We start from the raw sequence: 226,368 nt of genomic DNA, 5'->3' as shown, positions 1-226,368 counted from the left end.
CCCATGTGAGAGTAGGTCATCGTCAAGCTTCTAATCCAAAGCCCCTTCAGGCACCCTGACGGGGCTTTTTTGTTTTTAATCGAGTTATGCCCCGCATTGTTTGCTTATTTTCGTAATTCACTCTTTTTTGCCGATCGCTTTTGTCTGCCGGTTTTTTAATCCATTTCAACACTTCAGCAAGATTGAGCTTTATACTTAGTGGTTTAAAATTTCCATATCAATGGCACTATCGAATCATCAGTCTATGAATGAATTGCAGAGGCAAGCTTATCTTTCGGCGCTCGGTATAGAAAACTATGCACCGCGTTGGCTTTTGCCGTCGGCCCCTATTTCTGTTGCTTGTGTGTTGCCAGTACTGGACATTCCTGAAGAAAAAATAGTTACTCCTTCTGTCGTTTTTTCTGCGTTGAATGAGGGAGTGTCGGAACGGAATAGTTCGCCGCCGAATCTACTAAATGCTATCGCTGAATTAAGCGAACAGAAGATGCCTCCCGTACCAGCCAACGCTGCAACGATTCTTCAACAATTTGAAGAAAAGAAAGCGCCAGTTGTGCAGCCTTTTTCGCTCAGTGTTTATCGACCGCAGCCCGGCTTTTTAATTATCGATTCGCGTAACACTCAACTGGCTTTACCAACAGATTTACTTCTGCATAACCTTTTGCGCTCACATTTAAAAAATAATCCATTTGCCTTGAATGATGAGGTTTTGCGCTGGCCGTTAATTGAAAATCGATTTGTATCCCGCACTGAAACAGATGCGCGCAATGAACTGCAAACATGGCTTGCTGTTGAGAACGAACTGCGTCCAATCAATGTGCTTTGGTTGATGGGGCAAAGTGCTTCCCGTTATTGGTTGGCTGTTGATGCGGATTGGGCTTTATCTTGTTGGACAACACAATCAATTGATGGCTTGCCGCTGAAAGCATTGATTTTACCAAGCCTAAATGAGCTGCTGCAGAAGCCAGCACAAAAGGCCAAATTGTGGGCTAGCCTGCAATAACATTCGCCATCCTTTGGTGCTTTATTCTGAATCTAAAATAATGACTGACGAACTAGCTCTCACACGTGAAACCTACACGGGCTTACTTTTGCATTTCCGTTTGATTACTGTTGATGATATTCCTCAAGTTATGTTACTTGAACGTAGCGCGCATTCCCATCCTTGGAGGCAATCCAGTTTTGAAGATTGTTTGAATGGAAGACAAAAATGTTGGCTGGCCGAACACAAAAATATCCTGGTGGGATACGTAGTCGTCACTCATGGTGGTGGCGATGCGGAGTTACTAAACATCTCGGTCTCTCCCTCTTATCAACGTAAGGGCATAGGTCAAATTTTGTTGGATCACGCTGTGCATTGCGTTAAGGAAAAGGCAGATATGTTATTTCTGGAAGTGCGAATCTCTAATCGTAAAGCAATTGCACTTTATGAAAAGGAAGATTTTTTTGAAGTCGGACAGCGGAAAAATTATTACCCTACTGTCAATGGTCACGAAGATGCACTTTTGATGGCTCGTCAGTTATAAATCCTTTCAGTGTTTAACGGGACGCTTTTGTAATTTTCTCTGCAATGTTCGGCGATGCATGCCAAGAGCTCTGGCAGTTGCAGAAATATTGCCATTATTTTCCTGCAATATTTTTTGAATATGCTCCCACTCCAATCGATCAACAGAAATAGGTGTATAGCTGGCTTCTGATGTCGTTTGCAGGGATTGCTCGCCAAATGCAGCAAGAATTTCATCTGCCTCGGCGGGTTTGCATAAGTAGTTCACTGCACCTAACTTAACTGCTTCAACTGCAGTTGAGATGCTGGAGTAGCCGGTTAACATCACTATGGCGATTTCGGACTGACGTAATTTTAATTCGCGAATTAGCTGTAACCCCGAATCACTCCCGAGTTTTAGATCGACAATTGCTTTGGTAAAGATGGTATTACTTGCCAGCTGCAAAGCTTGCGCGGCATCGCTTGCTGATGCCGTTGAAAACCCACGCCTCTGCAGCACGCGTTCAAGCATGCTTGCTAACGTTGGATCATCATCGACAATCAAAAAATCAGTTGGTGTTTCGCTCATAGTGAATTTTCGCCTGCGGGTGATGCCAGTGTGATAGGTAAATCAAGCTGCGTTATTGTGCCTTTGGGAGTGCGATTGTGCAGCGACACGGTACCCCCGTAGCGATTAATTGTGGCTTGTGTAAGCAACAAACCAATACCCAGTCCTTTTGTTTTGGTTGAAATAAAAGACTTACCTAAATGCGATGTGATTTCCTCAGTAATTCCGGGACCATTATCATTAATTGTCCAACGTAATTTGTGCTCATCCCAGTCGATAGTAATTTCAATATCCTGCGGGCAAGCGTCGGCGGCATTATTTAATAAATTAATAATCGACTGGGATATAGTGGGGTGAAATCGGGCTTCAATGTTTGATTGCTTATTGGCGAGATGAATTTGTGCGTTGACATCCGGTCGCATAATTTTCCAGCGCTCGATCAACCTGTTGCAGTAGTCCCCTACATCTTCATTGGGCACTTGCCCATCTTTCGTTTGCTCAGCGGTAGCAACCAGCTCGCGTAACGTGCTCGCGCATTGATTAACCTGTTCTTGCAATACTTGTAAATCTTTTTGTAGCGATTCCAGATCGCTATATTCTGCGCGTAATTCGCTGAGTAAAAGCTTCATCGTCGATAGCGGCGTACCTAGTTCATGGGCAGTGCCGGCAGCGAGGGTAGCAACTGCCATCACTTGTTCATCGCGTAATTGATCTTCACGCCAGCGATTTAATTGCGCTTCTTGTGCGCGCAGGTCACGAGCCATTTTGACAATAAAATAAGTAATCAGGCAGGCACTGATAAAAAAATTCAACCACATACCCATTATGTGTAAATTGATCGAATTGTCAGCTTGGTGATGGTGCGGTGACAGGATTGGTAAAGGGATATGAAAAAATAGCAACAGTGAATAACTCGCTACGCTCACACCTGCAATACCAAGTGTATAGCGCCCGCTTAAGGTTGCCGCGCAGATACAAATCGGCACCAAAAAATAAGAGACAAATGGATTATTGGCTCCTCCGCTGAAATAAAAAACTGCACTTAAGCAGGTTAAATCAATCAGCAATTGGATAAAAAATTCCATCTGCGTAACCGGCAGTGGTTTACGTAAACGAGCAAATGTAAGGAGGTTAACGCTGGTGAGAATAACCAGCGCGACCAGGATTTCGGTGAAGGGTAAATTGACTGTACCATCCAGTAAGCAAATTACCGCCGCTATACCGAGACAAATCAAAATCAGCGTGCGGATAATTACCCAGTACCCCAAGTGCTGCGCGTGACCTGCAAGCGTGAAGGGCGCATTGATGGCAGTGTTTTTGGTCATGTGACAGTGATTTCTTTAAACAGGATCGATGGTTGATTATAGCGAACTGTTGCACGACAAAGTGCTAAACGAATATTTCTGCTGTGTGACACATTGTCGCGGTTACATCAGTGCGAATCGAAAGGTATTAAGGGGGCTGGTGTATACTGCACGCCATTTTCGAGCGCATTATCTGGCAAGTGTCTATGGCAACTCCTTTGCAAGCTACCCTCACCGAAGGACGGGCCTCTACACAGCTAAAATATCTGGCCCTACCGTTGGTGTGGGGTTTGATGGCGACCATGTCGCTCAACGCCATCGAAACTTTTTTTATTGCGCAATTAGGCCGGGAACCATTGGCCGCATTGAGCTTTACCTTTCCTGTTATTATGGTGTTGACCAGTCTCGGCATTGGCTTGGGAGCTGGAACTTCATCGGCTGTCGCTCGGACAATAGGCGAAGGTGATGCGGTCGGGGCGCAGCGGCTTGCGACTGATGCCATGAGCCTCACGTTTATCATTTCAGCCAGTATGTGCTTAATTGGATGGCTGACCCTTGAGCCGTTATTTACCGCGCTCGGTGCAACACCCGATCTGATTCCCCTGATCCGTTCCTACATGTCCATCTGGTATTTCAGCGCGCCTTGCTTGATGGTACCGATGGTATGCCTGTCTGCGTTGCGCGCGATGGGAATGAGCCAGGTACAAGGCTATCTGATGGGCGGAGCAGCGCTGTTGAATGTTGCCCTTGATCCTATTCTCATTTTTGGTTTGTTTGGCTTTCCTGCGCTCGGCTTACAAGGGGCAGCTTTGGCGACATTGATAACACGGGTAATGATGCTGCTCGTCGCGTTTTATATTTTGCATACGCGTGTGCAGATGCTGGTTAATCCGTTCCTGCCGTGGGCAAAATTAAAAAAATCCTGGATGACGATTATCGAAGTTGGTGTCCCTGCCATGGTGGCTAACGTGATTATCCCTTTCGCAAGTGCAATCGTAGTGGCAATGGTAGCGGTGTATGGCACTGATGCAGTAGCGGCATTGGGGATTGCTATGCGCATTGAGCCTCTTGCGCTTATCGTATTTTATGCACTCTCAGGCGTGGTCGGGCCTTTTTTCGGGCAGAACCTCGGTGCGGGAAAAATAGAGCGTTTGCATGAAGCTATGCGCGTCCTGACGATTTTTTGCTTGGTATTCGGCGTACTGTTAGCGACTGTGCTCGGGGTATTCGGCGCAGAGCTGGCAGGGTTGTTCGGCGACCATGCCGAGGTAGTCACTATCACCGCGACTTATTTGATGATCGTGCCATTTAGCTACGGCGCATATGGGTTAGTGATGGCGGTCAACGCAGCGTTTAATGGCTTGGGGCGCCCTTGGCCAGCAATGGTGATCTCTGCCGGCCGCGTTCTGTATGTGTATTTGCCACTCGCTTGGCTGGGGCAGCATTGGTGGGGTATCACAGGAATTTTTGTTGCCACTGCATTGGCGAATCTGCTGCTAGGTTTGTGGGCGTGGCTATGGTTGAAAAAATATATCCTTCAGCACACCGCTCCCGCCGAGCCATAGTGACCTGACGATTGCATCCAGCGTTTCTCACCAACCAGTGGCTTACAGGGTATAATTCCCGCACTTTTTCTTATTATCTTTTAACGCGATATTTTTATGACTAACTTAACTACTGAACTCGCCAAGCGCCGTACCTTCGCAATTATTTCTCACCCGGATGCCGGTAAAACAACGGTAACGGAAAAACTGTTGCTGTGGGGGAATGCGATCCAACTGGCGGGCTCGGTAAAAGGAAAGCGCGGCCCGCACGCTAAATCTGACTGGATGACGATGGAGCAAGAGCGCGGAATTTCGGTTACTTCATCAGTGATGCAGTTTCCTTATAAAGAGCGCATCGTCAATCTGCTCGATACTCCCGGCCACGAAGACTTCTCTGAAGATACCTATCGCACACTGACAGCGGTGGATTCTGTATTGATGATGATCGACGGTGCAAAGGGTGTAGAGGATCGTACGATCAAATTAATGGAGGTTTGTCGCCTGCGCGATACGCCTATTTTAACGTTCATCAACAAGATGGATCGCGAAAGCCGCGATGCGGTTGAGCTGTTGGATGAAATCGAAAACGTATTGAAAATTACCGCTGCTCCAATCAATTGGCCTTTGGGGAGCGGTAAGGAGTTTGTCGGTGTTTATAATTTTTATACCGATATTATTCATGTCTACCAGCAGGGAATGGGGCATACCATTCCGGATGATATTCAAATTAAGGGTTTGGACAGCGATGCAGCTACCAAACTACTTGGGGCTTATGCGCAAGATGTTCGCGATCAGATTGAGTTCGTGCGCGGTGCGACTAATCAGTTTGATTTGGATGAGTATCTTGCCGGTCGCATGACGCCGGTATTTTTTGGTACAGCCTTGGGTAACTTTGGTGTGCGTGAGATGCTTGACGGATTTGTTGAGTGGGCTCCGACGCCGCGCGCACGCGCTACCCATGAACGTTCGGTTGAACCGGGTGAAGAAAAGTTCAGCGGGTTTATTTTTAAGATCCAGGCCAATATGGACCCTAAGCATCGTGACCGCATTGCCTTTATGCGTATCTGCTCGGGCACCTATTCGCAAGGCATGAAAATGAAACATGTGCGTTTGGGTAAAGACGTAAAAATTGCCGATGCGGTAACCTTTATGGCGGGCGATCGCAGTGCGGTAGATATGGCAATTGCAGGTGATATTATCGGCCTGCACAATCACGGTACCATTCAAATTGGCGATACCTTTACTGAAGGCGAAAGCTTGAAATTCACCGGCATTCCGCACTTTGCCCCTGAATTATTTCGCCGTATCCGTTTGAAAGATCCACTCAAAATGAAACAGTTGCAAAAAGGCCTGCAGCAGTTGTCAGAAGAGGGATCGACCCAAGTATTTTTTCCAATCAATAACAACGATATCGTTGTGGGGGCAGTGGGCGTACTGCAATTTGAAGTAGTCGCTTATCGCCTGAAAGACGAATATAAAGTTGAGGCGATATACGAACCAGTGAATGTTACAACCGCGCGCTGGTGCGAGTGCAGCGACTCTAAAAAACTGGAAGAATTCAACCGCAAATGCGCTGAAAATCTCGCGTTGGATGGTGGCGGTCACCTGACGTATCTTGCTCCTTCGCGGGTTAATTTATCGCTCACCCAAGAGCGACATCCCGACGTGGTTTTCCGGGCGACGCGTGAGCATTAATTTCTTCTCCGTCATGTTGAGTGGCCGGGATGTGCGGTAAACGCTGCTCGGCTATACTCAGCGCACAACGACAATCAACTGTTTAAAACAGGCGCTAACGTGACAGCAACCTCGGACAACAAGGATCTTATTTGGGATCTGGATGCGTTTAACCAGCACCAGCGCGCGGTGGATTTTGTCATGGGGTTTGAAAATAAACTCTGTGTCTATTCCAGCTCAGTGGAGCAGCTATACACCAACTACAATATTTTCCTTCCCAAGGAAGAAGATCGAAAGTTGGTTATTTTGCCCAATCCCTACATGCCCCATGACACCTTCAACGGCATTATTGAGCAAGCGGTTGTATCGACCGGTATGGAAATTATCCCTGGTGTTTATCAATCCCGTCCCTGTTTGTTTTTGCGTATCCCATTCCGCAGCGGTACTGTTAAATATCGCGCGGTTCCATTGCAGATGGGATTAAATATCGTCCGCCAGAAGTTGCCGCCCAACAAACCTTTTCTACCCGTATTGATGAAAGGCGATTTGCGCGAACTCGATGCATCTACTCCTTGTTTGCATTTACATGCGATCCGTTTGGATCGGCTAGCCGAGCATTCAGCTCTTGAACGAAGTGGAATACACAAGGTGATTGAACAGAGGTTGCGCCAACTACGTTAACTGTTCGCCGTAACAATAAAAAAGCCACCTTAATGAACTGCACCCCAAAAGTTGGACACAACCGTTGGGGTGCAGTTCATTAAGGTGGCTTTTTATTAAGCGCCCGATTTTACTCAGGCAATGTCCAGCGCATCGGAACCGAGAACTCAAATCGAGCTCCGGTGATTTCCGCTGGCAAGGCCGGGAAAGGTGCAGAGCGTTTAATTGCATCAATGGCTTCTTTGTTGAGCAGGTCAAATGTGCTGGTTTCCAAAATATTGGTACTGATGATATTGCCTTGTCGATCAATAACAATACCAACACGTACGTTGCCCGCTTGGCCGCGATCCAGAGCGCGTTGCGGATATTTGGTTTTGCTGCGGATTTTTTTGATCGCATCGGATACGTAGAATTGACGGGCTAACAAGCTTTGAGCCGTCAACGCAGAAGAGTCGTCATCGTCTTCTGACGCCTTCGCCGGTGCTGCTGGAGTCACGACAGGTTTAGCCACAGGTGCCGCAACGACAGCAGCAGGTTTATCAGCAGTAGGTGCAGAAGAGGACGATTTGGAGCTGGCGGAACTTTTGGTCGTGGCTGCAACTTGAGCACCGGTCCAGGTATTTATTTCCGCTACGCGTGCTGCGTTTGGCTTGATCCCTTCAAAACGGGTGCGCAATGCTGCGTTCACATCGCCGACCTTGAGCAAGCTATCGCGATAGTCAGAAGAAAGTGGAATTTTTCCAATCCAGGTTGATAGCAGCATCGAGAAAAACAGGTTGTCTTTGATGTTGCCAAGCAAAACGCCATTTACGCTAACATTAACGCCTTTGTCTGGCGTATTTGCAAAAACAATATGATCATCTTTCGAAAAGCGACCTTTAAACAAACCGTCAAACTTCACCATGTTATCTGCTTGGGCGGTGAGCACATCGGCTTTGCTGTTAATCGCCATGCCTTCAATCCACATACGGCTGAAGCGACGGGTCGTCAGGCCGTCGGCAGAAACTATTTTCAGCTCCATCCGGGCGGGTTGGTTGGTGCTTATCAGTGTGTCGGCATTATTGCTCAGCGATTCGGTATAAAGTGCACCAATAAAAACCTCTTGCCCCAGCTCTTGCTGTACGCCAATCCCATTCAGCATAGGCTCTGCGCGTGCCAACTGGCAGATGGTTAATAAAATAACGCTGATTAAAACTCGGAATAGATGGTTGAAGCGCATAGTCTTGCTACTCTCTATTATTAGGGACTTTATTGTCACAATGGTTTAAGTAGTGTGAGGGTATTGCTGCAATGTACGAGTGTAACAGACTATATAATATATAAAAAAAGTGTGTGAGCGTACCTCGGCAATAACATCACTATAGTTGTTCTATTTATTTTCGGTAGTATCATGAGGCTTTCACAGGAGTTTGGGGGCAGGACTACTCACTCCAGTTTGGTTGGCAGTGAATCATCGATAAAAAACATATATACGATACGAGTAGATGATGGAAACGAAACCTGTGCATAAGGTACCAAGAGAAACACTGGAGCATTTGCTGTCAGGGATACCCTTTTTTAAAGTGGTCAGACAGCAAGATTTGACACAGTTTGAGCTTTTATTGCGAGCATCGCGTGTTGTCTCCTATCTTCCCGGTGAGATTGTTCTGCAAAAAGGCGATTCCAGTAATTGGCTTTACTTCTTGCTTAAAGGAAAATTGGCAGTCTATGTTGATCAAGCCCTGCAGGGCGATTTGGTCAATTATGTTACGCCGGGTGAAGTGTTTGGTGATCTTGCCCAACTAATGGGGCAAGCGCGCACGGCAACGGTTATTGCCGATTCAAGTGCGAAAGAGTCGATGGTACTTGCGCTGGACTTCAACGTATTTGGCCCGCTTAATTCGGTCAGCCCAATCTCCCGTCAAACCAAACTGGCTTATTATCGAAATACGGCACACAATCTGCGCTGGAAGCTGGAAGTTTATCGTTCACAGCATTTGCAGCACGAATTAGCTAATAAGCATCGGCAAATTAAACTCTATCTTGGTCCCAAAGATACTTATGAAGAGTTGGTTTCGCTCTATGAGCAATCCCAGTCGCTCGCGCTTTTGTTGCTAGAATGGAACAAAGAGTTTGGTGTTTTATCGACTGAAGCCCTGGATCAAAATAACAATATAACTGCACGCGAGACATAATTGCAGGACTGAACTCCAGACACTCTTGCAACAATAGCACTTTCTACTGCTACACTTGATACGACAACAACCCAATAATTAATGTAGTCGTGGCAATGAGATTTGAAGAACTAAAACTAACCTATGGTTATCCATTGCAATTGCAGGCTACCGGTTTAACGGGGCAGCCAGAGCGATTTTCGTGCAGATTAATCGGTTGTCTGCCCGGGCGAAGTATTTTGCTTTCTGTGCCTAAACAAGCTGGGAGGCTAGTCAAATTTAGAGCGGGCCAGAAAATTGTAGTTCGTCTGATGATAGACAATGGCATTGGTATTTTTGCCGGCATTGTTGAAAGCCAAACCCAGGATCCATATCCCATATTGCATCTCAGTTATCCCGAGGCGGTTACCTTTAAAGGTATTCGTGGTGCAACGCGTGTTGCCGTTCGGGAAAAAATTGAAGTAACCAATATGAGCATGGAGAGCCGTCTAAAAACGACTGGATTTCTTTCTGACATGAGTATCAGTGGTGCCCGAATTGAGCTGGATGAGGATATTGCTGAAATTGGCGATACATTAGATCTTCGGGCTCAAGTTGATATTCGCGATGTTAAAAAAGAACTTGTCTTGAGTGGCGTAATTAGATCCCGCGTTGATCCTACTGATAATCTTGGTGAAGGTGTGTTGGTTAGCTATGGTTTGGAGTTCGCGAGCCAACCGGAAGAGCATCGTTTGGTTTTGTATGCGTATGTTTTCAATCAGATGGCATTACAGGAGTACGCAGCAACATAGAGCAAGGGGAAAAAGTTCTCGCAAAATAAAAAAGGCACCCGAAGGTGCCTTTTTTATTTGTGCAGCAGTAATTAAGCAGCTACAGGAGCAGCAGCTTTCGGCTTGCGGCCACGTTTAGCAGGTGCAGTACCCGCTGGCTTCTTGGCTACAGGCGCTTTTTTCGCAACTGGCTTTTTAGCAGCTACTTTCTTGGCTACAGGTGCTTTTTTCGCAACTGCTTTTTTCGCGGCTGGCTTTTTAGCAGCTACTTTCTTGGCTACAGGCGCTTTTTTCGCCACTGCTTTCTTGGCAACTGGCTTTTTAGCAGCGGCTTTAGCTTTAGCTGCAGTTTTCTTTGCAGCAGCTTTAGCTTTAACAGCTGCTTTCTTGGCGGCGGCTTTAGCTTTGGCAGCGGCTTTTTTGTCAGCTACTTTTTTCTTCAGGGCAGCTTTCTTTGCAGCAACTTTAGCTTTAACAGCTTGCTTTTTAGCAGCGGCTTTAGCTTTAGCAGCAGCTTTCTTGGCAGCTAACTTGGCTCTGGCAGCAGCTTTCTTCTCTGCAACTTTGCTCTTGGCAGCAGCTTTCCTGGAAGAGGCTTTAGCGCGCTTAGCTACAGCAGCTTCTGCTTTCGCTACTGCTTTGTCGTGAGCGGCAGCAGTTTTAGCAGCAGTTTTAGCAGCAGCAGCATCTTTCTTCGCAGCAGCAACTTTAGCTTTGGCAGCAGCAGCTTCTTTCTTGGCAGAAGCAACAACAGCTTTAGCAGCAGCAACAGCTTTAGCTGAGCCTGGGGTTTTCTTTTTAGCAGCAGCGGACAATTTGCTTTGGGCGGCCTTCAATGCTGCGGTTGCTTTTGCAGCATCTTTAACCAAACCAGCAACAGCTTTACCGGCGTCTGCCGCTTGAGCTGCGCGAGCTTTTGCCAGTTGCGCTTTCAGTTGAGCCAATTGCTGTTCCAAACTTGCAACAGTATTAACAACGGTTTGTTTACGTGCAGCCATGGTGTGCTTCCTTTATAGTTTTCGAAAGGTCGATAAATGATTAAAAAGTCCAACATGTATAAGTTAAAACTTTATTAAAAAAATTCAAGTTTTTTGCGTGAAATAGTCAATAAAAATGCGTTTTTTTGATGATTTTTGTTAAAAAAATGTGTTTTTCGGATTTTTCAGGAAAATTTTTAAGTTGTTTACTCTGCACGATAGAAAAAATGAGTGATGCAATGCCCTGTATTTTTCTCCGCTCAGATCGAAAATTTTATTTATTTTTTGTGTTTTCGAACCGTTATTGAACTTGTATTAAGTCGCTTCAAGACTATTTTGGATTGTTTGAAAACTAATTTTTGGTGTCCATCAAACCGGTTTGCGATCTGTGAATAATTTAATTAGCACTGTTTTTGGAAAAGTGTAAAGCCTTCATGTTCACTTCATTGCTCTCTTGTTGATGATCTTTTATTGAAGTGGTGAACTATCTAAATCCGGTTTGTTAATCCGCTTCGCTTCAGTACTGATGTGTCTCATGGGTATAGATGAGATGCATATTAAAAACGGTTAATACTTTGATGTGTTCCAGAGATCGTTCGTTTAGCCAATGTTTTACCAACTAAAATACTAATGTGCGGTAACCCACCAAGATTGCTGTTCTTGCTTTCGCACGTAACCGTTCTTGTGTGTTGCCGCTTTTATATGTGACTGTCATTGAGTTGCTTATTGGTATCTAGCCGCAGTGCTAATATGGATGTATCGATACCGTTACCGATTTGTTCCTCCTTAAAGTTTTGTTTTTCGTTCTGCCAAAGCTGTTAGAATTGCTCTTTCCCCTGGACAAGCAACAATATCCCACTAGCACGAGGAGCTTCCTCTGTGAGCCGTAGAAAAAAAAGCCGCGCTACCGATGATGCGAATGAAATTGATCTGACGCCGATGCTCGACGTAGTCTTCATCATGCTGATCTTTTTTATCGTGACTGCATCCTTTGTAAAGGAGTCGGGTTTTAACCCTAATGTCCCACCGCCAGGTATTAATGCAACTGGCGATGAAGATGCCGGACCAAATATCCTGGTGAGAATCTCTGCTGATAATCAAATATGGGTTACGGAGAAGGAAGGTGAGCGCCGTGTAGATGCTCATGCTATTCGTTCGAACATCGAGCGCTTGCGTGCGGAGTTGCCTAAGGCGGCAGTAATCATTCAAGCGAGTGTCGAGGCTAATACCGGGACTTATGTGATTGTTGCGGATGCGGCGCGTGAGGCAAATGCACCTAATGTGATATTGGCGCCTTTGAAATAAGCTTATTTCCCAATGTAAAAAACCGCCTGTCAGGCGGTTTTTTTATGCGCTCTGAACGGCGCAGTACGATTAATATTCTCATTCACATATTTGCAGTACTACAGTTCATACTCCTGGCGAATGTATTTTTTAGGCAGTTTACTGCGATGGTTTCGCTCGGCACTAAAATGGTCGTGTAGTTTATCTTGCATCAGGTGAGCGAAGTCAGGTTGTTTCAGTCGGATCAAATGGCGATGGTCGCCAGCTTCAATATAGACTTCTTCAACGCCCATTAATTCCTCATCCCAAATAACATCCAAACCATATGGCTCACCTAAGGCAGGTATTGCACCTTCGGCGCAATCCTTAAAAATTTCTATTAGCTCTTCTTCTTCGACCAGTTCCATGTGGCGATCAAAAATCTGGTTTAACGTATGCCGGAGAATTTTGTTGCGAGTGGGAAGGACACAGAGTGTGTAGTGGAAATCTTCATCGCGCAGAAGGACACCTTTAGCGAGGCAGTGATCATCAATCCGGGCGACACGAGCAGTATTGTAGGAACCCTCACAGTACTCATGTTCCAGTACTGTGAAGTTGATCTGTTTTGCTTTTAAATATTTTTCTACCGTAGTAGCAACACCCATATAAATATCTCCTGTGGCGATAAGCGCAGAGAAAAGGGTTAACAGGTTCAGGTTTACATTAATCTTGTTGGTGTTAATGGAATGGGTTGGGAAATCCGTTAGCAATTACATCTGCTAAATGGAGTATAGGAAGGATTCAAATGAGTGCGTCAAGCGTTTTGGAATTAATCCCGATCTGTTAGAACACTTGGTTGTGAGGCACATTGAATGATTGCCGGTATTTTGGTGACTGGGCACGAGATGTTGTCGATGCAAAACAAAAAGCCGCTATGAAGCGGCTTTTTGTTACGAATCGAATAGTTCGATGTATTAGCTGAGGCTGGCCAGTTGTTGTTTTACTGATGCCAGTTTCACACAGGTAACAAATACTTCCATTGCGCCCACAACTTCCGGAACGGTAGGAACAGAAGGCGCAATGCGAATGTTGCGATCTTCCGGATCTTTACCGTAGGGATAAGTTGCGCCTGCTGGTGTTAATTTCACGCCAGCTTCGGCAGCGAGGCGAACAGTTTCTTTCGCGCAGTTTTTGCGCGTGTCGAAGGAAACAAAATAACCGCCAACAGGTTTTTCCCACGCCCCCAAATCGGTGCCGTCGAATGCTTCGCCTAACGCACTTAACACTGCATCAAAACGTGGGTTCAACAGGGCTGCATGTTTGCCCATATGGGCCAGCAATGCATCTTTGGTTGGTAAGAAGCGGGTGTGACGAATTTGGTTTACTTTGTCCGGGCCGATGGTGCAGCTATTCAAAAACTTTTTGAAACCGGCAAGGTTGGCTGCGCTGGCGGCTACGAAGGCAACGCCTGAACCTGCGTGAGTGATTTTTGAGGTAGAGGCGAATTGCACAACCGAATCTTCGGTGCCGTTGCGGCGGGTAGCTTCGAGGATGCTGGCAAGTTGCGGTGCGTTGGCGGTCAAGTCGTGAACCGAGTAGGCGTTATCCCAGAAAACACGGAAGTTGGCGCTGGCAATTTGGCCGAGTTTGGCAATGCGCTCAACGGTTTCGTCGCTGTACACCACACCAGTAGGGTTAGAGTATTTAGGGACACACCACATACCTTTGATGGATTTGTCTGCTTTGAGTAATGCTTCAACCGCGTCCATATCCGGACCAGTGGATGTCATGGGCACATTGATCATCTTGATGCCGAGTTGCTCGCAAACGGTGTAGTGACGGTCATAACCGGGAACCGGGCAGATGAACTTCACTTCGCCTTCGTTTTTCCAGGCATTGGCGGCGTCTTTCAAGCCGAACTGATGCGCGGTCAACATCACCTGGAACATCAGGGTCAAACTGGAACTTCCGCCCACCAATACGTTGGCTGGCTCAACACCCATGATGTTGGCACCCAGTTGCTTGGCTTCCGGCAGGCCATCAAGGCCACCGTAGTTGCGGGTATCAGTGCCGTCAGCGGCGATGTAGTTACCCTTGAGCAAACCATCCAGTTCATCGGACAGGTTCAATTGCTCTGCCGAAGGCTTGCCGCGGGTCAGATCAAGGTTAAGTTTTTTAGCGAGGATTGCCTGATATTGCTCGGTCAGTTGGCTTTCCCATTCGCGCAGTTGCGCTACAGATGCGTTATCCAGTTGCAAGGTGAGTACCTCATGGTGGTTGGCGGATTTTTTTGCAGTTAGCAAGCTAAAGTGGGGCGCATTATACCCGTTCGTGTGCCAATTGTTGTAGCGCGTTTAGGACTGCTTATGCATCTGAATGATTAGTTGCGCATCTCGGTGATGAGCGGTGGAATGGGACAATCGAGGCTATCGGCGATTGCACGAAACAGTTCGGCTTCGGCAACACTAAGTTGGCCATCGTGCAGCACACATTCGCTCATGGCTTTGAGCAGTTGTGGTTTCTGTAATGGCTTGGTGAGGTTGAGTTGCTCCAGTGCTTTATCGGCGTCACCCAAGGTAATGCTGCTACGTGGCAACAATGTGAGGTTGGAAAAGTTCAGTACTCTTTGTGCTTGTGCAAAAGCAGTCGCCGCATCCTGTTCGCTGCGCGCACCAGCGTAAGCTAACAGTGATAATAATAATTGACACTCGGTTCGCAGATCGCTGAGTTGGCGATTGCGCACCAATTTATTATTGGTGACAGTGTTGTGTAGAACGATACGATAAATCGACCATTCCATAAGGCTGATTTTTTGATCCGCACTGATCAATACATTCAGGCAACTAAGGAATGAGGCATGTTGTTCGGACGATAATTGTTTTAATGATGCCAAACATAATTCGATGACGGGCAAGCGCAACTTTGCATCCAGATCTGCCGCGGCACTAATAATGTCATTCAAGTCATTCACATCGGCGACGGTTAAATGTTCGCTGAGCAGTGCGAGTTGTTGGTTGCGCAAATCCCGTTGGCGATCCAGCAACAATCCAAATACCAATCCCCGTGCGCTGAAGGGTTCCCGTGCTGCTTCCTTTAATAGTGGCGGAATTTCGGCGAGGCGATCGCGAGCATAAATAACTTGCGTTTGTGTCGGTTGGGCGATTTGGTTTATTGCCATATCAATATCGACGGCGGCTTGGGCTGATGCAGCATGATAAGTTGTTGCACCTTCACTAAAACCCATGGCACCCTCGTCAGCAGGAACATGATTTCCATCGGTTGAAGTCTTCCTTCTTATATATGTACTTTTGGCAAAGTCACCATCCCAATTTGGTTGGATGCGTTTGATCCGCTCTTCCAATGGTGGATGAGTTGCCATTAAGTTGAAGAAGGATTTTATTCCCTGGCTGAAATACATATGGCTGAATTCTGCGGCATGTTCATTGTGTAGACGTGAGCCGTAAACACTGCCGCCAATTTTTTTTAGCGCGCCGGCTATGCCGTCCGGATTGCGGGTGAATTGCACGGCCGAGGCATCGGCAAGAAATTCCCGCTGACGGCTAACTGCTGCTTTGATCAGATTGCCAAACAATATTCCGGTGTAGCCAATAACAAATAACCCAAGCCCTAATGCAAGAATGGCGGCGGGGGAGCTATCTTTATTGGAACGGCGGACACCGCGGTTACTTGCGCTGCGCATCAAGAATTCGCCAATTAATCCAATCACTAAAATACCATGCAGCAGGGCGATCAAACGCATATTGATGCGCATATCGCCATGAAAAATGTGGCTGAATTCATGGGCGATAACACCCTGTAATTCATCGCGGTTCAATGCGTGTATACAACCACGCGTAATACCAATGACTGCATCCTGGGGGTGATAACCTGCGGCGAATGCATTGATGGCATCGTCCTCAATTAAATAAACCGGCGGTACTGCAGCACCGGAAGCAATCGCCATTTCTTCAACGACATTCAAAATTTTGCGCTCATCCAAATCAGTCGTATTACCCGAGAGCAAGCGACCGCCCATTGCCGCCGCTATGGTTTTACCGCCCGCGCGCAATTGCACAAAGCGAAACAAACTGCCCAGCACAACAACGCCGCTAACAGTAAGAGCAATCCAGATGAATGCCTCCAGACTGAGCGAGTGTAATATTCCTTGCAAGATGGCGAGCGGTTCAGCGGCAACCCGATTACTTTGGCTTGATCCAAAAAAAGCAAAAGCAGCAAAGAGCAGAGTGGTAATAGCGACGAGGGAAAGTACTGCCAATATCAGCAGCAGGATCAAGTGATTGGTATTGCGTCTGGCGCGATCCTGATGCTCGAAAAAATTCATCGGAGATACCGGTGGATAATCAAAGTGAAATGAGTTGAAGCCGTTGCCTGGGATATTTGTGCATGTCGTTATCCAGACTTAAAGTCTTCCTTCTATATATAGAAGGAAGACTTTCCGGATAATCCACCAACGGCTCGCCCGCGGGAGGATTTATTGTTAGAACTGCACTTTGGGTGCAGCCTGGATTTCGGCGCTGTCGGCGAATACCAACAAACTGGCATCGTTGGTGTGGCCGAAACTTTTGGCAAATAAAACGGGCGGAAAACTTTGTTTATAGGTGTTGTACGCTGTGACGGCATCGTTAAATGCCTGACGGGCAAATGCCACTTTGTTTTCTGTGCTGGTTAACTCTTCCGATACCTGCATCATATTTTGTGAGGCTTTCAAATCAGGATAAGCTTCCATCACCACGTTCAGGCGACCCAGTGCACTGGTCAGTAAACTTTCTGCGCCGGCGAGTTCGCTCATCGCTGCTGCACTACCAGGATTCGCCGCCGCTGCTTGCAATCCATTCATCGCCTGGTTTCGCGCACTGATTACCGCTTCCAGTGTTTCGCGTTCGTGTTTGATATAGCCTTTGGCGGTTTCAACCAGGTTTGGAATCAGGTCATAACGGCGTTTTAACTGGACTTCAATTTGTGAAAACGCGTTTTCAAAACGGTTTTTCAGCGCAACCAATTGGTTGTAAATCCCGATCACGTAAAACACCAGCGCTGCAATAATCACCAGAAAAATGATGGAAGAAATCATAGTGTGTTTCCTTTGCGTGAGGGATGTATGAATCTGCTGCGCTTCTTATCGAATCGGTTCAATAAAAACGAACCTGTGCTGCGCATGATACTAGCAGGATGTATGCAGAATACCAGTTGGGTGATAAGCGTCAATAAATGGATGGTGATAAGCCGGATTGAAAGAGAGGTTGGAGTGGTTAATCGATGTATTCAAACACCTTGACTACCTGTTGTACGCCGCCAGTATTTTTTGCCACATCGGTAATGCGGTCGGCTTCATAACGCGTGACCAGTCCCATTAAAAATACGGTTTGCGCTTCGGTGATGATACGAATGCGACGGCTTTGAATGCTGCTGGCGACCAATTTGGTTTTGATTTTAGTACTGATCCAACTGTCTTTGCTGCGCACTTGGAAATCGGTGGAAGGGCGTGCTACTAATTCATTGTGCACCTGGCGAATGGAATTTATTTTGGCGACTGTATCACCGGCGAGATTGCGTAACTGCTCATCGGGAACTTGCCCGGTCAACAGCACTATGCCGTTAAAACTGTCGATATTGATATGCGCATCTTCGAGTTGTGTACTCGCTTTATTAAGATTAACGCGGGCGTAGGTTTCCAACTGCTGGTCATTAATCCTGGTGCCGAAGGTGCGTTTGTTGGGACTGATTTGCACCGGCTCACTGGTAGTGACGGTGATAATTTTGGCGCAGCCAACCAATATTGTCGTTAGTATCAATGTCGTTGCCAGTAATGTGCCCAACCGAGTCAGGCGCGGGATAAATTGACTGGCATTGAACATTTAAAACCCTCCAAACAATTGCTGGTCGATCAAATCACACAAACAAAAAATACTCAGCAGGTGGATCTCGTGGATACGGGGTTTGGCCATAGAAGGCACGCGAAGTTCCACATCGCGATGATCGAGCAGTGCTGCGACATCGCCACCATCGCCGGCGGTCAATGCGATCACTTCCATCTCTTTATCATGCGCGGCACTGATTGCCTGCAACAAATTACTCGCTTTGCCCGTGCTGGTGAGCAGTATTAGCACATCGCCGGATTGCCCTAACGAGCGAATTTGTTTTGCATAAATATCGTTAAAACTATAGTCGCTGCCAATTGCCGTTTGGGTGGTGAAGTCAGCGCCGAGGTTAATGGACGGCAAGCTCGGGCGCTCTTGCTCAAAACGGTTAATCAGGCTGGCAGTAAAAATTTGTGCCTGGGCGGCAGAAATACCATTGCCGCAAGTGAGGATTTTTTTCTCGCTCAGCAGTGCGTGGACAATGACTTGGCTAGCTTGTGCAATGAGTGGGGCAAGTTCTTCGCCCGCATGCATTTTTGCTTCGATACTTTCATGAAACAGGGTGATGACGCGTTGGTCCATAGCAATTCAACTTAGTGTTTGGTAAACCGATCTTCGGTGAGCAAAATTCGTGGGCAGCCCGTTAATCCATCAAAAAAATAATAGCTAGGCGCCAAACGCATTTTGAATCCATTGAATGGGTGGGGCAGTGCCGGTTTGATCCAATGCTACCACATCAAAACGACAGCCGACTTTATCAAATAGCCGCTGCTCCTGTAAAAAGCGGGTGGCGGTGCGGATAATTTTTTGCTGTTTGCGATAATCCACTGTCTCCACAGCCGGGGCAAAGCGCTTATTGGTGCGCAGACGTACTTCAACAAAGACAAAGGTGGTTCCCCGCGCGGTTTTTTGCAGCATGATCAGGTCGATTTCGCCCAGTTTGCAACGGTAATTTTTTGTGCAGGTGACCAATCCTTGCTCATGTAAAAATGCCTCGGCTTGCGCTTCTGCATTGGCACCAATTGCGATTGTGGTGCTGGCAGCTGTTCCGACATCCTTGTTTTTTTGAAACACCCTATTTTCCTTCTCTTTTTTTATGGATTGATTGTTCCCTTGTGCGTTAGCGATACTTATCGATCATCATGTTATTGGACATCATTTTCGTTGATCACCATCGGGAGTGGTTGGGCTTCACCGTTGCGGAAGCGCACCCAGATTTGCTCGCGCTCGATGCGTCCATCAGCAAGCAGATGCAATGCGCCGGTCGCACCATAAATACGCATGTCGGGCACTTGTTCCAGTTGTGGTAAACGTGCATACAGACGAAATGCATCGGCGCCCAGCGCGTGTAAGCGGCCATAAACAGCAGCGGATTTTGTATGTTGTGCAACGGCTTGTTTCTCGCTGCTACTGGTGTCGAACAACCAGGGCATGGTATTAAAACGCACACCATTTAAATCGCGATCTGCTTTGGGATTAGGTTGGCCGGAGTAAACCTGGCTGGTTGAATACACCGGAATTTTCCCCGCATAATGAAATGCAAATGTCGGTTTTATTTGACGCGCTTGCGCTGGATCGGCAATCAAAAAAATCATATCCACATCGCTGCGGCTGCGCGGTAATGTTTCCAATTTAATGCCCAGCATTTCCTGTAATTCACGTGAGCGAACCTGGCTTTGTTCGATTAGCATCGCATCTTTAACCAGGTTGGAATAATTGGTACCGGCTTGGAATTGCGAACGGTTGACAACGATTCCGCCTAAACTTTCCCACTCTTCAGTAAATGCGCGCGCGCTGCGTTCGCTCCACTCTTGCGAAGGAATAATCACCATTGCCTGACGATGTCCTTCCAGGAATGCCTGGCGGGCAACCTGGCGCGCTTCGTCCTCCACCGCTAAACCAAATTGATAAAAACCTTTAAGTCGTTCGGCAGGCGGTGCATCGGGATAATTGAGCGACAGCACCGGCACTTGCAGGCTCGGCATTAAACTTAACTCGGTGACTTTTTCTTTATCGATAGGACCGATAACCAAATCAGCGCCGTCAGCGATGGCTTGTTGGTAAGCGCTAATCGCATCGCCGCTGCTGTCATACTGACGCACTTCCGGCGTGTGGAGGCCATTGCCCAACGCCTGGAAATACGCGGCAAAAAAACCATCGCGTACGGCTTCGCCCGCTTCCGCCAATTTGCCTTGCATAGGCAGTAATAAGGCAATTTGTTTTGGTTGTTTGTCGATCAATGTTTGCAGCACGCGCAAATCGTTGGGCAGATTGCCGTGTGCTGGATGTTGGCGCCACTGCTGCAGCCAGCCTTGCAATTGTTGGCGCTGTTGCTCCAGATCGATCTGGTTATTTTTATTAATTGCGGCGAGGTTATACCAACCGCGTGCAACATCGCCCTGTTCAGTTTGCGCGAGTGCCAGTAACTCGTTATAGGGAAGGCTCATCAGATCTTTCCAGAGCGCATCCTGATTGGCTTGCTGTGGTTTTTTGCCGAGCAACACTGCGAGTTGGATACGCTCATTAATCCCGTTTTTTGCTTCGCCGAGCAAGCTAAACACTTGCGCGCGTTTTTCGCGCAGGGCGATTTCAAGGTCCGGCTCCATCGCTTGCCATTGTTGTTCCAGGCGCGGCTTGGTTAGAATGCCGTGCGCTACAAAGTTGGCCTTCTCTTGCAGGGCCAATGTGCTGAGCACATCGGTGTACTTGATGTAGGCTTGATCATTGAGTGAGTCCGGCTTCATATCGGCCAGCAGATCGCGCGCCAGGTTGAATTTGCCGGTATCGATATAGGCTTGTGCTGCTTGCAGGATCAGGTTTTCCCGCTCGGGCGATTGACTCTGTTTGGCCTGCTCCAGCAGCTTACCGGGATTCACTTTTACCGTCTGGGTTTTAGCGGGTGTCTGGTCCCGTGTGCCGGATTGGGGCGGGGTACTACTACAACTCACCAGACCAAATACCAGCGCAGAAACGAGCAGGGTGGTCAGGGTATTGGTCGATAAGTTGCGCGCAAATGGCCGTATCGGCATGAAAACCTCGTAAAACCAGCTGTGATAATGAACATTTCAGATCCGGGTTATCGCAACCCGGCTTGGATTTAACTTTTTTCGGAATCCGGTATGACAACAATAGCCTCCCACCAAGGCATTCTTTATGTCGTGGCGACTCCGATTGGCAATCTGGGCGATATGGTACCGCGAGCAGTGGAAACACTACAAACGGTAGCACTGATCGCCGCTGAGGATACGCGACACAGTTCCCGACTGTTATCCCATTTTGACATCAAAACTCCCTGCATCGCCTACCATGATCACAGCGATGAGCAGCGTACAACCCAGTTGGTTAATCGTCTGTTAGCTGGCGAATCTATTGCCCTTATTTCGGATGCTGGTACGCCGCTGGTGTCTGATCCCGGTTACCGGCTGGTACGCAACGCCCGTCAGGCTGGTGTACAAGTCGTACCTATTCCTGGCGCTTGCGCCATGACCGTCGCCTTAAGCGCCGCTGGTTTACCCTCTGACCGGTTTGCTTTTGAAGGTTTTTTGCCCGCCAAACAAGTCGCGCGTTGCGCCCAATTGGAATCCCTGGCTGGCGATTCCCGCACCCTGATTTTCTACGAGGCACCACACCGTATTCTGGAAACCCTGCAGGATATGGCGCAGGTGTTTGGCCCCGAACGGGAAGTGGTGATGGCACGCGAGCTGACTAAAACTTTTGAAACCATCAAAGGCGATAAAGTCGGTGAACTGGCGCAATGGGTGGCAGGCGATAGCAACCAGCAGCGCGGCGAGATAGTGCTGTTGGTGCACGGTGCATCCAAACCGGAAAATGAAGCTATGACGCCCGAGCAAATGCGGGTAATGCGGATTTTGCTGGATGACTTGCCAGTCAAACAAGCCGCTGCACTCGGCGCAAAGCTGACCGGATTGAAGAAAAATTTCTTATATGATTGGGCGCTGCAGGAAAGTGAGTGATTCGGCATCGAATTTTACTTTTCGAGAAAAACTACTAACAAATAATTAATGCGCTCAGTCCTGTTAATGAAAATTAACAGTAGTAAACATTGCCGGCGAGTAACATGGAAAACTTATTATTAATCGCCGGGGCCGGGTATGTTTCGTTTAATGTTGCTTGTGCTGGGATTTGCCAATGTATTGATGGGCTGCCAGCACAAGGAGGCGCATTTGTCCGGCAATCCGGTTGTCCCCGGTTGGTATGCGGACCCTGAGCTGGTCATTTTTGATAACCAATATTGGATTTATCCCACTCACTCCGGCGATCAAACTACTGCCGATCCCGTCGTGCAATTCTCGCCATTACAGCAGCAAATGCGCGCTGAAAAAGCTGTTTATCCTCCCTTTCTTACGCAAACTTTTTTTGATGCTTTTTCATCGCCCGATCTGGTGAATTGGAAAAAACACAATAAGGTGTTGGAAGTAAAAAATATTTCCTGGGCCGCCTATGCGCTTTGGGCTCCATCAATGGTTGCCGTCAACGGCAAATATTATTTTTTCTTTAGCGCCAATAACATTTTGAATGATTCGCAACTTGGCGGTATCGGTGTTGCAGTAAGTGATAAACCTGAAGGTCCATTTGTTGATGCATTGGGCAAGCCTCTAATCGGAAAAATTCACAACGGCGCCCAGCCCATCGACCAATTTATTTTCCATGATGACGATGGCCAGTATTACCTCTATTACGGCGGTTGGGGTCACTGTAATATCGCTCGCCTTAGCGCGGATTTACTCAGCATAATTCCATTCGAGGATGGGGAACTCTATAAAGAGATTACGCCTGAACATTATGTTGAAGGTTCTTTTGTTATTAAGCGCGATGGAAAATATTATTTGATGTGGTCAGAAGGTGATTGGACCGGTCCTGAGTACAGTGTTGCTTACGCAATTGGCAGTAGTCCGGCAGGGCCATTCAAACGAATCGGAAAAATTTTACAGCAGGATATGAGTATCGCCAAAGGGGCCGGTCATCACTCGTTATTAAAATTGCCGGGTACAGAGGAGTGGTATATCGCTTATCACCGTCGCCCACTCACCGCCAATGAGGGCAATCATCGCGAAGTGGCAATCGAGCGTTTGTACTTCGATAAGGCAGGATTTATAAAGCCGGTAAAAATGACTAGCGAAGGTGTTCCTGCCCGGCCAATACCGGTCAGGAACTAGGTTGCTTACTCAGGAAAATACGCTCGATGCTGGCGGGGCAGCTGCAAATCCTTCACAATTTATACTTTCCTTTTAATGATTAGATATTTGTATGTCCAATAAAACACCCGATGCCGATCTTTTCCTTCAACAAATGAAGGATGTAAAACCCATCAAGGTGGAAGAAAAGGTCGCCTTGGCGTCCCCTCATCGGGATAAAACCAGTGTGGAAACCCGCCGCAAAGCGGCTATGGCTGAATTGGAGAAAGATAAAAACTTCCTGTCGGGCGAATACATTGAGCCGCTCGACCCGCTCTCGGTAATCGAATTCAAGCGCGACGGTGTGCAGAATGGAGTTTACCGCAGCTTGCGGATGGGTAAATACCAAATCGATGCACGTCTCGACCTGCACAATATGACAGTCGATCAGGCGCGCACGGCCGTTTTCCAATTTATAAAAGATTGCATGACCCACGACATCCGCTGCGCCCTTGTCACTCATGGCAAAGGCGAAGGGCGCGAGCAGCCGGCGCAACTGAAAAGTTGTATTGCTCACTGGTTGCCGCAATTAGACGAGGTGCTTGCCTTTCACTCGGCGCAAAAACGGCACGGCTGGGTAGGTGCGACTTATGTTTTGTTGCGTAAGAGCGAGAAGAAAAAGCAGGAAACCTGGGAGCTGTATAACAAACCTTAGCAACAATACATTGATGACAAAGGAAAATAATATGCGTAATACATTTTTACTGGCAGTGGTTTTCATGTTCGCATTAACGTCCTCCGCTTTTGGGCAACCAGCGAATAAACAATTCGTTTTGCAAAATACCGAAATCATTCCCATCCATTCAAAAAACACCGGCAGGGATCACGAGTTGGTGATTGTTTATCCTGCCAGTTATGCCACTAGCCCTGATAAAAAATACCCGGTTCTCTATTATCTCGATGCATATTGGGATACCCCTTCATTGGTATCCACCTACGGCAATCTGTTTTATGACCGGGATATTCCTGAATTTATTATGGTCGGCTTGTCTTATCCGTCTTCAACAAATTACGGTAAAGAGCGAAGAATTGATTACACATTTACCGCAGCAGAAGAGGACTCAGGAAAAGGGCAATTATTTTTGGATTTTATTCAAAAAGAAGTCGCACCTCTAATTGAAACAAAATACCGTGGTGAAAAAACTGACCGTGTTTTGGCTGGTAGTTCTCTCGGTGGTTTATTTACTATTAGTACCGCCTATAAATCCCCTGATTTTTTCTCGGGCTATATTGCCATAAGTCCGGCAGCGCTTTGGGATAATGGCGCACTTGCCCGGTTGGATAATGAATACGCCAAGCGGAATAAAACATTAAACGGTCGTATGTTTATTTCCTACGGATCTGTCGAGTACAAGCCGTTTTTGGATCCTATTATCAGTTTCCAAAAGCAAATAGCTGCGCGCAAATATAAAGGGCTTGAATTGCTAAATTACGGCATGGAAGGTCTCGATCATGCGGGAGTAAAAAGTGAAGGCTACGCTCGCGGCTTGATTTGGATATGGAAAGCCAAAATGCCGGATGGTCCCGGTGGCTTGGAGCTTGAGATAAAAGGGCGGGCGAATTAACCGGAATAACCCGATGCCGGGTCAGCTCGCAGAGGCTGGCCCGGCAAATAATTGATCTTTACCGCGCCTTATCTGAACGGCCTTGCAGTTCTTGCCCGGAATCCCTTCTTAGAACATTTCTTCATTGAAGTGCCAAATTTTCTCTTGGTTCATTAAATTTTAATGATGCCTATAATGGTGTATTTAAAAAATAACTATATAAATCAATTAATTACTAATGTTTATTAGTATTCCTTGTTTGTTACATGTAATAATTGATTTATTACATGTAATGTCTTAATGTTGGCTCCATGCAGAAAAAATCATCAGCACATTATCAGCGTGAATACCGCAGCCGCTTGCGAGAACAGGGTCTGGTTAAAAAAGAGGTCTGGATTCTCCCTGAGAACGCACGGCGCTTGGCGCTGTTTGAGCTGGAGTTGCGGGAGTCTGCAAAACAGGTTGTTTCCAGTGGGTTATCGCAAGTTAAAGGAGAAAGTCGAATGACAGATATTGTTAATCGTTGGACCACTGCAAGTCTCTACGAGGCGCTAGCCTCTGCTGACCTGTTTGCTACGAATCGTGCTGATCTGGAGTTGATCGATGGGGTGTCACCAGCATTGCATATCGTTATGAATGAATATGGTGATTTACCCATTTTTCTCACCGTATCCGGTGAGCAAATCGTAGTGGAGTCTATGCTCTGGTCGGTATCGGAGGTGAACAACCCGGTACTCTTTAATGAGACGGTATTGCGTACACACAAATATTTTCCGCTTTCCAATATCAGTCTCGATAAATTGGATGGTGATGATTGTTACCACATGTTCGGTGCATTGAGCTCTGCATCCAGCTTGCATGATGTGGTGTTCGAAATTGAAATGCTTGCATCCAATGTAATCCAGGCGACTGAAGCTTACGGTGAATTTTTAATTAACTAACCGGGTGCTGGAATAAACGGCCTCGCAACAAACAAAGGTAAATCACTATGAATATCTGGGCAAAAATGATTACTGCCTTGCGCGGTGGTGTAAACGAAGCGGGCGAAGCGGTGGTGGATAGTCAGGCGCTGCGTATTCTCGATCAGGAAGTACGCGATGCTGGTGAGGAATTGAAGCGCTCAAAAGACAGTTTGGCTGAAATTATGGCGCGCCAAAAATTGGCGGAAGAAAAGTGCAAGTTGCTACAGAAATCGATTGAAGAGCATGAAGGTTATGCACTGAAAGCGCTTGAGAAAGGCGATGAAAAGCTTGCGCACGAAGTTGCTGAACATATTGCCGGATTTGAAAACAATCTCACCATGGAGCAAGAGTCAGCGCAAAATTTTGCTCACAGCGTAGAGCAATTGCGTGCAGCGATTAATCAGGCAGAAAAGAACATCAAACGATTGAAGCAGCAAGTGGATACGGTAAAAGCGACCGAAAATGTGCAGAAGGCACAGGTAGCGGTAGCTGAGCGCCACAGTGGCTCTGATTCAAAAATGCGTACCGCTATGGAATCGCTGGAACGAATTAAAGAGCGTCAAGCATTAAAAGATGCCCAAATTAAAGCAGCTGGTGAATTGGCAAAGACGACGGGTGATGAATCGCTAAAGTCCAGGTTAGAAGCGGCGGGCATCACCACATCAGGTTCATCAGCGGATGATATTTTGGCGCGCATTAAAAATAAAAAATCACCCGAGTAATATTGGGTGATTTCCCAATCACCACTAGCGTGAGTAATAAGGGATGAACGATTTTTTACTAACTATTTTTAATTTCCCGACAGTTGTGTTTACCATTGTATTGGGAATTGCAATTCTTTATTGGATTTGTGCCGCTTTTGGCTTATTTGAAGTGGATGCGTTAGATGTCGATCTCACGCATCTCGATGGACACATGAGTCTCAATTCCCACAATGATCATTCACTTGGAGAATCATTTGCAGGTCTGTTAATGCGTTTGGGTTTGAATGGCGTGCCTGTAACGATTGTGATATCGCTTATCGCATTATTTGGTTGGTTACTTAGTTATTATGCCAGCTATTTTTTCCTTACATTGTTTGGGCATGGATGGCTGCGTTTTGTTGTAGGTTTACCCATTATTTTTACATCGCTTTATATTGCAGTGCTCATTACTGCGCAAGTAATTAAGCCTTTACGGAAATTATTTTCGAAAACAGAGCAGAATATGCAGAAGAAAGTGTTGGGGCAAACAGCTATCGTACGCTCATCGCGTGTTGATAGTGGCTTCGGTGAGGCCGCCCTCGATGATGGTGGTGCGGGGCTGATATTGAAAGTGCGTGCGGTCGGTGATCAGGTTTTCGCGCGTGGCGATAAAGTAGTGTTGTTGGAATACATAGCCAATACCAATGTGTATCGAGTGGTAGCGGAAGAAGAATTTCTGGGTAAAACCAGCGAATAAATTTTAAGAAATCAACAGGGTCAAAAGGAGCAATAGAATGTTCGAAACTGCAATGGCTACACCTGTAATCACCGTCATTGGTGTCGTGTTTTTATTTTTAATTGGGTTGGCCGGATTATTCAAAGCGTTCTACCACAAGGTTGCACAGGGTACAGCGCTTATCGTCAATGATATGAGTTCCACACCTAAAGTACATTTTACTGGCGCGTTGGTCTATCCCATTATCCATAAAAAGGAATTGATGAATATCTCATTGATTACTATGGATGTAGATCGTCGCGGACGCGATGGTTTAATTTGTAAAGATAATATGCGTGCCGATATAACCGTGGCTTTTTATCTGCGCGTTAATGAAACGCCGGAAGATGTACTGCGGGTAGCGAAAGCGATTGGTGCCGAGCGCGCGTCAGATCGCGAAGCAATCGATCTGTTGTTTGCTGCAAAATTCTCCGAGGCGTTAAAGACCGTCGGTAAACAGATTGAATTTATTCAGTTATTCGAGAACCGCCTCGAATTCCGTGAAAAAATCATTCAGGTGATTGGTGACGACCTTAACGGCTACGTGCTGGAAGACGTTGCGATTGATTACATTGAGCAAACGCCAAAGTCATCGCTCGACCCCAATAATATCCTTGATGCAGAAGGCATTAAAAAGATTACTGAGTTAACTGCTGCTCAAAATGTTCGCACCAATATTTTGGAGCGTGATGAAGAGCTGGCGATCAAAAAGAAAAACGTAGAAACTACTGAGGCGATGTTGGCGTTGGAGCGTCAGCAGGCCGATGCTGAAGCACGTCAAAAACGTGAAATTGCTACGATTCAGGCGCGCGAAGAGGCAGAAACGAAAAAGGTACAGCAGGAGGAGCGTCGCAAATACGAGCAGACGGCAATTCAAGTTGCACAGGATCTTGCAGTGCAAACCGAAAATCAACAGCGTGAGATAGACGTGGCTGCACAAAATCGTTTGCGTGCTGTAGCAATTGAAGAAGAGAAAGTCACTCGTGCCCGTGACTTGGAGATTGTCTCGCGCAAGCGTGAAGTAGAGCTACAAACGATCGAGGCAGACAAGGCTATCGAAGTGCAGAAGAAAGAAATTGCCAATGTGATTCGCGAGCGTGTGGTTGTTGATAAGACAGTCGCTATTGAAGAAGAGCGTATTAAAGAAGTGCGTGAAGTTTCTGATGCGGACCGTAGGAAACAAGTGCAAGTATTGGCTGCTGAAGCGACGGCAGAAGAAATTAAAGTCAAACAAGTGAAGGCAGCAGAAGCAGAAGAGTTGTCTGCCAGGCACAAAGCGTCAGAAATTATGACCATGGCGCAAGCCAAGCTGGAGGCATCCTCCAAAGAAGCTGAAGCTATGAAAAAACTGGCTGAGGGTATTCAGGCGGAGCGTGCTGCACCTGGTCTTGCCGACGCAAAAGTGCAGGAAGCGAAAGCGGGCGCGCTTGAGAAAGAGGGTATTGCAGAAGCCAGCGTGATTCGTGCGAAAGGCGCTGCGCATGCAGACGCAGGTAAAGCAGAAGCAGAAGTGATTACCGCTAAAGGTTCAGCGGAAGCAGAGGTCATTGCGACCAAAGGAACATCGGAAGCGGGTGCGAAAAAAGAAATTGGTTTGGCCGGTGCAGATGTTACTCGCGAACAGTTCAAAGCAGAAGCTGATGGCTTGGTAGAGAAATTTGAAGCCATGAATGCTATGAGCGATAAAGCGCGTGAGCATGAAGAATTCCGTATGGGCTTGGAAACTGCACTGAAAGAAACGTTGGCAGGTATTGCAGCAGGAAAAGAAATTGCCAAAGAAAATGCAGAAATTTTGGCAATCGCTTTGCAGAAAGCCCATATCGATATCGTCGGTGGCGAAGCGCAGTTCTTTGATAACTTTGCCAAATCGCTCTCGATTGGCAAAGCGATTGACGGTCTTGCGAGTAAAAGTGGGGTGATTCAAGCGGTGTTGGAACGCTTTGTAAATAAACCCTCTGTCGCCCCGGAAAAAGTGGAGAAGGCTGAAGTGGCAGAAGTAGTGGGTTAATTTCTCACTCTTATCCAATAGTTGCGTAGCGTTATTAGTAGCGCTGCGCAATTCACTTCTATTGCTGAACTAAAAAGGAAAAAGGCATGGTGCAGCAAAATTCTACTGCTTTGCAGAATGATTCCAATACTATTGTTGATAATGCGGTCGCGGAAGGTGGTGCTTATGAAATTATTCGCAAGCGCCTGCTCGACCAAGGGCAAACGCTAACTGCAAATGTGCGTCAGCTGAATGAAGCGCGCCTTGCTGAATTTGGCAGTTCGGCGATGAGCGTGATTGCGCGTGTTCGTGTGCGCACGGAAAACAATTGCATCCCGCGCGATATTGTTCAGGTAGGCGAACACCTGCTGTTCGGCTACAACGTTTTCATTGGTTTAAAAAAAGAAACCAAAATTGAAGATGTTTTTTCGTTATTTGTCAGAAAGACCAGCGACTCGGGCATTGAGCTGGAACCTATTAGCCTTGCAGGAACTTTTCTCACCGAACAAAGCTTTATCAACGATTTTGATGAGCTGTATCGCTATTACAAAAATACCCGCATAGTTGCGCTGACTGTTAACAATGGAAAATTGTTGGCTGGATTCCAGATTGGCGAGCGATTGGATGATATCCGCGTATTTCGCTGGTCGGTATCGCCCGATGGAAAAACGGTTATCTACATCGATAATCGTGGTGAGCGCGATATCCAGTTGCCGCCTGCGTTTGATTTTGAGTGGGTTGCGGTTACGCGCGAAAACTCTGTGCATGGCCGGCATCCGCACTTAAACATTATGGATAAAATCTTTGTAGAAGCTGTTAATGGTGACCTCACCATTAAAATTGAAAATAATACTGAGGACGGCCAGGGAATTTACAGCGAAGAAGTGGAAGATAAAACCCAGTCTCTGGATGATGCCAGTATTTTCTATGCGGCAGTGGGTAGTCTTATTTTATTGCGCATTCGTCCTTATCGCGAAGAGCAGTGGCGCCATCTCATATTCAACACCCTAACCCAGCAGGTGCTGCGGATTGACCAAATCGGGCAGTCCTGCGTCCAGCTGCCGGAAAATCACGGCATTATCTTCCCCGGTGGTTATTATCTAAATACCGGGGAACACAAAATATTTGCAGAAAATTCTGATAATTTTCGCTTCAAACGCATGATCCGTTCGCCGAATGGCGAGGATGTGTTGTTTGTGTTTTATGAACCGGCAGCGGGAATGGTATCGCTGCTGGCATACAATTTAATTGAAAAGAAACTACAGAACCCGATTTATGGCAGTGGCTACGCCATGGCTGATAATGGCGATATTGTTATTTTCTCAGCAGAGTCAGAACCTACCCGTGTGCATCCAATGCAGATATGGGAAACACCTTATGTGAGTGCGGAGTTTGCCAGCAAGGCACCGCCACGGCAGAATTTTTATGGCCGCATTGGCAACAATGAATTAGTGCGTGGTATTTCGGATTTTTACAGCATCACCCGCATTATCAACAATCAATCTGTCAGTGTTCGGCTTTACGAAGAGTTAAGCCTGTCTGCCAGGAAAATTTTTGATAGCTATTACTGGCTGAGCGAAAGTGAAACACGTGCAATAGCTGATGTATTAAAAGAAATTTCTACTACGGCCGAATTGGTTATAGACGAATTTGAAAAAGTCGAATCGATCCGCCAGCAATCCGCCAAAGCAATGCAAGAGGCGGAAGCGGAACAACAGGCTATTCTGCAATCACTGCGTCCGGAAAATTGGGAAGCTGCTGAGGAATATGTAGATGCTCTGACGCGCTTGCGTAAACAGCGCGGCCAATTGGCAACCATTAAGGAATTTCGCTACATAGATCAGGCGCGTATTGCGGTGCTTGATCAGCAATTGCTGGATGCAAATACGGTTCTGAGTGAGCAAACCCTGGCTTTCCTTGCTACCGACAAATCACTTGCGCCCTACCATACCAAATTAGATGAGCTTAACCGGCAGGTTGATAAAACGGAAACCAATGCAGCTATCACGCCCATCATTGAGGTAATTGAAAAAACTGCAACGGGTTTGGATTTATTGTCTGAACTAATGGGAACCTTGAAAGTAGATGATGCGACTTTGCGCACGCGTATTGTCGATTCTATTTCTGAAGTCTATGCCAGGCTGAACCAGAGCCGCGCCAACGCCAGGCATAAGCAGAAAAACTTTGGCTCGGCAGAAGCAGTGGCACAGTTCGGTGCGCAATTCAAATTGTTTTCGCAAAGTATTTCCCATGCTTTGGGTTTGGCGACAACACCGGAACGGTGCGATGAGCAATTATCCAAATCACTGGTTAGGCTGGAAGAACTGGAAGGACAGTTCAGCGAGTACGATCAGTTTCTTGCCGATATCATCGCCAAACGCGAGGAAATTTACGAAAGTTTCCAGGAACATAAGCAACGTCTGCTGGATGAGCGCCAGAAAAAAGCGCAAAGCATTATTGATGCTGCCGCGCGTATTCTTGCGAGCATTGAAAAGCGCTCGTTATCGATTTCAGTATTGGAAGAGTTAAATACCTATTTCGCATCGGATGCGTTGGTGTTGAAAGTCGGTGATCTGACCAATCAATTAAAAGCGCTGGATAATGCCGTCAAGGCCGATGATATCGATGCGCGTTTCAAAGCGATTAAAGGTCAGGCATTGCGTGCACTGCGTGATAAAAGCGACATCTTTGAAGAGGGTGGGAATGTTATCAAGCTGGGACCCAGGCACAAGTTCAGTGTCAATACCCAAGAGCTGGATCTCACCATTATTCCACGTGAAAACATTTTAAATTTCCATCTGACCGGTACCGATTATTACGCACCGGTTGAGCACGCCGAGCTGTTGGCATTGCGTGAATACTGGGCAATTTCGCTGGAGTCAGAAACATCGCAGGTTTATCGTGCGGAATATTTAGCTGCATTGATTATCGATGCGGCTGAGAATCAGACTCAAGGGTTAACGCATGATCTTTTGCATGAAGCCTTGGTTGATGATGAAAAGCTGGCAAAAATCGTGCGCGATTTTTCCGCTCCGCGCTACAAAGAGGGTTATCAAAAAGGGATTCATGATCAGGATGCATTGTTGATCCTGAAAGCATTGGTGCCAGCAATGGATCGCGCTGACTTGTTGCGCTTTGATCCTCTGTCCCGCGCACTGGCACAAGTGTTTTGGGCAAACCTGGAGGGCTTTGCCAGTAAATCCAAATCGCAGGATACATCGCTGTCTTACGAAACCTGGAAAGATCGTGCTGCCTCTGCAAAACATATGCAGCGGTTATTTGCGAGCCGTGATGCATTGCAAATGTTGATTGATGAAATTGTTGCAACATTTAATGACTTCATTGCCCAAAATCCATTGCCGGTTAATGCTCTTGATATACAGCGTGCTGCTGAGTATCTGGTAGAAGAATTAGCGCGTGAGCGTACGGAATTTATCACCAGCAAATATGCCGTTGAGTTAGTGGAGACACTGAAAAAATCACTTGATGATGCGACTTGGCGGCATTATCAAGATGTCTCCGCGGAAATGGTGGGCTGGCCTTCAGATCGCTGGAATTTTGCAACAGCCTGGCTGCAAGCGCTGTTAAAAAATAATAGTGATGACATCGCGCATATAAAAAAATTACAACACTACATTCCAGAAGCGGTTGCGTTACTCAACAGCGACCAGCGATTGGATCGCCGTTTTACTGAGGTGGAGCTGGAGTTACAGGTTACCGATTTGTTGGGTGAGCATCCGCTTATTATTGGTCGCACGCTTGCATTTTCAGTTGACTCATTTGTGTACCGCCTCGCTCATCATCGCCAGGTAGTAGTCCCTGAATTTCAACGGTTTTTATCGGTGCGTCAGCAAATTATCGAGCAGGAGCGCAAAGCTTTGCGCGTGCACGAATTCAAGGCGAAACCACTTAGTTCATTTGTGCGTAACCGTTTGGTTAATGAATCGTACCTACCGATTATCGGTGATAACCTTGCAAAACAAATGGGTGCATTGGGCGCAAGCAAACGTACCGATTTGATGGGTATGCTGATGATGATTTCACCTCCTGGCTACGGTAAAACCACATTAATGGAATATGCGGCCAATCGCTTGGGATTGATTTTTATGAAAATCAATTGTCCATCGTTGGGCCACGATGTGCTTTCTCTCGATCCGGAACAAGCGCCCAATGCCACTGCGCGGCAGGAATTGGTAAAGCTTAATCTTGCGTTAGAAATGGGCAATAACGTGATGTTGTATCTGGATGATATCCAGCACACGAATGCAGAATTTCTGCAAAAATTTATTTCCCTGTGTGATGGTACGCGTCGAATCGAAGGTGTGTGGAAAGGCCAAACCAAAACCTACGATATGCGTGGCAAAAAGTTCTGCGTTTGCATGGCAGGTAACCCATACACGGAATCTGGTGAGGCATTTAAAGTGCCGGATATGCTGGCAAACCGCGCCGATATTTATAACCTTGGTGATATTCTCGGAGGCATGGAAGAGCAGTTTGCGTTGAGTTATATCGAAAACTCGCTCACCTCAAATTCAGTACTGGCTCCTTTAGCACTGCGCGATATGCAGGATGTGTATAAGTTTGTTGCCATGGCAAAAGGGGAAGAAGTTGCCACAACGGATTTGAGTCACCAGTACTCGGGTGCAGAAGTAAATGAAATTGTTGGTGTAATGAAAAAACTCTTTGCGATACAGCAAGTGGTTTTAAAAATCAACCAACAATATATTGCCTCTGCTGCGCAAGATGATAAATATCGTATCGAGCCTTCATTCAAGTTGCAGGGTAGTTATCGCAACATGAACAAAATGGCTGAAAAAATTTCAGCTGTAATGAATGATGCCGAGCTGATGCAAATGATTGCTGACCATTACCTGGGTGAGGCGCAAATGCTCACTACTGGCGCGGAAAGTAATCTGCTCAAATTGGCAGAGTTACGCGGCAATATGACCGATGAACAAAAAAATCGCTGGATGCAAATTAAAAAGGATTTCCTGCGCAATAAAGCCTTGGGTGGTGATTCTGCTGATACCGGTGCGAAAGTAGTTGTGCAATTGGCTGATATGGTTGAAGGAATCAATAAGTTGGCGAGCGCTGCTAACAATCAAACTGTTGTCGATAATGCAGCGGGTAACCGCGAGTTAATTGAGGCGATTTCTGCATCATCGACCCGGCTTGAGCGCTCACTTGCACCTGTTGCTCCGAACGTGGAGGTGATTAACCTGCCACTGCCGGGGTTGGATAAAGTTCTGAAAGTATTGGCAGATACACTTGAGGGATCGCTGGTGCCGCTGGTGCGTAATATGGATAAAAAACTGGATATTGATTTGCGTAATCACGAAAAAATTGAGCAAGTAGCTAACCAGTTAAAAATGCTGCAAAGCGAATTGTTATCGAAGAAAAAGCCGAAAGCATCACCCACAGAACCGGAAGCGAATAGTTAATATTATGCGACGACTATCAACTAAATTCAGGGTCTTATTTGGATTCTGTGGGCTGATGGTCGTCGTACATATTGTTAATCTGCTATTAAATGGGTGGCTGTTTTCTTTTGGTATAGTTCCGCGTCATTTGGAATCCTTGCCTGGCATTTATGTCGCGCCATTTCTCCACGGCGATATCAGACACTTATTGAATAACCTTGTCGGCTTTTTCATCTTTAGTAGCTTGCTCTTCGTGCATTCCTTGCGGCGCTATTTGTGGAGCAGCTTTTTTATCATCACCATGACCGGTTTATTGGTATGGCTATTTGCTCGTAGTGCATTGCACATAGGGGCAAGCGGCTGGATTTTTGGTTTATGGAGTCTGTTAATCGCAACTGCCTGGTTTGAGCGTCGTCTGCTCAATATTCTTCTGGCGATATTGGTCGCATTCTTTTACGGCGGAATGCTTTACAGCGTCCTACCGACAGATCCACGTATTTCATTTGAATCACATTTATTCGGCGCTATCGCAGGTGTACTGTGCGCGTATGTGCAAACCAGGTTAACACCGGCTATGGCAAAAGATCGCCGCAGTTAATTGATTTTTATTCAGGAATTTTATATATGCATCAGTAAGAGTTGGAAGATTGGTTGGTTGCGACATTAGCAGATTCTAAACCCAACCAAAGCTTATTTCTCATCAAGACTGGCAATAGTTTGCTCCAGGGAGGGCGTCGAAGTTTGCGCTGGGCCCTGATTCAAATGGATCTGCAATTCCAGCGAAGCCACTCCAACATTGACGGTTGAGGTCAATGAAAGTGGCTGGTCTGCTAAAGGACGTTTTTTTAATTCTTCCAGAGCAATCTCCAAAACCCTGTACATCTGTGCTGTGGAAGCCCGCACTGCTTTTTCATTTAAAGTATCAACACCGCTGGTTACAGAAGCAGTGACGGCTTCAATAGTTTCATTCGTTTTTATCAGCGCTTGCGAGCCGAGGTCTTTCATCTTGTCCAGCATATCTCTCTCCAAGAATTAATTTACTTTTGTTCGATTTCATCCACATCCACTTGTCCGCTCATGCGGCGGGTGAAATGGGACCAGCACATGCCTACTGCAAGCAGTGCGGCTAACAATATTTCAATTACCCAGGCGATTGCCGATATATTATCAACCCTGAGGAAGCCCCAATAAATAAACAGCCAAACCAAACAGGCGAAAAGCGCTGCCAACGCGATAATGCCTACCAGTCCAAGTGAATTTAATGTGGCCTTGAGATAAATGCCCCAGCCGATTAGCAGGATAATTCCTGCTATGACTACATAAGGGGTGATATGTTCGAGATCAAAACTGCGGTACAGCCAATGAAAATACGAATAGCCGCTTGGATTGTAACTGAGCAGTACCAGTAAAAGTGCGAAGAGAAATCGTAGTGCAACACCGGAGCTGGTTAGGTTCATAAAGAATTTCCTTTGATGATTTAAATTATTGTGAAAAATAACGGCGATATTTTATAAAGCCAATTTTTGCATCCGGGTCGTAACCCATGGCGGTGTAAAAGTCACGTGCATCGCGATTCTCGCTGCTGGTTTGCAAGATAATTTTGGAACAATCTTGCTCCAGGCAAAAAGCTTCGATGTAGTCCATCATGCTTTTACCGATACCCTCACGCTTGTAATCCGCATTGACCGCCACATTTTCTACCAGTGCAAAAGGCTGGTTGCCGAACATGACATCCTGGCACAGGCAGAGCAGGGCGGTTGCAAGTACATCGCCATCATCATCGCACACTAATAGATGGGTGTGCTCACTCTTGGCTATCGTCGCAATACGCTCCGGTAAAACAGTCGGCGTTGATAACGTATTCAGCTCGCTGTAAAGATTGTTAATGGCGTCGGCATCGGCTGCCTGCGCGCGGCGGATTGTTCGCATAATTCTCTCCTTAATGAGTCCGGCTTTAATGTTCCGGGTTCAGTATTAATCCTGCAGGTTTTATCAAAGCCATTGTTTGCGCGTCAAGCAATGGTTTTTGCATAAGGGGGCGATCTTGCGATATTGTTGCAATACTGTATTTGCATACAGTATTATTGGATGTCTTTTACTTGGCATCGCCACCATGAGTACTATCCTTGAAAAACTCCGCATCCTCTCTGATGCTGCCAAATATGATGCATCCTGCTCTTCCAGTGGGAGTAAGCGGGCGAATACTACCAAGGGGTTGGGGAATGCAGAGGGCATGGGGATTTGCCATAGTTACACTGAGGATGGCCGTTGTGTTTCGTTGTTGAAGATCTTATTTACCAATCATTGCATTTACGATTGTGCTTACTGTGTCAGCCGGCGTAGTAATGATGTCAAACGCGCGGCATTTACGGTCGAAGATGTTGTTGATCTGACGATTAATTTTTATCGTCGCAATTACATTGAAGGCTTGTTTCTCAGTTCGGGAATTTTTAAAAACGCGGATTACACCATGGAGCGCTTGGTGCGGGTAGCGCGGGCATTGCGTACGCAACATAATTTCAATGGCTATATCCATATAAAAGCGATTCCCGGTGCGAGTCCTGAGTTATTGCATGAAGCGGGGTTATATGCCGACAGGCTTAGCGTCAATATTGAAATTCCCTCTGAGGCCAGTTTGCAAAAGGTCGCGCCGGAAAAAAATTATAACGACATTATTACCCCGATGAATTATTTGCGCAGCACAAAAGAAAAATACGTTGATGAAAAGCCGCATATTAAAAATACACCACTGTTTTTACCTGCAGGTCAAAGCACCCAGATGATTGTAGGCGCTTCGCCAGAGAATGACCGACATATCCTGCATTTGGCCGATAGCCTTTATCGAACACAAAAGTTGAAGCGGGTTTACTATTCCGGCTACGTGCCGATTGCAACTGACAATCGCATGCCGGATCTAAAAGCGCCACCGCTGGTTCGTGAAAACCGTATTTATCAAGCAGATTGGTTGCTGCGTTTTTACGGTTTTGCTGTCGATGAGATTGTCGATGATAAACACCCGGATCTTGATCTTGAGATAGATCCCAAACTGGCTTATGCCTTGCGTCATCCGGAAAAATTTCCGGTTGATATCAACCGCGCCGATTATGAAATGGTGTTGCGTGTTCCCGGTATCGGCGTTAAATCGGCGCAGAAAATTGTCAGTTCCCGACGCCATCAACATTTGCATATGGATCATCTGAAAAAAATTGGCGTGGTATTGAAGCGGGCACGCTATTTCATTAGCTGTCCTGGTTTGGTAGTTAAGCCGGGAAATTTTCAGGCAGAAAACATACGCCAGGCAATTATTGCCAGTGACAGGGTGCCAGCCGCTGCGCAGTTAGGTTTGTTTGGGTAGTTGTTTAGGCAATTTTTTAGGTGATTTTTTAGGTGATTTTTTAGGTAGTACCATGGTATTTATTTATGATGGTAGTTATGAGGGTTTGCTCAGCTGCATTTTTGTTATCTTCAAAGAGCGCATAGCTCCGATAGCAATTAGCACAGAAGAGAATCATCAACTTACCTTGCTGGATACGGCCAGGCATATTGCTACCCATGAAGACTGGGCGGCACGTGTGCTTAAAGGAATTGATGAGCGAACCAACGGATCTGCATCTGCGCTAGCCTACAAGATATTTTTATCCGAATTACCGTTGAGTGAAATGTTGGTTTATCAGGTGGTGCAGGCCATTATCCGGCATGGCGACGAGACTATACTGGAAAATTTTGCCAATCCTTTTATTTTAAAAGCGGCCCAGATTGAGAAAATGATTCATCGCGAAGTGCATCGTATGCACGCCTTTGTGCGCTTTCAAAAAAGTCGTGATGGATTTTTTTATGCCGCCATCGATCCGGATTTTAATGTGTTGCCATTAATTGGCGGTCACTTTGAGCGACGCTACGCCAATCAGCATTGGCTAATATTCGATGCCAAGCGCCATTACGGGTTGTACTACAATCAAGAGAAGATGTTATTCGTGAGTCCGGACGATCCTGTATTCGCGATAAGCGCAAGCGCGCTTGAAGATGATTCGTTTCAGGATGAGCGGGAGAGGGAATATCAGGCACTGTGGAAAAATTATTTTCAAGCGGTCAATATTCGTGAGCGAAACAACACCAAATTGCATTTGCGTCACATGCCACGGCGCTATTGGAAATACCTGACAGAAAAATTGTGACTTGTAAGGATGATTTCCTCTCTCAATCACATCTGATAAAACCACTATTTATTAAGCGGCTGTATTAAAACCCAAGGCTTTATAACTACTGCCCAAACCAGTGAATTTTGCTCGTACCAGGTTTGCGCTTGGGTATCTTTTACTGCATCGACCAATCCTGCATCCATCCAGGCTTTAATTTGTGCGGCATTATCGGCAACGATTTGTGCGGCGACGTGCGTTAAGTCTAGAGTAGGGTCTACGGCGATTGCATTGCCACTCGCAAAAAATCGCTGGAGTTCGTACCAGTGGATTTGTGCGGTTTCCAAATTGATTTGTTGTTCGATTTCGTTTGTCATGGTTACCTCGGATTGTTAACCCCACCCTAACCCTCACGGCTGCGCGCCCCGCTTAAAAGAGGAGGGGACATTTAATCCCTGCCGTAAGGAGCTGTGATGTGTTGCTCCTCCCGCTGACAAGTAGGGAAGGGGTTAAGTTATTTGCTCATCGCCTTTGCGACTTTTGAGTTGGTTGGTTTATTTAATACTGTGCTAATGATATTTCCTGCATGGATTAATTTTTCCAAATTCACACCATGTTCAATGCCCAAACCATTTAACAAATAAACCAAATCTTCCGTCGCCACGTTTCCCGTTGCACCTGCTGCATAAGGGCAGCCGCCTAATCCAGCAACTGATGAGTCTACAACGCTTACACCCATTTCCAGTGCTGCATAAATATTAGCGAGTGCTTGCCCGTAAGTATCGTGCATATGTACAGCGATTTTTTCGATGGGAATATCACGTGCGAGAATTTCTATTAATTGTTTTATTTGTCCGGCTGTGCCGACGCCGATGGTGTCGCCCAGCGAAATTTCGTAGCAACCCATTGCCAATAATTCCCTGGCGATACTGGCTACCGTTGCGGTATCCACTGCGCCGGAATAAGGGCAGCCTGCAACGCAGGAAATATAACCACGTACGGGAATATTTTGCACTTTGGCAGCATTAATCAACGTTTCAAATCGCTTGATACTTTCATTGATTGAACAGTTAATATTTTTTTGACTAAAGGTTTCAGATGCTGCCGCAAAAATTGCGACTTCATTAGCGTTAACTGCAATAGCGCGCTCGTATCCATGCAGGTTAGGTGTTAGCGCAGCATAGGTCACGCCGGGTGTGCGTGACAAGCTGGAAAAAACATCGCCACTGTCTGCCATTTGTGGCACCCATTTCGGGTTTACAAAACTGCCTGCCTCAATATAAGTCAAGCCGGCATCGGTGAGATTTTCAATTAACTGGATTTTGGCTGAGGTGGGAATCGCTTGCTTTTCATTTTGCAAACCATCACGCGGGCCAACTTCAACAATGCGAACTTTTTTTGGTAAATTCATGGTATTAATTTTATTAATCCTCGCCCCAGCGCGGCATTAATTCTTGTTGCACGCCAAGCTGATCCAGAATGCGCGCCACGATAAAATCAACCAATTCCTCTACCGTTTGCGGCTGCATATAAAAACCGGGACTAGCGGGCAATACCACCACGCCCATTTGTGTCAACTTGAGCATATTGTCCAAATGGATTTCGGAGTAGGGTGTCTCGCGCGGTACTACAATTAATTTGCGTCGCTCTTTCAATGCGACATCGGCCGCACGCTCGATTAAATTATTGCTCGCTCCATGCGCAATTGCAGAAAGTGTCCCGCCACTGGCCGGGCAAATTACCATCGAGCTGGGTGAACTTGAGCCCGATGCGACAGCAGCAAACCAATCATCTTTGGCGAGTAATTGCAGTTGTTCATCATCGGCACCGTACATCTCGCACAGCATCGCTTGCTGTTCTTCCAGGTCGCGTGGCAAATCCAGGTCTGTCTCCGTGCGGATTACCACTTCCGCCGCGCTGGAAATCATCAAATACACTTTGCAATCTGCTGCCAGCAAACACTGTAGCAAGCGCAGGCCATATTGGGCACCGGATGCACCGGTAATCGCGAGAGTGACTGAGCGTGGTTTCATTAATTGCTCTCCATTTGCGAAGTGATTAGGCGTCATTTCATCAAAAATACCGGCAAAATGATAGCGCTTAATTCTGTTTAATTGTCACCTGAATAACGCCTGCAATAGAAAAACACCTGCCATCAGGCAGGTGTTTTTCTATTTCTGCATCTAATAAATCTACGCAGAAATTTATTTCCCCAATACTTCATTGACAAAAGCGCGAATGCTGTCGTCATGGCAATTTTCAAAAAAACATGCTTGAAATCGTTCGCCAGTCACAGCGGTCTTTACGATTTCCGGATCAATTGCACGCAAGCCATCTAAATAATTTTTCGCGGTAGCAATTTTAATATTGGTCAGTATGCCCGCATTGCGCACTTGCGATTCGCGGCGTTCCGCAGGATAGCCTTGGCCGCGCACACCGGTAAATGCCTTTTCAAAAATAGTGCGGATATTTAGCTCTGCGCCCCAGCCAAAACCTTTGGCAAATGGCAATGCCAGCGCGTTGCCATTGTTCACTTGCGCAAACAAATAGGCATCAGTCGGCTCGATGCAGTAGCCACAGAAAACACCGGGGTGCGCGTTGAGGGACATCATCGCACCTTGGCCGGTACCGCACCCGCTCACAACAAAATCTATCGCTTTTGAATTCAATAACAGGCTGGCAATTACGCCCAGATGAATGTAAGTCAGGTAATGGTCGTTATCATCGCTCATGCCCACGTTGTAAACGCTGTGCTTTTGCTCGGCTGCAACTTCCTGCAATTGTTGCAACACAATGGCGTTTTTCGCGGCTTGACTAAATTCGTTCATTAATGCAATTTTCATGGGGATACTCTCATGTCAACAAGATGAAAAAGGATGGTTCTCTTTATGACAGGCTCTTTGGCACTGTTGCAGGTAATGACCGATGTAATGCAGATACGGAATGATATAGCGCTGAAACGGCTAATTGAAGTAAAAAGCCAATTTTTATGGAGGATCAGATTGTTTATAACCAAACAAAAGGCCTTTGCAACAGTTTGATATTGCCATAACAAATATCCACTACATCCAGCGGTACAACAAAGAGCCGAATGATCAACAGCTTAAAACCACACCAAAACTGCTTGGTTAATGATTAGTGGGTGCAGCTTTCACTGCACCCAAATTTTAGATTTGAGCTTGGTTACATCGCATGCTTGGTCAGCTGCTCAATCAACTTCTGATGTACACCACCAAACCCGCCATTACTCATAATCACAATGTGTGTATTTACTTCACTGAGTGAAATCGCAAAATGGATTAATTCGTCCAGGTTGCGCAGGAGCTTTGCGGGGACGGGGCTTTTGTTGACGATTTCGTCCATTGCCCAATCGACATTGGGTGGTTGATACCAGAGTACATCGTCCGCATCGGTGACGCTTTGGTTGAGGGCGCTTTTGTGTACGCCCATACGCATGGTGTTGGAGCGGGGTTCGATGATGGCGATAATTCTCTCTTCGCCCACTTTTGCACGTAAACCGGCAAGGGTGGTTTTGATGGCGGTCGGATGGTGGGCGAAGTCGTCATAGACTTTTACGCTGTGGATGTCGGCCACTATTTCCATGCGGCGTTTTACGCCGGCAAATTGTTCCAGCGCCGCCGATGAATGCTCTGGCGTGACACCAACATGGCGCGCGGCGATCATTGCGGCCAAGCCATTATTGACATTGTGGATGCCGGTTTGTGCCCAGTTTACTTGTGCAACTTCTTCGCCGTTATGCAGCACGGAAAATGAAGATCCATCGCTATGGATTAATTTTGCTTGCCATTCTGCGGCAGGGTTATTTTCTTCAGTGGCGTTATCGATTACGGCAAATTGTTGTTGCGGTGTCCAGCAACCTTGTTGGATGACTTCGGCGAGTGCTCTGTCATTCGACGGTGAAATTAATAACCCGTTATTCGGAACCGTGCGCACCAAATGATGGAATTGTTTTTGGATGGCAGCGAGATCGGGGAAAATATCGGCGTGATCAAATTCAAGATTATTTAAAATCACCGTGCGCGCATTGTAATGAACAAATTTGGAGCGCTTATCAAAAAAAGCGCTGTCATATTCATCGGCTTCCACCACAAAAAAAGGTGTGCTGCCCAAACGTGCAGAGGTCGGAAAGTTTTTAGTCACGCCGCCAATTAAATAACCCGGCGCCATTCCTGCGTATTCCAGAATCCACGCCAGCATGGATGAGGTTGTGGTTTTACCATGGGTACCTGCAACCGCGAGAACCCATTTGCCTTGCAGTACATGATCGCGCAGCCACTGCGGGCCGGAGGTGTAGGCGATGCCTTGGTTGAGTACATATTCCACACTGGGATTGCCGCGGCTCATTGCGTTGCCGATGATCACCAAATCGGGCGCGCTTTGCATATGCGGCGGTTGTAAATAAATGGGATCAAAGCCCTGGATCAGTTCAATACCAGCTTGCCCAAGTTGTGTACTCATGGGCGGGTAAACATTGGCATCGCTGCCAGTGACGCGGTGGCCGAGTGCTTTGGCGAGTTGGGCAAGGCTGCCCATAAAGGTGCCGCAGATGCCAAGAATATGGATATGCATAAGAAACTCTTTGTTTTCAGGATAAAAGCGCAGGTTAATGGTATGGATTAACCTATACTTTTTCGATGATTGCAACTCTAGCCTTGGTTTGATGTTTGACGGAATCGCATTTGCAGAGATAGATTGCCGAACCTTTCCCAATAATAATGAACAGCGGCGGTACGCTATTGTATAGCGGCCGTTTATCTGGATAAATTTTTATGAAATTATGGTTTGTCAGAATGTGTGGTGTAATGCTGCTTTTGCCTTTTGTGCTCTATGCGGCAGAAACATCTGAGTTGCGCATTGCCAAGCCGCGCGCAGCCGATGATCCCGCGTTCCTTTACTTCTCCGGATTATTGCAAAAGGCGCTGCAAAAAGCCGCCAATGGCCGTGAAGTTCCGCAATTGGTAACGACTATCGACATGGCAGAAGATCGTATGGCGCGTGAGTTAAGGGCTGACCGTATTATCGATATTTTTTGGCTTGGCGGTAGTAAAGAGCGTGCTCGTGGCTTGCTGGTGGTGCCTGTGCCACTTGAACGCGGTTTAGTGGGTTATCGCCAATTTATTATTCGTAAAGAGCGGGTGGCGGATTTTGATGCGATAAAAACGGTAGCAGATTTGGCCAAACTTAAAGCCTGCCAAGGCGCGCAGTGGGGTGACACCGAGATATTGCGCGATGCAAAACTCAATTTGGCGACCAGTGTTAATTATGAAAGTTTATTTAAACAATTGGTTGCCGGACGCTGCGATTATTTTCCGCGCGGTTTCCATCAAGGGAAAATTGAAATGGCCAAGCGCGCCGCTACATATCCGGATCTGGTTGTATATGAACCGCTAATCTTGCATTACCCCTTCGCAACCTATTTTTATGTACATCAGAAAAATAAAGTGCTGGCGCAATGGTTGCAGGATGGCTTGGAAAAAATGATTGATGACGGTGAGCTTATTGCCTATATGCAGCAGCAAGAGCACACCAGCCGTGCGTTTCCTCTGCGCGGGAATGAGGGCACGCGATTACTGGTGCTCCCGAATCATCATTTGCCAGCTTTTTCCGATGAAAAAAATCCGCGCTATTGGTTTCAGCCGAATGATTTTTCGCCGGCTTCAGATTTTACCCCAACGGGGGATTGATCCTTGGATGACAAATAACGCGCGCGTTTTGCCGCTTTCATGCTGGTCAAATCGCCCATAAATAAACCATCGACACAATTACCAAATTCCGAGTCCACACTGAAGGCGAGCAAATGGTAACCACCTTCGTCATACAGCCCTGCATATTGTTTGAATAGAACCGGAATTTTGCAATCGTGTTTTTTAAACTCTTCCTGTAATAGATCAAAACCTTGATCGCTATCGAGCCTGGCAAACCGGTGTTGCAGTTCGATCAATACATCTTCATCAATTTCATACGGATGTTTTCCATCTGCAAAAGTGCCTTCGCTATCGCTGCTATTTTTTAATTCACTATGGCCTTTTAAAAAATAACGCTCGTAATAAAACACCAATAAATCGCGCAGTGGTTTTGGATACTGCGCACTCATGCTCACGGGTCCAAATACATAGCGTACTTGCGGGTGGTGCTGCAAATAAGCGCCCAGACCTTGCCATAAATAATCGAGGCTGGCTTTGCCCCAATAATCAGGATGCACAAAACTGCGACCTAATTCCAATCCCTGCTCCAAATAGGGTGTGAGCGAGGAATGGAAATCAAACAGCTCGGCGGTGTAGAGCGAACCTGCGCCTTTTTTCTTCATCAGTTTGTGTGCTTCACCCAAGCGATAAGCGCCGGCGATGCACAGTTTTTCTTCATCCCACAAGACTAAATGGCGATAGTAATGATCGTATTTGTCCAGATCGCGGCGGCTGCCGGTACCCTCACCAACTAACCGGAATGTCTGTTCGCGCAAGCGGCCAACTTCGCGCAGCACAACGGGATGCTGGTTGTAATCGCATAAATAGATAATGTGGTTATCGCGGGTATTGCCGATAACTTGTGCAGTTTTAAATTCTTTTTTAAGTGCGGAGCGATCTTCCGGGTGAGCAATGGTTTTTTCCGTTACAAAAACCGGCGGACTATTTTTTTTGGATGAAAGTCCCTTACCGATTTTGTACACATGTTTTTTAAGGCGCTTGATCAGTGCCTTGTCGGCAAGCTGATCCGATTCCAGCGCATGCTGTGGAATAAGTTCACCCACGCGAAATTTAATTTCTGCCGAGCGCTTGTTAAACATTTCATGGGCGAGCAGGGCAGTGGCAAGCGGTTTGAAAATCATTGAGGCGCTGTAGAACAGCATGGAATTTTTGGCTGAGATAAATATCGGTAACAGCGGCGCATTGGTTTTGCGCGCAAAGTGCAAAAACCCCGCTTGCCATTTACCATCTTTAATACCGGTAGGGCTAGCGCGGGAAACTTCGCCGGCTGGAAAAATAATCACCGCTTCATCGTTATTAAGCGCTTGCAGGATATTTTTGTAACTTTGTTTGTAAGCAGCGCGCGTCATGTTGTCGAGCGGCAGCAGCAAATCATGCAGTGGTTCAAAAGCCATCAGCATATCGTTGGCGATGATTTTGACATCCTTGCGAACTTCGCTTACCAAACGCACCAAGGCCAAGCCATCGAGTGAACCGATTGGATGGTTGGCAATAATAATTACCCGGCCCTGCGCCGGAATATTGTTACGCTCACGTTGGGAGATGCTGTAGCTGAAATTAAAATATTCAAAAATGCGATCGATAAAATCGATACCGCGATTGCCTTCGTGCTCGTGCAAAAATGCATTGATTTCCCGCTCGTGGGTAAGCCTGCGCAACAGGCTCAAGGTGGAGTTGCGGACAATGGGCGATTGTTGGGTAAAGCCCGGGAATTTATTAGTGAGGGATTCTTCGATATTGAGCATGGTAGTCATAACCTTGCGATGGGCGATAGCGCAAGGTTATGACTGTGGGATGACGGTTATGTGATGGATTGGTTGCAGATATGTGACAGCGTAAACCACTTGCTGCGAAAATTTTGCCGGTGGATTGCGGTGTCCTGTGCGAGACCGTCTGCTGCATGGATGCAGCAGTCGAGCCTACAAGGGTGAAGTTGTGCGCTTTCATCGCAGGCGATGTGTGCAACGAAACGCCAGTAATTTATTGCTGGCCGGTCCCGCTTGGGGGTATTTACGGCGTGTCTCCCATAGAGCACCGCAATCCTCTATAAGAATAATTAAGAAACTGTCGCCCCAACCAATTGCTCTTCCTGCTTTGCTAACAATGAAGCATAAGGCGCTTTTAATCCCACTAATTTTCCGCTGTCACTAACGATATCCAGATGTTCCTGTAAATCGTTGTCAATCAAACGCTGGCTAATCAGGATCTCGCCCTTATCCGGTTTTAAATGATTGTTGTGTTGCACCACAAAATCTTTCAGCAGCGATTTATTGGAACTTACCGGTGCCGATAATTCATGTACCGCTGCTGCCAAATGCAAACGCGGGCTCGGGCTTTTGGCGGTGAGGCTATTTAATAATTGCGCTGCACACACTGCGCGGAAACTGCATTCGTAAAATGCTTCGCCGGTGAAATCGATAATCAGGGTTTCACCGGATAACATCTGGCGCTGGCCGCTGTATAAATTTAATACGCCCTGCAATTGTTTTTCAAACCGGCGCAATACGATGGCAAAACTTTCGCTGTTTAATTGCTGGTACAGCTTGCCCATGTTGACAATATCAAGGCTCAAACGCACCGATACCTCTTTCGGTAGTTCAGGCTCAGGTTCGGGGATATCATTGATTGTCGGCATTTTTTCTACCACGGCAGTGACTATCTCACTGGTGCTGGGTAATTTATCTTTTAGCTGTGCCCACCATTGGCGTTGGATCGACCACCAAATCACCAGCAGCGAGAAAAACACCGCTGCCATCCACAGCATAAAAAAGCAGTAATCGCGCTCGTTGTGTCGCGGCACATCCAGCGTAACTTCCAGATAACCCGCGACATTATTGTGTAACGCGATAGGTGCCGAGAACTCATAGCGTCTGCCCTGAATTTCCTGATTGGGTTTAAAGCCGCTCTGCACCAGCAATTTATTTTCCACCGAGTGGATCGTCGCACCAATTACGTTGGGATATTGGCCGACTTCCAGCAAGATCGCCTGCAAGCTGACCAAATCTTGTTGCAACGTTGCGTTCACCGCTTGTCGCGCAGCGCTATTGGCCAGTACCTGACCATAGTGGCTGATCTGTTCGCGCTGGTTTTGCTCGCTGTTGTAGATATATGCCCAAGCCCCAAAGGCGCCGAGCACAATCAGGAGCAAGCTGCAGAGGCTGAGCTGCGGGTAAGTTTTGTAGGTTTTGATTAATGCCATCTTGTTGTTAAGTCCGTGCTCAATCTTATTGCGTTCATGGTTTAACCCCAGTTCCTGCCGGAGTCAGTGATTTGGACAGATCGCGACAACCCGAACAGTTAAACACCATAGGTCGCGCGAGTGTCGTGTGGAATCGCATTCTAGCCTAAGTTTTCCATGCATGCTAAGGCTCACCCCTCGTATCCGGAAAGCAGATGCGCTTATAGAAGCTACTGTGAGCGGTCATGAATTCCGCTAGAATGCGCGCTTTGCGCAATCGCCCCCGGCATACGGTGGTGCCAAGTGCCAGAAATTAGCATGCACCAGGCCAACCGTATGTTTGATACCCCTTATAGAGAGGCACCGTGAACGAACTTTTACTCATTAATGCATCTGGCCAAGACCAACCCGGCATCACCCGTGCGATTACCAATGTTCTCGCTCGCGCCGGTGCGCGCGTTCTGGATATCGGCCAAGCCGTGATCCACGATACCCTGGCACTGGGTATTTTGGTGGAATTACGAATCGCTGCCGATGCGCGCACGCACTTGCTGGAGCAAATCCAGCAAGCTGCCCAGCCATTGGGTATCCAGGTACGTTTCCAAACCGTTGCGCCGGACAGCTACGAACATTGGGCCGAGCAGCAGGGCAAAACCCGCCACATAGTCACATTGCTCGCGCGCCAGATTGATGCGGCGATGATCGCAGAGCTGACTGCCGTAACCTCATCCCACGGTTTGAATATCGATAGCATCAGCCGTTTGTCCGGCCGCGTGTCGCTTGCCGATTTGGATGCGGGCAATGAACATCAGGGCAGTGCCTGCGTTGAATTTTCTGTGCGCGGTACCCCCGCCGATTTGGTTGCATTGCGCGCGGATTTTATGGAACTGTCAGCGCGCTTGAATATTGATGTTGCATTCCAGCGCGATACCGTTTATCGCCGCAACCGTCGCCTCGTCTGTTTCGATATGGATTCCACCTTGATTGAAGCGGAAGTCATCGACGAACTTGCCAAAGCTGCTGGCGTCGGCGAACAAGTTTCCGAAATTACCGAAGCAGCCATGCGCGGTGAATTGGATTTCAAACAAAGTTTCGCCCGTCGCATGGCGCTGCTCAAAGGTTTGGATGAATCCGTGCTCGCCGGTATTGCCGATGAATTGCGCATTACTGAAGGCGCAGAGAAATTAATTTCATCGCTCAAAAAACTCGGTTACAAAACTGCAATTTTATCGGGCGGATTTAATTACTTCGGTCGCTATCTGCAAAATAAACTCGGTATCGATTATGTCTACGCCAACGAACTGGATATTGTCGACGGCAAGGTTACCGGCGAAGTAAAAGGTATAGTGGTCGACGGCCAACGCAAAGCCGAATTACTCGCCATGCTCGCGAAGCAAGAAGGCATTGCCTTGGAGCAAGTAATCGCCGTCGGCGACGGCGCCAACGACCTCCCCATGCTCAGCGTCGCCGGCCTCGGCGTCGCCTTCCGCGCAAAACCCTTGGTAAAAGCTTCTGCAGAACACGCGATTTCCAATTTAGGTTTGGATGCGATTTTGTATCTGCTCGGCTTTAGGGAAAGGGATAAGTTGCTTTAAGGTTTTCATTTCTCTCAAGGGCGGAATTCTGTCCTTGTATTCTACCCCCACGTTCAGTAACTCTGCTTTATGATTTTGATGTACAAAACTATCTCTTAAAAGCGATTGCTTGGCATGACGTTAGAAGGAGGTTAAAAATGAAACTATTATTGATTTTATGTTTATTCAGCACTTTAAATCTTGCTGTCGCAGGAGAATTGTTGCCGGAATTAAAAATTGAGGAAGTTGAAGAGGGAATATATCTTCATACCTCTTTTGAGGAGTACAAAGGCTACGGTATTGTTTCAAAACAAGGACTGGTAGTTCTTGATAAACGGAAAGCATATCTCATTGATACTCCTGTTTCCGCTGAAGATACTGAAAAGTTAATAAATTGGTTTAAGGAACGTGGTTTTACTATCGGTGGAAGTATTTCAACACACTTCCACGATGACAGTGCCGCTGGAATAGAATGGCTTAACTCAAAATCTATTCCTACCTATGCATCTAAACTGACAAATGAATTGCTTAAAAAAGATAATAGGGTGCAAGCAAAACACAGCTTTGATGGAACTAGCTTTTGGTTAGTTAAAAATAAGATTGAAATTTTTTATCCCGGGCCGGGGCATACTCCAGATAATGTGGTTGTCTGGATGCCTGCTCAAAAAATCTTATTCGGTGGTTGTTTTATTAAACCGGATGGCCTCGGTAATTTAAGTGATGCGAGATTGGAAGCGTGGCCGGAGTCTGCTAAAAAATTAATGTCTAGGTATGGTAAAGCAAAACTTGTTGTCCCCAGTCATAGTGAAATTGGAGATGCTTCGTTATTGACTCGTACGTGGGAGCAGGCTGTCAAGGGATTCAATAATGCTGCCGCATATTAGCTAAAGCTTTAATGTGCAAACTTCAGTTCGGCTTAAAAATTAAGTAGCAGACGAGATTTGTATCTGTGGTTGTGGAATTCAATATTGTTGGTCGCTCCAGGTTTGATGGGCAGGGACGGCCTTTTCCATTGCTTCATATGAATTTGAAGGCAAACTAATTAAATCGATTTTTATCTTGAAAATGAGGGAGTATTTGTGAGAAAAGTTACCATCCTAAGTTTGCTCAATATGCTGTTGGCAGGCCATACTTTTGCTGATTGTCCTATCACTAGTGCCATTTATACCTACGACGGTTCACCATTAGTCACTGCTAAATTCTTACCGTTAAAACATAAATCCTTGACCGATGTTTATTTCACTATAGTCAGTTCGAAAGGGCAGAGTTTGTGGTTTACGTTTGACTGGGGAAATGGTTTTACTACCGAACGCCTTATTTCCTCTAAAACAGATCCCTCCAGTGTTGATTGGCAACCACAAGATCCGGATTCCAAAAATGACCGTTTGTTTTCTGACCTTGATTTTTTTACATTTGATAAAGCGTTAAATATATCCGCAGGGAAAATTAAAGCAGATGAATCTGCCCCTGAATATATATTCATACCAGGATTGGCTCCCGCACTTTGGTATTTGCGGGACGAAAATGTGTTTAGTGATTATCAGTTAAAACGGGCAATATTCAAATTGAGCAAGTGCGAGCAGTAGAAATTGTTAGATGGTGCTGAATCTGCACAATTACGGAATTATCATCTACCACTAAAGTCATACTATTCACTGCGGATAATCTCCGTCTTATTTCGAGGGAAATGCTTATGTATGAAGATATTCTCGGCTTTTGGTTTAATGAGCTGACACCGGCCCAGTGGTGGAAAAAAGATGAAAACCTGGATGCGGATATTAGAAATCGCTTCTCTGACATCCACACCAAGGCGGCGCGCTGTGAATTATTTGATTGGCGGATGGCGGCGAAAGGGCGGTTGGCAGAAATTATTCTTCTTGATCAATTTTCGCGGAATATTTTCAGGGATACGCCGCAAGCTTTCGCTAATGATTCTTTGGCGTTAGCGCTTGCGCAGGAAGCATTGGCAGTCGGGGCGGATAAGGCATTGTCGCCAGTGGAGTGCAGCTTTTTATACCTACCTTTTATGCACAGTGAGTCGGCAGAGATCCATCAGGTTGCAGTGGTTTTGTACCGTGAACTGGGGATTGCAGAGAATTTGGATTTTGAAATCCAGCATAAAAATATTATTGATCGCTTTGGCCGCTACCCGCATCGCAATAAAATCCTGAGCCGAGAATCAACACCGGAAGAGCTTGATTTTTTACAGCAACCGGGGTCGAGTTTTTGATTGATAGTTGAGGCCATTTGAAAATGGCAGTAAAGCGGAAGTCGTACTAATGCAACGTTTGTAGGGTGTGAAATTCGCAATAAAAAAGCGCTCAACATGAGCGCATTTTTATTTTCCCAAGTGTTGGATTTATTGTTATTCATATTTTTGCGAACTATTTAATTGTGCTTGCTCCGTCAACATTGGTGATTCATCGCGGCGTAAAGAGCGCAGGGTTTCACCCGCTACAATAAATGCGCAGGTGAGTAGGCCAATATAAATAAACATGATGTAGCTGTAATCCACCGTGTAATTCCATGGGCGGGCGATGCCGAGGTAACACGCAAACAGCCAGGAGGTGGATGAGATGGCGCCGGTAAGTGCAACGAGAATTTGTTCGTAGCCGGGCAGGCTGATAAATCCGCGCGCACAGGTTACACGCGGAAAGCTGTAATAGTGCAGCGCAATTCCATTGAGGGTTAATACTGCAACTACAGTGAATTTTGCCCAGAGTTTTTCGTTCATTAAATATTGCGCCGGATTCTCCATATACCCAAGCAACACTAATGCAAGCCCGCTAATCCATAGCACTATCAATGCGATAAACATTATGTCTGCCGCTTTGGTTAATTCTTTTTTCGCTAATGCAGAAAGTGCTTTCCCTCGCGTTTTTGCCAAGGCCAGATCCTGTATTAACAAGAGGCCGACAGCGACACAAGCTGCGAGTAAATGAGCGTAGACAATTAACGTTTTCATAATAGAAACCACTTTCAGTTTAATATTCGATTGTTATTTTTTGTTTTACCTATAGCGTTTTAATCCTTGTGGATAACCCGGTTTGCACCGGGCTTCCACTTGCGACACTTTCAATCCAAGCAAAGCAGCGATGTTATGCAAACAAACCAGCGATGGTTGCCGTGCCCCAATTCCTGAAGGCAGCGCCATTTGGTCCCTGGTCTGCGCGCAGCTTGAGGCCGACGCTTTGGAACAGTGCGGTTTGTGATAACCCGCCCGCATCCACTACGCCGCCACGCACGCCTGCACCTGCAACCAGCATCGGTGTGTTTTGCCCGGTGTGGGCATCCACATTACCCATGTCAGAAACCTGGGTAATGATGGTGGAAGAGAGCAATCCTTTTGCTTCCAACTTGTCGATCAATTGCTTGGTGAGCGACATGTAGTAAGCAACGTCTTCGTCGTAGAAGCCGTTGTAATTGGGGTTGCCCTGGTTGTGGTGCGAATCGTGCGACGCGCGTGGTTTTGCAACTGCATCCAAAAAGTGAAGATGCTCGTCAGTACCGAATGCGAGTGAAACCGATGCAGACAAATTACAGCTCAGCGCCAGTACGGCAATGTCAGTCATTAATTTTGAGGTTGCATCAAAACCGATGGCATTAGTGTTTGGTGGTGCGCTACAGGTGTTTGGATTTGGGTTGGTGTTTTCCAACGCGAGTTCAATTTCACGGATAGCATTGAAGTGACTATCGAGTTTAATTTTTTCGTGTTGCCCCAATTTGGTTTTGAGTTCATTCACTGCAGCGTAGTGCACATCAACCAGGGATTTGCGCGGTGGAACGCTACCGCCACCGCCACCCCCACCACCGGAAAATAAAATATCCAGTGCTGCTTGCGGGCTGGTAATCGCCGGAATTTGCACTGAGTCGCGCGATAATTCCGTTACCGGAGTGGTGCCCAGGTTCAAACATTTCACCGGATAATTTGCGCCGATGGTTTTGCCGAGGTTCACATCAAAACTTTGTTTGCCCCAAGGGTTTGGATCGTTGAAGCGATTGAACATTACCCCGTGTCCGCCTTGCATCATGGTCGCATTTTTTATCAGCGCGATACGACCGGCGTTGTAGTGTGATTGTAATGGAATGGTCTGGATCGGCATGGTGCTGCCGGTTGGAAAAAACTTCGCCGGTGTACAGCCGCCAGGCATAAATACCGAGCAGGATTTGGTCGGGGTAGTCTGCGCTTCTGCAACGCGCGCGAGCATAACGCCGCCGATCATCGCGGAGGCTTTCAGCAATCCGGCAGAAACACCGGCGTGCTTCACAACGCGCAGAAAATCCCGGCGCTCTTTATCGAAGCAATCTTTATATCTCATTTTATGTACTCCAATTCGTTAACAGGGCAAGGGAGAGCGGGGCGCATTAGCGCGCCCACTCCTGCCGATAGATCACTGAATTCAATGCAGGAAGTTCCTCAAGCATTGCGCGCGGACCACGGGTGCTGAGCACGTTGGTCAGGTTGTTAATTTCACAGCGATAGCCAGTTTTTTCCGCTGCGGGAATTTCCACGCTGCCCACCAGACGCGCAGGATCTTTATCTATCAGGAACAAAGAATTAATGCCGCTGCTGTAGCTGACAAACTGGGTCGCGAGACAGGTTTGTGCCTGTTGCGCTACCAGTGGATGTTCAACCATGGTGCGGGCGAGATCCTTGGCACCGCTGAAGGTGATGGCCGGGGAGTGAATCACGCGATCCGGATCATTCAGGAATTGCAGGTGCTGGTAGGGCGAGAAGAACGTCGCTGTGGTCACTACCGGATTGCCCTTCAAGTCGACACTGCGCACACGACCAGCGGCATCGAAGTTTTCCAGGCCGCCACCGAGCGGGTTAATGATTTCCGCGTGACAGTTGGAACAGGTGGTACCGGCGGTGATGCGGTCGGCAATCATGCGCTGGGTGGTTTTCGGATCGTTGAAAAATACCGCATCGCGTTGCGCCAAGGCTTCGCGGTCAAGTGACACACCGGCCGGTGGCTCGGGAATGTCCTGGCACATCATCTTGCGACGAACTGCTACTGCGCGAGTGATCAGGTTGGAATCGGCAGGCGTAGCGTAGCGGGACATAAATGCACCCGATACCAAAATCCCGCCGCGATCGCTGGTGTTCACGCGTACAAATCCGTCCGCATCCTGGGTGCCGCTGAATCCCAAACCATAGTGGCTGGCCAGACGTTGGTTCACGTTGGTGTAGGTCGGGTTGTAGATGGTCGCGAAGGTTGAACTGCTATCCAGCATTGCGCTGGCGAAGTTTTTGCCTAGCTCCAACTGCATGTCTTTCGCCAGCACCGTAAAGTTGGCAACGCCATCTTTGGATTGGGTGGTGAGGGATTCCGTCGCCAACCAGCGATTGACGAAATCGCCCAGCAGTAATTTGGTATTGGCCGCGTTGAGCAGGATTGTCGCTTGCTGGCGAATGCCCGCTGCAGTATTTAAATCACCGCGGGCGGCAGCAGCGATCAGATCGGCATTCGGCGTACTGCCGGTCAGCGTATAGCTGAGGTAGGTCGCCATTTCGTAGCCGTCAAGCTTGTAGACATTGCCGCTGGAGAGTGTGCCCACTTCCGAGCGATACAGGAATTGTGGCGATGACAACATCGTTGCCAATGCAAGTTCCATCCCTTCAGCTTGAGTACGTGAGCCAGTGGTGCCGCGCGCCAGACCTGTATATGCGGTTTTCTCGGTTGCACTTAGCGGACGACGGAAAATCTTCGGCGCCAGGTCATTGACCAGCTTGTCGGCACAGGTGGTGTTGGCGGTACTTGGAGTACAAGCCAGCACGGCATTCCAGCGAGTGGCTACATTCGCAGCGATGCGTTCGGCGGTAGACAAGTAGCTGGTGTAGCGGGTCTTGTCGATTTCCAGGGCATTGTTGTTCACGAAGGCGCCGGAGATGAAATCGTCAGGCAGGCGAGTCAGCAAGTCTTCCTGATAATTCACCAGATCGCGTACCGAGCGTTGGTATTCGGCTTTGGTCAGCAAGCGTAGGGTACGTTGGCCGTAACTTGGCGCGGTCGATGGACAGGAGAACGCGGTCGCCGGTCTATCGGGAATGCCGTCGCTCGGTCTGCGCCAGGTGAACAGGTAGGCTTCGAGGTCAGCGGCACATTGGCCGGTACAGCTACCTTCGTTACCCAGTGGCATCCAGGTGGCGATAAAGTCGCGCAACGCAAGGTCGCGGTTGTCATTGGTGTGGCGATACACCGAGCGATTCGGATTCAACGGATTGAGCGCGACAGTGCCGTTGGCGTTCTTTTCACCATCAACACCGTGACAGCCGACGCAACCGCGTTGGGTCCAGAGACTCGCACCATTAGTCGCGTTACCCACTAACGCACCGGCACTACTGGAGCTGCCGGAGCTAACCGAGGTTGCGCTTTTGCTGGAGGAGCTAACCGAGGTTGCCGAGGTGCTGGAGGCGCTGCTTTTAGAAGAGCTGGCACCGTTATAAACGAGGGTTAGGGGGGCAGTTGCGGACGCCGGGATACTGTCGGTATAGCTGATAACCTTGTAGTCGTAACTGCCCGTGGCAGTCAGGTTATCGATATAGCTAACGGTATTGGCTGCGTTGTTGTTGGCAGTCTCCCAACGGCCATCAGCACCTTTGCGACGAACCAAAAAGCCGGTTTCGTTGCTGCTTGCATCGGCCCAGTTGAGATTAGCGGCGCCGGTGGTGTTGCTGACAGATCCGTTCAGGTTGAGTGCTGCGTTAGGTGCAGTCGCCAAAGTGATTGCCGGTACATTGGTAGGGTTGTCGCGGTTCAGGTATACCTTGAAGTAAACCGGGACTTTTTCACCGATGGTGCTGAGGCTCATCAAAACACGCAGGGCTTCAATACCGGCATCCAGATCGAAATCAGTGGCGTTGATTGCGATAGGTCTGCGCGGCGAGAAACTGATGCTGTTATTGGCGTGCTTCACCACCAATGCATCAAACACCACTGATTTAACAACACCATGCAATACCAGATTACCGGTGACGCTTTGCACCTTGATACTACCGGCGGCCATGGCATCAACTGCTGCGAGGTCGAGCTGGGTAGTGAAGTGCAGGCTGGGCAGGTATTGGGATTCGAAGAGAATCTCTTTCAAGCGGGTATTGCGCAGATCCACACCACTGGAAATGCTTGCCAGCGGGATGGTCAGGGTCGCTTGGCCATTGGCCGCTACAGTACCTTGCAACTGGCTGAAGGTAATGTTCTCCGGCGTTTCTACACCGGCGGTATTTTTCTTCACCGTAACAAAGTGGAAGGTGGAGTTGGTGCCATCAACCAGCCAGCGCGCAGGGGCAGAAGGAGCGCTGCTACTGCTGTTACTGGTGCTGCTGCTCCAAGGTGTGCCACTCGCATTCGTACTACTGGTTGAAGAGCTTGTTGCGGAGTTGGTCGAGCCACCACAAGCCACACCATTAAGGGTGTAGTTAGTAGGTGCACTGCCGGGATTAGTCGTAATCAACCCAAACGAAATAGCACCGTTGGCCGCCAAGTTGCCGTTGTAACCAACATTCTTCACACAAACATTTTTGCCGGTTTGTGCATATGTCCCTTCCCATAGGCTGGACACAGTTTCATTGCCCGCAAACGTCCAGCAGAGTTCCCAACTGGTTTTTGCTGCACCGGTATTGGTGAGTGTCACTTTGTACTGGGCACCTGCTCCCCAGTTATTTTCGGTTTGATAATTAACGCTACAGGCGCCTTGTGCAATGGCAGCGCTGGATGCCAGCACGCCGGCAACAAGCCCGGTGGAAAGCAGCGAAAGTTGCAATAATTTTTTCATAGTCATTTCTCTATGCTCCTTCCAATTAACGCGCGTCGAAAACGAGTGCGAAATCCACTGGGACAGCGACACTGATCGAGGCAATGCCGACCGCAGCACGCAGGGCTTCCACCCCATCGGTGAGCGAGTAATCACCGGCTTTCACTAATACCGGCGCAAGGTTTTGGACGAGGATGCGTGAGCCGGACAGCTTCTGGACGGCGACTTTGGCGGTAATCACACCGGTCACTCCATGTAAGTTCAAGCTTGCCGAAATATCCGTTGCCGTGGCTTGACCAACAACCAGACTGCTTAACAAAGTGGTCGGCAGTGCGACTGTCACGGTTGCGGCTGGATAGGTTGATGTCTGGAACAGCAGGTCCCGCATACGCTGATCGCGCAGGGCGACACCGGTATTCACGGTGTTCAGGTCGATAGTCAGGGTCGCTATACCGGTGTTACTGATGTCGCCGGTAATTGTCGTGAAGTTATGCACTTCAAGATTGTGAGTGTTTTTAGTCGTGGCGAAGTTTATATAAGAATCGGTGGTATTCAGTGACCAGGCCGCCGTTGCCACAGATGAGGACGATGAGGTCGAAGATTTTGAGCTCGGCGTTGAGCTGCTGCTTGGTGCTATTAAACTTGAACTGCTTGAGCGCGATGAACTGCTAGGTGAGGTGGCGATTGAGCTGCTTGATGAGGAGGCAGGAACCGCGCCGCAGATCGCACCAGTCAATGCTGGAATCTCGGCCGCCGCCGCGCCTTTAGTCCCTTGAAAACCAAAGGTAATGCTTTGGTTGGGCTGGATAGTGCCATTCCAACTGGCGTTCTTGATCGTGTAAGGATTGGTACCGCTGAAAGTGGCATCGTAACCGCCAGTAATGCGGTTGTCGCCCGCGTACTGCCAGCCGAGCGACCAACTGGTGATTGCGGCACTAGTGTCGTTGGTCACTTTGACCGTAGCGGTGAATCCGTTACTCCATTGGCCGGTCACCTGATATTGGCAAGCGGCGTGTGTCTGGAGCGACAGGGTTGATAAGGCGAGAGACAGCCCAAGTGCGCAAAGTGAGCGGGTTAGCGCACTTGCCGGGCGGGGGTCCTTCGCTGAGGTATTAAAGCTACTCATAGTTCTTCCTCAGAGATGAGTGCCGATGGGGTCGGCAGCTTTCTAACGGGTAATGAGGTACCGGAAATACCAAACACCAGGCATTTTTTTAGTTAAGCCTTGGCGCATAAAGCCCGTTATCACAGCGTGTTATTGGAGGTGATCCTGAATGCATTGAACAGCGGTAAGCCATATCGGTAGGGCAGCCGTAAGCCAAATCGGAATAGGCATTGCTATCGATGCAAGGGGATCTATTTTGGCGAGTACTCTGAAATAGATTTAACGGCCATCTCGGCGTGGCGTTTATCATTTATCTTATTTTATGCGATAAATCTATTTCGATTAGAGGCTAAACGTGGTTGATAACATCTTGTTTTTTAAGTGATGTTTGCGCGGAGGTTATTCTTTATTGCGGAAAAAAGTAATCGTGAAAATTGTGTAAAGAAGTGTTTTGTGATGCATGCACGTATTTAGTGCGTTGGCGTCTTAAACTCGAACTTGGAGAGGGATAGTAGAAAATTTTCGCACCAGGTAAGACAGATTTCCGTACCTGGTGCGGCCGGTTTTCGTACCGGGTCAGGTTTCTTGCTTATGCCAAGAGGCTTAGCTTTCCATATTGAAATCGTAGGTCATTCCGTGGCTTGGTTCCTGCAAATAATGACCTTGGATGTAATGGGCACCAGCCTGCCAGAGGGTGGAAAGCACGCTCGCATTCTCCACAAAGGGCACCAGGGTGATCTTGCTTTCGCCGTTGAGTTTTTCGATCAGTTGGATCAGCGTCTCCGGGCTCTCATTATTGTTTTGGATATCGGTAGTAAATGAACCATCCACTTTGATCATCGTGGCGGGAACATGGGTAAGGGTATTAAATGGATTCAATGAGCAGCCGAAGTTGCTGATCGCAAAACTGGTTTTCAATTTGCCCAAACCTTCAGAGAAATTCTTGGCGGCATTCAGATGATTGGTGACATCAATTTCTTGCGCCTGGAACACGATGGAGTCAGATGTGAGCTTCGCCGCTTTGAATGCAACTGCCAGCCAGGGAATCAAGGATTCATCACACAGGGATTGGCGGCCAATATTCACGATAAGTTTGGTTTTATTGCCTTTGGCGCGATGCTGCGACAACATTTTGATTGATTCCAAAATCACCCAGCGGTCAATTTTGGTGGCGGCGCTCATATTGGATGCGGCCTCCAAAAAGTGATTGGGCGAAATTTCATTGCCGTTTTCATCAACCATGCGCAGATAGACTTCGTAATACTCTTCGTCGGAGCCGCGCAGGCTGATAATCGGTTGGAACAATAAGCGGAAGCGGTCGTTATCCAGCGCTTGCTGGATGGCGGTGTTGATGTCGATTTTGATATCGAGCCTGGGGGTTTCTGGTTCAAACAGCAATGCGCAATTACCGTCGTTGGCATTGATCTTTTCCATTGCACTGCGCGCTTGCTCAATTACGGTATTGGTGCTGGTGGTGGTTTCGTTGATTAATGAAATCCCGATGCTGCAAGTGATCTGCAAGGTCTTATGATCGATATCGATAATGTGCGATTCCACGTCTTTGCAAAGCTGCAGGGCACGGTTGACTGCGGCATCGGCTTTCACGTTGGGCGAAATAATGGCGAAGGTGGAATCGCCGAGGCGGGCGATAGTATCGCTGGTATTGGCCTTGGCGCGCAGCAGGGTGGCTATGTCGATCAATGCCAAATCAGAGCCGGTGACACCAAAGGTATTTTTAATGCGCTCGCTGAATTTGTCCAACTCGATGTAGAAGAGGCAGTAATACTGCTTTTCATCCACAGTATCGATGATGTGATCGAGTTGGTTGAGCAAGTATTGGCGGTTATAAACGCCGGTGACCAAATCCTGCCATTTGATTTGCTTAAGTTGTGCTTCCAGTTCCACGTTGTTGGCGTTGGTGACAGACGTCGTAGCTGCGCGTGCAAGGAATTGGATACAGGGCTCTTCGTCATAAGTGACAAGTGATACTTCCAGGTCAATTTGGGTTTCGTTGCCATCTTGCGTAATGCCGGTAAAACCGAGGCTGCTGGATTCGGCCTCATCCCCTTTAAAGGTGAAATCTTTCAAGAAGTTTTTCAGGCGTACCTGATCGTTATTGGCCACCATGTCCATAATCGGCATGGCTTCGATATCGTCGCGGTTCTGGTAGCCAAAAAGTTCGGCAAAGGATTCGTTGGCGTAGAGATAAAGTCCGTCCTGGATAAAGGCGATAGCATCGCGCGAACTATCGAGTAACTGTTGGCTGCGGCGCTCGGCTTCGCGGAAGCGGCGATCAGTATTGCGGCGCGCCTGGCGATGTTCGCGGTTCGCCAGTTCGCGGTCGATCACCAGCAGCAAATGCTGGTCGTCATCGAGGTTGACCACATCGGTAGCGCCTATGCGCAAACCTTCCACAACCGCAAACGAATTGCCTTCTCCATCGTCTTCATATTGCAGAATGACCGGGACATCTTTGTTCAGGCGACGGATTTGTTTAATTGCCACCTGGGGCGTGGGGGAGGTCGTGTTGTTATTGCCGATGAGCAAATCCCAGCTCTGCTCTTGTAACAGCTTAACCAGCGCTTCTTCGCTCTCAACATGTTGGGCGCGGCAGGGGTGGCCAGAAGCATGCAGCATACTGATCAAGCGCTCGGCTTCTGAGCGCTGATTGTTCAGAATCAGGAGTCGGATAGTATCGGTATTGGTCATATATCTTCTATGTAGTCAGGCGATGTTCAGGGCTTCGCTCGTGTTTGACTATAGCGCGTTTTTTTGCGCATGAGTTCGTATCGGCTTGTTTGTCTCGTTCCTTGCGGCGTTTTGTCGATCTTTTTGTCGAATTTCATGACGGGAGTTTACCGATAAGCCGAAAAACTCTACCTTGTGTCGCCAACTGCTTGCGTTGACAATTGAAGGATCCTTGCCGCGGCTATATTACTGAATTCAGTCAGTCACTCAACTTGTCATTCTATTTATGCGATCTGGTCGAGAATTTTGTGGACTGGTTCGCGCTCGCATGTATACAACCTGGGCAAATTATTCCCACACCGAATCGAAATCATCCTTCGCTGTTTTTGCTTCCGGTTTTGCTGTGACCAGTTCACGAAAACCAAATTGGCTAAAGGCGCCTGTGGCAAATAACCGCTGTGTCAGTTGGATTGATTTATCGCCCTCATTACTAACGCCGGGCTGGGCTTGGGCATAGAGACGAGCCTTATTATGTTCATGGAATGAGATGGCATTGGTGATCAAGGTGGGTGGTTGATTGACGGCGCGCAGTTCGGGAATTTGCAATGCGCGCAGGTACTCCGCATAACCGCCGGTTTTGTGCACAGCAGCGAGCCCAACCGGAATTGCATGGGGCGCAAGAATCTGGATGCCTAATTGCGTTGCGCCTTTAATTTGATGTGCCCAGCGCACTACGCCAATCGCCCATTTATTGCGGCCATATTCGCGCAAACCGAGTAGTTCGCCAGCGCGGACTTGCATTGGAATCTCGTTGCGCCATTCAAGGCCATAACCGCCGGCACTACGATCCATCAAGGGTACCGTGTAAACCGGATGCTGGCCTTGGTAACTCTCTTTCTCCTGGGATTTAATTTTCATTTCAATATTCGTCGTGGCGCGCTCGCGGCCATCGAATATAGTGCCCGCGATATCAAACGCCTCGCCCCAGGGATCATCTTCCTTTTTAATTTCATTGCTTTTGAGCTGGATGCCGCGTTTTTGGTAGATCGCCCCTTTCTCTGGCGCGCCGGCTACAGCGCTGCTTTGATTCAGGAAAAGATTGAATGGCTGTTCGCCCGCCAAATGAAAATGGATATTGGTAAGGCCGACAGTCACTTCAATTTCGGCATTGACATCCTGCCGTTCAAAACTGCGCAGCGCCAAATGGCTCCAGGCTTGCGCCAGATGTTTAGTCAATGAAGCAGACAAATTCAGTTGGTTGCGGATGCTTACACTCGCATCAACGCCTTCATTACCGACTTTTTGTTGATCCTGAAGTTTGCCTACCAAATGACTGGTGCGAATCTCCAGTGGCGGTTGTTCACCGGGGTTGCTCGCCGGACGCCAATGGGATTTATAAAACGGCGGACGGCTGCTGTTGGTGAGTACAACAAACAGGTTTTCTTTACCGGCGGGATTATAGGTATCCAACTCGGCCATAGGTGCAAGCATCTCCAGCAAGTTGTAGGTGCTTTCGATTTCATCCTGGCGCAATTGGTTTGGCCGCGCCGTGGCGAGCATGAGTATGCGCAGGTAAACGTTGTGAATCGTTTTTAGCCCATGGTGATGGGGCAGGTTGTCCTCGACAGGTAATTGCTCCAGTTTCAGAACGCAGGCCAATTTATAGAGTGCATGCACTTCGGCCCAAACCTGACTGGCAACCGGCAAATATAATTGGTAGGAGCGCAATAACAATAAACCCAGCGCCGTCAGCGCGCGATGGATAGCGAGCGCCTGTTGCGCCTGCAACTCTTTCGAGTCGCGCGCGACGCAAAGTTCGCGCACCACGGTGAGGTAGCTATTGAGAAAATGTTTTTGGATGGCCTGGGCAACCGTCGCTGTCTTAAGTGCGGCTTCCGGCAAAATTAATGGCTGGTTCAAATACTTCAATGCCAGCCCGCTAAGGGTCTGGTGTATCGCACTGCGCAGCAACTCAAGAATCGCGAGCCGGTTTTCACTGCTGGTACGCAAACGACTGACCTCATGCACGGCGCTGTAGAGCTGCACGCTTACCTGTTGTACCTGGGTCAAGGGAAGCGCTTTCAGCCAGAGCTTGACCTGCGCTTCTTTGTTTCCTGAGCAAAAGCTGAGTTGCGCCAAATCCTGGGTTGGCACTATGAGTTTTTTTAATAATAAATCGATATCTGGATCGTTGGTCATTCGGGTGCCGCGATGGTCGTGGTTATAACTATGTCATTGAATATAGTTGATTTTAGGACTCTTTTTAGTGTTTTGCCGCGCTTATCGATAATGAATGACGCCAGTCGGCACTTTGGGGTGGTTTATTGATCCTTCAGTAATGGCTATACAAAATGGCATGCATTGTTTTGGTGCTTTTCGGATGGTGGTAGAAAGAGGTTGCCGCGTGTCTATTTTAAATGCGCACCAATCAAAAACATGTTTGTGCCCATCGCTCGAAAATGTGCTTTTATCCGGGGCAAAAAATGGCGGGAAATGGGCGGCGAATGACAGTGATAATTCAGATAGCGTTTAGTCTGTTATAAAAAATTCAATAAGATCAGAATCTTACTGGTGGTTTTAACTGCTTTGGTGAATCGCGGATACAAAAAACACCCATGAAAAGTCAATGGCATACCGCTTGCTAAACCCCTCTTAATGAGGAGTTGCCAATCTATGTCAGAACCTGTTCTTAAGCCCGCTTTCGAGCCTATTGTTAAGCGTGATGGTAAATCCGTGCGCTCGGTATGCCCCTACTGCGGTGTTGGCTGCGGCATGGTTTTGGAGACGGATGGCAAAAAAGTCATCAACGTGTCGGGCGATAAAAATCATCCCTCCAATTTTGGCCGGCTTTGCACCAAAGGCCAGACCAGTGCCCAGGCGTTGGTTAACTCCGGCCGCATGGAGTCCGCTTTTTTGCGTACCGAGCGCAATCGTGATCCGGTAATGGCACCAATAGCGCAAGCAATCAGCACTACTGCCAAACGCTTGCGTGAAATTCTCGACCAACACGGCCCCGACGCAATCAGTTTTTATGTGTCCGGGCAGATGTCGATTGAATCCCAATACCTCGCCAATAAACTCGCGAAAGGTTTTGTGCGCACCAACAATATCGAATCCAATTCACGCCTGTGTATGGCGAGTGCCGGTGCGGGATATAAGTTGTCATTCGGGTCGGATGCACCGCCCGGTTCCTATCAGGATTTTGATCACAGCGATTTATTTTTGGTGATCGGCGCGAACATGGCTGATTGCCATCCGATTTTGTATTTGCGCATGATGGATCGCGTCAAAGCCGGTGCAACATTAATTGTGGTTGATCCGCGCCGTACAACAACTGCTGAGAAAGCCGATGTGTATTTACCCATCAAGCCCGGTACTGATCTCGCGTTATTAAATGGCCTGTTATTTTTGCTGCATAAAAATGGCAAAACGGATTTGGACTTTATCGCGCAATACACCCAAGGCTGGGAAAACTTTCCGGAATTTTTAGCCGATTACACACCGGAAAAAGTCAGCGACATTACCGGTCTTTCCATCGAGTCCCTGCATAAAACGGCCGGGATGATCGGCACTGCACCTGAGTTTATGACCTGCTGGACGATGGGCTTAAACCAAAGTACCCACGGCACCTGGAGCACCAATGCAATTTGCAATTTGCATTTAGCGACCGGAAAAATTTGTCGTCTCGGCAGCGGGCCTTTCTCGCTCACCGGCCAACCCAATGCCATGGGTGGGCGCGAGATGGGTTATATGGGACCGGGCTTGCCGGGGCAGCGCAGTTTGCTGGTGGAAAAAGACCGCGAATTTATTGAGCAGATGTGGGGTGTGCCTGCAGGCACCATCAGTACCAAATTAGGTAAAGGTACTGTGGATATGTTTGAACGCATGGCCGCGGGAGAAATAAAAGCCTGCTGGATTATTTGCACTAATCCGGTTGCCTCTGTGCCCAATCGCAAAATAGTGATTGAAGGTTTGCAACGCACCGAACTGGTCATTGCGCAAGATGCTTTCCTCGATACTGAAACCAATCGCTACGCCGATATTTTATTGCCCGGTGCGTTATGGGCAGAAGCGGAAGGCGTGATGATTAATTCCGAGCGCAATATCACGCTCATGCAAGCAGCGGTAAATCCTCCCGGTGAAGCCATGGCGGATTGGGAAATTATTGCGCGTGTCGCCTGCGAAATGGGGTTTAGTGAAGGCTTCAGTTATACGTCTGCGGCAGCTGTGTTTGAAGAAATTAAACAAAGCTACAATCCCAAAACCGGTTACGATTTGCGCGGCGTAAACTACACCCGTCTGCGCGAGTCACCTCTGCAATGGCCTTGCGCCGATGAAACTTCTACACGCAATCCCATCCGCTATTTGAATACCGGCATCAATCAACCATTAAAATTAATTGCCGATGGCAGCAAACCACTGCTGCAATTTGCGACTGATTCCGGCAAGGCTATTTTCCATGCGCGCCCGCATGTAGATCCCGCCGAAATGCCTGACCAGCAATTTCCCTTGGTACTCAATACCGGCCGTGTGCAACATCAATGGCATACACTGACCAAGACCGGAAAAATTCCCACGCTTAATAAATTAAATCCCGGCACTTTTGTAGAAATTAATCCGCAGGATGCCACTGAACTGGGCATCAAAAACAAAGACAAAGTGGAGATCCGCTCGCGCCGTGGCTATGCAATTTTGCCAGCGATTGTGACGGATAGAGTGCAACCCGGTTGTTGTTTTGCACCGATCCACTGGAACGATGTCTACGGCGATAATCTCTGCATCAACACTGTCACCAGCGATAAAATCGACGCAATTTCCCAGCAGCCGGAATTAAAAGTTGCTGCGGTTGCGCTCAAACGAGTGGAAGTATTTGCTGAGGAAAACGATATTCAATCTGCCGGGCAACCGGTTAACACGAATTATGATTACACCAGCCCCGCGGCCTTCGCCGCCGTGGCTGAAGAAACTTGCATGACGTTAATTAAATCCTTCGCTGAAAAAATTGGCGTAGTGGAAATTGGTTCACCCAATTTTTCTGATGCGGAACGAATTTATTTGAGCGGCTATATCAGCGGCCTGCAAGCAACGGCTACATTAATGACTGCCGTTCCTACGTTGCCTGTAGATGCGCCGATTAATCCCGGCAATCTCACTTGGGTAAATGGTTTGCTCGCCGGTATGTTTAGTCGTGTATTGCCCATTGGTGTAACTCCTTTGGGGGTGGCTGGCTCGCAGATGGAAAAACCGGAGTTGGTTTTGTTGTGGGCATCGCAAACCGGTAATGCGGAAGCCCTTGCGGAAAAATTTGCGCAGCAATTATCGGTGCAAGGTTGGGCAGTGAATGTCCAATCCATGAATGATTACTCGATTGAAAAATTAGCGGCCAACAAACTCGTTGTGTTTATCACCAGCACTTTTGGTGATGGTGATGCGCCTGATAATGGCGGTGATTTCTGGAGCCAATTGAATGGCGAATCAGCGCCCGATCTCAATAAGTTGCAATATGCATTACTGGCGCTGGGCGATTCCAATTACGATCAATTTTGCGGGCACGGAAAAAAATTATTTGCGCGCTTGCAAGCGCTGGGTGCCAGGGCGCTGGTTGAACGTGTCGATTGCGATAGCGATTATGAAACACCGGCAGATGAATGGTTTGCTAGGCTCAAAGAACAATTAGCACCTTTAACCAATGCTGCAAATCAGCCATCGCCCATGAGTGCAACTACCGCATCATCTTCAAACCAAATAGCGGCTTACACCAAAGCCAATCCCTATCCGTCGCGCTTGATTATCAATAAGCGTTTGAGCGCGCTCGGCTCAGGTAAGGATGTACGGCAATTCGGTTTTGATTTGGGCGAATCTGGCATTACCTACGAGGCAGGAGATGCAATGGGCATCTGGCCAAAAAATTGCCCGGACTATGTGTTTGAGTTAGAGCAAGCGCTGAATTTAAATGCAGATGCACCGGTAGTTGTTGATGCTCACGAAAAATCCTTACATCAGGCATTGATTGAACATTATGAAATTTGCCGCCCGAGTCTGGAGGCGCTGAATTTTATTGCGCAGCGCGCCAGCAGCAAAGAATTAAAAACCTTGTTGGGTGCAGAACATAAAATCGAATTGCAAGAGTGGCTTTATGGCCGCCAGTTGGTCGATATCCTGCAAGAGTTTCCTATCCGCGCGAGTGTCGATGAATTAATTCCATTGCTAAAGCGCATGCAACCGCGCATGTACTCCATTGCATCCAGTCCCAAAGCATTTGCCGATCAAATTCATCTCACTGTAGCGGCGGTGCGTTACAGTCGTTATCGCGATAGTAAAAAAATTCGCAAAGGTGTGGCCTCGACCTTTTTGGCGGATCGTGCCGGGGGTGTTGATACGCCGATTTTTGTGCAGCCAAGTAAACATTTCCATGTGCCGGAAAAAGGCGATACGCCCTTAATTATGGTTGGCCCCGGCACTGGTGTTGCGCCATTCCGTGGCTTCCTGCAAGAGCGGCAAGCGCGCGGCGATGTGGGTAAAAACTGGTTGTTCTTCGGCGAGCAACATGCCGCCACTGACTTTTATTATCAAGATGAATTACTGCAATTCCAGAAAGACGGCGTGCTCAATGAATTAAGCTTCGCTTTCTCGCGCGACCAAACACAAAAAATTTATGTGCAAGATCGGCTGCGCGAACGCGGCGCCGAGGTATGGGAATGGTTGGAAAATGGCGCTTGTTTTTGCGTCTGTGGCGATGCAAGCCGCATGGCTAAAGATGTTGATCAAGCCCTGCGTGATATTATCCGGCAATACGGAAAATTCGACGAGGCAGAAACCGTCAATTACATTCGCAAATTAAATATGGAAAAGCGTTATTTGCGTGATGTGTATTAATTTCCATGTATAAACTTTACCAGCCAGCATTTCTGGTGGAGTACTTTAATAAGTAATAACTCACGCATTGCACGGTATAAATTGTTGATTTTCATGTCATTAAACGTGACTTTGCCAATGTAATATTTAAATTAAATTTGTACAAATTTTAACTGGATTTTTGATGAAGGCTATATCACTATATGCGCGCTAACGCTGCAAGAATAACGATAGGGAAAACCACAATCGTAATAATCAGTCGCGTTAGTTATTAGTTATTAGTTATTTATCATCACTATGCCTGGTAAATTCCAGGCAGCACATTTCCAAAGGATTGAATTATGGATAAGCCGCTGTTTAAGTTTTTCTCCTTTTTGATATTTCTCTTCACTACCTCAACTGCCTCGGCAGGATTAATGCAAGTCAACATTAGTGGAATTTCATCTGACGCCCAGTTATACATTGATTTCATTGACGGTGATGGTCCTTCTAACGCCCTGACATTATCTTCTTTTTCATCTGATGGATTGATAGTGCTCAAGGAACTGACCGGTTCAGCCACTTCTACTTCCTCCGGTTATGAACTGCGCGACAATAGCTTTCTCAATAGTGTTGCATTATCGCTAAAGAACGCTACGTCACTCAGTTTCCTTATTTTATTTTCAAATAACGCACCGTCAATAGATGGATTTCTGGATTCAATTGGCGTGTATTTATATGGCGATGAATACTTTAATCCGCTCGTCCCGACAACTGATCCTCTAGGAGCCCATGCATTATTTAATTGGTTTGCGACAGGTGCAGATAATGGCAATTTACAGGCTTTTACCTCTCTTTCTACTTTGCCACTTGTATGGGATGTAAGTTTTATTGATCCACAGGTTACGGTTAGCGAACCAAATGGCTTGCTTCTATTGCTGTTATCTATGTCCAGTTTGCTTTTATTTAGAATGAAAAACCAGGAGGTTTAAAATGAAATCATGGATATCAAAATTTTCAATTTGTATTTTTCTGAGCATGGGCGTTTTATCATTTCAGTCTCTTGCGGTTGAAAAGATAAATACTGTTGAAATTACCCGATCAGGATTTTTACTCAATCGACTTACCAATACATTTGATACTACATTAACGATCAAAAATGTAGGCGCTTATCCTTTGGTTTCTCCGTTGCGTATTGCGGTTGATTCGGTTTCTCCAAAATCAGTCAGTCTCTACAACATCTACGGAAAGACTCCGGAGGGTAAACCCTATGTGGAGGTTGCACTTCCCAATTTTAAATTGGCACCCCAGCAATCTCTGGCGGTACCGGTTAGATTCGTTAATCTTGGCAACACGGTCACCAGGGCTGATTTTTACGTTGTTGCTAATGAACTCAGGGATGATAACTCGCGTATTATCCAGGTCGCTGCAAGGTTTAATGAGGAGAATGGGGGTGAAGCGGTTGGTGAAGGGTTTGTAATAAAAGCCGACAATGCTGTTGTTGGAAAAACCGATTCTTCAGGAAAAGCTGTTGTAAAAATTGTTTCATCCACCGAGGCAATTAGTATTAGCCAGCCACCCAATTATATTGGTTCGGCTTTTGTAATACCGGGTAATGGAACTGAAAATGTTTTAGTGGAAGTAGGCGATTCGGGGGAGTTATCGACCGGGTCTGCAATGCGGTTGGATCGGTTGCATCATCTGATGCTGCCCAATGATACCCAGCAAATTGCAATACGTTTTTTTGAAGCAGAAAAGCCGGTACAAACGGATTTGATTGAGGTGGTTGAATACCGCGATCCAGCCGGCGGAGCGATTGTTGACCTCACGTCTCTGTTCACTGGAAAACCAGATGGTTCTATCAGTGCATTATCCAATCAGTTTTTTTCAAAAATAGATGGCGCTAACGGTAAAAAAATTATTTTTGCTCAAATCCTGGATAAAAATGGCGTGTCCCATTTTTCAGAGGTGCCATTCTATATTTCACGTTTTAAAGTCCTGGGGCAGCTTGTTGCTCCACCCTCTAATCCGACGCTGAAGGTTTCAGGCGTGCCGCTCACAATATCGATTTTGAATACGGATATTGAATTTGAAACTGAGTCTGCTGCTGATGGCACTTTTCCACTGCCAAATTTACCTGCCGGAAATGTCTCTATTAAAGCTCAAACCGTTGACAATAATGTTTCATTCATAGCACAGGGCGTAGCAGTACTTACGAGAAATACGCAGTTGAAAGTCACCATGAGAGGTCCCGCCGACATTGCAGCCAATGTTCCCGTGATTAATTCAACTCCCCTGTAATCAAGGATGTGCATCATGAAAAAAATACCATTTGTTCTGGCAAGTGCCGTAACGCTATTCTCATTTAATTGTATTGCCTATGATTTGGTGGTGTCGGCAGGCGCTCAAAATGTTCAAGTCAATGGCAACCATTCATATCCTATTGCGAAAGGAACCAAATCTGTTGAGTTGGTTTACAACGTTTATTCTGCCGAATATCCATATTATGTAACCCAGCAAAGTGTTTATAACGATGTATGGTCGCTTTCACTGACCTCCGGGTCTGGCAGCTTGTTTGATATTACTCGCCAGGTTAATTCCCAATTAACTCAGGCTCCGACGTGGCTGCCGAACTCTACGACGGGTGATATCCGGCAAGTGATTGATGTGTCATCGTTAACGGCGAGTTCAGGGATCACTCTCCAGTTGGCCGCCACAGCCATGAATGTTGGTGACAGTGCTTTAACAACCATTGTCAGTGCGAGTATTGAGGGCGCACCGCAGTTAACGATAACCAGCGCTACCGCTGATACGATTACTACCAATAATAACGGGACTTTCTACAGCATTCCCGGCTCCGGAGATTCCAACAGGTTGCAGCGCACATTCACACTTAACATTGAGAAGTCGGAAGATATTTCATTGAGCAATATCAGTGTTACTGTTATTGGTGCGGCGGACCTGATGGATGTGTTGGACGAGGTGGTAATTCCAAGTGGAACGGATGTTGAGGTTCTTGAAGAGACGGACACTTCGGCCAAATTAAAAGTCCGCGTCACTATGTCAACTCCTGCATCAACAATTAATGCCGCCCCTCCCCCAACAAGGGATTTATCCTACCGTTTCACGGTGAAAGGGGTTGATGGCTCCGGAGCGGAGGAAGATGCAGACTTCATTGTTACGGGTAGACGCTCGCTGTGGAACCTTGCAGGGGAGCTGCCGGGGAGATATGGCACCAGGGATCAAGGTGGGGATGCATGGGGTGCGAGGGGAACTTACAATTGGCTCCAGGCCAACTCAGGCCTCATCAATGAAGTCGATGACATTTCCGGAGAGCACGGCAGGGATATCGGGCACAACACGCATCAATTTGGAACAGACATTGATACGTACCATTTCTATCGATTCCCCAATGCAACAAGCGGTACCGATAACTATAACCGCCTGCGACAGCATGTCATTACGGCGTTGGGAATCTTCAATGCTGATGGGACAGTGAATCCAACTCCACCGGCAGATGCTGTTGCAGCACGGGCCAGGCTCGTCGCCTTCGTTACCGCTACCAGGACTGGACTGGATGCCCTTGCAAACCTCGCCTCAGTAAACCGGTTGTATTACGCAATTGGAAGTGCAGGATCAGGATTGCCGAATGGTTGGGCCAGATCGCTGATTGAATCCGGTGAAGTGACAAGAACAGCCAACGGTGTAACTGTGACGCTGAATTTGGGTTTGGCGGCTTGGGCTAACGCCGAGGTTAACTACAATGCCGTGCATAACAATCACGTCCATGTAACTCTCGATCGGCCTAATATTGGTGAGTAGTGCTGTGTTAGGTAAAGCCCTTCAATTGAATTGATGGGCAGATCACTGATAAGTTCCACCTGAAATGGTGGAGCTTATCAGTTGTCGAGCCGGTTTGGAGACTTGAGGTCACTGCCCAGCCATGCTGGTTTTTCGACTGATAAAGAAATTATTATTGTCGAGTTTTGGTGCCTGGATTTTTACTCGCTGCGTTTGATCTTGTTTGGTTCATTAACGCAAAAAAATCCGCAGGGGCAGGAGTTTCAAAGGTGAGTTCTTTTCCGCTTCTTGGACTGATGATTTTTAATCGCCACGCATGCAACCCCATGCGAGTGCCTGCGGTGCCATAGCGTTGGTCACCTGCCACCGGATACCCCAACCAGGATAAATGTGCACGTATCTGATGTTGGCGCCCCGTTTCCAATTGCACTTTTAAAAGTGTTCGCTCAGCGTTGGTGCGCTCGGTTTTAAAATGCGTAATGGCAGGTTTTGCATTTGGATGTGCCCCCACATGCATGCGATATTCAACTTCATCAAGACGCAAAGGTTGATCAATTGTTCCTTCTGCAGGGATTGGGCAGCCTTCCACAATTGCTAAATAAATTTTCTCCGCCTCATCCCACTTGTCCATCACCGCTTCACGTATTTCGCGGGAAGTGGCAAATAACAATACGCCTGAGGTGTCGCGATCAATTCGGTTTACGGGCCATAATTTTACTGCTTGAGAACGGCGCGATAATTGGTTGCGCAGAATTGCCAAGGCGTGTTGTTGGGTTTCTTTACTAGTACCTACGGATAGCAAACCGGCTGGTTTATTAATGGCAATTATGTCGCGGTCAGCATATAAAATTTCCAATTGTGATGGTGAACTATTGGAAATTTTAGCGGTTGCTCCAACCTCCACCACATCACCACTATTAAGCGCATAATCATGTTGTGTAATGGATGTACCATTCACAATGACACAACCACTTTGTAAGCGTTGTTTAATTTTGCTGCGTGCCCAACCTTGCAATTGAACACTGAGGAATGTCAATAATCCGGAAGATTCTTTGACGTGTAATTTTTCTGACATGATTATTGGTACCGGATTCGATATTTTCTAATTTAACCACTTTATCGATTGTGTGTGATGTAAGCTATCTAATTCGTTATCGACATCGTTATTGATGGTTTTCATCCATAGGCCATTAACTATGCTGTTGCACAACAACAATCATTTAGCTATTGGTTAGTTGTAGTAATTGACGCCAGTGTATTGAACATGATATTTGATGCGCACAAATAACCGCTAACTGGCCGCCGCCGTATACCACTCCAAACCCGTTTTATATATCTTCACAAAAGAAAACAAGAACAGGCAGTCATGTTGACTTCGAAATAGCATGTAAAAGTGATAACCGGCGTAGCACATACAACACAAGCCGGTTTTCCATTTTTGATAAACCCCAATATCAATTTCAACTAATTGATATTTAAGACATCATCAGCCCTTTGCTGAATCTCGTATCGAGGTGATATACGGCAGAGGGATAACCGGCCAAGGCTGTCTAATAAATTATTAGAAAATAATCATGATACATCTTCACTCATATTCAATTTTGGTTATTAGTCTTATACTTGTTTCATGTACGAGCATTCAAAGTTCGCTTTGCCGCATGAAAGGCGGGGAACCCTACATCAATCTTGGTGGGTATCAATATTGCGGAGAAAAATATACAGACGGTGGTAAAGAGTGCTATAGCAGTAACGAGTGTCAAGGAGAATGCGTACTGTCTGTAAACTGGAACCCGGAAGAGGGAAAAGAAGTTGCGGGGCGTTGTCGCAGTGATAACACATGGTATTTGGGGCATGGTTGTCTTGCTGTAGAAGATTATAAACACCAAAGTTCATGCATCGAAGAATAATTTCTAACAAGTGTTCCAGCACCATTCCGGCGCTACGCGCCTCCACTCGACAGTGTGTAAGTAGCGCATTTGGCGAATTGCTACGCAAAGTTTATCGCAATGTGCTACTTACAAACTGCGGTTGAACACAACGTTAGGCAAATCTAGAAACAAGGAGAACTATGAGTTCTGAAATATTTGAATTAGAAGAGCGGTTACGATTAGCTATGTGCAATTCCGATATAGCTACACTCGATAATTTGCTTTCGGAACAGCTAATATTCACTAATCATCTCGGTCAGGTTATTTCAAAATCTGAGGACATGGACTCTCATAGGAATAAAATATTTGTAATAAACTCAATATTCCTTTCAAATTTGAAAATTATTGAATTGGGGAGTAGCGCGGTTGTTACAACTCAGGCAGACATTTCCGGTAGTTACAATGGAGTGCCAACTTCAGGTAAATTTCGTTTCACACGGGTATGGAGTAATGTCGAAAAAAATGGTTGGAAGGTTGTATCTGGCCATTCATGTTTAATTTCTGAAAATTGAAGCTTTTTATTATATTTATGCAGCGACTTAAAAGCCGTCGCTGAACTCGGCATTAGGTGTAAAGAAATGCTCAATTTTATAGATGCCGAAGCAAAACATACCGAGCTTCTGCGAGATACGTTAATCACATCGAAGGGCTATTGGGGTTATTCTCAAGAGCAACTTGAGAAATGGAGATCTAATTTAAGGTTTGAAGAAGAGTATATTACTCGCAATACAGTCAAAATAATTTTGAAAGATAAAGAAGTGATTGGATTCTTCGCCATAGTGAAAGGCGATAGTGATGAGCTTGATCACCTTTGGCTATTGCCAAAAGCCATTGGCAAGGGTTATGGCAATCTAGTATTTGAGCAGATTCTTTCAGAATGTAATACATTAGAAATATCCAACTTCTACATCATATCTGACCCGGATGCTGAAGGATTTTATTTAAAGAAAGGAGCATTGAAAGTTGGGGAGGTTTATAGCGAACCCCAGAAAAGAATGTTGCCTAAATTAAAATTTACGGTGGTGACACCCACCTAACAATCACAGGCAGTCGAGGCGAAAAAGAACGCGCAACTGCTGCAAGCGTATATGTCTCGACTAATGTCACCAGAGCGCGAGCGTGAATACAACGAGCTACTCGCGTATCTAGTTTTTACTCAACTCATGTGTGGGGAATTGACCCTGCTAGCCCAATACATCCAACAAATGTTTGTATGTGCATAATTGAAGAACATGGTCGGTCAAAAGCGCTTGAGGATTTACAGCAGGCTGTAAATGATACATTCGAAGATTGAGCCATCAACCCTTAGAGTACTTCAGCTGCTGGATGCAGCTCTTCATGAACAGGGTCTTGTCACGTTTTCCGAAATACGTCGTCTATATTTTGTGCGTATCGGCCGAACTGGCCTCGCAACCTGGAGAGCATACAAAATTTTGAAGAATCAAGAACGGTTTAATATAAACATTGAGTGCTAAAATTTTTATAACAAGGTATTGCACCTGACGAATTGCAGGTAACTCTTATGCATATCGCTGCGCTAAGTTTATTGCATGCGCAACTTACAACTCGCCCCTGCGCTATACGTTAGGACGCACAGTCAGCACTTTTGGGATCTATATGAAAGTCAAACGAATCATTGCCAATATCCCGACTTCCGAGCCGCCAGAGGTGGACGATTTCTATCGGGGCATTCTTGGTCTTGAACTTGCCATGGATCATGGATGGATTCGCACGTATTCTGGTTCCGCCAAAATGGCAGTACAAGTCAGCTTTGCTAGTCAAGGCGGTTCCGGCACTCCAGTACCTGATCTGTCCATTGAGGTAGACGATCTTGATGAGGCATTGCGCCGAGTTCAGAAAGCCAAAATTTCCTTGGAATACGGCCCCGCTAGTGAGCCGTGGGGCGTTCGCCGGTTCTATGTCAGGGATCCACTCGGAAGGCTTATCAATATTCTTCAGCATGAGTAGTCGGGCGCGCCCTAACAGTTCATTCAAGCCGATGCGGCTTAATTCAAGTGTTAGGCATAAGGGTAATAAATGCCAAATTTTCAGGAAAGCAACAACGCACTTTTCATACAGGGTTCTAATATTTATAAATCCCTTGAAGTATCCAAGCCTGACAAAGTTGAAGTAGTTACAAAAAAGGCTTTTTTCAGAGAGCATAGAAAGAGGTATTCTTACGAAGAAATTGACTATTTAAAAGTATCAATTAAGCCTTCGCATGAAGACGAGCTATTTCGCATTGAACTAATATCTGTTAGCTCTGAAGTATTATGGTCGTGCACGATCGAAAATGACCAAGAGCTTTATTCAGTGCTCTCGCAAAAAATATACAAATGGCTTGATATTGGTTTCCATAGCAAATTTTCAGCATTAATGAAGAGCCCTGCATCAACTGTGGTCGAATTACATCTTTCAATGCTGAGCATTGTCTATATTGTGGCAGTCCATTGGCCTGACAAAGTGGCCAAACACCGTTCCGCTTCGCTCCACTGGACAGAATTTAAATCGCGGCTTTGTGGTGCTGAAGCACCGCGCACTTCGTACGCTGTACAGTTTGTAAGTCGCGTTTTTTTGGTTTTGCTGCGAAAAAATAAATCCACAGACTATCACTTAAAAAAATACCGTGCAGTTTGGTTTTATGAAAATAAATTTGCAAGAAAACACCATGGCGGAATTAAATTCCTGTTCGCTCTGGGCAAAGGTTCGCTCGCAGAGTTGTCCATAATTTTTGTGGATAAACGCGACGCATAAAAAACGGCAACCGAAGTTGCCGTTTTTTATTTCTACATCAGTTTAACTACGAGAACTTATTGGCAGCTACGTACCAGCGACCAAGCGTTGGTCCATGCCCAGCCAGTGCCTGGGGCATAAGCGCCACCTTGTGAACACCAGCCGCCGACGGTACAGCTGTACTCATTGCCAACGTTTTGTACCAGTGCACCATTTGCATAGGTATTGCCGTTAACAAATGCTGGTGATGAGCAATTGCTAGGTGCAACAGAAGAGGAGGAGCGTGAACTGCTCACGGAACTTCTTGATGAGCTGGCAACAATCGCGGATGAAACACTGGATGTACCACCGCCAACACACGCACCTAAATCCAGCCAGTAGTTGTATTGGCCGTTGGTCAACTCAGGGTTGTTACCCTGAGTCCAGTAGTTAGCAGAATAACGTCTGTTGTTGTACTGGACTTGTTGAGGATTGGTATAGGCAGTATTGGCGTTCCAGGTTGGCAAGCCAGCACAAGTGTTGTTGGAAACACTGGATGAAGAAACCACAGGAGTCGAGCTTGAGGTTACCGCAACCGATGATGAGCTGTTAGGCGGCGTACCGTAAACCACGTCTACACATTGGTAGAAACCTTCTGGCGCATCGGAAATATCACGTTGCCAAATACTGTAGACAATGTGGCGACCGGTACGCGCAGGCAGGTTAACAATGTGTGTAGAGGTTGCTTCCTGGCCGGCAGGAGCTGATTGATGGATTTGTACCAAGTCAGACCACTTCAATGGTGCTGCACCAGGATTAAAACCTTCTTTGGTGATGTAGTAGCGGAAGTAAGCCGTTTTATGTTGGGCGGTGTTAGTCCAAACGAAGGCGAGTGGGCCTGCGCTTACGGTTGTTGCCGGCCAATCATTTCGGGCGAGATCCAAACCGCCAAAGCCACCTTTACCTGCGCTACACAATTTGCCATCGGGAATCAGGGCCTGGTGATTGTCATTAGCGCCGCCAATGTTAACGGATTGAGGCTCATACTGGCTCGCATTGCCTGCGGCTGCGGCTGCGATACAAGCGGGCGCGCTGTTACCGCTTTGTCCGGGAGTACATACGAATGCACGGCTTTTGGGGCTGGAAACGTAACCGTGGGCACTTGCTTCAACTGTGCCCAATAAGGCAGCTACACCTAATACTGCAGACAAACCAAAAGCGTTAAACGCCTTGGCACGGGAAACGGATTGATTATTAATTTTCGTCACTTTCACTCTCCACATATCAAGATTTTCAGGTTGATTGAAATCTGCCAAAAACGATTTAATGTTTTTGAACGAATAAAAATGCGATGCGTTTATCGCGATTAGATTTCTATCCGGGGAGTTGAGTCTACGATGCTGAAAATAAAACACCAGTCTGACTTTTCGCCAAAGCGGTGTTTTTGCGTTCGACTTTACGCCAAAAAAGACCGTACAGGTTCTGTGGGAAACTTAGACGACAGTTCGGATTGATCAAGTTCACAATTATGGATATTTACAGAGAAGCGGAAGAAAATTTATCTCGCCACCGTCAATACGGAATTAATGATCGAGTGACGATCATGGGGAAAAATGTGACAAAAAGTCTTGGGGAATTAAAATTGCCAGGTTAATTTGGCGAAAACACTGCGCTCAATTTCACCGGCATTAATATCGTCAATGCCGCTAAATTCACGTTGGTTATGGTCGAGCAGATTTTGTCCGGTAATGTTTATACGCAGCGATTTGCTTAACTGGGTGCCGAGGTTGATATCCATGCGTACATAGCTATCGACGGCGATTATCGGCAAATCATCGACATAAGTAGTGGTGACGTCGAGCGTCCACTGATCGCTCATATTCCAGAATACTTTTAAGCCTGCCTGATGTTCGGGTGCTAATTTTTCATCGCTTTCCTGGGTTGGATCAAGCGCCGTGAGTACTATATGGAAATAGCTGTAGTTGGCTGACAACTTTAAATTAGGATGTATTGCCCAACTCAGCACGGCTTCAATGCCGTCCGATGTTCCCTTCATATCGTTGGTGAACATGAACGGAATTAACAGGTGGATTGGATCTACTCCGTTGTTAACCAGCGCGACATTTTCTGCGCTGACGGTGGTAGTGCGCAGATGTTGGTAATCGTTGTAAAACGCGGCAAGGTCAAGCGATATTGCGTTGGTTAATTGGTGGCGATAACCCAGTTCGTAGGCCGTCAGTTCTTCGGATTTAAAACCGTTGTTGGGAATAAGGGCTGCCCTGGCATTGGTTGTAGTAAGGAGTGTGCTGGTCACATCTTCTTCGAGTGGTGTCGGGGTGCGCACCGCTCGGGACACCGCTGCCCAAACAGTTTTATTGTGGTCAGGATGCCATTGCAAACGCGCATTGGGTTGGGCTTCAAAACCGGAAAAATCGTTATGTTCGAATTTCGCGCCCAGTGTTAAAAACCAGGTGTCAGGTACGAGAGTGATTTTATCCTGCACGAAGGCGCTGTAGAGATTGTTGCGACGTTTTTGCGGCGAGAAGGATGTGTTGTTATCGCCGCGTTGGTCATCGGTTAAAAAACGAAAGCCGGTACCGGCAATAATTTCATGGCGCTGCGACGGCGCAAAATTGTATTGCGCATCCAGATCGTAGGTCATCCGGTCATCAATAAAATTAATCGGTTCGTCACGCTTGGCCCAGTCGATATAGGTTTGGACACTGAGTTGTGAGCCATCGGGATATTTATTGATCCAGCGCCCCAATAGATTAATGCCTTCATAACGAATCAATTGCTGTTCGATTGGTGCAAAGGGTGCAATCAATGAAAAGTGCGGGCGCAGTTGTTGCGCATTGGTGCGATAGGCATCGCCTTGCAGGGTGAATTGCTCTGCCCACTCGGTGCGAAAACCGGTGCGGAATCCGTCCCACTCATCATAGGTATCTTGATTGTCGCCGCTGGCAATAACAGGTTTACGCGATGCATCCTGTTTAAAGCCTTTGGCATAAATTCGATAAGTACCATTGTTGCTGAAAGTGCCACCCTGACGTGAACTCAATGCGCCTTGCTCTTCATTGCCGTAAACGGCACTGGTGAGATTGCCCTGGGTATCGCGGGTATGTTTGGTGATGATATTGATCACTCCATTCACTGCATTGGCGCCCCACAATGTTCCGCCGGGGCCGCGTACGACTTCAATACGTTCGATATCTTCCAGCATCAGGTTGTGGGCTTCCCACAATGTGCCGCCGAACACCGGGTTGTAGACGGTGCGTCCGTCAATCAACACCAGGAGTTTATTGGCGAGGGCACTATTGAAGCCGCGAATGCTAATTGCCCAACTGTTGGAATCAGTGCGCGCGACCTGCATGCCCGGCACCATCCGCAATGCGTCGGGAATACTGGTGACACCGGAGCGGATAATATCCTCATTGGTGACGACATACACCGCGGCAGGGGCGTTGGAGATAGCTTCTTCTTTTTTGGAGGCAGCGTGAACTTTTACTTCCAGCAATTGCTCAAGGCTGAGCTCAAAATAATCGGCAGCGGTCAGGGCGGTGGATGGTTGTGCGACAAGTACCACACTGAGCGCAACAGTGCTGGCGAAGGTGGTGCGCAACAATTGGTCTTGTGGCATTGGCTATTCCTTTCTTCATCCCTTGTGAAACTGGTATGGCGTCTAAAATATCTTGGCTTTGGGATGAGGTGACGGTGTGGCATGAAAGACAGGATAGTTCATCAATACCAATTGTGTCGGCGCTTTTTTAAAAGAGCGGGACCGTTTTCACGAATTGAAACAGCGGGATATTATTTATGAAGCAATATGAATGATATGCAGCCAATGTTATCCACCAGGGCTGTGGATAAGATTGTGCGCAAACTCTGTGTATGCGTCTGGAATCACCGAGCCATATGGGCTCCGGCAAATTGGTGACTTGGTAACCTATGTTTGCTGAGGATTTGAGCGCTTGATTTTTCGGCGGAATTTAATTTACTGGGAAGGCATAAAATAGTGTGGTGACAGATGTTTTTTGTTTGATTTTTAATTGCGGTCCACTCAGGGCATCCAGGTACTTTGCAATCATCAAAAATACTGTACAAGTGTTTAGCATCCTGTTTCATTTTTTTAAAGCGATATCTGAATGTCGCGTTTAGATAGCGCGGGCTACCGTATTGGAAAGCTGGTGAATATTCTTCACCAAACAGGCTATTGCTATTCAGCGTCAGGGTTGCTGCTTCGGTAAAATCAAGAGCAATTTTTTATTCGGATCGCCCATTGATAATCCGGCAACTTTGATCCACGGAAAAAAATCATGCTGATAGTAATTACACAACCGGCCGGGTAAACAGATTGACCAGGCTATGTGGTGCATCAGGGCCGAGACACACGTTTAAAATAATGTCTGACTCGGTTGCCTCGGCTGCGCTGCGAGGAAATAGTTCTTGTTCATAGGCGATAAGCGCAGCTTCAATATTTCCAGGATTGGCGGCTATGGCTTTTCCAAGCTCCGCGCCATCGAACATTGCGAGATTGGCTCCTTCCCCTGATGGGGACATCAGGTGCGCGGCATCGCCAAGCAAGGTTACCCCGAATATGCGATTCCATTTGTGCGCGGTTGGGAGCGCGTAGATAGGGCGAAATACAGGATCCGTCTCACTGTCAGTGATGAGCGCTAGCAGTTCTGGCGCCCAACCTTTGAACTCCTTTGCGATACACGCCAAGGCAGTTGTGCGATTGGAAAAGTTGATACGCTCAAACCAATCCTGCGGCTTTGTTAACTCCACGTAAATATGTAGCACTCCATTAGGTTCGCGGTGCGCGACAATGCCTTTTCCCGGCGCTAGCGCATACATGGCGCCAGCGCCAACCACTGCGGCGCTTGCCGTGTGGCGGGAATTGCTGTTGAACATATAGGTCTCAACAAATGAAGTACCGACGTAGCGCGGTTTTGCTTCGGAGAGCAACGGGCGGATTTTCGACCAGGCTCCGTCTGCACCCACGAGAAGGTCGGTAATTACTGTTGTATTGTTGGTAAAGGTTACTGCGTGTCGCCCTCCACCGAGTGAGGACACTGTGGTGACCTTATGCGCCCAACAAACCGCATCCGCTGGCAGTGATTCAAGCAGAATTCGACGGAGCTCTCCTCGTAGTACTTCAGGGCGCCCCCCTTTGTCATCGTCGAACTCTTCAAATAAAGCATTGCCGTCCTGATCGATTATTCGCGATGCCTGGCCGCCAGGATGGATAATCTCAAGGAACTTATCGTACAGCCCCGCTTCTTTGAGTGCGAGTTGCCCATTGTATTCGTGGATGTCCAGCATACCTCCTTGGGTTCGTGCATCCACGGAAGCTTCTGCCTCGTAGACTGTTGCTGCAATACCATGCACCCGGAGGACTCGCGCCAGCATCAGGCCACCCAGGCCGGCACCGATAATGGCAATATTGGGGGATTGTGTCGTCATAATCTGTCATCCAGTAGAGGATTTCGTGCCCGGCAAATCCCGGCACCTTGAATACAGTTTATGAATGATGGTCATAGTAAACTATCGAATATGTGACTATCATTGTGCTCGAATCCGCCAATAATTTTCTGCGGATGCCAGTATTTTTCTGCATAAAAATGCATTGTCGCCATGATTGAATGCGTCACTTTTAATCAAGAGAATTATCGGGATGAAGCTCATAGCCATCCCTTTGGTCAACTTTTGCTTCAGCGGTTTGGTACCACGGTATTTTCAACGGATGATGGTGAGCGCTTTATGACGCCCGGTCGGCTCTGTTGGTTGCCGCCGGATTTTATCCATAGTTTTTATTCGTCGGGTCGAATGGAAGGCATATCTGTGTTTGTTCCGCCTGAAGAATCGCATGCAATGCCAAATCGCATCAGTATTTTTCGCGCGAGTCCATTCATTGAGGTTTTGACACAAAAAATGGTGGAGAGTAAAAGTGATTCAACCAAAATCCAGCATTTATGGTGGGTTATGGTGGATGAACTCTGTAGTGCTGCACCCGACGAGCTGTATTTACCCGCACCCAAAAGCAAAAAATTGCGTGAGATGACGGATTTTCTAGCCGCTAATCCTGCCGAAAATTTGCCGGTGCAGTATTGGGCTGAGCGATTACATATGGCTGAAAGAACTTTAATTCGCCATTTTCGCGCTGAAACCGGAATGACGATTGTGCAATGGCGTCAGTGCGCGCGCGTATTGGCTGCGATTAAGTTATTGACTGCAGGCGAGTCGGTTACGCAAGCCTCTTTAGCCGTAGGTTATGAAAGCCTGAGTGCGTTTATCGCTGTGTTTAAGCAGGTTTCTGGCGAGTTACCATCGCAATTTTTAAGGTGATCGGGTTTTTTACCGCTGGTTGATATGAAGACCCTGATATCCGCCCGCTCCCCCGGAAGATATAGCGACTCTGTGTGCATTACAGTCTGTACTTTAAATATTGCAACTTTTTTACTTATCTGTATCAGCCTAAGCTGGTGTTTTGCTGCAGATGCGATCCCTGTTTATCTTGAGCCAGGAAAATTCCCGTTGGGTTGTTATTGCGTCGCTGCGAACGGCAGGGCGAACAAACGCAACAGGCGCGGGCGCCAGCTGAGGGTAAATGCCACCGTCAGCGCTGAGCCTGCAAGTAACATAATCCACACCAGCGACGCCATGGTGGCGTGATCCACCGCAAGGCAACACACCAGTGAGAAAAACAGGGCGATGTAACCCAGGCTGCGCAAGGTGCGGACGGTCTTCGCCGATGCCGCACTATCGTTAACTTGCTTCCAGTGCACATCCATCGCCAAGGCCAGCCAGGCCATACCGGATACGCACAAAACCGTTGCTGCTACGAGCAGGAAATTATCCACGTTGCACCTCCGCGTCATCCATATCGTTAATGACGGCGACTGTTTCAGTTGCGGTTTTGCGACGCAGATGGCGCGCGGCAATAAATGATAAGCCCGCGGTTACCAGCAATGCCAAATCAAGACCCGCTACCGGCCAATAACCTTCGCCTATGGTTTTGGCGAGATGGTCGCCAGTGGTAATCCAGTTAAGCGCTACCGCCGCTGGCGCCAACAGGGCGAGAGCCAGACATTGGTCGATCCAGGCAGGATTAAGACGCGCCTGCGCCACCGGGCCGCTACGCAAGAATGCATGGGCCATAGCCACAACCCAGGTCGCCCAAAAAATGTATACCTCTATATCGCCACGCGGTGGCCAGCCCTCGGGCACAGTAACGGGCAACAAGCGGTTGCCGATCAGCATTCCCACTGCGGCTATCAACATGCCGGTCACGGTAGTAACCGCGAGTGCATCCACGACGCGCGCATTTTGGCTGCCTTGTCTAACGTACTGGCGCTTGCGTTTTTCGACGAAGAAGATGAATCCGGTCGCAATACATACGCAACCCGCCAAGCCTCCCAACACGTAAAGCCAGCGCAGCATCCAGTGACGGAAATGCTGTAAGTGTAAACCGGTCAGAAATTCGTTGATGTTTTCCACCAGGGTGCTCGGCGGATCTTCACGCAGTACTTCCCCGGTGCTGGCTTTGAAGTGAATGCCTTCGCCAGTCAGCGCGATACGGTCAGTACCGGCACGGTAAACACTCACATAGCCATTGGTATCGCCCACATGGCGCAGCGCGAGGAAACCTACATCGCCGCCCATACCGCGCTCGGCCCAGCGGCGTTTGGCTTCAGTAACCATTGCATCGACTGAGGCGATAGGTGCAACAACGCCTGCGCGGTCGTGCGGCAAACCGGTTTCTTCTGCCTCGTGGAGTTCGTGCAAATCATGCAGCGGTTCCAGTTGGGTATGGGAGATCGGGAAGTAGATGCCGGCAAAAATCACCAGACCGGTAAAGGCAAAGAAAAAGTGGAACGGCAAAGCCACCACGCCGGTAAGGTTGTGCAAATCCAGCGTACTGCGTTGGGTGCTTTTGTTCGGGCGGAAGGTGAAAAGTTCGCGGAAGAATTTGCGATGCATGACCACGCCACTCACCAGAGCTGCCAACATAATCAGGGAGGCAAAGCCGACGATCCAGTAGCCCAGGTCCATCCAGTGGAAATTCAAACTGTAGTGCAAAGGATAGAAAAACTGGCTGCCAATTTTGAGGCTGTCATCGGGGAAAACTTTGCCGTCGCGCGGATCGATGGTGCGGCTGGTAAAAATGACATCTTCGTGATCGATTGCATTGGGCACTTCATAACCGGCAAAAATATTCAGTACCGGGTCGCGGTGTGTAGTGTAAGCACCCCAGGTAACTACCGTGTCGTAACGCTCCGGCATGGGGCCATTCGCACGGGGGCTGAATTGTTCGATATCCGTTTTGGTCGGCTGCATTTTTTCAAAAATCGGACGCAGCAAATTGTCGAATGACGGCATAGGTTGCGGTTCAAAGCGCGACTCGGGAACTGCCCAGCGGTCGATCTCACGGTCGAATACCGACAGCGCGCCGAAGAAAAACACTACCATTAATACAAAGCCCAACACCAGGCCAAACCAGGTGTGTAACCACGCCATGGATAAACGGAAATTCTGGAGCACGGGGTTCTCCTCTTACACCAGTAAATGCTGTATCAATGAAGCCGAGGCAGCCATCACCAAGCCACCGCCAACCAATATCAGCCATACACGGTTCAGGTTCCGGGCGGCAAACGCCCACAGGAACACGCTCAGGTACAACAGGAAGCCGATAATACTGGACAGGTGTTCGGCATCGTGAAATGGCATACCGAGCGCATACAGACTCGCATGCAACAGGGCGATGGCACCCCACACAAAGACATAACCGCCCAGAATACCGGCCCCGATACGGCCGATAATATGGCGAGTAGAAAGGGTAGGTGATGCAGTAGCCATAGGTTTTGGTTCCAACAACTAATCGAATCCACCGGCGGATTTAATCGCAGGTTAGAGATTTGTCCGCATTTTATGCTCTCGGCAAGAAAAATGATAATAATTATCATCTATTAACACTAATCAGAGTTAACTTCGACACGATGGTCGGTTACGAACCGAACGAACACTGCCGCGCTGTTATCGGGCATAGTATTTGCTCAACTCTATTGGGTGCGTGGAGAGAGTTAGCCTTGATACAGATTTGAGGGCTGTATTTAATGCCTCTTAATATAGGAGATCAGCAATCAGTAAGGGATGGTGAATGAATCCCGGCTGCCCCGTTGCCTAAATTCCGCGCAATTCGTGCGGACAGCCCGACCGCTGCTGTTTGGTGCGCTTGCATCGTGGCTTGCACCTTTGTAATCTGCGCGGCCGCGAAAAAGTCTGAATAATTCGATAATGCGAGTTTTTATCATTAAGTAAGCTAATCCTGCTGCCATTTTCTACCCATCACAGGGGCGATGGCGTAGAATGCCGCCCGCTTTTGGTGATTCGCTTGTGTGTTTTTTAATCCCTCTATTGTTGGAGATGCCCAATGTTAAAGCTGCCTGAAACCCTGCGCGAAAATGTCCGCCTGCTGGGGGAGCTCTTAGGTGAAACAATCCATGCCCACGAAGGTGCAGATCTGTTTACCAAAGTAGAAGGTATTCGCAAGTTGGGCAAGGCAATCACCAAAGCGGAAAGTGGCGACTCTGCGCCGCTGGTTGCCATGCTGAGCAGCCTGGACGACCAGGACATCTTGCCGATAGTGCGCGCATTCAACCAATTCCTGAACCTCGCCAATATTGCCGACCAGGAATATTTCTCCAGCGCCGAAGCCGAGCGCGATGACAGTTTACAAACCATGATCCAGGAATTTGCCGGGATTCACGGCAAAGCTGCCCTGACCCAGATCATCAGCAAGTTGCGTATTGAGCTGGTACTGACGGCGCACCCGACTGAAGTAACCCGGCGCACCCTGATCCGTAAATACGACCAGATCGTCGATACCCTTGCCGATCGCCAGAACGGCAGTTTGTTGGGCTTCGAACAAGACAAATTGCGTGGCCGCTTGCACCGTTTGGTGGAAGAAATCTGGGCTACCGATGAAATCCGCACCACCCGCCCGACGGCGGTTGATGAAGCCAAGTGGGGCTTTGCGGTTATCGAAAACAGCCTCTGGCAAGCCGTGCCGGACTTTATCCGTCATTTGGATCGCCTCTGCTCCCGTCATTTGGGTGAGTCCCTGCCAGTCGATTTGCGCCCGATCAAATTCTATTCGTGGATGGGCGGCGACCGCGACGGCAACCCGAATGTGACCCACAAAATTACCCGTGAAGTGCTGTTACTGGGTCGCTGGATGGCGGCCGAGCTGTACTCGCGCGATGTTTACAGCCTGGGCGGCGATCTGAGCATGATCGAGGCGAGTGAAGAGTTGCGTGCCCTTTATCCTGACAGCACCACCCCTTATCGCGATGTGATGTTTGACTTGCGTCGTCGTATCCAGGCTACCCTTGAATGGGCTGAAGCGCGCCTGCAAGGTCGCTCGGTCGAATTACCGGTTGACCTGATTACCAGCCGCGAAGATCTATTGTCGCCTTTGATGCTCTGCTTCCGCTCACTTAATGATGTTGGTTTGCCGCACATCGCTAACGGCCCCTTGGTTGACACTATTCGCCGCATTCACTGCTTCGGTATTAACCTGGTGCCGCTCGATATCCGTCAGGACGGTGACCGCCATGTGCAGGCGATTGATGAGCTGGTGCAGTATTTGGGCTTGGGCAATTATCGCGAATGGCCGGAAGAGCAGCGCCAGGCGTTCCTGTTGGAATCATTGGATAGCAAACGTCCGCTGATGCCAATCAGCTGGCCGATGAGTGACGATACCGCTGAAGTATTGGCGACGTGCCGCATCGTTGCGCACGAGCCGCGCGAAATTCTGTCGCATTATGTTATTTCCATGGCGCAGCAACCTTCAGATGTGCTGGCCGTTGCGCTCTTGTTGAAAGAGTGCGGCATGACCTGGAATATACCGATTGTTCCGCTGTTTGAAACCCTTGATGACCTGGATCGCGCCCCGATTGTGATGGAGCGTTTGTGGAATCTGGAGTGGTATCAACAATATTCAGCCCATCAACAAACCGTGATGATCGGCTACTCCGACTCGGCAAAAGACGCGGGCAAACTGGCGGCAACCTGGGCGCAATACAAGGCGCAAGAGAAACTGGTTGCGCTGGCGGATAAGTTTGATGTATCGCTGGTGCTGTTCCACGGCCGTGGCGGTACCGTTGGCCGCGGCGGCGGCCCGGTAGAGAAAGCGATGGCGTCCCAGCCACCCGGTTCGGTCAAAGGCCGTATCCGTGTGACCGAGCAGGGCGAAATGATCCGCTACAAATTTGGTTTGCCGCGCGTTGCCTTCAGCAGCTTGTCTTCCTATGTGGTAGCGACCCTGCGTGCCACTATGGCGCCAAACGCTGCACCTAAACCTGAATGGCGCGACCTGATCGAACGTATGGGCACTGCCAGTCTTGAGGCTTATCGTGCCATTGTGCGCGGCCACAAAGATTTCGTTCCTTACTTCCGCAACCTGACTCCTGAACAGGAGCTGAGCTTGCTGGCATTGGGCAGCCGTCCGGCCAAGCGTAAATCAACTGGTGGTGTAGAAAGCCTGCGCGCTATCCCCTGGGTATTTGCCTGGACGCAGGTGCGTTTGAACTTGCCCGCTTGGTTGGGAACCCGTCAGGCGTTTGAATATGCGCTGCAAAATGATCCATTGCTGTTGCAAGATATGGTGAGTAACTGGGCATTCTTCTCCAGCTTCCTCGACCTGCTGGAAATGGTAATCGGTAAAGCCGATGGCCCTATTTGCACCTACTACGAAGAGCAGTTAGTGCCGGTTGAATATCGCGGTTTGGGGCAGGAATTGCGTGGCGATTTGCTGGCTCTGGAAGGCCTGATCAACCAGATGAAAAAGCAGGATGTTTTGCTGGCCGATGACCCGATGCTGCGCCAGTCGCTGGAAGTGCGTAAGCCCTACGTCGATCCACTCAACTATCTGCAAGCCGAGTTGCTCAAACGTTACCGCAGCAGTGAAAACATCAGTCCGGATCTTGAACGTGCGCTTAAAGTAACCATGGCAGGCATCGCGGCGGGTATGCGCAATACCGGTTGATGAGTCAAACTTGCTATCGCTGATCTGCTTTACCTGATCGGGATAAAAAAAGGAGCAAAAGTCAGCGCACTTTTGCTCCTTTTTTTATCGTGTGTTATTTGTCACATCCCAATAGTCAATCTTGCTGCTTGGTTACTTACCCTTTCTCTCTGCAAAGATCAGCCCGCCATTTTGTGTCATGCAAGTTGATAGCGATGATTTATGTTCGGTTCCCGTGTAATGATTTTCTTCATATTGTCACTCCTGGATATGAGTAGATTCACTCAGGGGTGCGTCTTTGACACCTATATAAACGCCGTCTATACCTAGTTAACCCACCTGACAGCAGTTTGCGCAGTGATAACTTCTTATCAAGCGCTGAGCTTTTGCAACTGAATTTGACGGATTAAACCAATGAGTAATAACTATCCTAATGCGCGTGCGCCCCGTTCTTTTTCTGCATCACATCATCAGCGCGGTTCATCACAGGTTTTAGTAATGGGGTCTATTGCGCTGTTGACTATTGTTGGCGTGGTTTTAATCACGCTCACGGCGTTATCGATTGTCTGGAAAGTGCTCGTGCTGGTAGTGCTGATCGGCGCTGCTGCGGTTGCCTGGGGGCAGGTCGCACAAATGGTGAAACAAGAGAGTGATTCACAATCGGCTTTGTTAAAAGCGCGCGGCATGCAGGAACTCGCACAAACCTATCAACCCTTACTGGAAAACTATCAACATTTATTAAAAGAAATCCTGCCGCTGTGGCAGCGTCAAACCGAATTGGCGCGCAGCCAACTGGAAACCAGCATTACTGAATTGGTGGGACGTTTTTCTGAGATACACCATCGCCTCCAAGCCGCCGTTGCCAGCTCATCAACAACTGCAAGCAGTATGAAAGGCGATAACGGTTTGGGTGGCGTAATTCATTTTGCCAACGACGAATTGAGCCAGATCACCCACACACTGCGCCAGGCGATTGATCAGCGTGACGAGTTATTAACGGAAATTTCCGGTCTCTCAAAAATTACCGTTGAATTAAGCGGGATGAGCGCAGAAGTAGCGGGCATTGCATCGCAAACCAATTTGCTCGCACTGAATGCGGCAATCGAAGCGGCGCGCGCGGGTGAATACGGTCGCGGTTTTGCGGTAGTAGCTGATGAGGTTCGCACGCTTTCTACGCGCTCGGGTGAAACCGGTGCGCGTATTGGTCGCCGGATCGAACAAGTGAATTCCGCATTGCAGACCACACTGGATAGAACAGCAGAATACGCCGCCGAAGACAATTCCCGCCTCGCAAAATCTGAAACATCTATCTCGCAAGTACTCGAACAATTTCAAAATTCCAGCGAAAACATTTTGCAGTCTGCCCATATTCTGGAACAGGAAAGTGCCGCCGTTCAATCGAGTGTTGAGGAGGTATTGGTAAATCTGCAATTCCAGGATCGTGTCAGCCAAATTTTGGGACACGTTATTGACGATATGGAAAAACTGGTTGGCGCTATCGCCGATCAGGAGACGCGCTTGCGCCACGGCGAACCAGTAGTAGCGATTGATACCAAAGAATGGTTGCGTTCGCTGCAAAAAACTTACACCACACTGGAACAGGTTGATATCCATCGCGGTGGATCGCAAACCAAAGGTTCCAATAATTCAGAAATCACGTTTTTTTAGGAGTAGTGAATGTCCAAAGTAATTCTTGTAGTTGATGACTCGGCCAGTGTGCGCCAGGTAGTAGGTATCGCGTTGCGCGGTGCCGGCTACACAGTAGTTGAAGCGAGTGATGGTAAGGATGCATTGACCAAGTTGGATGGGCAAAAAATTAATCTGGTGATCTCGGATGTGAATATGCCGAACATGGACGGCATTACGTTTCTGAAAGAAATGAAAACCAAAGCCAATTACAAATTCACCCCCGTAATTATGCTGACCACTGAAGGTGCAGAAGAGAAAAAACGCGAGGGCCAAGCCGCCGGTGCCAAAGCCTGGATTGTAAAGCCTTTCCGACCTGAGCAAATGTTGCAAGCTGTATCAATGCTGATCTAACGAGAAAAGTGAATATGAATATTTCGCGCAAAAAGAGCAAGGATACAACGACGTTGGTATTCGAAGGCGATCTGACTATCTATTATGTTGCACAAATTAAAGATGAGTTGTTTGCTGATTACGAAAAGCTCTCCGATAAAGTTGCATTGGATTTAGCTGCAGTCAGCGAAATAGATACCGCCGGTGTGCAATTGCTATTATTCGCGAAAAAGTTTTTTAACACGGTGCATCGCTCAGTATTTATTATCAAAAGCAATGAGTCAGTAGAAAGTGTATTGACGGCGCTTGATGTCAACAGCCAGTTTGCCCTGGAATCATAAGGAACTCCCCACTATGAACCTCGACGGTGCCTTGCAAACGTTCTTCGCGGAAGCGGAGGACTTGCTCAACTCCATGGAAGCCGCATTGCTGCGTATGGACGAGGGTGATAAGGATATGGAAACCATTAACGAAATCTTTCGTGCCGCGCACACGATCAAAGGTTCCGCTGGTTTATTTGGGTTGAATGATATTGTCAGTTTTACGCACATTGTTGAAAACGTTTTGGATCGCGCTCGCGATGAAAAAATTACTGTCACAGGTGATTTATTAAGTATTTTATTACCTTGTCGCGATCACATCGCGACTTTGGTGGAAAATGCCATGCACGATAATCCCAACGATGCCGAGTGCCTCGCACATGGTAAGGCACTGTTGGATTCCTTATCACCCTGGCTGGAGCCTTCATCAAAAACAGCAGCGCAGGCACCTGCGTCCGTTTCAGCGGGAACACCGCCGTATGGGCTTGATGGAGCTGAATCCGATTACGAGGCCTGGCATATTTCTGTGCGCCTGGGGCCGGATTTATTGCGCAATGGTATGGATCCTTTATCTATCCTGCGCTTCCTGCGCACGCTGGGTGAGATCACCCATATCGTCACTATTACCGAGCATTTGCCGGAATTTAATAATTACGATCCCGAGCAGTTGTATCTCGGTTTTGAAATTACGTTGGTTAGCAACGCATCGCAGCAGCAAATTGAAGATGCCTTTATGTTTGTGCGCGATGATTCAGATCTCAAACTGATTCCGCCACGCAGTAACATCCAGGCTTACGTCAACCTGATTCAATCTTTGCCGGAAAATGCCCAGCGTCTGGGAGAAATTTTGGTGAAGAGCCACGCGATCAGTTTTCAGGAATTGGACGCTGCATTGGCTACCCAAAAGCAACAGGCGAAAAGTGCAGGTGCGGTGGGAATGCTTGGCGATATCCTGATTGAGGAGCAAGTCATTGCGCCGGAAATTGTCAATGCGGCACTCGATAAACAAAAGAAAATCAGCGAGAAAAAAACCAGTGGCGAAAATCGTTTTATTCGCGTTGATGCCGAACGGTTGGATGTTCTGATCAATTTAATCGGTGAACTGGTCATTAATCGCCAGCGTGTCGATTTGCTGTCATCCAAGATGGGTAATCCCACATTGATTGAAGCGGTCACCTCAATGGGGAATTTTACTGAGGCAATCCGCGATGCTGCACTGACATTACGTATGGTGCCAATTGGCGATACATTCCAAAAATTCAAACGCGTTGTGCGCGATACTGCCAAAACCATTGGCAAAGAAATTGAGTTGGAAATTGAAGGCGCCGAAACCGAACTCGACCGTTCAATGGTAGAGAAATTGAATGATCCACTGATGCATATCGTGCGCAATGCGATGGATCACGGTATTGAATCTGTGGCGGTGCGGCAGACTCGTAACAAGCCGGATAGCGGCACTATCAAACTCACGGCGCGTCATGATGCCGGCAATATCGTTATCGGTATCCACGATGATGGTGGCGGTTTGGATGTGGAAAAAATTCGCAAAAAAGCGATCACCAACGGCATTCTGGAAGAGGGCATCCATCTCTCTCGTCAGGAGTTGTTCCAATTGATTTTCCACCCCGGTTTATCCACTGCCGAACAGGTTACCAATCTGTCCGGTCGCGGTGTGGGAATGGATGTAGTGAAACGCAATATCGAAGAGTTGCAAGGCGGTATTGAAATTGAAAGTGAAGTCGGTGTGGGAACCAGCTTTAGTATTCGTTTACCGCTGACATTGGCGATCATTGACGGCTTTCATGTGACTGCCGGGCTCATCGATTTTATTGTGCCGCAAAATACCATCCTTGAATGTGTGGACCTCAATTCATTGAATCATGTACAGGGCCAAAATTGTGTGAATTTGCGCGGTGAGCAAGTTCCCTATATTCGCCTGCGTGAAATTTTTTCGCTACAACCAAAAGATTACAGTCGCGAAAAAATTGTAGTAGTTCAGTTCGGTGAAAAACGGGCGGGCATAGTGGTAGATGAGTTGCACGGCGAAATTCAAACAGTGGTAAAACCCATGGGGCCCATTTTTCAAGCGCTTAAAGGCATCGGCGGGTCCAGTTTGTTAGGTACCGGAGCCGTGGCGTTGATTCTTGATATCCAACAGTTAATCGGTTTCGCCATCAACCGCGAACATGTACGCAACAATGCCTTTTCAGTAAGTGCGCAGGAGCAGGAACAATGAACCAGCCAAGCAGACAAAAAAAGAGTCAGTCAGCTGAAGTGATTAAGCAATATCTGACCTTTCGCATCGGCCATGAAAACTACGGTTTGGAGTTATCCCAAACCCGCGAAATTATTGAATACAGCGGTATTACCGAAGTACCTCTCATGCCTAATTTTTTGCGCGGTGTTATTAACTTGCGCGGTGAAGTAGTGCCGGTTATTGATCTGGCAGTGCGCTTGGGACGCAAGCCGATTGAAGTGCAAAAGCGCACTTGTATCATTGTGGTTGAATTGCAAAACAATGAGCAAAACCATGTGCTCGGCTTGCTGGCAGATTCTGTCAGTGAAGTGATCGAAATGAATGATGAAAATATTGAAGATGCACCGTCGTTTGGTGCCAACATCCGCGCTGATTTTATTCAGGGGATTGCCAAGCGCGATGATGAGTTTGTGGTATTGCTGGATGCAAATAATGCCCTGTCGATTCGCGAGCTGGCCCATTTGGTTGAGGCGCAGCTGCAATAATTGCATTCCATATCAATAATACAAAATCGTGAGACGATAGCCATGTTCAATAACCTTAGCTTGAAGTTTAAAATTTTATTGCTTAGTACGTTGATTGTCCTGGGACTGTCGACCTTGGGCATTACTGCCTATTTGCAAATCCGTTCATACAACACAGTGGTTGATGAGACCGCTATGCACAGCAAGCTTCGCTCCGGGATATTGGTGGAAATCCAGAGTGCCGCAATTGTTTTTAAAACACAGGTGCAGGAATGGAAAAATATTCTGATCCGCGGTAACGATGCGGAGCAATTTACCAAATATGTTGATGGCTTTATCGAGGCAGAAGCGACCGTACAAAAGCACCTTGCCAATGCATTGGAACTTCAAAAGCAGGAGGGCGAGCCAACAGATGCGGTTGTCAAGTTGCAAAAAGAACATACGGAACTGGGAAAAAATTATCGCGAGGCACTAAAAAGTTTTGATCAGGAAAATGCAAATGCTGGAAAGGCAGTCGATAAATTGGTCAGTGGTATGGATCGGGAAGCCAGTAGTCAAATGCAAACACTGGCTGATAATACCACTAAAGGTTTCGATCAGTATATGCTGGATTCCGATGTAAAAACTGAAAAAATATACAGCGACACCGTACGTTTGTTGCTGATCATTTGTTTTAGTGCATCGATCATTATTATTGCGGTCATGACGTTTATTTTTCGCGATATGTTCAAGACATTGGGCGGTGAGCCTTCTTATACGGCTGAGGTGGTGTCGCAAGTAGCGGAAGGACATCTCAATGTCGACATCCAACTTAAGCGGGGAGACACCAGCTCATTACTTGCAAGCGTTGCCAATATGAGCAAACAGTTGGCCGATATTATTGGCGATGTGCGCAGCTCGGCCGATGCATTGTCGTCGGCCTCGGAAGAAGTGAATGCCACGGCGCAATCGCTCGCTAAAGGTGCTTCGATTCAAGCGGCCAGTGTGGAAGAAACCTCGGCGTCAATGGAGGAAATGTCTGCATCGATTTCGCAAAACAGTGAGAACGCAAAAGTGACCGATGGCATGGCTCAAAAAGCGGCGCGCGATGCAGCGACAGGTGGTGAAGCAGTGATGGGAACTGTGGAGGCGATGCAAAAAATCGCTGAACGGATCAGCGTTATCGACGACATTGCCTACCAAACCAATTTGCTTGCACTGAACGCTGCAATTGAGGCCGGGCGTGCGGGTGAACACGGACGCGGTTTTGCGGTAGTCGCATCGGAGGTGCGCAAATTGGCAGAGCGCAGTCAGGTGGCCGCGCAAGAAATAGGTACGCTCGCACTCGATACGGTTAAACGCGCAGAAAATGCAGGAATTATGTTGCGAGATATGGTGCCCGCGATTCGTAAAACGGCGGATCTGGTACAGGAAATAGCGGCGGCATCATCTGAACAAAATGCAGGAGTGTCGCAAATTAACGGTGCAATCGGTCAGGTAAGCCAGACGTTGCAACAAAATGCAGCGGCATCGGAAGAGTTAAGTTCTACTTCGGAAGAAATGAGTGCCCAAGCTATTCGCCTGCAGGAATCAATGACCTATTTCAAATTAGGTAGTGATGGTCCAGGTAAAACGGTTAAGCCCATCAATAAAAAGATAGCAACAATCAATAAGACCAGATCTGGTGGCAATAAAGCCATTGGCTCTATTAGTGATGATGAATTGGATAAGAATTTTGTACGCTACAGCTGAGTAGTCCAGCTAATCCCGGATACTGAGTGCATTTAAATTAAAATTTTATGGAGTTAAAAATGACCGTAGCCAAAAAAATGATTTTTCTGGTGGCTGCTGCTTTACTGGGAATTGTAATTCTAGCCGGTGCAGCCCAAATACAGATTAATAATGTATTTGAGCAGACCAATTACAGTAATGAGAATGTTATCCCCAGTATGAATTTGTTATCTGACATCCAGAGTAATGTTTACCGGTCGCGCATTCGCTTAAGCCGCTTTGTATTAAACACTGACCCTGCACAGGTTGAGAAACTCGAAGTAGACCTTAATAAGGCAATAAAGGATTCCAGCGATGGAATGAAACAATATGAAACCTTCACCGATCATGAGAAAGACAAAGCGCTATTGGCAGCCGACAAGCAGATGTTTGAAAAATTTGTCAGTCATATTCCCGGGATATTAGCAGCGGCCAAAAAAGGCCAAACCGATGTGGCGCTCGCATTGATGGAGAAATCGGGTGAGGATGCGAGATTATTGGCTGCTACATTGGAAGAGCATGCTGCTTACAATATCGAGCTGGCTAATAATGCTAAAAATACTGCATTGGAAACAAAATCAGAAGCTGCATTTTTATCAGTTGTGATCGCATCAATAACATTGGTTGCTATTGCATTGATTGGATTTTTTATCGCGCGCAATCTGTTGCGTCAATTAGGTGGCGAACCAGATTATGCTGCGGCAGTTTTGGCAAAAATTGCAACCGGTGATTTAACCCAGCAGGTGATTACCAAACAAGGTGATACCACCAGTATGTTAGCGACGATTCGCGAAATGTCGAACACGCTATCGCAAGTATTGGGTGAAGTGCGCAGTTCAGCCGATGCCTTGGCCTCTGCCTCTGAAGAAGTGAATGCAACTGCACAATCACTTGCCAAGGGTGCATCGGTGCAAGCGGCAAGCGTTGAAGAAACCTCTGCATCGATGGAAGAAATGTCAGCCTCAATTATGCAGAACAACGAAAATGCGAGCATCACCGATGGTATGGCGCAAAAGGCGGCCATTGATGCAGCGACCGGTGGCTCTGCCGTCGCGAGTACAGTGACCGCGATGCAAAAAATTGCCGATCGTATTGGTGTGATTGATGACATTGCTTATCAAACCAATTTGCTCGCGCTCAATGCAGCAATTGAAGCGGGCCGTGCGGGCGAACACGGGCGTGGTTTTGCGGTAGTTGCTTCAGAGGTGCGCAAATTGGCTGAACGCAGTCAAGTGGCAGCGCAAGAGATAGGTTCGCTAGCCGGTGAAACAGTAGATAAGGCCGACACCGCAGGCAAGTTATTGCAAGAGATGGTTCCCTCAATTCGTAAGACTGCAGATTTGGTACAAGAGATTGCAGCTGCCTCGACCGAGCAAACGGCAGGCGTTAACCAAATCAATGCCGCGATTGGGCAGGTGAGTCAAACCATGCAACAAAATGCAGCTGCAGCGGAAGAGTTGAGTTCGACATCGGAAGAGCTCAGCTCACAGGCAATGCGCCTGCAAGATGCAGTGAGTTATTTCACCTTATCAAACCAGGATTCGCGTTCGGCATTCACTCGCGTAACCAAATCGGCACTTCCTACAGGGCTACGCAAAAGTAGCGAGAAAAAATCCGATAGAAAAGCATTTAGCGATGATGAGTTGGATAAAGATTTTATCCGTTATTCGTAAGTGACACAGGTGGACAGGGAAACGGTTGTTAGCGGACTCAGGTAATGATGATAAAAATTTGTGCGTTACATTCAGGTAACGACATTGCCCTGATAATAGAGGTTAGATGATAGTGAGTCACGTTATGACAATGGAATCGGCAACGCCCATCCCCTCGGATAAAGAGTTTCAGCTGTTTCAACAACTGATACAGGATAAGTTGGGAATTTTTTTACCAGAGCAAAAAAAAGCATTGTTGAGCAATCGTTTATGGAAGCGTTTGCAGGCCTGTAAAGTAAATGGATTTGGCGATTACTATCGTCTTATCCAAAGCCCACAAGGAAAGGCTGAATTAAGTGTTGCGTTGGAGTTAATTACGACTAACGAAACTTACTTTTTTCGTGAGCAAAAGCATTTCGATTATATGCAGGAGGAAATTCTTCCCAAGCTGAGATCGGGCGGTAAGTTTCGGGTATGGAGTGCTGCTTCTTCTACTGGCGAGGAGCCCTACAGTATTGCAATGGTGTTGAAAGACCGTTGCCCCTGTGAGTGGGAATTACTTTGCTCCGATGTGAATCGGAGTGTAGTGGAACAGGCCAAAATCGGTATTTATCCGGATATGCGCGTGAAAAATATTCCACCGGAATATTTGCGCCGGTTTTGTCGCAAAGGGGTTGGTCCACAGCAGGGTAATGTGCGTGTTATTTCAGACCTGCGTCAGGTTGTGCAATTTTTTACCTTGAATTTGCATGAGGACTTTCCCGATATTGGTAAATTTGATTTGGTTTTTTTGCGCAACGTACTGATTTATTTTGAGAATGAAAACAAGGCAAAAATTTTGGATAGAATTGCAGAAAAATTGACTCCCGGCGGCATATTATTTGTCGGCCACTCAGAAAGCTTGCATGGGATGAGTACCCGTTTTGTGCCAGTGAGGCCCGCTATTTATCGTTTAGCGGGGCGGTGATTCTATGGCCGTAGTGCCGCTCGTTAAACCACTGCATAGCATCCATCCGGGCGAGTGGTATTTTGGTGCGGACTACGAACGGTTACACACAGTGTTGGGTTCTTGTGTTGCCATGACAGCATGGCATCCAACACTTAAGGTAGGTGGCATGTGCCACTATCTACTGGCGAACGAGCCCAGCCATAAAAAGGCGGAGCCCAAGCGGATTGATTGTCGTTATGCCGTCCACGCCTTGGCGGAAATGAAAAGGGCAATGCAGGCCTACGCTGGCATTGGCGAATACCAGATCGGGATTTTTGGTGGCGGTGATATGTTTGCATACAGCTCACCGACGTCTATCGGGCATGACAATATTGCCTTTGCGCGTCAATGGTTGCATCGCGAAAAGCTCCAGCCTACGCAAACGGATGTCGGTGGGAGAATCTCGCGTTCGTTAATGTTGGTGATGTCCACAGGCGAGATCCAATTAAAACTTTATCAAATGAATGAGCCTTGAATAATTGAAATAACAATTTGATCGACAATACTTGGTTATTACCGGGTCGCCAGTGCCGGTGCTTTATCGTGAGTTGATCAACATATAAATGCGCTGAAAAGTTGAGAGATTATGACAATTAATGTGTTGGTAGTGGATGACTCAGCCGTGGTGCGCCAAGTGCTCAGTGCCGTGCTCAATGAGGCACCCGACATTAATGTCTACGCCACTGCATCGGATCCTATTTTTGCCCGGCAGCAAATGCAAAAGAAATGGCCCGATGTGATTTTGCTGGATATCGAAATGCCGCGTATGGATGGCCTGACTTTCCTGCGTCATTTAATGCAGGAAAAGCCGACGCCGGTAATTATTTGCTCATCCCTGGCAGAAAAGGGCGCTGAGCTTACTTTGCAGGCATTATCCGCAGGTGCAATTGATATCATCACCAAGCCCCAGCTGGGTGTAAAAGATTTTCTGTTAGAGGCAAAGCATTTGCTCTGGCAAACCGTGCGCGGTGCAGCTGGCGCCCATGTTGCGCGCCGTGTACATATTGGCGAAGCAAAAAAAGTAGCACCGGTAATACCTGCGACTGATTTGGTCAGCATGACTGCCACTACCGACACAATTATCGTGATCGGTACCTCCACCGGCGGAACGCAAGCACTGGAGGAAATCCTCAGTAAAATTCCGCGCACCTGCCCTGGCATCGCCGTTGTACAACATATGCCCGAAAAATTTACCGCCGCCTTTGCCAAACGCCTGGATGGTTTATGCGAAGTGGATGTGAAAGAAGCGGAGAGCGGTGATCGTTTGATTCCGGGGCGTGTACTTATCGCACCTGGTGGGCATCACCTTGAGGTGCAGCGTTCGGGTGCGCAATATATTGCGAAAGTATTTCGCGGCCCCAGTGTGAATCGCCATTGTCCATCGGTTGATGTGTTGTTTCGCTCAGCTGCACGCGCAGCAGGGCGCAATGCGATGGGAATTATCATGACCGGTATGGGCGACGATGGCGCGAGGGGATTATTGGAAATGCGACAAGTGGGCTGCAGAACTATCGCACAGGATGAACAATCCTGTGTCGTATTTGGTATGCCCAAAGAAGCTATTAGCTTGGGCGCAGCGAAAGAAGTGATGCCTTTATCCCAAATTCCTGCGGTATTGGGAGGCAAGGCATGAAGTCGGTGATTTCCGAATTAAGCGTATTGGTCACTGATGACAGTTTGACCCAGCGTCAGTACGCTAAAGAATTGTGTCTGGATTTAGGCGTTAAGGATCTCCACGACGCAGCTAATGGTGTTGATGCGTTAAGTGTGTTGGAAGCTCACCCTGTCGATGTGGTGTTGATCGATCTTGAAATGCCGATCATGGACGGCGTCGAATTAATTCGCTCAATCGCGCAGAAGAAAATTGCCAGCAGCGTCATTATCCTCAGTGCAAAGGATCCCATTTTAATTGCAAGTGTGGGCACCATGGCTGAAGCCGATGGTTTGCATGTGCTGGGTACCTTTCAAAAGCCGTTGCTGCCGGATGCACTTGAATGCAGTTTTTTGCGTTTCATTCACGATGCAAAACAACAGGCGCAGGAAATCAAACCATCACCGGAAAAAGATGTCACTGCGGTAGAGTTGGGTGAGGCATTGGCTAATGGTGAACTCACTCTTGCCTATCAACCTAAACTCACCGTACATGGTTTATTGCTCAAAGGTGTTGAAGCCTTGGCGCGTTGGCGTCATCCGCAAAAAGGTATGATTTCGCCCGGTGTATTTATTCCGTTGGCTGAGCGCCACGGTATGATCGATGTGCTCACCCGCCATCTTTTGCAAGTTGCTTTCCAGCACAAAAAGAATTGGCAGAATTATGGTTTGCGTTTCAATCTTGCGTTTAATTTATCGCCACTTTCGCTGGCCGATTCGGATATGGTGGATTGGCTATGTAAACTTTCGGAAGATTACGGTATAGCGCCTACCGAAATCACCTTTGAAATTACTGAAAATGCGTTGCTCGGCGAATTGGCGAGCGCGATTCGCACCTTGGCGCGGTTGCGCTTGAAAGGTTTTCATATCGCGATTGATGATTACGGCACCGGCTTTGCGAATGCGCAGCAATTATCGCGTGTACCGGCGACCGAATTAAAAATAGATCGCTCGTTGGTGCATCGTTCGGCAGCGCGACCACAACAGCGCACTATTTTGGCTAGCACTGTTGATCTGGCTAAAAATTTGAATCTCACTACGGTTGCTGAAGGTGTGGAAACTGAAGAAGATTATAAAATTATTTATGATTTGGGCGTAGACCTGGTTCAGGGATATTATTTTTCCAAACCGCTTTTCCCCGATGATTTGCTCACCTTTATCAAGACGGGATTAAATCAATTACGTCGACAAAACGGGCACAAATAGTACACATAGCAAAAGATAGAAAGAATAGGAAAATAGGAAAATAGGAAAATAGGAAAATAGGAAAATAGAAAGTCCCGGTACTTGCCGGGATTTTTTTAGCGCAGTAAATTTTTTTTACACGGGGCGAATACTTTTCCAGGGGCCGGTGATGGCAAGCGTTAATCCCGGTTGTTGGATATTGACGAACAGGGTCGTGCCATCGGGTGAGAAGCATGCACCGCAGAATTCGCCTCTATCTTTATGCGCACTCATCGCGAGCGTATAAATTTTTCCTTGCGGTGTCAGTCCGCGCAAATAGTTGGCGTTGTCCTTTGCATTGGAATAGCTGTCCTCACACACAATCAAATCACCCCAGGGCGCAATGGTAAGGTTGTCGCAACCCTCCAAATAAGCGCGATCCTGACTCTCGTAAACCAGCGCGATCTTACCCGGTACTTCGCGTTCACGCGGCGTGCCTTCGTAAGGGCTGGGTTGGTAACGCCAAATTTGTCCAAGCCCCTTATTGCCGCCGGTAGTTGCGGTAAAAAATACTTCCCGTTGGCGAGTATCGGCGCGCAAGGCAAAAGCCAATCCTTCGCAACGGGCAAAAATAGCGGCTCCTTTTGCATGCCCTCGGGCCGCGAGATCGGCAGCGGGTGCCGTGACATTATCCAGATCAATCCAATCGCACAAAAACTCCTGTTCGATGGTGACGTCGCGTTTGCCCGGGTCGGTATCGTCGAGCCAGTTGCGGGTATTGGCGCCGGACCAATCGCGGATTACCAGTGCTTGCAGGCTGCCACCTTTGTGCAGCTCGCCCGGTTTTGCGGGAATGAAACGGTAGAAAAGTGCATTTTTCGCATCTTCGGTTTGATAGACAATGCCGTTGGTAACATCGACTGCGCAGGCCTCGTGGGCGAATCGCCCCATGGCGTGGAGCGGAACAGCAGTGACCAGTCCAGTTGCCGTCGAGGGCACTTCAAATACAAACCCATGGTCCCGGCCGAAGCCCTGGTCTGTGCCATAGGTAGTTTCTTCGCACGTAAGCCAGGAACCCCAAGGTGTTGCTCCGCCGGAGCAATTACGCGAAGTGCCAGCGAGGCTTAAATGGCTGCGTTCAACCTTGCCGGCGCCCTGGTTATAGAGCAGGGTTGTGGTGCCGCCATTCGCGGGCAGGCCTTTGCGATAAAAGTCGTAGGCCTTATCACCCACGAATTCCCTTGCCAGTTTTTTATTGCCTTTGAATGCATCTATATCCCCCCAGGATGAACTTAATTCGTGGTTGCGGACCAAAAGCGTCCGTGATGGATTGTTTGGATCGGGAAAGGCGGCCATGCCATCGGGAGCGCCGGGCATAATCAAGCCATCGCTCATGGGATCGCCGGTTCGGGCGATGATCTGGTAGCGGAACCCGGCGGGTAAATCGATAACTTTGCGAGGGTCTTTAACCAGTGGGCCATATTTATCGATGCCGTGATGAGGATCGAGCGCATAGGCTTCCGCCTGGACGGATAAATGACGGAAGGCGGTCAGCGCGATGGCAGCGGCTCCGGCGTTCTGTAAAAAATGACGGCGGGTGAGATTCATAACAATTCCTGTCGTTTGACGCTCTCGGTATAGCTACCGTGGTGTGTTAAAGCAGCAAGCTGCGCCGGTTATTCATCCCCGATACAGCCTTGCAGCCGCAGCATAGCCTCGAATATTCTTGGCTGCGAATGGCTTGGTTTGGCCGGATATAAACAGCATGGCAAAAACCATCATTTTATATAAGGCCAGGGTTATACTAAAAGGCTGCTGCAATAAGCAGGGCTGGTTGCGGATTGAAATGGGTTCTCCATTGAGTGTTAAACAATGACAAATGTTCCACCGACATTGCAGGCTGTCCATCACGTTGCCTTGATTTGTTCGGATTATGAGAAGTCCAAGCATTTTTATACCCGGATTTTGGGGCTGCAGATTGTCGCTGAACATTATCGTGCTGCGCGCGCATCCTGGAAGTTGGATTTGGCATTACCCAATGGCACGCAGCTGGAATTGTTTTCGTTTCCCGATCCACCCGCCCGTCCTTCGCAACCCGAGGCTTGCGGATTGCGCCACCTGGCGTTTGTGGTGCGCGATATTGACGCTTGTGTTGCGTGGTTGAATAGTAATGATGTTGCAGTAGAGCCTATTCGTATTGACGAATATACATTAAAACGCTTTACGTTTTTCCAGGACCCGGATGGTTTGCCCCTGGAGCTGTATGAATTAAATGCTGTATGAATTACCTGATTGGATTTTTTCAACAACATTATCTGAGCGAGATTAGGCAGTGCTGAAAAAATGGGTATGCAAGACGTTGTTCGGACATTTGCTGTTTATCGGCGTTGCAGTGATCAGCAGCAGTGGTCATGCCCGTGAATTGGCAATTGCCTTTGAAAATACGTTGCAGCCTTCCACTTCACTGGATGCAATGGCGCGTTCGCAAATGCTGGTGCGCAATCTGGCGACTGCAGGTGTACCTCAGGCAATGTTTTTGATCAAAACCAAAGGTCTTGATCAAAAAGGTGAAGCGCGTTTGGCGCTGTACAGCGATAAAGGCCATTTATTAGTAAATGCCGGGCACGATCACAGTTTGGTGAGCAAAAGTGATCTGTATGTTTATGAAATTGGCATCCTGAAAGCTAACCGGATTTTGCAAAACTACAGTGGCTATAAACAACATGTGCATTTTTCGTATTTGCATGAGTCCGGCGATATAAATCTCCAGCGCGGGCTGGCCGAGTTTCTGCAAGAGCGCGGCTATTATCCGGCTTTCACCGGCTTCAACCCGTGGCGCGGTGCAGATCAATACCTTGATCAGCTCTACCAGAAAAAAATCAGCAGCAATCGTCATGTGGATATAGCGGTGCTGGAAAAGACGTATGTTGAATTTATTCTGCAATCGTTAATGCAACAGGATGCCCGCGCATTTAACTTGCTGGGTTATTCACCCAGACAAATTCTGGTATTACAGGAAAATGATTTGGCCGCGTATTTTATTGTTGCGCTGATAGATCGTTTAATTGAACAGGGATGGACAATTATTGCGGCTGAGCGTGTGTTGGACGACCCCATTGCCAATCCGATTGGTGCTAATCGCTGGGGTGCGAATGGTTATGTGAATTCGATTACGCGTTTGCGCGATGAACCAGTGGCTTATCCGCGTGTACTTGGCGAACGCAAAGTGTTGGTCGATACTTTTTTGCAGGCGCGAATTCCAGGTCTGCTTGAATAACGGGTGTGATATTAAGTTTATATTGTTTAATGTTTTTTAATATTAAGGACTGTGAGCACAGTATGTTGAAAACAGGCGTAAAAATAGTGTTGTTGTGTACGGCCAGCCTTGTGGCAACAGCGGCAATGGCACAGCAAAAATCGGTCATTTTCAAAAACGGTTTTGAAACTGATGCGGATAACAAAAAGTGGGCATTCCTGTACGGTGCCAAAGTGGTCAAGGAACAGGCGCGCAATAGCACTGGCGCCCTGCAAATTGAGCAGGGTGAAGCATCGGTGCGCTCGCGTGTTAATTTGAGTGAGCAAGGTACACTGGAGTTCTGGATTAAAACTTCATCGCCCGCTACGCAATACAAAATCAATGTGATGGTGGCACCAACGCAAAATTCCGATACCGGTTGGGTACAGGTTGGCCAAATCCTGGGCAGCAATGATTCAACCGAATATCATGCCAAACGTATTTCTATCGATGATCCGGGTAAAAAATACCTGCGTCTGGATTTTGAAATTACCAACGGTAAGGTGTGGTTAGATGATGTCAGCGTAGAAAAAATCCTGTTGGATACCGCCCTGCAAAAAAATCAGGAAAAAGTGATTGCTGAAGTTCTGGGCAAATTGCGCGATGACAAAAACTATCAGGTGCAAGCCGACGCTTTGCGCACGTTGGGTAAAAACTACGCGGCACAAATTGATGTGCAGCGTCAGTATCTGGAATACGCCAATGGTATTTATTCCAGTGTGACCTTGGTGTTGGCGACGTCCGAACGCGGCAAGATGGCCAACCCGCTTGGCTACCAAACCTTTAAAGGTATTGTAAATGATGTGCGCCTGGTGGCATCACCTATCCAGAAAGCACGCATGGATTCATTGCTGAAACCCTTGGGCGATATCGCGACTGCAACGTTGAATGTGATGACCCAAGGTGCGTATGCTGCATTTGCAGAGCCCTTTAAAACCATAGTGGCGACTACCTTTGATAAGGTGGCTTATGAGAATGCCGGTGTGGATCGTAAAACGCGCAAATTTGCCGAAGAAAATGGTTTGAAAACCTTCTCTAAAGCAGAGGGTTTTCTGGGGGAATTGGAAAAAGAATTAAATACTGTGGTTGCGCTGGATAAAGATTTAATTGATATCCAACGTGAGGTCGACCGGTTCCGCAAAGACCTTGATAAGCATTTAAAGGAATCGCTGATTGCCGGTGGCATGGGGCGAGGTCAGGAAAACTATAAACGTGTGATGAGTAAAGATGAGCCGGTGCGCAACGAGGCGTTACAGGAGATCAACAATTATTTCACCGTGCAGGCAGAAAGCTACCAAAACTATTCCAGCTCTAATACCGAGTTTGTGCAATTTATGATGAAAGCTACCGGCACTATGGAAGAAACCCAGGTGTTTAAAGAGCGTTTCAATCAAATTGCCTCTTCTGTGATCACATTTTATGACAAATTTGATCGTTCGGTAGCCAAAGACCAAAACCCGTTCTCTGATGAAAGAGATCGCGCTTTGTGGGAGTCCCACGCAGTGAAGGTCCGCACTTATATTCAGGAATCCAAAGCTGCTTTCACCAAGGCCTATATGTAAATTGCAGCTGGCTTGCTTGTAAGCGCTTATAAATTAAAAAGGCACCTTCGCGTGCCTTTTTTGTTTTTTATCAGGGGAGTAATTTTACTCTGCTGGCTGTTGGCACAAGATCTATCAAAAGCAGAATTAACCGGCTATGCTTCGGTAGTGAAGAACTTATAAGACCAATCATGTTAGCAAATGCTGCGTTATCCACTGCTATTGCCCGATGCTGCCGTCATTCACTGTGGCAGGCCAGTGTACGCGGGTTATTTTTAACGCGATTGATGGGCTTGGTTTTGTTGCTGGTTTGTTCGATTCCCTCCGTTTGGGCTCAAGGCCTTAATAAGCAAAAAATTACTGCATCCTATCTATACAATTTTGCGAAAAATATCGAGTGGCCTAACCAGGCGGCAATGACCTCATTTAATATAGCCGTCTACGGATCGACTAACCCCGCCTTGATGAACGAGCTGGGTGTTTTACGCGACAGGATGAAGTTGCGCAATTTGCCCATTACCGTCACGCAGGTGAATCGGATTGAAGCTTTGGGTAGCTACCACATGGTCTACGTCGAGCAGACCAGCGCTAACAACATTGCCGGGATTTACGATGCTTTGGAAGGCAAACCGATATTGCTGGTGACCGATGCCTACAGTAATAAACAATTGGTGATGATCAACCTGATTACTACGGACAATGATCGCCTTAAGTTCGAAGTGAATAAATCCAATATCATCAACCATGGATTAATACCGTTACCGGAATTGATTTTAAATGGCGGTACGGAAATCGATGTTGCCAAACTCTACCGCGAAGGCCAGGCATCGCTGGTTGCCTTGCAAAAACAATTGCGTAGCCGCGAAAAAACATTGAGTGAATTAAGCGCTGCCATCCAGAACCAGGAGGCAATGAATACGCGTTTGCAGGAGCAAATGGCGGAGTTAAATCAAAATATTAAAAAAAGTGATGCATTGATTGCCGAGCAAAAAGTACTTTTGCAAAGTCAGCAGGATCAAATTGAAACCAGTAAAAAAGAGCGCGAAGCTTTACTGCGTGAAGTGGAGTTGCGTACTAAAGAATTGGATGAGCAACAAGCGCATTTGCGTACAATTTTGCAAGAAATCACCTCGCGTGAAAAACGCCTGACATACCTTAACACCACGATCAAATCGCAAGAAGAAACTATCCTCAAACAGAAAAATGCCATTGTTGATTTGGATGAGTTGGTCGATTCACAAAAAGTAGCGCTGCGCTATTTGTGGGGATCGGTATTATTAGGAGCGCTGTTAATTATCACAGTATTGATTGCCTATACCATCAAACGCCGCGATAACCAACGCCTTGCCGCCCACAGCCAGGATCTGCAAATAGCGCGCGATCGCCTCGCTATTGCCAAGCGCAAAGCGGAAGATGCAAGCAAAGCAAAAAGTGAATTCCTGTCGTTGATGAGCCACGAGTTGCGTACGCCTTTGCAAGCGATTATCGGCTACACCGAAGTGGTTATCGAAGAGTTGAAGTTGGCGGATGACGAGTACCACCTTAAAGATTTAAATCGCGTAATCCTAAACAGTGAGCGATTATTAAAATTGATTAACGGTGTGCTTGATCTGGCGAAAATTGAATCAGGGCGCATGGATCTGGATCTAACCGAAGTTAAATTGTCGAGTTTGGTCGATGAAGCCTTGGGTACAGTTGCGCCTCTGCTTGAAAAAAATTCAATACGCTTGCTGGTTGATGTGGATGACGGCGAGACACTGCCGATTGCCGATCCGGAGAAGCTGCTGCATATCCTGATTAACCTGTTAGGTAATGCGATTAAGTTTGCCCCTAACGGCCAGGTGCGCATCAAAGCCTATCATCAGCCACAACAAATTTATATCAGCATTGTCGATACCGGCATAGGCATCTCTACAGAACAACAGGTTAATATTTTTGATCCATTCAAACAGGCCGATTCAGGCACTACGCGCAAATTCCAGGGCAGTGGCTTGGGCTTATCCATCACCCGTCAACTCTGTGAACTAATGGGTGGCACTATTCGTGTTGAAAGCGAGTTGGGTGTCGGCTCCAGGTTTATTGTCGAATTACCGTTGCCGATTAGTCCTATATCCATGGATGCAGTTAAAACCGACATTGATGAGCCTGTCATTGAACCACTGCCTGCACTTGCGCCGCCCGCCGGTGAACAGGTGGTCATGATTGATGATGATCCGGCGTTTCTGGATATCATGGCGCGTACCATTCGCGCAGAAGGTTATCAAGTTCATACCGCCGGTGACGCAGAGAGTGGTTGGCGATTAATCCAATCGATTAAACCCCATGTCATCACGCTGGATTTGTTTTTGCCTGATCAACATGGTTGGATTTTGTTCGAGCGCATCAAAGCCGACCCGGATGTGTGTGATATTCCGGTCATTATTATTTCCATGATTGAAGAACGTAAACGTTTTAATCGCCAGCCCGCTGAAGAATATTTAACCAAACCTGTTCGCCGCGAAACCCTCAAACTCGCCATTCAACGGCTTGCCCCCCATAAAAATTCATAAACATCCCTTAAACTTGCTTTAAGCTCTTTGCTTTCATGCGCAGGTAAACTATCTTTATCCTTCTCTTAGCGCGAAAAGTGCTTAAGCGATTTTTTTTAGACGATCAGCTATTGGTTAGGACGAATGGTTTGCGGTGAGCCAGGCTCACCCGTAATTTGAGTGATATTGTCAGCGGAATGACATCGGCCCTTTTAAATAGGTTGTCATTATGCGTGTAATAAGAATACAAACAATCTCGCTGACTCTCGCTTTAGCATCCCTGGCTCCCGGTCTGCGGGCTGAGGCCGATACCCAATATGCCTCTGTCGATTTCTACAATCTTTCACTGGCCGAATTAGGGCAAGTTGAAATTTCCATTGCGACCGGTAACAGCACTCCGTTGGATCGCGCCCCTGCCGCTGCAACGGTAATATCAGCGAGCGAAATCCAGGCGATGGGCGCGCGCAATTTAAATGAGGTGTTGGAAACAGTTCCCGGCCTCCACGTCACGCTCTCCTCACTAAGCCGGCTTGATTCTATTTATTCCATTCGCGGTATTCACACCGGATTTAATCCCCAGGTATTGTTAATGCTCAATGGCGTACCTGTGCAATACAACGTGCAAGGCGGGCGGCCCACACTTTTTCGTCTATCGGTCACCAGCATTGAACGCGTTGAAGTAATCCGGGGTCCCGGTTCTGCCATTTACGGTGCCGATGCCTACGCCGGCGTTATCAATGTCATTACTAAAGATGCGGCTGCCATTAACGGTACTCAAATGGGCGGCGGCGTTGGCTCATTTAATTCGCGCGATCTCTGGATACAAACTGCAGGCAAGTGGAATGATTTTGGCGTTGCCTTCAGCATGGCTTACCAAGAAAGTGATGGCGATGACAAGCGCAGGGTCAATGCAGATTTGCAATCTTCACTGGACTATCTGTTGGGAACCGATGCCTCAAATGCCCCTGGTTCCTTATCGACAAGATACAGTGTGCTCGACACACACTTGGCATTAACCAGCGAGCAGTTGCAATTCAATTTATGGAATTGGCACTCGACCGATGCCGGTGTAGGGGCAGGTGGTGCACAGGTATTGGATCCAACAGGCCGCGATGACAGTAACTTGTGGATGGGGGATGTAACCTATCGATTGAACTCTGGTAGCTCTAATGGGTGGGATAACAGCGCTCGCGTGAGCTATTTACATTACGACCAGAAATCCGGTTTCACCTTGTTTCCTGCGGGCAGTAAGTTGCTTATCGGTCGCGATGGTAATATCGATTTTCAAAATCCAATCGGAATGGCAACTTTTACCGATGGTTACATCGGTAAACCTAGCGGTGTTGCCGAAGATATCCAATTGGATCTTGTCTCTCTCTATACCGGTTGGGATGCGCATCGCCTGCGATTTGCAGTGGGTACGCGTTATCAATCGATTAAACCGAGTGAGCAAAAAAACTTTGGCCCGGGAATACTTAACGGCAGTGAGACAGTAGTGGGTGGGACCCTCACCGACGTGAGCAATACAGACAATGTATTTCTCGTCGATAGCTCGCGCTCGATTCGCTATATCTCCCTGCAAGATGAGTGGCAAATTGCGAACGAGCTGCAATTTACCGCAGGTGTTCGTCACGACGACTATTCCGATTTTGGTACAACAACTAATCCGCGAATGGCATTGGTCTGGGTTGCTAATAATCGACTCACAACCAAGTTACTGTATGGCAGCGCATTTCGCGCCCCATCATTTACTGAGCAGTTTGGCAAAAACAATCCGGTTGTATTAGGTAATCCTGATCTTGATCCCGAAAAAATAGATACTGCTGAAATCAGCTTTGCGTACAGTGTGAATAACGATCTGGTGGCTAATTTTACGCTGTTCGATTATAGCGCCAGAGATATGATCGAATTTGTGCAGGATGAATATGCTACGACTAAAACAGCAGCAAATGCACGGGACCAGGACGGCAGTGGTTTTGAATTGGAAATGAATTGGAAGCCGTCACCGCGATTGCATATTGCGGGTAGTTACGCACGGCAAGATGCAAAGGATGCTGAGACTGGCAGAGCTATTCCGGATGCGCCGGGACAACAATTTAAAATCGATTTGAATTGGGAGTTCAGCTCTAACTGGTTGGTGCACAGCCAACTTAATTGGGTCGGCGATCGTCAACGCGCATTGGCAGTTGCACCTGCCGTCCAGCGCCCCGCCATCGACAATTACACCTTGGTAAACCTTACCCTTAGGCGTAAAAATATAGTGCCCGATCTCGATGCGTCTCTGGTGCTGCGCAATCTGACCAATGAAGATGCGCGCGAGCCCAGCAGCGGTGAAATCGCGGAAGACTATTTGTTAGAATCGCGTAGCCTTTGGTTGGAGTTGCGTTACAACTTCAATTGAGCAGCGTAGCTTCGCAGTCCTTTTTTTATTTGGAATTACGCATGTCTGAACATAAACACGATCAAGTGCGCAGCCGTAACGAGCCTTTCGTGCAACGCGTGGCAACACGTATCTGGCATGAATTGCCAAGTGACGATAATCCCTTCATTGCCAGCCACGCACTGTGCCACGGTTATGATTTATTTGAGTTGATGGAAAAGCGCTCATTTGTCGATGTATTTTATTTATTGTTTCGCGGTGAACTGCCCGGTAAAGCGGAAGCTCAATTACTGCAGGCATTGATGATCGCGTTGATAAACCCGGGGCCACGCCATCCCGCGACTCGTGCCGCGATGAATGTGGGTGTGGGCAAAACAGACCCGGTGCATATTCTTCCTATCGCTGCTGCAGTGTTGGGAGGCGAGCATGCCGGTGGCGGTATTGTCGAAGAGAGCATGCGTTTTTTACGCAAACAACAAAAATTGGATGCACAACAAGTTGCATCGAATCTGTTGCAGCAATATGAGTCGACCACGAGCGCAGATGAGCAATTGTTTATTGCCCCGGGTTTTGGTCGGCATCAGGGCGGCGTTGATTTACTTGCAAAAAATATTGCGACGCAATTATGTGCGTTGGAAGCATCCGGCAAAGCGCTGCAATGGGGGTGCCAGCTCGCTACGAATCTGGAAACCCAAGGTATTGGTTGGATGACTAGCGGGATTGCCGCTGCAGTATTTGCTGACCTCGGTTTCCAGCCACGCGCCGGAGGCAGTTTATTTCAATTACTGGGTGCGCCCGGCTTGGTTGCCCATGGAATTGAATTAGCCAACAAACCCATCACCGCCATGCCTTTTGTCAGCGACGAAAATTATGTCATCGAACGATAAGGCCACAACACATTTATCAACACATAGCGATACTAGTGTGATTGATTATCTTGAACAACGCCGCGGAAAAATTATCAGCAATACGGGTGGTTGGTTTCCCGGTAAAGGTGTTTTTAGCCACGGATACTCGATGTTGGAAGAATTGGTAGGAGAAAAGTCCTACTTTCAAATTCTGGTACTTAACGCAACCGGCCGATTAATTAGTCGCCCGCTCGCCGATTGGATTGAAGCGGTCTACGGTTGTTTAAGTTGGCCTGATCCGCGTATCTGGTGCAATCAAATCGGCGCGCTGGCAGGTACTGCCCGCGCATCGGTTATTGCAGGAACTGCGATGGGCATTCTCGCTACTGATTCTCGCTCTTACGGCGTGTTACCGTTAATTGAGGGTGTGAGTTTTATCCAGAATGCACTTGCGCAGCATAAGCAAGGTGTTTCTGCTGATGAGATTGTAAGCTCAGCTGCAGCAGCGCGCGGAGGCAAGCCTTATATTGTTGGTTATATCCGGCCAATAGCAAAGGGTGATGAGCGCCTTGAGGTAATGGAGAAAGTCGCGGCAAAATTACAGATGCCTGTTGGCCCGCATCTATCATTGGCATATGCAATTGAAAAGGTATTGTTGGAGAAATACGATGAAGGAATGAATGTGAATGGTTATGTATCGGCAGTATTATCTGATTATGACTTTTTGCCGCAGGAGACTTACCATTTGTTTTCTACCTTGGTGGCGAGCGGCGTAACTGCCTGTTATCTCGATACGTATAAACGCCCACCCGATACTTTCTTACCCTTGCGATGCGATGATATTGATTATCAGGGCGCCGCAAAACGTCCTGTGCCAAGTGCGGATTAACATCCAACTGCAAGCATAAAAAAACGCTGAATTAAAATGTTAGTGATGCGATAGGGTATTGCTAATAATGTTGGTCTCGGTTTGTGCTTCCAATATTTTTGCAACTGGCAATGGATGGCCAATATGATAGCCCTGCACAAAATCGATTCCCATTGATTTTAAAATATCGAGAATAGCTTCGTTTTCAACATATTCTGCAACGGCTTTTTTACCCAATGCTTGTATTACCTGAATCATTGAACGCACGAGTGTCTGGTCAATAGCATCGCGGTGCAGGTTTTGGATAAACGAGCCATCCAGTTTGATGTAGTCTGCTGGCAAATCTTTTAAATAGGCGAAGCTGCTGAAACCTGAGCCGAAATCATCCACCGAAAAACTACAACCTAATTTATGTAATTCGGCAATAACCCGCTGGGTGATTTGCAAATTAAATAAGCTGGCGCTTTCGGTAAGTTCAAAAGTGATTCGCTTTGGATTCACGCCAGTTTCTTTCAGGTTTTCAAGAATGGTGGGGACCAGGTTATCGTCTTTGAATGCCTGTGCAGAAAGATTAATCGCAATATGAGATAATTCTGGATGTTCATTGAGCGTTTTTATCGCCAATTTAATAATCCAGCGATCCAGCAAATGCATCTCACCGGCAGATTCCAGCGCGGGAATGAAATTGTCCGGTCCGGTAATCCGGCCATCGGTTTCAATCATGCGTACCAACGCTTCGTAGTAAGAAATTTTGTTGTTTTTAATATCGAAGATCGGTTGGAAGTAGAGCACCATGCGATCGTCGGTAATGGCTTTGCGTACTTTTTGCGACATGTTAATGGAATGGCGCAACTCATCGCTTTCGCTGTCGAGCGGATCGTACAGATGGATCAGGTTGCGCCCACGACCTTTGGCAACATAGAGCGCAATATCGGCGCGCATTAAATGTTCTTCTGCATTGTTGGTGCTGCCATCAATCAGTGTGAGGCCGATGCTGCTGCCGAGGTTGATGCGCTGTTCCTGCAATTGAAAACTGAATTCGCCAATAATTTGTTGGATGCTGCGGGCAAATTCATGGGCTTCCACGCTTTGGATATCGCGCAGCAAAATAGCGAACTCATCGCCGCCCAAGCGACAAAGAATATCAGCACCGCGAATACGTTTGCTGAGCAGGTGCGACATCTCGCGCAGTACCTCATCACCTTTCTGGTGGCCGAAGGTATCGTTGATCACTTTGAAGTGATCGAGATCCAGATAAACCAGCGCATGCTGGCGACCATTGCGCACCGAGTCGGCAGTCAATTGCGCAAGCGTGGTTTCAAAGAAGTGGCGATTATATAAACCTGTCAGCGAATCGTGCATTGCCAGATATTTGAGCTGCTCTTGTGATTCACGCCGCTCGGTAATATTGTCCAGACAGATGGTGAGATTGCTTTGTTGCCTGGCATTACTGGAGCGGCTGATTTTTAATTGTGCCCATAATTTTTGATGGTGACTGTTGCTCAAACAAATTTCAATTTCCGGACAGGGTTTATTCTGCTGCAATGCTTTGCGGATTTTGTTTTTAAACAACGCGAATTGCGCAATGTCTTCCTGGGCAAGAAAGGTTTCCAGCGATTGGCCAATGCAGTCGCTAATCGGAAAGCCCATCATGGTTTCCCACGCGCGATTCAGATAACAAATGGTGAAATTTGAATCCAGCTCCATCACTACCGATTGCAAATCATCGAGCAGCTGGTGATGGCTCTCATAGAGTTGGCGATAGGCAAGCTCGCGCTCTTGCAAGGTTTTTACTTGCGCGGCAAATTGTTTATTGCTGACTAAAAAGTCGTCGCGATGAATGGCGATGTCACAGACTTTGCGCAATTGTTCGGCGCGAAATGGCTTGGGTAAAAAATCCACTGCACCCAACAACATTAATTCTTCTGCCTGATCTGTGGTGGTATGTGCGGTCATAATCACAACCGGCTGGTTTGGATCGATACTTTGGATTTCAATTAAAATATCGCGCCCGGATAACTTCGGCAGCATTACATCCAGTAACACCAGATCATGGCGGCCTTGCACCCAGGCTCGCAAACCTGCGTCGCCTTCATCGGCAACGTCGATATTGAAAGATGGCGCGAGGACGCGTTTGATTAAATCGGCGGTGTCTGGCTCATCTTCGACAATCAACAAGCGCGGTTTAGTGGTGCTGGTCTGGCTATGGGCGAGGTGCCTTACCGCGTTGGGTAATTGCTCCAGATGTTCCATTGGCAGTAATTGGTTGATGCCATATTCGCGCGCGGTAACTTCAGCAATGCGTTCGCACCAGGTACTTGCGATAATAATAATCGGCAAATCTGCGCGGCATTTGAGAATGCCGCTTCTAACCAGGCGCGAGAGCCGCCATCCGTCGAGGTCAGCGGTGTCGACATCGACAATTAATACATCAATGGTTTGCTGGCGCAGAACGCGCAAGGCTTTTTGTGCAGAATCAACACTGGTCAGGTTATGCAAGCCGGCCGCGAGCAGGCTGGCATTAATAGCAGCTAAGGCAGAGGGGTCGTTATTAACAACAAGGAGGTTAATAGGCGAATCAGGTTGATTGGGATTGGTGTTATCAATTAACACTCATAGGTCTCCGAATTAATATCCCTTTAGCCTAGCATAAACTGCAAGGTGCTTTTCGCCCAAGGGTATTTTTCGCTTAGACCATCCTTAAATTAACCTCCGGTCCCACATAATCAACCGCTTTGCTATCAGCCTCCCGGTGTTGCGGATGCGCCGTTGACCGCCAAACCTTTAATACGATCACCCATGGGCGGGATTTCATTGCGGTCGATGCGTACATCGAGCAGGGTCGGGCCGTTTTTGCTGAATAGTGCGTTGTAATCCAGCTCATCCAATTGTGTAGGTGAATCGATAATGATGCCGTCGATTCCCATGGACTGCGCCATCATTGCGTAGTTAACTTCATTGAGTTCCCAGCCGATGGACTCTTGCTGGCCGAGCATTTGGCCGTGCATCACCATGCCCATCGCGGCATCGTTCAATACTAAAAACACTACCGGCAATTTTTGTTGGGCGGCGACAGTAATTTCCTGCGCGCTCATTAAATAAGAGCCGTCGCCGACAATGCAAAGCGTAGGTGCGTTGCGGTTGGCGATAGCAGAGCCAATCGCGGCACCAATCGACCAGGCCATAGAACCGTAACCCATGGCGATGCGATAAAGCCCTTCGTTGTTGGCGCGGGTCAGGTAATGCGTTGCCCAGGACCAGCCATTGCCCGCATCGACAAAAATACGGGTATCGTCGGGCAGTTGTTGCGACAGATGGCACATCAGCCGCTGGGGTTTTACCGGACTGGCATTGGAATAACATTTGTCGGCATCAGCGAGGGTGAAAAAACCGCCGTTGGCATTTTTGGCGGCGGCACCGGGCAGTGTCTCCCAAGTGCGACCCCATTTGCGCACTTCGCGCACGCTTTTTACCAGTCGATCAAAAATGACATCAATATTGCCGAACACATGCAGGTTTGCCATAGGCGAGCGGGTGAAGTGTTCGATTGAAGAATCGATATGCACGAGCTTGGTGTTAAGCAGATCATTTTTCCAGCCGCTGGTGCCCAATTCGCCCAGCTCGGTACCTACCGCAAGGATCAGATTGACCTCTTTGCTTTGCAACAGGTTTCTTGCGCTTTCATGCCCGGCAAAACCGAATACCCCGCGATATTGCGGGTGATGTTCATCGACCCAGGTTTTACCCATTGGCCCGGTGACAAATGCGGCGCCGGTGAGCTCGATAAACTCCATTATCTGCTTGCTGGCTTTACCTACACCGTTGCCGATGTACATCACAATATTGTCGACCTTGCCCAGCTTCTCGCATAGGCGGGCGATGGAGGAATCATCGGCCATGGCAAAATCATGCACCAGCAGGTCGCTGTGGATATGAGCGTTGATAGTTGCTGGTGCGCGCAATACGTCGGCCGGTACACTGATGTGTACCGGCCCGTTAGGCTTGCGGTGTGCCGCCATGATCGCGGACACCAGCTTGCTTTCAAGTTGTTCATGGTGTGATACGAGCGTATTGAACTGGGTGACATAGCGGAACATGCCCACGGTATCGATAGCGGTACAACTGGATTCCTGCAGGGCACGCTTACCGAATTTAGGCAGCGGGGTTTGGGCGGTTATCACCAGCATGGGTAACTCATCGGCGAGTGCTGATGCTACGCCGGTAATCAAATTGGTCGCACCTGGGCCGGTAGTCGCGCATACCACGCCCATCTTGCCGGTTTCACGCGCGTAGCCATCGGCCATAAAGGCGGCACCGCACTCATGGCGGGCAACAACCAAACGGGGTCCGCCCTGGCGTTCGCTGCGGGCGAGGGAGTTTAGCAGGGGCTCTATCGCGCCGCCCGGTACACCAAATACGGTGTCAATCTTCAATTGTTTGAGATAGTCGATAATTAAATCGGCGTAAGTTGACGGGGCTTGCTGTATTTGAATTGGTTCTGTCCCAGTCTCTTCATTCAGTTCATTAAAGTGCGGCTGGGCAGTGATTTGTGCCAGCTCGCCAACGGTGATCATGTCCACCTTAAGGGTAGTGCCCTCGGTCGGAGTTTGGTCCAGCTTGACTGGATGAAGGAAAATGGGTTTGTTGAGTGCCTGCTGCATGGAGTTCGCGCCTTGTTTCCAAAAGTGCGTGATCCGTCACGGATGGGTGTCACTTAAATATGCTGCATAATATATACCAATGATGAAAAATGTGCCATACAAAAAACAGTCAAACAGATTGTTTAATGCTCTTTTTTCTCTATTTTAGTTTTCACCAAGCGAAAAGCGCTTCTTTTTGTGCATAAAAAAGCCCCGGCGAGCCGGGGCAACAGAGGTCAGATTTGCAGATCCTGCTGGTGCCATCACACATGGATGGCACCGGCAGGCAGCAACATCAGGCGACGCTTTTGGCCTTTGCAGGTGCGTCTTTATCGAGTTGTTTTTCCGCACGTTTGGCGTCAATGGATTCAACTTTTTTTTGCTTCTCATAAAGGAAGCGCAACACCGCCGAACGATAGTGGTTGTATTCGGCGTTGTCGGCCAGTTCAAGGCGATTGCGCGGGCGCTCCAGGGTGACAGCGAGGATTTCGCCTACTGTGGCGGCGGGACCATTGGTCATCATTACGATACGGTCAGAGAGCAGCACCGCTTCATCCACATCGTGGGTAATCATAATCACGGTGTTACCCAGTTCACTCTGGATTTCCATCAGCGAATCTTGCAGGTGCGCACGGGTTAGTGCGTCCAGCGCGCCAAAGGGTTCGTCCATCAACAACACTTGCGGCTCCATCGCCAGGGCGCGGGCGATACCGACGCGCTGCTTCATCCCTCCGGAGAGTTCATCCGGGCGTTTATGCATTGCGTGGGTCATGTGTACCAATTCCAGATTGTGTTCAATCCACTCGCGCATCTCGGCTTTGGTTTTTCTGCCTTTGAATACGCGCTTAACCCCCAGTTCCACATTTTCATAGGCGGTGAGCCAGGGTAGCAGGGAGTGATTTTGGAAAACAACCGCGCGCTCAGGGCCGGGTTCATTGACTTCGCGGCCATTTAATACCACGCCGCCAGCGGTAGCTTTGTACAGACCGGCGACTATGTTGAGCACAGTGGATTTTCCGCAGCCGGAGTGTCCGATCAGCGAAACAAATTCGCCTTTTTTGATTTTTAAATTTACATTTTGCAGTGCGCAAAACGGACCTTTGGGAGTTGGAAATTCGATGCCGACTTTAGTCAATTCAAGATGAATCTGGCTCATGTTTTTTTCCTCTGTATTTTTGTACTTTCTATGCTGCTGGCGGACAATAAAATAATTAGGGATGCAATCCACTATTTAATCAACGTGCAATTAACAGCCGATTAGCGCACTACTGCGCTCTTGTCCCAATTCACATAGGTTTGTAGCAATAAAATAATTCGGTCGAGTAAGAAACCAATCAGGCCGATCACTAAAATGGCGAGGCAAATACGGCTTAGCGAATCGGATGAGCCATTCTGGAATTCATCCCACACAAATTTTCCCAAGCCCGGGTTTTGTGACAGCATTTCGGCGGCGATCAACACCATCCAGGCGATGCCGAGTGAAATACGCAAACCGGTAAACATCATCGGAATCGCCGACGGCAATACAATTTTAATAACATGGGTAAACCAGCCGAGGCGCAACACGCGGCTGACGTTGATCAGGTCTTTGCTCACGCCCGCAACGCCGACAGCGGTGTTGATCATGGTGGGCCAGAGTGAACACAGGCTCACAGTGAGCAGTGAAATAATGTATGACTTGGAAAACATGGGTGAGTCGGAAACATAAACAGCGCTCACTACAATTGTCACCAGCGGTAACCAGGCGAGCGGCGATACCGGTTTAAATAATTGGATCAACGGATTGAAGGCGCTGTAAAGCGGTTGGCTAAGGCCAATTAAAATACCGAGTGGAATGGCGATAATCGACGCAACAAAAAAACCGGAGAGTACCGTCACCAAACTGGTTTTAATTTTATCAAAAAAAGTAGGGCGGCCATTGAAGGTGCGCTCATCAATCTTGGCTTGCGGATCATTTGCCAGAAGTTCGGCATTGCGTTTTTCCTGGCGTTCATAAAATGTTGCTTCGCGCTCTAGTTCGGTTTTGTACTCGTCGACCAGGTTGCCCCACTGTTCATATACTTGTTTGGGTTGGGGGAAATCACCCAGTGAGGTATTGATGTTGGGGGCGGTGATATGCCACAACAAAATAAACGTGAGTAGGCCGACAGATGGCATCAACACGGTGAGCGCAACATCGCGCCATTTGATCGCTTTTAACTGTTCGAATTTCAGGGTGGCTAATGTGCTGCTCATGATCGTTTCCTCTGCTTGCTCGCTTATCCGTACACTTTTATCCACAAACCCTTATCCGGAAATACGTGGGGAGCGTATGTTTTCATTTGTTGGATACACGGTGAATCGATTAAATTTTTTCGTCGCCTTTCAAACCGATTTTGAATTTGGTGAGATATTCGTTAGGTTTGGTTGCATCAAATTGCACGCCGTCAATCCATTCGGTTTCATTCACTGCACGAATGCCCTGGAAGGTTTTAAAATCGGGGAAATCACTCGCGCTCATTTTTCCCTCTGCAATCAAGTCAGCAGCAGCTTGTTGATAAATCTCCGGTGCTACTGCTTTTTTGCCCATTTCCATATACCAGCTATCGGGTTTTGCTTCGGGGATTTGGCCCCAGCGGCGCATTTGGGTCAGGTACCAGATCGCATCGGATGTATATGGGTATGAGGCGTTGTAGCGGAAGAACACGTTGAAGTCAGGCGTTGGACGTACATCTTTGCGCTCGTATTCAAATACACCGGTCATGGAGTTGGCGATAACTTTATAATCCGCGCCGACGTAATGCGCTGCAGAAATCATTTTGGCTGCTGCACTGCGGTTGGAATTTTCTTTTTCGTCCAACCATTTCGCTGCGCGAATCATGGCTTTAACAACGCGCACGCTGGTGTTGGGATATTTCTGGATAAATTCTCTTTTTACTGCAAATACTTTATCACCCATTTTGTTATGCACGGCGATCACCGGCACACCAATGCCGCGAAACACGGCTTGTTGGTTCCAGGGTTCACCTACTGAGTAACCCTGGATAGTACCTGCCTCCATAGTTGCCGGCATTTGTGGCGGTGGTGTGACTGACAGTAAAACGTCGGCGTCAAGTTGGCCGGTGGTATCACCTTTATGCGGTGCATATACACCAGGATTAATTCCGCCGGCAGCTAACCAGTAGCGCAAACCCATATTGTGGGTTGAGACCGGAAATACCACGCCCATTTGCATTGATTTACCCGCATCCTTCAACTCAGTGACAACAGGTTTTAATGTGCTGGCACTGATGGGATGAACCAATTTTCCATCGGCGCCCACCGGCACATTCTTTTTCATTTTTTTCCAGATCTCATTGGAAACAGTAATGGCGTAGGTGTTTTGCGCCATAGTAAAAGGAATTACCAATTCCGCTTGGGTACCGTAACCGATGTTGGCGGCAACGGGCTGTGCCATCAGCATATGTGAACCATCCAGCTCGCCGGAAATAACGCGGTCAAGTACGACTTTCCAGTTGGCTTGCGCTTCGAGTTCTACAGTTAAACCCTCATCATCGAAGTAACCATTTTCGTAAGCTACTGCAAGGTCTGCCATATCGGTAAGTTTGATAAAACCAAATTTCAAATCGGTTTTTTCCGCAGGGCCAGTGGCTGCCTGCGCAACAGTAATCAAAGAAAAGGTGGTAGCAAGGACAAATATCTTTTTTGCCAAGGGCATTAACAATCGTGAAATCTTTTTCATTGTAATAGCGGTTACTTTCATTTGTGGCTCCAGGCTGCGGATGCAAACATCGGTAATAAATTCGATTTTTATTTTTTCTCTGAAAATAAAATTTAAAAAAATAATTCAGAAAATTGAAAAATTTGTGTGATCTGGTGAGTCGGTACACCAGGTCTTATTCAAACACTGTGCCAAGGTCAGTGGTGCACTTTAACGGCGCAGGGAATTTGCAGTGTTTGCGATGATTCTTTTATTTTTTGCTTGTTTTTGCACAGTGTTGGATCGCAATAAAAGTGGCTGCGTATTTTTGGTGCTGGGTTTTGTGGGTGGTTTGTGCGCCGGCAGATGCCTTATCCGGTCATGCGCGCACTTTTTTTGCGCAAAGGATAAAAGACTGTAATCGTAGGCGAGCTGGAGCCTTGCGTGCATTGGGTAGTGAAGGCATTACCTGAGAATATAAATTCTCTTTTCCCTCACGGGTTTAGCACGAATTACGTATGGTATTCGCGGCGCGCGTGGCGGCCAATTAACTCCTATACTGAAAGCTACTGATCGACCGGATTAGAGCCTAATAACAATGAAATCACTCCGTTTTTTGGTTGTATTACTCGGTTTTACACTTGCAGCCTGTACCTCCGTGGTGCAGAAAGTCCCTTTTTTGGCAGATAAAGACCCTCTGGCGACGGCTTTGTCGGGGAAATTGATTTTGGGGCGACCCTATCAGGCGAGCGAGCTGCCGGATGTGGAATTATTTGGCTTGACCAAAGAAATGCAGGTTTTTGCGGAGACAGTAACCGCGAAGATGAACCGTAGTGATGCCAAAGCAGAGGCGCTGCATAAAGCATTGATGACCTCAACTCAATATGGTGGCCGCGGTATTGTCTACAGCGCTTACAACACTATCACCGGTATCGAAGCGTTTGAGACGCGCCAGGCGAATTGCCTGAGCTACACCTTGTTATTTGTCGCTATGGCTCGCCATGTTGGCCTGACGGCGGAAGTGAATGAAGTAATTTTGCCTCCCACATGGGATATGCGTGCCGGGGATACCTATTTATTTATGCGGCATGTTAATGCCAAAGTATTTATGCCGCGCCCACAACGCACGTTTGCGCGGGTAGTGGGTACGGCTGATGTGAGCGATATAGTTGTGGATTTGGAGATGCGGCGTTTTCGTCCGCACTACAAACAACATGTGATTGGCAAGGATTTAATCGCCGCCCAATACTATTCCAATCGCGGTATGGAATTATCGGCAGAGGGCAACGCGCGCGATGCTTTTTTATATTTGCGCAAGGCTTTGTCGATGAGCGACAAGCCAAGCTATATCTGGAGCAATTTCGGCAGTTTTTATCGCCGTCAGGGTTTGTTTGCAGAAGCTGAAGCTATTTACCTGCACGGTCTCAACATCAACCCGCGCGATTACACCATCATGCACAATATGGCCGGGTTGTATAAGGAGATGGGCAATACGCAAAAATACAGTGAGTATCAAAAACGGGTGCGTATGCATCGCAATGCAAATCCCTATTTCATATTTAAGCGCGCTCAGGAAGCCCTGGAAAAAAATGATATTGATTCAGCGTTGGTGCTGATCAAAAAGGCAATCAAAAAAGAAGAAAATGAAGAGCGTTTTTATCAGTTTGCAATCACAGTTTATGAAAAGCGGGGCGATAGTGAAAGTGCGCAACACATGCGCGATAAGTTGTATCAGTTAAGCACGATCCGGTTTTGATCACATCCGTTTTGCGTGATTTAGGTGGGCGATATATTAATGTATATGCTGCACCTGTTGACAACGTTGTCCAAAAAGCTATCATTTGTGTCATTCTGCGCCACCCAGCCTGATGCGATTATGTCTCTCTACCAGGTTTCAGAAAGATATTTCGTATCCGCACGTATTCTTCAGGGATTGGTTATTGATACAGGGAGCATTGAGTACTTCCCCTCTTCTTTACCCAAATAAAGGCGATTTCTACCGGATACTAATCTATGCAGTTCCATCTATTTTTATACGATGTAAATAAAGGATTTTTCCATGTTCATGTCAGGTCTTCTCCGGTTTGTTCGAGTCTTTTGTAACAATCATTGTTGGGCAAAGATATCTTCTCCACTGTTATTTGCATTATTGATCCTGGTTTGCGGCCAGACTAATGCGGCAGCCACACTCACGATTTCCCCTCCAACGCCCGATGGCAGATTTACCGTAACCTGGAGCGCCCTTTATAACTTTGCGAGATTTAACGAAGGTTTCATGGCGTCGGGTACGACGACTATGGTGTGGGCACCGGTACAGGACAGGCCATCGGCAGGTTCCATGGCTGTGCAAAAAACACAGCCGGGTACTTATGTATATAGCTTTACCGACTGCCGTGTGGTCAGTGGCACAACGACTTGTAGCGGGGGGGCCGGTGCAAGTGTGGTTATTAACATTCCGCAGCCCACGGTCACTGCTACGCTTTCGCCAGCCACCATTAGTGAAAGTGGTACGTCGACGCTAACCTGGTCTTCGACCAATGCAACCAGTTGCAGTGCAACCGGTATCAGCGGCGTCAACAGCACTTCGGGCAATGTGACTTATTATGCACCTACGGTGATGTCCGCCGATCAGACGGTAACTATTCCTGTCACCTGTGGCAATGGCGGTGTCAGCACAACGGCTAATGCCAGCGTGGTGGTGCAGTTCGTAAATGATGCTCCCACTATTTCTTCGATTTCTGCGCGCACAATTAATGAGGATACCACTACCGGTGTAATCAGCTTTACCGTAGGTGATGAAGAAACGGCAGCAGGTGCGTTAACCGTTACAGTCTCATCCAGTAATACAGTGGTAATTCCCAATAGTAATATTTCGCTGGGTGGAAGTGATGTTAACCGTACGGTTTTGGTGACGCCGGCAGCAAACGCATCAGGTAGCAGTACCATTACCGTTACTGTGAGCGATGGTGTATCAACAGCAAGTACCAGTTTTGTTGTAAACGTAACCGCTGTAAATGATGCGCCCACCATTTCAGATATCGCCAATATTTCAATCAATGAAAATACCGGCAGTGGTGCGATTGGATTTAGTGTTGATGATATCGATACGGCTGCAAGTTCATTAACTATTGCTGCTTCGTCTAGCAATACCAGTTTGATTCCGAATGGCAATATCAGTTTGGGTGGCAGCGGTAATTCCCGAACAATTGCGGTTACGCCTATAGCGAATAAAACCGGTTCAGCGACTATCACAGTAACGGTGTCTGATGGTGCACTAACCGCGAGCGATACCTTCACTGTTACCGTTAATGATTTGCCCGCAGTATTTACCAGTATTCCAACTACCAGCAGTAATGGCATAGTGCCATTTAGTTGGAGCAACGCGCGCGAATACGTGGATATTCGGGTAAAAGAGATTTCGGGTAATTGGATTTCGCTGGTCAATCAGGGAGCCGTTTCCGGTTCCTTTACTGATACTCGAAGCCAAACGGGCACATACATATACCAGGTAATGGATTGCTATTTTTCAGGTGGACCACCGAATGGTAATCCGGTCTGTGCCGTCACTGACACCCGCCAGGTAGTAATAACATTACCGGCTCCAACAGTCAGTGCCTCCGTGTCACCAACAACAATTAACGAAGGTGCCACAGCAACATTAACCTGGTCATCGACTAATGCAACCAGTTGTAGTGCGGTCGGTATTAGTGGTGTCAGTGCTACCTCAGGTAGTGTGATTTACACGGCATCGAGTGTGATGAGTGCGAACCAGTCCATCACAATTCCCGTTACGTGTACGGGTGGCGGTGGGAGTACCACCGCAAACGCTTCGCTCACTATCAATTGGGTAAATGATGCACCCACTATCTCTGCGATTGCAGCCCAAACAATTAATGAGGACAACAGTACCGGCGCAATCAGTTTTACCGTAGGCGATGAAGAAACGGCAGCGAGTTCGTTAACTATTTCCGCATCCTCCAGTAATACCGCATTAATTCCGAACGGTAATATTGTTTTAGGGGGCAGCGGAGCCATCCGCACTATTGTTATCAACCCAGCTGCGAATGCATCTGGCAGTAGTACAATTACGGTAAATGTTAATGATGGTTCATTAACTGCAAGCACCAGTTTTTCGGTCACTGTAAATGCAGTGAATGATGCTCCCGCAATTTCTGATATCAGCAATATTGTTATTGATGAAGATACCAGTAGCGGTGCGATCGGATTTACGGTAAGTGATATAGATACGGCAGTCACTTCATTAGTGGTTTCTGCTTCATCCAGCAATACCGGTTTGATTCCAAATGCCAATATCAGTTTGGGCGGCAGTGGTGCAGCGCGCACGATAGTTGTCACTCCGGCAGCAAATGCCAATGGGACAGCAACAATTACCGTTACCGTTTCCGATGGTGCATTAACGGCAATCGATACATTTATTGTGACCGTAAATGCGGTAAATGATGCTCCGACCATCTCTTCACCGGGCAATATCACTATTAACGAAGATACCAGTACTGGAGCCCGCAATTTCACGATCAATGATGTGGAAACGGCTGTAACATCACTGGTAGTCACAGCAACGTCGAGCAATACCGCTTTAATACCCAACAGCAATCTGGTGTTGGGAGGCACTGCGGGCACCCGTAGTATTAATGTGACTCCTGTTGCCAATGCATCTGGTTCGTCAACAATTACATTGACCGTATCTGACGGGCAGTTAACAGCAAGCCAGAGCTTTACCGTAACAGTGAGCGAAGTAAATGATGCACCGACAATTTCAGATATCGCTAATATTTCAATTAATGAAAAAGCAAGTAGTGGCGCGATTGGATTTACAGTTGGTGATATAGATACTGCAGCAAATTTATTAACGGTCACTGCGTCATCCAGCAATACCAGTTTGATCCCGAATGGCAATATCAGTTTGGGTGGTAGCGGTAATTCCCGAACAATTTCTGTTACTCCCGCATCGACTAAAACCGGTACATCTACGATTACGGTAACGGTATCTGATGGTGCATTAACCGCGAGCGATACTTTCACGGTTACCGTTAATGATCTTCCCGCAACGTTTACGAATATTCCAACAACCAGCAGTAATGGTGCCGTGTCTTTTACGTGGGATTATGCGCGTGAATACGTGACTATCAAGGTAAAACCAATCTCGGGTAATTGGACTACATTGGTTGAGCAGGGCGCTGTATCGGGTTCCTTTACCGACACCCGTACCCTGAATGGAACTTATGTTTATCTCTTACAGGACTGTTATTTTGCAGGTGGTCCACCCAATGGCAATCCAACCTGTAACACTGGGGAAGGGCGCACAGTTGAGGTTACTTTTCCAGCGCCGGTTATTACTGCCAGTTTCAATCCGAATGCAATTAGTGAAAGCCCGGCATCGGGTGCCGTCAATACAGCGGTATTAACCTGGAGTGCAACAAACGCCCAACATTGCAGTGCGACCGGTATCAGTGGTGTAAATGGCACATCCGGCAATGTGACTTACACTGCACCTTCAGTGATGACAGCTAATCAAACCGTTGAGGTTGCTATCACCTGTACTGGCCAGGGGCCATCCAGTGTATTCAAATCAGTCAGCCTGACAGTGAATGCAATTAATGATTTGCCCGCGATCTCTGCCATCCCTACACAAAATATTCTGGAAGATGAGGCGAGTGGCCCATTGGCGTTTACCGTTAGCGATGAAGAAACCCAAGCTACTTCTTTAACGGTGACTGCTGTATCCAGCAATCAATCCGTCATTCCAAATACAAATCTTATTGTGAGTGGTAGCGGTACAAACCGCTCTATACAAGTAACTCCTCTCCCGAATATGTTTGGTAGTTCAACGATTACACTTACGGTGTCCGATGGACAGGCAACGAGTACTTCAACCTTCGTGGTGAATGTTGCGAGTGTAAATGACCAGCCAACCCTGGTTGTACCGGGCGATCAACAAATTGAGAAGAATACTTCCACTTCTGTATTAGGCATCACTGTTGGTGATATTGAAACAGCGGCAGCATCACTCACTGTTACTGCGGTATCGGATAAAACCGATGTCATTGCAGCAAGTGGAATCGTGTTAAGTGGCAGCGGTGCGAATCGCACAATTAAAATCACACCCGTTACCGGCAAGGCAGGTTTAGTCACTATTACGGTTAATGTTTCCGATGGGCAATTGGTAACCAGTAAATCGTTTAAAGTTTCTGTGCAGGAAACATTTACGAATCCGTTTGATTTCAGCAGTGATGCACCTAACCAATTCAATTATTCGTTAACCACCTCCGCGATTCCCGGTCTGGGAACCAATCAACTTGTTGCTACAACACAGGGGAAATTAAATGTCTCCAATGGCGCCGCAAGCTATTCCATCCCGCTGGAGTTACCGCCTGCGGTGCGCGATTTGAAACCTAATTTATCGCTCGGTTATAACAGCCGTTCCGGTAACGGTTTAATGGGCGTGGGTTGGAATTTAACTGGCTTATCTGCGATTACCCGTTGCCGCGCGAGCTTTGCCACGGAAGGTGCCGAGGCACAAAAATCGAACCCGCGTTATACGATGAGTGATCGCTTATGCCTGGATGGACAAAAGCTGGTAGTCGCGTCCAGTACAACACCAGCAAATGATTCCTCGTATTGGACAGCGGGCATTGAATATAAAACGGAGTTGGATAATTTTGCGAAAATTGTCGCGCACAGTGCCAGCGCCAATGGTGGTCATGGTTATTTTAAAGTCTGGACCAAAGATGGCCGCATCCTGACTTACGGTGCAGAAGAGCATTCGCAGAACAGTAAAATTTATGCACCCAATCAAGATACCGGTCCAATTAAAACCTGGGCATTGGATAAAGTGGAAGATGCTTACGGTAACAACTACACCATTACCTATGATCGCGATACCGTAAATGGCGAATATTATCCTGAGCAGATTAATTTGGGTTCTACCGGATTGGTTGTATTCAGCTACCAATCCCGCAATGGTCAAACTCCATGGGGTTATGACGGAGGAAATAAATATCAGCTCACAAAAGTATTAGACAAAGTAACAACCTATGTCGGCACAACACAGGCAACACCGATCAGGCAATACGACATTGATTACAAGCTAAGCGCAATCACCAATCGTGAGCTGGTGGATAAAATTGTTGAATGTGGCTATGAGGCGGCGAGCTTGAAATGCGCGCGACCATTGACGTTTGATTGGCAAGCTGGCGAGCTGGGTTTTGAGTCGACGCCAAACACATTGGCGTTTGCCGGTCTTTCCTACGAGGATTTTAACGGTGATGGCTATGTGGACATCGTTGGCGAAAAAAGTTTATTAGCCTGGGGCAATGCCAGTGGCACCTTTACCGCGACGGGATATGATGAAGCTCAGTTTATCTACCTAATCCAGACCCGGCAGGGGAAGGCCGCCATTACCGGTACTCACCGCACCGTAGGTACCGCAAAATACCTGGATGTGTATTTAACCCGCATGGCGCCGTCAACGGCGATGACCTCACAGTTAATTACCAGTGTGGATCGCACCAATTCCGCGCCTGTTGTGCGAACCACTGACCTGAACAACGATGGTCTGACAGATTTGGATATTGCTGGTCGATTCTGGATACAACAGGATAACGCGACCTTTGTGCAATTATCACAAAGCGGTGGCATTTCTGATATGACTGATCGCACTGACTTTAGTTATGTTGATATCAATGGTGATGGCTTGCTGGATCAAACAGCTGTGACCTTTTATGGATACACGTCGATCACCCAAAACTTTAATAATGTACTTTCTGTATATCCTAATACGGGTAATAGCTTTGGCGGCACGCCGGGATCGCTCGGAAGAGTTAGCAGTGTTTCACCACTCGCCAAAATATACGGTGTTGGCAGTAGTTATGCGCCTGTGCATATGATCTATAGATCCAATATCGGTTACTGGCGCAACTGGATCGATATCAATGGCGATGGCAATCTGGACATGCTTTATGATGATCGCCATACCGCTGATCTGAACATCTTAAGAAAATGGGCGATGAACTTATCGACGGGTGGTGCTTCACCGCGGCAGCTCATTACCACAGGGCTAAGCATTGTCCCCATGACGAACACAGAACTGGGGCAATATTCCTTTGTGATGGATTACAACAAGGATGGGCTGGATGATTTCATTATGTTTTATTCCGGTGGTCCTACCGAGCGTGTCATGCGGGTGTTTTATGCCTCTTACGTCAATGACACCCTGTCATTTGTAAATGGTGGCGTAGATCCATTCACGGGCAAGCTGGACTACTTGGTGGACGTTCCGATTACCCCTGCAGAAGGAAGTGTCAACCCGTTCCGTGGCGATGTTAACAACGATGGCATCCTCGATCTGGTTGTTGATGGTCAGGTTTACCTGGGCAAACAACAACAACCCGACCTGATCACTACCATCACTGACGGTTTTGGTGCGGAAACAAAAATTTCCTACAGCCCTTTAACTGGTGATACCAATAACGGCTCGCCACTCTATACCCCGGACACGGTTGCACCGGTGTTCCCATTGGTTCCGATAAATCGCGGCATGCAAGTTGTTAAAAATGTCTCTGTGTCCAATGGTCAGGGCGGGTTCAATCACACTTATTTTAATTACACCGGCGGCACACGGGATTTATTACGCGGTTCCAGTGGATTTAAATCCATTGCCATCACCAATGCCGCAACCGGCACTGTATCACTCACAGACTATCGTGAGGACTGGCCTTACACCGGGCGCGTTAAAAAGCAAACGGTGAAAGACACCAGCGGTAAATTAATCAGTGTGACGGAAAACAACTATGCGTTGCATCCGCAAAATGCACGCTTCCCCTATTTGCAGTATTCACTGCAAAAAAATTACGCGCTTGGCACCACCAGTGACAGCTCACCACTCAGCGTTAGCAAAGCAATCAATACCTTTAATACTTGTGGCAACCTGACTGAACAAACCATCAAGGTTGGCAGCGGGTTCAGTGGTGTGGAAGTAACCGGTGAATTAAGTAATCAACATACGGTGAATGTGTATGACGACTACAACACACCGGCATGTAACGATGACTTCCTGAGCAGCACTACGCAGACAGTTGCCAAAGCGGGTAATACCGACCTGAAAAATGTCATCACGGAATTTACGCCCAACGCGCAACGCGATCTGGAAACACGTATCGATTTCAAAGGTGAATCCATTCAGGTAACGACAACTTACGAGCGTGAGGCCAATGGTGTTGTCAATAAAATCACCGAAGTGGCAAAAGATATCGATGGCACCAATGCGCCCGCCCGCATCACCATGCTCAGTAATTTTGTGCACGGAATGTATCCGCAAACGGTTACCAATGCGGAAAACCATACAACAACATTCACTTACGATTACCGTTTCGGCAGCGTTGCCACACAAACATTTTTAGGGTTAATAACAACCAATACCTATGATGCACTGGGGCGTGTGCAACAGCAGCAAACGGCTGATGGCACAACAACCGAAAGCATCGCATTCTATTGCACCAGCGCCCCTGTGACCTGCCCAAGTGGTGCCTACTACGGTGTTGCTTCGCGTGTTACCAACAGCAATCCATCGCAAGCGGGGAAATTGGGTGAGCCATTAAGCATTACGTTCTATGATGGATTGCAGCGTGAAATCCGCAGCGTGGTTTACAGCCTGGGTGGCAAAGTGATTAACCAGGCTACTGAATACACTGCCAATGGTTATTTAGCGCGTGTATCTGAAGCTTACGCTACCAATGGTATTGTTGCGGACACCGCACTCGCCACGGCCTGGACCAACTACAGCAATTACGATGCGCTGGGACGTGCTAACAGTATTGTCGGTGCTGATGGCGGTAGTAAGACAACCGCGTATTCCACGGATGGTTACGGCTTTAAAACCAGCGAAAGTATCGTGATGGTAAAACCCGGTGGTAGTTCAGAAACACAAACTACCAACAGCTGGATCAATCCGTTAGGGCAAGTCACGCGTGTTGAAGACGCGCTGCTCAATACGGTTTCTTACAGTTATGACACGCTGGGTCATCTCCAGACAACCCTGGTCAATAATAATCTTGCAACACAAATCGATATCCAGCATGACCTCGCCGGTAACAAAACCTATATCAAAGATCCGGATGCAGGAATAATCCATTTCGATTACAACGGCTTCGGTGAGCTGCGCAAACAAACCTGGCAGAAAGGTGTGAGCGGTGTTGAAAAATATATCACCTACGGTTACGACCAATTAGGCCGTCAAACGACCCGAACCGATAAACCCGCCAGCGGCAGCACCGTTTCCTACGCCTGGGTGTGGGACACCAAACAAAAAGGACAATTATCTTCACGCTCGGGCAATGGTTTCAGCGAAGAATATTTCTACGATGGTTTCTCGCGTTTATCACGCCAGGTAGTGACAACGGGTGGATTAAGCGGTGGCGAATTTGTTTATACCTACGACAACTTCAGTCGCCCGAACACCGTTCAATACCCCAACGGTTTTAAAATCCAGCGCGATTACCATGCCGATGGCTACCAGGTACAAACCCGCGATATCACTGTAGCCGCTACACCGAAAGTATTATGGGCATTAGGCAATACCCTTGATGCACGCGGTGCGTTCAATCATCAATTGTGGGGCAATGGTGTTGTAACCCAAACCGGGTTTGATGCAAGCAGCGGGCGGTTATCGAGTATTAAATCCGGCCGTTTAAGCAGCACCAATTCGTTCACTGCGTTGTATGGCGATATCCAGAACCTTAGCTACACCTTCGACTCGCTCGGCAATCTCCGTTCACGCACAACAGCGCGAACCGATAGCAATGGCGTCGCACTGGAAAATATCACGGAGAATTACGGTTACGACAAGCTCAATCGTTTAACCACCTCCACCACCAGCGGTTTATTCGGCAGGACCCAAACCTACCAATATGACGCTGGTGGTCTGGGTAACCTGGTGAATCGTTCGGATGTATTAACGGGTACATCGTTTAATAACGCTGTCGGCGAATTGAAATACGATCAGGTCCGCAATGCCGGTATTCACGCGGTGACCTCTGCCGGCGGAGTGAATTACAGCTACGATAAATACGGCAATATGACGGCGCGTGGCAGTGAAACTATTGTTTACGACACCTTCAACAAACCCACGCGCATTGCAGGCGCTTCCATTACCGATTTCTACTATGGTCCGGACCATGAGCTGTACAAAGAAGTGAGTGGAACCAAAACCACCTACAAACTCGCGAGTGGTATTTACGAAGTGATTGTCGATGGTTCCACTACAACACAAAAAAGCTATGTGGATGGTGTCATTTTAAATACCCGCACCTTGTCAGGATCAACCCAAACTGCGAATGACACCCACTATCTCCATACCGATCATTTGGGTTCAGTAGAAGCGACCACCAATGCACTCGGTCAATTCGTCAATCGCATGAGTTTCAGCACCTGGGGCGAGCGACAAAAGTCGGATTGGAAACCGGGTAACCCGACAGAAAGCTTCTTAACCTCGAATGGATTTACCGGGCATGATCATCTGGATAATCACAATCTTATCCATATGGGCGGGCGGGTTTATGATCCGAGTCTCGGTAGATTCCTGAGTGCAGACCTCTACATTCAATCGCCTTACAACACGCAGAGCTATAATCGTTACAGCTATACGTTTAATAATCCGCTGAGCTATACCGACCCAACGGGATATAGGACGGAAATATTCGATTACATCATGGATATGTACCATAACCATTCGACTTCCTGGTCGTGGGCGAGTGATATGCGTGCTTGTAATTGCACAATAAATACAACGACTACGTATGCAGCTTATAGCAAGAACGACGACGGAAGTTGGTCACTTAATCGTGATAGTGATGCAATTTGGAATGAAACGACCTCGGTGAGTGTCAGTTCCATTTTTCAAGCGCAGAATATTGGTAATGGATACGGTGGTTATCTTCAAGGATCAACAGGAATTATTGCGCCGTTGAAAGGAAATCCATTTTATGGTGCAGGGGCAATTCTAGCTGAAGAGCTTACAATGGGAATTGTGTGGGGCGAGAACGGTTCAATTTTAGCATTGAGGTCTAATCCGCAGATTGATGCTAATAAGGAAGCAGCGAGGAATGGTAGAGCAGGGCCATTAATTAATGGATTGAGTTTAGTAATGATGGTGGCGGGGCCGGGGAAGGTTAAAGCATTACCCCCAGCTAAAACTATGGACCACCATCTATTTCCACGTCAATTCAGCAAATATTTTAAATCAAAAGGTATTAATATTGATCAGCATACAGTTACTTTAGGAGAAAAAACCCATCTTAAAGGTATTCATGGAAATGGTCTTGGTAATATGCCAGGTGGATGGAACAAGATTTGGCAGGATTTTATTGATAGAAATCCAAACGCATCAGTAAAAGATGTTTATCAACAGCTGGGAAAAATGATGGATGATTTTGGTTTAAATAATTATCGAATTCATCCATACAATAAATGATTTTTAATAAATGCAGGATATATTGGAAATGAAAAAAATTCCTCCTTTTAAACTTGAAGTAAAACCTTTATCTGATGAAGCCAAAAAATTACCTGGCTTTAAGTGGGCTGAGGAGAATATAGGGACTCGGCATAAGCTCGGCGGAGTGCCTGATTTTATTCAAGGAGAGGATATTCCTGTATGTGATGAATGTAAGGAAAAAATGTCTTTTTATGCTCAGTTAGATTCAATTAATGATGAATATTGTATTGCAGATTGTGGAATGATTTATACCTTTTTTTGTTTTAGATGTAACAATGTGAAATCCCTTATCCAGTCAAATTAATTAAAAAATATTGTGCTGTCCGCTCTCCAGTTAACGACGTGCTGCTTTTTCCGGGTTCGTTTTCTGGACAATCGCACTGTGCTGTCCGATGTCCAGTTAACAACGTGCTGATTTTTCCAGGTTTGTTTTCTGCGCAATCGCAAAAAATCTGGACAAAGTTCTTTAATAAATTGCTAATTATGTCTAATTTTCCTGCCATTAATTAATCATGATGGCAGGAAAATTAGATATTCTCACTTCATGGGTGATAAAAACCTCGAACAGTAAGCTCCGTTGTTAGTCATCGTTTCTAAACCACTACGGCAATATGACGGCGCGTGGTAGTGAATCGATTCTTTACGACACCTTCAACAAACCGACGCGCATTGCGGGCGCTTCCATCACTGATTTCTATTACGGCCCGGATCACGAGTTGTACAAAGAAGTGAGTGGAACCAAAACCACCTACAAACTCGCCGGTGGTGTTTACGAAGTCATTGTCGATGGTTCAACCACCACACAAAAAAGTTATGTGGATGGTGTCATTTTAAATACCCGCACCTTGTCAGGATCAACCCAAACTGCGAATGACACCCACTATCTCCATACCGATCATTTGGGTTCAGTAGAAGCCACCACCAATGCACTTGGCCAATTCGTTAACCGCATGAGTTTCAGCACCTGGGGCGAGCGACAAAAATCGGATTGGAAACCGGGTAATCCCACAGACAGTTTCTTAACCTCAAATGGATTTACCGGTCACGACCAGTTGGATAATCACAACCTGATTCATATGGGTGGGCGGGTTTACGATCCGAACCTCGGCAGGTTCCTGAGTGCAGACCTCTTCATTCAATCGCCTTACAACACGCAGAGTTATAATCGTTACAGTTATACGTTTAATAATCCGCTGAGCTACACCGACCCAACGGGATATAGGACGGAAATATTCGATTACATCATGGATATGTACCATAACCATTCGACTTCCTGGTCGTGGGCGAGTGATATGCGTGCTTGTAATTGCACAATAAATACAACGACTACGTATGCAGCTTATAGCAAGAACGACGACGGAAGTTGGTCACTTAATCGTGATAGTGATGCAATTTGGACTGAAACGACGTCGGTCAGTGTTAGTTCTATTTTTCAGGTGAAAGATAATAGAATATCTGCTGTTGGTAAAAATCCTTTAAAGCCCACACAGGCTCAATATGATTTAGTTAATCAAGGTAAACTCGCTGAAATGTGGCAAGGTCGATGTAGCGCAGGCGATCCGATTGGCTGCGTGGGCTTTGCGACCTGGGGCGATTCATCCGATATTATTAATATGCACGGTGTGAAAATGGGTGCTTACTGGGTTGGAATTGGGCAATCGGTGCGTACAAATGCTAAATATGGATTGCTAACTGGTGACCCTAAATTAGCGCTATCGCATGAGAAACTTAAAGCCAAAACCCTTGAGCTTGGAAAAGATATTGCAATAAGGCATTTGGATGCCACTACCAGAGATAACAAAAACACACCATTCTTTTTGTCTCCCCGACAGATTACAGATTACCATCATGAAGCTTTTGACAAATTTTCAATAGATCGACGATGGTATGGCGGTAGCTATGGAACAGGCAAACATGAGCCTGCACTAGAGCGTTTTTACTGTATACCAGCTTGCGATAAAAATTAATGGTGAATTTTATGAAAAATATTTTAATGGTATTTGTTTTTATATTCTTGGCGACAGGTTGTGAATCAAGAAAGGAATATGTTGATTTTGCAGGTTTAAAAATACCAAGTGATTATGTCCTACATGCCCCTGATGAAAATTCGGATGGGATGTTTGATGATGGGACACAAGACATTGCGTTAGTATTTCAAGAAGAAGAAATAAAGGCATTTATTCCTACTTATGAAATTCGTGAGCGACCATCTAAAGAGAATAGTTTAGTTCTATATGGTTCGGAAGTTGATCTTGCCGGTGTAAGCAAAAATGTTTTAGAGGAATATATCAGTGAAAAACCTATTCTTTCGAAAGATAAATATACTCAATATTTTAGAATTACACCCTCACCTGAAAGGTGGTATATCGTGGATTACAAAGAAAATGAATATAATTTGATTGGGATGTGTAGACGGTCGGGAATGGATGATAAAATTGATAATTGTGATTTCGAAAAAAACATATCTGAGTTTGGTGTTACTTATCATTTAAGCAACAACAACATTTCACTAATGGTCGAATACGAAAATTTCATTAAACATAAAATCGAAGAATGGCGTAAAGCAGATACCGTAACTAAACAGTAGATTTTGCTGTCCAGTTAACGGCGTGCTGATTTTTCCAGGTTCGTTTTCCGGACAGTACACAAAATCTGGACAAAGTTCTTTAATAAATTGCTAATTACTTCTAATTTTCCTGCCATTAATTAATCCTGATGGCAGGAAAATAAGAATTTTCACTTTCCTATTTCCTCGACGCACGCGGTGCATTCAACAATCAACTTTGGGGCAATGGTGTTGTAACCCAAACCGGGTTTGATGCAAGCAGCGGGTGGTTATCGAGTATTAAATCCGGCCGTTTAAGCAGCACCAATTCGTTCACCGCATTACACGGTGATATCCAGAACCTCAGCTACACCTTTGACTCGTTGGGTAACCTGCGTTCACGCACAACAGCGCGAACCGATAGTAATGGCGCCGCACTGGAAAATATTACGGAGTCTTATGGTTACGACAAACTCAATCGTTTAACCACCTCCACCACCAGCGGTTTATTTGGCAGGACCCAAACCTACCAATATGACGCTGGTGGTCTGGGTAACCTGGTGAATCGTTCGGATGTATTAACGGGCACATCGTTTAATAACGATGTCGGCGAATTGAAATACGATCAGGTCCGCAATGCCGGTATTCACGCGGTGACCTCTGCCGGCGGAGTGAATTACAGCTACGACAAGTACGGCAACATGACGGCGCGAGGCAGTGAATCGATTATTTACGACACCTTCAACAAACCGACCCGCATTGCCGGCGCCTCCATCACTGATTTCTACTACGGCCCGGATCACGAGTTGTACAAAGAAGTCAGCGGCACCAAGACTACTTATCAGCTCGCGAGTGGTGCGTATGAAGTCATTGTTGATGGTTCTACCACGACACAAAAAAGTTATGTGGATGGTGTGATCATGAACAATCGTGTGCTAACCAACAGCACACAAAGCGCGAATGACACAATATATCTGCACACAGATCATTTGGGCTCGGTAGAAGCCACCACCAATGTATTAGGCCAATTCGTCAATCGCATGAGTTTTGGTGCGTGGGGCGAGCGACAAAAATCGGATTGGAAACCGGGAACACCGACGGAAAGTTTCTTAACGACCAATGGATTTACCGGTCATGACCAATTGGATAATCACAACCTGATTCATATGGGTGGGCGGGTTTATGATCCGAACCTTGGTCGGTTCCTGAGTGCGGATATTTACATCCAATCGCCGTACAACACGCAGAGTTACAATCGTTATAGCTATACGTTTAATAATCCGTTGAGTTATACCGATCCAACGGGTTACAGGACGGAAATATTCGATTACATGATGGATATGTACCATAACCATTCGACTTCCTGGTCGTGGGCTAACACCTACTCCAATATAAATACCGCATACAAATGGGAACAAGATAAAAATGGGGTATATACGCTGACAGCAATGGTAGATTTAAATACCGTTAACTCAGTGAGTGCGAGCAGTATTTTTCAAACGGTATCGTACAATGTACCGTCATGGGGAGCAGGACCATTTAGGGTTTATAATTTTGAGCCAGGCATAAGACAGCAGTGTGGTGGTGATGCGCAATGTATGCAAGCTATGCGTGTTGATATGGCGGAGCAGCAACTGGGATTGATGTCTTTGGCTGTGGGAGGTGAGCTTGGTGTTTTAGGGAAGGCTGCATGGGAAGCTCGTGCGACTAAGGTAGCGGCAGATAAAGCGTTGAGTACAGCAACTCGATCAAGTGTTAATGATAAATTAGAAAAATATTTATTAAATAAAGATCATCCAGTCGGTGGTAGCAAAGCTAACTGGTTTGAGAAAGCGCTTGGTTTTAATAAGGAAAACAAAGACGCTTTAGCGAAACAAATAATTTTTAATGAAAAATTAGCTACTCCTACAAACTTAACTCAACATGGACAGAAATTTAATCAAGTAATATCTATTACTGGTGCTAATGGCAGAACTATAGATGTCACATTTGGTTGGATTCGTAATAACGATAATGTTGTAAGGCTTGTAACCGCAATTCCAGGGAAATAAAAAATGATATTTAATGATTATGATGTTGTTATTTCAAAAAAGAAATTATCAGAAAAAGTTAATTCAGGCTGTAAAGGTGCTGTATTAATATGTTATGAAAATAATGACTATGAAGTAGAGTTTGTAGACAAACATGGTGAGTCATTGGAAGTATTAACTGTAGCTGGTGAAGACTTAAATCTTGCTGATAGTTGATTTATGCTGTCCGACGTCCAGTTAACGGCATGCTGATTTTTCCAAGTCCGTTTTCTGGATATCGCACAAAATCTGGACAATGTTCTTTAATAAATTGCTAACTATCTCTTATTGCCATTTACTCCATCATGCGATGGCTACGCACATGCTGGAAAACGGTGCTAACCTGCGCTTTGTCCAGGTGATGCTGGGCCACGCGGATATATCGACAACGCAAATTTACACCCATGTGAGCATAGAAGAATTACGTGCGGTTCACGCGCAAACGCATCCGGCGCGACTGGAAGATAAACAAACCTTGCTTGATGAGTTGATGCGGGAAATGGATGAGGAGCCGGATGTTTAAAAAGTGGAGAAATCGTGATTTTGTAGTAGCTTTTTTAACATGGCGGCTAGAGAATCAAACATCCATCCTAACCATGAAAAAGGAAATAAATGATGAGCAAATACCATGTCATATCGAGAGTAAAAAACGATGGTTCTAAATTGTTGGAATTCTTTGTCATAAATGGAAACAACAGCACGATTAGAGGGCCGTTTGCAACCAAGATTCTTGCAGATGAAGAATGCGCTGAATTAAATGCTGAGATAGAGCAGCAATATGAGGTGGCGCAAAAAAAGAAATCCGAGCCCTCGTTCGGCATGTAATAAAGCCGCAGCACGCACATCACCGTGTGTCACGGTACGTGCAAAAAGCAAAAGCGCATGCACCGCGCCACACGGTCATGCGCTTAGCAGCATTGTTTGTTTATCGTCCTCCGCACTTGCAGTCGTTCCTCTTTCCAGCACGCGTCCCAGTCCTGGGGCTGCTGTTGTTTTAAGGTGGCGGCAAATCGCAAAGAAACTAAAAGCTTTACCGTGTGGTACTTCGTAGCAACATTGCAAATCTGCGCGGAAGTAGTCTGCCTCTCCATCCAGTCCCACCGCCGCGCACACATAAAACGCAAAACATCACAGCCATTAATGGGTCATAGAGCGCTGATCCATTAATGACTGAAATAGTTTTTAAGGCGCATACAATCCGTAACCGTGTTCAATATCACGGTGAAAAAAATGAAGACGAAAGCAAAGCACAAAAAGAAATACCAGCCAATACGTGAAAAAAATACGCGAACCTGGTTAGTGTTATTACTGTTGAAAGCTATCGAAAAAATGCATGAGTGGCTAACGGATGCATAACATTATGGTTTGTTAGTAGCAAGCTTGTGCATTACGCGCGGAACGGGTTTGCCCACACTAAAAAAATGAATCGCCGCGCGTAGCCCCGCGTGCGTGTTGTCGTGTGCTTGCGCGCACAACAATCCACCCGCGCGGCTGCGGAATGGTCACTCCTTAACGGATCATCTTCCTCTTAGTTGCAAAGAGGCTATTCAGCCAATAACGATTGTCACTGCATGAAATATTAGAGCCGCAGACAAACAGATGACCAAAGGTCAGTGTCTTGGTGCGTCATCTATGAGCGCTCCGAGACAAAAGGTCTACGGTGCACCTGGTTTAGGCTGATCGCTCCAAAAAATTACGGAGCGTTGTATGAAAAAGTTGTTGAAAATATTGCTGTTGATTATTGCGATTCTATTGTTGTGACTGCCGTGCAATATCGGGCTGGTGTGCGTTGCGCACACACCAGCCCGCTTGCGTGACTGTGTAAAAGCGCGCTAAAGAAAAAAGTGCATTGGGGTCTGTGAGCCCTATAAACTCACCTCCCATTGCGCTGTAATCAGTTGTGGGGCAATGGTGTCGTCACCCAAACCGGATTCGACAACACCAGTGGTCGGCTCAGCAGTATTAAATCCGGTCGACTAAGTGACAACAATCCGGTTACCAACCTCAATGGCGATATCCAGAACCTGAGTTACGCCTTCGACTCATTGGGTAATCTCTATTCCCGCACCACCGCCCGCACCGACAACAACGGGCTAGCCCTTGAAAACACCACGGAAAGCTTTGGTTACGACAAACTCAATCGCCTAACCACGTCGACTACCAGCGGTCTATTTGGCAGGACCCAAACCTACCAGTACGACACCGGCGGTTTGGGCAACCTGGTCCATCGTTCCGATGTATTAACCGGCACCGCCTTCAATAACGCTGTCGGCCAACTGCAATACGAGCAAGTGCGCAACGCCGGTATCCATGCCGTCACCTCAGCCGGTGGCGTCAATTACAGCTACGATAAATACGGCAATATGACGGCGCGTGGCAGTGAAACTATTACTTACGATACCTTCAACAAACCCACTCGTATTGCGGGCGCTTCCATCACTGATTTCTACTATGGTCCGGACCACGAGCTTTATAAAGAAGTGAGTGGAACCAAAACCACCTACAAACTTGCCGGTGGTGTGTATGAAGTCATTGTGGATGGTTCAACCACAACGCAAAAAAGTTATGTGGATGGTGTTATTTTAAATAACAGAACCGTCACCAACGGCACAGAAAGCGCAAATGACACCGTGTACTTACACACCGATCATTTGGGTTCAGTGGAAGCGACCACCAATGCACTCGGCCAATTCGTTAATCGCATGAGTTTCAGCACCTGGGGCGAACGGCAAAAATCCGATTGGAAACCGGGTAATCCCACCGAGAATTTCCTGACATCAAACGGATATACTGGCCATGACCAACTGGATAATCACAACCTGATTCACATGGGTGGGCGTGTGTATGATCCGGGGCTTGGTCGATTCCTGAGTGCGGATATTTACATCCAATCGCCGTACGATTCGCAAAACTACAACCGGTATTCCTATGTAGGGAATAATCCGTTGAGCTACACCGATCCAACGGGTTATCAACGTGATAAAGATCCCGGTTATCAAGATTTTGTGCATGCACAGCAGCAGGTGTTGGAAGTCGTTATTGAGGGCAACAGGCAATTAGAACGTTTTGCTGCAGCGGCTCAAGCTAGCAATAATCAAACAATGTTTAGCGTGATGGATGCACAGGCGTTCGTGAATTCATTAGTTGGACAAGGTATTTACCAGTATGCTTATGTTGAGAATGGTGAAACTATTGTTGCAACGATTGATAGCTCAAAAGTGCAAAATACCCCTGTATCGGATGATACGGCGCAAACATCACCAGTTCCCGGTGATCAACAACCTGCGATGGGGGTTGCACCTAATCCAAAATTAATTGCGTTAGCTCTAGCTGCTGGTGGAGCAAAGCTTGTTAAATTTGCTAAATCTCAAACTCATGGCAATTCAAAAAGCAGTACCAAATCTCAACATATTTACTCGATTACAGATACGCGGACTGGCGTTGTATTTAAGTTCGGTATCAGTGGTTCAACATTGAATCAGGACGGCACATCCAGGCGTGCAAACTCTCAAGTTAATGAGCTTAATCGAACCTATGGGGCAGGCTCATATCAAGCATCTGTATTAATGAAAAATATCCCCGGCAGACTATCTGCTTTAGCTATTGAAAAAACGTTAGTGTATGGGCATTTAGCTGCAACTGGGAGAAAACCATTAGGAAATGAGAGGCCTTAATCATGTCTAAATATTTAAATGAAATTGATCTGCAAGCATCTATTTTATATGGGGATAAGGCCAATTTCTTCACTAAAGAAAATGGATGCTTAACCTACTTATTAAGCGCAGTTATTGAGAATAAAATATCATCGGGGTTTAAAAAGATAGGAGTACAGCTATGGCCTATCGGTTCTCTTCAAACAAATTCGCCTAAATATGTAGGTGCTCATTTGTCAAACATTCTGTTAATTGAAGATGAATATAATATTGATGATTATTTTAAAATTCTTGATTTAGAAAAAAGACATGGAAAAGTTTTAGATATCCTGAGTAGTCTAATCTCGAAAGTACCCAGTGATATAAATTTGGACAGAAAAGAGGTGCTGGCAGTCATTGATAGAATAAAGGAATCAAATTACAGAGTTTATAAAGAATACGGGCGATGGATTTCAAATCCTTCAAAAAGTTTGAAGGTGAAAATATTTGCAGAGTATGCAATGGATGAAATCGTTCTTGGGATTGTGGTTAAGGATGCATTCTCAAAGGAACCTACTAAATATCAGTTAACCAAATACGATACCTTTACTGCATTTCACATGGATAAAATTGGAACAATTGAATTCATTGCGGATAACGCCATTACATATACGCCTGGAATTTTATTTATTCCCAAATATGTTCATGAACCAATAGAGTTTGTTATCCCTATTAGGTAATTTAAGGTGTGCTGTCCGATATCCAGTTAACGATGTGCTGATTTTTCCAGGTTCGTTTTCCGGACAATCGCACAAAATCTGGACAATGTTCTTTAATAAATTGCTCACTATCGCTTATTTTCCTGTCTGTGCTGTCCGATGTCCAGTTAACAACGTACTGCTTTTTCCGGGTTCGTTTTCCGGAAAGTCGTGCAAAACCTGGACAATGTTCTTTAATAAATTGCTAATCATGTCTTATTTTCCTGCCATTACTTAATCCTGATGGCAGGAAAATAAGAAGTGTTTACGTCGCGGATGATAAAAACCCCGGACAGTCAAGTCCGTTGTTATTCCTTGTTTAAAGTTTTGTTTCCTTTACTGTGGTGAAAAATAAATCCCGGTTAATGCACCATTCCACGCTGAAAACATCAGTAGTTTTCCGGGGGTGTATGTTTTTCCCGGCATAGAAAGGGTTTAATAGTAGATCATGGGTTTGTAATACATATTAAATTTTATGTGCTTTTTTGATGATAAAAACTAACTGTAATTAACAATTTTTTCGTGCTGTGTTACGATTAAAAGTAAATAAAACCATTAGATAAGATGATATATAAATTGAGGAAATTAATATGATTACAAGGATAATAACTTTTTGTTTTTTATTTTTGATCTACATTGTTGCACATGCAGATCAAATACCTGCATCTGATTTCGCCAAATTACCTGCATTCAGTAATCCTCAAATATCGCCACAGGGAAATTTTCTAGCTGCCACGATAATTTATGAGGGAAAGCCTTTGTTGGTAATCCAGGAATTTTCGGACAAAAAAGATAAACAACCACCAGTAGTGATCCCATTTGAAGGAGTTTATATCCTTGATTATCAGTGGGAAAATGAGGAACGTTTGATTGTTACCGTACGCATTACACATAAATCTGGTCGATTGAATTACAATATTTCACGTTTAATTAGTGTTAGCAGAGATGGTAAAGATATTAAGGTTATAGAGGTTGGATCAAGCAATAGATATGGTTGGCAGCTGCCTAACCCACATGTTGTTGATTGGTTGGATACAGATTCCGGGCATATCCTCGCTGTCTTAGAGCGAAGGATAGATGATAAAACTCAGGATATTAATCTTATTTTGGATAAAAACCCTTACTTGCTTCATAAGGTAAACGTGAATACTGGTGAAAAAGTTCTCGTGGATAGAAATCCTATGGGATTTTCTCGTTGGGTGGTTGATAACGAAGGAAACGTGCGTGTGGGTGTCAAATACTCAAATGGTTCTAGCGGATTGGTTAAAAGCTATTATCGTAAAACACCGAATGCAGAATGGACACTCTTGCAAAAATTAAAATTTTTGGATGGTAATAGATTAATGCCATGGTTTTTCGATGAAAATGATAACAATATATTAGTAGTAACAAGTGAGAATCTGGAGGATGACGATTATTCAAAGGGCCAGATGGATCTGCATCGGTATGATTTAACCAAAGGCGAAGTTATTGGTTTATATGAAGATCCGGTGTTTGCTCCTATTGAAAAAGCTATTCAGAAAAAATTTCCTGACTCTCGAATTGATGAGGTTTCAAGAACTTTTGCGAATGATCAATTTATTATTGAGATTTATTCAGATGTAATGCCGCCATCATATTTCCACTTTAATACAAAGACCAAAAATTTAGCCTTTATGGCTGAGCAATTTCCTCAATTGAGCAATAAAAAACTGGCATCAATGAAAGAGGTTAGTTATGTGGCTCGTGATCAATTAAAGATCCCTGCTTATCTTACGGTTCCTCCTGATTTGGACCTTAAAAAACTGCCGTTAATTGTGATGTTGCATGATGGCCCTTGGTCAAGGGATGAGTGGGGATTCAATAATTATGTACAGTTTTTTGCAAGTCGGGGCTATGTTGTTTTGCAGCCACAGTTTCGTGGCTCTACCGGGTTTGGTAATCAATTACGTGAGGCAGGTTATAAACAATGGGGTTACGCCATTCAGGATGATGTTACCGATGGTACAAATTGGCTGATCGATCAAGGTATTGCTGATCGTGATAGAATTTGTATTATCGGTACTGGTTTTGGAGGGTATGCAGCTGCAATGGGTTTGATTAGTACACCGGATTTATTTCGGTGTGGCATCAGCATTAATGGTGTGATGGATATGATTAATTTTTACCACAGTATGGTGTGGAGCGTAAATAGGGAAATTTTCAATAGTAAATGGGATATTAAAAAGGTATCACCTTATCACCACGCTGATGAAATTAAAAAGCCGTTGCTTTTAATTGCGGGTAAGAAAAATAGTTGGATTAACTTTGAAGAAAACTCTTTGAAGATGTATAAAAAACTTAAAAAACTGGATAGTCCTGTTGAGTATTTAGAGTTGCCGAAAGGAGAGCATTGGCCAACTCATGAAGATAGTCAGATAAAAACGTTGGAAGCAATAGATGTTTTCTTACAAAAACATATGGCTATTAATGGCAAAAACTAAGGCGATATCAAGTATGTTGTCCAATGTCCAGTTAACGACGTACGGATTTCCCCGGTTCGTTTTCTGGATTGCCGAACAAAATACGGACAGCGCTCTTTAATAAATTATTAACTATCCCTATTTTCCTGTTGTGCTGTCCGCTGTCCAGTTAACGACGTGCTGCTTTTTCCAGATTCGTTTTCTGGACAATCGCACAAAATCTGGACAAAGTTTTTTAATAAATTGCTAATTATTTCTAATTTTCCTGCCATTAATTAATCCTGATGGCAGGAAAATTAGATATTCTCACTTCATGGGTGATAAAAACCCCGGACAGTGGTGAAAAATAAATTCCGGTTAATGCACCATTCCACGCTGAAAATATCAAAGGTTTTTTCTTGCTGGCACTTTGGTTGTTCCATGCCTCAGCCGGTGTTAGTTCCTTGAGATATTGATGTGTCTGTGCGTGATTAAATAAATACTAGTTCATTATCGGCTTTGATAATGTTAGGTTTTCCGTGTTTCCTCTCGCCTTTTCAGCCCAAGCCATATGTCTGCCGCCGCCAATGGCGGTGGTGACTTCAGCATCAACATTTCCATTCGTTGTGTCATAAAAGTTGTTGTAATTTTCCGTCTCAAATTTAAATGCGTAGACAGTCAATGGAACACCTAATAATAAGCTGCGCAGTAAATTAAGTTAAGAAAAGTTCAGCTTGTGGCTGTAACTATTCATAGACACATATTTCCTTTCTTACACTTCCTTACAAATCTATGGCATTGAAATGTAAAGTCGAACCTCGTACCTGTTGTTCGTTCGCTAGGATCGCAATTGACAATTTGCTGTTTTATTTTCAGCAGTGTCATGGTTTGGCTAGCTCAGGTTATTCAATCAGGATTGCTGAAGGGGTATCGGGTAAGCCAATAAATCAACCAGAAATTGGAGATACATTATGCAGTTGAAAAAATTATTGGCGATGATTTCAATGGTAATACTTTGGGCATTTTCGCAAAGTAGTTTTGCCCTTTGTTATACGATTCCTCACACGTCCAGCTATCAGGGAACTTTTTATTTGCAAGGATTTGAAGGCGAATCGACAACTTGTCCACAATCCAATGGCAGTGGTTGGATCGAGGTATGCGCTAAACCTGCGAACCAGCCTAATGCAAGCTACAGTTTTTGCGGTTCAGGTTATGGCGTTGCCGGGAATGCATATACCAGCCTGCGATTTAATTACAACACCGCGTACGATTTTCGTGTCCGCTATCAAAAAACTGATGGGACTTTGGATGTAGTTAGCTACGGTAGTTTGTCCGGCGTTCCAAATGGGAATACAGGTGGTGGAGGGATTGGCGGTGGCCATCCTAACTGCCCGCCTTACAACCCCAATTGCACTTGTGCAGCAGGATATCCCATGGGGCATCCCGCTTGTGATTGGTAAGTTTTCGGCCACGCTAATATCTCGCAATCCTACTTAGGGTTGGGTTGTTCGAGAGGGTTATTGGTTACTCCCCCTTTAACACAATGCATGAAGAAATAACCTGAAGCCCCATTGAGTAATCAATGGGGCTTCAGGTAAAGGACTGTAATTGTCTATCTGTCTATATGGACTCGCAGTCGCGCCCAACCTAGTCTTCGCACCTGTTAAAACAACGATGCGAGTATAACAATGATGCGACAAATGATAATGAAACCACTACTTCTGGGACTTTCACTGTGCGGCCTGCTGGCCAGTAATGCGGTATTGGCTGATGAATGGAAATCCCTGTTCAACGGCAAAGACCTTACCGGATGGGAAACCTATGTGAGCTACCAGCCCGAGACCAATGAGTACAATCTGGTTTCCAAACACAAGCCGCGCGGCGTGAATAATGATCCGAAAAAAGTGTTTTCGGTTGTTGATGGTTTGCTGCGGGTATCCGGTGAGGAGTGGGGTGGTTTGACCAGCCTTGATGAATATGAAAATTTTCATTTGAAGTTCGACATTAAATGGGGCAAGAAAAAATGGCATCCACGTTTGGATGTGGTGCGCGATAGCGGCCTGCTTTACTACGCTGTTGGTCCGCATGGCGCACAAAGCGAACACTGGATGCGCAGTCACGAATTCCAGGTACAGGAAGGTGACAGCGGTGATTATCACAGCCTCGATGGTGTGATTATTGATGTGCATGCAGGTGATGCCAATCAGGGCGATTGGAAATTCTATCGTTACGATCCCAAGCTGCCACTGCGCAAAGATATTGCGGCGCGCGTGTTAAAACTCGGCAACTATGAACATCCGAGTGGTGAATGGGACACTATGGAGGTTATCGCCGATGGCAAGACGTTGATCCACAAAGTGAATGGCAAAGAGGTATTTCGCGGCTTTAATTCACGCGAAAAAGTGGATGGTAAATTCGTCCCCTTGACCCGCGGTAAATTGCAGATCCAATCGGAAGGCGCGGAAGCGTTTTATCGCAATATCCTGATTAAATCGCTGGATAAACCTGCCGCTGAATACTGATCGGCTGGGGTTGATTAAATCTCCCCATCCGTGCAGGCTGGGCTCATGCCACTTTCGCCAGCCATCTTCCAGGTGAACCATGAGCCCTTTCCATACCTTCTCCGCCCAATCCCTGAACGGAACTCCCGTTGCACTGTCTGACTACGCAGGCAAATTAGTATTGGTGGTTAATACTGCGAGCAAATGCGGATTCACCCCCCAATACGCCGGCCTTGAAGCGCTCTATAAAGAATTTGCTGATGAGGGTTTGGTGATCCTCGGTTTTCCCTGCAACCAATTTGGCAATCAGGAGCCGGGCGATGCCGCGCAAATTGCGCAGACCTGCCAAATCAATTACGGCGTGACTTTTCCTATGTTTGCCAAGGTGGATGTCAACGGCCCAAGTGCCCATCCATTATTTAGATGGCTCACAGCGGAATTGCCGGGTTGGTTGGGGCAATCCATTAAATGGAACTTCACTAAATTTTTAATCGGACGCGATGGCAAACCGATTAAACGTTTTGCGTCTATTACCAAGCCGGAAAAAATGGCCGGATTTATTCGCAAACAATTGCAATCTTAAGTTAATGCTTAATGTTTAAATCAATCTAAATCTACAATAATGATGAATACCAAAAAGACGATTTTAATTTCAGCTATCACCTTTGCACTGGGTTTTTATATCAGTGAATACCGTCATGCGCGACAGACTGGCAGCCCACCGGCGACTACCCGTGTGAATGTCGATGCCCTTCAATCCCAAGCAATCAATTCCGCTGACCTTCCTTCAATACAAATTGATCCGGAATTACAAGTCGCATCGCAGCAAGATAATTTTAGACCGAGTGCTCCCTTATCCTCCATCGAGGGTGTCAATCAATTAATTGCCAATGGTGCTTACGGTGAGGCGGTGCGCCTGCTAAATCAATTATTGGCAGGGAATCCAAAAAACACCGAGGCGCTGTGGTTGTTGGCGCGGGTGTATGAGCAGCAGGGGCAACACAAAGAATCGGTTGGAATTTGGTTCCGCTATATCAACACCGAAGTCGATGCGCAAAAAATTGACAATGCATTGGATTATTTGGCGAAATATTTAATTCGTCTCACCGACAATCCATCCATTTTCGGTGAGAGTTATGAGTGGCTCATGGCGCAATTGAATGATCTTATCAAGCTCACACCGGATAACGGCGAGTTACATTTGCAGCTCGCTAAAATGAATCTCAAAAAAGATAACAATGAGCAAGCGCAATATCATGCACTAATGGCCGCCAACCAGCCTGAAACCCGTGCGCGTGCTGAAGGAATCCTCGCCAGGCTGGATGGGGATTCTCCGGGTGATGACAATAATCCGCCAGAAATAACAGTGCCTTTAATTCGTTTTGGCAGCCAATTTTTGGTGCCGGTAAAAGTAGAAGGCGAATCGGTTAAGTTACTATTGGATACGGGCGCATCGCTCAGCGGCTTAACAGCCAACTTTATCAATCGCCATTACTCGTTGGTAAAATCACCCAAACCAATCCAATTGAATACCGCGAGCGGTTCGGTTGAAAGTTATTTGTTTGTGGTGGATACCTTTACTATCGACAATATCACCTTCAATAAACACATGCTCGCGCGTTTGCCCATGGATAACATGGACCATTTTGATGGCCTGCTAGGGGTAGATATCCTCGGCCGTTTCGATTTTGTTATCGATCAAAATAAAGCGGTATTGCACTTGCGCAAGCGGTAATAAAACCGGGTTGTAAATGGAGTTTCAGGGCAAGTAATGACAACTAACGATAATAAAATAAGTTTCGCTTACATTCTGTTTAGCCAGTTTTCTATTGTATTTATCGGCTTGGTTATTGTTATTGCGGCGGATTTGCAATGGAATTTATGGTTTGCGTCACCAGTGGTGGATTTATTGCTTGGTGTATTTGCCGCGGTGGTGACGTATGCGCTGATGTATATGGTTTACCTTTATGGTGGCGGAGTAGCTGAACAATTAACTGCCGATGTTAAAAAAATGGGACGGCATTTTATCGGTTACTCTTGGGGTAAATTGATCATCATTTCCGTCTTGGCTGGGATTGGTGAGGAGCTATTGTTTCGTATTGGATTGCAAGCCTGGTTTGCAACACATATTAATATTTATCTCGCAATTCTTCTCCCGGCGATAATTTTTGGTTTTTTGCATTTTATTTCCTTCATCTACTTTGTAGTGGCAACCCTGATCGGAATTGTGTTCGGGATTGCCTATTATTTCAGTGAAAGTGTTGTGCTCATTATGCTTTGGCATGGAGCCTACGATTTAATTGCATTGGCGGTGCTAATTAAATATCCGCATCTGATTGGCGTCAGTTTTGAGGAAGAGGCAACCTTTGCAGGGTGATTTTTAGTTTGCTTGCAGGAGCCCCTCCCGAGTTTAGGCCGAAGATTGCTTCTGTTGTTTAGCTTATCCCTGGAGGGGGCAACTCATACTATTTGCGATTTATCTCTCATCTAATAATTTCAAGATTGATTCTCATTTGCGAATGATTTAGAGTGTCATTTATCTAAACATTTCACTTATTTCCGGGTCGACTCGATTTGGAAAAAGGATTATTTGGGAGTAGTTATGCATAGTTTATCTCGTAGCGCTTTAGCTCTGTCGGTGGCAGGCGCTATTTGGAGCAGTAGTGCCTATGCTCAAACCAGCCAGCAATCGGGTAAATCTAACAAAGATTCCAACAAAGGCGATGTTGAAACTGTTTACGTTTATGGCGAGGCCGATAAAACAAAAACAGCGACCAAGCTGAACCTGACAGTACTGGAAACACCTCAAGTGGTATCGGTTGTTTCCCGTGATCAAATCGAAGACTTCTCCCTGCGGGAGATCAATTCACTGTTAGCTTACGTTCCCGGTGTCACGGTCGAGCAGGTGGAAACCGGCCGTACTTATTACACTGCGCGCGGCTTTGACATTGTTAACTTTCAATACGATGGTATGGGTGCTCCCTTTTCTTATGGCTTGGGCCATGGTCATGACGACACCGCCATTTATGAGCAGGTGGAAGTGGTGAAAGGCGCGACCGGCCTAATCACTGGCCTCGCCAATCCCTCGGCGACTATTAACTATTTGCGCAAACGTCCGACGGAAGATCTGCGTGTGTCGGTTGCCGGTTCCGGCGGGAGTTGGAATCAATACCGGGTGGATGGCGATATTTCCGGGCCGATAATTGCGGACAAACTCAATGGACGCCTGGTTGTCGCCAAGCAGGATGGCGATTCCTATCTGGATCGTTACGGCAAAGAATTGACTGTCTTCTACAGTATTGTCAGCGGCGCGATCACTGATACCACGCGCTTTACCCTGGGTCACAGTATCAATGACAGCCACAGTGATGGTAATTCATCCGGTGCCTTGCCACTGTTTTACAGCGATGGCTCCCTGACTGATTATGATGTGTCCACTAATACGGCACCGGACTGGGCCTATCAGGATGTGGAACAAACCCGCACCTTTGTTGAGCTGGAACAGGACTTGGGTACGAATTGGATGGCGAAAGCTGTTTACACCCGCAATGACCTGGACAGTGAGTGGACGTCTCTTTATTTGGCGGGTGCGCCTGACCCTCTTACTGAAGAGGGATTGTTGGCACATGCCAGTTTCTATGAGGCTGCAGACAAAGAGGAAATTGTTGACCTCTTTGTGAGCGGATCTTTTTCGCTGTTGGGACAAGAGCATGAATTGGTAGCAGGGGTTAACCTGGCGGACATCACCCTGACCGGACGTTCCATTTATACCGACGAATGGAATTACAATCCTGTCGGTGCGGCTTGGGCCGAAGGGAAAACAGCATTGCCTGAATTTGATGTCTACGATGCCGCAACCCAGTCTACCTACATCGATCAGAAGCAAGATTCCTATTACGTATCCACCCGCCTGAACCTCACTGACGAGTTTTCGGTGCTCTTGGGCGCACGTACGGTTGATATCAAGCAAGATGGTATTAGTTACGGTGCACCGCAGGCTGCGTCGGACAAAGAAACCGTTCCCTATGCTGGTATTACTTATGAAGTGCTGCAGGGCACCATGCTCTATGCCAGCTATAGCGAAGTGTTCAACGCCCAGACCTGGGTTAACGCCGAGCTGCTCCCATTAGGTGCGGTACGTGGCGAGAGTTCGGAAGTTGGTGTTAAACAAGAGGTTTTTGACGGGAGTGCGGTTCTCACCTTGGCATACTTTGAATCCACCCAGGAGAACTTTGGTGAATGGGTGACCCGTGATACCGCATCCGGTTTAAATATCTATCGGGGTGTCGGGTTTGAAAGTAATGGATTTGAAATGGAGTTGGCCGGTGAAGTGCTTACCGGCCTGAATATCAGTGCCGGCTACACTCACGTTGGGGTTGAAAATGATAATGGCGACAAGACTCGTCGTTTTATTCCAACCCACCAGTTTAAGCTGGCCACAGCTTACAACCTGGTTGCAGTGCCGGGTGTACGTATAGGTGCGGGTATTAACTGGCAGAGTGAAATCTATTACGGTGACACCCAGGTACAGGGTGATTATGCGCTGGTGGATCTCTTTGCCCGGTATGCCCTGACGACAAACCTGACCTTAGCGCTGAATGTAAACAATGTCGGGGATGAAAAATATCTGTTGAGTCCGCAGTGGGGGCAGGCCAATTATGGCGCTCCCCGCAACGTAACTGGCTCTATTACCTGGCGCTATTAATTAAATGGCAGGGTAATTACCGGCAACAAATAAACAAGGCACTGACAGGGAAAGCTGCAGTGCCTTGATGTCATTTCCCGGGCCCAAACAATAACAGTGTAGACCCGGCACAAAGAGACCTCTGGATACACTGGGCATCTCGCAACCAAGGAGACAAACGTATGCGTGCATTTTTTACATTGCTTCACCGTTATTTCGGACTCACGATCGCGGGATTTCTGGTCATTACCGGGTTGACCGGCGCTATTATTTCCTGGGATCACGAGTTGGATGATTGGCTTAATCCGCACTTGCTGGAAACCACCACTACTGGCAGCCCAATGAGCGCGACAACCCTGGCTGAACAAGTGGAGCAGCAATACCCCCAGGTGCAGGTAACTTATTATGAGCTGGCGGTCGAACCCGGACACTCCTATTACTATTGGGTAGAACCCAGGGTTAATCCCGAAACCGGTAAGCTGTATGAGCCCGGATTTAACCAGGTTTATGTCGACCCCGTTTCCGGTGAGATTTTGGGTAAAAGGGAGTGGGGCGCCGTTTGGCCTATCACTACCGAAAACTTCGTCTCCTTTCTCTACAAATTACATTTTAGTCTGCACATTCCCGAATTTATGGGTACCGACCATTGGGGACTTTGGTTGCTTGGTGTGATTGCACTTACCTGGACAATCGATTGCTTTATCGGGTTTTACCTGACCCTGCCAAAGCGCCAGCGCAATACCCAAACGCGTTCGTCGATAAATACCGACAGCAGCAGTTATTGGCAACGGTGGAAGCCTGCGTGGAAAATTCGCTGGAGCGGTGGCCCAACTAAATTGAATTTTGACCTGCATCGAGCCTTCGGCCTGTGGACATGGGTGTTGCTGTTTGTCATTGCCTTCACCGGCTTTTCCCTGAATCTGTACCGGGAAGTGTTTTTCCCCGTCATGTCCATGATGTCCGATGTGACCCCAACCCCTATCGATCAACGCACCCCCTCAGGTCACGACAACCCCATCGAACCCCGTTATGGTTTTGCCCAGGCCATTGCGTTAGGGCAGCAAGCGGGCGCAGGGAAGGGCTGGTCGCAACCGGTAAATAGCATCTGGTATGCGCGGGAATTTGGCATATACCGAATTGAGTTTTTTACTGCCGAAGAGGGGCACGGTGCTGGCGGTGTCGGGCATAAAGCTGTATTCCTGGATGCCAAAAATGGCGAATTACTCGGCGACTTTACCCCTTGGAGAGGTACCGCCGCGGATCTCTTTGTACAAGCCCAATTCCCCTTGCACTCAGGGCGCATTCTGGGCCTGCCAGGGCGAATTCTGGTTTCTGTCATGGGGCTGGTTATTGCGATGCTGAGTATTACCGGTGTGATTATCTGGCACAAAAGATACAAGGCCCGCGTGCGCAGTGCGCAAAAAGCTCAGCAGGAAGCAACGGCAGCGGCGGAGTTGCCTGTGGGAATACAGTAGTCATTAGTCCATCCATCCCCAGCCCGGTAAGCCTTTGGGAAACGGTTTATCGGGCTGGCAATCCAACGCAATGCAGCATCGGGGGTGGCCAATTTCACGACATGCTCCGATTAGAAAACCTGCCATACATCCTAAACTCACTTATCAAATTAATTCACGGTTAATTAGTATTTAGTGAACACTGAAATTTTTGTATTAATAATCCATTAACCATGAATCTTTAGGTTTTCTTTTTGATTATTTGCAGCTTTGGCTGTATCTGTTTTCGGTGGTGGAAATCCAAATAACAAACGCAAGTTAGTATTTTTATAATTGAGGCCACTAGGCGCATCCTCAGGTACAGATGCTGGATCTGTATAGGTGCCAAATAACCTATCCCAAACAAAAATTTGTGCAAAATTAGAATCTGAGTATTTTCTTGCAACACTGTGATGAACCATATGGTATCTCGGTGTTACAAAGAGCAGTTCTATATATTGTTCGTAGGGAATGCGCATATTTGAATGGATAAAATGTTGCGATAGCGTAAAAAAAATAAGAAAAAATATACCTAAATCTATAAATTGCTCAAAAGAAATAAATGCGGCAAAGATAGTCGAGGGGATTATTCTTATAATAATTTGACCGGGAGACGTTCTGAGGCCGGAAATCCAATAAATAACTTTTGGAGCGTGGTGCCAGGCATGTTGATGCCAAAACCAGGTGGTATGCAGTGCCCTGTGCATCCAATAGTCCAAAAGATCTATAAGCACTATGTACACCAGAACGAGTATCCAGAAAGGAGTGCTCATGATGAGCTCGCGAGCTGATAGGATCCAGCTATAACTTGAGAGCCAACCTTGCAGTGGAATGGCAATAGCTGCTGCGATGACTATAAAAAAAATCCGCGGGCTTATAGCGCCGATTAAATCCCATACCAAATCCGTTTTTTGTTCCGTTTTTCGTGCGGGATGCAAGAATAATGCTATGCCCTGGATAAAAAATCCCAAGCCTATTAAGGCCAGTAATTCTATAAACATATTCATCTCCACAATAAACAAATCGTTGTTGTCCTGAGTGAATCAATTCAGTTGCTACTTCATCGCTGTTGTCACTTCATCAACGCTCTGTACCATCCGTGAAAGTGACGAATACCATCTTCCATGGGCGTTTGGTAAGGCCCCGCTTCATTTACGCCGAGTCGATACAGCGCCCGCCGTCCGGCATCGATACGCTCGGCAATTTCATCGTCTTCAAGAGCGGTTTCCATGTAGGCTTTTCGGTGGGATTCTGCGAGGCTTGGATTTTCTTCCAGCAATTTTTTCGGATAATAAAACTCCACAACATTCAAGGTGCTGTGCACAGACTTCGGATATAACGTGGACAATACCAGTGCGTAAGGAAAAACTTCGATCATGTGCGTTGGATAATACGTTGCCCAGATTGCGCCGAACTCGGGTGTTAATCCCTCGTTATAGGAAAGTAAGTCGCTGTGCCAGGTCTTATAGGCTTCTGTGCCCGCACGATTCAGGTTGGAGGTAACGCCAATCCGCTGCACGCTAAACCAGTCACCGTAATTCCATTTCAAACCTTTGCTGTTAACGTAACGGCTCAGCCCCGGGTGAAATGCGGCGATGTGATAATCATCGTTATAAATTTCAAGAAAAGTTTTCCAGTTGTAGGCGCAAGAATGCGGCTCCACATGTCCCAACACATAATCGTTGAAGTCGAATTCCGGCATGGCAAACAGAGTGGCCATATCTGCTGCGGGGTTGCGTTTTCCCTCGAACAGTAAACCGGACACATTGCTTAACGGGAACCGTTGTAAATTGGCGCAAGGTTGCTTTGCAAATTTCGGTGCGTTCAACAGTTTTCCGGTTTGATCGTAACTCCAGGCATGTATCGGACAAAAAATACGATTACTGGTCGACTCCAATGTTCCCCGGCGAATATTGGCAGGGTCCGGGGTACCGCCCAACATAATAGCTTGCCGGTGTCGACAAACATTGGAAATAAGTTCGATCCCATGTTCGTGCCTGAGCAGTACGCGTGAATTCTCCTCGTGAGGTAATGCGTACCAGTCGCCGATGTTGGGAACCATGGCTTCATGACCCACATATGTTGATGCGCGGGAAAATATCTTTTCCTGCTCTTCGCGGAATATTTCTTCTGAACAATATGCTTCGATGGGCAGGGCTAACTGCTCCTCAGGAGTGAACCATATATCGTTGTAACTTGCGGAATATCGATCCAGATTATCCAATAGTTTGTACATCGACCTGCCCATGGATTGTTTCCCCTATTGTGCAAATAATTGTTGCCTGTACTGTGCAATAAATCCGCTGTAATGCGGTTGACCCTTAGCGCAGAAAAACTGGTCACATTCAGGTCGATGCTTGACTCAATCGCTTTAATCGTTCATCTATCGTCTGGCGGGGACAAACATCACAGGGGTTGCGGCCATGGCACAAATACCTGAAACAACAGTTTTTTTTATCCAACGCCAAACGAGATTCACCCGTCATATTTTTATAGCGGATAAACCCGGCGGCTCCTTGTAGCCCCATGGTCGTTAACCATAAATCACCCAGCTCCTCCATGGCATCGACACGTTTTGGATACACCATAAGCAATGCCGACAAAACGCAATCCGCTACCACGCGATCCGCATTTTTTCTGGTGATGTCTGCTGACTCTCGCCAACAGCTATACACTGTGCGACAACCGTTTATAAGATCTTCCGCCATCCGTTGAACGCAATCACTGAGTTCCCCTTGTTTAAACTGGCAGCGCTTGAATAAAACACCTGAGGGAATTCCCGATAGAGGAAAATCCTGGCCCATCTCGTTTAACGGCAATATCATCTGGCACTTATGCGCCGCAATGACCGCCAGATAAATCGGCTGCCAGATCAATAGTCCCCAGCCGCGTGATCTCCAATATCGAGCGCCTGCTTCCGGATATTGCATGCTCAAATACCTATGCAGGTGCTCAATATTTACCGCGCTAACTTCACTCCAGGCATTCCAGTCGGATGACTCAGAATCGACATGTATCGCGCATTCGGGAAGCAGCTCATTGACTTCATCCTTCAGGCGCGACAACAACGCCGCGGATCTCAGCATGCCACTTCTTTCTCTCGATAAACCGTCAGCTTTTCTTCTGCAAATTGCGCCACCGGATTGCTCAGCGGTTCTGCCATAATCAGGCTGGAAGCCGGGTCGGCAAGATTGATCATTTGCAAATTATTTTTAAGTTGTAAGCGGTTCAAACAGGAGTGCATGAATGTCGGCGCAAAAAAATCATAACGCTGGAATTTATGCGCTAATTCCGGATGTCGTGCCTGGTAATTTTTTGCGCATTGCGCCACCAATCGCCAATACTGCTCTTCCTCAATGGTGCCGCTTTCTTCCAGAATGTGTGACATAAACCGGAATACACCGTCGAACACATCGATAAAAATGCCGAGCAGTTTGTAATCTTCCGGTACGTCCACCACCATCCGCGCGGCATCTTCGGGAACTTTGGCATCCTTATTTAAAATGACACATTCTTCCGCCAGATCCTTCATGAACACCCGCTTCGGAATATATCCGTCGAGCACCACAATCAGATTTTCGCAGTGCGGCATAAACACTAAATCGTGCGCATAAAAGCAATGCAAAAGCGGCTGCAAGAACGCATCGAAATATTGTGTTAACCAGCTCTCGGGCGATAAGCCTGAACGGTTTATTAATTCCGCGATCAGCGCGTTACCGTCATAATCCGTATGCAACAGCGCCGTCATGGTCATCAGTCGTTCGTTGCCTTTCAGCAGTGGAATAGGGCTCTCTCGCCAAAGTCCGGAGAACATTTTTTTGTAGGGGCTGTCTTTGGTGAGCGCGGATTCGTAGTAATAATTTCTGAAGCCGATTGAAGCGATTTCACGCAGAATGGAAAATCCCAGCTGATTCAGGGTTTTATCGTTCGCAATAATGTCTTGCAACACAGTGTTAATCGCCGGCGTTCCTTTCATATAGTAAGGGGAAAGGCCGCGCATAAATCCCATGTTCAAAATAGAGAGCGAGGTTTTTACATAACTCTTTTCAGTATTCGATTTATTGAAATAGGTTCGGATGGATTGCTGGGCTACATAGTCGTCCGTACTGATTCCCAGCGGAACAATTTTTCTGTTCGCCACGTAGGAAGCAAACGCAATACTTAACTTGGTATACCACTGCCAGGGATGCGCCGGCATAAAATAATAGTCGTCGCTGTTTAAGCCCATGGCGACCAGTTTGTTAACGTAATTGTCAAACAGCTCCGCGCCGATTTCGCGCTTGATAAAACTGTAATATTCAAGGTCCTTTACGCAGGCAAATTTTGCGTGATCCCGATGTACCGCCAGCCAGATAATATTGAAAGCACTGCCGGTTTCCGGTGCATAAGCGTGGTAATCATAAGCATCAAATCCTATTCGTCCGTTGTTGGCGACAAAACCGGGATGCCCTTCAGTCATGGACGATTCGAATGTTTGGTAATCCGCATCAACCAACTCGCTGCAGGGAATAGGTGAATGCCGCATTTTATAAGCGGCACCGTACAAGGTGCTGCTGATTTCATCGAGGTAAATAGGCAGCTTTTCTTCGGCTATGCCGAGCGTTCGCTTGAAATCATTAATTAACACCAAAGCATCTAAATTAATCGATTTTCCATCTTGATTACCCAAGGGTTTCTCTATCACCCGCTCAATGGATTCTTTCGCTATTCGCCAGTGCCGCAGGTACATTTTCTTCGCCTTGAAAAAGTAACTGCAATTGGATTCGTCTGCTTGAACCTGATAAAGCGCCCATCCACCATCCATGCTTTCAATTAATGTGGGTGTGAAGATTTGCTCGTGGCTGAATTCGCTCAGCGCTTTACAAACCAGGTGGCGATTTGCACTGGCCCAAGCCTCCGGTGACAAATGGGCGACCGCAGATTCCGGTTGATAATAATTAAATTGATTCACTGGCATTTACCCTCTGTAGTGTGTTTATAAAATTTTCCTTTGAACAAAATCCCAGGCTGGCCTGCTTTTTCTGCAACTGAATAGTGCCGTCATAATGGAAACCGACAAATGCATTCAGCTTGTGTACCTTGTCATTTCTCACATCCGGTTCAACAACTACTCGCTTGGCCTTTTTCTGATAAAACAGAAACGCCATAATGTGGCGCAGCACATCGCGGGTGAATCCGGGAATAGGTTTTTCAGTAGCTGGGCCAACCATAAAGTGCATACCAATATCGCCCGGTTTAACGGGATAATGCTCACCGAGTTCATCGCGGTCCGGCCAGTAGCTCTCCATCAAAAAAGCAGGACGGTTTTTATAGAATCCGAGATAAACCTCCATGCAATTTCCATTTTGTATCTCGCTATAAATCTGCCGGGCTTCTTCAAGGGAAGTATTCTGCATATTCCAGAACGCGGCATAGTCCATCAGGAACCACGAATGAAGCGTTGCGATATCTTTCTCTACATCCAGTAAGCGGATGTCTATCCATGGGTTCAGGCCAAGTTCTTCAACGTAGTTATTCATCCTTCCTCCAGCACCAACTGTTTCGGTTGATAGGTATTACTCGCTGCCAGCCCACGTTGGTGATGCTTGTCAACGCCAAACAGGCGTCGGTCGATAATAGCGGTGAAAATAAATCCACCGGCGGCCAACGCAAACGACATAGGCACACCGATCCAACTGACGATGTACCCTGCGGCGAAAGACGCCAACAGAACGCCGAGATTCTGGAAGAAATTGGTGACTGCAAAATCGCGGTCGTAAAAAGCTGGCTGGCTGATACGAAATAAAGTGACTTCCAGCTTGACGACAACTTGAAACAAGCTCCACCCATAAAGACAACGACCAATAAGTACGAGCAAGGGAGACGATGATCCTTGCAACAGCAAACCGGTCGCACCGATGAGCAGGTTCACCGCGGTATGGTCCAGGTTGCGAAATTTATTTTTCAGAAACGATTTATTGATGATCAGGCCGACGATGGCCACCATGCCCGGTATCGCAAAAACAATTCCGGTAATGGTCTGGTTGCCGGAGGCGTAAATCGATTCCCAATAGACGGAAAAGAATGGTCGCACAAGATAGGCGCTCATATCGAACAACAACATCAGGCCACTGAGCTTTGCCAATGCGATCCAGGCACCGGCAGGGCGGGTCAACTTTTCACTTTTTTCCACTCGTGTTTTGTCATTACTTGTTTTGGCTTTCTCTTTATTTGTTTTGGAGTAGTTGCCGGAAAAAATAAGGAACAAGCAAATTCCCATTTGCACGAAATCTCCCGCCGACATCAGGTACATACTTGCCTCGGGGCCAAGATGTTCCAATGCGGAACCGCCGACAGAAGCACCGAAAATCGCACCTACATGGACTACAACAGCCACCATGCCAATGACCAAGCCATGATTTTCGGTTTTTTCTTCACGCATTAGGTACGGGAACAGCAACAGATAACTCGCCTTCATAATAAACATCAGCATTGTCAGCACCCAATACACCTGAACAGTCGGTGCATGCGCACTGGCAATAGCCAGCGATCCCGCCAAAAATTGTGTTATCCATAACAGGTGAAGCGTTTCAATTCGGCGCGTGAGCTTCGCCCAAAAGGGTAGTGCGCACATTACCGCAATCGAAATGGCTGCTATGTAGGCACCCACATGCACAGGGTTGGTAAGGCCATAGCGCATTTCAAAAAATTGCGGATAAAACGCGATGAGAATAGAGTCGCTGATAACCCCGCAAGCGGACATTATCAGGATGGCAATTCGTAGGGTCATCGGGACACTCCGTTACCCATAGGCTCCCAACCGGATTCTTTTCCTGGCTTAAAACTCTGGAATGCAAATCGGTTTTCAACCGGATAAATATCCCGGCCGGTAATTTCCCGGAGTATGCGGCTGTTGCGGTAACAGGACATACCCAGATCCTGGTTGATCAAACCATGGCTTTCAAAACCTGCGTTCTGGATAAAAATTTCCCGCCCGTGAATATCCACCGACCAGTTTTCCTTTTGCAGGTATTTACCCTGTTCATCGCGTTCGATACGGTCGAAAACACCTTCCATAAACGCGGGGACTTCGTATTTGTGGCCGCTTGAGAGAACCAAACCGTCGGTGTGAGTCTGATAGTGTTCACCGGTCTGGGTGTGCATGAATTGCAGAAAAAAACCATTCGTGTTGCTAGCGGAGCGATGATTGGAGTTGTTATCTGGCTCAACATTCATCAGGTTCATGCAGGGCATTAATTGTACTTGCGGTAAATTGCTGTGCCGGCTCGTATCCAGGAAGTCGTAAATTTCATCGAGTAGCGATTGGTTCGCGCCGCAGTAAACACTTTTTTGTTCTTCAATAATTTTTTGTTTTGTGGGCTTATCTAATGCATGAAAATAGGTGCCGTAATCGCCGCACAAAATTTCCAGTGTCAGCTTTGCTGTTTCCATCTGGAAAAATCTGGGCGCGCGCGTTACCCAGTCAAGTTGATAACCACATTTTTCGCTGTCCTTGAGCAAGTCGTAAAATATTTCTGCGCCACTTTGCCCGCCACCGATAACCGTTATTTTTTTCTTCTTTTGCAACTCCGGTTTATTTTTCAGGTAATGTGATGAATGCAATTCGATTCCACGGGAAACAGAGCGAAAGCAATCGGGAACGCGCGGCTTCATGCCGACACCGACAACCAGTTTTTTTGCCAGGAAACTAAACGGTTTTTTATGTTTGGTTTCGATCCCCGTCACCTGATAAACGCGCTGCTCCGGGTTATAAACCACTTGCTCGACATGGTGGTTAAAACGAATATTGTCCAACCGGGAAACTGCCCACTGGCAATATCTGTTGTATTCCTGCCGCTCCAGATAAAAGTTTTCGCGAACAAAAAAATTAAAAAGGCTCCCTTGTTGCTTTCGATAATTTAAATAGCTGAAAGGGTTTGTAGGATCTGCCATGGAAACCAGATCCGCGAGAAAGGGGCTTTGCAAGGTAACGCCATCAATCAACATCCCTGGATGCCAATTAAATTCCTCTTCTTTATCCAGGAAAACGCAACGCAAATCGGTAAGTGCTGAAGACAGGCATGCAAGCCCCAGGTTAAATGGCCCCACACCCACGGCGACAAAATCATAGACGGCATCGTTATTCATTGTTGTCCCTTACCAGACGATTATAGTTAATTGTTGAATGCAAATGATTATAATAATGATTCGTATTTAATTATGTTATGCACTGTAAAATCGGAATGCTAGAGATTTAAACGCCGCACTCTTATTAATGGCGTATAAAGTTTCGGCTTTTGCAACTACCGCATTTTGGCTATTTAGATGAAGGTGGAGATGAGGGGGAAGCTTTGGTGCGTGGAGCAGGGGTTCTTACGACCAGAATTGTGACGCGCAATTGATGGGATATCTGGGTTGCGATGATACCTACGTGAAGCGAGGTTCTGTATATTTGGGTACAGGCATTAATCAGAATTAATTGTTAATTATTTTAACGATATTTTTATTGATAATAACTTATGCCAAAAGTTATCTATAATCGGGAGACTAAATTTCTCTGGTTAATAAAAAAGCCGCATGTAAATGCAGCTTTTTTTATACGCGGGAACCAGGATTTTATTTGCAGTGCTTTCTGCGGCCCAGAACCAAACCTAATAGGCCAAGGCTTAATAAAATAATCGATGAGGATTCCGGTACGTCAGCAGTAACTGCATCGCGTACATACCAGGTTTCGTGTTGTGCTTCCCAGTTTATATACTCACCATTAGTGAGTAAGCCACCCGCAGCATCACTCAAATCGATATGGTTGTAGTTGCTCCAGTATTCGGAGGCAAAACGATAGAGTGAATGATCACTAAAGCCGGAGACTGGGTCAATTGTTGCATTACCGATGATGAAATCTGTCCAGTCAGGACGTGAAGCCCACTCTTCTTCTGTGGCATAACGCCAACCTTCAGCTGCACGATACTCGGGGGTTTCCAGGTTGCCCGGGCCAAAATATTCTGTAGGAATAGGGCCTGCATAAACCCAATCCAAACCATTAAAGTTCAATAAAATATTTTCTTTTGGGATGACAGTTGATGCATCGATAATAACGGCGCCAGCTTGGGTACTCAGCATTAGGCTAGCTGCTAACGTGAGTGCAGTGAGAACTTTTTTCATGATAAATATCCGTGTATGAGTGTTGTAATTTATTTTCGCTATGCCGCAGTTGAGATATCAACTGCGGCATCTCTTTTTTTAAATCGGATAAAGCAATTTTACAGCTTGGTAATCCGCAACCAGTTAATACTCCAACCACCCTGCTGTGCATAAATACCGACATTAAATGTGCCTGCATTGACGTTGACGATTTGACTAACAGTGGTGAAATTACCCCAGTCACCAGTGGCAGGAATAATCGCATTACCCAGCACAATTGAACCGCCGTTTAAGTCGAGTGAAAGCAGTGAGCCGGTTGGACTGGCTACGCGATATTCCACCAAATAATTACCGGTAGCCGGGAAGGTGATGTTGGTAAATGCCATCCAATCACCTGCGTCAATTGCACCTACAACCTGGCCACCGCCGACATCGGTAGTGCTGAACAATTCAAGGCCAGACATAAACGCAAAACTTTCTGCTTCGATGTGTTGACTGAATGCAGCAACTGAACTTGCACTGGATGAACTGCCCGCCGGGGTGCTGGATGCAGCACTGGAAGAGGCAACAGAACCGCTCAGGATAAATTCAGCCCAAGGCGTATCTATCGCGCCAATTTCCTGTGCAACAGTCATGAAATATTTCACGGTTGCACCCGCAGGCAATCCGGTTAAATCGTAGGTATTGGAATTATCCGCGTTATGCGTCATGCGGATATTTTGTTGGCCGCCGCCATTCACGATGAAATGAATATCCGCCCAAGCTGCATTGTTGGCAAAAAATTTCACGCTATTTTCAGTGACAATTACGTGGCCATAATTTCCATTAGCCACAGAAGAGCTGGAGCCTTGCGAGCTGGCAGGTACAACCGAACTGCTGCTTGCTACTGCGCTACTGGTGGTAGCAGAGCTGGTTGTTGCAACTGAGCCAGGTGCGGTTGAACTGCTTGCCTTGGATGAAGTGATGCTGTTGGTTATCGAACTTGCAAGGCTACTGTTTGATGAGTTGGTAGCTGGAGTGCAGCTGGTAGAGGTCGGCAAACTATCCGGTGTGTCGCCAGTGCGTTTTACGCGGAAACTTCTCTCGGGTACATTCAAGGTCATGCCGTCGGAGAACACAATGTATTGCGGGCTGCAACCATAGTTGTAGGCGATGTAGGTCAAGCTGCCATTTTTATTAAATGCAACAGCGGTAGGACTGGTTGCAGTCAATGAACCTGTACCTGTCGCAAGATGACCTAATTGTTTGAGCGTGTGTACCCAGTGGTACGTGTGAGCTTTGGTTTCGCCTGCTTCCGGAATGTAATTAAATCCGTAGGTATTCATATCTTCGACTGCAGCCTGGCCATCAGCCATCGCCCAAATATTCCACCAGACATCGCGCCATTGGTCATTAACCAAACCGGATGGTTTGCCGTTGCTTGATTCAGCCATACCCAGCTCAACATATTTATCCAGATAATCAGCATGCTGGCCGATATGGAATACCAATGGGCTAAGCGGTAATCCCTGGATGCCTAAAATGTGCGCATAAGCACCGCTGAACCAGGTGGAGAAAACATGGCCGTTGCCCCAAATAATGGAGGTGGTCATTTTCGGATAAGCAGTATCAAAGTTATCGTAATCGCCGCTTAATCTACGGAAACGATCAAGGTTGTTCCAATATTCCCAATACGCCGCAGTTGATGATGCGTGTAAATAAATACCGCGTTCAGTGAGTGCGCGGTTGTTGGTGATTTGTCCGTACAATACGATTGCGCCGTAAGCGTTGGCTGCTTCAGAAGTGGATTCGTTATTATTACCTAACACAAAATTGGCGTGGCCTGATGCCCATGAGAAACCATAAGCCGGATCAAAGTTGCGCAGGTAAGGGAAGAGTGCATCATCGCGCGGTGCGGCGTAATCGCGAATTAACAATTCCACCATTGGACCGTAATGAGTAGCGCTACACCAACTGGCATCGACGCGGCAAATTTCTGCGGCGGCGCGAACAAAATAACCATAGTGGAAATGGTGATCATTTAATTGTTGTTGCGCACCAAAGGATTCATCGTAACCGAGCAAGGTATTCCAGTTGCTGTCGTAAGAAAAATATTTGGTGGTGTCGACAGTGCCGTTGGTGTTTGCGCGGAACCAGTCTTGCAATTCACCTTTCAACCAATTGATTAATTGATCTGCTTCCGCAGTCATGCCAATTGAGCGTGCAATAGCGGCAAGCTCTGCGACTTTGCCGTAATTTTTACCGGCCCAGTAGGTATCGGTTTTATCATTCCACGCCGCTGGACCCTGGCTTACAAATTCGGTCACAAACGCTTGCAATTGGCTGGAATCGTAATCGCCGATATTTTCCGGCAAGTAAGGCAGTACGCCAACGAATGGAATGGTGTAACTAAAATTGTTGGTTACAGCAAATTTGGTAACGCCGCGCGCGCTGCGTACTTTGTAGTTGCTCACCGGTTGAGTGGAGTTTTTCCAGGCCATCGGCAGCATGCCGGCCATGGTGGTGACCGCTGCATTATTGAATTGATATTTGTGCGTTACAGTTACTTTGCTGGTGGTGCGGTTAACGGCGTAAGTGATGTTTACTTTGTCCACGCGCTGTGTTGCGTATTGCGCAAAATCCTGGATCATCGCCGTTGCAGGAATTCCGGATACTTGCGGTAACAGCGTTACCGTCATGCGCCTGCTGGTGTTGTTTACACCGATGGTGGCGCTGTTGATACCGCTAAACGTTGTTGCATCGTGACCAGTGATCAGGAAGTTGTTGTGGTTGCCCGCAACATTGGTCCACACACCAATGGTATTTCCGTTTTGATAAAAAATACCTTTCTCACCACCATCGACGGCTTTAGTACGCAGCTGCAAGTTGCCTTTTAATGCAGTGAAATAAGCATAGGGCGAGCCATGTACGAAGGTGGCTTCCATCACTGGTGTGCTGCCGCTGTTCCATTGCACGGTGACCGAACCATCGCTGTAATCCTTGAGGTAGGCTTCAAGATTGTTGTAATCCGTATTGCCCACCGCGATCCCATCAAACACTTCATTGAATGGATCGGGAATTGAATATTGGGTTGCGGTAGGACTGGTACGCAGTCCGCCAGGAATTCCCAAAATGCGTACGCCGCGCTCGGTAATGCGGGCGGTCATGGGGTCGGGCGTGATGTAGCCTGCGCCGTTAGGATCGCCGACTTTCATTTCTCCCATAAAGGAGATCGAACCCCACCAGCGGTGGGTCATGGTATGTTTCCCGGTAGCCGGTGCCACTTTTTGGGGATAAATAGGAGCGGGCGCGCCGATTGGGCTGCAGCTGCTTACCCCCGGCTTTACGATGCCCGCGTTGTAAATCCAGTTGCCGTGGTCGACGGCACATTTATAGCCAGCAGGGTTGGCGGCATCGGTAATATTCCCCGCTCCATAGTGGGTGATCGTGGCGGAGCAGGCAGGTGCGAGCACGACTGCCCCCCATACGAGTAAGGCATTCTTTAGCATTTTCATGATGAGTCCCAGTGTTATTGTTAGATAGGGTGTTGCTTGTGGGCGGTTGGCAGAGTGAGCTTTGGCCGACGTGCCACCCTAAAGCAGGGTGTCGGTAAAATCGTCCCAAGTTGAAAATAAAGTCAATGTGGGAGGGTTCACTTTATGGAATATAAAGAGTGAAACTCCTTTATCCAAGAAATAAGCCTGAGAACATTTCTGCTTATGCTTTCGTCGGACAATACTTCTTAACGTACAGTGATCGGTAGATAATGCCGCCCTCTGGATTATCAGGATAAACCCCAATGAAGATCATCAACCTTGCGCTTGCACCCGAACACATTCCCACCATTGCCGCTTGGCATCATGCCCAATGGGGTTATTTAAATCCGGGCGGAACGGTGGCAATCCGCATCGAAAAAATGCAACGCTATTTAAAAGGTGCAGCCATACCCGCGATGTATATCTGTGTTGATGGAAAGCAAGTGGTAGGTACGGCAGCATTGGTGGAAAGCGATATGGACAGCCATCCGGAGTTATCACCCTGGTTGGCGAGCGTCTATGTAAATCCGGATTACCGCCATCGTGGATTTGGCACAGCGCTGGTCAAGCGTGTTGTCAGTGAAGCCCAAGCGCTTGGGCATAGCCCGCTCTATCTCTTCACACCTGACCGGAAAACATTTTATGAAGGGCTGGGCTGGACATTTATCGCTCATGAGTCCTATCGCGGCGGCAATGCTACCTTGATGAAGATTGAATCCACCTGATACCAACTGTTGTGGCTGTATGGCAAATTAATCAATAAGGAACTGAATCATGGGAGGCGTTATTCCGGGATAACGGAAGACCATAACGATTTTATTGCCCGGTAACTAACGGGTTTGCTCAATATCCAGCAGGCCAGGTTCAGAGAATGAACCTGGCCTTTTTATTAATGGCGATAAGGAAATAGGCAGCAGCAACAGATAACGCAATAACAACCAGCGTAAACAGTGTTGCCTGTGTAGCCAATAGGCCGGCCAACGGCAGGAGAAAAAGTGGGTGCACAAAATAAATAGCAGTTGCGTAGAGCGCAATATTTTTAGTGTTGCTGAATAGGTTGATGTGCATAAATAAAATAAACAGGGCGGGGCACAATATGATCAACGAAAAGAAATTATCAAAACCACCATCCCGACCTGGTGCTGCGTAATTAAAATAGATTTCAACTGACAGTAAAACTACGCCAATGGCAGTCAATACTTTTGCGGCGGTGAATGATATCAGTGTATGAATGTTGTGTTTATGGATGAGATAACCGCTGCAGAAAAAGGGAAGCGAAAAAAACAACGCATTCCGATGAACAAAATTGATATTGATAATCTTATCCAACCGTGCATTTTCAACAATGTGATAATTTCCCGCATATTGAATAATCACACCTATTAAATAAATGGCAATGCTAATAAAAATCAGCATGGGTGAATTAAATCGGCGGATGACGAGAAGCATAAATGCCGCTCCTATCATTCCTGCGACGTACCAAAGGTGATAATAACCGACAACAATTTGGATGAAAAACATCTTGAGCGATAGCTCGGTCGGTTTAAACCAGAATACCGAGTAAACAATCATCCAGAAGCAATATAATAACAGGCATCTTTTAAACCAGAGTGCAGTCTTGTTGTTCTCCAGGGTTTGATAAAAATAAAAACCGCTGATTAATAAGAAAACCGGCACTGCAATTCTGAATATGCCAAACGCAGTGAAGTAGGACCAGGCTGCGCTGAAATCGCGTAAAAATTCGGTGTGTATTCCCACCACCATAAAAGCCATTGATAACTTCAAAATATCAAGTGCGATATTTCTGTCCAAGGAAGTTCCCTCCACTAGTTGAACCGACGAATTCGATGCTGCAAAAAATACCATGCGCTTCGTAGCTCGCATGTTTTATGCCAAGATGTGGTAGGCATGGCCGGAACAATGTTAATGGGATGCTATTTTACGGTATGAAAGTTATGTGCCGGCAAATGAGTGTTATTTTTGGTGACACTATTTCAGAATGGTGATCCTGGTCTGTTTTGGCAGAATAAAAAAAGGCAGCTCATTAGAGCTGCCTTTTCAGTTATGCAAATTGACTAGAAGAAAATCCAATAAATCAGTGCGAGGTAGAGGCTGTATTGCAATACATAATAGAAAGGCTTGTTGAACGCTTTGATTTTTTTACCTAGTATGCGCACTTGATACAGATAACCGAATGCGCGGTTTAAAAAACCGACTTTATCGCCATCGATATTTTTAGTGGCGGAACCGGCGACAACCAGACGTGAAAATATCTCATTAAACCAGTCAACGATTACAAAATCGACCGGACGTTTAATGTCCAGAAAAAAAATAATCCGATTTTGGTCAGTTTTGTTTTCCGCATAATGGATGAAGGTTTCATCAAACATAACCGCTTCGCCATCGCGCCAGGAATATTTTTGTCCATCAACAGAAATGTAACAATCATCTGAGTTAGGAGTGATTAATCCCAAGTGATAGCGCAAAGAACCCGCATAAGGATCGCGGTGTTTGGTCAGGCGTGCACCGGGCGGCAACATGGTAAACATCGCACCTTTAACATTGGGTACCTGATTAATCAGTGCCAACGTTTTCGGGCAAAGTTGCTCTGCCGATTTTAGATTGGCACCATACCATTTCAGGTAAAAACGTTTCCAGCCAGTGCGGAAAAAAGAATTAAACCCGAGATCATCCAAATCTTTGGAGGCTTTAATCTGGGCGGCGTTATCCAGGTTGATGGCTTCATCGCGAATTATTTCCCAATTGTCCTGAAATATTTTCAGTTCGGGAAACTGGTTTACGTCGAGGTAGACAGATTGGGTATGCCTGGAGAAAAAATAAAACAGGCAGTTGATCGGAGCGAGAAGGTTGGAGTGGTCGGTTAATTTGCGGGTGAATCGGTCATGCTGGACAGCGCCTCTATTTTGTACATAGATGGCCGCTATTATGAAAATACCCAGAATAAATAATCCCATAGGTAAGGCTCCTGAACATCGTAATAATCGCGCGTACGATAATCACCGCCATGGGTAAATTCAATATTCCAACTGGTAAATTTTAGTAACTAATGACATTCGTCAATACCCTTTATAACCCATTCCAATGATATGGCTAAATAATCGATTTTTTGTGTGCTGAAAGATCAAGCTTTACTCAGGCATTTGATGGCAACAGCCGCAGCAGAGGTTCTGTTTTCAACGCCCAGTTTCTTGAATATCTGTTCTAAATGTTTATTGACGGTGCGCGGGCTCATTTCCAGAATTTGGCCAATTTCGCGGTTGGTTTTACCATTGGCAATCCATACCAGCACGTCGGCCTCCCGTCCGGTCACAGAAAATTGTTGTTTTAGTGAATATGTATCATTTGCCGGTTTATGTGGATTGGTCAGGCGTAACAAATATTCTTTGCCGTCGATCAAGTTCAACATTTCCACCTTGAGCTCCTGCGTGAGTTGTTGCAAAGGCAATTGTCGACCTGCTTCGGGTTTGTGACTGATCCACTCGCGCAATTGTTGCTCAGTGGTGGGGGTGAGGGCGATTGAATCGGAGGTGGCACCGGCACCATCAAGCAGTTGGTAAACCTGGGGTGTTGCCCAGACCAGTTGGCCATGTAAATCAATAGTAAATAGATATTGGCCGGCAGTATCCAGGGCTGCGCGAGCGCTTTGGGTAATGCGGGCGTTGGCAAGGTGCACCCGCATGCGCGCAATTAATTCATCGGGGTTGATAGGCTTGGTCACATAATCCACACCACCTGCGTTTAATCCCATCACCACATGTTCGGTGTCACTCAAGCCAGTCATAAAAATAATCGGCACATCGGCAAGTTGTGGATTGAGTTTTAATTGCCTACAAGTTTCAAAACCATCCATGTTCGGCATGATAGCGTCGAGCAAAATAATATCCGGGCGAATATTTTTGGTAATCGTGAGCGCTTGCGCACCTTCCAGTGCTACCAATACGGTGAAGTTTGATTCTTCCAGTACATCGTTGAGCATATGAATACTGTCGATGGCATCATCTACTACCAATACAATTTGTGATGGTGTTTTAGTGTTCATTGCAATAGCTCTTCTATTGGTGTATGGCTGTTGTACCTGGCTACTAGCGCTTACCTGTCGTTACTTGCCTATTGGTCTTGAATAATTTCCGCATCTACTAACGCCAGTATTTTTTCAAATTGGAAATTGGCAGTGAGTTTTTTAATTTCCTGAATAAATGCTGGATGTACAGCAGGGGCTTTTTCAAGTTCCTGTATTTTTTCCTGCAAGCCTTTTTTGTGTCCGATGGCAGCAAGATGGGCAATATCGTCCAGATGATGTTCTGCTGGCAGCTCATATGTTTCAATCAAGTCGATTTCAATAGGAATCAATTCCTGTTTTTCATAACGCCATGCCAGATTGAGCAGGCGACCAATATGATCCAATAATAAATTGATGTGCACCGGTTTAATAACGTAGGCATCGTGTAGCGGAGTAATTTCGGTATTGTCGCGCAGTGGTAGATCCTTGCCTTCGCTGGCATCGGCAGAGACCATAATAATCGGTGCATGAAATCCAACTTCGCGTAATTGTTTTGCCAGTTGCCATCCATTCAGGCCGGGCATGGAAACATCCAGCATAATCAAGTCGGGGCAATTATTGTGATCAATTTCTTGTGCGAGCCGATCTACTGCGAGTAGTGGATTATCCAATTCGATAATAATAAAGCCGAGCGGCTCCAACATGGCGCGCATTAATTGACGATGGGATACTTCGTCGTCAACAAGCATCAACTTGCGCACTGCTCCCTGATAGCCGTAAATAGTTTGCACGGGTGCGGTAATAAATTCAGTGCGCGGTTTACTGATGCTTGCCAGCATTAAACTCGCTTTAAACGTGCTGCCCTTGCCGAGGGCGCTGGTTACCGCAATATCGCCACCCATAATTTCGCTGAGCAAACGGGTAATGGTTAAGCCCAAACCCGTTCCGGTTGCAGTAGAGCCGGGGCGGCGCACGCGTTCGAAGGGACGGAAAATACGTTCGATATTTTCTGGTGCAATTCCTTCGCCCGTATCAGTGATGGTAAATTCTGCAACCTGGCTGCGATAGCGCAATTTAAAAACCACGCTGCCTTTCTCGGTATATTTAATCGCATTGGATAATAAATTAATTAAAATCTGGCGCAGGCGCTTTTCGTCAGTGCGTACCAATTCAGGTAGGCGATCACTGCATTCGTAGATAAATGCGAGACCTTTAGCCTCGGCCTGCAAGCGGAACATATGTACCAATTGTTCCATCAATACGGTGATGCGCACCTGGTCCTGATGCAAATCCAATCGGCCAGCTTCAATCTTGGAAATATCCAATAAGCCTTCGATCAAATCCGCCAGATGTTCACCGCTGCGACGAATCACTCCCAGTGCATCTTTGCGATGTTCCGGCATGCTCGGATCTTTCTCCAATAATTGTGCGTAACCCAATACCGCATTCAGCGGCGAACGCAATTCATGGCTAATACCGGTTAAGTAGCGACTCTTGGCCTGGTTTGCTGCTTCTGCTTCCTCTTTGGCAGTTTGTAAGGCGCGGTCAGTGCGTTCATGCGCTTCAATTTCTTCCATCAACAAACGGGTTTGCCGCTGCGATTCCTCTTGCGCAACCACGCGGCTTTCGTGGGCTAATACAAATAACCAGCTCACCACGCCGGTGATAATGACCAGCAGGAAAAATACTTTCCATAATGTTGCTTCAAGCAGTGCCGCTGTTTCCGGTGCGTGGATAGGTGTTTGGAAATAAATCAGTGAAAGCAAAATCGCCGAGAGGCCATTAATCACCATGACTAAAATAATAAAATGGCCCAAGCGTGAATTAACATTTTCGGTGATGCTTTTGGGAAGAAATACTTTGAAAAATTCACCGACCTGCGAGGCATAACTGGCGCCGGGTTTGCAGTAGTCGTGGCAGCGGGCATCGAGTGAACAACAGAGCGAACAAATATCCCCGGCATATGCAGGACAATAGGTCATATCTTCGGTTTCAAATTTATGCTCGCAAATACAGCAGGAAATAGTGGCGTGGGCACCATCAGCTTGCGCAGTTCCGGTAGCGAATTCTACAACAGGGCGCGAGAGGTAATAACGCCCGCCGGTAGCAAACGCAATCGCCGGCGCTGAGATCAAGGCAATGCCCAGCGCAATAAAATGTGAAAGTGCCTGGGCTATTTCACCTAACACGCCGGTATGGCAAACAATACCGACGATTGAAGCAATCAACATCGAGCCAAAACCGACAGGATTAATGTCGTACAAATGTGCGCGTTTAAATTCGATATGTTTCGGGCTAAGGCCAAGTGGCTTGTTGATTACCAGATCTGCGACCAATGAACCTAACCAGGCCACAGCAACAATGCCGTAGAAACCGAGCGTTTGTTCCAGCGCGCGATAAACACCTAACTCCATCAACAATAATGCAATCGCCACATTGAATACTAACCAGACCACTCGCCCCGGATGGCTGTGAGTTAAGCGCGAGAAAAAATTCGACCAGGCGATAGACCCGGCGTAAGCATTAGTGACGTTAATTTTGAGCTGGCTCAAAATTACAAAAATGCCGGCGATTGACAGTGCAACTTCCGGCGAATTGGCGATATAGCTAAAGGCGACCATATACATGCGGGTTGGATCAGCTGCTTCTGCCAAACCGATTCCATGGTTAAGTGCGAGCACAGCGAGAAATGAACCGGCGAGAATTTTGATGGTACCTATCACAATCCAGCCTGGTCCGCCCGCAATCAATGCCGCCCACCAACGCCAGCGTGCATTGGGTTTTGGTGTGGGCAGGAAACGTAAAAAATCCACCTGCTCGCCAATTTGCGCAATCAGCGAAAAAATCACCGCGGATGCTGCACCAAATAATAAAATATTAATACCTTCTCCCACTTGTTCGTTTGCCTGAACGCTGCCCGAAAATTCCGTCCAGCTTTCCACCGCACTGGCATCCGCATAAATAATAAAAACAAACGGCAATAGTTGCAGAATAATCCACAGCGGCTGCGTCCATAATTGGAAGCGACTGATAAAGGTAATGCCGTGGGTCACGAGCGGAATAATTGCCAGGGAACTGATTAAATAGCCCCACGCCAAGGGAATGCCGAATAATAAATCCAGAGCCATCGCCATAATGGCTGCTTCAAGTGCGAAAAAAATAAAAGTAAACGTTGCGTAGATTAGTGAGGTGATGGTTGAGCCGATGTAACCAAATCCTGCGCCACGTGTGAGCAAATCGATATCAACACCGTATTTGGCGGCGTAGTAGCTGATAGGAATTGCGGTGAGGAAAATAATCAGGCTGACCGCCATGATCGCGGCAACGGCGTTGTTAAAACCATAGTGCAAGGTAATTGCACCGCCGATGGCTTCCAGTGCGAGAAAGGAAATTGCCCCCAACGCAGTTGTCGCTACGCGTGCAGCCGACCAACGCCGTGCGCTTTTGGCGGTAAAGCGCAATGCATAATCTTCCAGCGTCTGGTTTGCCACCCACTGGTTGTAATTACGCCTCACGCGAAATATGTGCTGTTTGGCTGTCATTGCTTACCCGATAAACAATCTGTTCGTCCGGGAACGTCTCATCATTAAGTTAATAGTGTGGTGCGAATGATTTAATGTGCGCACTATTTTTTGCGCATCTTTTGCGTGCGTTTTGGACGCATCCGGATTCTTTTTTGGTGCATTTTTATTTCAGCTAAATACATCAGCACCATTAACACTGGCGTTTAAATGCTGACGACTAATCACTACTCAATTGCTGTACCAACTTTCATTTTCTCGCCATGCGTTAAATGACGTAGCGGTCTGTGTCATTTATCGAATGGTTTCAAACAAGCCATACGCCTAGATTGTGAAGCGTAGAGATAGCTTCCGCTTCAAAGCCTTCTCTTGGCAGTTGGATTCAGTAAAACCGGTAAGTAAAACAAACTCAGTGGTAACAGCCTGCAAATCCCTATTACAGCTTGTGTTCGACATAAACAACTCTTAATTACCTGAGGAACGACCATGAACAAAACCATGCTATCTCCCCTCCGCCAAAGCCGTACGGTAGTGAAAACCTGGAAAAAATGTTTATTAACACTCGCCGCTACCCTGACATTCGGCACAGCACAGGCTGCTGATGTAAACACCAGTGGTCTGGCTGTGACCGACACCACCGTTAAAGTCGGTATTTTGCATTCGGTCACCGGTACTATGGCAATCAGTGAGACAGGTTCCGTGCAAGCAGAGAAATTGGCGATTGACCAGATCAACGCTATGGGTGGTGTACTGGGTCGTAAAATTGAATACATCCAGGAAGATGGTGCGAGTGATTGGCCGACCTTCGCAGAAAAATCCAAAAAATTATTAGTGAATGACAAAGTGGCGGCAGTGTTTGGCTGCTGGACATCTGCATCGCGCAAAGCTGTGCTGCCAATCTTTGAGCAATACAACGGTATGCTTTATTACCCGACTTTCTATGAAGGTCTTGAGCAATCCCCCAATGTGATTTACACCGGTCAGGAAGCCACGCAGCAAATTATTGCGGGTATTGATTGGGTGGTAAAAACCAAGGGCGCAAAATCTTTCTATCTGCTTGGTTCGGATTACATTTGGCCGCGAACCTCCAACAAAATTGCACGCAAGCACATTGAGAAGTTAGGTTTAAGCGTAGTGGGTGAAGAATATTATCCCCTCGGCCACACCCAATTTAACTCGGTGATCAACAAAATTAAATTGAAAAAGCCGGATGTGATTTATGCAATTGTGGTGGGCGGTTCTAACGTGGCCTTCTACAAGCAATTGAAAGCGGCCGGTATCGATATGACCAAAGAGAAACCACTGGTATTGACTATCTCCGTAACTGAAGACGAAATCCTCGGCATCGGTGGTGAGAACATGGTGGGTGCTTATGCGGCGATGAAATATTTCCAAAGTCTGCCTAACGACAACAACAAGAAATTTGTTGCTGACTTCAAAGCCAAATACGGTAAAGACATTGTGATCGGTGATGTGACCCAGGCCGCTTACCTTGGACCCTGGTTGTGGAAAGCGGCGGTGGAAAAAGCGGGCTCATTTGATATCGATAAAGTGCGCGCTGCATCACCTGGCCTTGAATTGACTACTGCTCCTGAAGGTTATGTGAAAGTTCACCCGAACCATCACCTCTGGTCAAAAACCCGTGTAGGTCATGCACGTAGCGACGGTCAATATGATGTGGTCTTCGAAACCAAGGATCTGATCGAGCCGGATCCATTCCCGAAAGGTTATCAATAATAAAGTTACAGCCAGCCGAAGGCTGGCTGTAACTATTCGGTAGTCAAGATTGGAGTACGTGAGGAATAGTGTTCAATTTAAAACACGCCGTAAATACATCCCTGTAGGCTCGATTCGGCATCCATGCCCCATACGGTTTTAAATCAAACACTATCCCTCACTTCAAAAGTATCAGTATTTTTTAAACGAGATGATGAGGATACAGCCATGTTTGCTGAATACAGTACCTCGGAGTTGTTATCGATCTTTGCCATGCAAGGCGTAGCAGGATTGATTTTATTTTCAGTGTTTGTACTTATGGCCTTGGGGTTGGCAATTATTTTCGGCCAGATGGGCGTAATCAATATGGCACACGGGGAATTTATGATCCTCGGCGCTTACGTAACCTATTTAACCTCGCATGTATTCTCAACCTACCTGCCAGATTTTTTCAGCATCTATTTTATTCTTGCCATGGTGCTCGCCTTTATCGCTGCCGGGGCATTGGGAGCATTAGTGGAGTGGGCGATGATCCGACACTTATATCACCGGCCTCTGGATACACTTTTAGCAACCTGGGGATTGAGTTTAATTTTGCAACAACTCTACCGCACTGTTTTCGGTGCACGCGAAGTAGGTGTGACGCTACCGGATTGGCTAATGGGTTCATATCAATTAACCGAGACAATTGAATTGCCAATTAACGGTTTGTTTGTCATGAGCCTCGCCATCGGGATTTCACTAATCGTCGCATTTTTAATGTATCGCTCACGCTGGGGCACACAAGTGCGTGCAGTGGTGCAAAACCGCCCTATGGCCGGTGCGGTAGGAATTAATACTGCGAAAGTTGACCGCATTACCTTTGCGCTCGGCTGTGGAATTGCCGGAGTTGCCGGTAGCGCGTTTACCATGATCGGTTCGACCGGTCCAACCTCGGGGCAGCTGTATATTGTGGATACATTCCTTGTCGTTGTGTTTGGTGGTGCATCCAGTTTGCTTGGCACTATCGCCTCTGCGTTCACCATTTCGCAGGCGCAATCAACGATGGAATTCTTTATGAGTGGATCTATGTCCAAAGTGCTTACGCTCTTATTCGTAGTGTTCATTCTCATGTTGCGCCCGCAAGGTTTATTCACCTTGAAAGTGCGTCGTTAAGAGGAGTAGCTGATTATGTCCCTTTTGATATCAAAAGCAGGTTTGGCTTCACTCTTTCCCAAAAAAGAAATATTGGGATTTGTTGTGCTCGCAATAATACTTTTCATTGTACTGCCGTTGTCGCTGGATATTTTTCGTCTCAATCTCTTCGGTAAATATTTAACTTACGCCTTTGTCGCCGTCGGTCTGGTGTTGTGCTGGGGGTATGGCGGGATTTTAAGTTTGGGGCAGGGGGTATTTTTCGGTCTGGGCGGTTATGCGATGGCGATGTTTTTAAAACTGGAAGCCTCTGATCCGGAAAGTACTAAAATTCAATCGACACCTGGCATCCCGGATTTTATGGATTGGAACCAGATTACCGAGTTGCCCTTTTTCTGGGAACCCTTCCATAGTTTTGGGTTTACCCTGGCCGCGATTATTATACTGCCGTGTGTCTTTGGCTATATCGTTGGTGTCGCCATGTTCAAGCGCCGTGTAGGCGGTGTATATTTCGCGATTATCACCCAGGCGCTCGCGGCGATTCTCACTATCTTGATCATCGGCCAGCAAGGTTATACCGGTGGTGTTAATGGTATGACCGATTTACGCACTTTGCACGGTTACGATATCCGCACTGACAGCGCAAAATATGTGTTCTACTTTGTCTGCGTGGCAATGTTGTTTATCTGCTTGTTTATCGCGCAATTTATTCGTAAAAGTAAATTGGGCCGGTTGCTGGTTGCCATGCGGGATAAAGAAGACCGCGTGCGTTTCTCCGGTTACGATGTAGCTAATTTTAAAATCTTTGTGTTCTGTATTGGCGGTGTCTTCGCTGCAATCGGCGGTGCCATGTTTACCTTGCAAGTGGGATTTATGTCGCCAACCCTGGTGGGCATAGTACCGTCAATTGAAATGGTAATTTTCTGCGCAGTGGGCGGCCGTCTCTCCATTATCGGTGCGGTGTATGGTGCGTTGATTGTCAACGCAGCCAAAACCTCTTTCTCGGAAAGTTTTCCTGAACTCTGGTTGTTTGCGATGGGCGGATTGTTTATTGCGGTAGTAATGGCGTTCCCTAACGGCCTGGCAGGTTTGTATAACACTTATGCTGCACCGAAAGTGGATGCGTTAATTGAAAAAATATTTAGCAAAAAAATATCCGCACCTGTTTCGCCTCCACCGCCATCAATACCTCCTGTAACACCGTCGTCTAAAGCAGCGATAACTAAAGCTGAAACTCCGGTAATTCCCCAAGGAGCTGTCCATGAGTAGTAATACAGACTTTGTGCTTGCGGTTGAAGGCCTGACAGTTTCCTTTGATGGATTTAAAGCGGTTAACGATCTGACTTTTTATGTGAATGAGAATGAAATTCGCGTAATCATCGGGCCAAACGGTGCGGGCAAAACCACGGTGTTGGATTTGATTTGCGGCCGAACCAAAGCGACTGACGGCTCCATTAAATTTCGCAATCGCGAATTAACCAAATTGCGCGAACATGAGATTGTAAAAGCCGGCGTAGGCAGGAAGTTCCAAAACCCGTCAATTTATGGCGACCTTACGGTATTTGAAAACCTGGAGATTTCATTTCCGCGCGGTCGTTCAGTATTTGGTGCATTGGCGTTCAAGCGCGATGAGGAGGTTGTCAGCAAGGTTGATGAAGTGGCCAATATGATTTTTCTCGGCGATCAGTTGGATCGTCAGGCAGAACTGCTTAGTCACGGACAAAAGCAATGGCTGGAAATCGGTATGCTGTTGATGCAAGACCCGGACTTGTTAATGCTGGATGAGCCTGTAGCAGGAATGTCAGTGGGCGAGCGTCAACAAACGGCAGAATTGTTGCGCAGCATTATTAAAGACCGCTCGGTAATTGTGATTGAGCACGATATGCAATTCGTTGCCCAAATCGCTGACAAGGTTACCGTGTTGCATCAAGGGAAAATTCTCGCTGAAGGGTCAGTCGATAAAGTGAAGAATGATCCTAAAGTGATTGAAGTGTATTTAGGACACTAATACCGGCCATTCATTAAGTCAGGGCACTGATATTGGCCCTTAAGAGGAACTGATTATGTTAGCTGTATCCGACTATCGCGTAAGTTATGGCCAGAGTGAAGTGTTGCACGGATTAAATTTTGAGGTAAGACCGCGCGAAATTGTGGCGGTAATGGGCCGCAACGGTATGGGAAAAACCACGCTAATGAAAGCACTAATGGGGGTTATTCCCAGTTCCGGCGGCAGCGTAACGCTGGATGGTAAAGAAGTCAGCCAGTTAAAAAGTTTTCAGCGCGTCGCCAACGGATTTGGTTTTGTGCCGCAAGGGCGGATGATTTTCTCCAGCATGACGGTGAAAGAAAATATTGAAACCGGCCTGACTACGACAAAACGACGCTCCGTACCCAAAGAACTTTACGATATGTTTCCTGTGCTGTTGGAAATGCGTAATCGCCGCGGTGGGAATTTATCCGGTGGACAGCAGCAACAATTGGCAATTGCCCGTGCATTGGCGAGCGATCCGAAAATGCTGTTTCTTGATGAGCCCACCGAAGGTATCCAGCCATCGATTATTCGCGAAATGGGCCGCACGCTAAAAGCGATCCGCGACCAGCGTGGACTTTCGATTGTTGTTTCTGAGCAAGTGTTAAGTTTTGCGTTGGATATCGCCGATCGGATTCTGGTAATCGAGAAAGGCCAGATAGTACATGAGGAGTTACGCGAGACAGTTAATGAAGCCAAAGTGGCTTCTTATTTATCGGTGTAATCTGCTCGACTGATTTTGCAGTGAACTTCAGCTTCAGCCAGCTTTCGTTACGTCTCGGGCGATTGCTGGCTTTTTTTCGATATATCGGCAAGCCGTTTGGTTTGCGTTACACTTGGTTGCAAGCAATACTCTTATTTTTCATCTGTAGCTTTTCTATCAATAATAATAGTCATATAAAGGCGAGTTTTTTGTGGATAAATTGGTTCTAAGTTTTAACGATATTCCCTTGATTTTAGTGATGTTTCAGTCTTTGTTATTTGCGATTTTGCTGCTGATGGCGAATATCGGAAAACGCAAGGCTAATTTTTTCCTGGCTTTTTTTTTGCTGGCGATAGGCCTGGATGCATTTGACACCCTGATTTACTGGAGTCCCAGCATTAAGCAATATTATTTTGTACATGCTGTGCATATTTTTTATTGCTTCAAGTTCAGTGTTTATCTTGCCGCACCCATGCTGTTTTTTTACGTTAAGTCTATGATATCACCTGATTTTCATTTCAGCCGCAAAGATTGGAGCCACTTTATTCCTCTGGCATTATTCCCGCTTTTTATTCTTGCACTTTACTCCAGTTTGACGCCGGAAGAGCGCATGTTGGGTATCACTCAGTATGGTTTGTTATTTAATAATCCAGTATTCCAAATTCATTTATGGGTGCGGCATTTACTCTATGTCACCTATGGTTTTGCCTGTTTTTATCTATTGTCCCACTATAAAAACCAGCTTAAACAACGATTTTCCAACATTGAAAAAATCGATTTGTTCTGGTTGAAGATGTTGATCGGTGGGTTTTTGATGATTTGGGTTTGGGTATTTATTGCCTATTTATTGACTCTGATTAATGCATCGCAGTGGATTGGCAACCTGATCGGAATTTCCGGTAACGTCTTTAATTTTATATTTGTAAACGCTTTGGTGCTTTACAGCATGGCTCACGCGACTATTGGCTATGAGCGAGTGTTGGTTAGTGAAACCAAAGTGGAAGCCCGCGAATCGGAGAAACACGATCCGACGATTTTGGCAAAGCTGAATAAACTGATGCGGGAGAAAGAGTTATTTCTTGATCCGGAATTTACCCTTGAGCAACTGGCCGAGATTAGTGGTATATCAGTACGGAAAATTTCCGCCGCCATTAATCGTGATGCCGGACAGAACTTTTTTGACTATATCAATTCTTTTCGGGTGCAAAAAGCCGCCGCTATATTGGCGAACCATACAGGCAAATTATCCATGCTAGATGTTATGGCCGATGCTGGCTTTAATAGTAAATCCACCTTTTATCGCGCCTTTAAAAAGACCATGAACATGGCGCCAGCCGATTATGCCGTGCAGCAGTCAAAGCAGAACCTTTAGTCGTCCCGCCTCTCACCGGTTTTCCGTGTGGCCTTGTCCCATTGGTTGCACCTGCGGGTGCAGCATCGGCGAAACAGGCCATTCAAATCCACGCCAGGATAAAAATAGAAATTGCTTTGATCCCGGCTTGCCAGCTGTTTTTTTATTTTACTTTCTGTCTATACGTCAAATGGCGTAGCAGTGCGAGCTATTTGTCGTATTGTGAGCTTATCCCCCGCGCAAGATACTGATCCCGTTCCGTGACAATTTGTCCAACACTCACCAGGAGTCAGTACCATGGCTGAAACGATTATCAAAATAGATTTAAATAAATCGCCCTATGAAAACGAAATGATCCACAACCGTTGGCATCCGGATATTCCCATGGTCAAAACCGTGAAGCCCGGCGACGATTTTATTATTGAATGTTACGACTGGACTGGTGGCCAGATTGCAAATAATGACAGCGCCGATGATGTGCGCGATGTGGATTTATCGCAGGTGCATTTCCTCTCTGGCCCAGTGGGTGTAGAGGGTGCCGAACCGGGTGATTTATTAGTAGTCGATATTCTCGATATCGGTGCCTTCCAGGAAAGCCTCTGGGGGTTTAATGGTTTTTTCTCCAAAAATAACGGCGGCGGATTTTTAACAGAACATTTTCCCGAGGCGCAAAAATCCATTTGGGATATCAACGGTATGTTTACCAAATCCCGCCATGTGCCCAATGTGGAATTCGCCGGTTTGGTGCATCCGGGTTTGATCGGATGCTTACCCTCCAAAGAAATGTTGCTGGAGTGGAATAAACGCGAAAAAGAACTTTACGATACCGAACCGGATCGTGTTCCTGCGCTCGCAACATTACCCTATGCTGACACTGCCCACATGGGCAAGATGGCTCCCGACGCGGCAAAAATTGCCGCTGCCGAAGGTGCCCGTACGGTACCGCCGCGTGAACATGGCGGTAACTGTGACATCAAGGATTTATCGCGCGGCTCAAAAATTTATTTCCCGGTTTATGTAAAAGGCGGTGGTCTTTCGGTGGGTGATTTGCACTTCAGCCAGGGCGACGGTGAAATTACTTTCTGCGGTGCGATTGAAATGGCGGGCTGGATTCATTTGCGGGTGAATCTAATTAAAGATGGCATGGCGAAATACGCGATTAAAAATCCGATTTTCAAACCCAGCCCGATTGCGCCGAAATACGATGACTATTTAATTTTTGAAGGTATTTCAGTGGATGAATACGGCGAACAACATTATCTCGATGTACACGTTGCCTATCGTCAAGCTTGCTTGAATGCAATTAATTATTTGACCAAGTTCGGTTACTCAAAAGCCCAAGCTTACGCAATCCTCGGTTGCGCGCCGGTGCAAGGGCATATCTCGGGCGTGGTCGATATTCCCAATGCTTGCGCAACTTTATGGCTGCCGACGGATATTTTTGATTTTGATGTAAACCCATCGGCAGAGGGACCGACTAAAAAGGTATCGCCGGGAATGGATGTGCCTTTGTCGAAGGATAAATAGAGTCGAAAGAAAAATAGTTTTTGCTCTTTGTTCTTTATCGATACCAGCAGGAGCTACTGAGATAGATTCCGTCATTTACTCCGGGCGCGCAGTCCGGGACCGTGCGCAGCATGGATGCTGTGCCCGAGCCTACAGGGATGTATTTACGGCGTGTCCCGGACTGCGCGCCCGGAGTAAATGATGGAGTTTATCCCTGCGAAAATTCCAACGCTTTTTATTGAGGAATTCACATGCCTGTTTACGACTACAAATGCGTAGACCATGGTTTGTTTTACGAATTGGCCGCGATGGATGATTCGAGCAAACCGGCAGCTTGTCCTACCTGCACAAAATTGAGTGCGCGGGTCATTATGGTCGCACCGGAATTTCTGGATATGAAAAAAGAAAACCGCGCAGCCCATACGCGCAATGAAACAGCGATGAATGCGCCTATATTTTCAACACCGGATTATCGTGCTGAGCAGCAAGCGCGACGTGAACATAAACATGGCAAAGGTTGTGGTTGTGGCGACAAGCCGATTCGCAAATCGAATTTAATGTACACTGCAGGAGGCAATAAGATGTTTCCATCGATGCGCCCCTGGATGATCAGCCACTGAATGCTCACATTAATCGGAATCAAGCGAACTTTTAAGGTAAAAATCCGTTCATTTACTGCGTTCAATCACCCCGATCGTTAGTATCCCTCGCGTTATACTGGTGCCCGCTTCAGGGCATTTCTTCTAATTACCCGCTTGCCTATACTTATAACAATTAACATAACATCAGCATTGCTACAGCAAGAGGTCTAACAATGAACTTTTCGAAAACAATCGGCCTGGTTGTCATGGCCTGCGCGTTGGTTAGCATGCAATTGACTGCTGCGCAGAACGCAATAGCGCCACCTAAAACATTAACCGTCCAACCCTGGATGAAAACGAATATCAGCCCCGCCGAGCGCACGCAGCTGTTGCTTAAACAAATGACGCAGGATGAAAAATTATCGCTGGTTGTAAGTTATTTTGGTACTGATGCACCTTGGAAAAACTTTACCCGTCCGGTTGAGTCGCATCCGCAATCAGCAGGATTTGCATACGGCGTGCCGCGTTTGGGTATTCCCCCTATTTGGATGGCCGATGCCGGGCTTGGTGTTGCGTCGCAAAGTGGTCCGAATGTGCGCGAACGAACGGCTTTGCCATCCGGCATGAATACGGCCGCGACCTGGAATCCGCAGGTTGGCTTTGAAGGCGGCGCGATGATTGGAGCTGAAGCGCGTATATCGGGATTTAATGTGTTATTAGCGGGTAGCGTAAATCTCGTACGTGAGCCACGCAATGGTCGCAATTTTGAATACGCCGGTGAAGATCCTTTGCTTGCTGGCGTTATGGTAGGTGAGCAAATCAGAGGCGTGCAATCCAATAATATTGTGTCAACGCTAAAACATTTTGCCTACAACGATCAGGAAACCGGTCGTGGGCAATTGAGTGTAACAATCGACGATGCAGCGGGGCGAATGTCTGATTTGCTCGCGCTACAAATTGCCAATGAAATTGGCAATCCGGGTGCAGTCATGTGTTCGTATAATCGCGTGAACGGTGTATATGCGTGCGAGAACGAATATTTACTTAATGAAGTATTAAAAAAAGATTGGGGTTTTAAAGGCTGGGTGATGTCGGACTGGGGCGCAACCCACAGCACGATTCCTGCGGCCAATAATGGTTTGGATCAGCAGTCGGGTTTACCATTTGATGTTGCTGCTTATTTTAAAGAGCCATTAAAAGAGGCAATAAATAATGGTTGGGTATCACCCGCACGTTTGGATGATATGGCAGGGCGCGTATTGCATGCTTTATTTGAACAAGGCGTTATGGATAATCCGGTTTCTGCGCCCGGCAATAATATTGCTTTCAAAAAGCATGGTCTGATCTCGCAAAAAGACGCGGAAGAAGGAATTGTTTTATTAAAAAATGATCCGGTAAATAATGAAAAATTATTACCCATTGCGAAAAGCGTGAAAAAAATCGCCGTCATCGGCTCGCATGCAAATGTGGGTGTACTTTCCGGTGGCGGATCATCGCAAGTTTATCCTCTGGGTGGCATGGCTGTACAAAACCTTGGACCGAAAGCGTTTCCAGGGCCGATGGTATATTTTCCATCTTCACCGATGAAAGCACTTGAAACGCGATACCGGAATACACGCATGAGTTTTGATGAAGGTACGAATATCGAAGCTGCTGCGAAATTGGCGGCAGATAGTGATCTGGTATTGTTGTTTGCGAATCAATGGACAGCAGAAGGCATTGATGTTCCGGATTTATCGTTACCCGATAATCAGGATACGCTTATCACCAGGGTTGCAGCAGCCAATTCAAAAACAGTAGTGGTATTGCAAACCGGTGGTGCTGTGTTGATGCCGTGGTTAACTAACGTCGGAGCGGTCGTGCAGGCTTGGTATCCCGGTACAAATGGCGGCGACGCTATCGCAAGGGTGTTGGCCGGTGAGGTTAATCCTTCCGGCCATTTACCTATTACTTTCCCTGCATCGGAAAAACAATTACCGCGCCCGCTTGTCGATGGTGATCCTAAAAAACCGGATGAGCGTTTTGAAGTAAATTATTTTGAAGGTGCAGCGGTTGGTTATAAATGGTTTGAATTAAAAAATCAAAAACCACTTTTTCCTTTTGGTTTTGGTTTGTCTTACACCGACTTTGCTTACAGTGATTTAAAAGCCGATGTAAAAAATGGTCAATTAAGCGTGAGCTTCAGCGTGAAAAATACCGGTGCTGTTGCCGGTAAAGATGTGGCGCAAATCTACGTCGCACCTACTAATACCAAAATAAAATGGGAAGCGCCTAAGCGGTTGGGAGCTTTTCAAAAGGTAGATTTAAAACCGGGTGAAACCACCACAGTAACCGTCAATGTTGATCCACGTATACTGGCGATATACCAAAGTAAAGATAAAATCTGGAAAATTGCTAAAGGCGAATACGAAGTCATCCTCGCCAAATCCACCGCTGAACCACAAACCAGTGTGAAAGTGAAATTACCTGCACGCGCATTGGATGTGAAAGGGAAATAATTTTCTTAACTAAAAATATGGCGGTTATTAATCGCCATATTTCTCGCTTAAAAACCATTCATTTATTAGAGCCCGCTTGCCAGGTTTTCTTAATTCATAATCGGACTTTCTGCGTGGTACTGGCTATCGCTGTTAAAAAGCTCTAACTGAAAGAACGAATTATTCTCGCGCAAATCGATAAATCTTACCCCGACACCTAGCAGACGCACCGGAGAGTTTTTCCGCCCGTAAGCTTCCTCGCATAAACTTTGCAATTCCATTAATGACACCGCAGTCGCACTGCGTTCAATGGTAGTAATGCTAAAGTCAGAAAATTTTATTTTCACAAACAGCTTTACTACTTTGTAGTCGTCATCCACGCGACGCAGCCTGATCGCCAGTTGTTGGCTAAGCGCGGGAATTTCACGCAGGCAATGGTGCAGGGTGGGCAAGTCCTGCGCAAAGGTATTCTCTACGCTGAGGGATTTGCGGCGGCGATCCGCTGTAACTTGTCGATCATCAATACCGCGACTGAGGTGATAAAGGCGCGAGCCCATTTGGCCGAAGCGCTGGGTTAAATCAAAAATCGAAAGCTTTTGCACATCGCTACAGGTAAAAATATTTATTTCGGCAAGTTTGTTAGCCATAGCTTTACCAACACCATAAATTTTTTTTACCGGTAACTGCGCAACAAATGCCGAAACTTGCTCAGGTGGAATTACCAACTGGCCGTTGGGTTTATTCCAGTCACTTGCAATTTTGGCGAGAAATTTATTGGGGGCGATGCCGGCGGAAACGGTAATGCCGATTTCATCATTGATGCGCTGGCGAATTTCTTGCGCGATCAAGGTCGCGCTACCGCGATGGACTTTTGCATCGCTCACATCCAGAAATGCTTCGTCCAGCGAAAGCGGTTCAACCAGCTCGGTGTACTCATAAAAAATGTCGCGCATTTTTTCCGAGGCTTCCCGATAGGCATCCATACGGGTGGGCAGGATTAACAAATGTGGGCACAAACGTTTTGCCGTGCTGGTGGGCATCGCCGAATGGACTCCATAGCGGCGCGCCTCATAATTGCAGGTAGAAATTACCCCGCGTTTGTCACTGCTGCCACCTACTGCAATAGGGCGATGGACAAGGCTGGGATCATCGCGCATCTCGATAGCGGCGAAGAAACAATCTGCATCACAATGGATAATTTTGCGCATGACGATGGTTTTAAAATGAATGTGCTGTATTTAAACACAGTGCTGTCAAAATGACAGCTAGTTGAGACAAGGTGTCACTAATCCCACTGCCATAAGTTGGCAGCAGAGGATTTGGGGGACAGGTAAAATTAGGTTAACTTGTATGACAATATTATCTGTGAGGGGATATTCTGCCAGTCGCTACAGTAATAACAACTCCATAACAACAATCAGGAGACACCTATGCGAGCCGTCAAGCCGCTTATCGCCGCCCTCGGCCTGAGCATCAGTTGCATCGCCTTGGCCGATACCCAACTCAACATCGACACCGCCAAAGCTGGTCCGCTCATCAACAAAAATATCTATGGCCAGTTTGCCGAGCACTTGGGGCGCGGTATTTATGAAGGTATGTGGGTAGGGCCGGATTCCAACCTCCCTAACACCAAAGGCTGGCGGAAAGATGTTCTGGGCGCGCTGAAAGATTTGCATGTTCCTCTGGTGCGTTGGCCCGGTGGTTGTTTTGCCGACGAATACCATTGGCGCGACGGCATCGGCCCGCGCGATAAACGCCCGGTAAAAGTGAACACCAACTGGGGTGGTGTCGAAGAGAACAATGCAGTCGGCACGCACGAGTTTTTTGATTTGGCGGAATTATTGGGCGCCGAGGTTTACATCAACGGAAATCTGGGAACCGGTACCGCACAGGAAATGGCGGAATGGCTGGAATATATGACAGCCGAAGGCAAATCCACACTGGCAGAATTGCGCCGCAAAAATGGTCGCGATAAACCCTTCCGTGTGCATTATTTTGCAATAGGTAACGAAGCATGGGGTTGTGGCGGCAACATGACGCCGGAGTTTTACACTCATCTCTACAAACAATATGCCAGCTTCCTGAAAGCGCCCGCACATAATTCACCCAAGATGATTGCAAGCGGTGGTCATACTGAAGACACCCAATGGGCTGACCATCTCACCGCAAATGTCACGCCTAACTGGAGTTTGAAAATGGATGCGGTGAGCTTCCATTACTACACCCTCCCCACGGGCGATTGGAAAGTAAAAGGCGCGGCGACCGGTTTTCCGGAAACCGAATGGATTTCCACTATGGTGAACACCCTGCGTATGGACGAATTTATTATCAACAACAAAAAGGTAATGGATAAAAATGATCCCGAGAAAAAAGTCGGTTTCTATGTTGATGAATGGGGTACATGGTTCGACGTGGAAAAAGGCGAGAATCCCGGCTTCCTTTATCAACAAAACAGTTTGCGTGATGCGATTGTTGCGGCGCTGAATTTCAATATTTTCCACAAACATGCCGACCGAGTGCACATGACCAATATCGCGCAAATGGTTAACGTGTTGCAGGCGATGATTTTGACCGAGAAAGATAAGATGCTCCTGACTCCAACCTATCACGCCTTCAAAATGTACGTGCCATTCCAGGATGCAGCATCCTTACCTTTGGAATTAAAGGATGTACCGCAGTACACCTTGGGTAAAACATCGATTCCCGCTGTAAGTGCAACCGCTGCGCGTGGTAAAGATGGAAAAATTTATATCGCGCTGGTTAATGTCAATCCAAATAAAGCAGAGACTGTAAGTGTGAATCTGGCGGGAACAAAAATAACCGGTGCAAAAGGCAAAGTGCTGACTGCCAATGCGATGGATACGCACAATACTTTCGCTGCGCCTAATGCAATCAAACCGGTTGCGTACAGTGCAAAAGCCAAAAATGGAAAACTTGCGCTGGAGATTCCAGCTAAAGCGGTTGTTGTAGTTGCAGTAGAATAAAATCGATAAATCAGCTCAAACCAAATTTGGTTTGAGCTGATTTACCTCCCGATATCCAATGGGCTGCGAACGCCCATTCCACCTTTATTTAGCACATGGGTATAAATTTCAGTGGTTTTTACATCGTTGTGCCCGAGTAATTCCTGAACTGTACGAATATCATAACCAGCTGATAATATTTGGGTAGCAAAGCTGTGACGAAAGTATGGCAAGAGGCATGTTTATAAATTTTTGCCTCCATCAATGCCTCTTTTATTTTCCGTTGCAGGGTTCCATCGTATAGATGGTGGCGGCGAGTTGTATCGGAACGAGGATCTTTCGAGCGGGTTCTCGATGGAAACAAAAATTGCCAAGTAATATATCTCGCTTGTTGGGGGTATTTTTGCGCTAAACGATTTGGCATGTACACTTCTCCAAAACCCTCAGCTGTATCCAGATCATGTATCTTTTGAACAATAATAATTTGTTTCCGCAAATCTTCTTTTAATAATTCCGGCAAAATAGTTCTGCGATCTTTTCCTCCTTTTCCCGCACGTATAATTATCTGATTTCCTGAAAAATCAATATCCTTTACCCGTAAACGCAAGCACTCATTTACACGTAGACCTGCGCCATACATCAATATGGCTGGGTGTCCTCAAAATGCCAAGCTCTGCGATATGCGGCGCAAGCCGTATATCGCTTGCCAGCGATAGTGATCACCCTGAAAAAGTGAGTAAAAACAGGAGTTATCTTGATATGGAAATGGCGTAAAGTGATAACCGGCAACAATTGTAATTAGTAAGCCGTTTATCAAGATATGAAAAATGTTGGTGTCACGACGTAAGCTTCTGATATTAAAAGAACTTTTATTTTATTCTCGGAGGTCAGTTAAAAATGATAACCGGCGAGGTGATATACGGCTTCAGCCGTCTAATAAACTGTTAGCATGAGGGAAAGTAGATGAATCGTAATCTTACGGACTTTATTCAAGATATGAATGAAGAGCAAAATAGCTTAATAGAATCCTTTTTAGAGGACTCCAATGTAGATTGGAAGGAGCTTGAGATCTATGACAATGTTTCAGGTCAGTTGGACTCTTGGTGTAGACCGCCAGGAGCACGACCCTTATGGCACGGTTGGAGAGAGTTTTCATTAACAACTGTTATTAACGATGGTGATGATTGGACATTATTTGGAACTATAAAGGATACAAGAGGTGGCAGTTCTTCATTCACAATTGACCTATTGAAGACTCAAAATATTTTCGAAGTAAGAATTGGCACGTACTACCCGTGGAGAGCATCTTTAAGTGATGCAAATTCGGTGTCGTATAGAACATCTAATAATAAAATTGTTATTCGTGCAATTAATGTTAAAAGTACTGGCCCGTCATATTGTTATTTAGTTGGAATGGTTGCCGCAGAAGCAAGTAAATTTAAATCGGTAGAAATAGATAGTGCCAGCACCTAACAATCGTTGTAGAAGATCGGGGGGATTGGTTCTGCCTGCTCGCAGTACTGCAGCTGGCTAGTTGGGATTACAAAATTGCCTATGCCTGACGCGACTCAACATTGTCTTGCAGTGTGAGTGAGTAAGTTTTAGTCACTGCTAACAAGGTGCTGCAATCCGCGCACTGCGTGCGCCGGACCGTTTGTAAGTAGCGGCTTTGTGGTTTTGCTTCGCAAAAGTAATCCACAAAACCGCTACTTACAAACTGCCGTTGAGCACAGCGTTAAAAATTTGAGTTTTTTGTTTTAGTTATTCTAGCCTTGTAGCTTTGTCGTACTTTTGGTTTGCGTTAGTTCTAAGAAAGGGTCGCACTTGGGAAGTCTGTAATTGTGTTCTTTTGCTCTTCGGGGTTTTGTGTTTCAAACGAGATCGTTAAACGTTCACAGAAAGTTCGGCGCACTGTCCAGCACGCTACTAACAAGTCTTTTGGTTATCAGGTGTTGCAAGTTTGGCTAAATACATTTGCAGGTAGTTTCAAAAAGTTTGCTGTGGTAAATGGTTCGCGCTCTTTTTAACTATTACCATTAAGAAAAAATACAGTAACCTTTAGCTTATTACTTTTTATCTGGCACAAGTAGTTGTTGGTTTAAGAAACGTATTCTATTGTTTTGCAAACCATCAAATGTTTAACAAGTCGTTGCAGCATCGTTCGCTTCGCTCACTGTACCGCAAAACCACAACTTAAAACCCGCCGCTGAACTCGGCGTTACATTTAGGGAGTCAGTAGTGAGAAATAGAAATGCGTTAGATCTTTTATTATATTTTTCCGTAGCTTCTATTATCATTTCGTTAGCCATCTCAGGTTATCTTTACGGAAAACAACTCGGATATAATCTTTCTGCAACAGAAACTGATTGGGCGGCTTTTGGGTCGTTTTTTGGTGGAGTATTCTCCCCAATGGTTTCCTTTGTAACACTAATAGCGATTATTCAAACAATTAAGCTACAACGAGCATTGCTAGAAAATCAATCCACTGAGTTTGCAAAACTGCATAACCTTCAAGTTCAGACGTTAAATTCTCAAGAAGCACAGCTTACACACGCAAAAGAGCTTGCGGAGCAAGAGAAAATTTCAAACTACAAGCACACTCTCTTAACAGTCATCGCGCAACGAATTGAGCTTCATCAAAAAATCATAGATAGAGCTACAAACGGCGCAAGCTTTCTAGTGAATGAACAATCGAAAGAGCCTCGTTTAATTATGGAGCCTCAATGTAGCGCGAACCTTGAAACAAAAGAATCCTATGAAAAGAAAGTTAATGCTTTCCATGAGCTGGCAATTACTATTGCCATTACCAAATATAATTCTATTGCCGAGCTGGATAGAGAGTTTGGTAAGGCGTATCTTGAAATATAAGTGAATGTAACAAAGTGCTGCAACCCGCGCACTTCGTGCGCTGGACAGTTTGTAAGTCGCAGTTTTGTGGTTTTGCTGCGCAAAAGTAATCCACAAAACCACAACTTAAAAACTGCCGCTGAACTCGACTACATGGACTCCCCCAAGTGTCAAGCTAAGGCTGCTTTTGACTTTCAGAAATAGACTGCACCTCTACATTCGGTTTACTGACGGCAATAAATAATTGCCTGAACCAAGATGAGTATTCGCTGGGAGCAGCCTCATTCGTTAGACGATCTTGACGATCATTGAGTTCAACAGGCTTTGGCTCCCCCGGTCTGACCTGATTGTCATCTGCTGCCGTCGCAGGACTCGGTGGGTTGCTATTCATTTGTTGATGGTGAATAGCACGGAACTCGTTTTAACGTTTACTGATTACCGCTTTTGCTTTTTCATTTCTAATCACTCGCGATATTTTTTGATTTTCATTGTTGTCGCTTTAGCTAGCCGCTATTACTTTGTAATCTTCCTGCTTCACCATGAGCGTCCAGATCAGTCGTGCATTTCGCGCTGCCATTGCTACGACCGCGCGCAGGTAGCCTCGTCGTGCAATTAATTCGCGCGCCCAGCAGCTGATTTTGTCTTGCTTGTCTTTCATATTGGCAAGCACGGAGCGTGCGCCATGAACTAAGCACATTCGTAAGTAACGATCTCCTTGTTTGGTAATTCGCCCTAGCCGAATGTTGCCGCCAGTGGTGTATTGCCTGGGTACCAATCCTAGCCACGCGGCAAACTGGCGGGAATTTTTGAAGAGTGATGGATCAGGTACGCTGGCAACAATACCGGAAGCGACTTGCTCACCTACACCGGGAATGGTGAGCAACCGTTTTGAAACAGGATGATGGTGCGCTTGTTTGCGTAATTCGCGATCATAAAAAAGAATTTGTTCACTCGCGATTTTGATGCGCTCCCAGAGATTGTTAATCATCTGCCGCGCGAGCATGGGTAAACCGTTATTGGCATCTTCCAGAATCAGTGGAATTTCACGTTGTGCGGGATAGCGGCCTTTGGGCATGACGATACCAAACTCGCCCAACAATCCGCGTAATTGATTGATCAGTGCGGTGCGCTCGGAGATCAATCCCTGGCGAACGCGATGCACGCAGAGTTGCGCTTGTTGCTCGGCGGTCTTTACCGGCACAAACCAAATGGTTGATCGACCAACAGCTTCACAAATCGCTTCGGCGTCGTTGTTGTCGTTCTTGCCTCCTTTGCGAAAAGGCACGATAAACTTGCTGGCGATGATACCGACCTTGTGTCCCAGCTTGGTAAACTCCCTTCCCCAGTAGTGCGCGCCACTGCAGGCTTCCATACCGATTAAACTGGCCGGGCACTGGGCGATAAAAGTCAGTAGCTGCGCTCGCTTAAGCGTTTTGCGCAAGACCACTTTGCCCTGCTAATCCATGCCGACGAGGCTAAAAGAAGTTTTCGCTAAATCAATACCGAGTGTTGTAAGATTCATGGAAATCGCTCCTCTGGTGGTTGTGACATCACCGATAATTTACGCTGGCATAGGGCTGCGTGTTGAGGGGGGAGTCCATATCATTCGTTATACAGGAATGGTGATATGAAAAAAATATTGGCATTAATTCTAAGTATATTTTCCGGTTCCGTGGCTTCTGATCAAAGCCTGGAAAATGAAGCTTCGATGGGTTTTGACTTAGAAAATGTTGCTCCATTTTTATCTGATTTAGAAGCTAAGTATAAATTTGGTATTGAAGTGAATGAGCTCGCAAAATTTGCAGCTTCTGTTCCGGTAGAGGAAGAAAGGGAAGTTGTCGTAGACATTTCTGAGTCTGGTAGAAAATCAAAAATGGTATTTCGAGTCTTTATGGACGATGTAGATACGCCAGACCTATATATGTTTTTCGAATCTAGTCAATTATCTGAATCTGTTGGAGACTTTATGCTCAATTGGGCAGAAGAAAATGGTATGTAGCTAGCAGGTATAACAAAGTGCTGCAACCCGCGCACTGCGTGCGCTGGACAGTTTGTAAGCCGCGGTTTTGTGGTTTTGCTGCGCAAAAGTAATCCACAAAACCGCGGCTTACAAACTGCCGTTGTGCTAAACGTTAGTTTTCATTCGGAGTAAAAGAAAATGAAGTATCTTCTTGGTGTTTTTTTATTAAGTATCTCTTGTTATTCTGCTGCTGGGGTCTATGTTGGTCCCGTATTAATCAGCCAAATAGAAGTATCAGACAGTTTCTTTACCTTATACCTAAATGCTCCCATAGCGAATGAAGGATGCCAAGAGTTTGACAAAGTGGTTTTATGGAAGTCAGATTATCCAAATAACTATAATTTATTGTTTAGCACTGCTCTCGCTGCATTTTCATCAGATAAAAAAATTACTATGTGGATTAATGGCTGCAAAAATGGTCCTTGGGGGAAAACTCTTCCGTTGCCCGCTACAGTTGTCATCACCAAAAACTAACAAGGCATTGCACTAGACGAATTGTAAGTAGCGCTTATGCAATATCGCTGCGCTAAGTTTATCGCAACGCGCTACTTACAATCCGCAGGTGAACGCGACGTTATAGCTTCAGAGCTGTGAATCGTAATCCATGCTCTTGTGTAAGATACGCACCACCAAAATATTGGCTGAAGTGCTGTGTTTGTAGAAAATTATGTGGCTGCCTTGTGGAAATTTCTTGTAACCATCTCGAATGTAGTTGCATGAAATTCCCAAATCTGGACTTTGTGCAAGCATCAAAAATGTTTCATCCAATTGCTTGATGTATAAATTTCGTTGTGTTCTGCCCCAGCGGTTTTCTGTAAAAATAGCAATTGAGCGTAAATCGTTTTTAGCCTCTTTGCTTAATTGAAATTGTTCCATTAATGCTTCTGCTCATCAAGTTCAGATAGGAAGTCTTTGTAGTTATAATCGGCAACGCCGCTTTCCTCGCCTTGAATGAGCATTTGACGGAGTGCCTGTAGCTTGCTTTCAGAGTCTTCAAGTAACCGTAATCCAGCCCTTACAATTTCACTGGCTGAACCGTAACGGCCAGACTCAAGTTGTGAGGAAATGAAAGTATCAAAGTGATCACCTAAAGTAATACTGGTGTTCTTAGCCATAGAAGCCTCCAAATGTAGAAAAGTACCAAAAAATACCATAATATAGTATTTTTTGGCTTTTTCAAGGTGTAAAGGCTGGCTATAACAAGTCGTTGCAGCACCAGTCGCTACGCTCCTTAGACAGTTTTTAAGTCGCAGTTTTATGGTTTTGCTGCGCAAAAGTATTCCATAAAACTGCGACTTAAAAACTGCCGTTTTAGACGACGGTATGACTTAGTGACATCATAGGAAGTAAATCTTTATGAATAAAAAATTAATATTCTTAATAGCTCTTCCCGCAATTTTATGCGGAAATGTTTATGCGGATTCTACAGGGACTATTTCGCGGGTAGTTTGTCACACCACAGGTATTTCCCCAGTTTGTCATGTTGCCTTAAACGGTACACCAAGCTTAGCCGCATGTGCAATATCCGGGTGGCACTACACATTTGATGGCAGCACATCAGAAGGAAAGAATGTGCTTTCTATAGTGCTAGCTGCACAACTCGCCAAACAAACCATTACAATTGGAGGTAAGGGTACTTGTACATTGGCTGGGGGCTCGGAAGATTTGAGGCACGTATATATAACAACCTCGCCTTAAAAACGATCATACAAGCCGTTGCAACACTGTTCCGCTTCGCTACACTGGGCAGTTTTTAAGTTGCAGTTATATGGTTTTTCTGTGCAAAAATATTCTACAAAACTACAATTTACAAACTGTTGCTTCCTTCAGCGTTACATTTGAAAGGTATCGAATGCAGATCGATCGTGTATCTCAATCACAATACGACTCACTTGTAGGTCTTATGTGTGAGCTGAATCGCTACGACAATGACAATTCTTCTGTAGCTCGTTGCTTGCAAACTGCTATTGTGCTTGGCTTCACTTTGAGCATCGTAACTTAACTATGCAATCACCAAATCAAATTGAACAGGATTTTGTTGTGCTCAGTCCTGACAAAAAAGCGTCAATAGAGCGGGCGGATTCGACTTTATATGAGCGAATAGATAAATCTTATGACGGTTTCGGTGGGCATGAATTAATTTCGTGTTATGAATTTGATTCGGATTGGTCGAGTGGGGAGGTTCACCCTCATGCTGATGAAGTTGTCATTTTAATATCCGGTGAAGTGTCTTTTATTCTTCAAACTGAAGTGGGGAAACTTGCGTCAAGTTAAGTGAGCAAGGTCAATACGTAATAGTACCTAAGAGAATTTGGCACACTGCGAAAACCGGGATTAAATCCAAATTACTGTTTGTCACTCCAGGACAAGCTACTCGACATAAGATAATTGAATAGATGCCTTTCTGGGCAAGCCAAGCGGTTGTTTCTATTAAGCTTTGCTCGTTGGTAATTTTTTAATGCCGCTTAATTAAGCGGCATTAAAAAATGCTGGTTCTATGTGTTTTTCACTGGCTTAATTTATCAAACTGCAAATAGTTATTTTTTAGCCACACGCGTACACGCGAACGCTCAATGATATTCATTACGTCGATATTATTGGCGGCTGCCCAGAAGCTGGTATTGCTAAAATCAATGCGTGCTGCTAATTGCGGTTGCAATTTCCCCAGAGTAATAAAAATTGCATCGCGGTCTTTGGCTTTTTGATAGGTGGTTGATTGTTCAAAATGCTCAAAACATTCGCCACGCCCCAAGTTATTCACGACGACTATTTTGATAAAATCCTGCGGGTAGCGGTTGAGTAAATTATTCAATAAATTTACCGAGTCTGCGCCATCATCCATTACGTGCCACAAATACACTTGGCTGCCCACTTCCTGAAACAATGCCAGTGCATCACTCTCTTCAATCCACTTGCCAAGACGCGTTGATGTTTGTGCTGCCAGATCAATAATCAAATCGCTGTCGGGGTTTTCCTGCGCGAGAATGATCAGCTGATCGAGACTGTCGTAGTCATCAACGATGAGTGGCGAGGCAAATTCGCTATAAAAGCGCGAAAAAGTTCCGTGCGATTGGTCGGAATCAAAACCAATAAATGGTGTGCCTGCGTCAATCAAGTACTGCGCCAACAAGCGTGAGGTCATTGATTTTCCCACTCCGCCTTTTTCACCACCGATAAAATGCACATTACTCATTGTTGTTTCCTTGTTGGGAGCTGTAGATATTTCTGATGATGGACTTTACCACAGGTAAGATATGTTTTTTGGGGTGCACTAAAAGAGAGCTTTTTATTGTAGTGTTGGTAAAAAAGGGCTGATAAATCAGGGTGGGGTAAATCACGCCCCTATACAGTAGCAAACAGTAGCAAAATTTCACGTTTCCGTAGGGGCGCAATTTATTGCGCCCCCTCTGTTAGAAATAGGTATCGAATATCTTTTGATTTATTGTTTAAAACAAATCCTCAATCGACAAGTAACGCTCACCTGTATCGTAACTGAAAATAATTACGCGGCTGCCAGGTTTCATCTCATCTTGTTTTTGCGCAACAGCAGCGAGGGTGGCGCCGGAGGAGATGCCGATAAAAATACCTTCTTTCAGTGCGCATTGGCGAGTCATTTCGAACGCATCGGTTTCGTTAACGAGGACAGTGCCGTCGAGGGTTTCTTTATTTAATACTTGTGGGATAAAACCGGCACCGATGCCTTGCAAGCGGTGTAGGCCTTTTGGGCCACCGCTAATGACCGGTGATTTTTCCGGTTCTACCGCAAATGTTTGTAACTGCGGAAATTTTTCTTTCAATACTTCGCTGCAGCCGGTGATATGACCGCCGGTACCGACGCCGGTAATTAAATAATCCACACCTTCGGGAAAATCAGCGAGGATTTCTTGTGCAGTAGTATTGCGATGAGCTTCCACATTCGCAGGGTTGTTGAATTGTTGCGGTATCCAGCTATTTGGATTTTCTGCTTTTAGTTCGTTGGCTTTGGCGATGCAGCCGCCCATGCCGAGTTCTTTCGGTGTAAGCATCAATTCTGCGCCGAGTGCTTTCATATTTTTGCGACGCTCAACCGACATGGATTCCGGCATAGTGAGAATAAGGCGATAGCCTTTTACTGCGCACACGAGGGCGAGGCCGATACCGGTGTTGCCGGAGGTGGGTTCGATAATAACGGTATCTTTGTTGATTAAACCTTTGGCTTCGGCATCTTCAATCATTGCGAGTGCGATACGGTCTTTAATGCTGCTGCCGGGATTAAAGCGTTCAACCTTCATCCAGACTTCGATATCGCTACGGAATAAATGGTTGATACGAACGTGGGGCGTATTGCCAATGGTTTGTAAAATATTATCGAATTTCATAGGTATCCCTATATTTTTGGCTTGCGCGTGCAAGTAGTGAAATGACGGGACACAGTGTAGCGAATACGGGCGCAAAAAAAAGCCGCTACCGGCAAATGCCGGTAGCGGCTTTTTTTACAAATCGAACTTATGCGCGTTTGCGGCGAATCAACACTAGGGCCAGTAAACCGGCTAATAACAGCACGATTGATGTAGGTTCAGGGACTTTAACCGTTGGTGGTGTGGTCGGTGTAGGTGGAAGCTCTACTGGCGGGACGAAAAAACCATCCCATAAGTTGGCTTGTGCGCCCCAACCGCCGGTCCATGATTTGGCAATTACTTGACCACTCAGATCGCCCTGCAAGAAGGTGAAGTTGGCATTGGGTGCAAGAATATTTCCCTTGATGCCGCCGCTAAAAGTGATGTTTTCTGCTTCAAAAAAATTGTACAGGATGTGACTGGCCGACAAATCCAATGCGCTGTAATTTTCACGTTGGCCGTAATTGAGCGAATCAAAATTGATATTTTTACCGCTCACGTTAATGATCAGCGTATCGTTTTTATCCAAACCGGCAGCGGTTAAATCAGTCGCGCTTGCCAGCATTTGACCGGTGATATTGGCTATATAAATATCGCTGTCGGCGGTGCCATTCAACATCAACCAGTTGTTGTATTTAAATTCCACTCCACCGGTGTTCGCCTCACCTGCCAATGTTTTTGACAGGGCATTGAATTGTTCAAACGCAGAATTGAAATCGATCGGCGTTGCTTTGGTGGTAGTACCGAGCACGGCGTTTTTGCTGGAGCCGGAAGTAAGCTCACCACCCAGGATCAGGTTGCCTTTAACGTTGCCCCACGCCCACGCAGTCGTGGTCAGGTTGCCGCCAACAACGAGCACATCGGAATATTGTTTCGGGTCGGTCCAAAATTGCACGCCGTCGCGCTTGGTACCGGGCTCGTAATTGACGCCCACATCGTATTGACCGATGTTAGCATTGCCACCAATGGCGATCTTGCCTTGGGAATCAGCACCCGGTTGGGTAAAGTTCTCTTTAATAAAGAGGTTGTAGCCAGTTGCAGGACCTAAATCGATACTAAGGGCACTGGTTTGGGTAGAAATCACCAGGGCCAGAACAGCGGAGATGTGCTTGAGCATATTTGCGAACCAGTTCACATAATTGATGCCGTGCAGTTTAGGTTGAATTCTAACCACTCTCAAGGCTAAAACTATAAAAATTTTTGTACTTACGCGATTTAGCTATAACAAATAAGTGAAAAATAGCATTAAAAATAAAAAATTGGACATAAGGCCATTAATCCAGCCGTTTTTTGAAGCGGCTGGCGGCGGCGATAACCCCCAATATCGTGAAGCCGATCAGCCAAAACAAATCCGGCTGCAAATCTTCCAATGTCGCCCCACGCAGAACGATGGCACGTACCATGCGGATAAAGTGGGTGGCGGGCAGGCCTTCTGCAATCCATTGTGCGGCAACGGGCATGCCTTCATAAGGGAACATAAACCCGGACAGCAGGATCGAGGGAATCAGCAAAAACACCGTAAGTTGCATCGCCTGCAACTGGGTTTTGGCAATGGTGGAGACCAGCAGGCCGAGTGTCAGGCTGGCACTGATAAATGCAAATACTCCCAAAACAAGTTGATCCAGGCGGCCATTCACCGGCACATCAAAAATCAAATGGCCAAGCCCAAGGATGATCGTCACCTGGATCAGGCCGACAAAAATATAGGGCACGATTTTGCCGATCATAATTTCGCTGGAGCGCACCGGTGTGGTGATCAGCAATTCCAGATTGCCGCGCTCGCGCTCGCGCACCAGCGCTGCCGAGGTGAACATCACCATCGTCATGGTCAGCACAATCGCCACCAACCCCGGGACAATGTTTATTGCCGAGCGGCGCTCGGGGTTGAAGAAGAGTGCGATTTCAAACGTGTTTTTTCGTGCGACTGGCTGAGCCTCAAAACCGCTGGCGAACGGCATTTGTTGCAGGGCGAGCAGGGCGTTGCTGACCATGGTGTCGGAGCCGTCGATCAGCCATTGGGCGATGGGGCGCTGGTCTTGCAAACGCTGGCCAAAATCCCTGGGGATCACCAACACCGCATGTACATGGCCGCGACGGATTGCATCTTCCGCCTGGCTTGGTGTTTGGTAGGTCTCGCTAAAGCGGACGACTTGGGTGGCGGTGAGATCGCTCACCAATGCGCGGGCAGTTTGCGTATGGCTTAAATCCACCACACCGACGGGCAAATCCCGCACATTAGTGTTGATGGCAAAACCAAACAGCAGCAGTTGGATCAGCGGCACCATCACAACCATGCCGAAGGTGGGGCGGTCGCGCGTTAGCTGGCGCAATTCCTTGAACACAACCGCGCCTATACGTTGCAGGCTTTGGCTCAAGGCATTCATTGGCGTCCTCCTTGTCCGTCTGGCGCGTTGGGGCCGGTGCAATGGACGAATACATCTTCCAGGCTCGGGCGCACTACGTGGATTTGGCGATTGGCGACCAATTGCGGATGCGTGCTGCGCAGCCAGGCTTCCGGGTCATCAATGGAGTCTTTGATCAGCACCCGCAAATGGGTTCCTTGCTGCGCGGTGGACACCACCTCCGGTAATTGACCTAACTGTTGTTTGAGTTGGCGCAGGTTTTCCCCATCGACTTCCACTACCCTTGCACCCAGCTCGCGCAGCAGTTGCGCCGGCGCACCATCGGCGCGTTTAACGCCGCCTTCCATAATTGCCAGACCGTGGCAACGCTCGGCTTCGTCCATGTAGTGAGTGGAGACGAGGATTGTGGTGCCGCTGTCGCACAAGTCGAACAGTTTTTCCCAAAAGTCGCGCCGGTTTTCCGGGTCTACCGCTGAGGTGGGTTCGTCGAGGATCAATAATTCCGGTTGATGCAAGGTGGCCGCCGCCAGTGCCAGGCGTTGGCGTTGCCCGCCGCTGAGCGAGCCAGCCAATCGACTTTTGCGCTCGTTAAGTTGATAGCGACTGAGTTGGCTGTCGATCAGTTGTTTTAACGAGCGGCTTTCGAGGTTGTAGATCTGTGCCATAAAACGCAGGTTTTCGTACACGGTTAAATCATCGTAAAGCGAAAATTTCTGGGTCATATAACCCAGGCGGCGACGCAGCAATTCCGCTTGCGCGGGAATCTCCATCCCCAACACCCGGATATCACCCGCACTCGGTGTAAGCAAACCGGTAATCAGCCGCATGCTGGTTGATTTACCACAGCCGTTGGGACCGAGGAATCCGTAAATACTTTTGTGCGGGATGTGTAAGTCCAGTTGGTTTACGGCAACAAAATCGCCAAAGCGACGCGTCATGCCGCGGGTTTCGATTGCCCAGTCAGTTGCGCTGTGAGAATCCAGTTCAGTCATGGGGCAACTCAACCTGGACGGGTAATCCGCTGGGGAGATTGGCGGCGGAAGCGGGCAGTTGCACTTCGGCCAAATACACCAGGCGTGCGCGGTCGGTGGAGTTCAGGGCAAAGTAGGGAGTAAAGGCCGGGTCTTGGGAAATCCAACGCAACTTGCCGGTTTGCGTTTCCGCAAGGCCATCGACATGGATGACCAACTCCTGTCCGGCCGCCATTTTCAGGCGATGGGTTTCGGGAACATAAATCCGTGCGTAAGGCGCATTTTTATCCAGCAAGGTTGCCACGGCCTCACCGATGCTAGTGCGTTCACCGAGGTGTTTGGGTAGATGATCGAGCCGTGCAGTGCTGGTGGCGCGAATGCTCAATTCGCCCAGATTATATTGCTCCAGTTCCAGCGCGGCTTTAGCGAGTGCAACTTGCGCTTCGGCCTCCTGCAAATCCTCTTCGCGAGTGCCGTTGGTCAGCAATGAAAGATTATCCTGCACTTTATCGAGATTGGCTTGGGCCGAATCGCGTTTGGCGCGAGCGGTATCCAGCTCGGCGGCCCCGGCGAGTTTTTTGTTTACTAATGTCGCGGTCCGCGCAAAGGTTTTTTGCGCTTCCACTAATTGCGCCTCAGCGCCCTTTACTTGCGAGCGTGCCGCCGCAATATCTTCCGCGCGAGCACCGTTTTGTAATTTGGTAAGATTGGCGCTAGCGCTGGCGAGATTGGCGTCGGCTTTTGCAACCAGCGCTAATTGCCGGCGGTCATCTAACTGCAACAGTAAATCGCCCGCGTTGACATCGCTACCTTCAGCGATGGGCAACTGCGTAATAATTTCTGCTGCCGTCGCTTTAAGCACCACACGATCGCGCTCAAGGGTACCCAGTGCGAGATTGGCGCTGTTGTCGCTACAAGCACAGAGGTGTGCAGCTGATATGAACAACAGGCTGCGCATGACGAACGAATTCATAGTGGTTTGCATCATTTGTCCTTTTATTGTCCTTGCTACATGAGTTTGCCAGAAATATAGATTAAAAATAGTCAAAGCGTGTAACTTCGAATCAGTGGATTTGGCAAGATAGAGCTAAGCGCACTTTTGTGTCAGAATCGCGCCAGTTTTTAGGTATCTACTCTTTACTTACAAACAAGCTATTTACAACACGTCATTTATAAACAAGGGCAAAAGCTATGCTTGCAACCACCTTATCATCACTGAACGGCATTCCGCCTTTTCTCGCTTACTTTGCTGTGGCGATTATTTTGGTTCTGATATTCGTTCGCTTTTATACCTGGATGACGCCACACGAAGAATTAGCGTTGATCCGCGCAAATAATTCTGCTGCTGCACTGGCATTTGGCGGTGCGATTATTGGTTTTGCATTACCACTGTCCAGCGCAATCACCCATTCGCTCTCATTGCTCGATTGTGCAGTTTGGGGCGCTGTTGCATTAGTGGTACAAATTCTTACGTTTGCTGTACTGCGTCTGGTGATTAAAAATTTGTCCGAGCGCATCGACAGCGGCGAAATGGCTTCAGGTATTTTTGCAGCAACTATCGCGATTGCGGTGGGTTTAATTAATGCCGCGAGCATGTCTTACTAATTTAATCGATAACGATTGTGGAGATGAATGATGAAACGCAGTAAAAAAGCCGCATTGGTATTGATGGTTCCTGTTGCCACTTTATTGCTCGCCGGTTGCGGCGAAGAGCGCGAACAGGCAATGGTATTTACTGATCCAAGTGAATGTAGCGCTGCAGCACTTAACAGCGCAGCGCAGTGCGAAGCTGACTTCGTTGCCGCGCAAACCTTGCATCCGCAGGTTGCGCCAAAATATTTAAACAAAGAAGAATGTGAAACGGATTTCGGTGCAGGCCAGTGTGAAACTGCACCGCAGCAAACCGCTTCCGGCGGCAGTGTATTTATGCCGATGATGATGGGCTTTCTCGCCGGGCAAATGATGAGTCGCGGCGGTGCTGGTAATTTTCAACAACCCGCTGCTGCGGGAGCTGCTGCCGGCGGACCCAATGTAGCCAGTCAACCGCTGTATAAATCGCGCGATGACCGTAGCACTTTCCGCACGGCAACGAATACACCCGTGGCAAAAGGAATCGGTCCTATTTCACTGAAGCCTTCACAAGTAAAACCGCAAATGGGCCAAGTGGTTAGCCGCGGTGGTTTTGGCCAACAAGCGGCTGCACGTAATAGTTTTGGTGGTTAATGGATGAAACGTATCAGTGTTGCCGAGCGCGCTAATTGGCGCGCTTTTGCCGAAGAGGTAGGGTTTGATTTTCACACCTTTGACGGCGAACCCTATTGGGATGAAACGGCTTATTACCAATTCAGTTTGCAACAAATTGAAGAGGACTTGGAAGCCCCGACGGAGGAGTTACACCAGATGGCCATGGATATGGTCGGCGATATTACCCGCAGTGAAGAAATGCTCACGCAGCTTAATATTCCGCGCGACTTCTGGAGTTATATCTGGAATTCCTGGAACAAAGGCGAACCGCATTTATATGGTCGTTTCGATTTGGTTTACGACGGCACTGGTCCCGCAAAATTACTCGAATTAAATTACGACACGCCCACATCATTATTTGAAACCGGATTTTTTCAATGGGTGTGGTTGGAAGACCAGATTAAAAATGGCGTAGTGCCCGAGCGTGCTGATCAATTTAATTCCCTACACGATAAAATCGAACAAGCGTTCGCTGAATTGGATTTACCACAACCATTTTATTTCGCCAGTGTGCGCGACAACCTTGAAGATCGCGGTACGGTTAATTATCTAATGGATATGGCGGCGCAGGCCGGTGTCGATGTGCGCTACATTCCGCTGGAAGATATTGGCGTGCTTGATGATATGAATGGACGGGGTGAGCAATTTGTTGATCTGGATAATCTTCCGATCAAAGGTTTGTTCAAGCTTTACCCGTGGGAATTTATGGTGCAAGAAAATTTTGCCCGCGCGATTACTGCAGCTAATACCCAAATGCTGGAACCCGCGTGGAAAATGTTGTTGTCCAACAAAGGCATCCTGCCATTGCTGTGGCAACGCTATCCCAATCATCCCAATTTATTACCTGCATTTTTTGAGACGGGAACAAGCGAGCCGCTAGAGGCTGGTTGGGTGCGTAAACCTTTGTTCTCACGTGAAGGTGCTAACGTGGATTTAATCACCGCTGCCGGTGAAAAAATCTCTGCTGCTGGTCCTTATGCAGATGGACGTTACGTGCGTCAGGCGTTGCACACACTGCCAAAATTCCGCGATGAATATCGCAATGCCGATACCTATGCGATGCTCGGTAGCTGGGTAGTGGGTGATAGTGCAGCGGGAATTTGTATTCGTGAAGATAACTCACTGATTACCAAAGATACATCGCGTTTTTTGCCGCATATTATTTTGGATTAAATCTATCTCGCTCCCAAGATCCACTTGAGAGCGAGGCAATTTATGCTGGCTTTCGCGGGTTAATTATTTTTATCACCCGGCAAGGATTTCCCGCTGCCACAACACCCTCTGGTATATCTTTATTCACCAAACTTCCCGCACCGATTACTGAGCCTTTTCCAATCGTTACGCCTGCTAAAATAATTGCGCCCCCACCAATCCAGCAGTCATCGCCAATGCTCACTGTTGCACAGAACTCTTTTCCGGTTGCGCGTTCGACCGGGTCAAGCGGATGAGTGGTTGCATAGATTTGTACATTGGGGCCGAACATTACCCGGTCGCCAATATGCACTTCCGCAACATCCAAAATAACGCAGTTGTGATTGGCATAAAATTTTTCGCCAAGAAAAATATTACTGCCGTAATCGCAGAAAAAAGTGGGTTCGATGTAGGCACTGGACACTTGGCCAAAAAGTTGTTGGTAAATTGGTTTGCGTGCCTTGGTCTGATCGGCACGCAGGGCGTTTAGTTGCTCACACAGTTGTTTGGCGCGTTTGCGACCAGCGACTAATTCAGGTTCAAATGGATTTACTTCGTTAAAAGGATGCATGGATAAGCTCTCGTGCCGATGATATTTTGCGGTAGAATGCCGCAAAACCCAGGTGCAATCATAGAGCAGCCCCATGAGAACCAACGATATTTTCCGCAAAATTACCCAATCTTTACAATTTGATACAGCGCAAATCCAGACAGTATTCTCTTTGTCTGATATTGACCTGGCTGATAAAGATGTCGCCAATCTGCTGAAAACGGATTATCAACCCGGTTTTGAACCTATGCCGGACTATATCCTGATTCATTTCCTGAATAATTTAATCGCTCAGCAACGCGGAAAAAAAGCGGATGCAGATGTTGAAGTGATTGAGAAACACGCCAGGATTTCCAATAACGATGTGCTGAAAAAGTTGCGCATTGCCTACAACCTGCAGGAGCAGCATGTGCGTGATGTGCTCAAGCTTGTCACCGTCGAATTAACCAAATCTGATTTGGCCGCATTATTTCGCAAAGCTGGCCATGAACAGTACAAAGCCTGTGATGATGAATTAGTGCTCGACTTTATTGAAGGTTTGGGTTTGTTGCAGCAACAAAATAAAGCCGGAACTTAAAGTATGGCTGCGCATATTGCGAGTGATAGTATTATCGCTGATGTTGCCCGCTGGTTGAATGAGGTAGTGATAGGTTTAAATCTCTGTCCATTTTCCGGAAAGCCTACACGCGAGAATCGTGTTCGCTTTTTTGTCAGTGATGCCACGGATGATGAAGTGCTGCTGCAAGATCTGCAACAAGAAATGGAGTTGCTTGATGAAAAAACTGCAGCTGAAATAGAAACTACATTAATTATTGTTCCCGATCATTTGCAAGATTTTTTTGATTACCACCAATTCCTAAATTGGACCAATAAATTACTCAAGCGTAATCGCTGGGTCGGCGTATACCAGCTAGCGACTTTTCATCCGTATTATTGCTTTGCCCACACAGAACCTGATGATGCAGAAAACCTGACTAACCGATCTCCTTATCCTATTTTGCATATCATCCGCGAAGCGAGTTTGGCAAAGGCGCTGGAGTATTTTGCAGGTGCAGAAAAAATACCCGATGTGAATAAAGCGCGGGTAGAGGGTTTGAGTGCAGATGAAACGCGAAAATTATTTCCGTATTTGTTTAAGCAGGATTAATGATTTATTAATCCTGCTGACGATTAACAACCTGTCTTCCGTCAGCAGGTAAACTTTATATCGCAGCTTTATATCAGGTATCCATATCAAAGCTGGATTTGGAAGTTAATAAATACCTCTCTGCCCACGTAATCATAACCACTGTATAAAGGTGCATTACCAACGCGATTAAAGTAACCGGCGGAAATAACTTTTGGTGTTTCATTGGTCAGGTTGCGCACGCCAAAAGTGCCTTTCCATGTATCGGCCTTGTAGCGCGCCGAAATACGGTGCTCAAAATAATCGGGCACTGTGTAATCGGATGCGCTTTCCGCCGGATCTTCACCTGCTTCCCGGTAACCGTCCATACTGCTAATCCATTCAACGCCGTAACTGAATTTCCATGCATCAATTTCATAAGCGATATCACCGCTGCCGCCGTATTTTGGTTTCTCCAGGCTGCCATTAAGTTCATCTATTTCATCATCGGCGAACAATCTTTCCGCTTGCGAATAATAGCGGGTGACGCTCAGGTCGAGTAAAAAGGTGCCCTCCCCTAATGCCTGGGTGAAGGTAGTGTTGAAATCAATTCCGCGTGAAATTTCTGTGGCGAGGTTAGTGTAAGCATCGGATACACTCAATTGTTTGGTTACCGGATCACGAGTAACCAAACGGCATAGTCCACCACCGGCGCGGAATTCGGGGTCGTCATAGCAGCGGTCGAGAATTTCATCTTCACCCGCTTTATTAACGCCGTTGTTAATTTCGATATCAAAATAATCGGCAGAAAATCTTAACTGTGTTTCATCGCTGATTTCCGGCTGTAAAATAATACCGTAGGTAACGTTGTCCGATGTTTCGGCAAACAGGCCAGCTGCCGCGCCGCCGACGCTAAACACTTCAACGCCTTGTGTTGCTAAAAATTCTGGATCGCCGGGTAACTCAGATGCGCAGTTAGCCGCGCGATTCGGATTTACCCCATCTGCACCATACTCGTTACAAGGGTCGAGTGATGAGGCGCGGAAACCGCTGGTGGGACCTTGGAATTGTTCGTAGAGTGCGGGTGCACGGAATGATGTGCCGCGTGTTGCGCGCAGTGAGATCCATTCAGTCGGTGAGTAAATTAATCCTATTTTGTAGGTGTCATCCGATCCGTAAGAATCGTAATCGGTGTAGCGGAATGAACCGTTAAATGTAAATTCTTTTGCGAAGCTGACGTCGAATAAGATCGGGATTTCAATTTCCGTATAAATCTCCGTCACATTGTCTTTGCCCTTGGTCGGCGAGGCGCTGCTCAGGTTATACAAATTTCCTGCGACACTATTTGGATCCGGTTGATCGTCAATTTCAGCTTTGCGATATTCCAAGCCAAACACCCCTTGAATTTTCCCGGCAGGTACATTAATTAATGGCCCATCAAAAATTGCACTGTAAATCGCCTCTTCATATTCCGTCGTTCCCACAGTGTTGCGGAAAATATAATCTTTGAAATCCTGTGGTAAATCACCGCCAACGACTGCGGCGGTAAGCATCGGAAATGCAATACATTTTTCGTTGGGGTTAGTTAAATTAATTGCGCAGGTCAGGCCGTCTTGTATCAAGCTGGCATCAACACCTGCTGTTGCGGCAACGGCATCACTCGCGTGAGTGAGTTTGTCGATCAGGAAAGAATTCCGGTCATAACTTGCATCGGATTTTGCGTAGCTGGTGTAAAGGTCATAACGCCAGTCAGGTAGGAATTCCAGGTTGCCGCGAATACCAACGGTGGGTTTGTAAAAATCAACATTTTGTTCGCTGTGATCATTGCCAAAGCCGACAAATGCGCGCAAACCTACACGGTCGCCATCGCTGGTGCCCTGATCTGCACCAAAATTGGCAAAGCCAAATTCGGCTGGAATGAGCGGGCTACCCAAGCGATAATCCATTGATAATTGGCGGTAACCGGTCTGTTGGGATTCACGTCTCGATGCTAATAATTCAACGTAAATTTCCGCATCTCCCAAAGCCTGGAGATCATATTTTCCTTGCACAAAGCCGGTGTAAATTTTTACCGGAGAAATTAAATCTTCAGCCAACATGCGCGGCTCAAATGTGTCGCGCACATTCAAATCATTTGCGCCACCACCGACCCCTTCATAGCCGGGTATTCCTGTAGTGACGGCTGGGTTGGGGCGGAAGCGCGTAAAAGTCGTTCCTGCAGAACCCGGTGCGCCTATAACCGGTGAAGTTAATCCGAGTGATAAATAATTATCAGCAGTAATTGCTTGCGTGCCGATGGTATTGACCGTGACACCATTCGATCCGGTTGTAGTAACGGGATAGCATTTTGCTTTGCCAGTTTTAGGGTCGACATAATCCCATGACTCACCAGTCTCAGGATCGCGAAACATATCCCTGTTGCAGCGTGTCCATTCGCGATCATTCAAGGTAAGGCTTTTTCGTTCAAAGTAATCAAACGAACCTGAAAGGGCGAAGCGTTCTTCATTGATGCCGCCTGCAATTGAGAAGCGATACTGTTCACCATTTTCTTCCGTGGGTAGATTGATATCGCCCTCTATCGTAATACCTTCCAGATCATCGCGTGTAATAACATTGACTACACCGCTTACTGCGTCAGAACCGTAAATAGAAGAAGCTCCATCGCGCAATATTTCTACGCGTTCAATTAATGCAGTGGGTAATACATTTAAATCCGCAGTTCCCACCGCGCCTTGCGTGCCAGATGGGGCAACACGCCGGCCATTGATTAATACCAATGTGCGGCTCGCCCCCAAGCCGCGTAATGAAATTGTATTGGCGCCTGGTCCACCCTCAGTGACATAGCCACCGTAAGCGTTATTGATTTGGGATGAGCCACCGGTAATAGCATTGCTTTGTAATAAATCAGTGGTTGAATTAAGGCCCGCACCACTTGCGGATTCGCGACTAATAACCTTGACGGGAGATATAGTATTCGGGTTCGTCTGGCGAATACGCGAACCTACTACTACCAATTCTTCAACATCTTCTGCTTCGGATTTATTGTTTGGTTGGGCATATGCAGTGGTGCTTGCGAGTAACAGTGCGCCACCGATAGGAATCATGAATTGGATTAGTGAAGTCGAAGTACGTTGAATTACTTGATGTAAAACATTTTTAGTAAACATCATATCTCCTTACGTATTTGGCAAACTGGATTGATTCAAGAAAGCATGTTGTGTGCTGTTAAAAAATTGCTTTTTGTTAAGCCATACATGCTGTACAGCTTTTTTACAGTTTAGTGTTAAGCAAAAAGCCTGCCGTATAAAGAATGTGTTTTTATGTGATCTTGTGCACAAGTAAGTGGGGATTAATTGGCGAAAAATAGAGTGATGAAAATTAAAGCGACATACGTTATAAAAGTATGTACTGAAAAGGTGCAGATAAAAAACAGGCTGCATTATTTGCAGCCTTTTTTTTCATTCGATAAAGTGGTTAAAAAAATTTATTTAATTGCCGAAGAGAAACAATCGATCAATGCCATTACCGATTTTGCATCGCTGACACTGCAAGGATTTGCCCGCTCGTCGCGAAAATAATTATTAACCTGCTCAATCATTGGCTGTTGGATATGTTGTGGATTGGGAATAATGATTTCCTGATCACCATCCGCGTTGCTCAGGCGAATAACTTGCTGACCGAAAAAATTAATCGATAACTTTCCTCTGGTACCGATAATTTCGCACAGATCGCGCGCGTGCTCCGGTGCGACAGCAAAATGCCAGCGACCTTGCAGTACGACACCGGATTCTAATTTTGCCCAGCCGTGGACACTGTCATCGGCATTATTAAATTGGCGTTGGTTGTAACCAAAACCGCTGGCGTGGACAACCGGTCCGAACCAATACAACATAAGGTCAAGCTGGTGTGGTGATAAATCGTGGAATAAACCGCCGCCGGAAAGTTCAGGGTTAACGCGCCAATTATCATCGGTCGTGGTAATAATTTTAGACGCCGCCGGTTGCAGCATATCCAACTGCACTATAAGTGGTTCACCAATTGCACCAGCGCGAATCAGTTCTATCACTTTCATAAAGCAGGGCACGTAACGGCGATAGTGGGCAACACTGACTTTTTTGCCGCTGCTTTTTTCTGCAGCGATAATCGCATCGCACTCGGCGGCATTTAAGGTGACGGGTTTTTCGATATAAACATTTTTTCCAGCTGCCACAGCCGCGATTGCATAGTCTTTGTGTTGCGCTGGTGGAGTGGCAATGTAAATTGCATTGATATCGGGATTGGCAAGCATTGCATCGGCATCATCGTACCAGGTTGCCACATTATGTCGTTGCGCAAAATCTTTGGCCTTCTCACCATTGCGGCGCATCACCGCAACTAATTGCGATTGAGGGGCTTTATAAAATCCAGGGCCACTTTTTAGTTCACATACATCACCGACACCGATAATGCCCCAACGAATAAATTTTCCATTGTCTGCCATTAACGCCACCATTATTCGACTAACGTGATTTTATCTTTTTCAATTAAAATTTTTCGTTGTTTGTAAAGCAGGCTCAGTGCATTTTTGTAATTGCCTTTACTGACATTGAATACTTTGTAAATCAGTTCCGGTTCACTTTTGTCGGTTACAAAAGATGTGCCGCCTTGACGTTGTAAATCGGCGAGAATTTTTTCCGCCAAATCTTCTTTGCTGTCACGCGCTTGTGCTTGCAAACTCAAATCGATTTTGCGATCGGGACGGATGCTTTTGATAAAACCTTTTACCTTCTCACCGTAGAGTAAGGTGCGGAAAGCTTCATCGCGGAAAATCAAACCCAGGTGGGTATGGTTGATAACGGCTTTGTAGCCCATATCGCTACGGCCACAAATAATTAAATCCACTGCTTGTTTTGTGCTCAATCCACTCGCACGTTCTTCGAGATGACGGTTTAAGCGCGATGATGCGGTAATCCGGCCGGTGTATTCATCCTGATAAATACACACTACATAAGAGCGGCCGGCTTCCATGGGTTTGTGTTGTTCGCCATAGGGCACCAGCAAATCTTTCGGTAAACCCCAATCGAGGAAGGCACCCACATTGTTGACTTCTTTCACCTCAAGGAACGCACATTCACCGACCATGGCTTTAGGTGTAAGTGTGGTTGCGATAATGCAGTCATCGGAATCCAGATAAATAAATACATCCAGTATTCCACCGATTTTCATATCCGCAGTGACATAGCGTTTGGGCAATAAGATGTTGCCGTATTTTCCTCCATCGAGAAAAATACCGAAATCGGTGTGTTTCATGATGGTCAGGCGGTTTTGTTTGCCGATTTGTAACATAGGAGACCTTTTGCCAAGGCAGCTGCGATAGAGATTGCACAGTGTATGCGTTATGACTGAGGGATTTCCAGTTTTTACCCCGGAATTGCCGCTGTATAACAAATTTAAACAGATAGTGGCTTCTGCTTTTGTTTTACACAAAGGGCAGGTGTGAATGATGCAATCGCAAAACGGTTGTGCAAGCTTATGATGAGCTGCCGGCGCAGGATTGGATGCAAGTTGGATTAAACAGGGGTTGGATAAAGGGCTCGCTGGATTAGCGCTGGTGATTGAACAGCAGATGCGGGCCTGGATGTGTACAATGTACTACCGTATTACAGGTGCGATTTGGTATCTCATTATTTTTCATCGGCTGATGTTGATGAGTGTCGATTAAGAGAGTTGATATTTTATGCAAGTATTTTCATTCGATTACGCCGGTTACCAATTTATGGTGGGTGTTACGCCTGCGACGGGCGACGAATTCGTTGTGATAAATGGTACGAGGGTATCGCAGTTGCGCAATTTCAGTCCTGTCAGTGAGCACCATGTTGATGTGCCTGATTTAGGCGAAGTGAAAATTGGTTTTCAATTGAATGTGGCGCTGGCGCAAGTGACTTATCAATTGTGGGTTAACGGCGTACAGGTGCTGGGCGCAGAAGCTCATCTGCTGACCAGAGATATTACCTCGGATGGCGAAAATGCCAGCGCAGAATATTCCGCGTCAGTCGCCGCTCCGGTTAATACACCGGCTTCGTCAAAACCGAATTCCTGGTTGGCGATTGGTTTAATCGCGTTTAAATTATTGAAAGCCGTACAGGTGTTCAAAGTTGCGTTACTGGCTGCATCGGTTGCGGTGTACAGCGTGATGTTTACTGTGGAATTTGCGTTCGCATTAATTGCGGTATTGGTATTCCATGAATACGGCCATTTACGCGCAATGAAAAAATGTGGCTTGCCCACCAAAGGAATGTATTTGATTCCATTTGTCGGCGGCCTTGCGGTTGGCGATATGCCAAAAACCCGTTGGCAAGATGTCTATATCTCCATGATGGGGCCAGTGTTTGGTTTGATCATGACAGTCGCGTTTTATACTGTTTATTTGGTTACCGAAAGTCACTTCGCCGGTTTAGTGGCTTCTACCAGTGCACTGTTGAATTTATTTAATTTAATTCCAGTGCATCCGTTGGACGGTGGACGAGTGGTGAAGTCGCTGGTATTTTCCGGTCGTAATTATTTAGCGTTAGTCGCGCTACTGGCAATATCGGCGTGCTGTTTTGTGTTCGCCTGGAAATTGGGTTTTTATTTCATCACCTTTTTTATTGTGCTGGGTGTGATCGATATTGTGGCGAGCTGGCGCGTGGGATTGGCCGAAGATATTCCGCCATTGAATAGCTACGGAATCTGGTTTTCAACGTTGTGGTATTTGGCAGTAGTCGCGATATTTTTAGGCATGATTATGTTGATCGCGCAGGATGGCTTGCCCGGCTCGGAAATCGCAATGAAAGTCTTGGCATCTTAATCAATGGATATAATCAATTGACGGAAAAATGAAAGGTTTGACCGCAAGGTAAATCTTTTTTATTTACAAAATGCTTTTATAAAAATGGATCGTCTTTATCGACCGGGAAGTAGCGCTCAGCGGTAATGACATCCGCGTGAATGCGGTGGGCAAGCAAATCGTCTACGTCCTGATTCACGCGATTGATTAACGGCAGCGCCTGATCGCGATCAAGTGACTCCAGCAATGCGTTGCCCCAAATAGAAACATGGCGTAAGTAAATAGTGCGCGTGTCCGATTTTTTTGCCCATTCGCCTGATACAAGGCGGCCGATACGGTCAACTTTGTATCTGATTTCTTTGACCTGACTTGGGTCGTCAACTTGTGCCACCAATTCATTGGTCATTTTGATCCAGCCGCGGCGATACAGCTCCCAACCGCTATAGAAACGTATGATCCAGGTGAGGTATTCATCTTGCGTCTGGATTTTTTTGTTGGCTTCATCTGCCTCATATACTTTGAGGAAGTAGGCGCGGGTTGGCATCTCGGTTGGCCATGCATCAGCCTGACGGACAATTTTATTACTGCTACAGGCGAACAAGCTGCTGGCCAATATTACTATTGCCATGAATCGGATAAACAGTGCGGTTTTCTGCATAAACTGGAATGGGCTCGTGTAATACGGGGTGATTCGTGGAGTGTGGCGTATGAATGTTGCAGTAGTATAAAAGTTTGTACGAACAATAAATAGACGGGAGCTGCGGATGTGGCTTATCGAAAAGTTATAGCTCCAAACCAATTTCCGGTTCGGAGCTATTAAACAAACTCAAGGCGTGAATTAGTGCGACTTAACGTTCGCGACCGCCACGTAATTCACTGCGCTCGCCGGAATTGCGGGTGTTGCCACCTGCGCGTTCCACCCGTTCCGAACGATCTACCCGTTCAACGCGCGGTTGTTCCTGGCGTTCTACCCGTTGAACTTGTAGGCGTTCATCACGTTGTACCGGTTGCGTCGATTGCGTGCGCTCAATGCGTTGCATTGTTGTCGGGCGCTCGGTGCGGGTCACCTGTTCAGTGCGGTTCTGCATCTGGGTACGCGGTAACTCAGTGCGCTCGATACGGCCAGTACGCTCGGTATTATTGCGCTCACCGCGGTTCTCCCAATTGCGATTTTCATTTTGATTGGTCTGTACACGCTGCGCATTCTGGCGGACATCAATATCCTGACGTTCTGTGCGCGGTGTTGTTGTACGATTCTGAGTGGCAGTACGGTTTTGGATATTGTCCTGATCGCGCCCGGTGCGATTATTCATCCGCTCGCGTAATTGGTCCGCACGTGGTTGTTGGCTCACTGGCCTGTCGTTACTGACATTCGCACTGTTGGTCGTAATTTGTCCCGCCTGGCGACGCTCCAGACGTTGCTGGAACTGTTCATTGCCGCCTTGGCGTTGGTCGCGTGCAGTGTTTGGTGCTATGCGGCTATTGCCCCGCTCACCAAGATAACCACCACGATTCCCGTTACCGTCCAGCCCGGCGCGATATTGGCGTGATTCACTATAGCTCTCGCGTGGGCTGTGGAAGCGCTCACGGGTAGAATTGTCATAATAGGCCACGCCGCGTCTGTGCACCGGATTGTGGTGCCAGTGTTTGGCTTCGGAGTAGCGCACTACACTGCGGCTATCGTAAAAATGATGGTGATGATGACGATCTACCACGACTACGCGCCGTTGGTGCCAATGGGCACCGCTGAAATAAAAACGCGGGCCAACATAAACGCGCGGTCCCCAATAAAAGCCGGACACAAAGACATAGCTGCTCGGATAGTTCCAGTAGACGGGTGGGTAATCGGCCCACCACCAATTGCCGTAAACCAAGCGAGTGTCATAAGCGGGCACGTACACAACACGCTCGACCGACGGCTCAATCATGATAATTTTTTCTTCGCGCACCACGCGCACATGCTCGACTTTATCGAGGTTGCCCGAGGCGTAAGCGCGGTTGCGCAGTTTCTGGACGCTATCCATCACCCGCTCCTCGCTCGCGAGAAAGGCATCGCCCAATTGTTGGGTCCAATCCAGGTCATCACTCATACGCTGCAGGATGTCGGGGAAAGCCACCAGCGCTTTGACACTGGGGTCCCAATCTTTACTGTCCACGGCATTAACCGCATCGTCACCTTTCAAGCGAGTGTTGTTGCGCGCCCAGCGGTCAGCCTCGACTACCTCCAGTGGATAAGTAGAAGCAATAAGAACATGGGACAGCACCGTATCCGGATAAAGCGCGATAGGCGCCAGCAGCGAGTCCAACTGCGCCTCACTAAAACTGGCGTACGCGGCTGTAGTGCTGTAGCTGGTTTTATCGACCGCCTGGGTGGTTGTACAACCCACAATTAATGGCAACAGCAGGCTGATCATTAACGCGATTTTCCTCGGGCGTTGCAGAAGCTGGCTAGTCATAATGGTTCTCGCTTGAGTGCCGGATATTGCCCTCTAAGAGGGCGGATTGGTGCTAATGGTTCCTTTATAGGAGCCCGGCGCTTAACCCGAGCTGAATTACGTGTTGTCTCTCGCTTGACTAATCAAGTGGTGCCCCGATAATGGCGCACTTTTGCGATATCCATTGCAATGACGTCGGGTTATAGAGAGCAGCGCATGATCGATGTGAATTTTCAGTTAAAAGGCAGTGCAATTACCGTAGTGGTGCTGGCGATTGTTCACTATGAACCGAAGAGTTTGGCAGTTGAACTGAAAGAAAAAATCGTCCAGGCACCGCAATTTTTCAATAACTCGCCGGTGTTGATCAATCTCGACCGTTTGGAAAACCCGGAAAACCTGAAGAAACTCGGGGAGTTGCTGACAATTTGCCGCGAACTGGATTTACAACCACTAGGTTTTAGCGGCGTACCTGAGGTATTGTTAGCGGCGGTCAACAAGACCGGCTTAGCCATATTGCCGACCCCCAGCGAGCGGGCACTCAAGCTCCCTAAACAGGAAGCAGCACCGCATGCGGTAGAGACTGTAGTGGAGCGGGTGGTTGAGACGGTGGTCGAAACCGTTATCGAGGAGCGACTGGTGCAGCGCCAGAGCAAGGTGGTGACCCGCCCGGTGCGTTCCGGCCAGCAAATTTATGCTGAAGGCGCCGACCTCATCGTACTGGCGCAAGTCAGTGAAGGTGCGGAAGTCCTGGCTGATGGCCACATTCATATTTACGGCACCTTGCGCGGACGCGCATTGGCCGGGGTGAAAGGTGATGAATCTGCCCGAATCTTTTGCCAGCAAATGGAAGCTGAATTGGTTTCAATTGCCGGTAATTTTGTGTTGCAGGATTCACTCCCTAAAGAGTTATTGAAAAAACCAGTACAAGTTTCCCTCAATGGCGAAAAAGTCGTTGTCGAAGCCCTGGTTAGTAATTAAAAGCTCAGTAATTAAAAGCTTGGTAATTAAAGATTTAGCATTGAGATATTGAGTAAAAAAATTTCTGCATCCATTGATCAGTTGGATGTTATTTTTTCAGACATTGAATATTGAACAGGAGCCTCCCTTGGCCAAGATCATCGTTGTTACATCCGGTAAAGGTGGTGTGGGCAAAACCACATCCAGCGCAGCAATCAGCACTGGTTTGGCGTTGCGTGGGCACAAAACAGTAGTGATTGATTTTGATGTGGGCCTGCGTAATCTGGATTTGATTATGGGCTGCGAACGCCGCGTAGTTTACGATTTTGTGAACGTCATTAAAGGCGAGTCCACCTTGAACCAGGCGCTGATTAAAGATAAGCGTACTGAAGGCCTCTACATCCTGCCGGCATCGCAAACCCGCGATAAAGATGCACTGACACGTGAAGGTGTGGAAGTGGTTATCAATGAACTCGCCAAGGATTTTGAATACATCGTTTGCGATTCACCTGCCGGTATTGAGCAGGGCGCATTGATGGCATTGTATTTTGCTGACATCGCCATTGTGGTGACTAATCCGGAAGTTTCTTCCGTACGCGACTCGGATCGTATCCTCGGAATTTTACAAAGCAAATCCCGTCGCGCCGAGCAAAATCTGGAACCAATCAAAGAGCATTTGCTGCTGACTCGCTATAACCCTGTGCGTGTTGAAGCAGGCGAGATGTTGAGTGTGAATGACGTAGAAGAAATTCTGGCAATTTCATTGCTGGGAGTAATTCCTGAGTCAGAAGCTGTATTAAAAGCATCTAACCAGGGCACGCCGGTTATTCTTGATGAAGCTACGCCGGCGGGCCAGGCATACAACGATGCAGTTGATCGCCTGCTCGGTAAAGAAATACCACATCGCTTCCTTGAAGCGGAAAAGAAAAGTTTCCTGAAGCGTCTGCTGGGGGTGTAAACCGTGAGTATTTTTGATTACCTGCGCAAGAAACGCGCGCCGTCGTCGGCCTCGGTCGCTAAGGAACGTTTGCAAATTATCGTTGCGCACGAGCGCACGAAACGCAATATAAACCAGCCGGATTTTCTACCGCAAATGCAGCAGGAAATTATTGCGGTCATCCGTAAATATATCCATATCGAATCTGACCAGGTGACGGTCAACCTCGACAATTCCGATAATTGCTCGGTGTTGGAGTTGAACATTACACTGCCGGATTAAGCCAGTATGTTGCCAACTGTTTGCGGCAATTGAATAAAGGGATGCACTTTAATCAGTGCGTCCCTTTTTTATTGTGTTTATGTGTTTTTTAAGTCACTCGGTCATTGATCTATGAGCCTGGATTTTCACACTTGCCCAGCCAATAACCTGATTGTGTTCGATTTTGAAACTACCGGATTATCGCCGGATATGGGAGATCGCGCGATCGAAATTGGCGCTGTGCTGATTGAAAATGGAAAGATCACTGATCGCTTCCAGCAGATCATGAATCCCGGTATTCGCATTCCATTGTTTATCGAAAACCTTACCGGTATTACCAATGCCATGGTAAAAAGCGCGCGCGATAATGCCACTGTGATGGCGGAGTTTTACGATTTTATCGCCGGCCATAATCTCGTCGCACACAATGCCAGTTTCGACGAGCGCTTTTTGCGTGCAGAGTTTCGCCGTATCAAAAAATATTATTCCTCAGGAATTGCATGCAGTTTGTTGGCGGCGCGCCGGATTTTCCAGAATGCACCAAATCACCAGTTAGCCACCTTGGCACAATATAAAAATTTGCCCAGTCATGGGACTTATCACCGGGCGTTGGCCGATGCGGAAGTCACCGCACATTTGTGGTTAAGTCTGTTGGATGAATTGCGTGAGCAGTATGAATTGGATGGGCTAACCTTTGGATTTATGCACAGGTTAACAAAAACACCTAAACATCAATTACGTAAACTCTATACAACAAAATAATTCTGTAAGTGCGGTTTTTTCGGCAATGATTGCCTGATTTAACGGAGTTAGCTCGCGATGCTGCATCATCTGATCAGGATAATGATGTCTTTATTTATCGGTGTTTGTCTTTCAAGTTGCGGGATATTAATTAAACCCCATGTAAAAACCGGCATTGTGCAATTGGAAAAGGGTTCTTATCAGCTTGACCAAGCCCATGTTGCAGTGCTATTTAAAATAAATCATATGGGCTTGTCCACCTTCGTTGGTCGCTTTAATAAAGTGGATGCCAGCCTGGAATTTGATCCTGATAATATTGCAGCGGCGAAATTATCCGCTGTCCTTGATGTGGCCAGTATAGATGCTAATAATCCCGATCTGGAAGAAACCTTGCGCGGCAGCAGTTGGCTCAATGCAGAAAAATTCCCACAAGCTTTTTTCAAAACAATCAGTGTTAGCGTGATCGACCAAAACTCCGCTGTGTTTACTGGCGAGTTAAGCCTCCATGGCATTACTGCACCTATCGATTTAACGGTGACTTTTAACGGTGGCGCTAACAATATGCTCACCGGCTTCTATACTTTGGGTTTCTCTGCTACCACCACATTTAGTCGCTCTGCCTTCGGGATAGGCTATTTGGTTCCCGCCATTGGCGACCAGGTTGCGATTGAAGTATTTGCCGAGTTCCAGCAGCAATAGCTAACGGTTTTTTTCAGGAGTTGTTATGACCTCTCACTTTCTTATCGGTGGTAATGGTAATCAATCGGCGCACATAAATTTGCGCATGGCAAACCGCCATGGCCTGATTGCCGGAGCGACCGGCACAGGTAAAACCGTGAGTTTGCAAGTGCTTGCCGAGGGCTTTGCCAAAGCCGGGGTACCGGTATTTATGGCCGATATCAAAGGCGATTTATCCGGCCTTGCCAAAGCGGGAAAACCACATCCGAAAGTGGACGAGCGTGTCCAATTGATGAATATCAGCGACTACCAGCAACGATCATTTCCCTGTGTATTTTGGGATCTGTATGCAAAAAAAGGTCACCCGGTACGCGCCACCATTTCTGATTTCGGTCCATTGTTACTCGCCAATTTTTTTGATCTCAACGAAACACAAACTGGCGTACTTTATGCCGCATTTAAAATTGCCGATGACCAGGGCATGTTGATGTTGGATTTGAAAGACTTGCAGGCCATGCTTAACTGGATGAAGGACAAGCGTAAAACCCTTGAGGATGAGTATGGTGGTATCAGCGAGGCAAGTGTTGCTGCTATCCAACGCCGGTTGATGATGTTGGAGCAAGAGGGGGCAGACCAGTTTTTTGGTGAACCAGCATTGGATTTGAATCACCTGATGCAAGTTACGCTGGAGGGAACAGGCGTAGTCAATATTCTCGATGCGACCAGCCTCGTCAACCAACCTAAACTCTACGCTATATTTTTACTCTGGCTGATTTCAGAATTGTTTGAGAATTTGCCCGAACAAGGTGATGCGGATAAACCAAAGTTGGTTTTCTTTTTTGATGAAGCGCATTTGCTATTTAATGGTGCGCCGAAATTATTGGTCGATAAAATCGAGCAGGTAGTGCGTTTGATTCGCTCCAAAGGCGTGGGGATTTATTTTATCTCCCAAAGCCCGGCTGATATTCCCGATACGGTGCTAGGCCAATTAGGTAATCGCATACAGCATGCATTGCGCGCTTACACACCTAAAGATCAACAGGCAGTAAAAACTGCAGCGCGAACTTTTCGCCCCAATCCCGCCTTTTCAACGGAAGCGGTAATTACCGGATTGGGAATTGGTGAGGCACTGGTGTCGGTATTGGATGAAAAGGGTTCGCCTACACCGGTTGAGCGCGTAATGATTGCTCCTCCGGGATCGCGTATCGGCCCCTTATCGGACGAGGAGCGCATCGAGGTTATGGCACGCTCACCTTACAATGCAATTTATAGCCAGGTTGTGGACCGTGAGTCGGCCTATGAGATTTTAAAAGGGCGCGTTACCCAGCAAGCACAAACGGAGCAGCAACAAAAAATTCAGGAACAGTTACGCGTAGAACAAGAGCGTATTTTTAAACAGCAGCAAAAAGATCAGGAACGCCTTGGTAAGGAACAAGCGCGCGCGCAACAACAAGCAGCCCGCACTAGTGCAAAACGCGATACGGCTGTGGATGCTTTTGCCAAAAGTGCCGCACGTGCTATAGGCAGTAACCTCGGACGGCAAATTGTGCGCGGTATCCTTGGCTCGCTGTTAGGCGGGCGGCGTTAGTTGCTGTAATAACGAATACAAATTCATAGGCTATAGTCATTAATATTCTGTTTCTGGGTGTACCGCTCCAGACGTTCAACTTCAAGAGGCTTTGTTAAAACGCAGGGAAATATACAGCTACAGCGCATGTAATATTGGTTATCACTAAAAAAGGATCTCGAGTGGTAGCCCATTAATGTTGAGGATGCAACATGGGCAATATTACGTCGCAGTGGCTATCGACTTTAAAGTTCCTATTGCTTTTGGGTGGTTTGTTATCAATAGGTATGGGCGCAAGTTTAACGACTCATGCCGCTGGTGTTCCACTTGAAGATACTGTGTATTTACAACAGGGATGGGATCACAAAACCCGTCAAGCGGTTTCATATACTTCCTTCGGCTCACGTATTATTCCCTACGACTGGTTCATCGCTCTGGAGCAGGTGGATAGCGTCGCCTTATTCCGCGACGCTACCTATATGGCCTCTTTGGGATTTATTATTTCGTCACCCGATGAATTTAATCCTGATGGTTTACCCATTGGTGTTGTTCGCGATATCGATAAAAAAAAGGGTGATTACGTCGGGTTTACTTGTGCTGCTTGCCATACCGGCCAAGTAATCATTAAAGGCCAGCGCATTCGAATTGATGGCGGCCAAGCGCTTATAGACTACAGCGGTTTTGAACAACGTCTGATAGCGGCGCTGACGGCGACAATTAATGATAGCGAGAAGTTCACTCGTTTTTATACGCGAGTCGCTGCGCTGCAATCCGATAAAGAAGTTGCATCTGCCTCACTCACTACACAATCGTTACAACTCCTGGTGCAAAAGCGTACTGCGGAATTGGAAAAACATTGCGCGATTAATGCTACTGAAGTTCCTTATGGATATGGGCGACTTGATGCGTTTGGGCAAATATTCAATGCAATCGCTGTTGAAGCACTCGGTATTCCGGAAAATATCCATTCACCCAATGCACCTACCAGCTATCCGGTGTTATGGGACGCATCGCATTTAAATGTTGTGCAATGGAATGCGTCAGCGCCTAATAAAGAGCCCGGCCCGCTTTTCCAGAATGCCATCACTGCATTAGCAGTCTATGGCAATGTGACCGTGCCCAAAAATACACTCACCTACCCGTCATCGATTCGCATCAGTAATCTTGGCGATATCCAAAGAGAGTTTTATCAATTATCCTCACCCCGATGGCCGGTAAAAATTGCCGGTGAATTGGACGTAACAAAAATGGCAAAGGGAAAAATACTCTATGACCAACATTGTCTGGAGTGCCACACTCTTGTCGATTCAACGGATAAAAAACGCAAACTAACGGCAGTATTAACAAATTACAAAGAAGTGGGTACAGATCCATTGATGGTTGAAAACTTTATCAATCATCGCGTCAAAAGTGGTCTGCTTGAGGGAGATAAGTCGATGATATTGTTCGGCGATAAACTCGCGGCGGAAACCTCACCGTTAGAATTGGTTACCCACACTGCAGCGGGCACATTGCTCAACCAGCCTTGGCAAACCATTAAAGCCATTTTTAAAGAATACCGCTCTAACGACGCTCCGCCAGAGCAAACCATTTACAACAGTTACAAAGCCCGGCCTATCAACGGTATTTGGGCATCTGCTCCGTATTTGCACAATGGATCTGTGCCGACAATTTATGATTTATTATTGCCCGCTGCACAGCGTCCGGCTTCATTCTATGTCGGCAATATTGAATTGGATTTGGTTAAAGTAGGGCATATCTCTACAGAAGCACCCAATACCAGTTTTTTTGATACCAACTTGCGCGGAAATTCCAATGCGGGCCATGAATACGGCACCCGGCTCAATGACGATGAACGCTGGGCATTGGTGGAATATGTGAAGAGTTTATGATTACCTGGTTAAAATTTATCTTTTGTAACGTAAGATTCTTACAGCGATAATCCGGATATGGTTTGATGCGGTTAATAGATTCCACCAAACAATTCGATTTGTGTGAGATATAAACGCAAATCGAATTCGTATTGGTGATAATTGGGTTCCATATGACGGCAGAGTTGGTAGAAGGCTTTGTTGTGTTCCTTTTCTTTAAAGTGGGCCAGTTCATGCACCACTATCATCTTCAAAAAAGCTTCCGGTGCAGTCCGGAACACGCTGGCGATTTTTATCTCATTTGCGGTTTTTAATTTTCCGCCTTGTACCCGACTGATGTAATGGTGTTGGCCGAGGGCATGTTGAATGACTTTTATCTTGCTGTCATACCCAACTTTATTAAGCGGCTGGGTTTTCCCCATATAAGCGCTTTTAAGCTCCTGTGTATACTGGTAGAGCGCACTATCGGTGCGTATATCATGAATTTGTGGATAGCGTTTGAGTAATACTTCCGCCAAATGGCCTTCCTCAATCAGCTGTCGGACTTGATGAAGGGTTTCGTCAGGATAACCGGTAAGGTACTTAAGTTGCGTCATTGGGCGTAGAAATGAATTGCTGAGGATGGGAATTATAGCGACTGGCAAGCCCGAGCACCAAAGGTCTTACACCTATTCTAGTAAGTTCGGTTTTTGGCCTAAAAAGTGCTTAGGGAAGGACAACGAGCGCATGGGTGTGGAGATTGTGTATGAAGTTCAGGATTTATTTCTCAAAAACCGGGTTTGGCTTGAGAAAAGACGCAAGGATATTAAGTGATGCTTTAAAACATTTTGGCTACGAAGCAGATATAGTCGAAATGCCATCAAGTGAGGTGAGATTCGGTGGTGTAAGAGGGATGCTGATCAAAATCCTCAAAGCATTTAATGTTCTTTTTTTCTACAAAACAATTCAGGATATTTTGTTTCGCGAAAAAGATACGGTTGGGATTCACCTGGAATCCATATTTTACGAAAATCTCTATAGATCTGAACATCACATCCTTATACCTAATCAGGAGTGGTTTGAAGTATCACATGTGCAACTCTTACCTTATATAAAAGAGGTGTGGGTAAAAACAAAATTTGCACAGGGAATCTATGCGCAATATAAAAGGCCGGTTCAATACATCGGTTTTTGCTCGATGTTGGAGGAATATGATGCGACGGCAATTAAACGCCGCGATTATTTTTTCTCCCGCACCGGGATGAGTGAATATCGCGGTGCCGAAAATATAATAAATGTATGGGCGCGTCATCCGGAGTGGCCACCGTTAAAAATAGTAATTCATCCGTCAAAACGGCCCCTCGTTAAACCAAATAATGTCGAATTTTTAGACATATTTCCTCGGGTGGAAGACTTCGTACAATTTGCATCCAGCTCACTCTTTCATATTTATGCAACTGAAACAGAAGGTTTTGGCCACTCCATTTTAGAGGCGATGGGTTATGGCTCAGTAGTAATGGTTACTGATGCGCCACCAATGAATGAAATTGCGAATGAGTCCTGCGCTTTGATGTTGACAGCGGAATATTCTGGCCAAAAAAGTATTGCACCACGTTTTGCTGTTGTGCCTTCAGCGTTGGAAGCGGCAGTGGAAAAGGCAATGAAGATGGATGAGGTATCTGTCACAAATATAGGCAAAGCTGCGCAACAGCGCATGCAGGATTTTAAACAGGAATTTTATAGCAGTTTAAATAATGCCATAAAAAATCTGTAACTGTTGCGCTATAGAGTTTGGCTACTTTTCTTACAGTCTTCATTGACTATAAACCAACATTAATGAGCGTTTATATTCATTTTGTTGGTTTGCATAACGAAAAGTTGTGAATTCTTTTGGTGACTGCTTGCTTTATCTTGGGGCGAGAAAAGTTCGATTAAAACTCGTACTTATGTAGTAGTGAGATCATTTGTCGCTATAAATTACTTTTACCGGGTTCAGGCAATTTTTTTTGAACTTTCTTCAAAAAAAAGGAATAAAAAGGTGTAACGCTTATTTTATGGCCTGAAAAATGCTTTGTATCACCGCGAGAGTGTATTGCAGTAACAAGTCTGTTGCGAAATTACACGCCGTAGTAACTTGCATGGAGGTAGTAATGAGTAATCCATCTATTGAGGGGGCGGCTGTTAGTCCCGTTACCTTATCTAATGAGCCACCTGTGGTTCGTTTTCACCATTCTAAAATCCTTGCGCTATTCCGCGCAGTCGATAGCGCTCTTATCGTATGCATACTGTGGGGTGCGCTTAATGTTCTAGGGCTTGAGTGGAGTAATATTTACACTGCCTTTGCAATTAGTGCCGTTATTATTTTTGGATTCTTCGCTGAGAGTAATGAGGTTTATTATTTGTGGCGCGGACATTCTATGTATGATTTGGGAATACGCTTATTCCTCGCTTGGTTTGCCACTATCCCTTTTATGGTGTTGGCAGTGGTATTAACTTACCCGTTTGCCAGTCTGGGATTTCTTGCCATTAGTAGCTGGTTAGTGGCGACACCGGTTGTAATGATTGCAATGCATATCGGTCGTCGCATTTTTCTTGCAAAATTGCGCGCTAATCCTACCGAGCCACGTCGTGTCGCTATTGTCGGGGCGAACGATTTGGGCTTACGTTTAATTAACTCCATGTCTGTTATGCCATGGTTGGGTTATAAAGTAATTGGTTTTTACGATGATCGCGCGCCTAACAATGATGTCAGTCGTCGCTTATTCGGACAAAACATTGAAGTTAAAGGTGGGCTCGAACAACTCTACCAGGATTCACATGACGGTAAGTTGGATATCGTGTTTGTTGCCTTGCCGATGCGCGCTGAGTTGCGCATGCATACGGTCATTGATCGTCTTGCTGATACCACTGTATCCCCGTATGTAATTCCTGATGTATTCAGTTTCGATTTATTGCATTCACGGTTAACCTGCTTACAGGGTATTCCTGCGCTAAGTATTTATGATTCGCCCTTGGTTGATAACGGAAGTACTAAACGTCTTGAGGATCTGGTATTAGGTTTGGGCATCCTCGCGGTACTTGCAATACCAATGGCTTTAATAGCATTAGGTGTTAAATTGACTTCACCTGGCCCGATATTCTTTAAGCAAACCCGTTATGGAATGGGGGGCGAACGCATTAAAGTTTGGAAATTCCGCTCGATGACGGTGTGTGAAGATGGTCCTAACGTTGCGCAAGCAAAACGTGAAGATCCTCGCATCACTCCTTATGGCAATTTCTTACGTCGTACCTCGCTGGACGAATTGCCACAATTGTTCAATGTGATCTCTGGCAGTATGTCGCTGGTTGGACCTCGCCCGCACGCTGTTGCACACAACGAATTTTACCGGGGCCAAATTAAAGGTTATATGCTGCGTCACAAGGTTAAACCAGGTATTACCGGGCTGGCACAAGTTAACGGGTTCCGTGGCGAAACCGAGACGCTTGATAAAATGTCTGGCCGTATCGCATATGATCTCGAATATATTCGCAATTGGTCGGTAATCCTGGATATTAAAATTTTGTGGAAAACTATCTTTAAAGGCTTTGTTGGACAACAGGCTTATTGATTAATGAGAAAACTGGCGGGATATTTAACGGGCATTCTGGTCGGCGGTTCGGGCTTGAGTATTTCTTCAATGGCTCAAACGGTGGATCAGGGTGCCTTGGCGTTTTCCGCCGGTGTACAACACACCTATGACAGCAATTTTCTTCGTTCTCCTGCAGAGATTGAAGAGCAGATTACAAGAGCTGGCGCCGGTGTTCGATACAATAAACAAATATCTGCACAAAAAATTGGCTTAAGTATTAGCGGTAACCAATATCACTATGCGGAGCGAGATGAATTAGATGGAACTGCGATTGAAGGAAAGGCATCCTGGCGCAGCCAATTCACTTCAAATTTTAGCTCGCAATTAGATTTTCAACGAGAAGAAGCACCTGTCGATAAATTAGAATTTATCGGTAAAGATCTGGTTGCCAGAAATGATGCCAGTGCCCGTCTCTCTTTGGGGGATAGCAAACGTTTTGGTTTGATCCTGGGGGTGCATCAGCTTGATAATACCCATTCCAATGATGAGCGAGCGATCCTGGATTTCCAGGATCAGGATTTTTTCTCTGAAGTCCGCTACCGTTTTGCTTCTTCCTGGTTGGGACTGCGCTATCGCGAAGGTGATCGCAGTTACGACACTCCCAGCCCGATATTGGGAGATCTGGATTTCGATTATCGTCAAGTTGAATTGGAAACCGAGTGGACTTTAACTCCTAAAACCAAGCTGACTGGTTTAGTCGGTTATTTTGATCGCGCCGCGAAATCTGAAAGCGCTAATGGAAATGATGGTGAGGGTACGCTCGCAAGTCTTAATCTGGAGTGGGCAATTACCGAAAAATTGATTAGCGAATTAACATATCGTTTCAATCAACCGGCAATTGGTGAAACATCAGATGCTCCTTCTGAAGTAAGCGACACTGTGCTTCTGTTTCAATGGCGCTTTTCCCCTAAAGTACAAATTGGTTTTGGTAGCAGTTACGCAGAATTAAACTACGAAAATAGTGCTGTTGTTACTGAGCGGACCGAACGTAATATTACTGTTACACCACTTCTTATATCCTGGTCTTACTCTAAATCCATTATGCTACGTTTAACCAGCCAATGGATGGATCGTCGTTCACCTATTTATGAGCGCGACTACCAAGGCTATTCTGCAGCCTTGGCACTTGGATTCCAATTCTGATTGGATTTTTCTGCACGATCTTTATTGCTAGCTAATTGCTGCAAGGCGTGTTGATACTTGTTGGTATCAATACAATTTTGCATTTGGCTTGCACAGCAACTTCTTT

The 226,368-nt window shown here is 46.8% G+C and carries 177 protein-coding genes and 2 pseudogenes (1 of these 179 only partly in view); 106 read left to right on the top strand and 73 right to left on the bottom strand.

Going from position 1 to position 226,368, the window contains the following annotated elements; all coding sequences use genetic code 11:
• Positions 1 to 244 precede the first annotated feature (244 nt).
• Together AC1RJL_RS09950 and rimI are read left to right on the top strand one after the other, a co-directional pair.
• On the top strand, positions 245 to 1,000 hold the full coding sequence (locus tag AC1RJL_RS09950; protein WP_492913433.1) for a hypothetical protein: 756 nt from the start codon (positions 245 to 247) through the stop codon (positions 998 to 1,000).
• A 40-nt stretch (positions 1,001 to 1,040) separates the two neighbouring features.
• Complete coding sequence (rimI, locus tag AC1RJL_RS09945) at positions 1,041 to 1,523, top strand: ribosomal protein S18-alanine N-acetyltransferase (RefSeq protein ID WP_492913431.1); 483 nt, start codon at positions 1,041 to 1,043, stop codon at positions 1,521 to 1,523.
• 6 nt (positions 1,524 to 1,529) lie between these two features.
• Here the strand turns inward: rimI and AC1RJL_RS09940 are convergent, their stop codons facing one another.
• Positions 1,530 to 2,069 (bottom strand): response regulator transcription factor, encoded by a 540-nt coding sequence (locus AC1RJL_RS09940; protein WP_492913429.1) that lies wholly within the window; start codon positions 2,067 to 2,069, stop codon positions 1,530 to 1,532.
• Positions 2,066 to 3,373 carry an ATP-binding protein gene (locus AC1RJL_RS09935; protein WP_492913427.1) on the bottom strand — a complete coding sequence of 436 codons (1,308 nt, stop codon included), beginning with the start codon at positions 3,371 to 3,373 and terminating at the stop codon, positions 2,066 to 2,068. Before AC1RJL_RS09935 ends, AC1RJL_RS09940 begins: the two co-directional genes overlap by 4 nt.
• Before the next feature lie 185 nt (positions 3,374 to 3,558).
• On the opposite strand from AC1RJL_RS09935, the gene AC1RJL_RS09930 reads away from it, so the two are divergent.
• The 3 genes from AC1RJL_RS09930 (at position 3,559) to AC1RJL_RS09920 (ending at position 7,251) form a co-directional block, all read left to right on the top strand.
• Positions 3,559 to 4,917 carry an MATE family efflux transporter gene (locus tag AC1RJL_RS09930; protein ID WP_492913425.1) on the top strand — a complete coding sequence of 453 codons (1,359 nt, stop codon included), beginning with the start codon at positions 3,559 to 3,561 and terminating at the stop codon, positions 4,915 to 4,917.
• Positions 4,918 to 5,013: 96 nt separating this feature from the next.
• Positions 5,014 to 6,591, top strand: a complete 1,578-nt coding sequence (gene prfC / locus AC1RJL_RS09925; RefSeq protein ID WP_492913423.1) for a peptide chain release factor 3 — start codon at positions 5,014 to 5,016, stop codon at positions 6,589 to 6,591.
• Positions 6,592 to 6,690: 99 nt separating this feature from the next.
• The gene (locus AC1RJL_RS09920; protein WP_492913421.1) at positions 6,691 to 7,251 is read left to right on the top strand and encodes a hypothetical protein; all 561 of its coding nucleotides are present in this window, start codon (positions 6,691 to 6,693) and stop codon (positions 7,249 to 7,251) included.
• A gap of 109 nt (positions 7,252 to 7,360) precedes the next feature.
• On the opposite strand, the gene AC1RJL_RS09915 is transcribed toward AC1RJL_RS09920, so the two are convergent.
• Complete coding sequence (locus AC1RJL_RS09915; protein WP_492913419.1) at positions 7,361 to 8,449, bottom strand: TonB family protein; 1,089 nt, start codon at positions 8,447 to 8,449, stop codon at positions 7,361 to 7,363.
• A 283-nt stretch (positions 8,450 to 8,732) separates the two neighbouring features.
• Between AC1RJL_RS09915 and AC1RJL_RS09910 the strand changes: the two genes are divergently transcribed.
• On the top strand, positions 8,733 to 9,404 hold the full coding sequence (locus tag AC1RJL_RS09910; protein WP_492913417.1) for a cyclic nucleotide-binding domain-containing protein: 672 nt from the start codon (positions 8,733 to 8,735) through the stop codon (positions 9,402 to 9,404).
• Positions 9,405 to 9,499: 95 nt separating this feature from the next.
• Positions 9,500 to 10,174 carry a flagellar brake protein gene (locus tag AC1RJL_RS09905; protein ID WP_492913415.1) on the top strand — a complete coding sequence of 225 codons (675 nt, stop codon included), beginning with the start codon at positions 9,500 to 9,502 and terminating at the stop codon, positions 10,172 to 10,174.
• A gap of 71 nt (positions 10,175 to 10,245) precedes the next feature.
• Here the strand turns inward: AC1RJL_RS09905 and AC1RJL_RS09900 are convergent, their stop codons facing one another.
• The gene (locus AC1RJL_RS09900; protein ID WP_492913413.1) at positions 10,246 to 11,022 is read right to left on the bottom strand and encodes a hypothetical protein; all 777 of its coding nucleotides are present in this window, start codon (positions 11,020 to 11,022) and stop codon (positions 10,246 to 10,248) included.
• A 987-nt stretch (positions 11,023 to 12,009) separates the two neighbouring features.
• On the opposite strand from AC1RJL_RS09900, the gene AC1RJL_RS09895 reads away from it, so the two are divergent.
• Complete coding sequence (locus tag AC1RJL_RS09895) at positions 12,010 to 12,435, top strand: ExbD/TolR family protein (RefSeq protein ID WP_492913411.1); 426 nt, start codon at positions 12,010 to 12,012, stop codon at positions 12,433 to 12,435.
• A 98-nt stretch (positions 12,436 to 12,533) separates the two neighbouring features.
• Here the strand turns inward: AC1RJL_RS09895 and AC1RJL_RS09890 are convergent, their stop codons facing one another.
• From AC1RJL_RS09890 to AC1RJL_RS09855, 8 genes are all read right to left on the bottom strand, one after another.
• Positions 12,534 to 13,058, bottom strand: coding sequence for an aminoacyl-tRNA deacylase (locus AC1RJL_RS09890; protein ID WP_492913409.1), 525 nt, complete (start codon positions 13,056 to 13,058; stop codon positions 12,534 to 12,536).
• A gap of 309 nt (positions 13,059 to 13,367) precedes the next feature.
• Positions 13,368 to 14,651 (bottom strand): aspartate aminotransferase type Ic, encoded by a 1,284-nt coding sequence (locus AC1RJL_RS09885; protein ID WP_492913407.1) that lies wholly within the window; start codon positions 14,649 to 14,651, stop codon positions 13,368 to 13,370.
• 122 nt (positions 14,652 to 14,773) lie between these two features.
• Complete coding sequence (locus AC1RJL_RS09880) at positions 14,774 to 16,735, bottom strand: M48 family metallopeptidase (RefSeq protein WP_492913406.1); 1,962 nt, start codon at positions 16,733 to 16,735, stop codon at positions 14,774 to 14,776.
• 156 nt (positions 16,736 to 16,891) lie between these two features.
• On the bottom strand, positions 16,892 to 17,485 hold the full coding sequence (locus AC1RJL_RS09875; protein ID WP_492913404.1) for a LemA family protein: 594 nt from the start codon (positions 17,483 to 17,485) through the stop codon (positions 16,892 to 16,894).
• Positions 17,486 to 17,663: 178 nt separating this feature from the next.
• Positions 17,664 to 18,269: a BON domain-containing protein gene (locus AC1RJL_RS09870; RefSeq protein ID WP_492913402.1), complete on the bottom strand. Its 606-nt coding sequence runs from the start codon at positions 18,267 to 18,269 to the stop codon at positions 17,664 to 17,666.
• Positions 18,270 to 18,854 carry an SIS domain-containing protein gene (locus AC1RJL_RS09865; RefSeq protein WP_492913400.1) on the bottom strand — a complete coding sequence of 195 codons (585 nt, stop codon included), beginning with the start codon at positions 18,852 to 18,854 and terminating at the stop codon, positions 18,270 to 18,272.
• An 84-nt stretch (positions 18,855 to 18,938) separates the two neighbouring features.
• Positions 18,939 to 19,346, bottom strand: a complete 408-nt coding sequence (locus AC1RJL_RS09860; RefSeq protein ID WP_492913399.1) for a YraN family protein — start codon at positions 19,344 to 19,346, stop codon at positions 18,939 to 18,941.
• Positions 19,347 to 19,417: 71 nt separating this feature from the next.
• Positions 19,418 to 21,301, bottom strand: coding sequence for a penicillin-binding protein activator (locus tag AC1RJL_RS09855; protein ID WP_492913397.1), 1,884 nt, complete (start codon positions 21,299 to 21,301; stop codon positions 19,418 to 19,420).
• 90 nt (positions 21,302 to 21,391) lie between these two features.
• Between AC1RJL_RS09855 and rsmI the strand changes: the two genes are divergently transcribed.
• From rsmI to AC1RJL_RS09805, 10 genes are all read left to right on the top strand, one after another.
• Complete coding sequence (gene rsmI / locus AC1RJL_RS09850; RefSeq protein WP_492913395.1) at positions 21,392 to 22,246, top strand: 16S rRNA (cytidine(1402)-2'-O)-methyltransferase; 855 nt, start codon at positions 21,392 to 21,394, stop codon at positions 22,244 to 22,246.
• Between the two features lie 138 nt (positions 22,247 to 22,384).
• Positions 22,385 to 23,449 carry a glycoside hydrolase family 43 protein gene (locus AC1RJL_RS09845; protein ID WP_492913393.1) on the top strand — a complete coding sequence of 355 codons (1,065 nt, stop codon included), beginning with the start codon at positions 22,385 to 22,387 and terminating at the stop codon, positions 23,447 to 23,449.
• A gap of 91 nt (positions 23,450 to 23,540) precedes the next feature.
• Positions 23,541 to 24,122, top strand: a complete 582-nt coding sequence (gene smrA / locus AC1RJL_RS09840) for a DNA endonuclease SmrA (RefSeq protein WP_492913391.1) — start codon at positions 23,541 to 23,543, stop codon at positions 24,120 to 24,122.
• Positions 24,058 to 25,032: an alpha/beta hydrolase gene (locus AC1RJL_RS09835; protein WP_492913388.1), complete on the top strand. Its 975-nt coding sequence runs from the start codon at positions 24,058 to 24,060 to the stop codon at positions 25,030 to 25,032. The genes smrA and AC1RJL_RS09835 overlap by 65 nt, the downstream gene beginning before the upstream one ends.
• Positions 25,033 to 25,322: 290 nt before the next feature.
• A complete protein-coding gene (locus AC1RJL_RS09830; RefSeq protein ID WP_492913386.1) occupies positions 25,323 to 25,952 on the top strand; it encodes a YjfI family protein in 630 nt (209 codons plus the stop codon).
• Positions 25,953 to 25,999: 47 nt separating this feature from the next.
• Complete coding sequence (locus AC1RJL_RS09825; RefSeq protein WP_492913384.1) at positions 26,000 to 26,695, top strand: PspA/IM30 family protein; 696 nt, start codon at positions 26,000 to 26,002, stop codon at positions 26,693 to 26,695.
• Between the two features lie 43 nt (positions 26,696 to 26,738).
• A complete protein-coding gene (locus tag AC1RJL_RS09820) occupies positions 26,739 to 27,413 on the top strand; it encodes a DUF1449 domain-containing protein (RefSeq protein WP_492913382.1) in 675 nt (224 codons plus the stop codon).
• Positions 27,414 to 27,450: 37 nt separating this feature from the next.
• On the top strand, positions 27,451 to 29,439 hold the full coding sequence (locus tag AC1RJL_RS09815) for a hypothetical protein (protein WP_492913380.1): 1,989 nt from the start codon (positions 27,451 to 27,453) through the stop codon (positions 29,437 to 29,439).
• An 86-nt stretch (positions 29,440 to 29,525) separates the two neighbouring features.
• Positions 29,526 to 34,859, top strand: a complete 5,334-nt coding sequence (locus AC1RJL_RS09810) for a DNA repair ATPase (protein ID WP_492913378.1) — start codon at positions 29,526 to 29,528, stop codon at positions 34,857 to 34,859.
• Between the two features lie 55 nt (positions 34,860 to 34,914).
• Entirely contained in the window at positions 34,915 to 35,436 is a 522-nt protein-coding gene (locus AC1RJL_RS09805; RefSeq protein WP_492913376.1) for a rhomboid family intramembrane serine protease, read from the top strand.
• Between the two features lie 92 nt (positions 35,437 to 35,528).
• On the opposite strand, the gene AC1RJL_RS09800 is transcribed toward AC1RJL_RS09805, so the two are convergent.
• From AC1RJL_RS09800 to AC1RJL_RS09790, 3 genes are read right to left on the bottom strand one after another with little or no spacing between them, the layout of a single operon-like run.
• Positions 35,529 to 35,855, bottom strand: coding sequence for a hypothetical protein (locus tag AC1RJL_RS09800; RefSeq protein ID WP_492913374.1), 327 nt, complete (start codon positions 35,853 to 35,855; stop codon positions 35,529 to 35,531).
• A 20-nt stretch (positions 35,856 to 35,875) separates the two neighbouring features.
• Complete coding sequence (locus AC1RJL_RS09795; protein ID WP_492913372.1) at positions 35,876 to 36,295, bottom strand: DUF6524 family protein; 420 nt, start codon at positions 36,293 to 36,295, stop codon at positions 35,876 to 35,878.
• 25 nt (positions 36,296 to 36,320) lie between these two features.
• On the bottom strand, positions 36,321 to 36,767 hold the full coding sequence (locus AC1RJL_RS09790) for a GNAT family N-acetyltransferase (RefSeq protein WP_492913370.1): 447 nt from the start codon (positions 36,765 to 36,767) through the stop codon (positions 36,321 to 36,323).
• Positions 36,768 to 36,951: 184 nt separating this feature from the next.
• Between AC1RJL_RS09790 and AC1RJL_RS09785 the strand changes: the two genes are divergently transcribed.
• Positions 36,952 to 38,193, top strand: a complete 1,242-nt coding sequence (locus AC1RJL_RS09785; RefSeq protein ID WP_492913368.1) for a putative DNA modification/repair radical SAM protein — start codon at positions 36,952 to 36,954, stop codon at positions 38,191 to 38,193.
• Between the two features lie 52 nt (positions 38,194 to 38,245).
• Positions 38,246 to 39,013 carry a TIGR03915 family putative DNA repair protein gene (locus AC1RJL_RS09780; protein WP_492913366.1) on the top strand — a complete coding sequence of 256 codons (768 nt, stop codon included), beginning with the start codon at positions 38,246 to 38,248 and terminating at the stop codon, positions 39,011 to 39,013.
• Between the two features lie 44 nt (positions 39,014 to 39,057).
• On the opposite strand, the gene AC1RJL_RS09775 is transcribed toward AC1RJL_RS09780, so the two are convergent.
• From AC1RJL_RS09775 to mpl, 5 genes are all read right to left on the bottom strand, one after another.
• Positions 39,058 to 39,351 (bottom strand): DUF2288 domain-containing protein, encoded by a 294-nt coding sequence (locus AC1RJL_RS09775; protein WP_492913364.1) that lies wholly within the window; start codon positions 39,349 to 39,351, stop codon positions 39,058 to 39,060.
• 137 nt (positions 39,352 to 39,488) lie between these two features.
• Positions 39,489 to 40,385, bottom strand: coding sequence for a hydroxymethylglutaryl-CoA lyase (locus tag AC1RJL_RS09770; protein WP_492913362.1), 897 nt, complete (start codon positions 40,383 to 40,385; stop codon positions 39,489 to 39,491).
• 13 nt (positions 40,386 to 40,398) lie between these two features.
• A complete protein-coding gene (locus tag AC1RJL_RS09765; RefSeq protein WP_492913360.1) occupies positions 40,399 to 41,007 on the bottom strand; it encodes a flavin prenyltransferase UbiX in 609 nt (202 codons plus the stop codon).
• A 171-nt stretch (positions 41,008 to 41,178) separates the two neighbouring features.
• Complete coding sequence (locus AC1RJL_RS09760) at positions 41,179 to 41,817, bottom strand: RpiB/LacA/LacB family sugar-phosphate isomerase (RefSeq protein WP_492913358.1); 639 nt, start codon at positions 41,815 to 41,817, stop codon at positions 41,179 to 41,181.
• A gap of 340 nt (positions 41,818 to 42,157) precedes the next feature.
• Complete coding sequence (gene mpl / locus AC1RJL_RS09755) at positions 42,158 to 43,564, bottom strand: UDP-N-acetylmuramate:L-alanyl-gamma-D-glutamyl-meso-diaminopimelate ligase (RefSeq protein WP_492913356.1); 1,407 nt, start codon at positions 43,562 to 43,564, stop codon at positions 42,158 to 42,160.
• Positions 43,565 to 43,764: 200 nt separating this feature from the next.
• Here mpl and AC1RJL_RS09750 point away from each other — a divergent pair, with 200 nt between their 5' ends.
• Positions 43,765 to 44,679: a substrate-binding periplasmic protein gene (locus AC1RJL_RS09750; RefSeq protein ID WP_492913354.1), complete on the top strand. Its 915-nt coding sequence runs from the start codon at positions 43,765 to 43,767 to the stop codon at positions 44,677 to 44,679.
• Here AC1RJL_RS09750 and olsF read toward each other — a convergent pair.
• Both olsF and AC1RJL_RS09740 read right to left on the bottom strand, forming a co-directional pair.
• The gene (gene olsF, locus AC1RJL_RS09745; protein WP_492913352.1) at positions 44,628 to 46,445 is read right to left on the bottom strand and encodes a bifunctional ornithine lipid synthase OlsF; all 1,818 of its coding nucleotides are present in this window, start codon (positions 46,443 to 46,445) and stop codon (positions 44,628 to 44,630) included. The two genes, AC1RJL_RS09750 and olsF, sit on opposite strands and share 52 nt — an antisense overlap.
• A 311-nt stretch (positions 46,446 to 46,756) precedes the next feature.
• Entirely contained in the window at positions 46,757 to 47,899 is a 1,143-nt protein-coding gene (locus AC1RJL_RS09740) for a hypothetical protein (protein ID WP_492913350.1), read from the bottom strand.
• Positions 47,900 to 48,243: 344 nt separating this feature from the next.
• On the opposite strand from AC1RJL_RS09740, the gene serB reads away from it, so the two are divergent.
• From serB to AC1RJL_RS09720, 4 genes are all read left to right on the top strand, one after another.
• The gene (serB, locus tag AC1RJL_RS09735) at positions 48,244 to 49,473 is read left to right on the top strand and encodes a phosphoserine phosphatase SerB (protein WP_492913348.1); all 1,230 of its coding nucleotides are present in this window, start codon (positions 48,244 to 48,246) and stop codon (positions 49,471 to 49,473) included.
• A 137-nt stretch (positions 49,474 to 49,610) separates the two neighbouring features.
• Entirely contained in the window at positions 49,611 to 50,336 is a 726-nt protein-coding gene (blaDIM, locus tag AC1RJL_RS09730; RefSeq protein ID WP_492913346.1) for a DIM/SIM/IMP family subclass B1 metallo-beta-lactamase, read from the top strand.
• Between the two features lie 195 nt (positions 50,337 to 50,531).
• Positions 50,532 to 51,038 (top strand): hypothetical protein, encoded by a 507-nt coding sequence (locus tag AC1RJL_RS09725; protein WP_492913344.1) that lies wholly within the window; start codon positions 50,532 to 50,534, stop codon positions 51,036 to 51,038.
• A 107-nt stretch (positions 51,039 to 51,145) separates the two neighbouring features.
• Positions 51,146 to 51,682 carry a DUF924 family protein gene (locus tag AC1RJL_RS09720; protein ID WP_492913342.1) on the top strand — a complete coding sequence of 179 codons (537 nt, stop codon included), beginning with the start codon at positions 51,146 to 51,148 and terminating at the stop codon, positions 51,680 to 51,682.
• Between the two features lie 135 nt (positions 51,683 to 51,817).
• Here AC1RJL_RS09720 and AC1RJL_RS09715 read toward each other — a convergent pair whose 3' ends face one another.
• From AC1RJL_RS09715 to AC1RJL_RS09690, 6 genes are all read right to left on the bottom strand, one after another.
• Positions 51,818 to 52,417 carry a DUF2214 domain-containing protein gene (locus tag AC1RJL_RS09715; RefSeq protein WP_492913340.1) on the bottom strand — a complete coding sequence of 200 codons (600 nt, stop codon included), beginning with the start codon at positions 52,415 to 52,417 and terminating at the stop codon, positions 51,818 to 51,820.
• A 133-nt stretch (positions 52,418 to 52,550) separates the two neighbouring features.
• Positions 52,551 to 53,771 (bottom strand): DUF1552 domain-containing protein, encoded by a 1,221-nt coding sequence (locus AC1RJL_RS09710; protein WP_492913339.1) that lies wholly within the window; start codon positions 53,769 to 53,771, stop codon positions 52,551 to 52,553.
• A gap of 46 nt (positions 53,772 to 53,817) precedes the next feature.
• Positions 53,818 to 57,234 (bottom strand): DUF1592 domain-containing protein, encoded by a 3,417-nt coding sequence (locus AC1RJL_RS09705; RefSeq protein ID WP_492913337.1) that lies wholly within the window; start codon positions 57,232 to 57,234, stop codon positions 53,818 to 53,820.
• 19 nt (positions 57,235 to 57,253) lie between these two features.
• A complete protein-coding gene (locus tag AC1RJL_RS09700) occupies positions 57,254 to 58,333 on the bottom strand; it encodes a cellulose binding domain-containing protein (RefSeq protein ID WP_492913335.1) in 1,080 nt (359 codons plus the stop codon).
• Positions 58,334 to 58,915: 582 nt separating this feature from the next.
• A complete protein-coding gene (locus AC1RJL_RS09695) occupies positions 58,916 to 61,021 on the bottom strand; it encodes an EAL domain-containing protein (protein WP_492913333.1) in 2,106 nt (701 codons plus the stop codon).
• Between the two features lie 327 nt (positions 61,022 to 61,348).
• Entirely contained in the window at positions 61,349 to 63,199 is a 1,851-nt protein-coding gene (locus AC1RJL_RS09690; protein WP_492913331.1) for a cyclic-di-GMP receptor FimW-related protein, read from the bottom strand.
• A gap of 474 nt (positions 63,200 to 63,673) precedes the next feature.
• Here AC1RJL_RS09690 and AC1RJL_RS09685 point away from each other — a divergent pair, with 474 nt between their 5' ends.
• The 4 genes from AC1RJL_RS09685 to AC1RJL_RS09670 all read left to right on the top strand — a co-directional run bounded on the left by AC1RJL_RS09685 (position 63,674) and on the right by AC1RJL_RS09670 (position 71,656).
• On the top strand, positions 63,674 to 67,876 hold the full coding sequence (locus tag AC1RJL_RS09685) for a bifunctional nitrate reductase/sulfite reductase flavoprotein subunit alpha (RefSeq protein WP_492913329.1): 4,203 nt from the start codon (positions 63,674 to 63,676) through the stop codon (positions 67,874 to 67,876).
• 320 nt (positions 67,877 to 68,196) lie between these two features.
• On the top strand, positions 68,197 to 68,826 hold the full coding sequence (locus tag AC1RJL_RS09680) for a hypothetical protein (protein ID WP_492913327.1): 630 nt from the start codon (positions 68,197 to 68,199) through the stop codon (positions 68,824 to 68,826).
• A 1-nt stretch (position 68,827) separates the two neighbouring features.
• Entirely contained in the window at positions 68,828 to 70,135 is a 1,308-nt protein-coding gene (locus AC1RJL_RS09675) for a hypothetical protein (protein ID WP_492913325.1), read from the top strand.
• Positions 70,136 to 70,150: 15 nt separating this feature from the next.
• Positions 70,151 to 71,656: a hypothetical protein gene (locus AC1RJL_RS09670; protein WP_492913323.1), complete on the top strand. Its 1,506-nt coding sequence runs from the start codon at positions 70,151 to 70,153 to the stop codon at positions 71,654 to 71,656.
• 151 nt (positions 71,657 to 71,807) lie between these two features.
• On the opposite strand, the gene AC1RJL_RS09665 is transcribed toward AC1RJL_RS09670, so the two are convergent.
• On the bottom strand, positions 71,808 to 72,710 hold the full coding sequence (locus AC1RJL_RS09665; protein WP_492913321.1) for an RluA family pseudouridine synthase: 903 nt from the start codon (positions 72,708 to 72,710) through the stop codon (positions 71,808 to 71,810).
• A 993-nt stretch (positions 72,711 to 73,703) separates the two neighbouring features.
• On the opposite strand from AC1RJL_RS09665, the gene AC1RJL_RS09660 reads away from it, so the two are divergent.
• From AC1RJL_RS09660 to AC1RJL_RS09645, 4 genes are all read left to right on the top strand, one after another.
• Positions 73,704 to 74,075, top strand: coding sequence for a nuclear transport factor 2 family protein (locus tag AC1RJL_RS09660; protein WP_492913319.1), 372 nt, complete (start codon positions 73,704 to 73,706; stop codon positions 74,073 to 74,075).
• 66 nt (positions 74,076 to 74,141) lie between these two features.
• Positions 74,142 to 74,600 carry a GNAT family N-acetyltransferase gene (locus AC1RJL_RS09655; protein WP_492913317.1) on the top strand — a complete coding sequence of 153 codons (459 nt, stop codon included), beginning with the start codon at positions 74,142 to 74,144 and terminating at the stop codon, positions 74,598 to 74,600.
• A gap of 580 nt (positions 74,601 to 75,180) precedes the next feature.
• On the top strand, positions 75,181 to 75,531 hold the full coding sequence (locus AC1RJL_RS09650) for a VOC family protein (protein WP_492913315.1): 351 nt from the start codon (positions 75,181 to 75,183) through the stop codon (positions 75,529 to 75,531).
• A 69-nt stretch (positions 75,532 to 75,600) separates the two neighbouring features.
• A complete protein-coding gene (locus AC1RJL_RS09645) occupies positions 75,601 to 76,317 on the top strand; it encodes a hypothetical protein (RefSeq protein ID WP_492913313.1) in 717 nt (238 codons plus the stop codon).
• A 56-nt stretch (positions 76,318 to 76,373) separates the two neighbouring features.
• Here AC1RJL_RS09645 and AC1RJL_RS09640 read toward each other — a convergent pair whose 3' ends face one another.
• From AC1RJL_RS09640 to AC1RJL_RS09630, 3 genes are all read right to left on the bottom strand, one after another.
• The gene (locus tag AC1RJL_RS09640; protein WP_492913311.1) at positions 76,374 to 77,543 is read right to left on the bottom strand and encodes a lytic polysaccharide monooxygenase auxiliary activity family 9 protein; all 1,170 of its coding nucleotides are present in this window, start codon (positions 77,541 to 77,543) and stop codon (positions 76,374 to 76,376) included.
• Between the two features lie 368 nt (positions 77,544 to 77,911).
• Entirely contained in the window at positions 77,912 to 79,915 is a 2,004-nt protein-coding gene (locus AC1RJL_RS09635; RefSeq protein WP_492913309.1) for a TonB-dependent receptor plug domain-containing protein, read from the bottom strand.
• A 689-nt stretch (positions 79,916 to 80,604) separates the two neighbouring features.
• Positions 80,605 to 81,741, bottom strand: a complete 1,137-nt coding sequence (locus AC1RJL_RS09630) for an FAD-dependent oxidoreductase (protein ID WP_492913307.1) — start codon at positions 81,739 to 81,741, stop codon at positions 80,605 to 80,607.
• A gap of 171 nt (positions 81,742 to 81,912) precedes the next feature.
• Between AC1RJL_RS09630 and AC1RJL_RS09625 the strand changes: the two genes are divergently transcribed.
• The gene (locus tag AC1RJL_RS09625) at positions 81,913 to 82,623 is read left to right on the top strand and encodes an AraC family transcriptional regulator (protein ID WP_492913305.1); all 711 of its coding nucleotides are present in this window, start codon (positions 81,913 to 81,915) and stop codon (positions 82,621 to 82,623) included.
• Between the two features lie 197 nt (positions 82,624 to 82,820).
• On the opposite strand, the gene AC1RJL_RS09620 is transcribed toward AC1RJL_RS09625, so the two are convergent.
• From AC1RJL_RS09620 to AC1RJL_RS09610, 3 genes are read right to left on the bottom strand one after another with little or no spacing between them, the layout of a single operon-like run.
• Positions 82,821 to 83,138 carry a DUF3325 domain-containing protein gene (locus AC1RJL_RS09620; RefSeq protein ID WP_492913303.1) on the bottom strand — a complete coding sequence of 106 codons (318 nt, stop codon included), beginning with the start codon at positions 83,136 to 83,138 and terminating at the stop codon, positions 82,821 to 82,823.
• Positions 83,131 to 84,819: a PepSY-associated TM helix domain-containing protein gene (locus tag AC1RJL_RS09615; protein ID WP_492913301.1), complete on the bottom strand. Its 1,689-nt coding sequence runs from the start codon at positions 84,817 to 84,819 to the stop codon at positions 83,131 to 83,133. Before AC1RJL_RS09615 ends, AC1RJL_RS09620 begins: the two co-directional genes overlap by 8 nt.
• A 12-nt stretch (positions 84,820 to 84,831) precedes the next feature.
• Positions 84,832 to 85,134 carry an iron uptake protein gene (locus AC1RJL_RS09610; RefSeq protein WP_492913299.1) on the bottom strand — a complete coding sequence of 101 codons (303 nt, stop codon included), beginning with the start codon at positions 85,132 to 85,134 and terminating at the stop codon, positions 84,832 to 84,834.
• A gap of 574 nt (positions 85,135 to 85,708) precedes the next feature.
• Between AC1RJL_RS09610 and ppc the strand changes: the two genes are divergently transcribed.
• The 12 genes from ppc (at position 85,709) to AC1RJL_RS09550 (ending at position 100,608) form a co-directional block, all read left to right on the top strand.
• Positions 85,709 to 88,324 (top strand): phosphoenolpyruvate carboxylase, encoded by a 2,616-nt coding sequence (ppc, locus tag AC1RJL_RS09605; RefSeq protein ID WP_492913297.1) that lies wholly within the window; start codon positions 85,709 to 85,711, stop codon positions 88,322 to 88,324.
• Between the two features lie 393 nt (positions 88,325 to 88,717).
• Entirely contained in the window at positions 88,718 to 89,971 is a 1,254-nt protein-coding gene (locus tag AC1RJL_RS09600; protein ID WP_492913295.1) for a methyl-accepting chemotaxis protein, read from the top strand.
• A 9-nt stretch (positions 89,972 to 89,980) separates the two neighbouring features.
• Positions 89,981 to 90,343 carry a response regulator gene (locus AC1RJL_RS09595; protein ID WP_133685375.1) on the top strand — a complete coding sequence of 121 codons (363 nt, stop codon included), beginning with the start codon at positions 89,981 to 89,983 and terminating at the stop codon, positions 90,341 to 90,343.
• Positions 90,344 to 90,357: 14 nt separating this feature from the next.
• A complete protein-coding gene (locus tag AC1RJL_RS09590) occupies positions 90,358 to 90,663 on the top strand; it encodes an STAS domain-containing protein (RefSeq protein WP_492913293.1) in 306 nt (101 codons plus the stop codon).
• Positions 90,664 to 90,676: 13 nt separating this feature from the next.
• Positions 90,677 to 92,878 (top strand): chemotaxis protein CheA, encoded by a 2,202-nt coding sequence (locus AC1RJL_RS09585; RefSeq protein WP_492913291.1) that lies wholly within the window; start codon positions 90,677 to 90,679, stop codon positions 92,876 to 92,878.
• A complete protein-coding gene (locus AC1RJL_RS09580) occupies positions 92,875 to 93,384 on the top strand; it encodes a chemotaxis protein CheW (protein WP_492913289.1) in 510 nt (169 codons plus the stop codon). The genes AC1RJL_RS09585 and AC1RJL_RS09580 overlap by 4 nt, the downstream gene beginning before the upstream one ends.
• Before the next feature lie 42 nt (positions 93,385 to 93,426).
• A complete protein-coding gene (locus tag AC1RJL_RS09575; RefSeq protein ID WP_492913287.1) occupies positions 93,427 to 95,094 on the top strand; it encodes a methyl-accepting chemotaxis protein in 1,668 nt (555 codons plus the stop codon).
• A 59-nt stretch (positions 95,095 to 95,153) separates the two neighbouring features.
• Complete coding sequence (locus AC1RJL_RS09570) at positions 95,154 to 96,785, top strand: methyl-accepting chemotaxis protein (RefSeq protein ID WP_492913285.1); 1,632 nt, start codon at positions 95,154 to 95,156, stop codon at positions 96,783 to 96,785.
• Between the two features lie 124 nt (positions 96,786 to 96,909).
• Positions 96,910 to 97,731 (top strand): CheR family methyltransferase, encoded by an 822-nt coding sequence (locus tag AC1RJL_RS09565; protein ID WP_492913283.1) that lies wholly within the window; start codon positions 96,910 to 96,912, stop codon positions 97,729 to 97,731.
• 4 nt (positions 97,732 to 97,735) lie between these two features.
• The gene (locus AC1RJL_RS09560) at positions 97,736 to 98,227 is read left to right on the top strand and encodes a chemotaxis protein CheD (RefSeq protein WP_492913281.1); all 492 of its coding nucleotides are present in this window, start codon (positions 97,736 to 97,738) and stop codon (positions 98,225 to 98,227) included.
• A gap of 111 nt (positions 98,228 to 98,338) precedes the next feature.
• Positions 98,339 to 99,385 (top strand): protein-glutamate methylesterase/protein-glutamine glutaminase, encoded by a 1,047-nt coding sequence (locus tag AC1RJL_RS09555; RefSeq protein WP_492913279.1) that lies wholly within the window; start codon positions 98,339 to 98,341, stop codon positions 99,383 to 99,385.
• Entirely contained in the window at positions 99,382 to 100,608 is a 1,227-nt protein-coding gene (locus AC1RJL_RS09550; RefSeq protein ID WP_492913277.1) for an EAL domain-containing response regulator, read from the top strand. The genes AC1RJL_RS09555 and AC1RJL_RS09550 overlap by 4 nt, the downstream gene beginning before the upstream one ends.
• 114 nt (positions 100,609 to 100,722) lie before the next feature.
• On the opposite strand, the gene AC1RJL_RS09545 is transcribed toward AC1RJL_RS09550, so the two are convergent.
• The gene (locus AC1RJL_RS09545) at positions 100,723 to 102,174 is read right to left on the bottom strand and encodes an alkaline phosphatase PhoX (protein ID WP_492913275.1); all 1,452 of its coding nucleotides are present in this window, start codon (positions 102,172 to 102,174) and stop codon (positions 100,723 to 100,725) included.
• A gap of 264 nt (positions 102,175 to 102,438) precedes the next feature.
• On the opposite strand from AC1RJL_RS09545, the gene gloA2 reads away from it, so the two are divergent.
• From gloA2 to AC1RJL_RS09510, 7 genes are all read left to right on the top strand, one after another.
• Positions 102,439 to 102,849: an SMU1112c/YaeR family gloxylase I-like metalloprotein gene (gloA2, locus tag AC1RJL_RS09540; RefSeq protein WP_492913273.1), complete on the top strand. Its 411-nt coding sequence runs from the start codon at positions 102,439 to 102,441 to the stop codon at positions 102,847 to 102,849.
• Between the two features lie 49 nt (positions 102,850 to 102,898).
• Positions 102,899 to 103,843: a polysaccharide deacetylase family protein gene (locus AC1RJL_RS09535; RefSeq protein ID WP_492913271.1), complete on the top strand. Its 945-nt coding sequence runs from the start codon at positions 102,899 to 102,901 to the stop codon at positions 103,841 to 103,843.
• Between the two features lie 62 nt (positions 103,844 to 103,905).
• Positions 103,906 to 105,423 carry a BAR domain-like protein A BdpA gene (gene bdpA, locus AC1RJL_RS09530; protein ID WP_492913269.1) on the top strand — a complete coding sequence of 506 codons (1,518 nt, stop codon included), beginning with the start codon at positions 103,906 to 103,908 and terminating at the stop codon, positions 105,421 to 105,423.
• Positions 105,424 to 105,593: 170 nt separating this feature from the next.
• Entirely contained in the window at positions 105,594 to 107,951 is a 2,358-nt protein-coding gene (locus AC1RJL_RS09525; protein ID WP_492913267.1) for a YfiR/HmsC family protein, read from the top strand.
• Positions 107,952 to 108,159: 208 nt separating this feature from the next.
• Positions 108,160 to 110,331, top strand: a complete 2,172-nt coding sequence (locus tag AC1RJL_RS09520) for a TonB-dependent receptor plug domain-containing protein (protein WP_492913265.1) — start codon at positions 108,160 to 108,162, stop codon at positions 110,329 to 110,331.
• Between the two features lie 41 nt (positions 110,332 to 110,372).
• Positions 110,373 to 111,197 (top strand): citrate synthase family protein, encoded by an 825-nt coding sequence (locus AC1RJL_RS09515; protein WP_492913263.1) that lies wholly within the window; start codon positions 110,373 to 110,375, stop codon positions 111,195 to 111,197.
• Positions 111,181 to 112,047 (top strand): citrate synthase family protein, encoded by an 867-nt coding sequence (locus tag AC1RJL_RS09510; RefSeq protein WP_492913261.1) that lies wholly within the window; start codon positions 111,181 to 111,183, stop codon positions 112,045 to 112,047. Before AC1RJL_RS09515 ends, AC1RJL_RS09510 begins: the two co-directional genes overlap by 17 nt.
• 39 nt (positions 112,048 to 112,086) lie before the next feature.
• Here the strand turns inward: AC1RJL_RS09510 and AC1RJL_RS09505 are convergent, their stop codons facing one another.
• The 5 genes from AC1RJL_RS09505 to AC1RJL_RS09485 form a co-directional block, all read right to left on the bottom strand.
• A complete protein-coding gene (locus tag AC1RJL_RS09505; RefSeq protein WP_492913259.1) occupies positions 112,087 to 114,639 on the bottom strand; it encodes a two-component system response regulator in 2,553 nt (850 codons plus the stop codon).
• A gap of 128 nt (positions 114,640 to 114,767) precedes the next feature.
• Positions 114,768 to 116,687, bottom strand: a complete 1,920-nt coding sequence (locus AC1RJL_RS09500) for a thiamine pyrophosphate-binding protein (RefSeq protein ID WP_492913257.1) — start codon at positions 116,685 to 116,687, stop codon at positions 114,768 to 114,770.
• A 274-nt stretch (positions 116,688 to 116,961) separates the two neighbouring features.
• Complete coding sequence (locus tag AC1RJL_RS09495) at positions 116,962 to 117,822, bottom strand: ABC transporter ATP-binding protein (protein ID WP_492913255.1); 861 nt, start codon at positions 117,820 to 117,822, stop codon at positions 116,962 to 116,964.
• A 101-nt stretch (positions 117,823 to 117,923) separates the two neighbouring features.
• On the bottom strand, positions 117,924 to 118,901 hold the full coding sequence (locus AC1RJL_RS09490) for an ABC transporter permease (RefSeq protein WP_492913253.1): 978 nt from the start codon (positions 118,899 to 118,901) through the stop codon (positions 117,924 to 117,926).
• A gap of 109 nt (positions 118,902 to 119,010) precedes the next feature.
• Positions 119,011 to 120,363, bottom strand: a complete 1,353-nt coding sequence (locus tag AC1RJL_RS09485; protein WP_492913462.1) for a CmpA/NrtA family ABC transporter substrate-binding protein — start codon at positions 120,361 to 120,363, stop codon at positions 119,011 to 119,013.
• A gap of 580 nt (positions 120,364 to 120,943) precedes the next feature.
• Here AC1RJL_RS09485 and AC1RJL_RS09480 point away from each other — a divergent pair.
• From AC1RJL_RS09480 to AC1RJL_RS09385, 20 genes are all read left to right on the top strand, one after another.
• Positions 120,944 to 122,101, top strand: a complete 1,158-nt coding sequence (locus AC1RJL_RS09480) for a transglutaminase domain-containing protein (protein ID WP_492913251.1) — start codon at positions 120,944 to 120,946, stop codon at positions 122,099 to 122,101.
• Between the two features lie 519 nt (positions 122,102 to 122,620).
• Complete coding sequence (locus tag AC1RJL_RS09475) at positions 122,621 to 132,832, top strand: tandem-95 repeat protein (protein ID WP_492913249.1); 10,212 nt, start codon at positions 122,621 to 122,623, stop codon at positions 132,830 to 132,832.
• A 28-nt stretch (positions 132,833 to 132,860) separates the two neighbouring features.
• A complete protein-coding gene (locus tag AC1RJL_RS09470; protein ID WP_492913247.1) occupies positions 132,861 to 133,157 on the top strand; it encodes a hypothetical protein in 297 nt (98 codons plus the stop codon).
• A 307-nt stretch (positions 133,158 to 133,464) separates the two neighbouring features.
• A complete protein-coding gene (locus AC1RJL_RS09465) occupies positions 133,465 to 134,820 on the top strand; it encodes an RHS repeat domain-containing protein (protein ID WP_492913245.1) in 1,356 nt (451 codons plus the stop codon).
• Positions 134,821 to 134,831: 11 nt separating this feature from the next.
• Complete coding sequence (locus AC1RJL_RS09460; protein ID WP_492913243.1) at positions 134,832 to 135,440, top strand: hypothetical protein; 609 nt, start codon at positions 134,832 to 134,834, stop codon at positions 135,438 to 135,440.
• 341 nt (positions 135,441 to 135,781) lie between these two features.
• Positions 135,782 to 137,449 carry an RHS repeat domain-containing protein gene (locus AC1RJL_RS09455; RefSeq protein WP_492913241.1) on the top strand — a complete coding sequence of 556 codons (1,668 nt, stop codon included), beginning with the start codon at positions 135,782 to 135,784 and terminating at the stop codon, positions 137,447 to 137,449.
• A gap of 3 nt (positions 137,450 to 137,452) precedes the next feature.
• Positions 137,453 to 137,644 (top strand): DUF4926 domain-containing protein, encoded by a 192-nt coding sequence (locus tag AC1RJL_RS09450; protein ID WP_492913239.1) that lies wholly within the window; start codon positions 137,453 to 137,455, stop codon positions 137,642 to 137,644.
• A gap of 79 nt (positions 137,645 to 137,723) precedes the next feature.
• Positions 137,724 to 137,990: a tyrosine-type recombinase/integrase gene (locus AC1RJL_RS09445; protein ID WP_492913237.1), complete on the top strand. Its 267-nt coding sequence runs from the start codon at positions 137,724 to 137,726 to the stop codon at positions 137,988 to 137,990.
• 89 nt (positions 137,991 to 138,079) lie between these two features.
• A complete protein-coding gene (locus AC1RJL_RS09440) occupies positions 138,080 to 138,292 on the top strand; it encodes a hypothetical protein (RefSeq protein ID WP_492913235.1) in 213 nt (70 codons plus the stop codon).
• Between the two features lie 405 nt (positions 138,293 to 138,697).
• Entirely contained in the window at positions 138,698 to 138,823 is a 126-nt protein-coding gene (locus AC1RJL_RS09435; RefSeq protein WP_492913233.1) for a hypothetical protein, read from the top strand.
• Positions 138,824 to 139,365: 542 nt separating this feature from the next.
• On the top strand, positions 139,366 to 141,141 hold the full coding sequence (locus AC1RJL_RS09430) for an RHS repeat-associated core domain-containing protein (RefSeq protein ID WP_492913231.1): 1,776 nt from the start codon (positions 139,366 to 139,368) through the stop codon (positions 141,139 to 141,141).
• A gap of 2 nt (positions 141,142 to 141,143) precedes the next feature.
• Positions 141,144 to 141,839 (top strand): hypothetical protein, encoded by a 696-nt coding sequence (locus AC1RJL_RS09425; protein WP_492913229.1) that lies wholly within the window; start codon positions 141,144 to 141,146, stop codon positions 141,837 to 141,839.
• A 608-nt stretch (positions 141,840 to 142,447) separates the two neighbouring features.
• Positions 142,448 to 144,319, top strand: a complete 1,872-nt coding sequence (locus AC1RJL_RS09420; RefSeq protein ID WP_492913227.1) for an alpha/beta hydrolase family protein — start codon at positions 142,448 to 142,450, stop codon at positions 144,317 to 144,319.
• Positions 144,320 to 145,248: 929 nt separating this feature from the next.
• Positions 145,249 to 145,737: a hypothetical protein gene (locus AC1RJL_RS09415; RefSeq protein WP_492913225.1), complete on the top strand. Its 489-nt coding sequence runs from the start codon at positions 145,249 to 145,251 to the stop codon at positions 145,735 to 145,737.
• A gap of 246 nt (positions 145,738 to 145,983) precedes the next feature.
• Entirely contained in the window at positions 145,984 to 146,799 is an 816-nt protein-coding gene (locus tag AC1RJL_RS09410) for a 3-keto-disaccharide hydrolase (RefSeq protein ID WP_492913223.1), read from the top strand.
• A 79-nt stretch (positions 146,800 to 146,878) separates the two neighbouring features.
• Positions 146,879 to 147,361 carry a glutathione peroxidase gene (locus AC1RJL_RS09405; protein ID WP_492913221.1) on the top strand — a complete coding sequence of 161 codons (483 nt, stop codon included), beginning with the start codon at positions 146,879 to 146,881 and terminating at the stop codon, positions 147,359 to 147,361.
• Between the two features lie 39 nt (positions 147,362 to 147,400).
• On the top strand, positions 147,401 to 148,513 hold the full coding sequence (locus tag AC1RJL_RS09400) for a retroviral-like aspartic protease family protein (RefSeq protein ID WP_492913219.1): 1,113 nt from the start codon (positions 147,401 to 147,403) through the stop codon (positions 148,511 to 148,513).
• A gap of 36 nt (positions 148,514 to 148,549) precedes the next feature.
• Entirely contained in the window at positions 148,550 to 149,155 is a 606-nt protein-coding gene (locus AC1RJL_RS09395; protein ID WP_492913217.1) for a CPBP family intramembrane glutamic endopeptidase, read from the top strand.
• A gap of 225 nt (positions 149,156 to 149,380) precedes the next feature.
• Positions 149,381 to 151,483: a TonB-dependent siderophore receptor gene (locus tag AC1RJL_RS09390; protein ID WP_492913215.1), complete on the top strand. Its 2,103-nt coding sequence runs from the start codon at positions 149,381 to 149,383 to the stop codon at positions 151,481 to 151,483.
• Between the two features lie 161 nt (positions 151,484 to 151,644).
• Complete coding sequence (locus AC1RJL_RS09385) at positions 151,645 to 152,937, top strand: PepSY-associated TM helix domain-containing protein (RefSeq protein ID WP_492913213.1); 1,293 nt, start codon at positions 151,645 to 151,647, stop codon at positions 152,935 to 152,937.
• 206 nt (positions 152,938 to 153,143) lie between these two features.
• Here the strand turns inward: AC1RJL_RS09385 and AC1RJL_RS09380 are convergent, their stop codons facing one another.
• The 9 genes from AC1RJL_RS09380 to AC1RJL_RS09340 form a co-directional block, all read right to left on the bottom strand.
• Positions 153,144 to 153,956 (bottom strand): sterol desaturase family protein, encoded by an 813-nt coding sequence (locus AC1RJL_RS09380; RefSeq protein ID WP_492913211.1) that lies wholly within the window; start codon positions 153,954 to 153,956, stop codon positions 153,144 to 153,146.
• A gap of 71 nt (positions 153,957 to 154,027) precedes the next feature.
• Positions 154,028 to 155,203, bottom strand: coding sequence for an aromatic ring-hydroxylating oxygenase subunit alpha (locus AC1RJL_RS09375; protein ID WP_492913209.1), 1,176 nt, complete (start codon positions 155,201 to 155,203; stop codon positions 154,028 to 154,030).
• 97 nt (positions 155,204 to 155,300) lie between these two features.
• Entirely contained in the window at positions 155,301 to 156,041 is a 741-nt protein-coding gene (locus AC1RJL_RS09370; RefSeq protein ID WP_492913207.1) for a siderophore ferric iron reductase, read from the bottom strand.
• Positions 156,035 to 157,912 (bottom strand): IucA/IucC family protein, encoded by a 1,878-nt coding sequence (locus AC1RJL_RS09365; protein ID WP_492913205.1) that lies wholly within the window; start codon positions 157,910 to 157,912, stop codon positions 156,035 to 156,037. The genes AC1RJL_RS09370 and AC1RJL_RS09365 overlap by 7 nt, the downstream gene beginning before the upstream one ends.
• A complete protein-coding gene (locus AC1RJL_RS09360; RefSeq protein ID WP_492913203.1) occupies positions 157,893 to 158,474 on the bottom strand; it encodes a GNAT family N-acetyltransferase in 582 nt (193 codons plus the stop codon). Before AC1RJL_RS09360 ends, AC1RJL_RS09365 begins: the two co-directional genes overlap by 20 nt.
• Complete coding sequence (locus AC1RJL_RS09355; protein WP_492913201.1) at positions 158,471 to 159,724, bottom strand: MFS transporter; 1,254 nt, start codon at positions 159,722 to 159,724, stop codon at positions 158,471 to 158,473. Before AC1RJL_RS09355 ends, AC1RJL_RS09360 begins: the two co-directional genes overlap by 4 nt.
• Positions 159,721 to 161,082, bottom strand: coding sequence for a lysine N(6)-hydroxylase/L-ornithine N(5)-oxygenase family protein (locus tag AC1RJL_RS09350; protein ID WP_492913197.1), 1,362 nt, complete (start codon positions 161,080 to 161,082; stop codon positions 159,721 to 159,723). The genes AC1RJL_RS09355 and AC1RJL_RS09350 overlap by 4 nt, the downstream gene beginning before the upstream one ends.
• A gap of 468 nt (positions 161,083 to 161,550) precedes the next feature.
• Entirely contained in the window at positions 161,551 to 162,096 is a 546-nt protein-coding gene (locus AC1RJL_RS09345) for a PEP-CTERM sorting domain-containing protein (protein ID WP_492913195.1), read from the bottom strand.
• A gap of 98 nt (positions 162,097 to 162,194) precedes the next feature.
• Positions 162,195 to 165,569: a glycosyl hydrolase gene (locus AC1RJL_RS09340; protein WP_492913194.1), complete on the bottom strand. Its 3,375-nt coding sequence runs from the start codon at positions 165,567 to 165,569 to the stop codon at positions 162,195 to 162,197.
• Positions 165,570 to 165,853: 284 nt separating this feature from the next.
• Here AC1RJL_RS09340 and AC1RJL_RS09335 point away from each other — a divergent pair, with 284 nt between their 5' ends.
• The gene (locus tag AC1RJL_RS09335; protein WP_492913193.1) at positions 165,854 to 166,315 is read left to right on the top strand and encodes a GNAT family N-acetyltransferase; all 462 of its coding nucleotides are present in this window, start codon (positions 165,854 to 165,856) and stop codon (positions 166,313 to 166,315) included.
• A 139-nt stretch (positions 166,316 to 166,454) separates the two neighbouring features.
• Here the strand turns inward: AC1RJL_RS09335 and AC1RJL_RS09330 are convergent, their stop codons facing one another.
• From AC1RJL_RS09330 to AC1RJL_RS09315, 4 genes are all read right to left on the bottom strand, one after another.
• Positions 166,455 to 167,402 carry an acyltransferase family protein gene (locus AC1RJL_RS09330; RefSeq protein ID WP_492913191.1) on the bottom strand — a complete coding sequence of 316 codons (948 nt, stop codon included), beginning with the start codon at positions 167,400 to 167,402 and terminating at the stop codon, positions 166,455 to 166,457.
• A 263-nt stretch (positions 167,403 to 167,665) separates the two neighbouring features.
• Positions 167,666 to 168,565, bottom strand: coding sequence for an aspartyl/asparaginyl beta-hydroxylase domain-containing protein (locus AC1RJL_RS09325; RefSeq protein WP_492913189.1), 900 nt, complete (start codon positions 168,563 to 168,565; stop codon positions 167,666 to 167,668).
• A gap of 167 nt (positions 168,566 to 168,732) precedes the next feature.
• A complete protein-coding gene (locus AC1RJL_RS09320; RefSeq protein ID WP_492913187.1) occupies positions 168,733 to 169,650 on the bottom strand; it encodes a response regulator in 918 nt (305 codons plus the stop codon).
• A gap of 68 nt (positions 169,651 to 169,718) precedes the next feature.
• Entirely contained in the window at positions 169,719 to 173,153 is a 3,435-nt protein-coding gene (locus tag AC1RJL_RS09315) for an ATP-binding protein (protein ID WP_492913185.1), read from the bottom strand.
• Between the two features lie 465 nt (positions 173,154 to 173,618).
• Between AC1RJL_RS09315 and urtA the strand changes: the two genes are divergently transcribed.
• The 9 genes from urtA (at position 173,619) to AC1RJL_RS09270 (ending at position 184,650) form a co-directional block, all read left to right on the top strand.
• The gene (urtA, locus tag AC1RJL_RS09310) at positions 173,619 to 174,869 is read left to right on the top strand and encodes an urea ABC transporter substrate-binding protein (RefSeq protein WP_492913183.1); all 1,251 of its coding nucleotides are present in this window, start codon (positions 173,619 to 173,621) and stop codon (positions 174,867 to 174,869) included.
• Positions 174,870 to 175,076: 207 nt separating this feature from the next.
• Positions 175,077 to 176,003, top strand: a complete 927-nt coding sequence (gene urtB / locus AC1RJL_RS09305; protein WP_492913181.1) for an urea ABC transporter permease subunit UrtB — start codon at positions 175,077 to 175,079, stop codon at positions 176,001 to 176,003.
• A gap of 15 nt (positions 176,004 to 176,018) precedes the next feature.
• Entirely contained in the window at positions 176,019 to 177,251 is a 1,233-nt protein-coding gene (urtC, locus tag AC1RJL_RS09300; RefSeq protein WP_492913179.1) for an urea ABC transporter permease subunit UrtC, read from the top strand.
• A complete protein-coding gene (gene urtD, locus AC1RJL_RS09295; protein ID WP_492913177.1) occupies positions 177,244 to 177,990 on the top strand; it encodes an urea ABC transporter ATP-binding protein UrtD in 747 nt (248 codons plus the stop codon). The genes urtC and urtD overlap by 8 nt, the downstream gene beginning before the upstream one ends.
• A 55-nt stretch (positions 177,991 to 178,045) precedes the next feature.
• Positions 178,046 to 178,735, top strand: a complete 690-nt coding sequence (gene urtE, locus AC1RJL_RS09290; RefSeq protein WP_492913175.1) for an urea ABC transporter ATP-binding subunit UrtE — start codon at positions 178,046 to 178,048, stop codon at positions 178,733 to 178,735.
• Positions 178,736 to 178,925: 190 nt separating this feature from the next.
• On the top strand, positions 178,926 to 180,086 hold the full coding sequence (locus tag AC1RJL_RS09285) for a helix-turn-helix domain-containing protein (protein ID WP_492913173.1): 1,161 nt from the start codon (positions 178,926 to 178,928) through the stop codon (positions 180,084 to 180,086).
• 276 nt (positions 180,087 to 180,362) lie between these two features.
• Complete coding sequence (gene fmdA / locus AC1RJL_RS09280; RefSeq protein WP_492913170.1) at positions 180,363 to 181,592, top strand: formamidase; 1,230 nt, start codon at positions 180,363 to 180,365, stop codon at positions 181,590 to 181,592.
• A gap of 230 nt (positions 181,593 to 181,822) precedes the next feature.
• Positions 181,823 to 182,191 (top strand): FmdB family zinc ribbon protein, encoded by a 369-nt coding sequence (locus tag AC1RJL_RS09275; RefSeq protein ID WP_492913168.1) that lies wholly within the window; start codon positions 181,823 to 181,825, stop codon positions 182,189 to 182,191.
• 194 nt (positions 182,192 to 182,385) lie between these two features.
• A complete protein-coding gene (locus AC1RJL_RS09270; protein WP_492913166.1) occupies positions 182,386 to 184,650 on the top strand; it encodes a glycoside hydrolase family 3 C-terminal domain-containing protein in 2,265 nt (754 codons plus the stop codon).
• Positions 184,651 to 184,739: 89 nt separating this feature from the next.
• Here the strand turns inward: AC1RJL_RS09270 and dinB are convergent, their stop codons facing one another.
• Positions 184,740 to 185,837: a DNA polymerase IV gene (gene dinB, locus AC1RJL_RS09265; RefSeq protein WP_492913164.1), complete on the bottom strand. Its 1,098-nt coding sequence runs from the start codon at positions 185,835 to 185,837 to the stop codon at positions 184,740 to 184,742.
• Positions 185,838 to 186,059: 222 nt separating this feature from the next.
• Here dinB and AC1RJL_RS09260 point away from each other — a divergent pair, with 222 nt between their 5' ends.
• On the top strand, positions 186,060 to 187,613 hold the full coding sequence (locus AC1RJL_RS09260) for an alpha-N-arabinofuranosidase (protein WP_492913162.1): 1,554 nt from the start codon (positions 186,060 to 186,062) through the stop codon (positions 187,611 to 187,613).
• A gap of 41 nt (positions 187,614 to 187,654) precedes the next feature.
• On the opposite strand, the pseudogene AC1RJL_RS09255 reads toward AC1RJL_RS09260, so the two are convergent.
• Positions 187,655 to 188,232, bottom strand: a pseudogene (locus tag AC1RJL_RS09255) (integron integrase).
• A 323-nt stretch (positions 188,233 to 188,555) separates the two neighbouring features.
• Here AC1RJL_RS09255 and AC1RJL_RS09250 point away from each other — a divergent pair.
• Together AC1RJL_RS09250 and AC1RJL_RS09245 are read left to right on the top strand one after the other, a co-directional pair.
• Positions 188,556 to 189,065, top strand: coding sequence for a hypothetical protein (locus AC1RJL_RS09250; RefSeq protein WP_492913160.1), 510 nt, complete (start codon positions 188,556 to 188,558; stop codon positions 189,063 to 189,065).
• A gap of 765 nt (positions 189,066 to 189,830) precedes the next feature.
• The gene (locus AC1RJL_RS09245; RefSeq protein ID WP_492913158.1) at positions 189,831 to 190,460 is read left to right on the top strand and encodes a hypothetical protein; all 630 of its coding nucleotides are present in this window, start codon (positions 189,831 to 189,833) and stop codon (positions 190,458 to 190,460) included.
• 478 nt (positions 190,461 to 190,938) lie between these two features.
• On the opposite strand, the pseudogene AC1RJL_RS09240 reads toward AC1RJL_RS09245, so the two are convergent.
• Positions 190,939 to 191,961 (bottom strand): annotated as a pseudogene (locus AC1RJL_RS09240) (IS110 family RNA-guided transposase).
• A 105-nt stretch (positions 191,962 to 192,066) separates the two neighbouring features.
• Here AC1RJL_RS09240 and AC1RJL_RS09235 point away from each other — a divergent pair.
• Positions 192,067 to 192,438, top strand: coding sequence for a hypothetical protein (locus AC1RJL_RS09235; protein ID WP_492913156.1), 372 nt, complete (start codon positions 192,067 to 192,069; stop codon positions 192,436 to 192,438).
• Between the two features lie 159 nt (positions 192,439 to 192,597).
• The gene (locus AC1RJL_RS09230) at positions 192,598 to 192,933 is read left to right on the top strand and encodes a hypothetical protein (protein WP_492913154.1); all 336 of its coding nucleotides are present in this window, start codon (positions 192,598 to 192,600) and stop codon (positions 192,931 to 192,933) included.
• A 108-nt stretch (positions 192,934 to 193,041) separates the two neighbouring features.
• Here AC1RJL_RS09230 and AC1RJL_RS09225 read toward each other — a convergent pair whose 3' ends face one another.
• Both AC1RJL_RS09225 and AC1RJL_RS09220 read right to left on the bottom strand, forming a co-directional pair.
• Complete coding sequence (locus AC1RJL_RS09225) at positions 193,042 to 193,335, bottom strand: type II toxin-antitoxin system RelE/ParE family toxin (protein ID WP_492913152.1); 294 nt, start codon at positions 193,333 to 193,335, stop codon at positions 193,042 to 193,044.
• Positions 193,335 to 193,733 (bottom strand): type II toxin-antitoxin system ParD family antitoxin, encoded by a 399-nt coding sequence (locus tag AC1RJL_RS09220; RefSeq protein ID WP_492913150.1) that lies wholly within the window; start codon positions 193,731 to 193,733, stop codon positions 193,335 to 193,337. The genes AC1RJL_RS09225 and AC1RJL_RS09220 overlap by 1 nt, the downstream gene beginning before the upstream one ends.
• An 82-nt stretch (positions 193,734 to 193,815) precedes the next feature.
• Here AC1RJL_RS09220 and AC1RJL_RS09215 point away from each other — a divergent pair, with 82 nt between their 5' ends.
• Both AC1RJL_RS09215 and AC1RJL_RS09210 read left to right on the top strand, forming a co-directional pair.
• Positions 193,816 to 194,157 (top strand): hypothetical protein, encoded by a 342-nt coding sequence (locus AC1RJL_RS09215; RefSeq protein WP_492913148.1) that lies wholly within the window; start codon positions 193,816 to 193,818, stop codon positions 194,155 to 194,157.
• A gap of 306 nt (positions 194,158 to 194,463) precedes the next feature.
• Complete coding sequence (locus AC1RJL_RS09210; protein WP_492913146.1) at positions 194,464 to 194,733, top strand: hypothetical protein; 270 nt, start codon at positions 194,464 to 194,466, stop codon at positions 194,731 to 194,733.
• 232 nt (positions 194,734 to 194,965) lie between these two features.
• Here AC1RJL_RS09210 and AC1RJL_RS09205 read toward each other — a convergent pair whose 3' ends face one another.
• The 6 genes from AC1RJL_RS09205 to AC1RJL_RS09180 form a co-directional block, all read right to left on the bottom strand.
• Entirely contained in the window at positions 194,966 to 195,652 is a 687-nt protein-coding gene (locus AC1RJL_RS09205; protein ID WP_492913144.1) for a P-loop NTPase family protein, read from the bottom strand.
• Between the two features lie 253 nt (positions 195,653 to 195,905).
• Positions 195,906 to 196,817, bottom strand: a complete 912-nt coding sequence (gene cysK / locus AC1RJL_RS09200) for a cysteine synthase A (RefSeq protein ID WP_492913142.1) — start codon at positions 196,815 to 196,817, stop codon at positions 195,906 to 195,908.
• A 127-nt stretch (positions 196,818 to 196,944) separates the two neighbouring features.
• Positions 196,945 to 197,952 carry a choice-of-anchor A family protein gene (locus tag AC1RJL_RS09195; protein WP_492913140.1) on the bottom strand — a complete coding sequence of 336 codons (1,008 nt, stop codon included), beginning with the start codon at positions 197,950 to 197,952 and terminating at the stop codon, positions 196,945 to 196,947.
• 157 nt (positions 197,953 to 198,109) lie between these two features.
• A complete protein-coding gene (locus tag AC1RJL_RS09190; RefSeq protein ID WP_492913138.1) occupies positions 198,110 to 199,219 on the bottom strand; it encodes an ABC transporter permease in 1,110 nt (369 codons plus the stop codon).
• On the bottom strand, positions 199,216 to 200,190 hold the full coding sequence (locus AC1RJL_RS09185) for an ABC transporter ATP-binding protein (RefSeq protein WP_492913136.1): 975 nt from the start codon (positions 200,188 to 200,190) through the stop codon (positions 199,216 to 199,218). The genes AC1RJL_RS09190 and AC1RJL_RS09185 overlap by 4 nt, the downstream gene beginning before the upstream one ends.
• Positions 200,183 to 201,142 carry an HlyD family secretion protein gene (locus AC1RJL_RS09180; RefSeq protein WP_492913134.1) on the bottom strand — a complete coding sequence of 320 codons (960 nt, stop codon included), beginning with the start codon at positions 201,140 to 201,142 and terminating at the stop codon, positions 200,183 to 200,185. Before AC1RJL_RS09180 ends, AC1RJL_RS09185 begins: the two co-directional genes overlap by 8 nt.
• A gap of 218 nt (positions 201,143 to 201,360) precedes the next feature.
• Between AC1RJL_RS09180 and AC1RJL_RS09175 the strand changes: the two genes are divergently transcribed.
• The 3 genes from AC1RJL_RS09175 to AC1RJL_RS09165 are packed head-to-tail and all read left to right on the top strand — an operon-like array spanning position 201,361 to position 203,586.
• Positions 201,361 to 201,774 (top strand): DUF350 domain-containing protein, encoded by a 414-nt coding sequence (locus AC1RJL_RS09175; protein WP_492913132.1) that lies wholly within the window; start codon positions 201,361 to 201,363, stop codon positions 201,772 to 201,774.
• Between the two features lie 27 nt (positions 201,775 to 201,801).
• Complete coding sequence (locus tag AC1RJL_RS09170) at positions 201,802 to 202,392, top strand: DUF1190 domain-containing protein (RefSeq protein ID WP_492913130.1); 591 nt, start codon at positions 201,802 to 201,804, stop codon at positions 202,390 to 202,392.
• Between the two features lie 3 nt (positions 202,393 to 202,395).
• Positions 202,396 to 203,586: a glutathionylspermidine synthase family protein gene (locus tag AC1RJL_RS09165; RefSeq protein WP_492913128.1), complete on the top strand. Its 1,191-nt coding sequence runs from the start codon at positions 202,396 to 202,398 to the stop codon at positions 203,584 to 203,586.
• A gap of 40 nt (positions 203,587 to 203,626) precedes the next feature.
• Here AC1RJL_RS09165 and AC1RJL_RS09160 read toward each other — a convergent pair whose 3' ends face one another.
• The gene (locus tag AC1RJL_RS09160) at positions 203,627 to 204,175 is read right to left on the bottom strand and encodes a sugar O-acetyltransferase (protein WP_492913126.1); all 549 of its coding nucleotides are present in this window, start codon (positions 204,173 to 204,175) and stop codon (positions 203,627 to 203,629) included.
• Between the two features lie 73 nt (positions 204,176 to 204,248).
• Between AC1RJL_RS09160 and AC1RJL_RS09155 the strand changes: the two genes are divergently transcribed.
• Positions 204,249 to 204,731 (top strand): YehS family protein, encoded by a 483-nt coding sequence (locus AC1RJL_RS09155; RefSeq protein WP_492913124.1) that lies wholly within the window; start codon positions 204,249 to 204,251, stop codon positions 204,729 to 204,731.
• A gap of 3 nt (positions 204,732 to 204,734) precedes the next feature.
• On the top strand, positions 204,735 to 205,301 hold the full coding sequence (locus AC1RJL_RS09150; RefSeq protein WP_492913122.1) for a DUF1415 domain-containing protein: 567 nt from the start codon (positions 204,735 to 204,737) through the stop codon (positions 205,299 to 205,301).
• An 86-nt stretch (positions 205,302 to 205,387) separates the two neighbouring features.
• Here the strand turns inward: AC1RJL_RS09150 and AC1RJL_RS09145 are convergent, their stop codons facing one another.
• The 3 genes from AC1RJL_RS09145 to AC1RJL_RS09135 all read right to left on the bottom strand — a co-directional run bounded on the left by AC1RJL_RS09145 (position 205,388) and on the right by AC1RJL_RS09135 (position 210,584).
• Positions 205,388 to 208,426 (bottom strand): TonB-dependent receptor domain-containing protein, encoded by a 3,039-nt coding sequence (locus AC1RJL_RS09145; RefSeq protein WP_492913120.1) that lies wholly within the window; start codon positions 208,424 to 208,426, stop codon positions 205,388 to 205,390.
• Positions 208,427 to 208,743: 317 nt separating this feature from the next.
• Positions 208,744 to 209,739 carry a Gfo/Idh/MocA family protein gene (locus AC1RJL_RS09140; RefSeq protein WP_492913118.1) on the bottom strand — a complete coding sequence of 332 codons (996 nt, stop codon included), beginning with the start codon at positions 209,737 to 209,739 and terminating at the stop codon, positions 208,744 to 208,746.
• Between the two features lie 11 nt (positions 209,740 to 209,750).
• A complete protein-coding gene (locus tag AC1RJL_RS09135; RefSeq protein WP_492913116.1) occupies positions 209,751 to 210,584 on the bottom strand; it encodes a CvfB family protein in 834 nt (277 codons plus the stop codon).
• Positions 210,585 to 210,975: 391 nt separating this feature from the next.
• Between AC1RJL_RS09135 and AC1RJL_RS09130 the strand changes: the two genes are divergently transcribed.
• Positions 210,976 to 212,085: a site-2 protease family protein gene (locus AC1RJL_RS09130; RefSeq protein ID WP_492913114.1), complete on the top strand. Its 1,110-nt coding sequence runs from the start codon at positions 210,976 to 210,978 to the stop codon at positions 212,083 to 212,085.
• A gap of 76 nt (positions 212,086 to 212,161) precedes the next feature.
• Here the strand turns inward: AC1RJL_RS09130 and AC1RJL_RS09125 are convergent, their stop codons facing one another.
• Together AC1RJL_RS09125 and AC1RJL_RS09120 are read right to left on the bottom strand one after the other, a co-directional pair.
• Positions 212,162 to 212,722 (bottom strand): hypothetical protein, encoded by a 561-nt coding sequence (locus tag AC1RJL_RS09125; RefSeq protein WP_492913112.1) that lies wholly within the window; start codon positions 212,720 to 212,722, stop codon positions 212,162 to 212,164.
• Positions 212,723 to 212,912: 190 nt separating this feature from the next.
• Positions 212,913 to 214,520, bottom strand: a complete 1,608-nt coding sequence (locus tag AC1RJL_RS09120; RefSeq protein ID WP_492913110.1) for a DUF3300 domain-containing protein — start codon at positions 214,518 to 214,520, stop codon at positions 212,913 to 212,915.
• 195 nt (positions 214,521 to 214,715) lie between these two features.
• On the opposite strand from AC1RJL_RS09120, the gene minC reads away from it, so the two are divergent.
• The 7 genes from minC to AC1RJL_RS09085 all read left to right on the top strand — a co-directional run bounded on the left by minC (position 214,716) and on the right by AC1RJL_RS09085 (position 221,532).
• On the top strand, positions 214,716 to 215,477 hold the full coding sequence (gene minC, locus AC1RJL_RS09115) for a septum site-determining protein MinC (RefSeq protein ID WP_492913108.1): 762 nt from the start codon (positions 214,716 to 214,718) through the stop codon (positions 215,475 to 215,477).
• Between the two features lie 127 nt (positions 215,478 to 215,604).
• Positions 215,605 to 216,414 carry a septum site-determining protein MinD gene (gene minD, locus AC1RJL_RS09110; RefSeq protein ID WP_492913106.1) on the top strand — a complete coding sequence of 270 codons (810 nt, stop codon included), beginning with the start codon at positions 215,605 to 215,607 and terminating at the stop codon, positions 216,412 to 216,414.
• A 3-nt stretch (positions 216,415 to 216,417) separates the two neighbouring features.
• The gene (minE, locus tag AC1RJL_RS09105) at positions 216,418 to 216,675 is read left to right on the top strand and encodes a cell division topological specificity factor MinE (protein ID WP_435784671.1); all 258 of its coding nucleotides are present in this window, start codon (positions 216,418 to 216,420) and stop codon (positions 216,673 to 216,675) included.
• Between the two features lie 111 nt (positions 216,676 to 216,786).
• Entirely contained in the window at positions 216,787 to 217,416 is a 630-nt protein-coding gene (locus AC1RJL_RS09100) for a 3'-5' exonuclease (protein WP_492913104.1), read from the top strand.
• Positions 217,417 to 217,500: 84 nt separating this feature from the next.
• The gene (locus AC1RJL_RS09095) at positions 217,501 to 218,094 is read left to right on the top strand and encodes a YceI family protein (RefSeq protein ID WP_492913102.1); all 594 of its coding nucleotides are present in this window, start codon (positions 217,501 to 217,503) and stop codon (positions 218,092 to 218,094) included.
• 25 nt (positions 218,095 to 218,119) lie between these two features.
• Positions 218,120 to 219,661, top strand: a complete 1,542-nt coding sequence (locus AC1RJL_RS09090) for a helicase HerA-like domain-containing protein (protein WP_492913100.1) — start codon at positions 218,120 to 218,122, stop codon at positions 219,659 to 219,661.
• 191 nt (positions 219,662 to 219,852) lie between these two features.
• On the top strand, positions 219,853 to 221,532 hold the full coding sequence (locus AC1RJL_RS09085; protein WP_492913098.1) for a di-heme-cytochrome C peroxidase: 1,680 nt from the start codon (positions 219,853 to 219,855) through the stop codon (positions 221,530 to 221,532).
• Between the two features lie 71 nt (positions 221,533 to 221,603).
• Here the strand turns inward: AC1RJL_RS09085 and AC1RJL_RS09080 are convergent, their stop codons facing one another.
• Positions 221,604 to 222,155 carry a M48 metallopeptidase family protein gene (locus AC1RJL_RS09080; RefSeq protein WP_492913096.1) on the bottom strand — a complete coding sequence of 184 codons (552 nt, stop codon included), beginning with the start codon at positions 222,153 to 222,155 and terminating at the stop codon, positions 221,604 to 221,606.
• A 101-nt stretch (positions 222,156 to 222,256) separates the two neighbouring features.
• On the opposite strand from AC1RJL_RS09080, the gene AC1RJL_RS09075 reads away from it, so the two are divergent.
• The 3 genes from AC1RJL_RS09075 (at position 222,257) to AC1RJL_RS09065 (ending at position 226,262) form a co-directional block, all read left to right on the top strand.
• Positions 222,257 to 223,264, top strand: a complete 1,008-nt coding sequence (locus tag AC1RJL_RS09075) for a glycosyltransferase (protein WP_492913094.1) — start codon at positions 222,257 to 222,259, stop codon at positions 223,262 to 223,264.
• A gap of 376 nt (positions 223,265 to 223,640) precedes the next feature.
• Positions 223,641 to 225,098, top strand: coding sequence for an undecaprenyl-phosphate glucose phosphotransferase (locus AC1RJL_RS09070; RefSeq protein WP_492913092.1), 1,458 nt, complete (start codon positions 223,641 to 223,643; stop codon positions 225,096 to 225,098).
• A 3-nt stretch (positions 225,099 to 225,101) separates the two neighbouring features.
• Entirely contained in the window at positions 225,102 to 226,262 is a 1,161-nt protein-coding gene (locus tag AC1RJL_RS09065) for a hypothetical protein (protein ID WP_492913090.1), read from the top strand.
• On the opposite strand, the gene AC1RJL_RS09060 is transcribed toward AC1RJL_RS09065, so the two are convergent.
• Positions 226,226 to 226,368, bottom strand: partial view of a glycosyltransferase family 4 protein gene (locus AC1RJL_RS09060; protein WP_492913088.1) — the 3' portion only. 1,054 nt of this gene lie beyond the right edge of the window; the window shows 143 of its 1,197 coding nt (coding positions 1,055-1,197); its start codon lies beyond the right edge, outside the window — the gene reads right to left on this strand; its stop codon occupies positions 226,226 to 226,228. The two genes, AC1RJL_RS09065 and AC1RJL_RS09060, sit on opposite strands and share 37 nt — an antisense overlap.

Source organism: Cellvibrio sp. GW822-FHT04B05 (assembly GCF_058800985.1).
The sequence above is the reverse complement of the archived record's forward strand: the minus strand, read 5'-3'. Positions and strand labels throughout refer to the sequence as shown.

Coding starts and splice junctions, on each gene's coding strand:
- AC1RJL_RS09950 (WP_492913433.1), top strand. CDS start 245: ATGAATGAATTGCAGAGGCAAGCTTATCTTTCGGCGCTCGGTATAGAA.
- rimI (WP_492913431.1), top strand. CDS start 1,041: ATGACTGACGAACTAGCTCTCACACGTGAAACCTACACGGGCTTACTT.
- AC1RJL_RS09940 (WP_492913429.1), bottom strand. CDS start 2,069: ATGAGCGAAACACCAACTGATTTTTTGATTGTCGATGATGATCCAACG.
- AC1RJL_RS09935 (WP_492913427.1), bottom strand. CDS start 3,373: ATGACCAAAAACACTGCCATCAATGCGCCCTTCACGCTTGCAGGTCAC.
- AC1RJL_RS09930 (WP_492913425.1), top strand. CDS start 3,559: ATGGCAACTCCTTTGCAAGCTACCCTCACCGAAGGACGGGCCTCTACA.
- prfC (WP_492913423.1), top strand. CDS start 5,014: ATGACTAACTTAACTACTGAACTCGCCAAGCGCCGTACCTTCGCAATT.
- AC1RJL_RS09915 (WP_492913419.1), bottom strand. CDS start 8,449: ATGCGCTTCAACCATCTATTCCGAGTTTTAATCAGCGTTATTTTATTA.
- AC1RJL_RS09905 (WP_492913415.1), top strand. CDS start 9,500: ATGAGATTTGAAGAACTAAAACTAACCTATGGTTATCCATTGCAATTG.
- AC1RJL_RS09890 (WP_492913409.1), bottom strand. CDS start 13,058: ATGGGTGTTGCTACTACGGTAGAAAAATATTTAAAAGCAAAACAGATC.
- AC1RJL_RS09880 (WP_492913406.1), bottom strand. CDS start 16,735: ATGAATTTTTTCGAGCATCAGGATCGCGCCAGACGCAATACCAATCAC.
- AC1RJL_RS09875 (WP_492913404.1), bottom strand. CDS start 17,485: ATGATTTCTTCCATCATTTTTCTGGTGATTATTGCAGCGCTGGTGTTT.
- AC1RJL_RS09870 (WP_492913402.1), bottom strand. CDS start 18,269: ATGTTCAATGCCAGTCAATTTATCCCGCGCCTGACTCGGTTGGGCACA.
- AC1RJL_RS09865 (WP_492913400.1), bottom strand. CDS start 18,854: ATGGACCAACGCGTCATCACCCTGTTTCATGAAAGTATCGAAGCAAAA.
- AC1RJL_RS09855 (WP_492913397.1), bottom strand. CDS start 21,301: ATGCCGATACGGCCATTTGCGCGCAACTTATCGACCAATACCCTGACC.
- rsmI (WP_492913395.1), top strand. CDS start 21,392: ATGACAACAATAGCCTCCCACCAAGGCATTCTTTATGTCGTGGCGACT.
- AC1RJL_RS09845 (WP_492913393.1), top strand. CDS start 22,385: ATGTTTCGTTTAATGTTGCTTGTGCTGGGATTTGCCAATGTATTGATG.
- smrA (WP_492913391.1), top strand. CDS start 23,541: ATGTCCAATAAAACACCCGATGCCGATCTTTTCCTTCAACAAATGAAG.
- AC1RJL_RS09835 (WP_492913388.1), top strand. CDS start 24,058: ATGTTTTGTTGCGTAAGAGCGAGAAGAAAAAGCAGGAAACCTGGGAGC.
- AC1RJL_RS09830 (WP_492913386.1), top strand. CDS start 25,323: ATGCAGAAAAAATCATCAGCACATTATCAGCGTGAATACCGCAGCCGC.
- AC1RJL_RS09825 (WP_492913384.1), top strand. CDS start 26,000: ATGAATATCTGGGCAAAAATGATTACTGCCTTGCGCGGTGGTGTAAAC.
- AC1RJL_RS09820 (WP_492913382.1), top strand. CDS start 26,739: ATGAACGATTTTTTACTAACTATTTTTAATTTCCCGACAGTTGTGTTT.
- AC1RJL_RS09815 (WP_492913380.1), top strand. CDS start 27,451: ATGTTCGAAACTGCAATGGCTACACCTGTAATCACCGTCATTGGTGTC.
- AC1RJL_RS09810 (WP_492913378.1), top strand. CDS start 29,526: ATGGTGCAGCAAAATTCTACTGCTTTGCAGAATGATTCCAATACTATT.
- AC1RJL_RS09805 (WP_492913376.1), top strand. CDS start 34,915: ATGGTCGTCGTACATATTGTTAATCTGCTATTAAATGGGTGGCTGTTT.
- AC1RJL_RS09800 (WP_492913374.1), bottom strand. CDS start 35,855: ATGCTGGACAAGATGAAAGACCTCGGCTCGCAAGCGCTGATAAAAACG.
- AC1RJL_RS09795 (WP_492913372.1), bottom strand. CDS start 36,295: ATGAACCTAACCAGCTCCGGTGTTGCACTACGATTTCTCTTCGCACTT.
- AC1RJL_RS09790 (WP_492913370.1), bottom strand. CDS start 36,767: ATGCGAACAATCCGCCGCGCGCAGGCAGCCGATGCCGACGCCATTAAC.
- AC1RJL_RS09785 (WP_492913368.1), top strand. CDS start 36,952: ATGAGTACTATCCTTGAAAAACTCCGCATCCTCTCTGATGCTGCCAAA.
- AC1RJL_RS09780 (WP_492913366.1), top strand. CDS start 38,246: ATGGTATTTATTTATGATGGTAGTTATGAGGGTTTGCTCAGCTGCATT.
- AC1RJL_RS09775 (WP_492913364.1), bottom strand. CDS start 39,351: ATGACAAACGAAATCGAACAACAAATCAATTTGGAAACCGCACAAATC.
- AC1RJL_RS09770 (WP_492913362.1), bottom strand. CDS start 40,385: ATGAATTTACCAAAAAAAGTTCGCATTGTTGAAGTTGGCCCGCGTGAT.
- AC1RJL_RS09765 (WP_492913360.1), bottom strand. CDS start 41,007: ATGAAACCACGCTCAGTCACTCTCGCGATTACCGGTGCATCCGGTGCC.
- AC1RJL_RS09760 (WP_492913358.1), bottom strand. CDS start 41,817: ATGAAAATTGCATTAATGAACGAATTTAGTCAAGCCGCGAAAAACGCC.
- mpl (WP_492913356.1), bottom strand. CDS start 43,564: ATGCATATCCATATTCTTGGCATCTGCGGCACCTTTATGGGCAGCCTT.
- AC1RJL_RS09750 (WP_492913354.1), top strand. CDS start 43,765: ATGAAATTATGGTTTGTCAGAATGTGTGGTGTAATGCTGCTTTTGCCT.
- olsF (WP_492913352.1), bottom strand. CDS start 46,445: ATGCTCAATATCGAAGAATCCCTCACTAATAAATTCCCGGGCTTTACC.
- AC1RJL_RS09740 (WP_492913350.1), bottom strand. CDS start 47,899: ATGGCATTAATCAAAACCTACAAAACTTACCCGCAGCTCAGCCTCTGC.
- blaDIM (WP_492913346.1), top strand. CDS start 49,611: ATGAAACTATTATTGATTTTATGTTTATTCAGCACTTTAAATCTTGCT.
- AC1RJL_RS09720 (WP_492913342.1), top strand. CDS start 51,146: ATGTATGAAGATATTCTCGGCTTTTGGTTTAATGAGCTGACACCGGCC.
- AC1RJL_RS09715 (WP_492913340.1), bottom strand. CDS start 52,417: ATGAAAACGTTAATTGTCTACGCTCATTTACTCGCAGCTTGTGTCGCT.
- AC1RJL_RS09710 (WP_492913339.1), bottom strand. CDS start 53,771: ATGAGATATAAAGATTGCTTCGATAAAGAGCGCCGGGATTTTCTGCGC.
- AC1RJL_RS09705 (WP_492913337.1), bottom strand. CDS start 57,234: ATGACTATGAAAAAATTATTGCAACTTTCGCTGCTTTCCACCGGGCTT.
- AC1RJL_RS09700 (WP_492913335.1), bottom strand. CDS start 58,333: ATGAGTAGCTTTAATACCTCAGCGAAGGACCCCCGCCCGGCAAGTGCG.
- AC1RJL_RS09695 (WP_492913333.1), bottom strand. CDS start 61,021: ATGACCAATACCGATACTATCCGACTCCTGATTCTGAACAATCAGCGC.
- AC1RJL_RS09690 (WP_492913331.1), bottom strand. CDS start 63,199: ATGACCAACGATCCAGATATCGATTTATTATTAAAAAAACTCATAGTG.
- AC1RJL_RS09685 (WP_492913329.1), top strand. CDS start 63,674: ATGTCAGAACCTGTTCTTAAGCCCGCTTTCGAGCCTATTGTTAAGCGT.
- AC1RJL_RS09680 (WP_492913327.1), top strand. CDS start 68,197: ATGGATAAGCCGCTGTTTAAGTTTTTCTCCTTTTTGATATTTCTCTTC.
- AC1RJL_RS09675 (WP_492913325.1), top strand. CDS start 68,828: ATGAAATCATGGATATCAAAATTTTCAATTTGTATTTTTCTGAGCATG.
- AC1RJL_RS09670 (WP_492913323.1), top strand. CDS start 70,151: ATGAAAAAAATACCATTTGTTCTGGCAAGTGCCGTAACGCTATTCTCA.
- AC1RJL_RS09665 (WP_492913321.1), bottom strand. CDS start 72,710: ATGTCAGAAAAATTACACGTCAAAGAATCTTCCGGATTATTGACATTC.
- AC1RJL_RS09660 (WP_492913319.1), top strand. CDS start 73,704: ATGAGTTCTGAAATATTTGAATTAGAAGAGCGGTTACGATTAGCTATG.
- AC1RJL_RS09655 (WP_492913317.1), top strand. CDS start 74,142: ATGCTCAATTTTATAGATGCCGAAGCAAAACATACCGAGCTTCTGCGA.
- AC1RJL_RS09650 (WP_492913315.1), top strand. CDS start 75,181: ATGAAAGTCAAACGAATCATTGCCAATATCCCGACTTCCGAGCCGCCA.
- AC1RJL_RS09645 (WP_492913313.1), top strand. CDS start 75,601: ATGCCAAATTTTCAGGAAAGCAACAACGCACTTTTCATACAGGGTTCT.
- AC1RJL_RS09635 (WP_492913309.1), bottom strand. CDS start 79,915: ATGCCACAAGACCAATTGTTGCGCACCACCTTCGCCAGCACTGTTGCG.
- AC1RJL_RS09630 (WP_492913307.1), bottom strand. CDS start 81,741: ATGACGACACAATCCCCCAATATTGCCATTATCGGTGCCGGCCTGGGT.
- AC1RJL_RS09625 (WP_492913305.1), top strand. CDS start 81,913: ATGATTGAATGCGTCACTTTTAATCAAGAGAATTATCGGGATGAAGCT.
- AC1RJL_RS09610 (WP_492913299.1), bottom strand. CDS start 85,134: ATGGCTACTGCATCACCTACCCTTTCTACTCGCCATATTATCGGCCGT.
- ppc (WP_492913297.1), top strand. CDS start 85,709: ATGTTAAAGCTGCCTGAAACCCTGCGCGAAAATGTCCGCCTGCTGGGG.
- AC1RJL_RS09600 (WP_492913295.1), top strand. CDS start 88,718: ATGAGTAATAACTATCCTAATGCGCGTGCGCCCCGTTCTTTTTCTGCA.
- AC1RJL_RS09595 (WP_133685375.1), top strand. CDS start 89,981: ATGTCCAAAGTAATTCTTGTAGTTGATGACTCGGCCAGTGTGCGCCAG.
- AC1RJL_RS09590 (WP_492913293.1), top strand. CDS start 90,358: ATGAATATTTCGCGCAAAAAGAGCAAGGATACAACGACGTTGGTATTC.
- AC1RJL_RS09585 (WP_492913291.1), top strand. CDS start 90,677: ATGAACCTCGACGGTGCCTTGCAAACGTTCTTCGCGGAAGCGGAGGAC.
- AC1RJL_RS09580 (WP_492913289.1), top strand. CDS start 92,875: ATGAACCAGCCAAGCAGACAAAAAAAGAGTCAGTCAGCTGAAGTGATT.
- AC1RJL_RS09575 (WP_492913287.1), top strand. CDS start 93,427: ATGTTCAATAACCTTAGCTTGAAGTTTAAAATTTTATTGCTTAGTACG.
- AC1RJL_RS09570 (WP_492913285.1), top strand. CDS start 95,154: ATGACCGTAGCCAAAAAAATGATTTTTCTGGTGGCTGCTGCTTTACTG.
- AC1RJL_RS09565 (WP_492913283.1), top strand. CDS start 96,910: ATGACAATGGAATCGGCAACGCCCATCCCCTCGGATAAAGAGTTTCAG.
- AC1RJL_RS09560 (WP_492913281.1), top strand. CDS start 97,736: ATGGCCGTAGTGCCGCTCGTTAAACCACTGCATAGCATCCATCCGGGC.
- AC1RJL_RS09555 (WP_492913279.1), top strand. CDS start 98,339: ATGACAATTAATGTGTTGGTAGTGGATGACTCAGCCGTGGTGCGCCAA.
- AC1RJL_RS09550 (WP_492913277.1), top strand. CDS start 99,382: ATGAAGTCGGTGATTTCCGAATTAAGCGTATTGGTCACTGATGACAGT.
- AC1RJL_RS09545 (WP_492913275.1), bottom strand. CDS start 102,174: ATGAATCTCACCCGCCGTCATTTTTTACAGAACGCCGGAGCCGCTGCC.
- gloA2 (WP_492913273.1), top strand. CDS start 102,439: ATGACAAATGTTCCACCGACATTGCAGGCTGTCCATCACGTTGCCTTG.
- bdpA (WP_492913269.1), top strand. CDS start 103,906: ATGTTGAAAACAGGCGTAAAAATAGTGTTGTTGTGTACGGCCAGCCTT.
- AC1RJL_RS09525 (WP_492913267.1), top strand. CDS start 105,594: ATGTTAGCAAATGCTGCGTTATCCACTGCTATTGCCCGATGCTGCCGT.
- AC1RJL_RS09520 (WP_492913265.1), top strand. CDS start 108,160: ATGCGTGTAATAAGAATACAAACAATCTCGCTGACTCTCGCTTTAGCA.
- AC1RJL_RS09515 (WP_492913263.1), top strand. CDS start 110,373: ATGTCTGAACATAAACACGATCAAGTGCGCAGCCGTAACGAGCCTTTC.
- AC1RJL_RS09510 (WP_492913261.1), top strand. CDS start 111,181: ATGTCATCGAACGATAAGGCCACAACACATTTATCAACACATAGCGAT.
- AC1RJL_RS09500 (WP_492913257.1), bottom strand. CDS start 116,687: ATGCAGCAGGCACTCAACAAACCCATTTTCCTTCATCCAGTCAAGCTG.
- AC1RJL_RS09495 (WP_492913255.1), bottom strand. CDS start 117,822: ATGAGCCAGATTCATCTTGAATTGACTAAAGTCGGCATCGAATTTCCA.
- AC1RJL_RS09490 (WP_492913253.1), bottom strand. CDS start 118,901: ATGAGCAGCACATTAGCCACCCTGAAATTCGAACAGTTAAAAGCGATC.
- AC1RJL_RS09485 (WP_492913462.1), bottom strand. CDS start 120,363: ATGCCCTTGGCAAAAAAGATATTTGTCCTTGCTACCACCTTTTCTTTG.
- AC1RJL_RS09480 (WP_492913251.1), top strand. CDS start 120,944: ATGAAATCACTCCGTTTTTTGGTTGTATTACTCGGTTTTACACTTGCA.
- AC1RJL_RS09475 (WP_492913249.1), top strand. CDS start 122,621: ATGGCGTCGGGTACGACGACTATGGTGTGGGCACCGGTACAGGACAGG.
- AC1RJL_RS09470 (WP_492913247.1), top strand. CDS start 132,861: ATGAAAAAAATTCCTCCTTTTAAACTTGAAGTAAAACCTTTATCTGAT.
- AC1RJL_RS09465 (WP_492913245.1), top strand. CDS start 133,465: ATGACGGCGCGTGGTAGTGAATCGATTCTTTACGACACCTTCAACAAA.
- AC1RJL_RS09460 (WP_492913243.1), top strand. CDS start 134,832: ATGAAAAATATTTTAATGGTATTTGTTTTTATATTCTTGGCGACAGGT.
- AC1RJL_RS09450 (WP_492913239.1), top strand. CDS start 137,453: ATGATATTTAATGATTATGATGTTGTTATTTCAAAAAAGAAATTATCA.
- AC1RJL_RS09445 (WP_492913237.1), top strand. CDS start 137,724: ATGTTCTTTAATAAATTGCTAACTATCTCTTATTGCCATTTACTCCAT.
- AC1RJL_RS09440 (WP_492913235.1), top strand. CDS start 138,080: ATGATGAGCAAATACCATGTCATATCGAGAGTAAAAAACGATGGTTCT.
- AC1RJL_RS09435 (WP_492913233.1), top strand. CDS start 138,698: ATGAAGACGAAAGCAAAGCACAAAAAGAAATACCAGCCAATACGTGAA.
- AC1RJL_RS09425 (WP_492913229.1), top strand. CDS start 141,144: ATGTCTAAATATTTAAATGAAATTGATCTGCAAGCATCTATTTTATAT.
- AC1RJL_RS09420 (WP_492913227.1), top strand. CDS start 142,448: ATGATTACAAGGATAATAACTTTTTGTTTTTTATTTTTGATCTACATT.
- AC1RJL_RS09415 (WP_492913225.1), top strand. CDS start 145,249: ATGCAGTTGAAAAAATTATTGGCGATGATTTCAATGGTAATACTTTGG.
- AC1RJL_RS09410 (WP_492913223.1), top strand. CDS start 145,984: ATGAAACCACTACTTCTGGGACTTTCACTGTGCGGCCTGCTGGCCAGT.
- AC1RJL_RS09405 (WP_492913221.1), top strand. CDS start 146,879: ATGAGCCCTTTCCATACCTTCTCCGCCCAATCCCTGAACGGAACTCCC.
- AC1RJL_RS09400 (WP_492913219.1), top strand. CDS start 147,401: ATGATGAATACCAAAAAGACGATTTTAATTTCAGCTATCACCTTTGCA.
- AC1RJL_RS09395 (WP_492913217.1), top strand. CDS start 148,550: ATGACAACTAACGATAATAAAATAAGTTTCGCTTACATTCTGTTTAGC.
- AC1RJL_RS09390 (WP_492913215.1), top strand. CDS start 149,381: ATGCATAGTTTATCTCGTAGCGCTTTAGCTCTGTCGGTGGCAGGCGCT.
- AC1RJL_RS09385 (WP_492913213.1), top strand. CDS start 151,645: ATGCGTGCATTTTTTACATTGCTTCACCGTTATTTCGGACTCACGATC.
- AC1RJL_RS09380 (WP_492913211.1), bottom strand. CDS start 153,956: ATGTTTATAGAATTACTGGCCTTAATAGGCTTGGGATTTTTTATCCAG.
- AC1RJL_RS09375 (WP_492913209.1), bottom strand. CDS start 155,203: ATGGGCAGGTCGATGTACAAACTATTGGATAATCTGGATCGATATTCC.
- AC1RJL_RS09370 (WP_492913207.1), bottom strand. CDS start 156,041: ATGCTGAGATCCGCGGCGTTGTTGTCGCGCCTGAAGGATGAAGTCAAT.
- AC1RJL_RS09365 (WP_492913205.1), bottom strand. CDS start 157,912: ATGCCAGTGAATCAATTTAATTATTATCAACCGGAATCTGCGGTCGCC.
- AC1RJL_RS09360 (WP_492913203.1), bottom strand. CDS start 158,474: ATGAATAACTACGTTGAAGAACTTGGCCTGAACCCATGGATAGACATC.
- AC1RJL_RS09355 (WP_492913201.1), bottom strand. CDS start 159,724: ATGACCCTACGAATTGCCATCCTGATAATGTCCGCTTGCGGGGTTATC.
- AC1RJL_RS09350 (WP_492913197.1), bottom strand. CDS start 161,082: ATGAATAACGATGCCGTCTATGATTTTGTCGCCGTGGGTGTGGGGCCA.
- AC1RJL_RS09345 (WP_492913195.1), bottom strand. CDS start 162,096: ATGAAAAAAGTTCTCACTGCACTCACGTTAGCAGCTAGCCTAATGCTG.
- AC1RJL_RS09340 (WP_492913194.1), bottom strand. CDS start 165,569: ATGAAAATGCTAAAGAATGCCTTACTCGTATGGGGGGCAGTCGTGCTC.
- AC1RJL_RS09335 (WP_492913193.1), top strand. CDS start 165,854: ATGAAGATCATCAACCTTGCGCTTGCACCCGAACACATTCCCACCATT.
- AC1RJL_RS09325 (WP_492913189.1), bottom strand. CDS start 168,565: ATGGGATTATTTATTCTGGGTATTTTCATAATAGCGGCCATCTATGTA.
- AC1RJL_RS09320 (WP_492913187.1), bottom strand. CDS start 169,650: ATGAACACTAAAACACCATCACAAATTGTATTGGTAGTAGATGATGCC.
- AC1RJL_RS09315 (WP_492913185.1), bottom strand. CDS start 173,153: ATGACAGCCAAACAGCACATATTTCGCGTGAGGCGTAATTACAACCAG.
- urtA (WP_492913183.1), top strand. CDS start 173,619: ATGAACAAAACCATGCTATCTCCCCTCCGCCAAAGCCGTACGGTAGTG.
- urtB (WP_492913181.1), top strand. CDS start 175,077: ATGTTTGCTGAATACAGTACCTCGGAGTTGTTATCGATCTTTGCCATG.
- urtC (WP_492913179.1), top strand. CDS start 176,019: ATGTCCCTTTTGATATCAAAAGCAGGTTTGGCTTCACTCTTTCCCAAA.
- urtD (WP_492913177.1), top strand. CDS start 177,244: ATGAGTAGTAATACAGACTTTGTGCTTGCGGTTGAAGGCCTGACAGTT.
- urtE (WP_492913175.1), top strand. CDS start 178,046: ATGTTAGCTGTATCCGACTATCGCGTAAGTTATGGCCAGAGTGAAGTG.
- fmdA (WP_492913170.1), top strand. CDS start 180,363: ATGGCTGAAACGATTATCAAAATAGATTTAAATAAATCGCCCTATGAA.
- AC1RJL_RS09275 (WP_492913168.1), top strand. CDS start 181,823: ATGCCTGTTTACGACTACAAATGCGTAGACCATGGTTTGTTTTACGAA.
- AC1RJL_RS09270 (WP_492913166.1), top strand. CDS start 182,386: ATGAACTTTTCGAAAACAATCGGCCTGGTTGTCATGGCCTGCGCGTTG.
- dinB (WP_492913164.1), bottom strand. CDS start 185,837: ATGCGCAAAATTATCCATTGTGATGCAGATTGTTTCTTCGCCGCTATC.
- AC1RJL_RS09260 (WP_492913162.1), top strand. CDS start 186,060: ATGCGAGCCGTCAAGCCGCTTATCGCCGCCCTCGGCCTGAGCATCAGT.
- AC1RJL_RS09250 (WP_492913160.1), top strand. CDS start 188,556: ATGAATCGTAATCTTACGGACTTTATTCAAGATATGAATGAAGAGCAA.
- AC1RJL_RS09235 (WP_492913156.1), top strand. CDS start 192,067: ATGAAAAAAATATTGGCATTAATTCTAAGTATATTTTCCGGTTCCGTG.
- AC1RJL_RS09230 (WP_492913154.1), top strand. CDS start 192,598: ATGAAGTATCTTCTTGGTGTTTTTTTATTAAGTATCTCTTGTTATTCT.
- AC1RJL_RS09225 (WP_492913152.1), bottom strand. CDS start 193,335: ATGGAACAATTTCAATTAAGCAAAGAGGCTAAAAACGATTTACGCTCA.
- AC1RJL_RS09215 (WP_492913148.1), top strand. CDS start 193,816: ATGAATAAAAAATTAATATTCTTAATAGCTCTTCCCGCAATTTTATGC.
- AC1RJL_RS09210 (WP_492913146.1), top strand. CDS start 194,464: ATGCAATCACCAAATCAAATTGAACAGGATTTTGTTGTGCTCAGTCCT.
- AC1RJL_RS09205 (WP_492913144.1), bottom strand. CDS start 195,652: ATGAGTAATGTGCATTTTATCGGTGGTGAAAAAGGCGGAGTGGGAAAA.
- cysK (WP_492913142.1), bottom strand. CDS start 196,817: ATGAAATTCGATAATATTTTACAAACCATTGGCAATACGCCCCACGTT.
- AC1RJL_RS09195 (WP_492913140.1), bottom strand. CDS start 197,952: ATGCTCAAGCACATCTCCGCTGTTCTGGCCCTGGTGATTTCTACCCAA.
- AC1RJL_RS09190 (WP_492913138.1), bottom strand. CDS start 199,219: ATGAATGCCTTGAGCCAAAGCCTGCAACGTATAGGCGCGGTTGTGTTC.
- AC1RJL_RS09185 (WP_492913136.1), bottom strand. CDS start 200,190: ATGACTGAACTGGATTCTCACAGCGCAACTGACTGGGCAATCGAAACC.
- AC1RJL_RS09180 (WP_492913134.1), bottom strand. CDS start 201,142: ATGAATTCGTTCGTCATGCGCAGCCTGTTGTTCATATCAGCTGCACAC.
- AC1RJL_RS09175 (WP_492913132.1), top strand. CDS start 201,361: ATGCTTGCAACCACCTTATCATCACTGAACGGCATTCCGCCTTTTCTC.
- AC1RJL_RS09170 (WP_492913130.1), top strand. CDS start 201,802: ATGATGAAACGCAGTAAAAAAGCCGCATTGGTATTGATGGTTCCTGTT.
- AC1RJL_RS09165 (WP_492913128.1), top strand. CDS start 202,396: ATGAAACGTATCAGTGTTGCCGAGCGCGCTAATTGGCGCGCTTTTGCC.
- AC1RJL_RS09160 (WP_492913126.1), bottom strand. CDS start 204,175: ATGCATCCTTTTAACGAAGTAAATCCATTTGAACCTGAATTAGTCGCT.
- AC1RJL_RS09155 (WP_492913124.1), top strand. CDS start 204,249: ATGAGAACCAACGATATTTTCCGCAAAATTACCCAATCTTTACAATTT.
- AC1RJL_RS09150 (WP_492913122.1), top strand. CDS start 204,735: ATGGCTGCGCATATTGCGAGTGATAGTATTATCGCTGATGTTGCCCGC.
- AC1RJL_RS09145 (WP_492913120.1), bottom strand. CDS start 208,426: ATGTTTACTAAAAATGTTTTACATCAAGTAATTCAACGTACTTCGACT.
- AC1RJL_RS09140 (WP_492913118.1), bottom strand. CDS start 209,739: ATGGCAGACAATGGAAAATTTATTCGTTGGGGCATTATCGGTGTCGGT.
- AC1RJL_RS09135 (WP_492913116.1), bottom strand. CDS start 210,584: ATGTTACAAATCGGCAAACAAAACCGCCTGACCATCATGAAACACACC.
- AC1RJL_RS09130 (WP_492913114.1), top strand. CDS start 210,976: ATGCAAGTATTTTCATTCGATTACGCCGGTTACCAATTTATGGTGGGT.
- AC1RJL_RS09125 (WP_492913112.1), bottom strand. CDS start 212,722: ATGCAGAAAACCGCACTGTTTATCCGATTCATGGCAATAGTAATATTG.
- AC1RJL_RS09120 (WP_492913110.1), bottom strand. CDS start 214,520: ATGACTAGCCAGCTTCTGCAACGCCCGAGGAAAATCGCGTTAATGATC.
- minC (WP_492913108.1), top strand. CDS start 214,716: ATGATCGATGTGAATTTTCAGTTAAAAGGCAGTGCAATTACCGTAGTG.
- AC1RJL_RS09100 (WP_492913104.1), top strand. CDS start 216,787: ATGAGCCTGGATTTTCACACTTGCCCAGCCAATAACCTGATTGTGTTC.
- AC1RJL_RS09095 (WP_492913102.1), top strand. CDS start 217,501: ATGTCTTTATTTATCGGTGTTTGTCTTTCAAGTTGCGGGATATTAATT.
- AC1RJL_RS09090 (WP_492913100.1), top strand. CDS start 218,120: ATGACCTCTCACTTTCTTATCGGTGGTAATGGTAATCAATCGGCGCAC.
- AC1RJL_RS09085 (WP_492913098.1), top strand. CDS start 219,853: ATGGGCAATATTACGTCGCAGTGGCTATCGACTTTAAAGTTCCTATTG.
- AC1RJL_RS09075 (WP_492913094.1), top strand. CDS start 222,257: ATGAAGTTCAGGATTTATTTCTCAAAAACCGGGTTTGGCTTGAGAAAA.
- AC1RJL_RS09070 (WP_492913092.1), top strand. CDS start 223,641: ATGAGTAATCCATCTATTGAGGGGGCGGCTGTTAGTCCCGTTACCTTA.
- AC1RJL_RS09065 (WP_492913090.1), top strand. CDS start 225,102: ATGAGAAAACTGGCGGGATATTTAACGGGCATTCTGGTCGGCGGTTCG.